Genomic DNA, 227,088 nt, shown 5'->3' on the forward strand with positions numbered 1-227,088 from the left:
ACCTTGAGAATCGTACATCTCAACCCCTGTAGAGTAGTGAGAAGTCGAATATGGATCTTTGATATCGAATTTCTTAGTCGCTTCCATGCGCGAGTCTAAGTTCAGATCTAATTTCAATTCTTTAGTGGCTTTCGCTGGGATCAATGCGCGAGGGAATTTAATATCGGTCATTTTATTAACGATATTTCCTTTTTCATCCGCACCGAAGCCTTGTACTTTTTGATTGTCGTTTGTTACCAAGTAACCTTCACGGTCAAAGTGGAAAGAACCGTCACGAGTGTATGATTCGCCGTCAGAACCTTTAACTTTGAAGTAACCATCACCAGAGATAGCTAAGTCTGTTACTTTTTCAGTCGCATCCACGTTACCTTGAGTCAGGATTGGATTTACGGCACCGATCTTAACACCGCGACCAATTTGGTTACCACCAAGGATGCCTTTTAAGTTTTTAGAAATGATGTCTTGGAATTCTGCACGGCTGGCTTTGAAACCGATGGTGTTCGCATTCGCGATATTATCCCCGATAACCCCCAAGGCCTCGCCTTGTGCTGTCATACCGGAAACACCCGTATATAGTGATGAAAGAATACCCATTCTGACCTCCATGTCGTTGACGTCTTCAATCGGAATCCGTCGTTTGGAGGGCCTCCTCTACGAGGACCGGCCCAAATTATTTAATTTTTAAATCCGCTAATTAACTAAGCCCTACCACTCTGTTAACTAGATCACCACTGTGCTGTCGATGTTCGTGAATACGTTTTCTTTAAGCGCATTCTTGTCCATCACCGTAACCACCGTGTTGTTCTTCACGCTGACGATCAGTGCTGAGTCATTCATTAACACTAATGAATTCTTCGAGCCCTTCGCGTCTGCTCTCGAAATCGCGTCGGTCAGCTTGGTGATATCCTCTGGAGAATAACTGATTCCCCGAGTTCTCATCCGCTCAATCGCGTGATTCGAAAACTTCACTCCTTCAGCCGCTTTCGCTAAACCTTGAGGGCTCACTTGGCCGATGTTGTTTTGCGGCTTTAAACCACCAACACCATCGAGTGTTTCCTTGAAGGAAGGTCCCTTACCCAAGTCAGGTTGTTTAATCCCTTTACCTGGTTGCGGAACAAGTTGATCAAATGTTTGTATCTTCTTTAAGTCTACCATTACTGCGAAGTCTCCTTAGCGATCTTCTCCATCATGTCTCTCGATAATCCTACCGAGTTCATCAGATTAGATTTTGCTGTAGAAGCTGCAGAAGGTGTAGTCTTTTGCGACTCAACACTTGCCTCTTTCTTAGTTTGTCCCATGGCATCATTTTCTTTCAAGTCTAGGTTTGTGACATCATTTGTTTTCTGGTCGTTCTTCATAAGACTTGGGTCCGTGATCTTTTTCACGTCAGTAAAGCGAATCGCTTGATTACCTACGTGAAGAACCGGGCCGTCAGATGAATAACTTACACCTGTGATCATGCCTTCGAAATCTGTCTTGATGCCCATCTTTCTGCCATCAGCCATCTTAGCTTCGGCCATGAATTGATATTCACCTTGAGGCGACTTCATCGCTTTTTCATCTTCACCATTCCAAGTGAGTTTGTTAGCTCCCTCTTTCAGGTTTTTTAGATTGTAAGTACGAACAACATTTCCTTCCGCATCGCGAACTTTCACCGTTACTTCCGCTGCGGCCATTGGCAAATTAAATTTGAAATCGTGATCTTTGTCATTCACGCCGCGAACGACTTTGGATGAATCTCCGGCAACTGCTTTACCGATCAAGTTCAAAGCTTGGAAGTTTTCTGAAGGCTTCTGGGCATTCTTTAGCTCTTCCAATGTTTTGTTCATGTTCTGCATTTGCTCTAGTGATGAGAAGTTCGCCAGCTGGGCGGCCATCTCATGCGACTTTAACGGATTCGTCGGATCTTGATTTTTCATTTGCGTTAGCATCAGCTTAAAGAAAGCATCTTTATCCAAACTTGGATTACCGGCCGTGCGAACTTTTTTCGACGGATCCGTCCAATTGGCATCCACGATTTTATTCAACACCTCGCCGACGTTTTCGCCGCCGACTTTATCCTTGTCATGAGCACTTACATTCGACGCTCCCAAATTTTCGGGCTTTGTTTGCGTCGCTCCGAAAGCGTTCACTCCAAGTTTTGCGTTTACCATCGTCATTATTGCTCCAGTTCCGCGGCTCTGCCGCTACACACTGCCCTCGTGGCGGTTAAGCCACTAAATTCAAGCCACTGCCTTTGCCTTCAACTTCGCGGTTCGCCGGACGGCTTGCCGTTTCGATGGGTTGAAGTGGATCACGCTGCTTTTTTCCATACCCACGTAAACCTGAAACGTCGGACCAAGATTCTCTGCGTCCGGAGTTGCCAAAGTTTTCGTTAAACTGGTTCCAGAATTGACGAGCTTGATCTCGATTCTGTCCGTTCATATTGGTTTGGTTTTGAGTCGCCGTATCCGTCGATGCTGAGTTCACAACATCTACCTTAACATTTTCCATCGACAGTTTGTGAGCAGCAAGACTGGTTTTCAGTTCAGCTAGACTAGACTCAATCGTCTTTTTCGCTTCTTGAGTATCCGCCGACATTTGCATGTTCACTTTACCGTCCTGAAGCATGACTTTCAGGTGAATGGTTCCCATCCCCTCAGGAGTCATCTGCACTTTCATCTCGCCGCCACCTTGTTTGATAAGGTATTGAGCTTGATTCATGACTTGCTTCACGGCGGCTTCGTTTTCTGCCGGTGTTGGCGTCTGTCCTGGAGCGACAGGTGCTGCCATCGGCATGCCCATGTCTGCTTTTAAGGTTTCACCCTTAATTGGTGCTCCGTGAACCCCCTCTAAGCCCGAAAGACTTTGCTTAAAGTCCGCTTTCTTTAAAACTTCTCCCGCAGCTTCACTCGCCGCACTGACGGCTTTTTGCGCGACCTTGCTTTGAGGGTTTTGCTGCATGAATGAAGAGTCTTGTCCTGATGAATTAAACTGCTCAGCTCCCGCCTGGTTTTTTGCCTGAGTTGCAACCACCGACGCGCCCATCACGGGAGCTTCAGCTTTAGGCGCCTGCGCGGCTTGCTGGAATTCGTCGATCAAGACCGGCTCTTCACCTTGAGTGGCTTCCCCATTCTGGGCTTGGGCAGTTTCTGCGTGTTTTGCCGCTAACGCCGCTAACAAAGCAGGAGACATCGCCTCTTTCATCTGCCCACGCAAATGCGGCGGAAGTTTATCAAGCAAAGAATCTTGCGGAACTTGAGGCAAATCTTGCGGTGCCATCGCGTTCTTGGCAAACGAAGACTCGTCGACTTCGAGATTCTCCATGCCAGTTTGCATTGCCGTGTCCGTCAAGTTTTGTAGACCTGGAGTCATTGACGGATCTGCCGGAGCCACTTTAGGATTTGCCCAGAATTTAGAATTAAGCTGATCCACGGACTTCATAAGCATATCCTGGCGGCCTTGCGCCGACGCGATACGCTCTTGCATTCCCTGGTTCGTTAATCCCGCACCAACCATCATGCTAGGCTCTTTAGGAGCTTGAGGCATTTGATTGAGCTGAGCCAAAAGCGATGCGTACATCGCTTGAGCTTTCTCAGCATCTTCGGCAGGCAAATCCAATTGAGAGATTACGGCTTCGGCCGTATCCTCTGGAGCCATCTTTAGTTGGGAATCTTTCAGCTGGGCCATCGCCTCTACAAGTCGTGTAGGAGGGATTTCGAATTCACTCTCGAATGAGTCCATGAAATCTTGTATTGCCTGCTGTCTTCCCGTCGTTTTCTTGGTGGGCTTAGTTTCTGCCCTTACGACCTCTGGTTCCGGTTTTTCTTTCACCTCTTTCGGTTGTTGCTGCTTGGTCGACATCTTGTCATCCAACGCTTTTCCGAATGAGGGCTCGGATCCATTTCCTTTAAAGTCTTTATCTATCGGCTTTTTATCCAATGGAGACTTTAAATCGGTCGCAGCCACCTTCGGGCCAACGACGCTTGCTAACAAATTATTCCTCCTTCCGTGGAGTATTATTTATTCCGCTACTTACCAGCTTCCGTTTTCGCACTTGCAGGGGCTCGCTTATAACCAGCGAACATCTCTGAAAGAACTTGAGCTTTATCTGGTTTCAACAAATTCATAATATCAGCGGCATTCTTCTTTTTCATACGTCCAAGTATTTCAACTGCCAAATCCTCGTCCATTGTCTCAAAGACTTTGGCCGCTTGCGGGGCTTTCATATTGGAATACATTTGGACTAAAGTATCGACTTTTTCAGAATCGACTTTAACACGTTCTTCTAAAATGCCGGAAATCTTGGTGCGCATCCCTTCCAGATCCTTAAGGCGTTTATCAAGTTCTTCTTTTTGAACTTGCAGTTCTGCTTCCATACGATTGAGCTCTTCTTCTCGTGCATCGAGTTCTTTTTTGCGATCATTGAGCTTTTGCAAGTGATCTAAATCCGAAGCCGTTAATGCCGCCGGTGCTTCAGGCTTTGCTTCTTTAGCTTCTTCTGGTTTTGTCGTGGAGGCGGCGGGAGCTGCGGGTTTAGCCGGTTCAGCGGCATAAGCTTCACCGCCCATGGTGATTTCAATGCGCTTTACAAAGCTTTCAACATCTTCATGATAAAGAAATCCATAGATGGCCATAAGCAAGCCCATGAATGAAACACCCACGATTTTCCATGGAATGCCGGATTTTTTTCTTTTCTTGGGCTGGCTCATTTTCATACGGCGACGGATTTGCTGTTCCAGTTCTTCTGATGAAAGATCTAGATCTAATTTGGGCGCATTTGATTTTTTTTGAAAGCGTACAGCGTTAGAGCGGGAAGATGTAGGATCAGCTGCTTTGCGTGCATTTTGGAAAAATTGATCGTATCCGCTCTTCATGTATTTTTATTCCTTCGCTTTAAAGCGCAAAATACTTTGTTCATCCATTTCTTTTTGATCGTCTTGCAGGCGTTTTTGACGATATTCTTCGAATTGGTTTTCGCGCATCTTTTCTATGATTTTATATTCCTGCGCGGCTTGTTTCAAAATTTCTCGGCGCGACTCGACCAATTTTTCCGCTTCTTGGACCTTCATCTTCTGTTTTTCGATCAAGACTTCCTGACCTTTCAAGAACTCATGAACCTGGGTCAGAGCTGGACCTTGCGAACCGCCTTGTTTTACAAGCTGGCCGGCACTTTCATGGGCCATGGTCTTTTGTTGAATCATGGAATTAAGCTTAGCGTTTTCTTGGTTCAAATACATCGTGGCTTCCTGAAAATCCTTTTGCTTCAGATTTTCCGTCAACTTGCGATGTTCTAAAACTTTTTGCAGTGGAAATTTAAATTTCATCTAAAGACATCCTGTCTTTATTAAGCATTCATCAGAATCTGTTGCATCATTCTTACGGTCTGAGTGAATGTCGTGGGATCCTCGACTCTTTGCTTTAAGAAGTCATTCACCCCGTCGATGACCTTTACGGCCTTATCAATTTTTGGGTTGGAACCCGGTTTATAAGCACCAATATTAATTAAATCTTCGGCCTCTTTATAAACCGCCAATGTTTCACGCAGCTTTTGCGCTAAACGAGCATGTTCACTCGACGTCACGGCCCTCATCACCCGACTTGCGCTTTGCATGATATCAATGGCCGGGAAGTGGCCCTTTTGCGCCAAGGCACGACTTAATACGATATGTCCATCAACGATCGAACGAACCGAGTCCCCGATGGGATCATTCATATCGTCCCCTTCAACCAGAGTCGTATAAAATCCTGTGATACTGCCTTCACCTTCAAAAGATCCGGCGCGCTCTAAAAGTTTTGGCAAGGTCGCAAATACACTGGGCGTGTATCCTTTTTGTGAAGGAGGTTCCCCGGTGCTCAGACCGATCTCCCTTTGGGCCATGGCAAAACGAGTCACTGAATCCATCATCAATAAAACATTCTTACCTTGCGAGCTAAAGTACTCGGCTAAAGCGGTCGCCACATAGGCGCCTCGCATTCGCAGCAAAGGACTTTGATCGGAAGTCACACACACGACCACTGAACGTTTCATACCCTCAGGCCCCAAATCGTGTTCGATAAACTCACGGACCTCACGACCACGCTCACCAATCATCGCGATCACATTAACATCGGCATTGGTGTTTCGGGCCATCATTCCCAAAAGGACCGACTTACCCACACCCGAGCCTGCCATAATTGCGACACGCTGACCTTGCCCTGCGGTTAATGCACCATTAATGGCTCTAATGCCAAGGTCTAGGGGTTCCCGAATCGGGCGACGCATGAGGGGGTTACGAACTTCGCTATAAAGAGGAATTTCGCGGAAATTTTCAACTTCGCCTTTAGCATCCAACGGACGGCCTAAGCCATCAACGACGCGACCCAAAAGCTCATCCCCCGCTCGGACTGTCGCGATTTGACGATCCAGAGTGATTTTAGAACCTAACGCAACTCCACGCATGTCGTTCAGGGCCATCATCAAGACGTGTTTGTCTTTAAAGCCCACGACTTCGGCCAAAAAAGATTTCTCCATGCCGGAAGGGTTGATCTTAACGATGCTGCCCACACTTGCACCCGGAAGATATCCCTTAATCAACATACCGTTGACCTCCGTCACCTTGCCACTATCCTTTGTTAAATGGATAGAGTTGACGACATCGGAATACTTTTCCAAATTCAAGGAAAGATCGCTCATTAGCTTGCAGCCTTGTCTTTAACTTTAGGAATATTTTCAGAAAGAACACTCCACAGCTGCTCTACACGTTGTTCAATACGCGCATCGACTTCGCCATAGTTTGTTTCTACGATACAGCCGCCATCACTGACCTCGGCACTTGGCTCAAAACGAATGCGCTTAATGAATTCAAACTCACGGCCGGATTCTTTTTTTAGCTCCTCGAGGAATTCAAACTGCTTTTGGGAAACTCGCACAGTGATATTTTCTTCGTCTTGCGACAAGCTCACCGCATCTTTAAGGATCTTCACCATGGCCTCATTATTGCCTTCGAGCTCCGTTTTCGCTAAGCGTGCGGCCATTTGAAAAACAAGTTTAATCAAATGCGCTTCGTTAAAGGTCGCCATTTCAGATTTAATATCTTTGATACCGTTTAGAAGAGTATCCATGCTTTGCATGCTTTCCGCGATTTGTGCCGAAACCTTGTCGAAAGCCTCTTTACGGCCTTCTTCCAGACCCAGTTTATAAGCTTCTTCATAGGCACCCTCTTGAATCTCTTTTAATTTTTCAAGAGCCGCTTCTTCGACTTTTTCTTCTTCGGTATTTTGCTCTACTTGATCGATGCCTGTTTGCACTCGAACCGCATCATTCATGCGGAAATCAGAACCCTTGGTTTTTTCTGCTAAGTATTGCAAAGCTTGCTTAGGGGTGCCCAAGTCAAATCGAGCTGGCACAAATTCCAAAACAGTTTTATCCGCCACATCCTTAGGAAGGACGGCCTTGATTTTTGGAGATTGACCGGCAGAGCCGCCTTTATTAGACCATTGCATCTTCTGAACCACCACGAGCGATTAAGATTTTTCCTTCGGCTTCTAAGCGACGAGCCACATTGACGATCTCTTGTTGAGCTCCTTCGACGTCGGACAAACGAGAAGGTCCCATATTCGCCAAGTCTTCGCGCAACATCTCGGCCGCACGGGCGGAGATATTTTTGAGGATCTTGTTGCGAATATCTTCGCTGGCTGTTTTGAGGGCCAAAAGAAGTTTTTCGTTCGGAACCTCTTTGAGAAGAGCTTGAATACCACGGTCGTCGATTTTCGCGATATCGTCGAAGACGAACATAAGCTTGCGGATCTCTTCGGCAAGAAGAGGATCTTTTTCTTCCAAGCGCGACATGATCGCCGTTTCCGTGTTTTTGTCCATAACGTTGAGCATTTCGGCGACAGGCTGAACCCCGCCCAGTGCTGCTTGTTCGACCGTAGCTGTATTTGATAATTGATTTTTCAAAACGCGATCGATTTCCGCGATAAGCTCTGGATCGACGTGTTCTAAGTTCGCCATACGCAGAACCACTTCGGCTTGCAAGGCTTCAGGAAGACGTTTAAGGACCTCACCTTTTTTCTCTGGCTCTAAGTGCGCCAAGATAACGGCAACGGTTTGTGGATGTTCATTCACTAAGAAGGTCGCTAACGACTTCGCATCCACCATCTCTAAGGATTCTAACGAGCGAGATCCACCGGCATTGATATTCAAACCGCCCAGGATACCACGGGCGCGCTCTTCTCCCAGAGCATCCACGATCGTGTCCTTAGCGGAGATACTTTCAGAGAAAATATAATCTTCAGTCTCTGATATCATTTCATAGAACTCTTCTAGGACACGTTTAGTCACGTGAACCGGAACGACACGCAATTTGCTCATTTGGTTGATAAGTTTTCGAATGTCTGCGTCATCCATACGGCGCAATAAAACTTTCACCGCATCACGGCCAAGATAATTAATCAGGATCGCGGCTTTATCAAAGCCCTTCAAATGTTCGTATTCGATATTATCCGATTTATGAAGTTTCATTACGTATCCTTCCTTACCAGCCACATGCCAAAGGCATTGGCGGCCTTTTCTTCGTCACGACCCATGCTGGCCATGATACGATCTTTAAGAAGTTCGCTTTCCGCTTTTTCTGGATCAATAGATTCTTGCAATACCGGTAACGCCGTCGACATACCTGGAAGCGTGTTATCAACCGATTGCAGCTCTTCAAGTTCTTCGATAGTTCTTGGCAACATTTCCTCTACGGAATCTTGGAAGCTGTCCGTGATCCACTGCATGAAGGGACGCACGACGATGAAGAAGAACAAGGCCAAGCTGAATCCTAACAAAGCCCATTTGAATAAAGCATGGATCAGTTTTTTACGCTCTAAAGTCGTTAGGATTTTTTCAGATTCTGAAAAGTCCTCTGGTTGGAACTGAATATTTTCAATACGAACACTGTCACCACGAGCTTGGTTAAAGCCAATCGCATTTTTGATCAGGTCTTCGTATTTTTTAAGTTCTTCGGGTGAACGAGCCGTCCATTTAGTTTCAGTTGTACCGTCTTCTTTTGTAGTTGTGGCTGTAATACCGTCAACGACAACCGCCACACTTACACGCTCTAATGCTCCCGCCGCTTCACGGATATTGCGGGTCGCCTTAGAAACTTCGAAGTTAATGGTTTTAAGTTCTTTTTTGACATCTTGTTTAAATCCCACCGTGCCTTGATCTTCGGCACCTGGCAAATTCGAACGAGACCCCGGAACACCAGATGGATTCACGCGGGAACCATCCAAAGATTCTTCTTCGGATTGTTGTGAACGAATCGCCGTTTTGTCGGGATCCACAGATTCCTCAACAGAAGAAATCACCCGGTGATTCAATGTCGCGTCTACTTTCGCGACTACTTTCGCGTGTCCTACCACTTTTGTAAGGATATCTTCAACACGGTCTTTAAGATCATTTTCAATTTTTGCTTTCAGATCTAACAATTCGTTAGATCCACCGGTCGTCCCATCAGACGTCCGAGTTAAAACTTTACCACGTTCATCCAAAACCGCGACTTTATCTGCATCTAAACCCTCAACGGCATTGGCGACAAGATAACGAATCCCGCGAATTTGTTCGGGAGCTAATTCTTTACCTTGACGAAGTTCCACGACAACCGATGCGGAAGCTTGGCTGCCTTCTTCAAGAAAAGTCTTTTTATTAGGAAGAGCTAAGATTACTTTAGATTGTTTGACGGCTGTCAGGGTGTTGATGGCTCTCATCAACTCGCCTTGAAGGGCCCGTTGATAGTTGATTTTTTGCGCGTAAGAATTCATCCCAAAATCTTGCTTATCAAAAATCTCTAGACCGATAGAGCCCATCTTTGGGGAACCGATTTCAGACATCAACGTCATTTGCGTAGAGTGTAAAAGTTCTTTTGGAATAGCGATTGTTTTACCTTCGTCACGCAATTGGAAAGGAATGTTTTTTTCATTCAACTTTGCCACCATGGACGACACTTGCTCAGATGGGATGTTAGTGAAAAGAGGAACATAGTCTTTGCCTGATGCCATGAAAAGCATCGTCATCAACGCAAAAACCGCAATCACGGTCACTGCAATGACAGAAAGTCTTTTAGTTGGGCCTAAGTTCTTAAAGAACTCGCGAAACTGAATGACCAATCCACCAAAAATCTTGTTCAAGTATTCCTCCGTAACTCAACTCTTCTTTTTCACGCACATCCTGCGCGCTACCTAACCACTGCTCCAGCCTGCGCGCCAACGGGCGCTTCGGCTTCCAACGCCTTGGCCTATCGGCCTTAAACCTGCATCTTCATAACTTCTTGATATGCATCGATGATTTTATTTCTCACTTGAACCATGACTTTCAAAGCGATATCCGCTTTTTCCGCCGCGATCATAACATCTGCCACGTTATCAGTTTTACCCGTAGCAAGATCTTGCATTGCTTTGTCTGATGATTTTTGCATTTCGTTGACGCCGCTCACCGCTTCTTTCAAAGTGTCGGCAAAACTTTTTCCTGCACCCGTTGTCGAAGTAGAGTTAGAAACTCCGCCTTCAATGGCAAGCGATTGAGAGTCTCGGGTGATACCGGTGTCAAGAAACCGATTCGAATTTGAAACTGTAAAACCTGCCATATGCCCATCCTGTGCGTATAACTAAATTGTAATATACCTGAGTGCGAATAGTCCTAAAAAATTGGCCTAGTCCTGGAACTATCTTCCTATCTCTAAGGCAGACAGAGCCATATCTTTTGACGCTTGAAGAGCTGTCACATTGGCCTCATAGGAACGCGATGCCTGTATCATATTGGTCATCTCTTCCATCAAATTGATGTTGGGATATGCGACGTATCCTTCAGGATTTGCATCAGGATGGTCCGGCTCATATTTAAGTAACGGCGCCTTGCGATCTGAGATAATATCCGTAACCTGGACCCGCTGAAAACTGCCCTTTGGATCTGTAGACGTAATGATCTCGCCAAAATTCTTAGCATCTGGCATCGACTCGAAAACCACGTCCTTACGGCGATAAGGCCCCCCTTCAGGAGTCTGGGTCGTATTAATATTGGCGATGTTACTCGCAATGGTGTTCATGCGCATTCTTTGCGCCGCCATACCACTGCTGGAAACTCTCATGCCCGTTAAAAAATCAGCCATTATCTACCTTCACTCGCTGCATACTTTAACGCTGCCATCTTTTTATTGATCAGCTGCAACGCCGCTTTGTACATGACGGCATTTTCTGACAACGCAGACATTTCTTTTTCTACATCAACGGTGTTGCCATCATTATTAACTTGGCCTTCGGGATCTTCGTAAATGTCGGGACGAGTTTTTGAGATGGACGTACCGCCTACAGCAAAATGTTCGCTGTTGCTGGTGCTTAAGCCCTTGGCGCCATCAGTATCGAGAGCTCTTTGCAAGGCCCCTTCGAAATCAAGTTTTTTTGCTTGATAGCCCGGCGTCTCGGCATTGGCAATATTTGATGAAGTCACGTTGTGACGAAGTTGGCGCATGGCCAAGGACGTCGCTAAGGCATTGGTTGTTTTGTCAAAAAGACCGCTGCTCATAACACCCCTTCCATTCTATATTCGTTCAATTTATTTCTTAATGTTCTAATACTAATCCCTAACATCTGCGCCGCGCGAGTGCGGTTCTGCGCTGTAAGTTCCAAGGTCTGTAAAATAAGACGCTTTTCCACCTCAGAAAGGGACATCCCTGGCGCAAAATCCAGGGCTAGATCTTCATTAACAGCCTCAAACTGAATAGCGTCGGCTTCAATGTGTGAAGATTTTGCAAGAACCACGGCTCTTTCCACCACGTTCTCAAGCTCGCGGATATTGCCAGGCCAATTCCAAGAGTTCAAACGACCATAAGCTTCGGCCGATAAAGACATCCCATTTTTGCCGTGCATAATTTGTGATACTTCTAAAATGAAATTCACGATTTTGCCGAAATCAGTCGCGCGATCTTCCAAGCGTGGCATTTCTAAATGAACCACCGCGAGTTTATAAAACAAGTCCTGACGGAATTGCTCTTGTTTTACCAAGGCACGAATATCACGACGTGAAGTTGAAATGAAACGCGGTCGAGTCGCATCAGTACGCTCTACCAACTTCATCAATTCCCCTTGAAGGGCTAGACTTGCACAATCAAGATCTTCGATCAAAAGGGTGCCGCCGTCGACGCGGTTGAAATCAAATCCGCCCGAGTTTTTGCAATCCAAAACATAAAGTCTTGGCGAGCGACTTTTAGCGTAAATGTAACGAGCCAAACTAGTTTTACCCACGCCCGCTTCACCCACCACCAATAAACTGGCTTGAGTAGCCGCAAGTTGCAAACCCAGTTGCTTCACTTCATGCATCTTTCTATCTTCAATAGTCAACGCATCGAAATCAAAGTAAGACATCCAAACTCCTATTTACCTTGCTCGTTCTCAGACATAGCTGGAATTCTTTTAATATATTTCTTGTAGTCATCGCGCCAACTGGAGTTCTTAAGCTGCTCTTGAGCTAAGTTTTTCCAGAATTCGCTTTTATCACCTTTAAAATCACTCCAAGCTTCCGCGGCCTTTTTAGACTCGCCACGCTTAAAGTAAATTTGTCCTAACTTGTAACGAATCGAAGAAAGGGGACGTGTTTCTTCGTATTTTTCTAAGAGTTTTTCGAATGCCGCGATCGCTTTGTCGTCTTCACCCTTGGACAAAAGCGTTTCACCCAAAGACTCTAAGGCCTTGGCGTGAACAGCCGGAGCTACTTTACCGGAATCTGTTTGTAACTGATCCACCATTTCCAAAGCTTGGATGGCTTCCGGAAAACGACCTTGCTTCAATTGAAGCTCTGCCAGTTTCAAATAAGGTTCCGCGACGAGTTCCGGCTGACCCTTCCAGGTTCTTAAAAGCTCACCCAAGTAACGGATGGCAGATTCATTATCGCCGCGTTTTTCCAACAACTTCACCGCTATGTTGACACGCTCAATTTGCGCGTGATCCGGAAGCTTTTCCGGAGTTTTAATATTTTTTAAATGCTCATAAGCTTGATTGTATTTTTGTTCTTGCGTGAAGACCGCAGCCAAACGCAGATTCAACTCGTCTTCGCCGGGCGTTTGCTCTTTCACTTGAATCTCTTTTGCTTCAGGAGTTCCACGGATGGCGTAGGTGCGATTAAGAACATCTTTATAATATTTTTCGGCTTCGTTGGGGGCGCCGCCCAGTTCAAAAGAACGACCGACGTAATATTTCGTATCTAGACGTTTAGAATTTTTTAACCAGGTATCCGCATACTGACTGTGGGTGCGTAAGCTCTGGATAAAGTTTCCTGATTCCACTTCAGATTCCAACTTATCGTTAATATTGGAAACGATACGATTGGTCATAAGTGGTACGTCAACCGAAGTCGGATTTTCTTTATAGTACTTTGAAAGAAGGTCGATAGATTTTTGATATTCTTTACGACGAGTGTAACCGTCAGCCACCATCACCGTCGCGAATTGCTCGATATTTGGCAAATCTACTTTTTTAGCCAGTGACATGATTTCTTCAACCGCACTGCGAACTTCTTTGGGCTTCATCGCCGTCATACGCGCACTTAACAAACGCAAACGAGCAATCACCGCATTTGGACTTTCGCCATAACGGAAGTACGTTTCTAAATAAGCACCCATCACCCGCGATGTATCGGCACCGAAGATGTCTAACAATTCACCCACCCGGGTCATCGCGTAAGCGGCATTTTCATCACTCGGAAATTTTTTGATAAAGTCACGATAGACGTCCAAGCTCTTATTGTATTTACCCATCAAAAATAAGGACTCTGCCTGGTTATAGTAAGCGTTCGGGTAAGTGCCCTGAGCTTCAGGATACTTTTTTAAAGAAGCTTCATAGCTTTCGACCGCTTTTGGATAATTCTTAGATCGGAACCACACATCCCCTTTGCGGAAGGAAGCTTCTACTTTCAAATCGCGATTGGTCGAATTCTTTTCAACATTATCAAATTGCTCGACCGCTTCGACACTGCGATTTAACTTCATGAACGCAAGACCTGAACCGATGCGCGCCATATCTTTAGAGATCGAATTGTTGTCCGGAAAGTTTTTATTTTCGATATGTTCATTAAAGGCCCGCAAAGCCCCTAAGAAGTCGCCTCTTTCTAAAGTGTAGTAACCAATTTTAAGGGATGTACGCTCCGCAAGCGGAGACTTTGGATATTTTTCCACCGCTTCTTTATAAAGCTGCATCGCCTCTTCATAACTTGCGATGCGTTTTTCACTTTGCCATAAAGCCAAGTGCACGTCGGCCGTCATAAAATCGATGATTTCGTTATATTCAGACTTCGGATATTTTTCTTTAAACCATTTTTGCGTTTTTAAAAAAACCGAGTAACGTTGTTTTTCAAACAGAGTTAAAAGCAAACGGGCCTGTTTGTTTTCTTCTGACGCTTGCGGGCTGATTTCATAAATGGAAGGTGTCACCTTCATTTTATCCCAATACGTCATCGGCGATTCCATCATCGGGAATGGGATATAATAATTGTCGCGCGCGCGGATCATCGCCTCTTCTTTGATTTCATAATCTTTGATCGCGAAACGATCATAATCGGGATCGCCCCCATCAAAGATACCTGAACGAGCTGGACCATCATTCATCGCAACAGAAACACCGTTATTAGCGATCACCAAAGAATCTGCCGTGGCAGGCTTACGTCCTTTTGCAACCTTGTCAGTTTGTTCTTTTACTACTGGTTTAGATACCTTAGCTGGTAATTTTGTTGGCAGAGTTTCGCTTTTATCTTCCTTCTTCGCAACCGGAGCCGCTTTGGACGAAGGGTTCACGTAAAAATCGATAATCAATCTTGACGGTTGGTCCGTCAGATAATCGAAAGAATCAATCCCTTCATTAGCCAAGCTAAACGAAATGATATGCTTTCCATCTGGACCTTTTTGGTCAACAGAAACGCCTGTCACAAACTCACTCTTAAAAGAATTCAGCTTTTGGATAGTCGCTTCATCCATCGCAGGTACACTCATCTGAACGACAGGTTTTCCCTTACGATCCAAGCGTTTAACGTCATAGTCCCAGCTTTGTTGACCGCTAAGTTCCATGTGAACCGTGTCGCCCTGAAATTGAATAGTACCGTTCACGCCAGCAGCGTGTACCGCTAGACCAAAGAACAGGCTTCCTGCCACGATGATTTGAATGATAGTGTTCACTCCTTGAACCCCTCTGCTTACTCACATAATGCTGTTGCACATACGGTGCCATGCCTTGCCAAGGTCCATTGGCAAATAAGTTCAAGATGGGCAAAAAGTTTCATAGAATTTCTGTCAGGCCTGACAAACTCATGACAGAGACATTGGTCGAGAATCATGAGAGCATGGTCAATAATAATGACGAAGTTTCCGATAGATAGGTGATATGAAAAACCACATCATTGTTTGCAGCATGTTTATACTTCTTGGAGGATGTGTCTCGGTTTCCCTGCCGGGAAAAAAAGTTGTTTCCGCCAAGGACGTGGCGTTTGAAGCGCCTTCCTCGCCGTTTAAAGAAATCAAAATGTCCAACGTCGATAAGGCTTGGCTGAGTGATAAAACCGCGAACACCATTTCTTATTTTTCTGAATGCGGCAATACCGCAGATCCCTCACTGGAAACTTTAGAGAGTGATGCGGTTTCAGCGATCAATGACTTAAAAGTTATTAAATCGGAGGACCTTCAGTTTAACGGTCGCGAAGCCCGTCAAACTATCGTCACCGGAAAATTAGACGGTGTGCCGGTCAAGATGTCCTTTGTTCTTCTTAAGAAAAATGGCTGCAATTACACCTTAAGTTATGGCGGAACCGCCGCGCAGTTTTCCCAAGAGGAATCTGCTTTTGAAAACTTTAAAAGGAATTTTAGAGCACCCTGATGGATCACGTCGGTTTGAAGTTTTCCGTATTCATGATTGAAATCTTACGCTTCGTTGGGGGCGTGGGACTATTGACGCGCGATTTCTTTAAAGAGCTTAAAGGTCGCTTTTACTGGAAACTTTTATCTGAACAGATTTACCAGGTCGGCATGCGTTCGTTGCCTTTGATTGTGATCACTTCGATCAGCATTGGTATGGTGATGTCTTTACAATTCGGACTGGGCTTAGAAAAGTTTGGCGGAAAAATGTACGTCCCAAAACTTTTAGCCGTCACCATCTTGCGCGAAATGGGTCCGGTATTTACAAGCTTGATGCTTGCCGCCCGTGTCGGCGCCGGGATCGCCAGCGAAATTGGCAGTATGGTCGTCACTCAACAAATTGATGCAATTCGTGCGCTGGGAACCTCGCCGATTAAAAAAATTGTGATTCCACGCGTGTTAGCGTGTTTGATTACATTACCGATCTTGGTTTCTATCGCCAATGTTGTGGGCAATATGGGTGGGTTGATCATCGGTGCGACCGAGTTGAATCTAGATCCTAATTTTTATCTTTTAAAAGTTCTGACCACTTCAAGCATTGGTGATTACCTTTCAGGATTTGGCAAAACGTTCTTTTTTGCCTTTTTCATCGCCATTCCTTCTTGTTATTTTGGTTTGAATGTTAAAAACGGAACGAAAGAAGTTGGTATCGCGACAACCAAAGCGGTGGTGGTTTCTTCTATTTTGATTTTGGTCGGTGACTTTTTCTTAACAAAACTTTTCTGGATCGTGGAGAAACTATGAGCAACGAAAAACGATCTGGCGTTATTGAAGTCGTCGACTTTCATAAGTCCTTCGGAAACAAAAAAATTCATTCTGGTGTCAACTTCTATGTTCGCCGCGGGGAATGTCTCGGTCTGATCGGCGGATCGGGCACCGGAAAAAGTGTTCTTTTAAGAAGCCTGGTGGGATTAGAAAAACCTGACTCCGGGCAAATTCTTATCGACGGCACGGACATCTCAGGAATGAAAGAACGCGAGCTGGTTGAAATTCGTAAAAAAGTGGCTTACGTATTCCAAGGTGGCGCTTTATTTGATTCAATGACGGTATACGAAAATCTCGCCTATCCTTTGCGCGAACATTTTAAATTTACTGAAAAAGAAGTCGAGACAAAAATTCGCGAGCAGCTTGAAGAGTTTGGCCTCCCCGGCTCCGAAAATCTTTACCCCGGGAATCTTTCAGGTGGTATGCAAAAGCGCGTGGGCTTAGCACGCGCGATGATGATGCATCCCGAAGTGGTTTTATATGACGAGCCCACGGCCGGGTTAGATCCTTACAATACCAAAAAAATCCAAGAATCTGTTTTGTCTTTAAAGGCCAAAGGAGTGACCTCGATCTTAGTCACTCACGACATGCCAACAGTTTACGCCGTGTGCGATAAAGTGGCCTTATTACTGAATGGTCGCATCGGTGAGCAATATACCATTGATAAATTAAAACAAGAGCCTGACGGACCTATGTTCCAGTTCATTAACGGAGAAAGCGCATAATGGAATCGCAATCAAGTACACAAATCAAAGTGGGCATTTTCCTTTCGGTGGGTATCATCTTTATTTTAGGCTCCATCTTTTTTTTGGGCGCCGACAAAGCTTTGTTCACGAACTACATACGCATTCATGCTCACTTCGACCAAGTTCAAGGACTCTCTGAAGGCAGTGTGGTTTCTCTCTCTGGTATCAATGTGGGTAACGTCGAAAAAATCACCTTCCTTCCGGAAGTAAATGCCTTAGATGTAAAAATGAAAGTGAATGAAAATTTTCGCGCGCGCATTCGCAAAGGATCACAAGTGGAAATCCGCACCCAAGGGGCTTTGGGGGATAAGTTTGTCTTTATCATTCCAGGTGATCCGAAAGCAGAAATGGTAGATCAAGGAGATGTCCTTGAAGTCGCGCGCGCCACGGATTTAATCGGGGTGATTTCAGAGCGCGGTGGTGAAACCGGAAAGATTTTTGATATTATCAACGACCTTCATAAGATGACCAGTGCCATGACAGCGAATAACCGCATGGAGCGTCTGATGGCAAATCTTGAAAAGGCATCAAACAGCCTTAATGCCGCAGGGACTCAGGCAGATAAGATGATCACTCAAATTAACTCCAATGGCGGTGGAGAGAAGCTCGCCAAATCTATTGATCGCATGAATTCGATCATGACGAAGATAGACAAAGGTGAGGGATCTTTAGGAGCCTTGATCAATGACCCGTCAATTCATAACCAGCTTAAAAATATGCTGGGTGGATCGACGCGTAAAAACAACGTCAAGTCCCTGTTACGAACCTCTATTGAGAAAGAAGAAAAGTAATCCAGACCTAAGCGGGGCGCAACATTCCGTGGCCTTTACTCTTAGGATCTGAAGGGATATCTTTGTAGCACATAAACAAAGAGGACCTAATGAAAACACTTTTCTTATCTATTCTTTCTGCATCTCTATTTTTCGGTATTGCTTCTCAAGCCGCTACTCACGAAATCAAAATGTTGAATAACGGCAAAGAAGGCATCATGGTTTTTGAGCCCGCTTATCTAAAAGCCGCTAAAGGTGACACCATTAAATTCATTCCCACAGACGCGGCTCACGACGTGGCTTCAGTGACGATTCCTAAAGGGGCAAAAGCTTTTAAAGGTGAAGTCGGTAAACCAGTGACGGTAAAAGTAACCGAAGAAGGCGTTTATGTTTACGAATGCAAGTCTCACCTTCCCATGGCCATGGTGGGTGTGATTCAAGTAGGTGCAGCCACAAATTTAGCTGACGCTAAAAAAGGTGCCACTGACCTAGCGAAAGCTTTTGTGATGAACAAAGACCGTCTGGATAAATACTTGGCACAAGTGAAATAATTCCAAAGCCCACGTCGCAAAACGTGGGCTCACTTCCCCCGTCTTGTTTTTCACAGTGCCTTAAGCTACATCATGGGCATGAAGAAATACGTCTTTTCCGCCACTCTTCTTTTATTTGCTATTCCGGCATTAGCCGCCACCCAAAACCGCACTGAATCTGTTCGAAACGCCAAAGTCTGGCTCGCGCCCGCTTGGATTTCGAAAGATTTTAGCTTCTCTGCCGATCTTGATGTCTTAAAAGGCCCACCGCCAGAACCTGAAGACATGAATCTTTTAAAAAGACCGGTCACGTGTGAAGTCAACGAGCGCTCAATGGAAAAAAAGTTAGGCGGAAGAACGCGCAAATTTAATTGCGAACTGCCGCAAGAAAAAAAGTCTCTTATCAAGGTGAAGTATCGCTTTAAAAACGGTGAAATTTCTGGTGAGCTTTTTGGTACACGCCTTTTATGGGCCTTAGGCTTTGCCGCAGATCGCATGTTCTTTATTGATAAGCTGGATTGTTTTGGGTGCACCGAAGACCCTTTTAAGGATTACCGCATTGATCCTACTTCCAAAACTAATCCCCGATCATTTGAACTTGTGGCGGTCGAAAGAAAGTTTGAAGGTAAAGAAATTAAGGTCAAAAAGCTTTTCGGCGAATACGAGGGGTGGTCGTTCGGAGAACTCATGAGGTTTTTGCCGGAAACGCCCGGTTCAAAAGCGAGAGCGCTTGTAGAGCGCGAAGCTTTGCGTTTGCTGGCGATCTTTCTTATGCATGGAGATAACAAAGACGACAATCAAAGTCTGATCTGCTTAGGTAAGACCAATGATCAAGGCGGATGCAGCGGTGAAACCGTTTTGATGATTCATGACCTTGGCGCGACATTCGGAAAAGGTTACGACCCGCAAGAGGCGAGCAAAACCAATCTTCAAGATTGGAGCAACTCCCCTATATGGGAAAATCCTAAGCGCTGTATCGCGACGATGGGCCCCAGCCACACCTCTGATCTAGAGAGAACCGTGATTAAAGAACAAGGCCGCGTGTTTCTTGCTAAGTTATTAAGAGGTTTCGTTCAAGGTGACGCTGGTAAAGAACGAGTCCGCGATCTTTTCCGCTCGGGTCGGGGAGATTTGCGATCGGCTTCAATTGAAGAATGGACCGAAGTGTTTTTAAGAAAAGTCGATGAAATCGAGTTTCCGATGGGTAAAGCCAACCGCTCATTTACCTGCCCCACACGTTTTTAACTTTGTTTCGGCGCTTTCTGGCGCCGAACCCGTCTTAAGTCGAGACACGACGTCGCCATTCCATAATCCTTCATATATCATAATGAAATAATATAAATGGACCTTCCTGGGGGATTGAATGGTTTCATTTTGGCGAATTTCGCTAGCAAGCACCTTGGCTTTTTCTTTGTTCATGACAAGCATTCCACTTCACGCCGCGAAGGCGATGTCCACGGCGGACCAGTGGGAAGAAATCAAAGACATTTTAGATCTAGCCGTGCCCGTTCGTAAGGATGAAACTTTTGCGGAAACATACTACCGCATGGAGACACGCTTAGCTGATTCCCAAAAAAGAGAATTCGCGGAGCTCAATAAAAAATTTGATTACAAGTTAGGAAAAACCAAAGCGGTTTCCGCCAAAGTGACGGAAGACTCCGTCATTCTTAAAGATGGTCCTGAGGAGATGATCATCAAGGTTCAGAAAAGTAAAGAGGGCGAACTTTATATTTCCGTGAATGGCAAAACCATGACTGCCGACCAGGCACAATCGCCATTAAAGACCTATGAGTTTCTAAATAAGCTTTCCCCCACTGCCAAAGATAAAAAATCGGCGTGGCTATGGAATATCTTTGTTCCCGAATCCCAGGCCTTTTCATTTTCTTGGCCGATGATCATTGCGGGCACTTTGGTCGTCGGTGGTTTGGGTTATCTGGCTTACAAAAAGTTCTTTAAAAAAGAAAAAACCTGCAAAAACAAGGCGGCCGTTTGCTGTAATCAAAATGCCACCCTAGTTCAGTTGGAAAACGGGTGCTGCACAGAGTCCGGCGGCCTTGAATCGGGCTTTACCACATGTCCTACGCCGCTTTATATCGACGGCGGAACCGGTACAACCACCAACACCGGCACCTCCACGGGAACTCAATAGTCCCTCATTTCAATGAAGTTTCATTTACCTAGAAGTGACTGTCCAATACCCTGACAGTCACTTCTTGTTTACAAAACAAATTTTCGATGTAGACAGTCCAACCGCCTTCTAGTTAAAAATAGGGGGAGGCTGATATGATTCATTCGATCCTGAAGGATCAAAACCCCTATTTTCGCGCGTATTTTGGTCGCTATCTTAAACAGAAGCGCCAGAGCCTGAATTTGACGGGTAAAGCTATCGCCCTTAAATGCAAAATACCGGAATCATCTTATCGCCGGCTTGAGCAAGGGCGCGCGAAAATCAAAATTGAAAGCTTAGAAGTTCTTTTTCCGATTCTTCGCTTAGACCTGGTGGAAATTTTTGAAATCAGCCAAATCGCAAAAGTGGCCTGCGCCAACGAAATCGCCAAAGAGCTGAGCGAGAATTATCCGATATGAGATCCTCTAAGCGTGCCTCTGACGAATCCACTCGCTTGCGTGAACTGATTCAAGAAATCGGCCTGCCCTTACGTCGTCTGCCGGATATTATCGAAGAAAAACCCGAAGACTGCCTTTCGTGGTGGTCGCAGTTAAACAACAACATCAAAATCACCGAAAGCCATTTCGAAAGAATTGCTAAGTTTTCGGGTATTGATGAAAGAAATCTTTTTTCTAGCGACTATGATCGTGAGCTTGCTCGCCGACGCGTCCACGGGGACTATCTTTCCTTGCCAGAACGCTACGCTGAAAATCAAAACAGCTTCTTGCGCACCTCGGCCCATATCATGCGTTATGTGGTTTTAACTCGTGGTCAATGGTTTGCGGATCAGATTTTGATCAGCATGAATGTCTCTCCACTGATCTATCAAAATACCGACACGCTCATAAATTTGACCTATTTCGCTGATCTGCTGGCCGCATTAGAAAAAAATGGATTTTCCCAACAAGAGTTAGATACCTTGGCCAGCGTGATCTTTCTGACCTTACAGGACACGGCCCTGGGTAAAAAATTTCAGTCCGCGGAATCTTTGAGCGATGTGTATTCGGTTCTGGATGAAAATTTCGGGTATTTTGATTCCAATTTTGAATATAAAGGCAGTTTTGTTAAGAACACGTACACGTTAACAACAATTCTTCCTTTGAATCAGCATCAGAATTTGATCCAAGGTTCTAAGAGCTTTAATTTTCTTTTTCGCTATCGCCACATTCTTTTGGCCTGGTTTCCATTCTTAGCGGGAATGCCTCCCCGCTTCCCAAGAACGGAAATCAGCAGCAAAGGTGACATTTTAAAAGTCACCTATGTGTCTGACTTAGATTCAAAACTTAAGCCGCGTCCGAAGTTGCTGGCCCTTTAAGGTGTCGCGCAAACAATTCGTTCACAAAAGCCGTCAGGCTTTGTGCCGGACGACCTGACTCTGGAAATATCTCGTAGGTATCGTCCAAAAGTTCTTTGTATGTTTGATAGACCTGGTAAAAATGTTGAAGGTTGAAGTTTTCTACCATCAACATCATATGCGGCGTCTTGATCACCGGATGCTCAAAGATCAAACCCTTTTCAGAGTCCCCGAGTTTTTCTAACCATCGAGACGCATTATAGGTCTCGTTCGTGCAACCGACAATATTATCGCAACCACTTCGCAAAACATTCATACACACCATAAAGTAGCCCAGATCTGAAAGATTCAAGCCTGAGTTCTTTTTGGAATAGTTCACATCCACAAACCAGGCATTGCAATCCACAAGCTCGGTGTGTCTTTTGCGGAAACTGTTAAAGGAATTTTGCAGAGATTCTTCCATGCGTGGTATGAGGCCTAGCAGCGGCGTATCTAAGCGGTGCTTTTCTGCGCGCGACAAAAATGTCGTTCGGATCGCAAATATCAGTTTTGGATCCAAAAATTCGGTCGTGTCATAGATAAGGTAATGGGTCCCGATCATATCGTGCTTATCGGTGACAACGTAATTAGGCTCGGTTCTCAGGAAGTTTTTTTGCTTTGCGAAAACCGTATCGGACAATATTTTTTGAGCCACGGGTCTGTCGAGCTGTTCTTTGGGGTAATCCAAAATTACCAATCGGAATTTCATAGAATCTCCACATCTGTTCATATTTCGGCAAGATAGGAGACAAAATAAAGGCTAGTTTATTAAATTCACATTGTTTAGTTGATTACGCGATAGCGCCCAGTTCCGTTTTAAGACGTCCCCAGGGCAACAATTTTCCGTTTTGGCGGGCATTGTAAAATAGAGCCTTCGATACATGGCATATTGTTTACCGTCGAATTTTGCGATATGACCAAAGCAAATCTAAGCCGAGGGACATTTATGGCAAAGACAATTAGTTTCGCTCAATATTTAAAAGACAGCCGAATCGCGGCAGGTCTTTCTCAAAGGGACGTTTCAGAGAAACTGGGGTACACAACATCTCAATTTGTTTCGAACTGGGAACGAGGCCTTTCAACTCCTCCGAACAAAGCCGTAAAAAAATTGGCAGAACTTTACAACCTTTCTATCGAAGAATTTCTAGATCTTCTTTTGCAGGAAACCCTTCAGCAGGTGACCCTGGATTTTAAGAAAAAATTTAAAAAGATGTTGTAAGAAAGAGCCCTCCGTAACGAGGGCTTTTTTTTCTCATATTGGAGCGTCCACTCACCACTCCAAAAAAAATTGCACACATTCGATGTAAGCTCAGATATTATAAAAACGGAGGCATGGCTAAAACTTAAGATGCATGGCAAACAAGCATGGATTTTAGGTGGCGGACCGTTGATTGGGCTATGAGTCTCTTTTTTATTCATGGTGGGCCGGGATTTAATTCCCAGCCTGATCGTCTTATTTTATCCGATAAACTGAAAGCTCAGGGAATACCGGCTGTATTCTGGGATGAACCTTCGGCGTTCCGGCCTGAGGGCACTCCGTTTGTTCCGGCCCAGGCCTACACCCATTGGCGGAATGACCTCCGAGCCGCCCTTGAACAAGCCAAACCCAAACTTATTGTCGCTTCTTCATTTGGAGCTCGAGGATTGACCGACCTTCTTCGTCTCCATCCCCAGTTGCAGGTGGAGCAGATCCTTCTTTTAGGGCCCACCATGGATCTAGGAGCCGTTTTCAAACGAATGATGGCCTTATCTGAAAAAGACCTTCAGTCCAAGGCACCGGATGTCGCACGAAGATTGCGAGAATGCCGCGAAGGCAGCCAAAACTTCTGGGACCCTTTGATGCAAGAAGGCCTGGGACTTGTGTGGCAAAACCCGCTACTTTTAACCCATTACTTCGAAAACAAAGAAACCTTAGGTGTGTGGGCCAGCGTAGGCCGAGATCCCCGCTTTGCCATCGACATGGGATCACAAGTCGCGGTCTTAAACGAAATGGCCCAAATCCATCTGCCTCAACTCTTCACGCCGTTGAATATCCCAATCACAGTCTTAAGTGGTGCTTCAGATCCTGTCTTTAACAAGCTTGAAGTTGAAAGGGAACTCAAGCCCGTCTTTAACCACGTGAACTTTGTGGAGTGGAAAGGCTGTGGCCACTGCCCGCAAATGGAAAAGCCGACGGAGTTCATTGAATTTGTTAAGCGGTTATTAAATCTATCTTAAGCGTCGCAAGTGGGATCGCATTTTGCGACGTAAAGCAAAACTTCGCAGCCAATTCGAAAACCGCTCTTTACGCGTGTAGCGATAAGGAGCTAAATCCAAATGCCATCCCGAAATAAGCTCCCCTGTTCCGACAAGTTTCATCAGTGCCGGTACGATGATCGCAGAAAGCGCATCAGACGTGCACCCCATCTGCGGAGCAAAATCAATCTTTTGCTCAAAAAGATCAACAAGCAAACTGACGCAATCATTGGGTATGATGTGCAATGGATAGATCGCACACAACGCCGCGATCGGATGTTTAGCCGTCAGCGCCGCATCGGCTTTTCCTTTTAAAGGTGCAATCTCTCCGCGGCGATAATCATAACTGCAACCCCATTGCAAATAACCTAGATCCAAACCACTTAGAACGGGCTTTTTAAATTTATGACACTTTTGGTGTAATAAAACTTTGGCCTTAATACCCGATGGAGTTGTTACGTCCACCGCATCAAAAATGAAATCCGCCCATTCCACCAAACGATCCACATTTTGCGCATTGATACCATCTTCACTGACTCCGACTTCCGTGTAGGGGTTGATACTTTTAATTTCTTTGGCATGAAAAGCCGCCTTGTTTTCGCCCAAATTTTCTAAGCGTGCATGCTGACGATTCAAGTTATTCAATTCATAACTGCCATTATCCGCCAGGGCAAAATGCTGAACCCCCGCTCGCGCCAAAGCCTCGATACATGCTCCGCCTGTACTGCCACAACCCGCGATCAGCACGCGCACTTGAGACAATTTTTTTTGTAAATCAGAAGAGACAAAATGAAAATTACGGCAGGTCAATTCGGCATAAAAAGAAACGGGATCCGTAGGTTTCAAGGGCTGGACGGCTTGACTCATAAACATTCTCCAATTTGTTTTAAGATAGATATCCGAGGGAAGACTGACAAGGCCGGATCTCTATTACAAAGAACTCTCCAGACCTAAGGCCGCAGCACCTGAACAAATCACGGCACGTGTTAGAAAAATTCTTCTTAAGATCGCCTACGACGGCGATGACCGTGGAATCTAAATTGCTCATTTTATCTTCTGGAGCGCTAAAAAAATGAACGTCTCATAATGAGACATTCACACTGCGAGGAATCCCATGAAATTTGCCAAAATATTTCTAACTACGGCCCTTCTGGCAGTTTCCTTTGCGGCGAAGGCTGAAATCGTGGCGGCCACCCCGGCCTGGTTTTTTCAAGATGTCAAAAGAGGAGCCTCGTGGTTACCCCAGTTAATTAAAGACGTGGGTTTAAATGAAGCCGTTCAGCAACGCTTTTACCAATTGCCGTCCGATGTGCAGTTGGCTTTAGATAAAGCGCGCATTCCCGCATGGATGATTGCTTTAATTCCCATCGATCCCGCAAAGCAAACCGAAATCCACAACCAGCTTCGCCACATGTTGAATTTGGCGGGAACGCCAGCAAGCAGCGCCATCGGACAGCGTGCAGAGCAGCTTTTGATATTTGCTGGCGCGGCCCAATTGCCTACACCCGGAGAAGAAAAAACCGGACGCAGCTTGGGACCTGAAGGCTGCACCGCCGCGATGTCAAAATATATCATCGCGCAATTAAGCGTAGAATTCCGGGAACAACTTGCAAACATGCCTTGGCGCTTGGGTGAGCTGCAGTCTTCGGTGGAAATGAAAAGCATCGCCATCAAGGCTTATAATTCCGGTGCTGCCTGGTTGACCGTTCAAGAAGTTCCTTTCGCGAATTTACAGAACTATCATGTGCCCCCCGGGAGTATCATGATTGCGCAAAAACCAGGTGGAACCCATGTTTTTGGCTGGAGCCGAGTCCCCCGTATTTGGGGATGGAACCCGACGGATAAAATCGCCATCGGCAACACGGGTCTGCCGCAATTTGGAGATCGCATGATCTTAGCCCAAGAAATCTTGGCCGACGATCCCACGGCCGCAATTAATTACGTCCACAATCCTCACGGCCCCATCAATGGACGCCAAGTTGTTTACCAGGGAAACAAACCCGTGCTTTCCGATCCGCGAACCAATGTTTACGCGGCTCAAGGCAGTAGCTTTATCATTATAAGTTTTCGTTAATTAAGAATGTAGGATGCGATGAAAAAAATATTTTTTGCCTCACTGTTTGTTTTAGCCGCTTGCCAAGAAGCTCCGCAAAACCACGAGCTAGGTTTCATCGACCCGGCGGTTTCTGCCGACATTATTCGCGGCAATCCGGTTCCGGCTCAAGACAAACTTGCACGCACTGTTTTTATGTTGGTGTCTACCGATAGCACCGCCACCTCCGATATGGATGGAGCCTCTATTTGCACCGCCTCCGCCTTGACATCTAAGATCGCCATTACGGCCGCCCACTGCGTTCAAGGCGGCCCCGATATGACTCATCGATTGCACGTTGTAGATGAAAAGGGCGTGACCACCACGAACAAAGTTTTAAAATTCAAACAACATGAAGAGTTCATTCCCGATGTAAATGCGTATCGCGCTTCTTTACCCAAAGAGGAACAAGACCTGCGCATCGAAAATCATGACATCGCCATTTTGCTTTTAGAAAATGAATTGCCAGCTTCCACCATCTATCCTCATTTGCCGGAATCGGACGAGTTTCTGGAGATCAACGGACCGTTCACAAAACTTTTAGCCGTGGGGTTTGGGCGCGTCACCGGAGAGGCCTTGCGTGACGGGAAGTCCGGAATTTTGCGCCAAGGTGAGGTCGAGGGAAAAGGTTATAATCCCGAGCGCATGACCTTTGAAATTGATCAGAGCGATGGCAAAAGCCAAGGCATTTGCACCGGTGATTCGGGAGGGCCTTCATTTTTAGAAACCTCCAAGGGACTGGTTCTTGTCGGGATCGCTTACGAAGTCGCTCCATATGTCTTTCCAGGAGATGAAAATCCAGATAGATGTCTTGGGACCGGTCACTACGTGAATGTGCAAAGCCAATTGAACTGGATTCTAAACACCAGCGAAGAACTTTTAAAATAGAGCTTAATCGTTGTCGTTTTCAGGAGCGATTTTTTGAATCATCTGACGGAATTCGTGTTGATCTGAAGTCGGAACTTCGCGGCGATCCAAGGTGAATTTGATATATTTTACAAAGTTTTTTTCAAACTTTTGATTGATGGTATCGCGGATGTGATTGCCCATGAAACTCATCTGCTGCATCCAGGTTGAGTTTCGCACCCACACATACAAAACACCTCTTTGAAACCCGACAGGTTCGGCATTTTTAGAGATGGTGGGACCCACAACCTCTTCCCATTTGGCCCATAATTTCCAACGCATAAATTGCTCGGACAATGGCGACTTGCCATTTTCGAAAAGACTCTGTAGTACTTCCGAACCGACTGAAAGTTTGCGTTTGGGTTTCTGGTTTGAATCCATGCGCTAAGGATTATCACAAAGGTTTGAAGTTGATGACTCATTTCTCTAAAAATCAAAAAATTACGGTGGTGGGCGCGGGTTTGGCCGGCTCTGAATGCGCCCTGCAGCTAGCTGATCTGGGCTATGAAGTCGTTCTTTTTGAGATGCGTGATAAAACCATGACGCCGGCCCACAAAACCGCAAAATTTGCCGAATTGGTTTGCTCTAATTCCTTTGGCAGCATGGGCGAACATTCCGCCCCAGGCCAGTTAAAATGGGAAGCACAAAAGTTGAATTCCCACATCTTGCAAGTGGCTTATGAAGCCCAAGTCCCTGCCGGTCAAGCCTTGGGTATGGACCGCGAGGTCTTTTCGGCATTAATCACCGAAAGAATTAAAAATCATCCGCGCATTGAAATCCGCAACGATGTGGTCAGCTCTTTGGATCAAATTCCTCGCCCCGCAGTGATCGCGACAGGCCCTTTGACTCATGATTCATTAGCCGAAAGCATGCGCCAGCACTTTGGTGATGAATTCCTTTATTTCTTTGATGCGATCGCGCCGATCATTGATGCCGACACCATCAACACCGACATCGCCTGGAAAGCCGATCGTTATGACAAAGGCACCGGCGACTATTACAACTGCCCGATGAACAAAGAGCAGTACAATGCCTTTATCGAAGAGATCCAAAAAGCGCGAAAAATTGAACCAAAAGATTTTGAAACCACCGATTTCTTTGAAGGCTGTATGCCCATTGAAGTGATGGTCGAGCGAGGTCCGCAAACCTTGCGCTTTGGTCCGATGAAACCCATTGGTTTAGATGACCCGCGCACCGGCCGTTATCCCTGGGCCGTCGTGCAATTACGCCAGGACAATAAAGAAGCCACGGCTTACAACATGGTCGGCTTTCAAACACGCATGGCTTATGGCGAACAAGTGCGCGTTTTTCGCATGATTCCGGGACTAGAAAATGCGGAGTTTCTAAAACTAGGCAGCATCCATCGCAATCTTTTTATCAATTCACCAAAACGATTGAATAAAGATCTTTCCAGCAAAAATGACCCCTGGCTTTTCTTTGCCGGCCAAATCACCGGTGTTGAAGGTTATTTTGAATCCACTTGCACAGGGCTTATGGTTTCACGTTTCTTAGATCAAAAATTAAAAGACAAGCCGTTCAGTCCTCCCCCGCGCGAAAGTGCTTTTGGTTCTCTTTTAGAGGCCATCACCGACCCAACACGGGCCGAACACTTCCAACCGACGAATATCAACTTCGCCCTTCTGCCGCCCCTTCCTGAAAAAGAACGCGACAAAGAAGTCCGGAAGAAAAAGCAAATTACAATCGCCCGCAGCGCGCTGGAGTCATGGGTCAACTAGACCTTTGGCACCACGGTGTCGACATGCACCTGGGCTAGTTCCTTAACTTAATGCAACCCAGTCTTTGCTCAACAACAAAAAACGTTCTGTAATTATATCTCGAACCATGAAGGACTCGTGGTCTATGAGGGGGATTTATGAACGTTATGAAGCATGCACTTGTCATCGGTCTAATGACTTTGACAGTTTCTGCATTTGCAAAATCAGGTCAGTTTGAACAAAAAATCGTCGGTGGCGTTGAGGCCTCTGTCGGTGAGTTTCCTTTTATCGTTTCATTGCAAAGTGGTTCCCACTTTTGCGGTGGCTCTTTGATTAGAAAAAATTGGGTGCTAACCGCAGCTCACTGTGTAAAGGGCGGAACTGTTCGTAAGATCTTAGTGGGTCTTCATGATCAAAAAAATTCTGCGAATGCCGAAGTCCTGACTCCGAAAACAATCATTGCGCACCCACTTTATAATACGCGCACGATGGAATACGACTATGCGTTGATCCAAACAAACGAAGACTCTTCTTATGAGCCCATCGCTTTGAACCCCACTGAAATCCAAATCGGTGCCGATGAAATCATGTCGACCGTCGCGGGCTGGGGAACATTAAAAGAAGGGGCCTACTCTTTGCCTCCAAAATTGCAAAAAGTGGACGTGCCACTTGTGACGGCTGACGAGTGTAACAAAGGTTACAAAGGCCAAATCAAAGACACTATGCTTTGCGCGGGTTACCCGCAAGGTGGCAAAGACTCTTGCCAAGGTGATAGCGGTGGTCCCCTTGTCGCTAACGACATCAACGGTCAACGTTACTTGATCGGAGTTGTGAGCTGGGGCCAAGGTTGTGCGCGTGCCAATTATTACGGTGTTTACGCAAAAGTAAACGCCGTTTATGACTGGATCAACACGACAGCACAGTAATTTTCATTTAAAAATGAAAGCAAAAAGGCGGTGTCACCACCGCCTTTTTTATTTGCGACAAGTGATCTGGCGCAGCCCAAAAGGGAATCCGATGGTGCCGTCGCTGTCGGTCATCGCACCTAGAACATGAAGAACTCTTTCTTCTAAAATTTCTTTTCCTGATTCAGACAACATATCCACTTCGTACGTCAGCATAAAAAAATCACGAAGATCGACGGGCTTTGCCCGGAAACTTAATTCCAGCTCTTTGACCTCAACTTCGGCAAACAGAGTTTCAAAAAAAGGCTTCACCAATTCGGCCGAACGAATGCGCGTATCCCCCACACCCGTTAAACGAGGCGCGCCTTCTTCACGCATAACCTGATGTAAGATATTGGTAAAGGTCTCCATGATCGGGGATCTCATGAAGCCGCCACCGATGATGGCCGAAAAGTATCCTTGTGGTTTTAACGTGCGATAAATTTCAGCTAAGACCGTGTCCGCCTCATTCATTAACATCAAAGCCAGGTGACAAAAAATAAAATCAAATTTTTCGTTTTCGAAGGGCAACGCTTGCGCCCGTCCTTCGAAAATAGAAATGGGCAATCCGGAGAGACGTTTTTTGGCAGCCTCAAGCTCTCCTTCGCTCATATCAATTCCGGATAGCATGAGGCCTGGAATATTTTGATTGTGCAAAATTTCAAGTAAGATGCCATCGCCACAAGCTAGATCCAAGACGGCGGCGGGTCCGGTATTTTTTAGCAAAGTTTCAGAAACACATTCATAGGAGGTGCGACCATCAGCCGCTTTTCCGTGAAGCCATGTAACCGAAGTACACCCCGGATTTTTCTTATGGAAGTTTTTTAAAAAGCTTTCCATATCTAACGCCATAGGTGTTCCTCCTTTATGGACACGAACTAAGTAGTGGCCTCTTCGCGTTTTAGTTTCCAATCCAATGTCGGACTGTCCACTTGCGGTTTGAAGTGATCACGGCAACGAGCTTCATACGCATCGTGAGTTCCGACGAGCACCTGCCCATCGCCGCCCGCCGTTCTTTGGGTGCGGCTGGCCGTGCCCCCACACACCACGCACACCGCGTGTTGCTTCGTCACACTTTCAGCGATCGCCATCAATGTCGGCATCGGCTCAAAAGGCTTTCCCTGCCAATCCGTATCAAGACCCGCGATGATCACACGCAGTCCACGATCGGCTAAGTCTTGAGCCACTTGCACCAGGTTTTGTTCAAAGAACTGACCTTCATCAATACCGACGACTTTTGTGCCCGGCTTTAAATGAGTCCAAATATCTTCTGCATCATGAATAGGTAATGAATCAATGGTGGTGAGGTCGTGAGAGGTCACCGCCATGTCGTTGTAGCGCTTATCAATAATAGGTTTAAAAACTTGGATTTGCAGGCGCGCGAATTCCGCGCGGCGCAGGCGACGAATCAACTCTTCGGTTTTTCCACTAAACATAGAACCAACAACAATCTCAATCCAACCGCGAGCATGAACGTGCGCAAAATCCACTGATGAACCCCTCTTTATATTTTGAAACCTTGAGACGATCTCGTTCCCGCGCCCCCGTGTCAAATGAAGGACGCCGCACCATTTGACGCCTATCTGTAACTCCCCCCAATAGCTGAACTATTTTCTATTGCGTGGTATCAATTCGAGGAAATACTACTGTTTTTTGCTCTTTTTGCTCTGAAAAAGACCGGAAATCCTTGCTAGGACGGCGTTCCATCGGATACCTAGGCCCCCTCTATGAGTCGAATTTTAAAGATACGACACAGCATGAATCGCCTGTTTTTGGTATTAGGCCTGGGTTTTACCACGGTCTCCATGAACGCCTGCGATTCTATATATTGGGATGAAAGCCACAGCGTCGCTGCGGTAAAGGCCCAGAAATCCGAGATCGTTGTGCTAACCGCACAAAGTCCTCTTATATATAGTAAGTTCAAACGCGGGGAAGCTTCGGGGATCGACCACGACCTTATTCAAAGCTTTGCCCAGCATTATGACCTTAAGGTCCGTTTTGTTGTGCTTCCGAACGAAGAGGCCGTTATTCAAGCCCTGGCCGCGGGCAAAGGCGACGTCGCCGCCGCTCGCTTACGCACCCCCGCTAACAAGAATTTGGGCTTCCTGAAGGGGCCGGCTTACGAAGAGTCTTATTTAAGTCTTTATTGTCATAAGAAATCTCAAGTGGGGCATCTCAAAGATCTGGCTGGTAAAACTTTGGTGATTTTAAATAAAGACAACCACTTAGATCTTTCACGGCGACTCAGTCAGCTCGCTCCGCAATTAACCATCAAGGTCGTTTCAGAAAAACGCACCCAAGACATGTTTAATCAAGTCGCTGAACGTAAAGCCGATTGCGTGATCGCCGAAAACGTCAGTGGCGACTTTTACAATCGCTATCATGCGGATATAGAAAAAGTGACTCAAGCAACGAAAGCTTTTTCTATCAGTTGGTTGGTAGCTCCAGATCAAAATGATTTATTACGATTGATGCAAGCTTGGTTTCAAAAGGCCTCGCGGGATGATGAAATCATGCGAGTGTCGGATCGTTACAAAGCTTACCTGGACCAGTTAGATCGCCGGGATATTGCAAAATTCTTTAAAATGATTCAGACCACTTTGCCTCAATATCAAGTGGCCTTCAAAAAGGCCGCACTTGATCACAACTTGCCATGGCAGTTGATCGCGTCCGTGGCTTATCAAGAGTCGCATTGGAATCCGGATGCTCGCAGCTTTACCGGCGTGCGTGGGTTGATGCAATTAACCACTGATACTGCTTTGCACATGGGTGTCGAAGATCGCACCGATCCTCTGCAAAGTATTGCCGGTGGTTCGAAGTATTTGCGCAAACTTTATAATCGCACGCCCAAAGGCCTTAACACCAAAGATCGCTTGGCTTTAACTTTAGCGGCTTACAATGTCGGTTCGGCACACTTGTTAGATGCCCAACGTTTGGCTGAAAAAATGGGAAAGAATCCAAACTCATGGAGACAGCTGCGTGAAGTACTTCCGTTACTGGCAGACCCTGAATACGCCGCCCAATTGCAATACGGCCCCGCCCGGGGGCACGAAACCGTCGAGTTTGTTGAGCGCGTAAAATCGTTTTACACTTTAATGGCTTCAGCTGGCTAAATCATCCCGCAACTTGATTGACCGCAGAGGCTTGATCAAAGATCGCGTCGACTCTTCCCGAAAGAGTCCGCATCGCCTCGGTCACAGCATGACAATCTAATTTCATCTGCTGCATTTCCTTGTGAGTTAAATGCGTTGCCGACTGCAAAAGATTAATAAACTTTTTCATCTCATCTAAATAGTGAATAAAGGTCTGACGAATTTCATTTTCGCGCGAAGACTCTACCGCCCCCATTTGACGAATGACTTCTAAACCCGTGGTCAGCTTACGGACATCCATCACTTTTTCAACGACATTAGAAAGATGTGTTTCTAATGATGCCATTTCTTCAGACAAGACGGAGGTGCCTTTGCGGAAAATTTTTGAAAAATGCTGACGGTTTTCAAGCATATCTTCAAACGCATGTTCAGACACATTCATCTTGGCAATAGATTCGCGAACGAAAAAATCCACCATCATCATTTGCGTATCTAAACCCACGGCACACACCGCGCTTTTTTCAACCCCCGCAGAAACAATATTTACAAAATCCAAAAGTGACGCCAAGTGACCTTGGATTTCTTCAGAGGTTTTAGAAAACTCTTTGGCCACAACGCCTAAGCTCGCTCCGGTTTCATGAAACTTCGCCGCGGAAATGGTCATATTTAACGAAATATATTTGAGCTTTTTAAAGGACTCTGACAGGTCCGTCATGGTCTTTACGAAAGACTGATTGCTTCCTTGAAAACCTTGGATTTTTTCAAAGCAGGATTTTAAGATCTCTGAAGACTGCCGACTTAAATTTGAGATATCCGCGGCAGCACCAGAAACTTTTGCGACATGGCCTTCAGCCTTTTTTCCTTCAAGCGCATTGAGTTCTGCGAAAGCCGCTTGAATCATAAAGTCTGTATAGCTTTTAAAACCCGCCGCTAACACCTCAGCATTAAGAAGATCGAGCGATGCAGAAAGTTCCGCCTCTTTTTCAAATTCTAAAACTTTGGCGTAAATAATTTTAGCGGCATCAAAGAAAGCTGATGACGGCTTCACGCGAATCGAAAGATAACCGCCTTCCATCGGAAAAGCGAAAGCAAAGACCCAATAATAGGTTCCATCCGCCGCGAGATTTTTAACGTAGGCCGCAATTGGATTACCGGACTGAATCATATTCCAGAAAAGCTTAAACACCGCTCGTGGCATGTCAGGATGGCGAATAATACTGTGAGGCGCCCCGATCATGGTTTCTTTTGAATAGCCACTGACACGAACAAACACGTCATTTCCGGAAAGAATAACGCCTCTTTCATTAGTCGTACTGAAAAAGAGCTCATCGAAATTAAAAATACTTTCTTTGATGAGTGCTTGCGGTTTTTTCATTATCACCACCCTTCCGAATTTAGGATAGCCCGGAGGGGTGGAATTGTCGCATGATCGTCGTCATACTCGACTCGCCCTAAATGATATTTTTGTGAATCATTTTAAGAAGATACGAATGATATTCGAGTTAAAAATAAAAAAGCCCGCAAATCAATTACGGGCTCATATATTTACTTTTATTTCTTACATATCCAAGACTATTCGACGGTGACCGACTTCGCTAAATTGCGGGGCTGGTCCACATCATAACCTAGATTGCTGGCTAAATGATAACTCATCAACTGCAGCGGAATCACAGTCAAGATGGCCGAGACCGTCCAATGCGCTTGAGGAATTGCTAAATAATATTCACTGATCGAACGCAGTTTTTCATTATCCCCGGTGCCAATAGAAATGACTTTTCCACCACGGGCACGAGCTTCTTCTAAATTGCTGATAGTCTTTTCGTACAAATGATCCGTCGGCGCCACCATCACGATCGCCATGCGCTCATCAATCAACGCTAAAGGACCATGCTTCATTTCGCCGGCGGCGTAACCTTCGGCGTGCATGTAAGCAAGTTCTTTGAGCTTCAAAGCTCCTTCCATCGCGATCGGATAGCTTGTGCCTCGACCCATGTAAAGAAAACCACGGAAAAGTTTTAGCTTCGAAGCGGCTTCTTCGAAATACTTATCATAAGCAAGGACACCTTCCATCTGACTTGGTACCGCCAATAAAGAACGCACGAGATCTTTTTCATTGGCTTCATTCATCACGCCACGAGAACGCCCCATTGCGATCGCTAGGCAGTTTAAAACGGCCATCGTGCTGGTGAAGGCTTTTGTTGAAGCCACGCCAATTTCGGGACCTGAGTTCATGTACAGGTGACCATGCGCTTCGCGATCAATCGTTGAGTTTCGCACATTACAAATACTCAAAGTGGTTGCACCCATTTCTTTCGCCATACGAATCGCCGCGAGCGTGTCCGCCGTTTCCCCAGATTGAGAAATTGTTAGAACCAAAGTTTTTGGCGGAATCACCGGATTGCGGTACCGGAACTCGCTGGCAATATCGACTTCCACCGGCACTTTTGCCAATTGTTCAATAAGGTATTTACCCACCATCCCGGCATAGTTACTAGTTCCACAAGCGATAATGAAGACACGCTCAATACCTTTAAAAACTTCTTGGGTTTTCGCCCAGTCCGTTTTGCTGTCGAGCTCTTCAAGTTTTTGAACAGGCTGTCCGCCGAAACCAATGTTTTTTAAAGCGACCGTGAAAGTTTCTGGGTTCACATGCGGTTCAATCGCAGCCGCCACGGCACGGGGCTGTTCATAGATTTCTTTCAGCATGTAATGGGCGTAGCCCTGCTTTTCCACCATCTCTGGATTCCAGTTAAGCTCGACAATCTTTTTTTGAATCGGGAATCCATTAGCCGAAAAGAACTGAACGTCAGAACCTTTGATAGAAGCGACTTCGCGATCTTCAAGGTACACGAATTTTTTAGTGTACTGAATCAAAGCTTGCACGTCGCTAGCAACGAAAACTTCTTTTTCGCCCAATCCGACAACCAATGGAGGACCATCTTTAAATGCAACCAGACGATCGGGTTCTTGCTCCCACATCACTAAGATTGAAAAGGCACCACGCAATTTATCAAGAGTGTTTTCTACGGCCTTGAAAAGATCTTTGGTTTGATCCACTTCATTTGCGATTAAATGTGCGACCAATTCAGAATCTGTGTCCGACGTAATGTCGGCGCCTTGGGCTAAAAGCTCTTCACGGATATCAAGATAGTTTTCGATAATGCCGTTGTGAACCAAATTAATCCCGCGCACTTGATGAGGATGGGCATTACGTTCTGAAGGTTTCCCGTGTGTGGCCCAGCGCGTGTGACCAATGCCGATATGACCATCAAACTTTTCATGTTGAAGCTTGTCTTCTAAAGCTTTCAATTTACCTTGCGCACGCACCCGTTTGGTTTTGCCCTGATCTAAAATGGCCACCCCGGCACTGTCATAACCACGGTATTCTAATTTTTTTAGACCACTGACAATAATGTCTTTAGGATTTTTAGGACCTAGGTAACCAACAATTCCACACATAAATTCACCTATTCTTTATTTTCAGGTTCTGATGCTTTAGCAACGTAGTTCTCTTTAACGAACTGCTTGCCTCGAGCCACGGCCAATGCTTTGGCGGGCACACTCTTGGTGATCGTTGAGCCCGAGCCAATCACCGCGTCGTCGCCGACTTCGATCGGAGCCACGAACTGCGTATCACTGCCCACAAAAACACGATTGCCAATCTTAGTTTTATATTTCTTTTTATCGGCTGCATAATTGCACGTAATAGTGCCACAACCGATGTTTACTTCTTCGCCAATTTCCGCATCACCCAAATAAGTCAAATGACCGGCTTTGGATTTTTTGCCGAATTTTACTTTCTTCATTTCCACAAAGTTACCGACATGCGCTTCTTCGCCAATCTCTGTGTCCGGGCGCAAACGCGCATAAGGACCGACCGAGGCCTTACTGTGCACGCGCGAGGACTCTAAATAACTCCCGCCACGCACTTGCACGCTGTCAGCAATCTCTGAATCAGAAATAAAAGCATTGGATTCAATCACACAGAAAGATCCAATTTTGCTGCGACCCCGAATAAAGACATTCGGGTAAATCACCGTGCCTGCGCCGATCTCCACGGACTCTTCCACATAGGTGGTTTTAGGATCGATCATCAAAACGCCGGATTCCATCAGCTGCAAAGCCTTACGTTGAAAAATCAAACGCGTGGCTTTTGCCAACTCCATTTGATCGTTTACACCCACCGCCACTTTTGGCGTGGATTTGATTGCTTGCACTTTGCATTTGTCTTGGATGCACAAGGAAATCAAATCGGTGATATAGAATTCTTTTTTGGCGTTGTTATTTTGGATCTTTGGAAGGTATTCCGCCAAAATAGAAGCTTTCGCAATGAAAATACCAGTATTAATTTCCGCAATTTTTAAAGTTTCCGCCGAAGCATCCTTGGCTTCCACGATGGCGACGATGTCGCCATGATGGCGCACGATACGCCCTAAATCTCCAGGTCTTTTGACGACCGCCGTGACCACGGCCAGATCATATTTTTCTTCGCGGAAGACCCGTACGAATTCTTTGATTTCGTGAGCTTCAATCAAAGGCACATCGCCATTCATGATAATAACGTCGCCTTCGATATTTTCTGGTTTAGCACACCGTACCGCGTGAGCTGTGCCGGCTTGTTCTTCTTGAACATAGCAAGACACTCCCATCGGCTCCACAACTTGGCGAACCAGATTCTGCCCGTGCCCCACGACAACGCGGACTTCCACCGCACCGGCCTTTTTAGAGGCTTGGATGACTTTTTCGATCATGGGACGTCCCGCCACGGGATGAAGAACCTTTGGCAATGGAGATTTCATGCGAGTGCCTTTACCCGCCGCCAAAGCGATCACCGTCAATTTTTCTGAAGCATTTGCTGCCATTTAGGATCTTCCTTTTAAAAGCTTTTCTTCTCTGAAAAAAACAGGTTCAATTGTCTCATGCAAGGAAAAATTTTTCACCAAACTTCTTGGGCTACGACGGAACGAGGCACGCCGCTGGAGCTGTATAAAAAAACACACAGTTCTGCATCACTCTCTGAGCGCCCGATTTTGTTTATTGGTGGGGTTCACGGTGATGAACCGGAAGGTGTGCGTCTAGCCGAAGAGTTGCTTGCATGGTTGCAACATGAAGAAAGTCAGAATTCTGAAAAGATACGCCCTTGGATCCTTATTCCCTGCCTGAATCCCGACGGATATTCTAAAAATCAGCGCACCAACGCTGCTGGCGTCGATCTGAATCGCAATTTTCCCTCGAAAGATTGGAGTTCTGAAGCCAAAGCTCCACGTTATAATCCTGGCCCTTCGCCTGGAAGTGAGAAGGAAGTCCAAGCTCTAGTGAAACTCATTGAGGACGAAAAGCCACAACTCATAGTACACTTTCACTCATGGGAGCCTTGCGTTGTATATACTGGCGCCCCTGGAAAACCGGCCGCTGAAATCTTAGCCTCGGGTACCACCTATGAATGCCGCGAGGATATTGGATATCCGACTCCGGGGTCCTTGGGTCAATTCGGATGGATGGAGCATCAGATCCCCGTCATCTGCATTGAAGAACAAGAACACATGGCACTGGACAAAGTGTGGCCGCATTTCCAAAAAGGACTTACGACTTTGCTCATGGGAAAATCTTAATGCACGTTCGCTCTATTGCCTTTGATCTTGATGATACTTTGCTAGATACCTCGGCAATTTTAATTCCGTCGGCGGCAAAACGCGCGTGTGAGGCCATGCTCAGCGCAGGCTTGCACTGCCAATTGGGGGAATGCCTGCAAATGCGCCAAGAGCTTTCGGTTCTCAATTCCCACACCGAAATCTTTTCTAGCATCATCAAACGTTTTGGGGCCACCCATCCCGAAAAAGCCATGCAAGGGGCCATCGAAGCCTTTTATAATCCTTTCGTGCCGGCACACTTGCCTCTTTTATCCGGAGCTTTAGAAAATCTGGAGCGCTTAAAAAAGAACTATAACTTGTACCTCGTAACGATGGGATCGCTAGAAGGGCAAAAAAAGAAAATTGCCGCTTTAGATATCGAAAAGCATTTTAAAAAAATATTTATAGTCGACAGTCTTTCGGGAAATCGCAAAGAATCGGCCTTTAAAGAAATTCTGAACGAAGAAGGCCATGCTCCCGAAGAGTTGCTGAGCGTCGGCAACCGCCTGACCAGCGAAATTCGCGACGGCAAAAAAGTGGGCGCAAAAACTTGTTACTTTGCTTACGGGGAACACGTCGGTGAAAAAGCCCAACAACCCGAAGACCATCCTGATTACACCATCTATCACCATCGAGAGCTGATTCCTCAATGCGGACTTTAAAAGCCAGCTTTCTATTGATTGGATCCTGGGATGCGCGCCTGCAAGAGCACGGGGCTCATATCGCCACAGATTTAAATCAGGCTTGGCATTGGATTCAAGATTCTAGTTACGATGTGATCGCTCTTTCCGTGACGTTGATTTTGGGAAAACGCTTTCATGAGTTTTATGAAGAGATCAAACGCACCTCCCCAGCCACTCAGTTCATCGCGGTGGTGCCCGAAGACTTTTCGCCGAACCAACTGGCTTTCCTGCATCAAGATTATTCGTTCTTGCGGGTGGTCTCAAGTTTTCAAGAAAGTGATTTAGAATCTCATCTTTTTGCCGCACTAGAAGAAGCCAATCAACGCAAACAAGATGAAAACTTGGCTCTCTTGATCCGTGAACAGACCGCCCAATTAAAGCGCTTGCAAATCGAACTTGAAGAACGGGTGCAAAAAAGAACTCGTTTCTTAACGGAAGCTCGTCGCAAATTGTATATGACCAACTCCCGGATTGAAGGATTTAAGCGGGCGCTGATGGCCGTGCATGAAGCCAGCTCGGTGGTAGAAATTGAACAGCTTTTAAACGAAGCGATGGCCAGCTCGGTGCAAACTTCTTGGATTCGTCTGTTCTATGCTCCTCAAGATGATTTGTTCGCACAGCAGGTGGAAGAACAATTAGGTTTTACCCAATTGCAAGTTCCGCTGTTTCGCTATCATGAAAAAATCGGCTCCATCTTTTTCTTGCGACCGCCCGAACACCCTTTCAACCGCGAAGAAAGTGATTTTTTAAATCGCGTGGCCGAAGCCGTGGCTTTAGCCCTCGACCGCATTCAAAAATTACGTGAGTCGGAATCTTTAAAAGAACAGTGGGAAGCGACATTTAATTCCATGTCCGATCCCGTGGTTTTGATTGATACAAATTATGATATCATTCAGTCCAATAAGGCCTTGCAAGAACGTTTGACCGAGCAAGGGCGCGAACAGAATTCACGCAAATGTTATCAAGTTCTTTTTAATCGTGAAGAGCCGTGCCCTGGTTGCCAACGCGGGCATAACTTCCGCACCCAATCTAAAGGCGCACGATATTTTGATGTCTTTAGCCAAAGCCTTGTCTTAGATCCCGATCAACCGCCCGTGTTCGTAAATCTTTATCACGACATCACTCATCAGCTAAAAATGGAAAAGCAGATTCTGGAATCTGCAAAGATGGCAGAGCTGGGCACAATTGGATCCAGCATCGCCCATGAGTTGAACAATCCATTAGGTGGTATTTTATCATTCACTCAGTTGATTAAGATGGATATGAAGCCGGATCATCCCCTTTATCCCGACGTGGTTGAAATGGAAGCCGGCGTGCAACGCTGTAAAGAGATCGTGCAAAATCTTTTGGGGTTCACACGCTCTCCGAGTGCTGATGACAATGGTGTGGTCTCGCTAAAGGATGTCAGCTTGCGCGCCTTAAAGATTGTAGAGCTGCAAACAAAATCTCAAGGCATTGAAGTGAAACTGCACTTCCCGGCTCAAGACATCACCACGCGCGGGAACCAAAATCTTTTGGCCCAAGGACTTAAAAACGTCTTTCAAAATGCCATTGATCACTTAAGCGATCGCATTCGTCATGAAAAAGGTTTCCATGCGGTTTTAGATTTAGAAATTGCCAGCACTCCTCAAGGACCCGAAATCCGAGTCATAGATAATGGAACTTTAGAAAAAAATCCCGGCTTACCTATTGGTTTAGGTCTTTCTGTGGCCGCGCAAATTTTCCGGGATCATGAAGCACAATTGCACATCACCACGAATTCAGAAAATAAAAACTCAGCGCGCATTACGTTTGAACAGCATGAAGCTGGTGCCGCGAATGTCACCCAGCCGAACTAAACGGCCCTTATCAGCCAGAATTTTTTGGGCCTCTTCTTGCGCATCAAATCCGTGATCTTCAAGATCGCGCAATAAAAAGAACGCTTGTCCGTGATCCATAAGCGAATCGCAGATCGACTCTAAAAGAGTTTTAAAATCTGAATCGATAAAAAATCGGCAGCGGTTTTTAAATTCCGAAGGCGACATCTTGCCTTGCCCGATACGAAAATACGGAGGATTGCTTAAAATAAGGTCATACTTAGGTTCCTGATTTTTTAAATCCGCATAACTGCCTAAGGCAAATCGCGCGGTGACGTCTTTAAGATCCGCCCGTTTTAAATTTTCCGCGAAGTGCGGAAGATAGACATCTTGAACTTCTAAGAAATCAAAGCTTTCTATAATTTTGATATCTTCGCTTTGGCAGTGAAAAAGAAAATCCAGTCCCACCACGCCACAGCCGGCGCATAAGTCTAAAGCTTGTTTACCGGCAAATCCTTGCTGATGAAGGATTTCAAACGCTCGCCTAGCCAAAAAGACCGAATCATGACTGAAATGATATTCTTCAGGCTGAGAGTACTGAAAGGTGAAATGCGGATTGAGCGATGACATCGTTTAAAACCATAATATCAGCCCTCGGCGGTTGTCCAGAATTCAAGCAAAACCGATTCACCTTTTTAGAGATTTTATTCACATTCAGCCCGACCCTAGACTGGCTAACTAGAATCTGTGGGTAAACTTTACCTACTCCGGCAGCGCCGGAGTGAAAGACAGTCCAGTTTTGTGGTCCTGAAACCCTTTGCTGGCGCGGATTTTTTGACAGTCCCGTCAAAATCCCTCATCCTGAATTTGTTAGTTCTGTTCACTCAAGAACCCACCATGGAAGGAAGGTTCATGCGTAGCCAACGCGTTCTTATATTAGACGACGAATCCTCATTACGAACAGCCTTGTTCAGAGTATTAGACCGAAAAGGGTTGAACGTCATTACGGCCAATAAGATCGAAGAAGCCAAAGTTTTATGCCAAGGGGATACGCAAGTAGATCTTGCGATCGTCGACTTAAATCTTCCGGACGGAGATGGCATCGAATTCATGGGCTATCTTAAAAATCTTTTTCCGGCAACCGAAGTCATTATCTTAACGGGTCACGCGACAATTGAATCAGCTATTCGGGCCACACAAAAAGGGGCCTTCCATTTTGTGACGAAGCCCTTCAACCTCGAAGAGCTTATGAGTCTTATTGAAAAAGCTCTTACCCATAAAAAGCTCCAACAAGAAAATCAGCAGCTTCGTTCTGAACTGAATAAGAAATATAAATTCGACCAAATCATCGGCAACAGTGAGCAGATCCAAGGCGTTTTACGTTTGATTGAACGCGTGGCCGATTCAGACTCTACGGTGTTAGTGACCGGCGAATCGGGAACTGGTAAAGAGCTTATCGCCCGCGCAATTCACTACAACTCTCCACGCGCGCAAGGTCCTTTTATTCCGATCAATTGCGGAGCGATTCCTTCAGAGCTTTTAGAAAGTGAACTTTTTGGTCACGTGAAAGGTGCCTTCACCGGCGCGATAGCCAACCGCGTGGGCCGTTTTGAAATGGCTGACGGCGGTACTATCTTTTTGGATGAAATCGGCGACCTTGAACCGTCTTTACAGGTAAAACTTTTGCGCGCCTTGCAAGAACGCAGTTTTGAGCCCGTCGGCTCAACCAAAACTGTGACGGTGAATGCTCGAGTGATTGCAGCAACCAATCTAAATCTTGATGAAGCTGTCGAAAATGGCCGGTTTCGCGAAGATCTTTACTATCGCTTGAACGTCATTCCAATCACGGTGCCCGCATTGCGTGAAAGAAAAGCTGACATTCCGCTTTTACTAAATCACTTCATGGATATTTTTAGTAAAAACAAAGGGCGTGGTCTTAATGGGATCACTCCTGATGCTTTGGACTGTCTAGTCAACTATCCATGGCCAGGAAATATTCGTGAGCTTGAAAACCTAGTTGAGCGCATGACAATTTTAAAAGGTCACGGACAGATCGATAATTCAGATCTGCCTGTGAAATACAAATCCAGCAAAGCGGCTACCGCGGATGTGGGGGGCCTAGAAATCCCGGATGCGGGAATGGATTTCAATTCGGCCGTGGATGCCTATGAAAATGCTTTGATTTTGAAAGCCTTAGAAAAGACCGGCTGGAATCGTAATCAAGCCGCCGCTTTATTAAGACTGAATCGCACCACACTGGTGGAGAAGATTAAGAAAAAAGGCCTTAATCCGCCGAACGAAGTCAATCCTAGCTAATTTTTAGTTCCTCCACCCCACTTAAAACCGTTTCCCAAGAACGATGGCTAGTGGGGTTTTTATTAAGCCCAGGAGACCGCTCGAGTCGCCTGAGGGTCTTTGATGATGAACCCTTCTTCTTCTAAAAAATAAGTTTCTACGCGAACATTGCTATCCGCGATTTCAAGAATGTGAAAGCTGTTAACCTCACCACGCAAACGATCGCTGGTCGCACTGCCGGCAGAGATGTGCAAAATTTTATGCCCCTCCGTCTCTACCAACTCAATCCAGTTTAAATGGGAATGCCCGCTGACGATAATATGAGGTTTTAGATTTAGAACTTCTTGGGCTAAATGCCGTGGCCGAATGCGACTGAGCATCTTCGGCTGAAACACCGGATGGTGACACGCAATCATGCGCAAGGCTTTAGGATCAGCCGCTTCGAAAGCTTTTTTTGCGCGAAGAATATCTTTTTCTAAGATACGCCCCTCGACGGTGCGGTATTTATGGGCGGTTCTAAAACCCACGATCACGGTTTCAGCAGATTCAAACGTATCCACCGCCAACTCACGGATATATTTATTATAATTTTTTAATGGCCGCAGCAATCGCACCCAAAAGTTATAAAGTGGAATATCATGATTTCCAGGAATCGTAAGCAAAGGAACCGGAAGTTTCTTGATAAACTCGGCCGCTTCCTGATATTGCGATGAACGGGCTCGTTGAGTCCAATCCCCTGTCATAACGATGAGATCTAGTTTCTCTTCGTTAGCTTTAAGGAAGTTTTCCAAAGAAGCAATCGCGGGAGGATGAATGCGACCGAAGTGGAGATCTGATATGTGCAACACTCTCTTCATAGAATGGTTATGAAAAAAATAATAATGTTCGTCAATCCAAAGTCTCGCCAGGGCGAGGCTTTCATCGAAGAAATCAAAATCTGGCTGAATGACAACGGATTTACTTTGTTAAATCCCACATTTGATCCTCAGAAAGAAAAGATTGAAGACGTCATAAGACGTCATGCCGCCGAAAAACCCATTGTCATGGTCGGTGGCGGCGATGGCACGGTTAACGAAGCCCTGCCAGCATTATTAGAAACAAATCTGCCTTTGGCGGTGATTCCTCTGGGGACGGCCAACAACCTTGCGCGCACGCTCAACTTACCCACGGATCCCAAAGAGGCGCTGAGTATCCTGAAAGACGGCCATGAACAGCTTGTTGATGTCGGAGTTGCGAATGACATTCCCTTCATGAATGTCATCGGTTTGGGGCTTAGCACACAGATCAATAAAACAACGCCTAAAAATTTAAAAAGATGGCTGGGTGTGTTCGCTTTTATCATCACCGCGTTTAAAGTCGTTCACCGCATGACGCCGTTTAAAATCGAAGTCGCTCATGATCAAAAAACCCACAAGGCTTATACATGGCAAATCACGATTTGTAATGGTCGCAATTACGGAAATGGTTTGGTCATCCATCAAGATGCAAGTCTTAAAGACGGTCTATTGCACGGTCTAAGTACCGAAGTGAAAAAATGGTGGCACGCTTTCATCCTTATTCCCTCACTTTTAACCGGCCGTTATCGTCCGAAAGATGATGTGACAATCTTAGCTGGAAAAAAAATGGTTCTTAAAACCCGTCGCCCCATGTCCGTGGATATCGACGGTGATGTGAAAACAAAAACCCCGGTCACCGTCATAGTTCAAGAAAGAGCTTTGCGAGTGCTTGTGCCCCCAACTCCGGTCGAAGTATGAGTCTTCATTTTAATCCTATCCTGCATTTTGTTTTTAACCCTAAGTCAGGCCACGGCAAGGGTGCGGATATTTTTAAAAAAGCTCAAAGTCTTTGCGCCGAAATGGGATGGACTCTCCAATCCCACGAAATCAAAGACCCCAGTGAAATTGAAACGGTGATGAAATCCGCAGCCGATGCCTGTTTTAAAGATCAAGGCACCCTTGCCGCCTCTGGTGGTGACGGCACCTTAAGAGCCGCCGTGCAAGCCATCGAGGGCCGAGACATCCGCTTTGCCGCCATTCCCGGAGGCACTTTTAATTTATTTGCGCGCACTCACCAAATTCCTGAAGACACGGATGACGCCTTGAAATTGATTTTCCAAGGATCTCAGCAAAGAATCCGCGTTGGAAAAATCAATGATCACGTCTTTTTGATCAACGCGAATTTAGGACTTTACGCCAAAGCCATTTACTCTCGCAAAGCCCACACACGCCGATGGGGACGGCATCGTATCGTGGCGATCTTAGCGACCGTGGGTACTTTGCTTAAAGGCCACACCAACATGCAGGTGCGGATCAAGACGGCCGATCAGCAGATGACTTTAAAAACACCCATGATTTTTATTGGCAACAACGCCCTTCAACTTGAACAAATGTCCTTGGGAGTGGCTAAAGGAATGCGTCGTGATGATTCGTTGGCATTATTTACGATGAAGCCCCATAAGGCCTGGGACATGATGCGCATCCTTTTTAGAGGCATGGCAAAGACCCTAGATCAAGATCCTTCGCTTGAAAGTTTCAATATTGATGAAGCCACCATTGAAATAAAAAAGAAAAAAGCCTTGGTTTCACTCGATGGAGAAATGTTTTTGCTGAACGCGCCCTTAGAGGTGCGCGCTAAGCCCGAACATGTGCTCCTAGTGAAATGATCAATCAATCGTTTTAGCAAAACTTTCTGCTTGGGCGATGGAATCGTTCATATTCTTAATTAGCGCCGCAATGTCGTTCTGAATTTTATCAGATTCGACCTTCAAGCCCGCAATCGCTTTCGCGTTCAGATTGTGTTTCATATATAAAACATGATCTTTTAATTTCTGTAAAACCGGATCCATGCTTTTTTCTGATTTCTTTAAAGAAGCATGAAACTGATTGTAGTGCTGGCGTGTGGCGCGCAGGTTTTCAGAACTTTTGCGTCGCAAGTCGGCGGCGGAAATTTGCTGGATTTCACCTTCCCATTCTTTGAATAAATCTTCGGCCGTGGTTTCTAATGTTTTCACCCGCTCATGCACGGAAGCGACTTCTTTTTGAGCATCTTCATAAGAAGAGTTGAGGGATTTGTATTGGCGCTCCAAATTACCACCATCAAAAGCATAGATCTTTTGCAATTTTTCGAGAGCGTCTTTAAAGGCTTCGCTGGTGTCTTCTTGGCTGGATTGAACTTTTTTAACTTCTTTTTTAAAGAGATCTCTTTTTTCGACCCCAACCATTTCATACGCAGAGTATTTCGCCTCTTTTTTTGCTTTATCAATCATGCTCTGACAACCCATCAAAGCCAGGCTCCCTGCTGCAAAGGCACATAATGCCAACTTCTTCATAGAGTCCTCCTTTTAAGAACGCGTGGACAAGTGTACAACGAACTAAAGCCGAAGAACAGTCAGATCTAGATTACGTTATGGTTACAAGTGATTCATCAAATTGATCTTCGCACAGGGCCATGATTTAACGGTCAGCGCCTAAGGTACACTAGTACGTAGAGACACGAGGGCCCATGAAAACATTTTTCAGAGTGGTGCTGGGACTTGTCCCGCAGCTCTTCATAATTCAGTCTTATGCAACGGAATGCACAAAGCTTGTGGCTTACGGCAATCCTGAGTACCCACCTTACTTGTGGCGTTCTGGAAAAAATCCGGATTCATTAGTCGGTGCCAACGTTGCTTATCTCAATGAAATCGATAACGAAATTAAAACTTCCATCAAAGTGCGATACGGAGGAACCTGGGCTCGCGTTCAAGAAGAAGCGCGTTATGGGCGTGTAGATCTGATCGCCGGTGCATTCGCCACGGAGGAACGAAAGAAGTTTCTTTATTATTTAGAACCCGCCATCGCCAATACCCGCACCTTGATTTGGGTGGATGAAAAAGATCCTCTTCACTATACGAAGTGGTCTGACCTTCAAGGCCTGCGCGGCATCACCGTGATAAACAACAGCTTCGGGCAGAAATTCGATGCCTATGCAAAGTCGCATTTAAAAATTAGCACCGTAGCAAGCCTGCGCCAGGCCTTTGAGATGTTACGCAAAGGACGCGTGCGATTTCTTATTTACGAAGAATGGCCCGCGCGTGCCTTTGTGCAAAGGTATCGCATCACGGGGGTTAAATCTTTAGAACCCGCCATTGCCGAAGAGCCTTTGTATCTGGTGATGGCCAAGAAATCCCCTTGCGCCACAGCTGAAATGCGAGAGCGCTTAGTGAGCGCCCACCAAAAAGTCATGAAGAAAAATCCCATGCCAAATTTACTCAAAGAAAATGCGGAGCTTTGGGATCAGAACGCGAATTAAATCTATTTGGTTTTAAAAAGATGCAACATCTCAAAAAGCGCATCCAAACCCGCCAGCGCTGTGATGTCACTTTGATCAAAAGGTGGCGAAATTTCCACGACGTCTCCCCCGACCAAATGAGGAATTTTGAGCGCCCGGAAAATGCGTTGCACTTCATAAGTTGTTAGTCCACCAGGTACGGGAGTTCCCGTGCCGGGGGCACAGCTGGGATCTAAATTATCGATGTCATAGCTAATGTAAGTAGGAGTTTCATCAAAAGTAGGTAGCGTCTTTAAAAAATCATTCAGCGGCACATCTCGCACGTCATCGACCGTGATCACGCGAATGCCATGCTTGCGCACGAAATCCAAATCATCGCCCCCTGCCAAAGGTCCGCGAATACCGATCTGAACCATTTTCTTTGGGTCGACCAAACCTTCTTCCACGGCATGCCTCGCAAAGGCGCCATGGTGATATTCTTGCCCCCAAGCTGCTGGATAAGTGTCTAAGTGCGCATCAAAATGAATGAACGCCAACGGCTTGCCATATTTTTTCCTTAACGCACGCAAGACCGGAAGAGTGGTTGAATGATCCCCCCCCACGGACAGAAATCTTTTGTTATGACTTAAAACTTCGCCCACGAATTTTTCAATGCGCTCGTAAGTTTGCGCCATATCAATCGGCACTGTCGGGCAATCGCCGATATCTGCCACTTTTAATTTTTCAAAGAAATTTTCCTGACGAGTCATGTGAAAACCGCGACCTAAGCTCGACACTTCGCGCACTTTGGCCGGGGCAAAGCGAGCCCCGGGACGATAAGAAACCCCGCCGTCAAAAGGAATTCCAAAGATTCCCACCTCATAGTCTGCGTCAATCGCCACATAGGGCAATCTGAAGAAGGTTTTAATTGCAGAAAAACGGGGGAATTCGCGACCGCTCAGTGGTTTATATTCCATTATTGACTCCTGAATTATCTCAAGACTACATTACCGCGGATGACAGCAAAAAACGACTATAAACTCGATCACAAAGAGCTTACGCAATGGTACAAAAAAAATCATCGCGCCCTTCCTTGGAGAGCCAATAAAGATCCTTATCGCATCTGGCTTTCGGAAGTGATGTTGCAACAAACCACCGTGGTCGCTGTCATTCCGTATTTTGAAAAATTTCTGACAAGCTTTCCTACCGTAAAGCATTTAGCCGAAGCCGAAGAATCCAGTGTTCTAGAAAACTGGGCGGGCTTGGGTTACTATTCTCGAGCACGCAATCTGCACAAAGCGGCCAAAGCTTTGGCTTCACAAGGCTTTCCCAAAACTGCCGCCGAACTTTTAGAACTCCCAGGTTTCGGCCCCTACACTTCACGTGCGGTGGCCAGCATCGCCTTCGGCGAAAAAGTCGGTGTTTTAGATGGCAACGTCATCCGTGTTTTGTCCCGCCGCTTCGGGCTGAAGGTCGAGTGGTGGAACAACAAAGGCCGCGATCAGTTGCAAAAAATTTCAGATGAGCTGGCCTTGCAGGGTGATGCGGATGTCGTAAATCAAGCCTTGATGGAATTAGGGGCGACCGTGTGTACGCCACAAAAAGTCATGTGCATGATGTGTCCGTGGGTTTCGCGCTGTGTGGCCCGTAAAGAAAACAAGATTGATGTCTTGCCGCTAAAAAAACCTCGCAAGGAATCTGAAGTCTGGGTCTGGAAACCACAGGTGAGTTTAAAGGACGGCAAAGTGGGACTTGTGGTCAATAACTATGCGCCTTTTTTAAAAGGTCAGATGATCTTCCCCGGCGAGATTGCATTAGAAAAAAACAAGCCCAAAGCCTATGATGCCAAACACAATATTACCCATCATGATATCTTTATCCAGATTTCTAAAAAGAAATCTCTTTCCAACAAAGATGTTCAATGGGTGAATGTCACGGAGCTGAAGAAGATCAATCCCTCTTCTTTGCTCCAAAAGGTTTTGCATAAGGTAGATGTATGAAGCTTGGTCTTGGGACATGTTTGCTGCTGATAGGTATCCTTGCCGGATGCTCTCACAGCGCCACCAAAGATGTTCTTACTCCGGATTTTCTTTTAAACAAAGGCACACAACAAATCACTTTCATTGGTGACAATGATCATCCTCGATTTTCGGCTGACGGTACGCGCTTGATTTTTCAAAGTCGCCGCAGCACTCATCGCGGAATTCAAATTTACGAGATGGATTTAATTAAAAAGAAAGAACGTCGCGTGACGTTTTCTGACGGTGATGCTTTTGATGCCGCCTATATTAGCGATCACGAAATCATTTATGCCTCCACCACAGATGAAATCAAAGAGGGTCCTTTGGTGGATCGCAAGTTCGATAAAGAATTTCCGCCTTCGGATATTTATATGAGCGATCTTTATGGCACGGACATTCTTCGCCTGTCGCGCCAGCCGGGATATGATGCCGAGTTGTTATTCTTACCTCACCCCCAACGCCCCTCGATTTACTTCACGTCTCGCCGTGGGGAGCTTTTGGGTATTTATCGTTTAGATCTACAAAAGCTTCCGGTCAGTTTGGTGTCCGCCGAAAAAGATAAGTCCAAACGTTATCCTGCGTTGACCCCGGATCAACAAAGTCTGGCTTGGGTCGAAAAGGACTCCAAGACCGAAACTGAGAGCCTGATCCTTTATAAAATCAAAAGCAAAGTCCCTTTGGTCCTAAAGTCAGGTGAAGGTCAATATCGCGATTTGTTTTTTGCCCCTCGCAATCCGCAAAGGCTTTTTTATAGCATCCTTCGTAAAGGCGAAAAAAAGAATCAGCTCGAAGTTTATAATATTGAAACCAATTGCACTCAGGTCGTTTTTAAAGGGGCTGATTCCCTCTTCTCTCCGGCCGTGAGCAATGAAGAGCCGGAAAGACTGGCCTTTTCGCGCTTATTTCAAGAAAAACGACAAATTTACAGTGCCATTTTGCCCGCTGATTTAGGCCCTTGCCTGGAAGCCCCCGCTCAAGATACGCTTAAGAAGTGAAGAGTTTCGTATTTTTACTCATTCTCCTTCCCAGCCTGTCGCTAGCGGCTCCGCATCCGGCGACCAGTTCTTCGGCGCTCACTGCGCCGGAAAAAGGCCTTTATTTTCAACACAAAGGTTTCAATCTGAAAACGGAAGGTACGGATTGGCTGCCGGTCGCGACCGAATCTGTTTTAGACACCGTGCGATTTTCATCTAAAGAAAAAACCGCCAATGGCTCATTGAGCATTCGCACCGACACTGTCGCCAAAAATGCTTCCTTAGAACTTTATGCGCGCAAGTGGATGAGAGATTATCCCAGCTATGGCTTTGAAGTTCTTTCCGCAAAAAATTTCACCTTAAACGGTCAACCGGCTTTGGTTGTCGACATGCTTTCAAGATCTAAAAACAAACAGATCCGCCAAGTGATCTTAAAAAAAGACGCCCGTGTCGCGGTGATGACTTGTCTTGATGACAAGGCGAATTTCAACAAGTCTTTGCAAAGCTGCAATCGCATTATTCAATCGTTTAATTGGAAATAAATTACACCAAACCCAATTCATTACAAAACTTCAGAAACGGCATGACCCGAACACCTTTTTCCGAAAGAAAGTCTTTGGTGCCTAAATGAACCTGATAAAATACAGGTATATTCGTTCGCTCTTTGAAATAAGAAATGGCGGGAGAAAGTTGTCGTTCTCCTGTTTTGCATTCAACGGCAAAAAGAGGTTTTTTGTTTTTTAAAACGACGAAGTCGACCTCCCGGCGATTATGATCGCGCAAGAATCGCAACTCCATCACATCTCCTTCGGTGTCTTCGATAAAGTGACAGTACTTTAACAAATGACTGGCGACCATATTTTCAAAACGAATTCCGTCGTTTTCTAAAACACTCCAGTCCCAAAGATAAAGTTTTTTTTCTTTTTTCACCGCCCGGATCTTGGGGGAGCCAAAGGGCATGATACGATAGCAATAATAGACTTTTTCTAAGATTTCCACCCAATGAGCCACAGTTTTTTGACTGACACTTAAGTCTTCGGCCAAAGCTTGCAAAGACAACGGAGAGCCCACCCTCTCTGGCAAAGAATCTGCCAAAGTTTCGATGGAGGAATATTCACGAAGATTTTCCAAATCTGCAATGTCATCATTGACGATGCGGTACAGGCGCTCACGAGTCCAAAGCTTCAGTTCTTTTTCTGATTGCGCCAAGTAAGGCTCTGGAAATCCACCGAACTTTATGAGCGCCTGCAAATCGGCTGTACTAGAAATGCCTAATTCATTCACAGAAAAAGGATGAAGACGGACATAGCGATACCGCCCCAACAAAGAGTCTCCCCCTCGTCTATAGTGATCCAGGCGAGCAGAGCCCGTCACAAGATAATTTTGTTCTCCCTTGTTTTTGTCATAGAAGCCTTTGATAAGACCTCTCCATAGTTTATATTTATGAACCTCATCCAAAACCACAAGAGGTGCCGCAGGCAGTTCCCCATTTCGGATGAGTTTTCGGCTGTGAATATCGTCCCAATTTAAATAGGCTGGATTCTTGACGGAAGAAGGTTTCAAAAAGTCCAAACAAAGGGTGGTCTTTCCAACTTGCCGAGGGCCCCCTACAAAGACCATCTTTTTATTTAAGAAATCCTCAATAGTATCATGCATATATCGGTTTTTCGAGGCCACAAACCCTCCGAGAGTGTTTTGGAGTCAACTCCATTTTACTCCGGAGTGTTTTGGAGTCAACTCCAAAACACTCTCGCGGCTATTTGTACAGCAAATACTTTTTTCTTTCTTTCGCCCACGATTTTTCGTCCACGCCCATGGCCTTGTCTAACATCGCTGGCGTGGCTTTCGCGTCTTCAATCCAATTGCGCAACGCCGGTCCGCCATTGATCACGTCAAAAGCCAAGCGGTCTTTGACATACTCATAAGCAAAATCGCGATAGAGCGGATAATCCGGATGCATTTCGCGGATCACTTTTAACATCAACGCCACGATACGAAACGGTTTGAACTGCTCGTGCTTGTAAGAAGCCGCATCCGTGTGAAATTGAAATCCGTGGCAAAGTTTTCCTACATGCTTGTGGAAGGTCGGCTCAAAGAAACATTCACGCAACGTCACGCCCTTTAACCACTGAGGCGCTTTCTTTTTCATGCGCTTTAAAACTTCGGCAAAGTCGATATCCGATGCGCCGATGATTTCTAACGCGCGTGTGGTTCCACGGCCTTCAGATAATGTCGTGCCTTCAATCAAAACCGTGCCTCCGTAGGCACGAGCCATATTTAGCGAGGCTGCGTTCGGTGAGGGATTTACCCACGGACGCTTCATGTCCCAACCAAATCCCGGGGCTTTGTTCGGCGCATAGCCTTTCATCTTTACGATCTCTAAATCTAAATCCAATTTATAAAAGTCTTTGAAATATAAAGCGAGCTCACCCACCGTCAGACCATGGCGCATCGGGATGGGTGCGGCACCCACAAAAGATTCCCACCCCTGCAACATGCGATAGCCTTCAATCGGTCGACCTGCAGGATTCGGACGATCTAAGACGATCATGGTTTTTCCTAAGCGCGCGCACTCTTCCATCGAATAAAGAAGCGTCGTGATAAACGTGTAAATACGGCAGCCTAAATCTTGCAAATCAAACAGCATCACATCGAAATGATTCATCATGTGATTGGTAGGGCGACGAACTTCACCATACAGACTAAAGACGGGGATCTTGTGCACGGGATCAGCAAAGTCGGGGCTTTCAATCATGTTGTCTTGCTTGTCCCCACGCACGCCATGCTGCGGACCAAAGGCGCATGAGAGCTTCATTTTTTTTGATAAGAGGTCCAAGCTATGCTCAAGATTTTCGTTCACACTGGCCGGGTGGCAGACAAGACCAACGCGTTTGTTTTTTAATTTTTTCAATAGTTTGGTTTCAGAAAGAAGAACTTCCACGCCGAGCTTCATTTGATCATCCTTGGTGAAGCCCCACTTTAGCACTTCAGATTCTGCATTACAAATGGAAGCCCTCTACCATGGTCGGATCAAGATGGGACACCCACACACCGATACCCTCTTGTCACATCAACGGGGAATATTATGTATAAGTCCATGGACAATGAATTTCTAAATTCACTGGTTCTTTTAAATCAAGAATCCAATGGAGCTCTTTTAGGAGCCATGATCCGCACCTATTGCTCGGTGTGGCCCGATTACATTCAACGTCTTCGTCATAGTTTTCACGAACAAGACGCCCCTAGCTTAAGTGCCAACGCGGCTTCTTTTCGCACTTTGGTGGGAAGTTTTGGTGCCACAAAACTGATGGCGATTTTAACGCAAATTGAAAATGCCGCCACCACGCAGGATTGGCACCTAACTAACAAACACATGCAAAATATGAAACGGGAACTTTGCCAATTCCAAGAAGATATTGAAAGCATGCGCTATCTTTATTTTTTAAAGGCGGCGTAAGCTCATGGCTAAAATCCTGGTCGTGGATGATGATGTCATCACCTTACAAATTGTCTCTTCGTTATTACACAAAGAAGGACATGCCGTGCAGACGGCCACGGATGCTCTCACCGCCTTGGATTATTTGGATCAAGAAGGCTTTAATCTTTTGATCACCGATGCCAACATGCCAAAAATTTCTGGTTACAACTTGGTCACAACATTAAGAAAAAGCTTAAAACATCGAAACCTACCAATCATTTTTATGACGGCTCGTCGTTCTAAACCTGACGTGATGCGCGCTTTAGACTCAGGTGTAGACGACTATGTTATCAAACCGATTGAAGTCGCCATCCTGTCTGAAAAAATTAAATCCCTTCTTGAGGCCAAAGGCACAAGTGCCGAGCACGAAAAAGTAGAGTTATCTGCTCCGGCTGTGTTTTTGCTGAATTTGCAAGTTTGCGAAGTGAATCCACTGGGTTTACTTCTAGACAGTGCGGACAGTTTGCCACTGGATTACAAGTTTAAAATTGCATCAGATATTTTTAGCGAAATTAATATCAAGGCCCCTCTTTTACGGGTCGTCGGTTGTGCGCAAAATAAAAATGAACACGGACGTATTCTCATCCGCACCCACTTCATCGGTCTGTCGGACGAAGACAAAAAAGCGTTGAACGCTTGGATTAAAACTCAAAAAGCGGCTTAAGCCATACAACTATTTCTGGTTATTTCTTAACCACTCGGCCATTTGCAAAGCAAAATACGTAAAGATGATATCCGCGCCCGCGCGACGAATCGAATACAAGGTTTCCACCATCGCCCGCGTTTCATCAATGATACCTGCTTTGGCACCGGCTTTGATCAAACCATATTCACCACTCACGTTGTAAGCCGCCACCGGCAAGTTGGTGTGCGATTTTACTAAGCTGATAATATCTAGATAACTTAATGCTGGTTTCACCATCACCATGTCGGCTCCTTCAAGCTCATCCAGCTCAATTTCGCGAAGAGCTTCACGGGCATTACGGAAATCCATTTGATAGGTTTTTTTATCGCCAAATTTCGGGGCCGAATCCAAAGCCTCACGGAAAGGCCCGTAAAAACTCGAAGCATATTTTGCGGAATAAGAAAGAATCCCGGTATTTTCAAAACCGGATTGATCTAAGGCTTCACGAATCGCCCCTACTCGTCCGTCCATCATGTCAGAGGGTGATACGATATCCGCCCCCGCCTCGGCATGGACCACCGACATTTTCGCAAGAATTTCCACGGTTTCGTCATTGATGATTTTGCCATCACGCACAACACCGTCATGACCATCTGACGAGTACGGATCCAAGGCGACATCAGAGATCAATGTCACATCCGGAAACTTATCGCGAATCATTCTCAATGTGGTGGGCAAGAGTCCTTGAGGATTTAACGACTCCTTGCCAAATTGGTCTTTCATGGCCTCCGGCAAAGCCGGAAAAAGGTCGAAGGTTTTAACTCCCAAAGAGACGGCTTTTGCGACCTCTTCCAGAATCAAATCGGGACTTAAACGATAAATACCCGGCATGGAAGAGATGCCCTGGCGCTCATTTTTACCTGAGACCAAAAATAACGGCAGTACAAGTTGAGACACTCTCAAATCCGTCTCGGCCACCATTTCACGAAGGGCCGCCGTCGCTCTATTTCTTCTTGGTCTTTGTGTGATTCTCATCTCAACCCTCCCGTTCTATTTTTAGGCGCCGCATTTTGTGGCGCCTTGCCGCAGCGTGCTTTCTTCGTCAAGTATGACATTTCGATGACAAATTAATGAAAGTATAGTGATAAACCTATTAACACATGGAAGACATACTTCTCGTTCACAGAAAATCCAATCTAAATTTTGGGGATGGTTTAGCCCCCGAGTTTTCGGCCTCATTGCAAGATGCGGCGATTTGGAAGACCTGTCTTCGTAAGATTCTATTCTGTACCGAAACAGAATTAAACAACTATAGCGATATCATCCAAAAAGAAGACCACATTCTTCGCGGTGAGGCGGCGTTGTCTCTGCTTTTGGAAATCCTGTGTGGTTTGCACTCACCCATCGTGGGTGAAACCGAAGTCTTCGGCCAATTCAAAAACTTTATCGAAAGCCGCAAACAAATGGGCGATACGCTTTTTGCGGATCACCAAAAATGGTTGCAGTTTATTTTAGCCGAAGTCAAAAAAACGCGCGCCGAACACCTTGTGGGTATCGGTTCGCAAAGCTACGGCAGTCTTTTACGCCGTTACGCCAAAGACGTGGAAGAAATCACGATCTGCGGTTCTGGTCATCTTGCTCAAGAAATTCTGCCATGGCTGGCGCACAAAAAATCAATGCAAGTTCTTTGTCGTGAAGTTTCAAAGATGGAAGCTTTCGCGGCGAAATACGAAAACTTGCAAGTAAACACCTATAACGACTCTTATGTCCATGGTGAAGCCATGGTGATTGCGGCCCCTCTGACAGACACACGTATTCTGGAACTGATGAGCAGACAAGACACACGTCCGAAATATGTTTTCGATCTTCGCGGAGAAGAAAACAGTTTAGCGACTTTGATTGCCGAAAAGTTTCCCCACGTGACCTTGATGGGTCTTCACCAATTTTTCGCTGAAATTGAGGAAAACAAAAAGGAAACGGATCACAAGATTCTGGCCTTAAAACAAAGCCTTTTAGATAAGGCCCTCGCCTTCATGCAAAGAACGGAGCTTCGCCCACTTGGTTGGGACGATCTATGCGCCTAAAAATCTCAGCTCGAAAGAGTGATCTTGCCCGTCTTCAAGCCTATATGGTCGGAGACGCTCTGAAAGACGCTCATCCTGGTTTAGAAATCGAATACAAATTCAAAGAATCTTTAGGAGATAAAAACCTGACAGATCCTTTATGGAAAATTCCGGAAAAAGGTGTTTTCACCGAAGACTTTTATGGCGAGCTGATCCGGGGTGAAACTGATCTTGTCGTGCATTCTTGGAAAGATCTTCCGACAGAAGTAAAAACGGACACCGCCATCGTGGCGACGATGCCACGTGCGGATCAACGCGATCTTTTGCTTGTTAAAAAATCTCACTTCGAAAAAATTCGTGCAGCAAAAGCCCTCCGCGTGTTTAGTTCTTCCCCTCGTCGCGAATACAATCTGACGCCGTTTTTTAAAACTCACCTGCCATTTGGTTTGGAATCCGTCAGTTTTGAAAGTGTGCGCGGGAACATCCCGACACGCATTCGCAAGCTTTTAGAAAGTGATGAGGTGAATGGACTGATCGTGGCAAAGGCTGCTTTAGACCGTTTGCTTTCGGCACCAGCCGAAGAGTTCCGCGAAGTACAAGCCTTGCTAAAATCTTATTTGGATCAGCTTCAATGGGCCGTGTTGCCTTTAAATATCAATCCCAATGCAGCAGCTCAAGGCGCTTTGGCCGTAGAAATCTTAGCGACACGTTCCGATCTGCGCGAATTGCTAACACCTATTCATGATCAAGAGACTTACGAGTGTGCGATCAAAGAACGCGCCCTGCTGGCCAGCTTTGGTGGGGGATGCCATCAAAAAATTGGGGTCGCTGTTTTAGCAAGACCTTATGGCGAGCTGACGGTGCTGCGCGGACTGACCGATGACGGTCGAGTTTTAGAAACTCGTCGCCTGGATTTGAAAAACGAACCGCCGAAATTTCCCGAGGCCGCTTTGTGGTCGGGTGAAATGAAAGCAGAACGCACTCGCCATTCAATCGTGACGGTCGACGCGTCTTTAAATGCTTTTTACGTCGCGCGTGCCGAAGCGTGGACCGATGGCATCGAAGAAACGGGATATGTGTGGACGGCGGGCACAAAAACCTGGAAGAACTTGGCTCAAGATGGCATCTGGGTTCATGGATGCTCTGAAAGCTTGGGCGAGCAAGAAAATCCCCGGATTGATATCTTGGCCGGAAAACCATTGAAGTGGGCCAAGCTTTCTCATGATGACGGTTTTGATAACAAAGACTCCGCTTTCGATCTTGTTTCGACCTATTCTTTAAAAGTTCTTTCGGGCGACCCAAATTTCGCCGGGAAAGAATGCTTCTTCTGGAATAGCGGCACCCAATTCTTACATGCCGTCAAAGAAGACGCTTCGATTTTAACAAAACATCACGCGTGTGGCCCGGGGAATACCTCGAAAGTCATTCGCGCTTATCTAGAAAAAAATAACGCCTTTGACCCGAACCGTTTGCATGTGTTTTTGGATCAAGAGGACTGGAGACATCAATGCACAATCTAAGTTCTGATGAACTGTTTAAACGCGCTTTAAAAATCACTCCGGGCGGAGTTCACTCTCCCGTTCGTTCGTTTAAGGGTCTAGATCGTGCACCTGTTTTCTTTAAAAAAGCCGAAGGGGCTTATTTGACTTCCGTGGAAGACAAAAAGTACATCGATTTTTGCCAAAGCTTTGGCCCGTTGATTTTGGGTCACTTGGATGCCGACGTGAAAGAAGAAGTTCATCGCATGATCGACACCGCGTGGACTTTTGGGGCGACCGAAATTTATTCTTTAGAACTAGCTGAATGGATCACCAGCACTTTGCCCTTCATGGAAAAGCTGCGCTTTGTTTCTTCAGGTACCGAAGCCGTGATGAGTGCATTGCGTGTGGCCCGCGCGGCTACCGGTCGCAATAAAATTTTGAAATTTGAAGGCTGTTATCACGGTCACGTCGACAACTTGCTAGTAAAAGCCGGCAGCGGCCTTGCGGGGGCGGCGGCCTCTTCTTCGGCAGGAATTTCTGAAGAAACGGCTCGCCAAACAGTCGTAGCACCTTTAGATGATGAAGCCGCTTTGGAACAAGTCTTCCAAGCTCAAGGTAAAGATATCGCCGCTGTTATTATTGAACCACTTCCAGCCAATTACGGTCTATTAGTTCAGCGCCCAGAATTTTTAAAAAAGGTTGCAGATCTTTGCAAAAAGAATGGCAGCTTGTTGATCTTTGACGAAGTTATTTCTGGTTTCCGTGTGGGCCTTAAGGGCATGGTCGAAGTGACCGGCATTACTCCGGATCTTGTGACTTACGGAAAAATCATTGGGGGCGGCTTCCCCGTCGGTTGTTACGGCGGCAAAGCTGATCTTATGAACTTGGTCGCACCAAGTGGTGATGTTTATCAAGCCGGGACCTTAAGCGCCAATCCTGTCGGGATGCGGGCGGGTCTTGTGACGTTAAAGAAAATGCAACGCCTGGATGGTTGGAATGTTTTAGAGCAAAGAACAAACAAATTCGTACACGCTTTGCGCGAGGGATTTGCGAAAAAAGGTTCGGACCTGCAAGTCAGTGCGCAAGCTTCTTTGTTCTGGATTCATGGCAAGACCTCTTCGCCAATCCGTTCGATTGATCATATTCCTAAAACTCAAAGCGGGGATTTCAAAGGTTTGTTCTTGCGTTCATTGGATAAAGGCGTTTACCTAGCCCCCAATGCTTATGAGGTGGGTTTTGTTTCTATGGCCCATACAGATGAAATCTTAAATCAAGCCGCCAGCTTGATTGTGGAATCTCTTTAAAGGCAGGTACCTATGAAGGCACAAGTTAAGACGGCATTAGCGATCGTATGGTTCGTTTTTACGTTTTCGCTTGTGGCTTGGTGGTGGGTTTTCTTTTTAATTAAACTCAATCCCGATCAAGGCGTGACTTTAGAACAACTGCAAAAATCCCATCGCATGTTTGCCTGGGAAGGCTCTATTTTATTGGCCGCCATTCTTTTAGGTGGCGTGGCTTTAGTTGTTTTCACTTACCGCGATCAAAAACGCCATGAGCGTTTGAGCTTCTTTTTTGCAACTTTCAGTCACGATATTAAAACCTCCATTGCCCGCCTGCGCTTGCAAGCCGAAGTCTTAGAAGAAGACCAAGCCGGTAAACACCCGGTGATGAAGCGCTTGATTCAAGATATCCAACGCCTGGATCTGCAATTAGAAAATTCTCTTTTGCTGTCAAGCTTAGAATCCGGGACCTTGTTAAGCGAAGACATCTCTTTGCGTGATATCTTTAGTTCTTTGCGCATTGAGTTTCCAGAGCTTTCGGTGGAGCTAGAAAAAGATGCTTTGGTGCGCGGTGATCGTCGCGCGCTGGTCAGTGTTTTTAAAAATCTTTTACAGAATTCTGTTCTGCATGGACAAGCAAGTAGCGTAAAAATCAAAGTTAAAGCCGCGGGCTCTTCTCGTTTAGAACTCAGCGTAGAAGATGATGGTTTGGGCTTTAAGGGTGAGGATAAAAAACTAGGATCAGAGCTTTTAAAATCCCAAGATTCACGCAGCAATGGTATTGGTCTTTATATTACCAAGCGACTTGTTACCAAGATGAACGGCAGAATTGCTTTTGATTCCCGTGGAAACGAAGGCTTCAAAGTTCACATTAATATCGGAGGGAAACTGAAATGAGAAAACTCCTTTTAGTCGAAGACGATGTTTCCCTAGGAACCACTCTTTTAGAACGTCTGCAAAAAGACTATGAAGTAGCTTGGGCAAAAACTTTGGCGGAAGCCTGGAGCACGTTCACCAAAACCCGCGATTTTGATTTGATCGTCTTAGACGTGGGCTTGCCCGACGGAAATGGCTTTGAACTGGCAGAAAAAATTAAAAAGATCTCTCCGGCTTTATTTGTCTTCCTGACTGCGCAAGCCGATGCAGAATCTCGCTTGCGTGGCTTTGAATTAGGCGCGGAAGAATACATTCCAAAACCTTTCCACTTAAAAGAACTTTTGATTCGCGTAAAACACGTCTTAGAGGCGCATGCGCCTGCTAAAGAGTTGGTATTAGAATCCTGCACCGTGAACTTTGCTACCATGTCGGTGCAAAGAAAATCCGGACAAATAGAATACCCACCGGTCACCGATATTAAGATTTTACAAATGCTTGTGGAAAAATCTCCGCGAGTGCTAAGCCGCGATGACATCATGAATGAAATCTGGGGGGTCGATAAGAACCCAAGTCATCGCACCATCGACAACATCATCGTCCGCCTTCGTCATCTCTTGGGTGATGAGGGGGAAAAACACATCCGCTCGGTGCGTGGTGTGGGCTATCAATGGGCCACGGAGGAAACCACATGAATACCCTTTTCCAAAACGCTTTAAAAAGAACACCCCAAGCCGTGCCTCCGATTTGGTTTATGCGCCAAGCAGGTCGTTACCACAAACATTATCAAGCCTTGCGCGCGCAGAATTCTTTTGAAGACTTGTGTAAAAAACCGGAACTTGCGGCGCAAGTAGCCTTGGGTCCGGTGGAAGAATTTGATTTTGACGTTTCTATCTTGTTCAGTGACATCCTTTTTCCTTTAGAGGCCCTGGGCATGGGCTTGCAATACACAGATCACGGGCCGCAACTGGGTTTCCGTTTGGATTCCCAAAGCGCTTCTCGTCTGGGGGATGTGGATAAAGCTGTGAAGTTCATGCACTTCCAAAAAGAAGCCGTCCTAGCCACGCGCGCGGTGTTGCCTTCAAACAAAAGTTTGATCGGCTTTGTCGGCGGTCTTTGGACGCTGTTCGTTTACGCTGTTGAAGGATCCCACGCCGGATCTTTGATTCAATCTAAAGCGCAGATTCACTTGTTTAAAACTTTCTTAGAAAAAATGTATCCTTTGATCAAAGAAAACATCCGCCTGCAGCTGGAAGGTGGAGTAGAAATCGTGATGATCTTTGATACGGCGGCCGGCGAGGTTTCGCCCGCCTTCTTCCAAGAGTGGATCCAACCGGTGATTGCGCGATTGGCACAAGAATACCCAGGTAAAATTGGTTACTATTCAAAAGGAACACAGCCTGTGTTTTTTAATAAAGAATTCACCAGCCTTCCATGGGCGGGGCAAGGTTTTGATCACCGCTGCTTCTTGCCAGAATGTTTCACCGTGCAAAACAAAGGTTTTGTGCAAGGAAACTTCGATCAGGGGCTTTTATTTATGGAAGAATCTGATTTCAAAAAAGCGCTGCAAACTTTCATCGCACCCTTTAAAGACATGTCTTTAGAACAACGTGCGGGCTGGGTTTGCGGCTTAGGTCATGGCGTTTTACCTAAGACACCTGAAAAACATGTGAAGATGTTTGTGGATACCGTGCGAAAGGAGCTTTCACGATGAAAGAACTTTTAGCAAAGTATGACGTACCAGCCCCGCGCTATACGTCCTACCCCACCGTTCCCTATTGGGAAACCAATCCCACGTCAGATCAATGGGTGGATCATTTAAGAGCCACTTTAAAAGAACAATCTGGCAGCTGGAGTTTGTACCTGCATATTCCTTACTGCGAAAGTCTTTGTACTTTTTGTGGTTGCAACACGATCATCACGAAGGATCATAAAAAAGAAAATCCTTATGTTGCATTGATTTTAAAGGAATGGGAGCTGTACGTAAAAAATGTGCCCGAGCTTTTAACCAAGCCCTTAAAGCACATCCACTTAGGTGGTGGTACTCCGACATTCTTGTCAGCAGAAAACCTTGTAGCTTTAATTAAGCCTATTTTATCCCAAGTCAAAATCGACAAACACGATTTTGAAGGCTCGATCGAGGTCGATCCCCGCCGTACCAACGCGGATCAACTAAAAGCTTTAAGAGACCTTGGCTTTAACCGGGTCAGCATGGGCGTGCAAGATTTCAATCCGGAAGTACAACGCCTCGTAAATCGCATTCAGCCTTTTGAAATCACCGCGGACCTTACAAAATCGGCACGCGACATGGGATATACATCTGTGAACTTTGACCTGATCTATGGATTAGCCAAACAAACCGCAGAATCCATTCGTGAAACAGCTGAAAAAACGGTGCAACTGCGCCCGGACCGTATCGCTCTTTACAGCTTTGCCTTGGTCCCTTGGATTAAACCGGCGCAAAGACTTTTTAAAGACGAAGATTTGCCAAAATCTGCGGAAAAACGTGAACTGTACGAAATCGCTCGTGGGGTTTTACTGAAAGCTGGTTATGTGGAAGTCGGTATGGACCATTTTGCTCTTCCGACGGATGGACTTAGTACTGCGATGAAAGAACATCGTTTGCACCGCAACTTTATGGGTTACACCGATCAACGCACCGATGTGCTTTTAGGTTTGGGCGTGTCTTCAATTTCCGAAACACCTTTCAGCTTTCATCAAAATGAAAAAGTGTTGCCGCTGTACGAAGCTTGCCTTAACGAAGGTCGATTACCGACACTTCGCGGTCATGTTCTGACCCAAGAAGATCGGACTCGCCGCGAGCAAATCCTGACTTTAATGACAGAGTTTGAAGTGAAGTTCATTGATGACGCCCAAGAAGCCGGGGCCAAAGAATTCTTGCATGAAATGATTCGCGATTCGCTCGTGGAAATCAAAGATCACAAACTGATCGTGAAAGAAGCAGGGCGCCCGTTCTTACGCAATGCTTGCGTGTACTTTGATGAACGTTTGAAGTCAAAACAACCTCAAACCAAGATCTTTTCACAGTCGATATGAGCAAGCACGTGCACGTGATCGGGGCGGGCTTTGCCGGCCTCACCGTTTCCTTAAGATTGGCGCAAAAAGGTTTCACGGTCGACCTTTACGAAAGTTCATCGCGCGTCGGTGGACTTTTAGGAACTGAAAACACCGAGCACGGCTTAGCCGAAAGAGCGGCCAACGCCCTCATCCGCACTTATAAAGCTGAAGAACTTTTCAATGAGCTTGGATTAACTTCCGTTGTGCCTTTAGAAGATTCCAAAAGAAGATTTATCTTTCGCGATAAACCAAAGCGCTGGCCTTTAACAATCCTTGAAACCTTCGCCACGGCTTTTCGTTTTTTACCTTCATTTATTTTTAATAAACCCTCGGTCTTTCCACGCGCCAATGAAACTTTGCATAATTGGGGTGAAAGACATTTGGGCCCTGCGGCCGCTAGATATCTTTTAGGCCCTGCCATGCAAGGCATTTACGCCACGGGGGCAGAACACTTAAGTTCAGAACTTATTTTAGGTCCGTCTTTTCGTCGCAAAACAAAAAGCGGAGCTTTCCGAGGTCTTTTGACGGGCACCAATGGCATGCAAGGCCTGGTGGATGCGCTTGAGGAAAAACTAAAGAGCTTGGGCGTAAAAATTCATTTAAACACTCAAGTGAATGTCAGCGAGCTTCAAGGCCCGGTCGTGATCGCGACGTCTAGCACCGCGGCGGCAAAAATTTTAGAAACTGCCGAGCCTCACACCGCAAAGCTTTTAAATCGTATCAATACCGCAAGCCTTTTAAGTGTGAAGCTGTTTTTTAAAACCCGCCAGACGAAATACAAAGGTTTTGGCTGCTTGGTTCCGCAACTTTACGGGATGAAGACTTTAGGGGTTTTGATGAATACCTATATCTTCCCGGATCGCGATAAAACTTATAACGAAACGTGGATCTTAGGTGGCAACAATGCCGGTGATATCTTAGATGCCGCCGACAGTGAAATTTTGAAACAAATTGCCGAAGAACGATTCAAAATCTTAGGCATCAAGGACGCGCTTTTAGATTATCGTTTGCATCGCTGGAAAAAGGCCTTACCACTTTATGATTTGGAACTTGAAAAAGTTCTGCACGAGCTTAAATCCCAACCCCAGGGTCGCGTTTTTTTACATGGGAATTATCTGGGCGGCATTGGCTTAAGCAAAATCTTAGATCGCAGCGATGAATTGGCAGAGGAGATTGCAAACCGTGGCTAAAAAAGGTGTTTTATTACTTAATATCGGCAGCCCAGAATCTTACCAAGTTCAGGATGTGAAAACGTATTTGCTGAACTTCCTGATGGATCGTGACGTGATTGATTTACCATGGATTGTTCGTTACCCCTTGGTGAATTGGATCATCGTCCCCAAACGCGCGCCTTTTTCTGCCGCCAACTACAAGAAAGTCTGGATGGAAGGCGAAGGCTCTCCGTTAACTGTTTTTAGTGATCGTTTTGCCAAAAAACTTCAAACCGCTCTGGGTTCTGAATATTCCGTCAAAGTGGGTATGCGCTATGCTGAGCCCACCATTGATCGCGCGTTGGCTGAATTTTCCTCTGAAGGCCTGAAGGACTTACTTATCGTTCCGATGTTCCCTCAATATGCCGAGGCGACAACAGGCTCTTCAGTGAAATATACGTTAAATCAAATTCAAAAAAGGGGAGGCCACTTAAACACCCAAGTTCTGCCGGCATTTTTTGATGAGGAATGCTTTATCAATCCGTCCGCCGATCTGGCACGACAAACTGTTTCCGGTAAAGAGGTCGATCATTTTCTATTTTCATTTCACGGGCTCCCTGAAAGTCACGTCAAAAAAATCGAAGGCTGCCTGATCACGCCGGACTGCTGTTTGCAAAAAAATGCGTGCGCTAAAAACTGTTATCGGGCGCAATGTTTTGCCTCTGCCCAGGCCATCGCGAACCGCTTGGGATTGCAAAAAAATCAATGGAGCGTTTCATTTCAGTCCCGTCTCGGTCGCGCCGAATGGTTAAAACCTTCCACGGAGCATTCCATCCAGGAATTGGCAAAAAGAGGGCTTAAAAGTATAGCTGTCATCTGCCCGAGCTTCGTCGCAGATTGCATTGAAACCCTAGAAGAAATCGGCATCGGTGGTGAAGAAGTCTTTCATGAACATGGGGGAAAAGAATTCAATCTTGTCCCGTGCGTGAATGAAAATGACGCTTGGGTTTCAGGATTTGCAGAGCTTATTAAAAATTAAAAAACTTTTTTACGGAATCCAATGCAAGAAAAGCGGGATCAAGATCGCTGTCATCAGACCGTTTAAAGCCATCGCCAGTCCCGCAAAAGCTCCCGCCATTTCATGAATTTGAAAAGCTCTAAAAGTTCCCAAACCATGCGATGAAAGACCCATAGCAAATCCTTGCACCAAAGGATCTTTGACTTTCACTAAGCGCATCACGGTCGTCGCCATAAGCGCCCCGGCCACTCCGGTGATCATCACAAAGACCGTGGCTAATGCGGGTGTTCCCCCGATTTTTTCTGAAATCCCCATTGCAATCGGTGTTGTCACGGATTTCGGGGACAGTGAAAGCAGAATTTCGTGAGGCAAACCTAATAGATGCCCTATTAAAACCGCACTAAAGATCCCCACAAAAGATCCCACAGCCAAAGCGATGACTAACGGAACCAAAACTCGGCGCAAGCGCGACAGTTGTAAAAATAGCGGCAACGCAAAACTGACGGTGGCCGGCCCCAACATAAAATGAATCGGCCGAACACCCCTAAAGTAATCCGCGTATGAAATCTGAAAAACTAAAAGCACCGCAATGATCGCTATCATCGCTAAGACCGGGGGACTGAGAAGAGGATGATGAGATCCCCGTTCACTCACCTTACGGGCCAGCAGATAAAATCCCAACGTAATGATCAGGGAAAACAACTCAATCATGGGATTTTTCCGGCGAAAAATATTTTAGCAATAAGTTAAAGAACCACGCCGTCACGGCCAAGGTGATCGCCGTGCTTATCACCAATGTAAAAAACATCGCTGCCCCATAGCGACCAAATAAATCAAAATACTCGATCAGGCCCACCCCCGCTGGTACAAAAAACAGGGCCAAATAAGAATTAATAAAACGACTTAAGGCCTCCACCTGGTTTTTGATTTTTGGCACCAGTAACAGGGCGATAAAAAATAAACCATCCCAATGACCGGACCTGGGATAAAAAGTCCCAGCAACGTCGAAGTGGCTTCACCCAAAAACTGGAAAAAAATAAGAATTAAAAGGCCTAAGACCATACCCAACAGCCTATCACCGCTCACTATGAAATATAACCAATTTAAGTCTCAAAATGCGGCACTGTCTAAGTTTGAGACAGCTGACAACGAATTATTTGCCCCTCCACGGCGCACGAAACTTGAACCCCTTGCTAACGCCCCCAAAGGAGCAGGACATGAACGTAATCTCTAAATCATTAAAGTCACTGGCCGCGGCCTCGATCTTACTAGCCGCCCCTTCAGCCATGGCCGTGAAATTTTCGATGAATGCTATGTGCTATCTTCAAGACAAGAAAGACGCCCAAGTCCGCCCTTTTAATCCGACGGAGTCCGAGGCGGCGCGCAGTTCTAAATGGGTGCGCAATAATCCCACGAATGTCAGCGAAGGCGATCTTCATGAAAAGTTCCGTATTGCCTCTTTATCAAAGGTTTTAGTATCCCACTGGGCGATTGCCAAGCTGGGGCCTGAATACCGCTTCACCACCAAGGTTCATATCACGCCAACAAATTCGGACAAGTCTTGCTTTGTTCATCTATCAGGGGACCAAGACATCTTTTTTGGTATCGAGATTTTAAGTAGCACGTTCCAACAACTGCGCAAGGTGATGGACGAACAAAACTGCGAACGCATTTCTCAGCTTTCTTACGATGAAAATATCGTCATTCCCTTTAAAAGCGGTCGCTTTATTATGCAACACCGGGAGGATTCTGGCTTTCGCGGTTCTGATCCCGATCTTTTCTATGGACCGATCACAACCCCAAAAGCTTTAAAAGAGGCTTTGGCAAAAACAAAATCGGGTCAGTCTTTGAAGGTTGAAAAAATCGGTAAAAGCTTGGCCTCGGCATTTGCAGAATACAAAAACACCGTTCCAATGCGGACGTTCTCTTTCAAATCGCGCCCACTGCACATGATGTTGCGTGAATTCAATATTTATTCATCCAACGTTCCGCCCAATATCTTGTTTGAAAAATTAGGCGGTCGCGAAGCTTACAAGTCCTTTTTGGCTTCACGTCTTTCAATGGGTGATATGCAAGCCGATGTCTTTAATGGTTCAGGCTATCCGGTGAATCCAAATACGGATCGAAAAGACAACATGGTTTCTTGCAGCACTTTCGTGCGTGTGGTTCAAGATCTCGACACTATGCTGACGAACTATAAAGGTGTCCGCCGTTTTCAAATGGCCGATGTCATGGGCGTGGGCGGAACCGGTGAAACCTACACGACCTTTAAAAGTCTTTACGCCGCCCCCATGTTCCACAACACTTTGGTGGCTAAAACCGGCTCGGCCAACAACGCGATCACGTTCGGTGGTATGATTTCAACCGCCGAAGGAGATCTTTATTTTGGCGCGTTCACCAATCCTGAACGTTATCAGGAGCTTTATCAACCCCGAGAGTACATCCGTGACCTGGTAACGATCATGGCTAAGCGTTATCAACTAAAAAAATTCGATTACACGCAAATTGGTCTTATGAGTCCGATCGATGATATGGCAAAGTTTAAAGAGGAAAAGAATTTATCCAGCTCTTTAAAGTAGGATCCGATGAAGCATGTTTTTATCGTAGTTGCTCTTTTAATATCCCTGCCGACATGGGCGACGGGGACCAGCAAGAAAAAACACACACCCGTCATGAAGGCCGCGGCCAGTGGTCAGGTCCAAGAACTAAAATCCCTGATCGCCAAAAAATCAAATCTCAACACCAAAGATAAAAACGGCAACACCGCCCTGTTTTTTGCGATCTCGAACGATCATACCGAAGCCGCTAAGATCTTAATTGAAGGCGGCGCCGAGCTGACGAATTTCAATGAAAACGGCGATTCGGCTTTGGTCACCGCCGTCTCTTTTAATAACACCACGTTGATCGAACTGATCTTAAAGAAAAAACCCGCACTTTTGAACTTGATAAATCCCGATAAGCAAACGCCTTTGATGAAGGCCGCGGAAGTCGGCTCCGTAGAAACGGTGCGATTGCTGGTGAGTGCGGGGGCCGATTTAAAAGCCCGCGACAAATTTAATCGCACGGCTTATGACATCGCGAAAGAATCGCAAAACAATGAGTCCTTGGAATTCTTAAAGCCTAAATAAAAAGAATCCCGGGTTGTCCCGGGATTCTTTTGTCCAAATGGAATTCGAAAATTTTAAACTTAAGAGAACAAACGCTTAAAGAATCCAGAGATCTTTTGACCCAGTCCTTTTTGCGCCACTGCTGCTGGTGCGGGCTTTTTACCATGTTGGTGACGAGGACCTTTCGCGTGTTGAGGATTGCGATTGTCCGGACGTTTGTTGTCATGACGGCGTTGTTGTCCATCACGGCCTTTTCCACCTTCAAATTTCTTACCTTGATGTTGTCCGTCTCTGCGAGGAGGACGCGAACCCTGCGGACCACCTTGACCGCCTTGTCCACCCTGAGCACGTTGTTGATCGCGTTCACCACGCTCACCACTGCGTTCGCCGCTACGTTCTGGACGAGGACCACGATCAGGACGGCCGCCACCTGGGCGACGATTATCACGATCACCACCACGGCCGCCGCCGCGAGGTCCGCGATCTCCGCCACGCCCCCCTTCTCTAGGACCACGAGCGCGATCCACCGATTTCGGGTAATGACCTTCATCACGATACGACATGGGCTTAAAGTCTTTGATCAATTGATCATTTTCTAAATAACCAACATTGATTTTGTGTTTTAAATAATCCTCAATGCGCGCCAAAGACTCGATGTCTTTATCACCTACTAAAGAGTAAGCATGACCCGTGGTTCCTGCGCGACCGGTACGGCCGATACGGTGAACGTAAGATTCAGAATCCATCGGCAATTCATAGTTAATAACTAAGTCGACACCTTTGATATCCAATCCACGCGCCGCCACATCTGTGGCCACCAGGATGTTCATATCATTTTCAGCTTTAAACTGTTCGATCACGCGATTGCGTTGCGCTTGAGTCAACAAGCTTGAAATCGCCATCGCTGGCACCCCATTGTCGACCAAGAATTTGGCGATTCGTTCCACACTCATTTTAAAGTTGGTGAAGATGATCGCCTGTTTTGGATTGTGCTTTTTAAGCAAAGACAACAAGTGCTGTGGTTTTTCGTCACTGCCTACGTGGAAGATTTCATCTGTCACGTTTTCGGCGCGCGTTTGATCCCGACTGATGTTGATTTCGACAGGCTCTGACCCGAACTGATAAACGGTGTTCATCACATCAAAGTTCAAAGTCGCACTGAATACCAGCAACTGACGCTCGCGAGGGACACGTTGCAAAATGTATTTCATGTCGTCTTTAAAGCCCATGTCAAACATACGATCGGCTTCGTCAAAAACGATGGCGCGAACTTGTTTCAAATCTACAAGATGTTCTTTGTAAAGATCGATCAAACGGCCCGGAGTCGCCACGATGAATTCAACACCGTTTTTAAGCGCCTCTTTTTGTTTGTCGTAACCGGTCCCCCCGTAGATAGCAAAACCACGAAGACCTGAATCAAGACCGTATTTCAAAACATTGTCTTGAACTTGTTCGGCCAATTCGCGCGTGGGCACCAAAATCAAAACAAAGTTTTGCGGTTTCCAATCTTTAAACGCGCGTTTTTCAATCGCCGTTTTTTGTTCTTCGCTGATATCACCAGCAACAGGACGAGCTCTTAAAATACGCTCCATCAAAGGAATTACGAAAGCGGCTGTTTTGCCGGTTCCGGTTTGTGCAAGTCCGGCAACATCTTTGCCTTCAAGGACTGGAGGCAACGCTTGTTGTTGAATCGGCGTGCACTCTTCATAGTTCAGCTTTTGGATTGCTGAAAGCAAACTAGGTTCTAGATTTAATTCAGTAAATTTCAATTTTCATACCTCTAACAATAAGCCTCAAACTACTTAGCGAAGAACCAAAAGTCAAAGCTGCCTACTTAAAAGCCACCGACGAACGCCTTGATCGCGGCCCCGAAGGCCTCAGCTTGATCTGAGTGGACCCAGTGGCCCGCGCCCGGAATCTCGACGCCCTTAATCATAGAATTGCTAGCCAACACGCGCTTAAAACTCTCTCGACTGAACTCTTTGGAGTTCTCTCCCCGAACCCACAAAGTGGGTACTTTTAAGCCTTCCACTTCATGCCAACGCTCGTCTTCCCGCCCGGCCCGGACCGACTCGACAATGCCATTTTTAGCAAAGCGCCAGTTGATCGTGCCATTGGGCTGTTCAGCCATATTGGAATAAAAGAAGTTCGCCATGACTTGGACATTTTCGCGGGTCTTAGCGTTCTTCACAAAATCCTCGAAAAAGAATCTTTTGGCGTCCTCGCGAGTGGCAAACGGCACGGGCACCAGATTCAATAAATATTCGTAATATTCATGGGCGTTCGGGGCGGCTTCGGGCCCGATGTCTTCCACGACCAAATGGGACAGATATTCCGGGAAACGGGAGGCAAAGTTTAAAACGTTCCGACCCCCCATCGAATGACCGACCAAAATGAATTTATCCCAGCCCAACTCGTCCACAATCATCTTGATGTCATCGGCATAGTCTTCTGGACCATAACCGGAAGTGGGTTGGAAGGAGCGCCCATGACCTCTTTGGTCAAAAGCCAGGCAGCGTTCGGTCTTTTCAAGATCCGCAATAATGCGACGCCAGTTCTGCCCATAGCCCATCAAGCCATGCACAAACACCCATTTGCGCCCGTCTTCGGGACCATAAAATTGATGATAGAAATTATTAAGATAAGACATGTCCTTTTTATATTCCAAATTGAGTTTTGATGCAAAGGGATGTAGATTCAGGCTCTAATGACTTCGACAAAGACACCCCAGCTTCATGAAGACTGGATCGACTCCTACGCGTTAAGAATTGTTCGTAATCTGCAAGATTCCGGTTTTGAGACCTACCTTGTCGGTGGATGCGTTCGAGATTTGTTAGTAGGCATTCATCCCAAAGATTTTGATATCGCGACCAATGCATTGCCTAATCAGGTTCGCAAAAAAGTTCCTAATGCCTATGTCATTGGTCGTCGCTTCAAACTAGTTTTAGTCAAGCGGGGCGATACCCAATTTGAGGTCGCCACATTCCGCCGTGCCGTGAGTGCGGAAGAAATCAATGCCTTGGGTGATGACGCCGTGGAAGGCGACAATTATTTCGGTACGGTCGAAGAAGATGCCCAACGCCGCGATTTTACCTGCAATGCTTTGTTTTATGATCCCGTCAATCACAAGATGATCGATTATTGCGGAGGTCTGCAGGACGTGGAGAACCGTGTCTTGCGAATGATTGGTGAACCCAAGGCCCGTTTGATCGAAGATCCGATCCGTATTTTGCGTGCGATTCGCTTGTCTCATAAATTGCATTTTTCTATCGAATCTTCCATGCGTGCCGCGATTGCCGAATGCAGTCCCGAATTAAAAAAATCGGTTCTGCCCCGTCGTCGCGAAGAATGGCTTAAGTTTTTGCGCTTAGACGAACCTCATCGTGCGTTCATGGAGCTTTTTGATTTGCATATCATGGATCAGATTCTTCCGGGCTTGCACAATGTCTTTTCAGATCCCGTAAAAAGTGAAGTCTTTGAAATCCATCTTTCACGTTTAGAGGCGGCGGGCTTAGATAAAAAAGACCCCACCGAACTTTTTGCCGGCTTTATGATGGCCTTTATGAAAGCGCAATACGGTGAGGATCCTTGGAATCATGATGAGCTGGCCGAAGACCCACGCTTAGGCCAATTCATGCGTGAAGAGATCGGTATCTTTAAGCAAGAAAGTTTGATCTTTTTTAAAGCCCTGCACTTGATGCAAGGCTTGCATAAGATTGAAAACTACTCGCGCAAAGGCGAACGCCGCCAGGCCGCTTTTGTAAATGGGGATGCTTTTGCATTGGCGCTAAAACTTTCTCATTTAGATCTGTCTTTATCTGCGTCTCAACGTCATTTCTGGATTCAACAGATGGCGAAATACCATGGCCAACAAAACACCGCGGCGGCCTCTTCGGAAACCCAACACTAAAACGTCTCAAGCCTACACAACTGAGACGTTGAACTTCTAAGCGCTTTTTTGAAGTTCAACAAAGATTGTGAATAGATTCCAATACCTCACATCCTAGCGAGCACGAGAATTGCTTTAATCCTTTAGCAAAGGGAATGGGGTATGTATGAAAGCACGTTACTTAGTTCTTCTCATTTCGGGATTTACGATGGCGGTTCTGTTTCAGAACTGTCAGAAACAAGCCCTAAAAATTGATGATATGGGTCCCGCCTCTTTAAGTGTGGATGGCTTAGGCAACGAGGACCATCAGGACTATGGCAACCCTCCGGGCGTCAATAACCTTATTAATAGCTGCGCCGATGCGAAAGCTCGGGGCAAAATCCAAGTTAAAACTGTCCAGATCAATTTTGAAGACAACGTAGGTGAATGCCCTTTTGGATCCGGCGACAACTTATCCGCTAAAAATGAATATATCCGTGCTCGTGTCGAACAATCTCAAAAAGTACAAGTTCCCGCAGGAGCGACAGTTTGCCAAGTTAGCATGGATAACTTTGAGCAGCAGAACTTTCTTTATGACGACAACATCATCTTGACCTTAAATAGCTATGTCTTAGCTTCGACGACAAATTTTTCGCGTCATCTGCAAAGCTCAAATGGCTATTATAAATACGATTGGTCTCGATTAGTGGATAAAGATGCTCAAAACGGCGCGGTAGATTCTTCGCCCGCAAATCAATATTGCGCCGGTAAAAGCCAAGGCTTGTCTTCTTGCCTGTTTCCACAAACTGAAACTGTGGGCCGCGTGGAATTGCAATTCGATGAAAAAGTCGTTCAAAATATTCTTGGTATGACCAGCGCATCGGATATTACTCTCCATATGATTACGACGGGTGATAACGATTCAAAAACCGACTGCCATCACTCACCCGTGCGCTTGATGGTTCAGGTCGAGTACTTCTAAGATCTATTCAAAAAAAGAATAACATGAAACTGCATATGTATTTCATGTTATTCCCAGTTTGCGGTAAACCCCCTTCATACCAAACGGGGGTTTTATGAAAACGATTGTTAAAACAGCTATGGCTTTTTTTGTTTCCTTGGCCGCTTCAGCCGCTTTTGCTCGTGGCAATGCTGTGGAGGCTTGTACGCAGGACTCTTACGTTCAAGGGCGTATCGAAGAACACGTTCCCGTGAATGAACGTTTAGCCGTTTTCAATTCTAAAAATCAAGTTGTGGGGGCTTTTCATTTTGATCCAGAAGGTGGCGAAATTCACGCCCTTTACCTGTGTGGCGCTAATAGCGGTTACTACTATGCCGAAGGCAACGGCTTTGACGGCAGTGTTGTTTCACTTAACAACGACGAATACGATTCAGATTTTGACATGGATGAAGAAGATGGCAAAGCGGTTTTAAATATTTTCGCGATCTATTTCACAGGTGATCCGGAATACGCCGACTATGAGCCGTTTTCAGCCAAGCTTTATTTCAATATCCCGAAGCGCTAATCTTAGCGCTTCACCGGTCCGATTTTTTCCCACAGATAAGTCATCTGCAAAGTTTCCCAAAGAATACTTTGTTCCAGATTCGCATTGCGACCATGACCACCTTCCATGTTTTCATAATAAAAAACAGGATGACCTTGATCTTTCATCTTTGCAAACATCTTACGCGCATGCCCAGGATGAACGCGATCATCCTTGGTGCTGGTCAGGAAAAAGATCTCTGGGTATTTCACATCCGCTTTTACCCGCTGATACGGAGAGTATTTTAAAATCGCCGGCAACATTTTTGGATCTTCAGGATTTCCGTATTCATCCATCCAGCTCGCCCCGGCTAAAAGTTTATGGTAACGAACCATATCTAAAAGCGGCACTTCACACAAAACAGCGTTAAATAAATCCGGACGAAGCATGGCTGTCGCCCCCACTAACAAACCCCCGTTGGATCCGCCGTGAATACCTAGATGTTGCGGACTGGTGATGCCTCGTTTGATCAGATCTTCCGCAATCGCGATAAAGTCTTCATACACTTTATAACGATTTTCTTTTAATACCGAACGATGCCAGTGGGGACCAAACTCTCCGCCACCGCGAAGATTTGAAAGAATATAGACCCCGCCACGCTCGAGCCAAACCTTACCCAAAGTTGCACGATAAGAAGGTTGCATCGCGTGCTCAAAACCACCATAGCCGTAAAGCAGAGTGGGGTTTTTTCCGTCTTTTTTAAGATTCTTTTTGCTGACCATGAAGTACGGGATCATCGTGCCATCGGCACTTTTTGTTTCAAAACGTTCCACCGTCATGTCTTTGGAGTCAAAACGTCGCTTTGATTCCGTCAATAGCTGCATGTGATTTTTTTTATCCGCGGCATCCAACAAATAAACCGAAGCTGGTGTTAAAAAGTCCACATAACTAACCAGATACTTGTCACTTTCATCTTCCACCGAAGAAATCGCCGTCATGCCCGCTGATCCCACGATCACTTCAGACAGTTTCCACTGCCCGTTAGTATCGACATCGGCCTTTAAAACTTTCGCTACAATATTGTCGATGACCGAAATCAATAAGTGATTTTTGGTGCGCGAAACCCACTCCACAAATCTTTTATCCGTCGGAGCAAAAACAAGCTGGGCTTTGTCTAACGCTTTCGCACCGTCCTTCCATGAATCAAGAGGGATGGCCAAGACGCTGCCCGATTTAAATTTGCCTAAGTCTTCTTTGAGTTCAAAAAAAGTAAATCCTTTGAACAGCGTGTGCATACGCGCTGAACGGGGAAAAGGCGACGGAATCAAAGTTCCCGAAGCATCCAGATAGTGAGGTTGCCATTCGTAAAAGCTGATCGACTTGCCAAGAAAATGATAGGGTTTGCCTTCGTCCCAATCGACGACGCCATACGCACGCATGTCCGTTTTTTCTGCCCGCATCACTTCTTTGGCTGCACTTATTGGAGTTCCGCGTTTCCACATTTTTACGATCCGAGGATACCCGCTGTCGGTCATCGAACCAGGCCCGAAGTCCGACGCAAGATAAACGTAATCCTTATCGATCCAAGAGGCCATGCCTTTAGATTCAGGAACATTAAAGCCGTCTTTAACAAAAGTTCTGGTTTTTAAATCAAATTCGCGAATCACGGCGGCGTCTTTGCCTCCACGCGAGAGATAGATCAGAACGCGGTCATAAGAAGGCGTCAGATGAGAGCCGCCCGCCCACACCCAGTTTTCATTTTCGTCTTTTGCCAATTTATCGATGTCCAGGATGACATCCCATTCAGGCTTTCCGGACTTGAATTTTTCAATCGTCGTCTTACGCCAAAGACCACGCACGTGTTTTTCATCTTGCCAAAAATTATAAAGCTCACCGTTAACAAGTCTTAAGGCCGGCTGGCGATCTTTGGCTAAGATAATCTTACGAACCTCAGTTTCGATCGATTTAAAGTTGGGATCTTTTTTAAAATGCGCCAACGTCTTTTCGTTTTCCGCGCGTGCAAATGCAAGGGCTTTAGGCCCTTCCACTTCTTCTAACCACAAATATTGATCTTGTTCTAGATTTTGAGATGACGTGCTCATATTTTTAGACTGACATGCGATGAGCGACAAAGACAATAAAATTGGAACGTATTTAAGAATCATAACGCCGGACCTCGTTGTAAGAAGATCCAGCGTATTAGATTTGAACTATGGATTCAAGTAATTGACGGCTTGCTGGATCCAGTCTTGATAGGCATCCACACGCGTATAGATCGAATACATCATACATTTCGGCACAAGGGGCAATGGAATAGAATCCCCACGACTTGCCACACCCCAGACATACAATTGACCGTCTTGCACTAGATACGCCGGACCACCCGAATCGCCACTGCAGATTCCCTTGCGAAAAGTCTGAGCCAATTTAGTTTCGGTTGCTGAATATTGAGCTTCTTCAATTTCTAAGTTAGTCGCGCGCAAAACACCCGCGCCACGAGAAACACCGATAGTCCAATTTAGACCGTAACCCGCAACAAAAATCTCTCGACCATTATAAAGCTGCGCGCCATCCGTCAACAATTGCGCCGGTGTATAGTCTGACGGAACATCGCCTTCAAATTTCAAAATCGCGATATCGGCCATGTCTTGCGCTTTCATCTCTTTAGAGTAGTTAGCGTGAACCACACCGCCGATGACTTTGCGTTTGGCAGCATCATCTGCGCCTTGCATTTTATTAGTAAAATAGATTTTTAAGTTTTTTGCCTTGGGATCGACGCAGTGACCGGCCGTTAAGACCAGATTGTTCGGCAGCAGAGTTCCAGAACAGATATAGCCAATTTCACTTTCATAAATTCCCACCGTGCTTTTTGCTAGTGGCGAACCTACTTCAATTTCTTGTCCACCCACGACACCCGAACCTGGAGCGGTAATCTCTGACGTGTTTTTTTGGTTGGGAGTACAAGCCCCTAACACAAGAGCGGTGACCACAAGAGAAACATACATTTTCATTAAGACCTCACTTGATCGACGGGTTTTACACCCGCGATGCCCGTGAGGCCAGCCCGACTTCGACCAAACCTCCTTGACTGTATTTTATTCTCTTTGTGGGTGTCGAAAATCCTGACACCCTTATGATTTTTATAAGCTATTTTGCGATACTAGTCCCAATGTCACGCGGGTCCGCAACTCCACGAAAGGAATTTCCTTCTTTCGCCGTGGCCATCACGTTGCAGCCAATGGGTTGAATCTTTACTTCATAGCCCATTTTCTGAAGCTTTTCTAAAACGGCCGGTGCGGGGCCCGGAGGTTCCATCAATAAAACATCTGGCTGCCACTGATGATGGTAACGAACTGCCGAAACCGCGTCGTACAACGATGTTTTGAATTCGATATAATTTAAAATCGTCTGCGCAACACAGCTGATGATGCGTGTTCCGCCCGGACCACCGACAACCATTTCGGGTTTTCCATCTTTCATCAGAATTGTGGGCGACATACTGCTTAAGGGCGTTTTGCTAGGCGCAATCGAGTTGGGCTTTCCGCCAATCGCACCAAAAAGATTTGAACTTCCGACTTGGGCCGAAAAATCATCCATCTCGTTATTTAAAACTACGCCGGTTCCCGGGGCGACAACCCCAGCACCCATCCAACCATTGATGGTTTGCGTGGTGCTAACGGCATTCCCCTCAGCATCCATCAACGACAAATGAGTCGTTTCTGAAGACTCATATCCTGAAACATCACCGGCTTTGACCTCTACGGCCTTGCGCGCACGATCTGCAGGAACTTCGCTGCGACGCTTTTGGATATAGCTTGGATCCGTGAGTGCCTTCACCGGAACTTTTGTAAAATCCGGATCACCCAAATAAGTCGCACGATCGGCAAATGAGGACTGCAACGCTGACGCCGCCAAGTGAATTGATTTCACCGAATGGATTCCGCTTTTTGCCAGCTCATCTTTTTCTAAGAAATTTAAGAATTGGATCACGTGCACCCCCCCTGAACTTGGAGGCGGCATCGAGAACACTTCATAACCGTGATACTTGCCGGTGACGGGCTCTCTCCATTTAACCTGGTAATCATCCAAGTCTTTTTGAGAGATAATCCCACCGGTTTTTTTAGACAGGTCCACGATGGACTTGGCCACGGATCCGTTATAAAAACCATTTCGGCCCTTTTTTTCGATCAGCCTTAATGTTTTTGCTAAATCTTTTTGAATCAAAAGACTTCCCGGTGCCGGAACATCGCCGTTAGCCCCTAAGAAAATCTTTTTTGCCGCCGGATCTTTTAAAATCTGCGGAGCACGGTAAGTTAATGCCGCATGAAACTCTTCATAAATTGGAAAGCCTTCTTCGGCCAATTGAATCGCTGGCGCCATGACCTTTGATAAAGGTAACGATCCAAAGCGTTTATGAATTTCTAAAAGACCGGCGACCATTCCTGGAACCGCCACGGCCAAAATTCCGTTCTGTGATTTGCCGGTTTCGGCTTTTCCCTCTTTCCCAAGATACATGTTTTCGGTTGCCCTCAACGGCGCCCGCTCGCGGAAGTCAATCGCGTAAGTTTTGCCCGTCTTAGCTTCGTGGAACAGCATAAAACCGCCCCCACCAATACCCGAAGATTGAGGCCGCTCTACAGAAACAGTGAAAGACGCCGCCACCACCGCATCAATGATATTCCCTCCTTGAGCAAACATCTTTTCCGCCGCTTGCGAAGAAAAACGACCTTGTGTAGCAATAGCATACTGCTGACCCACAGCTTGTGCGGTCGCATGATCTGCACGCTCTTTACCCGAACGAACATAATGAGCCTTAGGCGCGCTTTGGCAGCTTGTTATGAATAAAAAAGAGACCAAATATATTTGAAAAGATTTGAAAGTTTTCATATTGGGTAGGCTATACCCAGAACCAAGGCTTGGTCAAAAAGGTTCGAGCGCAAGGCGGAGGGTTTTGGCTGCCACGAAGGCGTACTCAAAGTACGCCTTAGAGCAAGACAAGGCCCGACAACGCAGTCGATCGAGCCTTTTTCACCGAGCCGCCTTAAGCTGCGTTTCGTTGGTGAAGCTGATGCAACAAATCGCCCGCAATTTTGTCTAAAGGCAGCACCTTGTCTGCCGCCCCTAACGCCACCGCCGCAGCTGGCATGCCATACACCACGCAAGTTTCTTCATTTTGCGCCACTGTGTAAGCACCGGCGTTTTTCATCTCTAACAAACCCTCTGCGCCGTCTTTTCCCATTCCCGTTAAGACAACACCCAAGGCATTTTTACCGACGTATTTTGCAACCGACTTCATCATATAGTCTGCGGCCGGACGAACACTGTGTAACGTCGGCCCTTGATGAAGTTTTACGTGATAAAAGGCACCACTTCGATGAATTTCCATATGGTAGTTACCGGGGGCAATCAACACGCGTCCCGGGACAACCTGATCTCCCTCTGCTGCTTCTTTCACTTCAAAAGGAAACATTTTATTTAAATTATCGGCAAAAGACTTTGTGAAACCTGGAGGCATATGTTGCACCACCAAAGTTCCCGGAATATCCGCAGGCATTCCACTTAAGAACACCTTTAAAGCTTCTGTTCCGCCCGTTGAAGACGCCACCGCCAACAACTGATGCGTTGTTCTGGCTAATGAAGTCGGAGCAATTTTTTGCACCGGACCACCGGCTTGAACAATCTTTTTAACCGGATTGATACGAGCGCGAGCCACCGCACGCACTTTTTCAATAAACCCCGCAGCGAGTGATTCCAAACTTTGCGAAACGTCGATGGAAGGCTTTTCCATGATTTCAATCGCACCTGCTTCAAGCGCTCGCAAATAGGTTTCTGAACCTGTTTTAGCTAAGCTTGAAAAGATGATAGTTCTAGTTGGAAAGTGCTGCATGACTTTCTCAAGAAAGCTAATGCCATCCATACGCGGCATCTCGACATCCAAGGTCATAACATCTGGTTTTAAAGAAACCAGCTTATCACGAGCGATGTAGGGATCTTGCGCAGTACCGACGACTTCAATGTCCGGGGCAGAGCTAAAGATTTTCTCTAGCAACTTTCTAATCACCGCCGAATCGTCCACGATCAAAACGCGAATTTTTTGCGCCATACGGCTACCTCTTAAATTTTTTGGTAAACGGCTCTTGAAAGCGGTTTCAAATGAGTGTGTTTTACGTTTCCAGACTCAGAGTGACCTAAGACCAAATATCCGCCTGGAGCCAAACACGCCGTTAAGTTGTCGATGACCTTTTTAGTTGTCGCTTCGTCAAAATAAATCAAAACGTTGCGGCAGAAAATCACGTGAAACTGATGCTGAAATTCATATTTCGGTGTCATCAAGTTAAACGGAGCAAAGCGGATCATATTGTGAATCTGATCTTTCGCTCTCCAGAACTCTTCACCTTGAGCTTTCACTTTTTCGAAATACTTAGATCTTTGCGCGGGGGGCAGACCTTGCATTTCACGCTCTTCATAAGTACCAATCGAAGCCTTTTTAAGGACTTGAAGGTCAATATCGGTCGCCAATAATCGAGCCTTTTTGTATTGATCACCCAAAGCTTCACAGGCCGTCATCGCGATCGTGTAAGGCTCTTGGCCCGTACTGGCAGCACAACACCACAGGCGAATATCAGATCCAAACTTTTTACTTAACTCTGGCAAAGCACCAGTTAAGAAATCAAAGTGATTTGATTCGCGATAAAACGAAGTCATGTTCGTCGTAAGCGCCGAGATGAACTCGGAAGTCAGCTCTGCCCCGCCACGTTCGATCATCGCCCAGTACTCTTCATAAGACTTTAAAGAATGGCGACGCAAAAGCTTTACAATACGATTGCGAATCAAGGCATGATTTTTAGGGGTCAATGGAAGATCGACACCCGCAAGCGTGTACATGTGTTCCGCAAACTTGCCGAACATTTTGTCTGTGAGCTTAATATCCTCGAAATCATTGAGGGCACTTACGATATCACTTGTTTTTTTAGGGGCACTCATGCCGCGATCTCCCGTCCTTTGACAATACTATTAACTAAAGCGCCTGGATCTAGGATTAAGACGGTTTTACCGTCCCCCAAGATCGCCGCACCAGCAACTTCAGGGATGTCGTGACCTGTTGTAATTGACTTCACCACCACTTGCGCTTGACCCAAAACGTCGTCCACGGGGAACGCCATTTGACCCGTCATAGACTCAATAATCACCAGCATGGTTTCTTCACGACGCGCACTTAAAGAGTTTTCTTTTTTCTGCGCACGCTTTTGATCTTTTTCATTCAAAGTCCAGTTGATAGACCCCAAAGTCCGAGAGACATCGATCACGGGCAACAAAACACCGCGGATGTTGGCAACTTTACCCGCACCCGAAACATTCGTGTAATCTTTTGGTAAAACACGCACGATTTCACGAATAGAGTGAATTGGTAAGATGTAACGAGCTCCATCCAAAGCGACGATGATACCGTCAGTGATCGCCGTGCTTAAAGGAATAGTTAAACGGAACGTGGAACCTTGAGCTGGTTTAGAATAGATATTGATCTTACCGTTGATTTTATCCAAGTTGGATTTCACTACATCCAAACCCACACCTCGACCGGATAAGTCAGAAATCTTATCTGCCGTCGAAAATCCCGGTTGGAAAATGTATTGGAAAACTTGTTCATCGGGAATAGAAGCAGGGTCCACATTCTTAGGGACAAAACCTCTTTCGATAGCTTTGTTTAAAACCTTCTCGCGATTGATACCACCACCGTCATCCGTGATATCGATAATAACGTTACCACCGGATTGCTTCGCCGAAACGACAACTTTTGCCGTTGCCGGTTTACCGCGTTCTAAACGAACTTCTTTTTTCTCAACCCCGTGGTCCATCGAGTTACGCACCAAGTGAACCAAAGGGTCACCCAAAAGTTCAAATACGGTACGTTCCACCTCTGTCTCTTCACCGATCAATTGTAAATCTACTGGCTTATCCAGTTGTAAAGAGACGTCCCGAACGATACGTTGGATTTTTGTGAACGCCGATTTTAGCGGCGTCATGCGAATGCTCAATGTCTTTTCGTAAAGCTCGCGCACGGCTTTATCTAATTGATCAACGATGGCCTCAAGGCGAAGACTCTCTCCACTGCGCACCGTTTCGTCATGCACTAATTGATTTTTTAAAACAACAAGCTCACCCACTGCATCAAGAACGGAATCAACGCGACCCGTGTCGACTTTGATTGTGGAATTAAGCTGCCTATTAGGGGCTTTACCATTAGCACCACCATTACCGTTACCTTGGGCGGCAGAAGCATCTTCAACTACCTTCAATGCCGGAGCAGGTTTTACCGCCGCTTGCGGAGCCGGCGCGGGAGTTGGAGCTGGTGTAGGCGCCGGAGCCGCTGCCACGACAGGAGGCGGAGTGTGTGCCTCCTTCGCATGGAACTCGGCCTGATCTTCAGGAGATAACTGAGCTAAAAGTTCAGCTAATAATTCATGATTCGTATGATCTTCACCTTCAGGTGCTGGAGAGAAGAAGTCATCGGGAGCAGCGATTTTTACTTCTTCATCCGCCGGGGCTGAGGCCACAGGTTCAGCGTCTGTCACTGAATGGTGTTTAGATTTCTTGCCGGAAAGTTCTTCGCGGATCACGATCAATTGATTCACTAGCTCTTTAGGATCCCAGTGCCCAGATTGACCTTGCTGTAAAAACGCGACACGGTTTTTTAACTCATCACCGGATTTTAAAAGCAAAGAAATAACGTTTGAATTTACTAAATGAGGTTGGGAACGTAAAAGATCTAACAGATCTTCCATCACATGAGCGAACTTACAAAGATCCGCTAAACCTACCGCTGCGGCTCCCCCTTTTACCGAGTGGGCTACGCGGAAAATATCGGTTAAATCGCGAGCGGGATCTGTGCTGTTTTCCAGCTTCATCATATATTCTTCATACTGCTCAAGCATGAAAGCGGACTCATTCAAAAAGTCCATCTGTAGTTCTTCAAAAAAGGCGTTGTCACCGCTCATCGGAGTGCTCCATAACTAAATAGAATCAATTTAGAAAATTTCCTAACGCTTCTTTATCGGTCCTTGTTTGAAATTTCTGTTTAACTCTAAAGTCTAGAACCCTTCACATGCTGATGTTTTAATCTTCTTCCTGAATCGCCCTCAGCTTAACTAGACTATCGTCTCACGCTGATACGGGGATATTAATTTTCTGTAGAACTCCTTAAAACCTCTCAAGTCCAGGGGGTATTTTCTCGAAGAGTTGCTTGTAAGATTTTTTTCACAAGAGTCGAAAGGTGAGACAATGAGCGACGTTACTAAAGCAAAACCAGGGCAATACTTAACTTTTCAATTGATGGCCGAACAATACGGTGTCGCTATTGAAACAGTTCGCGAAATCAATCAGTTCGGCGAGATCACACCGGTACCTCGCACACCGGACTATGTAAAAGGTGTGATGAATCTTCGCGGCAAGATCATTCCAGTAGTCAACTTACGTATTAAGTTTGGCATGGATTCACAAGACACTACTCGTGACACTTGCATCATCGTTATCGACACTGAAATCGGTCAAGTAGGTATGATCGTGGATTCAGTTAAAGAGGTCGTGGACCTTCAAGAATCACAAATCGAGCCGTCTCCAGTTCTAGGCAACGAAAACGCGATGTCGTTCGTTCGCGGCATGGGCAAAGTAGACAATAAAGTTGTGATTTTGGTTGATATCGTATCAGCGTTCTCTGCGGATCAGATGGGCCAAATGGCTCATTTCTCTCACACCCCTGAAAAAGCAGCGGCGTAAGAAAATCTTAAGAATTAAAAATAAAAAAGCCCACGTGAATTCCGTGGGCTTTTTCTTTTTGATTTCCTTAAAATCTACCAAGCGCCGCTTTTTTGGAAAAAGCTGCCGGCAGTTTCCACAATCGCCGAAGCGTCGACTTTATGTTTTCTATAAAGGTCTTGAGCCGTATAAGCACTTTGACCAAACTCCCCGTGAACCCCAAGGCTTTTCACTTTAACTGCGACATCAGCTTGTAAAAGGGCATGCGCTAGCATTTGACCAAAGCCCCCGATCACTTGATGATCATCCGCCGTGATGAGACGGCCCTCGGTCTTTTCAATCGCCGTCTTAAATGTGGCTAGATCAAAATGGTTTACGCATGGTGAATTGATAACCACAACCCCCAGTCCTTTTGCTTCAAGGTCTTGAGCCGCTTGCAAGGCCTGCGGAACCAAAGATCCCGTCGTCGCAATCGTCACTGATTTCGCTTTGTCCTTCACCGTATCACGCAAGACTTGGGCTTTTTTCAAATCATAACCCGCTGGCGAAATGTAGGATTTCGGAAAGTTCTCACGACCCAGAAAGAAAACAGAAGAATTTGGAACACGACCCGCTTTTCTTTCTTTCGCGAAGTTTTCAATCGCGGCTGTAACCAGCGCATCTGCTTCTTCGCTGCATGAAAGACAGTAAACATCCAAGTGAGGAATCGAAGACGTCATCGCCAAGTAACTTAAAGCTTGGTGAGAAGCCCCGTCCGCTGCATCTTGAAATCCGGTGTGTGAAAAGATGGCGATGATCGGTGCTTCAGATAAAGAACCCATCGTTAACGGCAGAGCGCCCTTGGTCACACCAAACTGTGCGAATGTATCCACCACCGGGATATAACCTAATTTTGACAATCCACCCGCCGTTGAAACCATATTGCTTTCAGCAATCCCTACGTCGACAGAGTCATTCGGGAATTCTTTGCGGAAACCAGCCACCCCGGTTGACCCCGGAAGATCCGAAGTCACACTGATGACGGGTAAACCCGCTTTCCGCGCACGAACCATCGCGGCCGAAACGCCGATTTGAATTTTTTCGCCCGTGTCTTTCACGGCCTTCGCTTTTAAATCTGCTTCGTGCTTAACGAGCTCCTCAATCCATCCTGTGTAAAGAGCTTCTAATGCAACACCATTATTGATTTCACCAAGGAACGCCGCCAATTCAGAAGGACTTTTCAACGGGAAGCCATGCCCCCCCGAAGCCGACTCCGCCGTTTTTTTCGTGCCGATCCCTTTGACCGTGCGTGCGTGAATCACAACTGGCGCCTTCGGATTGGCCTTAGCCATCTCGACCGCTTGAGCAATCGTATCAAATGACTTTTGCAAATCATTGCCTTCAGTCAAAGTGATCACATTCCAACCCAAATCTTTTAAAGAATTAAAAGTTGGAGTCATCGAAAAAGATTCTGCATCAATACGACCTGACAGTTTCGTATTATTATCACTGATGATTAAAACATAAGGGCCCATTTTGCCGTTTTTTGCAAAACCCGGAATGGCCGCAAAAGCTTCTTTCGCCTCCCCTTCCATACAAGCTCCATCAGAAATCGTGGTGATCGTAACACGATTTTTTCCTGACAAAGCCTCACCCATCGCCAAACCTTGAGTTTGCGGAAACGCGGAACCCAAAGGACCGTTAGAAATAAACACGCCTTCTGGGAACAGATGAACTTCGCCGTGTCCAGTCAGACCTGACTCTATCGAACGGAATTTTTTTAAGGATTCAATCGTCAAGCCGGCCATGCCGTAATTCGCTTTTAAAGCATAAAGACCGTTTTCACAGTGTCCCGCATCGTTCACGATATGAAACATGTCATACCACTGTTTATTTTCGCGAGCCGAAGCATCAAAAACATACCCATGAAGTGCCGACCACAATTCTGCTAAAGCCGCTGGCCCGCCATAGTGAGCCGCCGCCCCGCCCAGAACGGCGTTCATATTCATCAAAGACACCAATGAGCGCGTGGCATTCGGATCGGCGACCGCAATTTGTCGTCCGTCTTTGGTTTTGACATGAGTTTTGAATTGAGGTTCCTTGGTAGGGTTCCCCGCGAGTTTTGTTTTGATTTGGATGGGTTCTGTCATAGGATAAGTTCTACTCTGGAGACTCTAAATGGAAAAGCTTTATTCTCACAATATACGCGAGCTGCCGAAGGTTGAATTGCATCGCCACTTGGACTGCTCAGTGCGTTGGAGTACTTTGATTGAATTAGCCCCTCAAGTTGGCATAGACTTAGAGTCTTCTTTTCAAGCGCAAAGAGCCCAATTTTTGGTCACCGAGCCGATGCGGGACCTTGAATCCGTTCTAAAGAAATTCCTGAATGCCCAAAAAGTTTTAGCCAGCGAAGAGATCCTTTCGCGCATTGCCTATGAAGCTTGTGAGGACGCGTTTAACGACGGAATCCGTTTAATTGAATTTCGCTATGCCCCCACTTTCATCAATGAGGGCCATACTGAACTTAGTTTTGAAAAAATCCATAATGCCCTTAACAAAGGCATCGAACGCGCCAAAAAAGCCTTCCCCATGGCAGTGGGCCTCATTTGCATTATTCAGCGAGTAAAATCCTATGAGCTTGCCACCAAGGTTGTCGACTTTGCTATCGATCACAAGGACAGCTTCATCGCTTTAGATTTAGCCGATAACGAGGAAGGCTTTGATCCAAAACCTTTTGGTCCCTTATTTCAAAAAGCGAAAAAAGCGGGCTTACATATCACCATTCATTCCGGAGAAACGCCGCAACCGCAGTCCGCGCAATGGGTGAAAGACAGTATCGAAATTTTAGGCGCGGAACGCATCGGTCACGGTATTCAAATCATTAACAACAAAGATGTTTTAAATTTCGTGAAGGATAGAAAAATCCCGCTGGAAGTTTGCCCAATCAGCAACTATTTGACCCAAAGTTTTCCTACCTATGAATCGCATCCGATCAAAGAGTTGATCAATCAAGGTGTTTTAGTGACAGTCAATTCAGATGACCCGGGGGTTTTCGCCACGACGTTGAGCGATGATTACGAAGTTCTTCATCACGTGCATGGCTTCACCGTAAAAGATTTTAAGCGCTGCAATCAAATCGCTTACGAATACAGTTTCATTCCTGAAAAAGATAAACTGCCATTTAAAAAAGACTTTTTTTAAATCACATGGCACAAATCAGAGAATTAACGGAACTAAAAAAGGTCCTGGGATCTCAATTCAAATCCGCAAAACAAACCAATGGTCTTTTTGAATCCGACTGTGAAATCGTCAAGCTCGCCGCTAAAAGTTTTCTGGTCACCTCGATAGATTCCCTTGGAGAGGAAATCACCATCGGTCTATATAAAGAATTAAAAACATGGGCTTGGATGACCGTCATGAGTTCCGTTTCAGATCTCGCGGCCAGCGGAGCTTCACCGATCGGTATAACACTTTCCACACAGTGGGCTTTTGCGACATCAAAAGACATACAAAAGAAATTCTTCGCTGAAATAAAAAAGGCCTGCGTGAAATCGCAAGTCCCACTTTTAGGTGGGGATTCAGGGTACGCCAAGGATCATGTCTTTACGTCATCTATTTTAGGACAAAGTACGACCCCACCTCTTACCAGAATTGGCGCTAAGGCCGGTGATTATTTAGTTTTAGCTCACGGTAAAAATACCGGCGTGGGACCAGCCCTGGCCTATCGCTATCTTTTAAATTTACCCGACAGTGCTTTGCCAGAAAAAATCTTTAGACCCCATCCTTCTTGGCAGCTGACCCAAAATCTTCGCCCGCTGCTTTCAGCCGCGATTGATACGAGCGACGGCTTAGGACCTTGCATGTATATTTTGGCTTTGCTGAATGATTTAGGGTTTGAATTGCAATGGCAAGAAGGCATTCATCACCGTCACGCCCTGCAGTTTTGCCAAGAACGCAAGATATCCCCGGTCATGTTATGGCTAGGCGATCAAGGGGACTTTCAATCGTTGTATGTAGTGCCACAAAAGAATATTTCAAAACTGCCAAAAAAAGGCTTAAGCATTCTGGGGCAGTTTCAAAAAAAGAAAAGCTATAATCTAAGATACCAGAACCATAACATCGCGTTGCCATTCGCCGACATCGCCAACTGTGGTCGCGATGTCGATTCTTACGCACGCCTTTTTGATTCTAACGTTAAATACTTAAATCGTTATCTTTAAGGGCTGGCTTTACAGCCCTTAAAATTCCAATGCCCTTTGGGAGAATTGGGACTAGCGAATTTATTTAAAAAATCCGCCGCGTCTTCCGCCGTCCAGGCCCCACGGAATTTCTCAAAATAAGTCATCATATTGCTTGCCGAAGCCACAATGAGTGGTGAAACGCTAGAGCTTGTGGATCCCGGGACACTGACTTTAAATTGCAATTGATTAGAACCCGCCGCTTTAAAGATTTGGATTCCCGCGATAGGCTGATCTTGCAACTGCAAATTGGGGAATTGGCATTGCACGCGAGCTCGCGCAAAACTTAAAGACTGATTCCATGGAATGGCACTGATGTTCAGGGATTGATTTACAGAAAGATTAGTCGCTTGCACGATATCTTGATTGCCCGAACCAGAATCACGTAAACGCAAGCTTGCCGTTAAAGTTCCGCTGCCATTGGACAAAGCTTTTCGGTTTTGCACTAACAAAGAAACCGGAACAGACAGCTCCCCTTTTGCCGGGACGGTCAAGGTATCAATCACCACGGCTTCTCCTAATGGGATTACGGTGCCATCTGCCAACTTCACCAAAACATCTTCAGCCGGAATTGTTTTAGAATTCCAAGCAAATTGTAAATACAAAGGCTGATACCCACGAGCCCCAATATCACGAGCGCCCACATTTTTAATTTTATAGTTAACAACAGAACTAGAAACTTCAAAATTTCCAGATAAACTCGAGCTAGTCGCGCTTAAAGACACCGGCCACCCGATAGCCATGCCGCTTTCTAATTCCCGACTCCAACCGATACTATTAATAGAGATACGTCCTTTAGCCGTTCCCTTTTGCCCAAACAGCTCACGCTTCATCGGAACCTGTAAAGGCAACGCGCCTTTTTTGAAATTCAGAACTTGTTTTCCGCCCGCCGCGATTTCACTGACACGCGCCTTCAAAGTGGTTGGCGAATACAAGGTTTCACTGTTGGAAAAATCCAACTGAATAATTTGACCGGCAGGACTTGGCATCACTCCTTTATTAGATACTTCTAAAGAAGTCAGATACACGCGTTCACCCGGCTCTAAAATTCCATTTTCATTATCATCTGTAAATACCGCCGAAGTGATTTCTAATTTAAATCTATTTTTATAAGACACAACTCCAGCACTGCTTTCTGTATTAAAGCTCCAAGATCCGGAACCGCCACTGCTGCCGTTACGTCCGTCACTTCCACTGTACCCATCACTCCCACTTCTGCCATCACGTCCGCGATTTCCATCTCGACCGTCGGGCCCCCATACCGGCTTCCCTTCTGCATCTTTACACGTATTGCGGCCACCACGTCCGCCATCAGCTCCGCGACCGCCTTGGCCACCACGACCGCCGCGACCGCCAGAACCTCCATAGGCTCCTGATCCGCCGCTAACATCTATACTTACTAATAACATCAACTCACTTTGATCGGCAGAAGTTGTGATCGCAACACGACCGCCATTTCCACCGTCACCACCCGATCCACCATCAGTGCCGTTAGTACCGTTTTCACCATCAGATCCATCATCGCCATCGCGGCCATCGGATGGAGGACATCCGTCAGAACCACTCGATCCACTCCAAAATCCGCTTCGCCCGTCTGACCCATCGCGGCCAGAATTTCCGTCTAAACCACGTGCGCCATCGCCGCCAACCGCATACACGTTGATGCTTTTTATATCTTTAATTGGAAGAACAACGTCTTTAAATTTTTCTCCCCAAGTGGTGCCAAAAATTCTTACCGACGTCTTTGTTTCATCGGTGTAAGCAAGTTTCACGTCCGCGCGACCCGCACTGGAGCCATCTTGACCATAAGAATTCGCATCCGATCCCGAAACACTGATGTAGACGGTTCCATCTGACACCGAAACTCTTGCTTGTGCAAAATTCGATATCATTATGCCACCACTTAAAATCGCAGACAGAAAAAATATTTTCACTTCATCCTCCGAAAAATAAAATTCAAAAACTCGCGAAGCTTCTAACTGCTCTTTTTGAATTCTACAAATACTTTTTTTTCGTTTGCATATGTTGAACGTCTCATCTAATTTGCGCGCGAGTTTAAAAAACGAAAGAGGATGATTATGCGTTTTCAATTTCTTTGCATGACGATACTAACAACATTGGTTTCATTTTCCGCTTTAGCCGCGACAACAAATTTGAACGTCGCCATCGGCACAAGCGTTCCCAATGATCCAGCAATACCAACTTATAATTTCACCACCGTTCCAAGTCGCTCTGGTGGTGGAGAGAAATTCACTCTGAAATTTGCTTCGGCAAAAAATATTACTTCGATCAAACTTTCTGGTTTTTCTATCGGGCGCGCCGGAAAGGTTTTGGTTCGCAACGTGACAGCGATATCTGGCGCAGCTACGACAACGATTCCGGAACTATTTCAATTTAAAAAAATGACAGTCGGAAATGCGCAAAACTATAAAGACTTAGTCATGTTGGTGGACTCTTCTTATGTAGAAGTCACGCCCAACCAAGTTTTCTCACAGATTGAATTTTTACTTGAAGGCTACACCAATGATGATGCTTCATTATTAATTGAAATCGCCAGCACCGATTCTTTAACCGAAGATCAATTTATGTTCACACGCGGCGGCTCATCCCAAAGCTTGGGTGCTTTGATTGATGAATCTAAGTTTGCGAAATTTTCGCCAGACACTTTGGCGAAACTGATGCGCCAAGGAAAACAAGTCCAAGCCGCAGATCTTGAAGGTAAAAATTTTGTTTGCTCTAGCTATACCAAACTCGACAACGCGCAAATCAATTTAAAAAGACGTGCTTATCAAGTAAACGCCAAAGGTGTGTTGCAATCACAAAGCGATCTTGAAGGAACGATGGTGTGGCAGCCGAACTCTGCTGGCATGGTCAGCGTGATTGCCAACCAAAATGGGTGCGGTACTTATACAAGTTATAACGTTATTCGCAAAACCGCGTCTGGAAACTTAATCGCAGAGGTGAACTTAAACTTAGAAGATTACGTAAAACTTTGTGCCAGTGCGGGCTATGATGCTGACGGAACACGTGCCGTTGAATTGAATTCCACATTCGCCTCTGTGATCGACCCAGCTTTTGTGGTTAATAACTATGAATTCTGTCAGATCGCTAATTAAGTCATTGAAACGGGCTTTCAGAAATAAAAAACCCACGGGATTTTTCCGTGGGTTTTTGTTTTTTAAAAGCTTTAAGGACCAAACCTGGCGGTTTGTCTTATTTGCAGTTGTTTTCGATTTTATCAGCTACGTTTAAGTAACGAGCTTGAAGAGCTTCGTATTGATCCATGTAAAGATCCAAAGCATCTTGGTTGAACGAAGAATTGATTTTTTCAGAAAGATATTCCATTTGCGCTGCCAATTTAGCTTTTTGCTCTAGCAATTGACCGCAAGAATAGGGGTAAGCAGCAGAAGCTTGAGTTGAAGCAAAACCGATAACTAGGGACAAAGCCAATACAAGACTTTTCATGAAATTCTCCTTTTCAAGTTGATTAAGAATGGCCGCACCCTAACGGCTGCCGACCCTAAACGCAACGCATTGAAACCCTTGCGATAATTTTTACAAGCTCTCCATAAACCCGCCTGGGAGGTGGATTTTCAAGGGTCCAGTTTCATTTTCATCGGCCTTTCAGTTTGTGAGAACTGGTTTCAATTATTAGCTAAATCCCCCTCCTCTCCGTATGCTTTTTAAAGGGGGTACGTATGCGCCTAGTTCACTTGATTTCCGGAAAAGAAAACTCAAGTTTTTGGCTTTCAGAGGCGGGAATTCGCCTGCTCCATTTGATCTATGCCCACCCTCCAAAAACCTCGATGGAGTGGTCTCGCCTTTGTTGCAAAGCAGGTGTTTGCCCCGTCATCCTTGCGCGCTCCGGATTGACATACAAAGCGGCAAGCTGATTATCTTTTGGGTATGAACACATCATACCTATCTGGATTCGGAAATCATTTCTCTACAGAGGCGCGCCCGGGTGCGCTTCCTGAAGATCAAAACTCACCCCAAGTTGCTCCTTTAGGACTGTACGCGGAACAGCTGAGCGGTTCGGCTTTTACGGCGCCTCGACATACCAACTTGTATTCATGGCTTTACCGTATTCGTCCTTCGGTCATGCATAAAGCATTTAAGCCGTTAAAAGCTTTAACGGAAAAAACCTTCATGAAGCCCGAGCACATCAATCCCAATCAAATGCGGTGGAACGCGCCAAAAGCTTTAACTGGCAACTTCATAGAGGGCCTTCGCACCGTTTGCGGGACCGGTTTAGGCCATGAACAGCGGGGGTTACAAGTTCACCTGTATTCCTTCAATCAAGGAATGAAAAACCAATTCATGATGAATGCTGACGGAGATTTTCTTTTCGTTATTCAAAGTGGAAATGTGCAAATCAAAACCGAGCTTGGCACTATTCAAGCCGAGCCAGGCGAGATCGTTTTAGTTCCGCGCGGAATGAAATTTCAAGTCAATCCACTTGATCCAGGAACGGCATGCACGGGCTATGTCGGTGAAAACTTCGGCGCCCCTTTCCGTTTACCAGAACTCGGGCCTATTGGTGCTAATGGCTTAGCTCACCGTCGTCACTTCTTAACGCCGGTCGCGGCTTTTGAAGACCTCGAAGGTAAATTTGAATTGATCGGCAAATTCAATGGCGCTTTGTGGATGGCAGAAATGGGCCATTCGCCGTTAGATGTGGTCGCGTGGCACGGGAACTACGTTCCATTTAAATATGATCTTAGAAAATTTAATACCATCAACACCGTCAGTTTTGATCATCCAGATCCTTCGATCTTTACCGTCTTAACTTCTCCAACGGACACCCCGGGGGTTGCGAACGTTGACTTCGCGATCTTCCCGCCACGTTGGATGGTGGCTGAACACACCTTCCGCCCCCCGTACTTTCATCGCAATTGCATGAGTGAGTACATGGGATTGATCTATGGAGTGTATGACGCCAAAACTGCAGGCGGCTTTGTGCCTGGTGGTGGCAGCTTGCATAACTTTTATTCTGCCCATGGACCCGATGCAGATTCATTCGAAAAGGCGAGCTTCACCGACTTAAAGCCACATAAAATCGAAGACACTATGGCCTTTATGTTCGAATCAAGAACCGCCTATATGTTAACCGACTACGCGATGGAAAAAGGCTTTCTGCAAGAAGACTATCAAGACTGCTGGCAGGGATTTAAAAAACATTTCAAAGGTTAGTTTGACCCAATAGAAGGTGGGGATTTCTCCCCACCTATCAAGCGCCATAAAACACCGGCATTTCTTAAAATAACCTCTGTCGCTTTTTTTTGTTCTGTCGGACTCAAATCCCCTTCTCGCAAAAGCTCCGCAAAACCGATCACCGAACTTAATGGCTCACGAAAATGTGGCAACGGTTGCGTAGGATGAGTTAAACGCAAAAAAACATCCACCTTGCCTTTAAGCCTTTGTAAATCGCTAGAGATAGAAAAAGCGACCGAAAAGCGCTGAGTGCGCAACGATCGCAAAGCTTCTTCTTCACTCCGAACTGAGTGAATTTCGACGTCTTCGCTCGCAATATATTCAGATAAAAATTCAAGATTATCGGGATCATCATCGACAATCAGCACACGGGTTTTCATTTGTACGCCCTCATCTGTTCCAAGGTCCTAAGATCGAGCGTACGTGCTGAAGAATGATCTTTTAAATTTAAAGTTGCCGACGAATTAACACCAAAAATCTCTTCCCCGCAAGGAAAGATCTAGTTCGGGCGTATTTTGGATCCCGTGTATTGTATATCACCATTTAAAACGGTTTAACGATGCTCGAGCCACACGGAGATGTTAAATTTTTACCTTATGAAGGACTTACTCCCCCGGCTGACCAGCCAAGAATTCATCGACAAGTTAGAGAAAGATAAAGTGTTCGATTTGTCGGCGTCACTGGCTTATTACACCGCACTTTCCGTAGCACCTCTGTTAGTTCTAACTTTGGCTTCAGTGGCCCTCTTGGGTGACGGCTTAAAGTCCGAACTGATCCAACAGGTCCATGCCTTGATTGGTGGTCAAGCGGCTGAAACCATCACCTCTATTGCCGTAAATGCCGATATTTCTCCGCACATCAGTGGCTGGGCGGGAATCATGGGATTAGGAACTTTGTTTTTTTCTGCCGGAGCTATCTTTGGTCAACTAAGAACATCTTTAAATACAATTTTTGAAAGTGCCAATACCCCAGACGATAAAGAGCTCTCATGGCTTCTCGCCTCTTGGGATTTTTTAAAACAAAAGATCTTTAATATGGGGATGGTCTTAAGCTTCGTTTTCATCTCTTTAGTGTCGTTATTAATTTCGTCGCTGATCTCGCTTTTATTAAGAGGACCGGCGGCCATCTTGGGGCAATTTGCAAACTTGATTTCTTCGCAGATCGTCTTCAGTCTGCTGTTTGCGGGCATATATTATTTCCTGCCCCAAAAGAAAATTTCTAAACGGATCGCCCTTGTGGCGGGCGCCTTCACCGCGTTGTTTTTTTCTATCGGGAAAAGCCTGATCGGATTTTATCTAGGCAAAAGTGCGATCGTTTCACTGTGGGGTGCGGCCGGTTCGTTGATCATACTTTTAATGTGGGTTTATTATTCTTCACTGATTATTTTTCTAAGTGCTGAAGTGGCAAATGAATTAAATAAGCTGCATCAATCCTCGCGCCCACTTTGACTTCGCCTGCTAGATAAGCGAAAGTTTTTAGATCTGTGAGGTCATCTTATGAGAGATTTTTATCCCCCGATTGAGCCCATCAACAAAGGCTTTTTAAAAGTATCTGACATACACAATTTGTACTGGGAGGAATGCGGCAATCCGCAAGGCCAACCCGTCGTATTTTTGCACGGCGGCCCCGGTGGAGGCATCGGACCTGATCTGCGCCGTTTTTTTGATCCCAAAGCTTATCGCATTATTCTTTTTGACCAGCGTGGCTCAGGCTCCTCTACGCCCAATGCCGAACTGAAAGACAACACCACATGGGATCTGATTAAGGACATAGAAACTTTGCGTGAAATGTTTAAGATCGACACATGGGTGGTGTTCGGGGGCAGCTGGGGATCAACGCTGGCTTTGGCGTATGCGATCACTCACCCCGACAGAGTTAAAGGCCTGATCTTACGGGGCATCTTTTTATGCCGCCCTTCTGAAATTAAGTGGTTCTATCAAGAAGGAGCTTCGCAAATCTTTCCGGATGTTTGGGATGAGTACCTTAAACCCATTCCTCCTAATGAACGTCACGACATGGTCACGGCTTATTATAAACGCCTGACCGACCCGAGTGCGGAGGTGCGCCTCACCGCCGCCAAGGCCTGGAGCAAATGGGAGGCCGCCACCTCAAGACTTTTCGTTTCCCCAGAAGCGATTGACGAATTTGATGATCCAGAGTTTGCATTAAGCTTTGCCCGTATTGAGTGTCATTACTTTACCAACAATGCCTTTTTTAAAACCGATAACTGGCTTTTAGAAAACGTTGATAAAATCCGCCACATCCCAGGGGTGATCGTGCAAGGCCGCTACGATGTGGTCTGCCCGGCAAGATCAGCCTGGGATTTACATAAGGCCTGGCCCGAGGCAAAATTTACATTTATCGCCGATGCTGGCCATGCAGCAGCCGAACCGGGAACAAAGTCAGCATTAATTGAAGCGACAGATGCTTTTAGGAATCTGTAAAATTTCTCTGTGAATAGGGGGATCCAAAGTATCCCCTTGTCAAAGCCCCCCAAAGTGCGGTTTATTATACCTACCGCGTTGCATCATATTTGTGGCGCGAAAATCCGGGGGGATTTTTGGTTCGTTCCCAGCTGCTCTTTTCTTCGCTAGTTGCTAGTACATTCCTGGTAGGGTGTACGCCCTCTGCTCCTCAAAATTCACTCAATACCCTAGAAGCCACAGGCATCATCGGTGGCGAAGAAGTCGCGGCCGTCGACAAGCTTCCTAATAGTATCGTCGCCGTTTACGACAGCGTCGAAGGACAGCTTTGTACCGGCACATTGATCAATAAAAACGTGGTTTTAACCGCCGCTCACTGTGTCGGCCAAGAGATCAATAAAATGTATGTCTTCTTTGGCAAAAACCTTCAAGTTGACGGGGTTTACGTTCGAATTGATAAAGCCGAGATTTCGCCTTACTGGAATGCCTCGACCGATAAAGACATGGGCGACCTAGCTCTTTTGCATTTCCAAGGTCCATTGCCTGCTTCTTTCAAGCCCGCGACGATGTTACCGACAAACATGGCCGACGTCCTTCAAAATGGCACAAACGTGGTCGTTGCCGGTTATGGCGTCACGGACGCTGAAATTCAGCAAGCCCCTTCCGCTCTTCGTAAAACGAAGGTGACAATTGCAGACGCTAAGTTCGCGGATTCTGAAATAACAATCGATCAAAGCAATGGGAAAGGGGTTTGCCATGGCGATTCTGGCGGACCGGCTTTTATCGACATTGACGGTACCTACTATCTTTGGGGTATCACGTCACGAGGAGTAAATGATACTTCCCGCACTTGCAAAACCACGGCGGCTTTAACCAGCATTCCGTACTACCGATCTTGGATCAATCGCATGAACGCGAAGCTTTCATCATCATTGATCAACTTTATCTGGCGCAGCCAAGCCCAATAGAAGTTTTTCAAAAATGCACGGGTTGCTATTCAAATAGCAGCCCATTTGTTATCTCCGAACCCTATCGCAATGGGGACTCATGAAGACGAATTTGTACGTTCTTTCATTCATCGTTTTATGCCTGACCGCTTGCGGGAATTCTCACCATAATGAAAACCTCGAAAATATAAACGAGGCCATCATTGGCGGCCAAGAAACCCCGAAAGATCACTTAGCATCTCGTTATCTGGCTTTAATTTATGATAAGGCGACGGACAATTACTGTACGGCGATGCTGATCCGAAAAAATATTCTTTTAACAGCTGGTCATTGTATCAAATCTTCTGCCGATCAAATCACCGTGGCTTTTGGCAATCGCCCCTTAGCTGGTGATTACGTCATCCGCCGAGCTGATAAAGTTTTAGTTCATCCCGATTACAAAAATCACAATGTGAATCGCAATGACCTGGCCTTGGTTCTTATCAAAGACTCCGCCCCCGAGGGTTATGAGCCTTTAGCTATTCCGGAAGAGTCCTTTGTCGTTGAACCCGGCATGATATTCACCGCTGCTGGTTACGGACGCATTACCGGGGTTACCGACCCAACAGGCCGCGACACTCAAGGATCGGGTTTCTTACGCCACGTCGACCTGCAAATTGATGGCTTTTCTGAAGACGGCACCCAGTTTTATGTCGACCAAACCAACGGCAAAGGCATTTGCCATGGCGATTCTGGGGGGCCAGCGATGATGCGCTTTAAAGGGGAAGACTATGTCATCGGCATTGCCTCGGCGATTTCGTGGCTAGTCCCTGGGGAATTAAGCGATAAAGCTAAAAAAGAATATTTAGAAAAACAGAATGTCTGTGCGCATAAGTCGATTTACATCAGCGTGAAACAATATCGCGACTGGATCAACGACAGCATCAAGAACTTACTTAAGTAATTTATTAATACGCTCGCCCAGTCCCTTTGGATTATCCAAAGGCACACGGTGAGCGGCACCCATCACAACGTCCACTTGCAATTCCCGAATTTGATTTTTCAACTGTTCCGTCAGCGCCATAAACTTTTCGTCTGTTTCGCCCACCAACCAATGAATTTTTTGAACGTATTTTGCAATCACCTCGCGCATATTGCGTTGTTGCGCCAAGGACCACTGGGTCAAAATAAGACTTAAAACTTCGCGGGAAAAATCTGTTTCTACTCGTGGCGGTTCAGCCGCCCCGCCTTTAAAAACGGGTTGAGAATTCCAATTTCTTAAAACAGTTTCCCAGGGTGATTTCGCAAATTCCTCGGCCCAATAAGCATCGGAAAGCCAACGCTTTTGACGCTCTTCAGATCGACCGATATCTTCATGCTGTGCATCTTCGATTCCGGGATTCGTCGAAATCAAAACGACCTTCTTCCACAGATCCGGTTTTTTTTCCAGAGCATGTAAAGCCAAGCGACCCCCTAAGGAATAACCTACCAAAATATTTTGCTTGGTGCCTCCGACAACTTTTTCAGTCCATTTGACAAAGTTTTCGGCCCACGTTTCAAAGCTGTTCTGCGGTCCTAATTGAGGATCTTTAAGATAATCCGGAGTGTAAATGTGCACGTCGCCGAAAGGCAAATAGGCCTTCACAAGCGCCCAATCTGAGGGACGCCCTAAGAAGCCATGCAGGAAAATGAGGTTCACTCTTTCCACAGCGATTCGTACTCCTTCCAAAACTCGTGGGTTTGCTGCGCATCGGGGATGAGCTCAATAATTTGCAAATCCGAAAGTTTTGATTCTTCAGGAATATTATGCCACTTTTCGTAGGACCAATTCCACATTTTCGCCCATGATTCGAAAGAAATCTGATGCTTGTTTATAAAGATTTCTTTGTTAAACATGCGCGAAAAGATTTGGCCTCCTCCATTGTTGATAACAACAATACGAAACTTTTTTGCGTCTAATTGAGAAGTCACCCAAAGTGACGAAAGATCATACATCGCTGTTAAATCCCCAACAAGACACCAATTTTCCGTCTCAGGATGGGCCCACCCCAAGAATGTTGAAAGCTGACCATCGATACCATTAGCTCCACGATTGGCAGCGACACGCACAGGGATTGCATCATGCGAAGAACTTGAATCCCATTCGCGGATCGGCAGCGAGTTCCCCAAGTACAAAGACCCACGGTGCATTTTTCTAGAAAGTGAAAAGATTAAACCCTGCTCACTTTGCGGATATTTGCGCAATAACGAACGAATGTGTTCGGCACGACTGGCGTCTTCAATATTCACTTTCACATTTTCACGATGATTGTAAGCGAACTCCACCTGGCTGAGTAAATCCAATGAATTACATTGCTGAGTCGAACGACTTAAACCAGAATAATGATTAAAGCTGACAGAAAAAACAGGAATTTCTTTGTATTTATCCTCAAGGTCGCGCCACACGCGCGCTGTCGGCACACCACCGATGCGCAAAATTGAATCGCAGGTTTTCGAGGCTAAAATTCGATGGATCATTTTTTCGCCTGAGCGAATTTCGATATCTTTAATATCCGGATGACCGCGTAAGCTTGAAATACCCTCGCAGTAAACCGGGGCTTTGTATTGTTTTAAAAACTCTAAGACAGTGCCGTAAGCTTTTTCCGGCAAGATCCCAACAATCACCAGCGGATTGTGAGAGTTCAGGAATTCTTCCATCTCTTTTAATGTGCCCAGTGGTAATTGTCCTGGCAAACGTGTTCTTTCCGAAATCGAAGGCACGTCGATTTTTGGAATAGGTCCGTCAATCAAAGGCTCTTCAAAACAGATATTCACATGAATGGGCTTTTTCCAAGATAAGGATTTAAACGAGATGTGCGAATTTTCCGCATCCACGTCCAGCGCCACTTCGTTATAGTAGGAAAAGATTCCGACTTGTTCGATGGTTTGCGGAGCACCCGTGCCACGATATTGCTTAGGGCGATCGGCGGTCACCATGATCAAAGGCAGTGAAGAATAAGTTCCTTCCACCGCCGCGGGTAAAAGCTCCGCCACCGCGGTCCCAGAAGTCGTAATGATGGCAACCGGACGACGCGTGCTCGCGATGCGACCTAAAGCAAAAAATGCCGCCGAACGTTCTTCAAAGAAAGAATAGACTTTTAAATTCTTGTTTTCATCTAAGACGTGAACCAAAGGACTATTGCGGGCACCGGCACAAAGAACAAATTCGCGCACACCGCTGTTAACTAACTCCTGAACGACCTTCCCGGCCAATTCCATATTTGTCATAAATTCAGTCCCAAAATCTTTCTGACCGACAGGCGCTTTTGATAAAGCTCCCGCCATTCCCGTTCTAAATCACTGGCCGCAACGATACCGCAACCACTTCCGATCATGCTTGAAGCTTTATTCCACTGTATATTTCTGATCCCGACAAGACACAGAGCCTCCTCTTTTGACAAGAACGCAAACGGCGCCCCATAACGAGCGCGTCCCTCCTGTCCCGGAAGTTCCTCCATCCACTTGTACCCATAGTTTCTTGGGGCCACGCCCAAGGCCGGCGTCGGGTGCAGGCTTTCGATCAAATTTGTAAAAGACGGTACCCTTTGGCAGTCCACGTTGATTTTCGTGAACAGATGAAAAAGTGTCGGCAGCTCTAAGATCTGCGGTCCTTCGGTTTTGATTTCTCCCAAAGGCTTTAAGACTGACTTGATATCTTCAAGTACCAAAAGATGCTCGTGCATTTCCTTTTCATCTTGTAGCAAGAACTCTCGATGAGTGGCGTCTTCTTTCGGGCACGTGCCTGCCAAGGCCATGGTTTTTAAAGTGCCTTTGCTATATTCAAACAAAGTTTCAGGGGTTGCCCCCAAGACTCCTTCGCCATTTTGCCAAAAGCCATAAACATACAAGCTAGGCGGAGCGTTTATGAGCGACAACAACATCTGCGCACGATGAACGGCCGTCACAGTCTGCGAAGTGCGCGCAAAAATCACCGGGACGGCTTTTTGAATTTCCCCTTTTTGGATCTTGCCTTGGATGATTTCCAGGTCGGTGGCAAAGTCTGATTTTTCAGGCTCTTGCCAATTCATAGAACCTAAGGACTCCGGAACAGGAGGGCTTTGAGACAAGTAATTCTCACATAGAGCCTTGACCTCATCGCCCCTCAGGGCATGGGTCTGCTGACCCCGCAAGAACCTTGCGGAGCCTAAGTCATAAAAATCCGGGCAAAGGATTGTAATTTCATCACTATTTGCGTCGGAAACCTGACGGAATGGGCCTTCAATAAGAATCCATTGGCCCCTATGGCGCAAGAGGGCTCCTGATTCCAAAAGGTTTGTAATGCCTGAGAGCGTTATGCTATTCTGCCGATCCACGTGAGAAGTCGTAATATGGAAACTCAAACTATGCAAACAACTCCCTCAACCCAAATCGTCAATGTGGGTGGTTACTCTATTGGCGGTCCTGAATTCACCGTTATCGCGGGCCCGTGCTCGATCGAAAGCCGCGAGCAATTTCTAGAAACTGCGATGGGAGTTAAAGCCTCTGGCGCGCACTTGTTGCGTGGTGGAATCTGGAAAATGCGAACGTCCTCAAAAGACTTCCAGGGCTTAGGAACTTCTTCTTTCGATATGATCAAAGACGTCTGCAAACAAACCGGCATGTCCTTGGTGTCTGAAGTCACGGACGCTCGCCAAATCGAACAAATTTATGACGTCGTTGAATGCTTCCAAGTCGGTTCCCGCAATATGCATAACTATGCTTTGCTTAAAGAACTTGGCATGCAGAAAAAACCAGTTCTGTTAAAACGCGGCTTTGCGGCATTGATCACCGAATGGGTGAAAGCAGCTGAATACGTGACTGTGGGTGGAAATCCAAACGTGATTCTTTGCGAACGTGGTATCCGTACTTTTGAAACATCGACTCGCAATACTCTAGACTTGAACGCGGTGGCTTTTGCTAAGAAAAATACTTCTTTGCCAGTCATCGTGGATCCTTCACATGCTGTGGGTATTCGCGCGTTGGTTCCGGATCTTGCTTACGCGGCAGCTGCTGTGGGTGCAGATGGTATCATCGTGGAAGTTCATCCTCGCCCGGCGGAAGCACTTTCGGATGGCATGCAGGCGCTGACTTTGAATGATTTTAAAGTCATGATGAACAAGCTGGATAGAATCCTAGATGCGATCGATCGTCCTTTACACACGCAATTGCAGTCTGAAGGTGCGGTGGTTTATGCAAACTAACGAACAAAAACATTCTCCAAATCCAGAAATCATCCGTTCGATGTTTTCTAAAGTGGCAAAAAACTATGACAAGGGTAACGACATCCTTTCCATGGGCATTCACCACTTGTGGCGCAAAAAACTAGTTAAATACAGCGGTGCTAAACCTGGAGATAAAGTTTTAGACTGCGCTACCGGCACCGGCGACCTGGCAATTGAGTTTAAAAAAACGGTCGGCACAAGTGGAGTGGTCATTGGCACAGACTTCTGTAAAGAAATGCTGATCCCGGCCCCAGGCAAAGCCGCTTCTCGCGGTTTAGATATTCAATTTGAACAAGCCGATGTGACTGACTTGAAATACCAAGACAACAGCTTTGATATTTCTTCGATTTCTTTTGGTATTCGCAATGTTGGGAACCCAGGCAAAGGCCTTTCTGAAATGGCACGTGTGACTCGTTCTGGCGGGACCGTGATGGTTTTAGAGTTTGGCCAAGTGGATTTCCCGGTATTTGGTCCGATCTATAACTTCTATTCTTTAAACATCCTGCCTAAGTTGGGCGGATGGGTGACTGGTCAAAAGGATGCTTACGAGTATCTGCAAAAATCTTCGGCCGCATTCCCATGCAAAAAGAAGTTTTTGAACATGATGAACGAGACCGGCGCTTTTTCTCACACCGAGTACATTTCACTGACCGGTGGCGTGGCTTACATCTACAAAGGTATTGTTAAGTAAGATCCTTAGGTCCCGCGTGCGGGGCTTAGGCCTTTTCGGCTTCCTCAATTCGCGATAGCATTTCATCTATCGTTTATGCGGGGTAAGAGATGGTTCGCGTTCTTAAAATCACAATCTTGCTTCTGCTTGTCCTTAGCTTAGGGATTATCGGAGGCCTGATGTTCGGCGCTTTTTCTTCGTTCGGCAGTTTACCTACTGACGAAAATTTTTCGACTTATAAATCATCTACTCAGTTTGACGCGGAAAAAGGAATTTTCGTCAATCGTCGCCCCACCATCTTGGAAGAGATGCGCAAGCGCACGATGAATTTTTCTTCCATCATTAAGTTTATTTTTAATAATACTCCGGATCGCGTGCCGACAGCCGAACTTCCTGCGGTGGCGCCTGACTTTGACACTTTCAAAGCGGCCTCTGACGACATCAAATTAATCTGGTTTGGACATTCTAGTATTTTGTTAAACCTTGATGGCAAGATGGTCTTGATTGATCCAGTTCTTTCCAGCAGCACAGGCCCTTTTGGATTTATGATGAAGCGCTTTCGTGCGACGGTCGCGGATCCCTCAACGCTGCCACCGATTGACGTGGTCGTGATTTCTCATGATCACTATGATCATCTGGACACCGACACCATCCGTGCTTTTAAAGAAACAAAAACGCAGTTCATGGTTCCATTGGGCGTGGGCGCGCATTTACATCGTTGGGGTATTCTTGCCGATCGCATTACCGAAATGGATTGGTGGGAAAGTAAAACGGTGGACGGTATTCAGTTCACAGCCACCCCGGCACAACATTTTTCAGGTCGCAGCTTAATGAATCAAACCAAAAGCCTTTGGGCGTCTTGGGTGGTGCAAAGTAAAAAGCATCGTCTTTATTTCAGTGGTGATTCAGGTTACGATGTACATTTTAAGGACATCGGCGATAAGCTGGGTCCCTTTGATATCGCCTTTATCGAAAACGGTCAATACAACGAAAAATGGCCCGAAGTGCACTTGCACCCTGCCGATTCTATTCAAGCCTATTTTGATCTGAGAGCAAAAAAATATTTCCCCATCCACTGGGGGATGTTCAGCCTCGCCATGCATGCGTGGCATGAACCGGTCGAAAAGCTTTCTGAAGAGGCCTTAAAGAAAAACATTCCGCTGATCACACCTGTCATGGGGGAAACCGTGACCGTGAATGATCAATATAAGCCCGTTTTTTGGTGGAAAGATTTGCTGAAAAAGGTTCCCTAAAGCGGGGTTAGAATTTCATCACTTGAGTGACGTACATCAACTCACAAGCTCCGGCTCCGCTGTCTTCGCGGGAGAGGGAGCTTTTCCATTCGCCGCCATCTTTACCACTGACCACCACTAGACTGCCGCGCAATTCGACGATCTGACCAATACGTAAAGAAAGCACTTGGTCTTTGATGTAATCATTGGCCGGGATGATATGGACATTGGCGCTATTTAGCATCATGTCTTTTTCGTTGATGGGCGGTTCCTGCCATCTTAAAAAATAAAACCGATGATCTTGGGAGACACTGAGTTGATCTAAAATGGCCGTGTCAGACATCGGTCCCCACCCCAAAGCCAAATCAATAGGGGAAACTTTAGCCCCGTGATCAAAACGATAACGCTGCTTCGACAAAACTCGCGCGCGGATTCGATATGTCGCGAGGGGCTCAACGACGGAATCGTTATATTTTATGGGCTTACGAGCTTCCGCCGGAATTAATTCTTGAGCCGGTGCTTCACCCACTAAGATTCCCGGGGCTTGTGTTATCGGCCAGTCTCTCCACACCATGATTGCGATCACGGGAACAAAAAGAATCGCAATGACTTTTTTAGGATCGACTTTATTCATAAATTTATTAGATCAGACTCTTTTACGATTTTCATGTTAAACTCTTCATCTTCTTCAATCTTTTTTACTATGAGGTGGCTGCCGGTTTACATGCTGCCAAGATTTTCGATCCAAGGGATAATCCCCCTTAACTTAAGGAGGATTTATGGCAACAACAACTTTAGGAAGCCCGGGGCAACACCGCAATCGATCTATGAATATGGTTTATTGGGGGATTGCCGTCGTCGTGGTTTTGGGACTGGTCGCTTATTTCATGATGAGATCTCCAATGACCACACCTACAGGAACACAAGACACGGTCAATACGGAAGCGCGTTCGGGTGAAATCGGCAGCTCCGGAGCCACCACTACGGGCGATGCCGACACGACAGTTCCGGCTCGCACCAATGACACTGATCAACGTTAAGAACTGCTTGCCCCCGCGTGGATTTCTGTTTTAGATGAGCGCGTGGGCATTTTTTCATTTTTTCTTTTTTCGATGGCATGCACGGATCTTTACCAAAAATCCGGCGCATTTGAATTTCAAAGATTCCAAGGCGATATCAATTGCCAAGTTTTAGCCTCACCGGCGGATGCCGGAACTGATTACTTTCGTTCCGCCGTCTTTACCGATGAAGGCATGTTTATGGTCTTTAATTCGTATGAGTACAACAAAGGCACGGACGGCGCCCGCGTATTTTATTTTTTCCCTCGCACGCGCATGCCCGGCTTTGAAAAACAACCTAACGGTGAAATGTTAGTGCAAACTTCTGCGTCTGGAATTTCTATTACTTACGATAAGTCTGAACGTCGCTTTGCAGGGATGCTAGGTGGAACTTTAACGGAGGATCCCAAAGTTCACCCGGGCAACAACGGCGGTGTTGAAATTCGGGACGTAAAAACATTGTGGCTGGATGTGGGATTCAAATTTAAAGGCGACCCAAGTGCGGATGCATCGCGGTCTTCGATCTTTACCGATGTCACTGGTCAGCGCTGCGAAGTTTCTAATAAAGAAATCTTTTCTTTCACCAGTGATGGCGATTCGTTTTTTAAATTTACTGACTCAGAACTGAAGGCATTTTTAAAAAATCGCTGCCCAGCACTGCATGTGAATTTTTAAACTTGATTCAGCCTCAGACTGGGATATGTTAGTACTTCCATTCGAAAAATGGGGCAATAGCTCAGCTGGGAGAGCGCAACGCTGGCAGTGTTGAGGTCGTCGGTTCGATCCCGATTTGCTCCACCAATTTCTAATCTTTGCTTACTTCAAAGAAATCAATCACGTTCGCAAAAAGAACTTCTTCTTCCGATGGAGCGACGACTTTAAGATTTTCTTGAATCAGATCAGCAATTTTTCTTTTAATGATTTCGGCGTCTTTGCGCGATAGTGAATAAACGACCGAGTAGTGAAGATCTTTTTGCAGACTTTTTTCTAAGGATTGAATAGCTCTTGCACGCCAGTTGGCGTGATGGGTGCGAACTAAGACAGAATCTGAAGGCAAATGAATGTGCGTCTGTCCCATCTTGACTGTACCGGCCTCGACGTGAACCAGTCCTTCTGATTCTAAAAAATGAAGCGCCTCATGCACCACTTCTAACTTTAGACCTAGATAATCCGCGATATCTCGCGCCGAATTCATATCTTTTAAAGAAGCCGCTATGTGTATCGCCGTATAAATCCAAGAGCTGTAGTACTGGGCTCGCGCTTCGGTTGAAATTTCTCGATTCGTATTGACGCGATTTTTTAGGCGCACTCGCTCTTGTCGCATCTTTTGGATTTTGTCTTCCAAAAATTTTTTATAATTCGCGCCCGTGGATCGGTGCAATTGTACCAGAATCAAAAAGTAATCTGCTTCGTCGGTGGTGTGCTCTAAAAACTGTGAAGCCCTATAGGCTTGATCTAAAGACAGTTCGGCCTTACCCGTTAGCACCTGAGATATAAACGAGCTTTGGCTTTCGATAGCTTGGGCAAAGCGAGAACGGATACCCACAGGGTTTCCAGGCTGTTCAAAAAAGGCCTTTAAATAGGCCTTATAGCTATTAAAATCAAATACCGTTTTTTTCGTCATTTCCTATAGATATACGGATTTTTTAATAAAAAATTAAATATTTAATTAAAATTTAATTACAATAATCTATCGCAGCGCGTCTTTGGTCTGGCATAGTGCCCTCAGAACAAACAATCCCCCGAAGGAGTTTTTATGAAAAAGCCAGAAACAAAGCACAACTTGTGCATCCTAAACTCAGGTATGAAGCTAACGAATTCATCTCTTACCAATACGAGATCAAGCCGCCTTTTCGCCTCTTTGGCGGTGTGCTTGACGCTTTTTGCGACGGCCTGTTCTGAAAATGGACATACACCGGCAGCATTAACAGCCCCTGCGACCCCAGCCCCTATGGCCGACGGTTCTAGCAGTGGAGGCGGAAGCTTTGGTGACGAGAGTTCTTTAGCACTTTTAAAGCGTGCCGTGGCCGAGCTGCAACAAGAAGTTAAGTTCATTAATTCAAAATCCTTGCCCGCTCAGTTTGATAAAGAAAAGTTTTTATCTCTGCTTAAAAATCTAAGCCTAGAGCCAAACAACACGACTTCACGTTATGACCGTGAGCTGATGTTTGATTATGAAAACAAGGACGGCGCCCAAAAAATTAAAGTTCTAAGTCTGTTCTTTAAATCTCACGCCGCCATTCCGGTAAATACCTTGGGCAAGGTCAAAGTCACTCCCTATGTCGACGAAATTAAATTAAAGCTTGTCCATGAGGCGGCCCATGTTTTCGGTATAGGTTTGACGGAAGAAACGGACAAAGATGCTCGCGCATTTTCTCAAAAATTTATTGAGGCAAAAGAGTTCAATAATTTTTTCTGCCTGATTGGCGATCCAGATAATAAATTTCCGTACGAGAACTCAAAAGGCTCGTGGTACGAAGAATTGAAAACAAATGTTACATTGGCTCTTAATCGCGCGACGGGAGCTGGGAATATCGGATCCGATTCTAACTTAGCCCTAGATCTTTTCGGAGCATTTTTAAATCCCCCAGAACTTAAGGGTCGTTGGAACGTCCGCTCATTCGCTATGCCAGCAGATAAAAGGGAAGCATACTCCATGCCTTTGCCTTCACGAAATGAAGCCTTCGGGGGCATCGTCGCCATGGACTGGACACCACAGCAGCAATCCGACAGCGAAATCATTTACAGCTACACCGGGCGCAGATTCATGTATCTTGAAGCCGGAGAGGGACTTGGACCTATTTCCGAAAAGCTTGTCTTAACAAAAAAAGAAGACTTGAAATGGGAAGGCTTCGGCAGTTGGATTGATAAACTAGGCGAACCGATCACATTCAAAATTGAATGCCGCGAGCAACTGTAACAGCTTTTGTTAAAGTCCTTGGTCCGTAGCTTTGCTCGGACCTAAATCCCCGCCGCCGACAGGTGTTTCCATCGTTGGTTGCGGTGGTGTTGGATCGGGAATGATCTTGCGGCTTGGACAACTCCACAGTGCGAATCCGACAAAAATAGAAATAATAAGTATGAGCGCTATTTTCATACTCCCAGTGTGGGGAGGGATGAATATTTTGAGTATCTGTTTTAAGTCAAAATAAAAACAGGAAGCCTTGTAATGCTTCCCGTTCGGGTTTTTTACTAATTTTTAAGACGAGCCCCGCCTTTAAGCGAGAAGGGTTCTTAGTAATGCCAAGGGAATTTGGTGAAATCTTTCGGACGTTTTTCAACAAATGAATCACGGCCTTCTGCAGCCTCTTCAGTTCCGTAAGCCAAACGTGTGGCTTCACCGGCAAAAAGCTGTTGGCCGACTAAGCCATCATCGATCATGTTAAATCCAAACTTCAACATGCGCATCGCTGTTGGGCTTTTTGAATTCATTTCTTTGGCCCATTCTAACGCAACTTTTTCTAATTCTTTGTGTGGAACCATGGCATTGACCATGCCCATGTCGAAAGCTTCTTGTGCGGAATAGTTGCGACCCAGGAAAAAAATTTCTCTGGCGCGTTTTTGTCCCACCATGCGTGCTAGGTAAGCCGAACCATAACCACTATCAAAACTTGCGACATCAGGATCGGTTTGCTTAAAGATCGCGTGTTCTTGGCTGGCTAAAGTCAGATCACACACCACGTGCAATGAATGACCGCCCCCCACCGACCAACCTGGAACTACGGCCATCACCACTTTAGGCATAAAGCGAATCAAGCGTTGGACCTCTAAAATATGCAAACGACCCAAGCGCGCTAAATCCACTTTGCCTTTAGCTTCTTGATCTTCATATTTGTAGCCATCTTTACCGCGAATGCGTTGATCCCCGCCTGAACAAAAAGCCCAGCCGCCATCTTTGGGTGAAGGACCATTGCCCGTGATAATAACGACACCGACATCGGCCGTGATGCGTGCGTGTTCTAAGGCCGTGTAAAGTTCATCGACCGTTTGGGGGCGAAAAGCATTGCGCACTTCAGGGCGATTAAAGGCGATACGCACTGTGCCTTGGCCTTTCGCGCGATGATAAGTGATGTCCTGGAATTTAAAGCCGGGAACTTCTGTCCACCATTCAGGATTAAAAATTTCTGAAACCATAACTCTCCCTGTGGGTCGATTTAATATTTATCTGTTTTAGACCAAAGAAGATGGTCTGCCAACACCAGCCATGTCATGGCTTCCAGCACCGGAATGGCGCGGGTCACGATGCACGGATCATGTCGGCCTTTTTTTGCCACGTCTAAGATAGAACTTGTGGGCTTAAAGGAAACTCGTAAAAGAATATTTTCACCCGTAGAAACCCCACCGCGAATACCGCCATAGACTTGGCTTTCTGGTGTGTGAAACGCCGTGCCCGGCGTTTCCGTGGCTTCAAAGCCTGCGCCTAATTCAAAACCATTGGCGGCTCCCACGCTTAAGAATGCCATCGCCAGATCTGATTTCAATTTATGAAATACAGGTTGCCCCAGATGGGCCGGAGGATTTTCAATCAGAATTTCCGCAATCCCCCCATAGCTTTCGCCATTTTCTTGGGCTTTTTTTAGAAGCTCTGAAACTTCATTTTGATTTTTTGCAGGGAAACGAGCCTGACAGGCATCGATATTTGTTTTTGCAACTTGGGCCTTTTCCGCGTCCGACAAAGTGAGGGGCCCAATTTGGGCTGCATAACCAATCACACGAGTTTTAGGACTTGCATGCTGCATATACATCTGTGCCACCGATCCCGCCATCACGCGCGATACCGTTTCGCGTCCCGAAGATCGGCCGCCGCCTCGATGATCGCTGTGCCCAAATTTATTTTTCCAGACATCATCGGCGTGGCCAGTGCGCGCCGAATTTTTAATTTGGGAATAATCACCCGATCTCGCGTCTTGATTACGCACGATCATCGCGATCGGGGTGCCTAAGGTTTTGCCTTCAAAAACGCCACTAAGCACTTCAACCTGATCACCTTCATTGCGGCCCGAGACAATTTGTCCGCTTCCGTGTTGGCCGGGACGACGGCGCTCCATCTGCGTTGTTAATAGGGCCTGATCAAAATTCACTCCCGCAGGACAACCATCAACCACTACACCCAGGGCCGCGCCATGGCTTTCACCAAAGCTTGTGATCACAAATCTTGAACCAAATTGATTGGCACTCATGGTTGTTCCTCTCCGTTACGCCAAAAAAGTCTTTGGCCTTGAGCTTGAGTGGTGAACATTACTAAACCGGATTGATAATTCGCCCCGCACCCTTGGGCGTATTCCCGCCCTAAAGAATCTTCTTTATAATTCAAGTCATACACCATCGCCGGATTCCAGGATTTAGGTGGCATGATTGTCTCTGGTCCTCGTGGTGCTGCCCAGATAACAATCTTTGGGCTTAGGTTCAAGGCTTCTTCGGAACCCTCACGCGGTGTTCCTGTGCGGGAAGAAAAATAACTGGCATGGGGTAAGGTTTTCTTTAACATGCTCAAAGTTCCGCCACCTCCCCACACGAAGATTTCGTGCTGAAGAGGCGCAATCATGCCAATACCTTCTATCAATTCTAAAAATCCTTGTTCGTCCGTCGATGTGCCGGTCCACTGTTTTGTCTTTTTATTCCAAAGCAAGGTGTTTACTGCCGAGTGTTCCACGCCTAAAACTTTACCCGCATTTTCTTTATGAGGGGCGGTCACCGCGGCATGAGTCAGTCCCCATGCTTGCAATTCACGAAACGCCTCACCCCATTCATTTCGCTGAATCTGTACGGCCAGGACCGGCATATTCTTTTTATAAAAAAAGTCAGAATGCTCTAAAGGGGTAAAGCTGTGATAAACAGGATCACCCAAAACCGCTGCGAAATTTACAGGCTTTGCGGGAGTCATCATCCATGCCCACAAAGAAGGTTGATCAGGAGCACTGCCGTCGTCTTCTTTAATAAAATTAATCAGCTGTTTTTCTTTTTGTAAAAGCCGATACCAGGCCCAGCGACCGGATTCAGATCGAGGAAGAAAGCTGCGACGTGCGCCTTGCGCATTTTGCCAACGGTAAAAACGCATCAAAGTTTTAAAATCCAAAACTTCCGGCGCAAATTTAAAATGTCCGGCCTTGTTTTCGTAAGCGGAGGCCGCTTCGAAATGTTCGCTATTATGCAAAGACAGAATCAGCTTATCACTAGGCACATGCGACAAAACTTCTTCCGGCGTTCCAAGTTCCCAGGCCCAATCAACCCAAGTGGCTTTTTGAATGCAAGATCTAAAAAACTCGCCCGTGAAGTACGCTTCATCATAGGGACGGCGACGCAAAGAAAAGATAAATTTTTCTGAAGGCAAATCCACTAACGCTTGGGTGATTTGTTCCGGGGTTAATAAATCATCGCGCAATTCAAAAAAAGCCATGCCGCGATTTTTAAAGCGTTCCACAAACCCCTGCCAACGTTGAGAAGTCTTAAACATCTCGGGCAAAATCGTCATTGATCCGCGGATATCTTGCAATTGATGCAAAAGAATTTTCTTTTCGATTTCCATCGCGTGATGATGATTTTCAAAAACCCCTTCGGCCATCAAGTAAACTTCATCAGCGTGTTCGCGATAATTCTTTTCACGCACTTGGGCGCGCTTGTAGAATTCCTCTAACGGGGAAAGATCTGGCTCTAAACGCGGACGATTCAAAAAAATCCGACCGTCACGATCCGTGCGACGCTTCACCCACAACACATTCACTGTTTCTGGAACTACACTTAAATCAAAGCCCGCACCCAAAACAATGGTGATATTCTTAAAAGGCTGCTGCAGCATCTCTAAAAATACCTGCCGCTCCATTTCGCGGAAATAAGCTTCGCCGTGTTCTAAAAACAATTCACGAATGCCTTTGCCTATTTTTTTTTCGATTTCCGCATCAAGATCAATGAACGTGGATTCTTCATCACGAGCATAAAGACGTAAACGACGTAAAAGCTCGGTCTTACCGGTGCCGCGATGACCGACGATCACTCGCTTCATGGCGTCAGCCCGATCATCCCCCAGAATTCAGGGAAGCTTTTATTAATAACATGCGGGTCTTCAACATGAATGTCGTGCCCCTTTAGCTTCATTAAAGCTGCGGCCATCACCATGCGATGATCTTGATCAGGGTTAAAACGGATGTTCTTTTTTAATTTTTGCTGAGGATTCCCATGAATGATCATTCCATCCGGAAGAACTTCATGCTGAACATCCAACAGTTTAAACAAATCCGCCACACGCTGAATGCGATTCGATTCTTTTAGCGCCAAATGAGGCGCCCCATGCAGTTTAGAAACCCCGTGCGCCCAGGAACAAACCACGGCCAGTACCGGAAATAAATCGGGAGATTGAAACAAATCAACATCGACAGACTTCATCGACGGGGTTTGTTTCACCGTTAAGATATGACCCGCCAAAGTAAAATCAATATTCATCTTTTTAAAGACATCTAAAAAGACCAAATCCGGCTGAGAGCTTTTTTCTGGAAAGTTATTAATAGTGACTTCGCCGGCTAGGGCCCCGGCTGCCGCCATGGTAAAACCAGAACTTAAATCAGGCTCAACCGTCCATTCCAATTTACTGATGCGTTGACCTGAAGGAATCAAATAACCACGCTCGGTTTTTTTAATTCTCATTCCCATTTCTTTGACCATCTCTAACGTCAGTTCAAAATAGGATTCAGAAACTTTATCACCGGTCAGTTCAAACTCTAAATCAAAATCCAAAAGCCAGGCGTTGAGCACCAAGGCCGAAGCGTATTGGCTAGATTCCGAAGTATCGACAAAAATAGGATTGCGAGGGCGCTTCCAGCCTTCGCCCATAATAAAAAGCTCATTGCCCTTCACTTTGGCTTGGACACCTAACTGTTTTAACAGAGCCAGCAATCCGCCTTTAGGTCTTTGCATAAGGCGCGCGGTGGCTTCTAACGTGTGGACCCCTTTTTGGCGAGATACTCGCAAAGCCATAAAACGAAACGTGGTGCCGCCTTCTCCACAATCAATGCGATTGCGATCGCGGAAGATCTTTAAACCCTCACGCATGTGACGGACATCATCACAGTTTGAAAAACCATGCAGATCTAATACCGGAAAAAAGCTTTTAACAATCAAGGCGCGATTGAAAATAGATTTAGACCCCGGAATGTCGCCTTGAAAGTAAAACTTATTCATATGTATCCTCTTCAAACTGACGGCAGATTTCGACAAGGATATCATCCACGCTGACTTCTTGAATAACAGGTTTCCCCGGAGACTTTAAAAATACAAAGCGCACCTTCGTGGAGCTTGTTTTCTTTTTATCGCTTAACAAAAGCTGACGGAAATCCTTTAACACGGGAGCTTTTGCTGAAAACAACTCATCACGAACCGGCGACAAAAGATAAACCGCAATCGCGGTGGATTGAATTTTTTCAAACTCCGCCGGGCTCATAATCTTTCGCTCCAAACTCCACTTTAAAGCGAAGTCCATGCCGTAATTAATAGCAATCCCGTGTGGAAGCTGGTGATAAGATTCTAAGATGTGACCAACGGTATGCCCAAAGTTAAGAATATGACGAAGTCCGCTTTTTTCTTCAGGATCCTGAGCCACGATCTTAAGTTTGCCATCAATAGCCCTTGGCAAATAGCGCCACAGCATGTTTCCATCGACTTCTTTTTCAGACGAAAGATCTTTCCATAAAGTACCACCTTGAAGCCAAGCGATCTTTAAAAGCTCACCGAAACCTTCGAATGCCCGGGATTCAGGCTGTGACATCAAAAGTGATTTTACTAGGATTGTTTTGCCTGCGGGATAGAAAGTTCCGATTTGGTTTTTAGCTTTACCGACGTTTAAGGCCGTCTTACCACCATGGGCAGAATCTAAAGCTGAAAGCCAGGTGCTGGGGATATGCATTAAGCCCACACCGCGCTTTAAAATGCTTGCAACAAAGCCCCCAAAGTCCCCCACACTTCCACCGCCGACGACCACCAAGGTTAGTTTGCGACTGGAAGTGTTTTGACAAAGGTCGATGATTTTAGAAATGTGCTTTGGAAAATGCTCCACCGCTTTTAAAGATTCACCAGCGGTGACGGCGTATTTTTTATCAAACTGGCTTTGCCACTTTTTAAAAGACAAAGACTTTTTGATCAGCACTTGGTCATAAATTAAAACCCGCTCTTCACCCAGGTCTTGAGGTTTTGGGAAATCCTGAATGAACAGCAGCTGATTTTTTTTCATTAGTTAGATTCTTTGAACTCAGCTTTCGCTTTGTCGTAGGACTCTGTCAAATTATCCCAAGCTTTACTAACGCCGGCTTTCATTTCAACCCAGGCATTGCCAGAACTCTTTTTTAATTTTGCTAAATCTCTTTTCAAAACTTCTTGGCGAGTTTCAAGGGCTTTTACCTGAGAGCGCATTTCATTTTTTGTTTCGCCCGTTTTCTTTGCGGCTTTGGCGCTCAGCTCACTGATTTCTTTTTTGATATCCGCAAGCTTTGCTTCCATGTCTTTTTGGAATTGTTCTTTTTGTTCTTTGGTGTAATCAGCGGCGGCGGCAGCTGCTTCTTTAGTTTTAGTGGTGACTTCTTGGGAAGTCGTTGCGTAGGCCAAGCCACAAGTGAAGGCAAAAGCGGCAAGAATGATAAATTTCATACTGATCTCCGTTTAAGTTGAAGGAGACCAGTTTACTATGTGCCGTTATTTAACTTCAAGAATATTGAGTTGAGTAGAATCAAATGTGACGCTGACAGGCTTGTTGGCCTTAAAAGCATCGTTCAGTTTTTTCTTCATGGCATCAAAGTCTGCCACGTCTCGTCGTAAATAATAAGAACCCGCATTGGCGTTAAAGAGAATGACCGTGCCTTCATCGTCATCGCGAATTTTTTTGATTGTATCGGTGAACGTCGATTTACCTTGCGATGCCACCTGGCGGTTTTTAACCGCAAGACCTGCCTGCGCATGATTGACGCCGACAAATGAAAACAAAGCGCAAATCAGAAACAATACCATCTTCATGAGAGCTCCTTTGATCCTTCTATCTTATCTACACTGAGGGAAACGTCTAGAGCTCTAGACCTTAGTCCATCAAAGATGCTTTAGAAACGCTTCCCACGCTTTTCTGGGCCTTTACCGGAATTCGAAGCCTTCGGTTTATTGTTTGATTTACTTGCTTTGTCGGCAAACTTGCCTTTAGCTGCTGGTTTTTCAGCAAACTTACTGACCGTTTTTCCAGTTGGCTTCCCTTTGGATTTTCCGGCAGGAGCTGCCTTTTTTGAAGGATTATTTGGCTGAACACGAGAGTTGAATTTAGATGAGTCCCGAACCTCAGGTAGTTTTCGTCTCTCAACTTGCGCGATCAATGCCTCATCACGTTCCGTAACTAGGTTGATGACAAGGCCGCTGCGACCGGCCCGTGCAGTACGACCCGCGCGATGCAAGTAATTATCAAGCTGTTTTGGCAAATGATAGTTGATCACGCGATCCACACTCGGGATATCTAGTCCACGACCCGCAAGATCTGTTGCCACCATCAACTTTACTGAACCATCCGTGAATTTTTTTAAGTTTGTGCGACGTTCATTTTTTTCCATCTCGCCACGATAGATCACAACCGGGTGACCTTTGTCAGATAATTCCTTAGCAAGCTTATCACATTGCTCGCGAGTGTTCGTAAATAGAATTGTCCGCCCGCTGTTAGGCTCATTTAAAATTTTTTCTAACAACGGCCAGCGAAGGCCATCTTTTACGATGCGGTTTTGGGTGATCAAAGTTTTAACCACCTTCCCGCTGCCCGCACTTTTAAAGATTTCTGCATTAGAAAAAAGAGTGTGAATCAGCTCTTGCACGGACGGAGAGATCGTCGCCGAAAATAGCGCCAATTGAACATCTTTCGGGCAATCATGATAGATCTTATTTGTGTCCGGTAAAAACCCGTGATCCATCATTTGGTCGGCTTCATCAAAGACTAAAAAGCGCACATCAGTGAGATTGATGAAGTCTAAATCCATCATTTGGGTCAAGCGACCCGGGGTTGCCAAAAGAATTTCGAATTCGCCCGAGGTGTTGCGACGAGCTTGCTCCATTTGCATCCCCCCCAAAGCCATACGTACACGCAACCGAGTATCATGAGTCAGGGTTTTAAAAACTTTCGCCACCTGCTCCCCCAACTCTCGCGTCGGCACCATCACGATGGCACGGGGCATGGATTCAAAAGACACCGGCGCACTTTTTTCTTCCATCTCTTTAAGCGCATGCAGAATGGGTAAGGCATAAGCCAAAGTTTTACCGCTCCCCGTTTCGGCAATACCAACCACAGATTGTTGGGACATCATCATCGGAATGGTGTTTTTTTGGACTTCCGTGGGTTTCGTGATTTTTTGATCTTTCAAAGATTTTAATAGGGAGGGCAATAGACCAAAATCAGCAAACGTACTCATAAATATTCCTTAGAAAATGACTGGAAACCCACTGTAAGCTCACCCGCGCCCGGCGCCCACCAAAATTTCATAAAGCCTTAATATTTTTGTAGTTTCTAAAAATATTACTTGGTGCAAATCAGGGGTTTCTTCACTAAAGTGGCCCCATGCTTTACCGATTTCAAATCGATCTTTCAGACATCGATCGCAATATTTATGAAACCTTGGATTTCCGTGCGGCTTTGCACCCTTCAGAAGCCGCCCCTTACCTTTTAAGCCGAGCTCTGGCCTATGTCCTTTCCCACCACGAGGGCATCGAGTTTTCACCAGGGGGCTTAGGGGATCCGGAGGCCCCGGCATTAAGAATTCTGAATTTACGCGGCGAAATTGAAACTTGGATTGAGATCGGCAATCCTTCGGCCCGGAAGCTGCATAAGGCTTCAAAGACCGCAAAAACAGTTCGCATCTACACATATAAAAATCCGGAAGTTTTATTAAATGAAATTCGCACCAATGACGTACACCGGGCTTCAGAATTAGAAATCTTTGCGTTTGATAATAAGTTTTTAGATCAAGTGGCTGGCAGATTAGAAAAAAACAACCGCTGGAACCTTTTAGTCCAACAAGGACAATTAGATTTAACTATTGGCGATGAAACTTTTTCTTCGCTAATGCAAAGTCTTAAGGTCTAAAGTGGCTTCCAATCGCCGAACTCGATTTCCATTCTGTCTTTATCAACGCCCACCAAGTGGCGATAGATCCTTTCTACAGAAAAGCTCTCTTTCCATTTTTGCAGATTTGCAACATCTCCAATGGCATCGCCCCAAAAAATAACATAGACTTCCCGTACGGCATCAATATTTTTTGCCGGCACCGGTTCTGTGACAATTTCTTTTTCCTGAGTGATTCCAATTTTTTCGGTATTCACTCCTAAGACATCTTTAGCCCGATATTCATAGGTCACAAATACGATGGGGTCACGAGGACCTCCTTCGATGCTCCTTAAAGTCATAAGCACCATTTTATACTCGCTCTTAAATTTTGTCGCGTAAGCTGCCTGTTCAGGTGGAAGGCTCTTTTCATCCACACCATATCCCAAAACATCTTCATTTTCAGATTCTTCTTTTCTCAGTTCGTCTCTACGTTTCTCTAACTTCGCTTGATATTCAGGATTGAATCTTTCTAGATACCTCTGCCTGGAAGCTTCACCGGGAAACTGATTACGCATCTCGTGAACGGGGATAAAACCACCGTTAAAAATCTGGCGATTGTTTGGGTCCGAGGTGAATGAGACGTAGTTCGAAGTCCCGCTCGAGTTCGGTTTTGAATGAGCTAAAATAGAACCACTGAATTTCTCTTTATTTCCGATAAAGCCTTCGGATTTAATAACTTGTGGAGGGCGGCTGTCAAAGCGAAATGCGGTCACAACCTGTGCCGTTAAACCCACGTCGGCAGCATCTTTAATTAATCCCTGAGAGGCGTGAAAGATATTCTGACAATGCGTTCCATATGCAGAGGCGGAGATTGACACCATGGTGACCACAGATATGACAGAGGAAAACACTAAATAAGACTTGAGCGCATGAATTGCTTTCATGTGCTTTAGATAATGCAATCTTAAGTCCATTTCGATTGTCTCGATTTGAGACAGCTAGTGCCCGGTCAAATCCCAGTTAATCGGAGCAATACCTTTGGATTTTAAGTAAGCATTCGTTTTTGAAAAGGGTTTCGCGCCAAAAAAACCACGATGCGCTGATAACGGTGAGGGATGCACGCCTTCAATCACCAAATGTTTTTTACGATCCACAAACGCGGCTTTTTTTTGCGCGTAAGATCCCCACAAAATAAAAACCAAGTTTTCTTTTTCTTCGTTTAAAACATGGATGATTTTATCAGTGAACTCTTCCCAGCCCTTTTTCTGATGGGCGGCGGCTTTGCCATCTTCCACCGTCAAAACAGCATTCAACAAAAGCACCCCTTGCTCAGCCCACTTCATCAGTGAACCACTTTTCGGAATGGGAACTCCCACATCACTGTGCAGTTCTTTAAAAATATTTTGCAGCGAAGGTGGAAAGCGAACCCCATCGCGCACCGAAAAACAAAGTCCATGCGCTTGCCCTGGTCCGTGATAGGGATCTTGACCCACGATGACAACTTTCACTTTATCAAAGGGCGTTAAGTTCATCGCGGCGAAGTATTCATCGCCTCGGGGATAAATGGTTTTCCCTGCTGCATACTCCGCTTTTAAGAAAGAACGCAATTGAGTCATACGCTCGGTCGAAAACTCTTCCGCCAAGTGAGCTTTCCATGATGAATCTAACTTTATCTCGTTTTTACTTTGTTTCATCTCACCCTGATACATGACATTAGTCCTGGTGCGGGATTCTAATGCAAACCTATTCGATTTCAAAATATTTTTTAAGGTTCCTTGAACTTGACCAGACAAAAAAGGGACCCATTGTTAGAATAGATTAAGAGGAAAAGGAGGATGCCGATGTCGACTCTTCTAAATCCCACCATTGAAGATATTGAACAAAACCCAGAGGTTAAGTCTTTCATTTACCAGCAAATCGCTGAATTTGAAGCCTTTGTGACGCCGCAGACAATCGTGGCTGTGGTCGCTCGGGATCCTAAAAAATTAGCGATTCAGTATGAAACAGAAGGCCGTGATTTTGACCTCAAAGAACTTCGCAAACTGTACCGCATTGGTATCGTTTTGACCGAGGCCGGCGCCAAGGTTGAAGCGGAAGGCGTGCATGAAGATATCTTTGAAGCGATCAAACTGGCAAAAGACAATCTTTTGAAAGAGCTGATCACAATTCAAGATTCCGTCGTGAGTAACCAAGATAGATTGATTGAGATCAATCATTACTTGCAACCCCCCGTCCTTCATTAAGATACTGGGCTCCGAAAAGGAGCCCTTTTTTTATGTTTAATCCAAATATGCCTTATCGAAATGCAGGCCGCAGTGGCCTGAAGCTTTCTAGTTTTTCATTGGGAGGCTGGACCACTTTTGGGGGCAGCGTTAAAGACTACACATCCGTAAAAAGTATTCTGAATGTCGCTTATGACCACGGTATCAATTTTTTTGATATCGCTGATGTTTACGCCAAGGGCGAATCGGAAAAAATCATGGGAGCGGCTTTACGTGAATTGCCGCGACATGAGCTTGTTATTTCTTCCAAAGTATTTTGGCCGATGAGTGACGACATCAACGATAAAGGTCTTTCACGTAAACACATCTTGGAATCCGTAAATAAAAGTCTGCAACGCATTGGCACTGACTATTTAGATATCTATTTTTGCCACCGCTATGATCCAGAAACTCCGGTTGAAGAAACCGTGCGCATTATGGATGACCTGATTCATCACGGAAAAATTCTTTACTGGGGCACCAGTGAGTGGACCGCCGATCAAATTCAAGAAGCTCTAGATATCTGTGACAAGGGCGGTTACTACAAGCCTCAAGTCGAACAACCGCAATACAGCCTGATCGCTCGGGAAAAATTTGAGTCCGCCGTTCAAGGAAAAACCATCGATAAGGGTCTTGGAGTCGTTACTTGGTCACCGTTGGCCTCGGGCTTGCTTACCGGGAAATATGACGACGGCATTCACGGCGGTCGATTGGCAAAGATGGATTCGTTAAAAGACAACCTGTACACGGAAAAAAATCTTCAACGCGTCCGTGACATGAAAAAATGGGCTGATGCTTTAGAGTGTACTCGTGGACAGTTGGCCTTAGCATGGTTGCAAGCTCAACCGGGCTTAACCAGTGTGATTTTAGGTGCTACTTCAATTGAGCAGCTGCAAGAAAACTTGGGCGCGCTTAAAGTTAAGATCACGCCCGAAGTAGATAACGAACTTAAAAAAATATTTAGCTATTAAGGCTTCATAAATTTTAAAGTCATGCGATCGCTTTCGCCAATCTCAGCATAGCGCTCGCGGTTTTTGTCGCCTTCCGCGTATGAGGGCGGCAAAGTCCAAACACCCTTAGGATAGTTTTTTGTGTCTTTAGGGTTGGCGTTGATTTCAGATTTAGCCACCAGTTTAAAGCCCGCTTTTTCCGCCATGCGGATGACTTCTTTTTCAGGGACGTAGCCAGATTTGTATTTCTTGTCCTGTTTTTGGTTTTTGCCGGCACGATGTTCAACCACACCCAGCACGCCACCTGGTTTCAAAACTTTGAAAAAAGCTTTGAAGGCCTCTTTTTCGCCTCCTGATGAGGTCCAATTATGAACGTTGCGGAAAGTAAGAACCATGTCCGCTGAATTATCTTCGCCGATACTCACCATTTTTGGCGGAGCGAAATCAACAACCGTTATTTTGCTTTCAAGTTCTGGATGAGACTTTGTCCAATCCAAGAATTTTTGTCCGCCCGCATAAACACTCACTGGAACTGCGGCCGCGATGTATTTGCCTTGAGTACTTAAGTAGGGAGCTAAAATTTCTGCATACCAACCAGCGCCCGGAGAAATTTCCACCACCGTCATGTCGGGCTTTAAGCCAAAAAATTCCAAAGTCTCAGCGGGATGGCGATATTGATCGCGTTTTTCATTTCCCGCAGTACGGAAATGGCTATTTAAAGCTTCCGAAATAGTTGAGGGAAAAGGACCATGGGCGGGCGCGGGTGCTTGAGTCGGTTTTGAACTGCATGCTGCAAGGGCGATTCCGACAAGCGAAAGAAGTGCGAGACGTTTCATCAAATTTCTCCTTTATAAAAACGACTGGGATCTAGAATGTGACGGCCGTCGACATCTGACAATAAACTTCTCGCATTGACTCGGACCTATGAACGGAAGTCGAAGCATTTTACGATGCGTGTTGACACCCCAGGCGTCGCAGCATCAAACACTTTACCTGGCGCACCAATTTTTTCATCGTAATATTTCAAAACTGACTTGCTGTTCAATGACCTGTGATCAACGATACCGATCACAACAAAAAGTATAAAACACAATAACTCAAAAAGGAGAGTCTCATGAAACTATTGTCTGTTCTTGCGATCGGTTTGTTCTCTGTTGCGGCCCATGCAGGAAGCGTTAACATGACATGCGAAGAAGCGCGCGCCGACTACAATGCCGATGGCCGCATCTATGTCACAACAGGTTCTGGCGATATCGTACCTATTTACGGACTTGTGCAAAGCTGCCCTCCATATGGTCAGTACATGGAATCTCCATACTGGGTGCGCACGACGGACAACAACACTTGTGTTCTTGGCTATCGCTGCATCGACAACCGCGACTAATTCGTTTCGGTTTTAAAAAATAAAAAGAGGAAGGTTTTTGGCCTTCCTCTTTTTTTATTTAAACTATACAGATATCTCTTAATGTTCCGCAGCTACCGGCAACATAGGAGCAGGAGATTGCACTTCGCCCTTCGCATTTTGTTTGTTCGTTTCTAATTTCACTAGCGAACCAATGATGTCTTGCAACTGCTCAAAAGGTGTTAAGTTCGGTGGAAGATTTTCTTTTAATTCCATCGTCAACACCGGCGTACTTCTTTCTAACCACATGTAACGACCTAGGCTTCCCGGATAATTCCCTAAAGACTTCCACGGAAGATAATCGAATTTTGGTGGCGGCGAAACTTTCGGACCATCAAAGTCCAAAACCTTTAAGGGCGTATGCACGGACACGATAAAGTCTGGTTTGAAATCCTCTAGGTGATGAAGCGCACATTTTGTTTCCGGCTCACTCGCAGCCATATCCCCGGGATAACGACGCGGATTTGATTTCGTCGTGCGCTTCCAATTTTCAATCGCTCCACTGGCCCAATCTTTTGTGGGGAAGTTGCGATTGATATCAATCTTGTTTGCGTTGGTACGCGTTTTATATTTCACGCCATCCGGATTTAAAACAGGAATCACACGCCAAGAGTTGCGTGGATCAATGCCTTCTAAACGCTCCATCCAATAACGGCCCACGGTACCCGCCGGAGTTTCATCTCCGTGAATCAAACTGAATACCAGAACCTTCTTAGCACCGGGCAAAGAAGAAGTTTTGTTGTAGTGATAAATAGGTCGACCTTCTCCGCTGACACAAAGGCTGTCGACAGACACTTTTTCACAGGCCTGCTTTAAGAGCTTGTCGTCCCAAGCTCCCGGGAATTTTTTTAGATCGTTCATGCAGTCTTGCTGAAGATTCACAAAGTCGGCCTTTGCAATCGAAGCAACTGACAAAACCATCAGGACATTTAATAGTGTTTTCATAGACCCCATTTACTTCTATTATCTACTCCCGCGCGAATTCTCTCAAGATGAGAAAATAGGAATTTTATGCGCCAAGGTGAGAATCGTTACAAATCGACTAAAGTCCAACCGCCCTTCGTCCGTAAAGTCACTATGTGATTTTTAAGACTCAAGGTCGGAGGATACGATGGTAAATAGAGGTGGTTTTAGTTTTGTAGCGATGTTGGTTATTAATCCCATCGTGATACTGTTTTATCAAAACTGCTCAATGACTCCGGTGAGTCATGCTCAAAACAGCCCCCCTGCCAGCATTCGCCAGATCGCGTCTGAGGCTAAACCTGTAGCGGTGCAGTATACGCCCGGTTGCCAGGACGAAAAACAGGCCTGCTTGAAAGCGGAATAACCGCTAAGCCTTTCAATTTTAATGAGAACTTTAGTGACTCCGATGTCGGCAACGAGATCGGAGTTATTCTTTTTGTGAATATTCGAATTCTTTCTATGCCTTTTACTTATCCTTAGGGCCTCGGTAGAACTTGCTTAAGAAGCGACGTTCAAAACAAGGAGGCTTCAATGAAATTTCTAATCGCAGCTCTCATTTCTTCATTCGCATTTATGGGCCCGGCTCACGCATTTATCTCTTCTGAAGAGCAAGATCAGCTTTTAGTAGCTATGAATAAACTCAATCCCTCACAAGTGCATTTTCAAGAGGTGCGTTGTTCTGCTCGCAGTCGTATGTGCTTAGTACGCATGGAGTTGGGAGCAAATAAACTTCCTGTGGGTTGTGCGATTGAGCGTATCGCGAGTTCTGATGATTTGTTCGTGGTGAATTCCGCGGGCATGCAGCTTTCCGCTTATTCTGCGAATGCTTTAAACCAATGCATTGAGGGCTTTATCCGTTAGGATAGGCCTTTGGTGCGCGGATTTGCTGTTGCGCATCTGGACCTTTTAAAATATTTAAAAAAGCGTCTTGACTTACATATAATTTACACTGTAAGTTCATATGTAAGTTATGACAAAGAAAACGCCCCTCCCACCACTGACACCTAAAGAAAAATCTGTTCTCGAGTTTATCGAGGAGCACATCTTAAGTTCAGGAGTTTCTCCGTCATATCAAGAAATTAAAGATCACTTTGGTCTGGCATCGTTTAATTCTGTTCAGAATTATTTGAAGCAATTGACCGCCAAAGGTTATATCGAAAATCCTTTGGGCCAAAAGCGAGCGATCCAGGTGCTTCATTCTGCTTCGGCATTTCAGGAGCGCCAATCTAAATTAGTCTCGACGAAGACAGGATCTCAAAGCTCACAGCTCCTCCAGGCACGTGATGAGATCCTGTCCCTTCCCCTTCTTGGGAAAGTGGCTGCGGGTCTCCCTATTGAAGCACTTAAACATGATGAGTTTGTCGATGTCCCACCTTCAATGGTGCGCAATCCTGCAAAATCTTTTGCCCTCAAAGTCCAAGGTGATTCGATGATTGAAGACGGTATTTTTGATGAAGATATCATTCTTATTCAAAAACAAAACACCGCCGGCAATGGGGATATCGTTGTGGCTACTGTGGAAAACGAAGCCACGGTGAAACGCATCTATGTGCGCGCAAAGCCCGACAGTGGCTCTTCTCAGAAGCTTGTGGAACTTCGCCCTTCTAATTCAACGATGAAATCCATGTGGTATGAACCTGAACAGGTTGAAATCCGTGGGATTGTTGTAGGACTTATTCGCAAGTTCTAAGATTTTGTGCTATTCCCTGTACAATGGAAAGCACACGCATTGCTATCGATTATTCAAATAAAGAAAAATTCTATAAAGAACTTCTGTCAGAAGTAACTGGCGTTCTTGAACCCGAATGGTTCGTGAATCTTGCCAATATCTCCGCACTTCTTAATCAGCACTTGCCCCAAATTAACTGGGTGGGTTTTTATCTCAATCATAACGGTGAATTGTTATTAAGTTCTTTTCAAGGCCTGCCGGCGTGCACACGCATCGCCTTCGGTAAAGGGGTTTGTGGAACAGCGGCGGCAACGCAAACCACGCAACTTGTGGCGGATGTCGATCAATTTCCGGGGCATATTGTGTGTGATAGTGCTTCGAAATCTGAAATCGTGATCCCAATGATCAAAGACGGAAAAGTTTTAGGTGTTTTAGATATCGATGCGCCGGTTTTAAATCGATTTGACCACGTTGATCAGAAGTATCTGGAACAAGTCGTCGCTTTGATCCTTTCGAAATCAATATGGCCTAACAGCCTGATCTAAGATGTGCTCCTGGGAGTCGGTTTTTAATACTTCTGAAAAAAGATGCTGGCCTAAACCAGCATCTTTTTTTGAATTAAGGCTCTTTGATCCAGACTTGGCTGCGCCCGATAAGGCTAAAGCCAATAAAGCCGCGAACCTCTAGTTTTTTTCCATCATCTTTCAGACGCAAACGACAGCTATAAGTTTTTCCGTTATTAGGATCTAGAATTTCGCCCTTAGACCATTCTGAATCTTTTTCGGTCTCTTTCATGTTCCACATGATTTCAAGTCCGACGATAGGTTTGTCTTTCTTATCCCCTTTGCACTTTTCACAGACAGGATTTGGTTTTTCGGGATTCAATAACTCAAGGATGTGGCCTTTGAACTCATCCCCGACTTGAGTAATTTCCACGATAGATTTAGGCTTACCCGTCTCATCATCAATGGTTTTCCATTTGCCAACAACCGGACTTGTCGCCCACACAGAAAGTGGCGCCAATAAGACCAACATCGTAATTAGTAATTTCATAAAACCTCCTAAAAATCTTAAAAAAAAGGGATGTCGATTTCACCAACATCCCTTTACCCCTCGAGAATATTTCAATTTAAATATGAACTAACCGCGCGCGTAGCGTTTGTTCATAGATTCGCGGATTTCAGCACCTTCGATGCTTAAACGCGTCCAAGGAATCGCACGCAGTCTTTCTGGTTCGATTTCTTCCTCGGTCTCTTCGCAAAAGCCAAAAGAGCCATTTTCAATACGAGCCAAGGCGCTTTCGATTTCCATGAGCTGCGAACGAAGTCTTTCGTGCATGCTTAGGAACTCTTGTTCAGCCAGAACGCGTACAGTTTGATCACCCTCATCGCCGCCCTTTTCCTCGTTTTGATCCAAGTTCGAACGAGCTTCTTTTACTCTGTTCAGAATGTCTTGTTTCGAAGCCAAAAGCTTTGATCTGCATTCCGTTACGAGTTTTTCAGAGATAGCCATCGTGCCCCCCATGTTCCCTCCAGCGTAAGTGCCAATTTGGAACTGACATATTAAGTTCTACTGATGTAATTTTTGCAAGCAAAAAATCTTACATAACCTTAAAACTACGCAAGATAGTGGAAATCCTGACATTTCGTTGAGCTCTGTCCTCATTTAGTTATCGAAAAGTCCACAAAACCCTACTTTCTGCCGCGTTCTTACCCGCCCATCACACGTAGCGTTAAATTCTAAAACTTGGCCCCACGAAAGGAAACTGTTAGGTGAGTTTCATGCTTATTATTCTCTTTTTGAGTCAGTTTTTATGGGCCCAAGATCCGCATCTAGAGGGCGTTTGGCGTCAGCCCTGCCTAAATCAAGCCCTTCGCACCGAAGACTTTAAAGGCACGTCTGTGACGTTCACAGAGAGCTATTTTGCGGACAAGGTTTGCGGGGAGAGATTGCTCGACTTCACAAGCTTAGGAGCCTTTGCAGCTAAAAGTGGGAAAATTGATTTTGCATTCAGTCAAATCAACATCACTCTGCATAATATCCACTACGTCGACGACTATAATGACCGTCAAGTTTGTGGCATTAGCACCTGGCAGGTAGGTAAAGCCGAAAATGTAACTGGAAAATTCTGCGAGATTTTTGGCCCAGGGGTAGGACTGCAAATTCCCCCGCAAGGGCAAATGAGATACGGGATCTATAAGATAGAAGAAAAACGGCTGTATTTTGGCCGCCTTTCTTTAGAGCATGATTCCAGTTCTCCCGAAAAGCGACCTCAAGAATTCGACGAACGATTTTTCACTCGTCAGAATTAAAACTTATAAAGTGACATAAACAGCTTCCAAGTCACCTTGGAATTTTAAGTTACTATTCGTCTGCAACTTAATAGAAACCGATTTGCGAATACCCATGATCGTGATGATTTGGCCTTTCACTAAAGAGCCGTCTTCAGCAACGCTCTCTCCTTTAAACGGGGCTGTATTCGGACCTAAGCGCAAGATACGTTCTTTCACACTGATATCATAAACCTCAGCACTACCATCATTAAGATAGATCGCCAAGGACTGGCCTTCCATCTGCACGCGAGTGCCTAGGCAGACTTGCTCTACGTTTAAAAGCTCAGAACCCGCCGATGTTGCAGCACGCTTTGAACACAAGGATGGTACGAAAGTTCCTGGCAACTTAACATCGGCTTTTGCCACGATGGTTGAAAGCATCAATGCTGAGGCTAACAAAACCTTTTTCATAAATTCTCCTTAAATAATTACGATATCTCAGCGGAGGAAAAAGTTCGGCGACCTACTATTAATTCGGTCGCCTCTAACTCTGGGATTTTCTGATTCACTCTCCCCCGAGAAGTGGTCAGAAGATAAATATCGGAATTACAAACAGGCCGACACGCGAGCAATCAAGTCCGCGGTCGCTTGGTTTAACTGATGGGCCATTTTTTTACCTTGAAGACCGCGATGACGAAAAGCTTCTGCCGATTTTTGCATGGGCTTAGCTGCGGGTTTTACCGCATATTCTTCAAGAGCGGTGGCAAATGTTTCGTGATTGTTCACGAGGCTTGTCATCATCACTTGTTGGGCTTTTTGCATCGCCTTTAATTCTTGCTTCAACTGAGAGCATGAAGCCGCATCTGGGGCGGTCACTGCCGAAGCAGTAACAGCGATTAAAAAAGTGAAAATCAGGGTCACAAGAGACTTCATCAAAGCAAGAACCTTTCAGTTTGTGAGCAACCGTAAAAGCAAGGTTCTTGCCACCTCAGATAGCTTTTAGGGCTATTAGAGGTGACATTTTAGGCTAGGACTTAAGAAATTTTTCAAACTCGTCTTTTGTTTCGCCAGCCGTGTAAGGCAAAAGCAAACGAGCCACGTGACGTTTACCACGCTCGATACTGCGTTTTCCGGCTGTCTTTTCCGCAGATTCAAAGAACTGCAAGAACGTTGTCGACATCGCCAGCAAAGACTCGGCAATATACTGCATTTCTGAAACTTCGGCGATCTTTGCCATTTTGCCGTCCTTCACCCAGTGACGGTAAAGAATGACCATTAACTTCATCATTTTTTGAATATGGTCACGCCACATTTTTGCAAGCTGTGGATCTTTACGGCGAAGCGCATACATTTCGCGATGAAAGAAACGATACTTCCAATAAAGTTCGAAGTTTTCGTTGATGAAGCCCAATGGGGTGTATTTTTTGGTGCGACGAGGGCGCCAAACATCGTAGGTTTCTTTCGCCATACGACGGAACAACTCTTCTAAAATTTCTTCTTTGTTGTCATAGTGAAAATACAGATTGCCCGGGCTGATATTCATGGCCTTCGCAATGTGATTGGTCGTGACGGCGACGACCCCACTTCGGTTAAACAAATCGACAGAGGTCATTAGAATACGTTCTTTGGTCTTCATGTATTCCAGTCTTTAGTCTAAGTCCCTCGAGGAGTCACGCACGAATAGCCTTGAAATGGGCTCTAGAAGAAGCTTTCCGGCATATTAGTTCTGTCTTAGTTCGAGATTGGCCTTGAAAGTGGTTATTTTTTGGTGCTACCATGAAAAGATGCATCCCAGAAATAATCATAAGCTATTAAAACTATTCGCATTTTCAGGCGTGTGCCTTTTAGGCCTCTATTCTCTTTTGGGTGTTTCGGCATTTGAAACCGAAGAATCTCAAGCGCACCGAAAAATTTTAAATCAACTTGAACTTCGTTCTCAATTTTCAAAAGCGATTGGCGAACACGTTCGCAATAATCAATTTCCTGAAAAGGTAGAGATCCCATGGAATGGGGACAATCAAGCTGTCACCATGACATACACGATTGATCCGAATCTGCAAAAAGAAGCAGATCGCTTACTGAAGTCTTACAAACCTGATTACGGTGCGATCTTTATGATCGACGCGATGACTGGTGAAGTTTTGACGATGGCAAGCTTTCAACGTGATGACCCGCAAGCACCGAACCTAAATCTGCAAGCGACTTTCCCCGCCGCTTCAGTTTTTAAAGTTGTGACTGCGACGGCGGCGGTTGATAAAGCCGGCGTTCTTCCTGAACATAAAATCCGTTACAACGGTGGCGCTTACACGCTTTACAAAAAAAACGTGCTTTCAGATCGCGTGACTCGTTGGACGAATGTGATTTCATTGCGTGATGCTTTTGCTCGTTCTATCAACACGGCATTTGGTCGCTTAAGCATTGAAAACTTACATCCCGAGGACTTAAACGAATACGCCAATCGCTTTATGTTCAATCAAGACATTCCTTCAGACTTCCCTGTGGATATGGGAGTCGCCTACATCCCACCGGAAAAAGGTTTTGAACTTGCCGAAGCGGCTTCTGGTTTTAATAAATCCAATCGCATGAGCCCGGTTCAAGGCGCGATGATTGCGGCCGCAGTCGCCAATGACGGTGAAGTTGTGATTCCATATTTCGTACGCAAAGCCCAAGCTTCTTCGGGCAATTCTTTGTATGAAGGCAGCACGATGAATAAAGGTCCGATCATGACCAAAGAGTCCGCAGCAAAAGTGCGCGAATTGATGGAACAAACTGTCACGGCCGGAACATCTCGCCGCTCCTTCCGTCCGATTTTAAAAGATCGCAAATTCCGTGAAATCGAAATGGGTGGAAAAACAGGTCACTTAACGGGTGATAATCCACGTGGCCGTGTGGATTGGTTTGTGGGTTACGCGCTGGATGGTGAACGCAAAATCGCCGTGGCCGCGATCACCGTGAATAAAAAATTCTGGACAGTGAAATCTGCGCACCTAGGACAAAGCATGTTCCGTAAGTATTTCGGTCCGGTGGTTTCAACACCGATGACAGACCGCGTGATTTCTTCTGCGAGTCATTAGCTCTCAATCCGACCAAATTCGCGCCTTCCCTGAAAATAGTCAGGGAGGTCGTGAATGGAAAAAAAGCGCTATCTCTATAACGAAATCGCTTCATTAGCTCTTAAACGCCATAAAATGGCCTTTATTTCAGGACCTCGCCAAGTCGGCAAAACGACTTTATCCAAAAGCTACGCCGCAGATACGGACGCTTTTATATATAAAAACTGGGATGAAAGTTCCTTTCGCAAGCTATGGCATTAAATCCGGATGCGTGGTTAAAAGCCATATTCAAAAAAGACAGCAAGCCTCATAACCAAAAAATTTTGGAAAGACTTTTTAAGTTCAGTGGATTTCCAGAACCTTATTTCGCTAATTCTGAAAAGATTCATCGTCTATGGAGATCCGGGTGGACGGAAAAAATCATTCGCGAAGACCTTCGCGATCTAAGCCGTATCCCTGAATTGAGCCAAGTTGAGATGCTGGTAAGTCTTTTGCCTGATAAAATCGGCAGTCCTTTAAGCATTCAAAGCCTGCGCGAAGATTTAGAGGTTTCGCATGACACCGTTTCACGTTGGTTGAAATATCTGAATGAGTTATTTTATTTTTTTGAATTAAAACCTTGGACGAAATCTATTCCCCGTTCGCTAAAAAAAGAAGGCAAAATCTATCTTTACGATTGGACGGAAATAGACTCTCCAGGTATTAAATTTGAAAATATGGTAGCCAGTCATTTGCTGAAGGCTTGTAATTTCTGGACTGACACGGGTGAAGGGGCGTTTGAGCTTTTCTATCTGCGCAATAAGGAAAAGCAGGAAATAGACTTCCTTATTGTACGAGATAAAAAACCTTGGCTTTGCGTTGAGGCCAAATATTCTGAGACCGTGATTGATAAAAAGGTGGCCGATAAATATACAGACTATCTAGGATGTCCCTACAAGATAATCGCCATCAGCACGCCAAACGTCTTCGTTGAAGACGACCTCTTCGCCCCCTCAATTTCTTTCGCATCCCAAGTTGCTGAATGCCATGGTGGAGATATTTTTGGAAATGATGCCTTAGCTCAAATTTTTCAAGAAGATGGACATGGAAAGATAGTAATCACTTCTTTGGCACACGGTGCTCCCATTGAAATGATCGAAAGCGCGACGGAAATTGAAGTAGATAACGCAGGCGTGATGCACGTATGGAATAATATTTTTGCAATGGATTTTTCTGTAAGTAAAGATAACCCTGCGTTTCCAGTTGATGCCTTCAGAAACGGAGCATTCTGGATTACGGATTTCAACTGTCATCGCATTGATTAAAACCCCTGGTTTTCGTACCTAGGAAATGTACTAAAAGGTTCTAGATGGGCCGCCGTAGAGGTCGCTCGTTATTCTAATATCACAAAATGCCCGTGGACTTTGTCTTTGGGGAGGGCATTAAAATGCCACCACTCGTGGTCTAAGACCTTAAAGCCGTGGTTTTCCATCAAGGTTCGCAACAATAGACGATTTTTAAGCTGCTCTTCTGTCAGCTCTCCGCTCGCAAAAAACTTTTGTTCTAATTTAGGCTGCGCCAGATCACGGAAATCATCAAAGCCCGTGCCCATATCTAATTGCGGGCCGCCTTTATATTGCAACGTCAAATCCATGGCCATGCCGAAATTATGCAAAGAACCGGGCTGCGGGGCTGCTACATAATTTTGAAAAGGTGTGCCTTCAAGATGCGAATAGAACTGCGCTTGCACGCTGCGGGGGCGTAAGGTGTCCCAGATTAAAAACTGTAAGTCCGGATGCTTTGCACGAAGTTCCGCACGTGCTTTAGAAAACATCTCAAAAGCCAGTGGAGCTAAAAAACAGCGACTAAAGCCCGCATAGACGTCTTGATTCATAAAGTTGTCGGTCGTGGCGTATTTCATATCTAATGCCACATCCTCTGCCGCAAGGATTTCGCGAAAATAGGTTTTAATTAAATCAAAATCATGAAAAGGTGAACGTGTAGGCATTCCCGTATTATGAATCTGGTGTTCTATTTTTTACCAGATAATTTTCGTTGGTAATAAACAACGTTGGCCGGCGGAATTCGAAATTGGTGCTGATAATCCACCAGGAACTGACAAGCCGCTAAGTCCCCCCGCACACACATTTCATGCTTTAATACGGCTGTCGAGGGAGCCTGGTGCGCAGGCTGACGAACATTTTGCCTTTTGGTCATAAATTTTAGAGAAGGATTTACCATCAGAACCACACCCAACGCCACCATCGCGGCCCCAGCGCCAAACTTGGGCCACAACCATCGTCTCAGACGTAAGGATATATGTTCTTCCGACGTATCCGCCAAAAAAAGCTTTCTTTCAGGGATACTTCCTAAATTTCCGTGGACTTGATAATCCACTTCGACGGAAAAATCACCACCGGCTTTTTTTCGCGCAATCCCCGCCGTTATAACCGAGCCTCGGCGCAGCTCTTCGGCCGATACTTTTCCGTCACGGTTAGAGTCCAACAAACCGTTTCGATTTTTTGGTTGGCGTGACATTTTATCAAATACTTTTTCACTGAAGCCCGTCAAACCTTGAAGTTTTACAGAATAACTTTCGCCTTCAAATCCACGAAAATCACCTTGAGCAAATAACGGACATCCCACTAAGATTTCATTTTCAACGATGCGATATTTCGACGAAAACAATCCAAAAAAACCTTTGGTAGGTGGAAATCCCGGTACATCCTTGGGAATAATCGCCGCCACTTTCATTTGCTCTTTTTCATTCAGGGACTTCCAGTGACGGGTGCGCGCGGATTCTAAATTTATTTCAGCATTGTTCAAATCCAAAGCTACAAGTCCCGTGGGGTCGACTAAGTAAAACATTTCATTGTGAACATAGGTGTAGATGGTCTTCCAGGTTTTGCGTCGATTCTTTCCCGAACCTTGGGTTTCTTCGCGCTGTAAAAGCAGACTGTAATAAACGGCCTCTTGATCTTCACCATTGCGAAAAGTTTCGTTGGCTGGCCACGCAAAACCTTCAAGTTCTACAAAACCTTGAGGTGCAGATTCCGCTTTCGAACGAGGCGTATCGGAAAATGTGCGTAGACGTCGATGCGCACGCACCGAGTGAAACACCAGCCCGCCGCCGGCAAATATAAGTCCTGCGATCACCTCAAAGCCAGAAGCCATTTATCTAGGCGCCCTTTTTTAAATTTGGTAAGTTCATTTTTAAGCTTGGAGCTTGTCTTTCAAGTTCAGTAGCCTGGAACATATCTTGGCGTTGATAGTTTAAAATTCTTGCCGCAAATACATCTGGAAATTGATCAATACGCGTGTTGAAATTGGCAACCGCCTCATTATAAGTTTCGCGACGATCCGAGATCATATTCTCTAAAGCGGACACGCGGGACTGTAATTGGACGAAGTTTTGATTTGATTTTAAATCAGGGTAAGCCTCACCAATGGCGATAACACCTTGAAGAGCAAAGCTCATCTCGCGGGAAGCTTCGATTTTTTCTGAAACATTGCGGGCAGATCCATAGTGACTGCGCGCTTGCGCCAAGTTTTTAAGAAGATCTGATTCGTACCCAACGTACTGTTCGATCACTTGGATAAGTTGTGGGATTTCGTCAAAACGCTGCTTTAGCACGACATCTATATTTGACCAGGCTCTTTCAAGCTGATTACGAAGCGAAATTAAACCATTATAAATATTAATAGCCATCGCCACTAAACCAAAAAGCACGACGCCGACAAAGCATAAGATGAGTAGATTCATTGAAGTCTCCTGATCTCACTTGTCGGTCGAATACGAGGAAGTATTAATATCTAAAACTTTGGTCCAGGCCCCTTGAACTGGACCAAGGTTTATTCTGGCGTTTCGTTTTTTTTCTCTTCATGAGTCACTTTGATTGGGGTGACATCTAAAACATTGGCTTCACGCACCTCGCGTTCACCCGCGGAAGGTTCGTCAAACCCATGATTGCGGGTGCGATACTGATAAGTCCTAAAGCCCCCGGTGCCACCGCCAAAACCAAAAGGTCCACCAAATTGGAATCCGCCAGAACCTTGCGCCATCTTTTTGGCCAAGAAAGATTTAAATTTCCAAATCGCCAAATGACGAAGACCGGGCAAAAATAAAATCACGGCTAAAACCCGCGCAAAAAAAGACGGCACTAAAAAAAGAATCCCGGATATAAACACCGCGCCCGAACTGAGCAATTGATTCCCCGGAAGCTGCCCACCGCGCATAGAATTTTGCAGGTTGTACATCGCCAAACGGCCCACCACAGAAACGATCACGAAACCCAATAAGCATGGCAACAAATAAAGTCCGAGCGTATTTAAAAAGCCCCATTGTTTCACGGCGAAAAAGAAAATCAAAAATTCGGCAATCACCATGGGAAAAGGAATCATGACCATGGGCGGTCCTTTCTAAAACTCAAAATTCGCTACCACCGGGCAGTGATCCGAGCCTTGAACTTGGTCCAGAATATCTGCGGAGACCAGATTTTTCTCAAGCCCTTTTGAAATACAAATGTAATCAATTCTCCAACCCTTATTAGAAACGCGGGCAAATGTGCGCATATCCCACCATGAATAACGCTTCGCCTCTGAAGATTTCAAATAACGGAAGGTGTCGATAAAACCCAAATCCAAGAAATCATCAAACCACGCGCGCTCTTCAGGTAAAAAGCCGCTTTCTTTGGAAAGACGAATCGGGTCATGAACGTCAATGGCCTCATGAGCCACGTTGTAATCCCCCACCACCACAACTTGACGACCGGTCGCCAGCTTTTCTTTCAAGTGATGATTCAGATCTTTTAAAAATTTTTGCTTGAAGTTATGGCGCTCAATTCCTGAGCCCCCATTAGGAAAATAAATATTATACAAATCAAAGGGCCCATGATCCGTCATTACAATACGGCCTTCAGATTCATACTCAGGAATATCATTAAAGTGAAACTGAACATGTTTGGGCTCGTCATTGGTGAACGTGGCCACACCTGAATAACCCTTTTTAACCGCTGAAGACCAGTAAGAGTGATTCCAGCCCAACTTCTTGGCCTCCTCCTCGACCTGATCAATGTGAGCCTTGGTTTCTTGAACGCAGAAAATATCTGGTTTTTCCGACCGAACAAAATCCATCAATCCTTTTTTGTAAGTAGCGCGAATTCCATTCACGTTCCAAGAGATGATTTTCACAGTTTCTCCTTGAGTTTCGATGCCTTCCAGAGCCATTATTTAGCAGATGCAAGGAGACAGTGTCTATGCCAATGATTAATCACATCGCGCCTAACTTTACCTCTCAGGCCGTCTTTGATTCGGGAGAGGTTAAAGAAATCTCCTTAAATGATTATAAAGGCGAATGGGTTGTGTTGTTTTTCTATCCTTTGGATTTTACCTTCGTTTGCCCCACGGAATTGACGCAATTCCGCGAACACCTGCCAGAGTTTGAAAAAGCTGGCGCCGTTGTTATGGGCTGCAGCGTGGACTCTGTTCATTCGCACAAACGTTGGTTGCGCGATGATCTTGGAAACTTGGGCTACCCTCTTTTAGCGGATCTTACAAAACGCATTGCTCGCGATTACGGTGTTTTGATTGAAGACCGCGGCATCGCGACGCGCGCCACTTTCATCATCGATCCAGACCAAAAAATTCAATACATGGGAATTCACAACACTTCTGTCGGACGCGACGCTAAAGAAATCTTGCGTGTGCTGCAAGGGTGCCAAACAGGCGAATTATGCCAAGCCGGTTGGAAAAAAGGTGATATGCACATCACCCCATTAAAGTAATGACACCCAAAGCCGCGTTTATTCAGCAGTTAAAGACTTCTTTTCCAGGCTTGGAATCGCGGCCCATGGAAGATCTTGTTTCGGATAATTTGATTTCCCATTTTGCCGTGGATTTACCGGCAAAAGTGGTAGAACAAGCACAACGCTCTATCGAGTTGATATTTGCATTGCGCGAAAAACCTTCCTACATCGCACACTATCAAGATCAGCTCAACGCTCGCGGCATTAAAGATCCTGGAAATAAATCGATCATGATGAGCTATGATTTTCACGTCGATGAAAATCAGAATTTAAAACTGATCGAAATCAATACCAATGCGGCTTTCTTGGTTTTAGGGCATCAGATGTATGCTTCAAAAAATCATCCTTTGCCGGTCCCGGATTTTAGCTTAGCTGAAATTGGCGCCAGCATTCGTGAAGAAATGAAGCTGCAAGGAAAAACCGTGCGCGACGACCTCAAGATCGCGATCATCGATGAAAATCCTTCAGAGCAACGTTTGTATATCGAGTTCCTTGTGTATCAAGAGCTGTTCAAATCTTTCGGTTGGAATTGTCATATCGAAGATTTTCGTGAGGTTTTTGAAAATTTTGATCCTGAATTTATCTACAACCGCCACACAGATTTCTTCTTGGACGAAGAGCGCGACAAGCTTTTACGCGAAAAATTCTTAAATCGCGATGTGTGTTTTTCGCCGAACCCGTTTGAATATTTCTTACTCGCGGACAAGCAACGGATGATCGACTGGGGTCAGCCCGGGTTTTTAGAATCTCACGGTTTGCAAGGGGAGGATTTAGCTTTGCTGCGCCAAACAGTGCCGCTAGCTTACGATATTTGTCCGGACAAGGGCCCCGAGATTTGGGCCAACCGCAAAAAACTTTTTTTTAAACCCAAGAACGCCTTTGGCTCTAAGCAGTCTTATCGCGGGGCTTCGATCAGTCGTCGCACCTTTGAAGAGATGATGGGCCAAGACATGATTGCCCAAGAATACGTCCCAGCGCCAGAAATCACTTACACGACGCCAGAAGGCCCGCAGGCCTTTAAGTATGATTTGCGCTGCTATGCTTACCAAGGACGCTTACAGCTGATTATTGCGCGTCTTTACCAGGGTCAGGTCACAAACCTACGAACGCCTTATGGCGGCTTTGCCACCGTTTTAGTTAAATAGCTAAAAACTAGTTATGAGCTTTGGCGTTGCCAATAGAATCATAGCGGATCGAAAGATACTGGGTGATCTCGCCTTCTTTTTTGGTCACTAAAAGTTCAAATTCATCATGAGAGCGCTGATAAACCTTATAAGTCGCTCCTGACGCCTTCAAAAGGTTTTCAAGATTAGGCTCTGCCCCGAAAGAAGAGCTCTTCAAATTCCAAAAAGAAACTTTGTTTCCTTCGGTCATGATTTGAAACTGCCACAGACTTTGACCGACTTTAGGCTTCTGATTGTTATCGATCAACGTGGGCGCCACTAAAGAAAAGCGCTCCCCCATCGGGGTCGGCTTCCCACACACCACTTGGGCATTCTTCTTTACGAAAGACTGATAACCATGAAGCTTCACGGCGTCTTCACCGCGTTTGCCTTCAACGTAGTACTCAACATCTCGGGCCACTAATAAAGTCTGTGGCAAGTGCGTGAGCGAACTTGAAAAATCCGTGCGCACTTCAGATAAAAACTCGGGCCGACTTGAACATTCGGGCGCTTCTTTGAAATTGGGACGTAGAAGTTTTCCCGGAGCTTCACTTTTGAAAGCAAAAGATGTCGTCGCAAGAAGTGTCATCAAGAGTGAGCCGAATGTTGTCATGAAATATCCCTTTCTAGATCAGACCAAGTACCAGTCTAGTATTCGGCATAACTTTTTTAGGGCTTAATATTAAAGTGTAGGACCAGTCCGCCCGATATGAAGACTGTCTCATTTTTCTACAAGGAGTGTGGATCAACATGACGATGAAACATAGCGGCGCTCGAAAGCTCAGAGAACTGGCAAACTTCTATTCATCTTTTGATCAACTTAATGGCGTACATCCTTGGATGGATGCGGTCAAAGAAGGCTACGTCTCCTACAGGGTCCGAGCCCTTGAAACAGGCAAAGTCGCCTATTTCAATTTCATCTTGGCTAAAGAAATGGGACTGATCCCCGCAGATCATCCTCATCAAATGACTGAGGAATTAGAAAAAAAATTAATCGAAACTTTTTCTATCCAAATCATCAATGAATACGACGAGATTTCTCAACGTCGCATTGATCCCAAAACAATTCGTCCTCATCGCTATATGGCGACTCGCTATCTGCAACTGCAACACGCTAATAAACAAGGTAAGACTTCCGGCGATGGCCGCGGTATTTGGAATGGAACCGCTTATTATCGCGGAACAACCTGGGATGTTTCCAGTCGTGGCACAGGCGTAACTTGTCTTGCCCCGGGTGCCGTGGCTGCGGCCCGTCCCCTAAAAACCGGAGGCACAGAATTCGGTTATGGATGTGGCCTAGCAGAAATTGACGAGCTTTTCGGCGCTTCAATCTTAGCCGAGATCATGCACTTGCAAGGCATCAACACCGAACGAGTTCTTTGTATTATTGATTTGGGAAAAGGTTACGGCATCGGCGTTCGCGCCGCTAAAAACCTGATTCGCCCGGCGCATTTATTTTTATATTTAAAGCAAGAACGTTATGATCTGTTAAAAGGGGCCACCGACTATCTTATTGATCGCCAGGTCGATAACAGAGTCTGGGATATCACGACCAAGACAACAGCTCGTTACGATGAAATGCTTCATTATATCAGCGATTCGTTTGCAGATTTCACTGCAAAATTGGATATCGATTATATCTTTGCCTGGTTAGACTGGGATGGAGATAACGTTTTAGCGGACGCGGGTATTATTGATTACGGCAGCGTTCGTCAATTCGGCATTCGTCATGATAAATATCGTTATGATGACGTCGAAAGATTTTCTACCAATTTAAATGAACAGCGCGCGAAAGCCCGCTTGATCGTGCAAGTTTTTGCGCAAATGGTGGATTACCTTAAAACTAAAAAGAAAAAATCATTGCGCTCCTTTGCCCAACATCCGGCGGTGATCGCTTTCGACAAAAAGTTCACGCAAAAACGCTCTGAACGCTTGCTTTACCGTATGGGCTTTAACGAAGCCCAACGCGAGAATATTTTGGCAAGCGGTGATCTTTTCCATAAATTCGATAAAGAGTTTTCTTTCTTTGAACGCGCAAAAATCAGCGGATCAGTTGAAAAAGTCGCCGATGGTGTGAATCACGCCGCCCTTTATAATATGCGCAATATTATGAAAGACCTACCACGCTTTTTAGCGACGGGCACGGCGGCTTTTGAAGATCGCAAAATGGAAGAAAGTGTTTTCTTTAAAACCATTCTCTCTGGTTTTGCGAAAGCTCGTGACGCGCGCATGGGTGAAAAACAACGTCGTCACATTGAAAACTTCCAAAACCTTTACAAACAAATGGTCAAAGCCGCTGCCGGAAAGCAAAAGCCCGACACTATCATTAAAGGCCTTGCAGAAAGATCGGAAAAACTCAATACCACCAAACGTATCACCGGCAATGCCTTGATTGAAATGGTGGATGAGCTGATTTCGGCTAAGAAAAAAGGTCTCCCCATGGAGCAAATCCAAAAAATCATCGATCGCTTGGTCTTTGATAATGCGGGAATGCCCGAAGCCCTTACCAGTCGTTATTATCGCGAGATCAACAGCACTCCCGCAGTGAAGATGGATCTGTACGCGAAGCTGTTAAGCCTGGTGGAAGAAAATAAAGAGTCTATCTAAAACGAAAAAAGGAGGCCAAAGCCTCCTTTTTTATTTCTACTGAGCCCGCCCTTAGCTAAGCCCTTTAAGTTGCTCACGCACCCACTTCCGGATGATCGGGTACTCTTCTTCTTCTAGCGTGTGCTCTTTTTCCATTTCAACCCAAGATACTTTAAGGCCTGCGTCTTTTAACTTTTCAACGCCGTACTTGGTTTCTTCTAATGGCAAAACATCATCTTGATGGCCATGAGTGAACATCCACGGCGTTTTCATCGCCTCTTGAGACAGATTGGTGCGCCAGCGTGGATAGAAATTAAAATATCCACTGATACCCACCACACCCGCTAGTTTTTTTGGATAATTTAAACCCACATCCGCACTGATCAGGCAGCCTTGGGAAAAACCGAAAAAGAAAATCTTTTTAGAATCCCAACCTTGATTTTCAAGATCATTTAAAAGATCAAACAGCTTTTCGCGAATTTTAAGCACGCCATTGCCTTGATAGGGAGGTTCCCCATACCAAGTATAACCATCCATAAATTTACGTGGAGCATTCAGTAAAAGATAATTCATCTCGGGAATGTTCAGCTCTTCGTTAAACGAAGAAAACGGCTTAATGCTGTCCCCGCGACCATGCAAAACAATCATCAGATTGTCTGACTTTTTCTTAGCGGGGATGAACTTATGCTTAAATAAGGACGTCGTGATCATAAACCTGCTCTTGCCACATTATTCGTACAAAATAAAATTTCTCTTGCGCGTGAAAGCTGGGCGTCGTCCACTGGCACCCCGTCTTCAATCTGTAAACACTTTGATTCTTCATACATCTTAGCCACGTTTTGAACTTTACGTTCCGGGGCTTTTAATGGATTCACAAACTGATCTGACTCGCGAACCACATCGATGCGATCAAAGTTAACCGCCACGTCAGGCTCTAAACCCTTCATTTGTGGTGATCTTCCTGATGGCAGGTAATAGAAACCTTTGGTTTCAAAAAGGGCGATATTTTTATTCTGTGACCAGTATTCGCCCTCTTGGAAAGAACCTTTGCCAAAAGTTCTTTCACCCACAAGGACACCCCGACCGAAATCTCTTAAAGATCCCGCCACGATTTCCGCCGCACTGGCTGAAGAAGCGTTCACCAAAACCGCTAAAGGCAAATCGGTGACTTTTTCTTCACCACCGTAATAGGCCTCCGCTTTTTTGCCGGACTCTAGGTAACGGATTTCAAAGATCCGTTTTTCAGCACCAACAAAAAGACTTGTCACGCAAGCCGCTTCTTCCATTTGGCCACCAGGATTGTCACGCAAATCCAATAACAATCCACGGACGCCGGCTCTTTGTGCAATACCCAAAGATTCTTTCACTTTCAGGCAGGCGCCTTTTGCAAATTTATTTACGCCAATCACCGCAATAGGTTTAATCCCATCAATGATGCGAGTTGAAACTGTCGCCACGGTGATTTCACGTCGCAATAAACGAAACTTCTTTTCTGTGTCCCCACGACGAATAAAGATCGTCGTGCGATCCCCGATCTCCCCGCGCAAAAGTTCATACACGCGCGCTTGGGTCATATCTTTGACCGACTCGCCATTGATCGAAATCAAAACATCACCTTTAAGCACACCCGAACGCTTCGCCGGACTGCCCTCGATCACTTTGCGTACAACATGCTCGTCACCAGACAAAGCTAAGCTCATACCCAGGGATGTCGAACGATTGTCCGCCTTCGATACCACCTCTTTGAATTGCGATACCGGCATGAAATAGGTGTGCGGATCACGGAAAACAGAAATAAATCCGTTCAAACCCAGGCCCACCATCATCGCTTTTTGTTCAGGCGAAAAATAGTTGGCTTCTAGTTCTTTCCACGAACTTTCAAAGGAAATGCTTTGCGCTTTGTTTAGGTCTCCGCGGAAAAGCTTTTTCCACGGCTCGAGTTGCGCTTTTTCAGAATTTTTTGATTTTGAAAGGGATTGGCTTAAAGGAACAAGCTTGCCTTCGGCATTTAAGCCCAGATCAAAGCGACCTGCCACGTTGGTAATTGCATTCACGCAGGCTAAGAAATAGCGCTCGGAAGTCGCACAAACTTGACCATCAATCAGGTCCATCAAAGACGATGAACTTAGGCCCGTTTCGGCCCAATACTCCTCCACGGTTTTAAGTCTGGATTTCTCCTCCTCAACCCGCCAAGCTGTTAGAACCACCCCCAGGGTCAGCACTAACAATGAGATTCTGAAAAATCGCGGTGAAGTAATAAGCACTCATCGCCTCCCAATCGGACTGTGCTAAAGCAACGCCTATGCCGCCCCAGATCGAACTGGTTTCAGCTAGGGCCTTGTTTTAAGTATTTTTTTCTGGATTGCCAAGCCCCTTGTCGCAGTCAGCCGACCGAAAAACAGGTCGTTTCCTTGTGCCAAAACCGGGTCTATAATAGGGTGTTTTTCTTTAGGAGAATCCGATGATTATAGTTACAGGCGCCAATGGCTTTATCGGCAGTGTGATGGTGTGGGAATTAAACCAAAAAGGACTTACTGACATCGTCGCTGTGGACTCTGTGGGCCTTCATGAACGCAACCTTCTTAAAAAGCGCCAGATCACTAAGTTTTTAGGCAAAGATGAACTTTGGTCTTTTCTGGACACCCCGGAAGCACAGCTCAAAGTTACTTGGATCATCCATATGGGGGCCTGTTCTTCCACCACCGAAACCAATAAAGAGTTTCTTTGGGAAAATAACACTTACTACACCCAACGTATTTTTGAATGGTGCGCGAAGTTTAAAAAATCGATGATCTATGCTTCCAGTGCCGCCACTTACGGAGCGGGCGAGCTAGGCTTTGACGACACCACCGATTCAGAAAAATTGCGTCCACTCAATCTTTACGGCGAATCCAAAGTTCTTTTCGATCGCTGGGCCGTCAAACAAACCACCACGCCTCCGCATTGGTACGGTTTAAAATTTTTCAATGTCTTTGGTCCCAATGAGTACCACAAAGAGTCTATGTCGAGCGTTGCCTTCAAAGCCTACAACCAAATCAAAGACAATGGCGCTTTGGGATTATTTAAATCCGCAAATCCAGAATACAAAGACGGCGAATTTATGCGCGATTTCGTTTATGTCAAAGACGTCACCGGTTGGATGATGGAATTGATGGAAAAAAAACCCGCCAACGGAATTTACAATATGGGGTTTGGTAAACCTCGCTCTTGGTTGGATTTAGCCAGTGCTGTTTTCACAGCGATGAAAAAAGACATGAAGATCAACTGGCTTGAAATGCCTGAAAATATCCGCGGTCAATATCAATACTTCACCGAGGCAAAAACGGATAAATGGAAAGCCGCAGGCATGAGTCCTTCAAAATGGCCTTTGGAAAAAGCCGTCGCGGATTACGTGCAAAATTATTTGTCTAAAGACGACCCTTCACTTTAAGGTGTGATGACTATGGAGACGGAGTTTCTTCCCCAGCATTTGCGTAAATATGTCGTAGAACAACACTACGAAAAGTACACTCCTGTAGATCAAGCCGTGTGGCGCTATATCTTACGCCAATTAAAGGCTTATCTTTCTAAACACGCGCATGAATGCTACGTCGAAGGTTTAGAAAAAACCGGCATTAACGTCGAAGAAATTCCGCACATTAATCATATCAGCGAAAAATTAAAAAAATTCGGCTGGCGGGCGATGCCGGTCAGTGGATTTATTCCACCGGCCGCCTTTATGGAATTGCAATCCTTAGGCGTATTGCCCGTCGCTTCAGACATGCGCACCTTGGATCATCTTCTTTACACCCCGGCCCCTGATATTGTTCACGAAGCCGCAGGACATGCACCGATTTTAATTCATCCCGAATTTTCGAAGTACTTGCAGGAATACGCGCAAATCGCCAAAAAGGCGATCATCAGCAAAGAAGATTTAGATCTGTACGAAGCGATTCGCGAGCTTTCGGATATTAAGGAAAATCCCACTTCGACAGTGGCGGAAATCAAAGCCGCCGAAGAAAACTTAGACCGCGTCACCAAAAATATCTCCCATGTTTCGGAAGCGACCGAGCTTTCACGCATGAATTGGTGGACGGCAGAATACGGGCTTATTGGGACTTTGGATAATCCAAAACTTTTCGGTGCGGGCTTGCTTTCAAGCGTCGGCGAAGCGAAATGGTGCCTAGGTTCACACGTTAAGAAAATCCCTTTAACCGTGGATTGCATTGCGACCACTTACGATATCACCGAGCCTCAACCGCAACTCTTTGTGACGCCTGATTTTAAAACTTTGTCGCGTGTCCTAGAGGAAATGGCTTCAAAAATGGCTTACCGTATCGGGGGTCTTGCCGGTATTAACAAAGCCATTCAAGCTCAATCCGTCAATTCGGCAGAGCTTGATTCCGGTTTACAAATCTCTGGCCAAATTATTGAAGCCATCACCACAGCAGACCAGAAAATCGCTTACTTGCGCCTTAATGGTCCTTCGCAATTGTGTTTTGCGGATAAAGAGCTTTCCGGGCATGGCAAAGACTATCACGCTCATGGTTTTGGAACTCCGGTGGGATTCTTTAAACAATTCCCCCAAACATCTCCGGCAAAACTTACCGACAGTCAGTGGAAAGAACTGGGAGCCGAAAACGGCAAAACCGTGCGCCTGGAATACACCTCCGGCGTGGTTGTCGCGGGCAAAGTTCAAAATCGAGTCACTCAAAATGGAAAGACTTTAATCCTGACCTTAACCGATGCCAAAGCCACCTTCCAAGATCGCGTTTTATTCGCGCCAGAATGGGGAACTTTCGACATGGCCTTGGGATCTGAAATTGTTTCTGTTTTTGGTGGCCCCGCAGATCGCATCGCTTACGGCGAAACAACGGACTTTGTCGCTAAACGCGTGCCCACACCGAAATATTCCGAGCAGGAGCTGCTTCGCCATAAAGATTACGGCATGATTCGTCAGTTGCGCGAAGGTCGAACTTCAGGCGAAGAACTGCATCAATCCTTGGAAAAAGTTTTAAATACGCACAATACTGCTTTCCCGGAAGACTGGCTTCTGTCATTAGAAGCTTTAGAACTTTTGAAAGCCCGTGCTGCGAATTCAAGCCTGATTCCGAAATTGGAAGAAAAACTGAATGCACTTTCAAAAAAGGATAAAAACACCGAAGCCGTGATTCGCGACGGACTTCTGTTATCAGGACAACTGTAAATGACCCCAAAACGTCCCTTTGAAGTGCGCATTGTCTTAGTGCGCACGATCTATGAACGAAATATCGGCGCGACTTCGCGTGCGATGTCCAATATGGGTGTTGAAAAACTAATTCTGATTAATCCTGCTTGTGAAATCACCTACGAGGCTCAGCAAACAGCGGCCACCGGCCAACACGGCTTACAAAACCGCACCACTTATGCCAGCTGGGAAGACTTCATGGCGAAGGAACCAGAAAGCATTAAGATTGCGTTTACGGCTCGTGATGGCAAAGGCCGCCAGGTTCGCGATATTGAAGAAGTTCTGACGGATGTGGCAACTCATGCTCCCCAATTTCAAGTTTCCTCTGAGGAACCTTATGTCGTGCATTTAGTTTTCGGCCCTGAGGACTGGGGCTTAGCGGCCGAAGATCTTGAGTACGTGAATCACTGCGCTTGTTTGCCCACTTTTGGCGCCAATTGGAGCCTGAATTTGGCTCAAGCGTGTTTGTTAGGAATGTACACTTTGCGCCTTAAATGGGGTGGCACACGCACTCGCTTAGATGGCGGTAAAGCACGCCGGGCGCCTCAAGGAATTGAGGGCATTGATCCTGAAGCCACCTTGAAAACATGGTTAGAAGAAATGGGCTTTGATCTAACTCGGCAAAGAAAGATCAATGTCTTTACCGTTCTTCGCCGCATGCTTTTACAAAACACACCGACTAAAAAAGAACTGGTGATCTTAGAGACCGTTTTACAACAAAGCATTCGTAAACTTCGTGAATGGAAAGAACTTAAAGGTCGGGAGCGGTAGTCGAAGCCAAGTTTTGCGGCTGGCACTCGGAGATCTTTAAGGTTTTGGGATCAAAGGTAAACTTAAGAAGCTCTTGTGTGTTTAAACCTTGGCGCAAGCATTGATAAACCTCTCCAGGAGGAGATTGCAATGCCATCGACATTCCTTGCATTTTGATAAAATAGAAATCACTTAAACGATCGCGATGAACCGCAATGACTCGACCGGAAAGGGAAAGCTCCCCCGCTATTGCTAGTGGAGCCAACAGCAAGGCCACCATTACGAGATCATCTCTTCGTTGATTTGATCTTCTTGTTCACGGATTGAGCGCAAACGCAGATCGAGCTTTGTTAACGCCGTTGCAATTCCCTGCCCCAAATCATGAAGCTCATGGATACGTTGCAAGGTTTCTTGATCTTCTCCGCCGACAAGACGCAAACTTTCAAGCTTTGCTGAATTGATGTCGATCTCTTTTGATAAGGATTCCATCTTTTGGTTGAGCTTTTTTCGATCCTCGAGCAAAGCTTTCGTCATGCGACGAATTTCTTCAAGATCCATCGGCTCGCGAACCGCTTCTTGGGTTTCCGCGTTTTCTTCGTTCTCTTCACCATGGAAGGCTTCCAAAAACAAAGACCATTCATTTTTAAGGGATTTCATGATCGACTTACTACTGTCATCACCCATATGTATTAAAATACTCCTGCGCTCTTTGAGCGACTTACGGGCTCGTCGGTCTTCGGGATAAGAAAATAACATAGACCGTAACCCAGGATCGCAGCTCCGAAAGTAAACATCGCCAGTAGAACGAATGCCGTTCTTACCAGGCCCACTTCCATGCGATACCTCTTGGCTATTCTAGCACAGACGCCTAAAAGCTTGCCATCTAGAGCATGGTCTAGCTTATCGACGCGTGGCAGACATACCGCTAAAATCAAATATAACAAGACCCCACTGCCGAACCAGAGTATCGCAACCAGCCAAATGACGCGCAGTATCCAAGTTTCGATACCAAAGGCCTGGCTGAGTCCAGCACAAACTCCTGCGACCGCACCTTTATCGGAGCGGATCCAACGATAGTTCGCGGTTTCAGTTGTTTGAGTCGTTTGCGTTTCCAAGTTCTAACTCCTTAAAGAAATCTGAGCACGGAATCTAGATTGTCCAGACACCGTAAGCAAGAGCCACTTTAAAAAATCCCGGAAATCATGAAATCGTCCCCGAAAGTGAGATATCGAGGATTTTTCACATGAATTTTTTCCTTCATGGTAGGCACTCGCACATTTTCGGTCCATGAACGGGAGCCCCCAGCGCCCATGATGATAGGGGCCTGAAACATGTAAAGTCGATTTACAAGTCTTGCATCGACAAAGGAGCTTGCCGTCATCGCACCCCCTTCAACCATCACCGAACGAATGCCGAGAGTGTAAAGCTGCGACAATAAATTTTCTAAATCCAAGCTGCCGTCGATTTTCGTTTTTACGTATACGATTTGCGGAGGATTTTTTATCTGGGCTAGTAGAGCTTGCACCACTTCTTTGGCCTGCTCAGACACGCACCAAAATACATTGGCGGACTGGTGAGCTTCAGAAAGTTTTAAGCTTGAATATTTTCCTAACAAGCCCGCTTCCCCATCAATGATGACGACCTTGTTTTGTTTTTGAATTGTGGGATGACGAATGTTGAGCGAAGGATTATCAAACTCCACCGTCCCTTTGCCTACAAGGATCGCATCATAACACGCACGAAGATAGTGCACATATTCACGCGATTCTGGCCCCGTGATCCACTGGCTTTCGCCTGAACGAAGGGCCACCTGTCCATCAAGACTGGAGGCCATTTTCAAAGTCACGAAAACTTTCTTTTCACGAAAGTTCCACAAGAAGGCTTCGCACACTTCTTCCAGATCTTGTCTGATTTCGTTAAACTCTCGAGAGTGCTCGGCACCAAAAACTTCCGCCTCGATACCGGCTTGTTTTAAAATCTCGGCCCCTTGCCCGGCGACCAAAGGATTTGGATCAATCAAACCAAAGATGACTTTTTTAATGGGCAGCTTTGCCATCATCTTGGCACATGAAGGAGTTTTGCCCTCATGCGCGCATGGTTCTAGCGTCACGTACACCGTGGCGTCCTTTAATTGTTCAGGCTGTAGGTTTTTAAGAGCATTTACTTCCGCGTGAGGGCCGCCGTAAATTTCGTGATGGCCGGCGGCGAGGAAGTTTCCCTTGGCATCCACCACGACGGCTCCCACTAAGGGATTCGGACTGACATAAGGTGCGCCCTTGTATGCCTCGCTGATCGCAAGGCGCATGGCCTCGCCAATGGAAAGAACGGTTCCAACTGAAGGCAACGGGTACTGAATGATTGATCTCATAAGTGTGCACGCGGGCTGAGTATCTTGAGTTTGCGCGCTCCTGAGGCAGACACTAGCGCCGAACTGATACGATTTCAAGTTAGAATAATGTTAAGTAATTTCAATGTTTTATAGCCATAAACAAAGTTGTATGTGCCCCCTTGAGTATCCTGATTCATAAAATACGAGAAGTACCCAATAATTACTTTAGGGACTTGCAGTAATTCCGATCAGGTTTACATCAAGGGGATTGTACCATGTCGAAACCTCAACACAAAAATCCACGCTGGTTCATGTATGCGCTGGGCTTACAGACCCTTGTTATCATCGTCGTTATCGGAATGCTTAAAGATCTTTTTTGGATTTATTAAAAAAAGACCCAGCGAGACTCCAATAAGTTCCAATTCTCAACCAGGCCCTAAAAAATATTAAAATTTAAATCTCAGATTACGGCGAGAGTTCCTTCACGCAACGGAAGCCAATATTGTTCATCTTCAGGTTCCACGAAGCGGGGGCTTGCGCTTCATTGGCTGTAATATCGCCAATATTCGCAGCGAAAATTCCCGTCACTCCCGGCGAGTGAATACAAACAGCTCCCCCGCGAATAACTTTCCCCGTGCTTCCACCGAAGAACTGTCCTAAGTAAACATCGTTGCTCGGCACTGAAGACATTCCCGTGAAATCTTTTAGCTGTTTTGAATTTGCGGGCATATCCCAGTTATTATTGTGATAAGCACGCACGTAGTTTCCTGAAAGATCCGGTGTGTACGTGTTTCCATAGAATGAATCACTGACCCATTCCCACGCATTGCCGCCGAAGTCCCAAATGACATTGCCACTTGCAAGCGTAAAGGTTCTTCTTTCGCTTCCACTTGTTTTGCCTGTCCCGTTGTAGGGCTCGTTGACATTGGTGATGGCAATCGGTTCCGTCCAACCAGAATAAAATCCAGTCATCAAAGTGCCTTGCAGTTTTGTTCCGCTCGTCCAATTTGAATTTTGATTATAAATCTCTAACGCGATGGCATTCCATTCTGCATTAGTAGGTAAACGGTAGCCTGCCCCTAAGTCTCCGCATTCTTTCGCGGCATTGTTCTTGTTCAAAAGCCATGGCTTATCGGCAGCTTTTGGTTCGGCAGTATTTCCCGACGATTTTTTCATTTCGAATTTCGCAATACAAAACTCTGCCGTGCCAAGAGTCCCGTTCGCCGCAACCTTTTCATAATTCGTCGGGCATGTCGTCACCGGCGGCGTTGGTGCTGGTGAAGGCGATGGGCTTGGTGACGGCGTTGGCGCCGGACTTGGCTCCGGAGACGGAGCCGGTGGTGTAGGCACAGGAGTTGGAGTTGGAGTTGGAGTCGGCGTTGGCACTGGAGAAGGGTCCGGTGACGGACTCGGAGTTGGTTCAGGGATTGGCGATGGAGTTGGAGACGGTGCCGGTGAAGGACTCGGCGTCGGCGTAGGAACTGGCGATGGCTCCGGAGAAGGTGACGGCGACGGGCTCGGAGCCGGGCTTGGGCTTGGGCTTGGGCTTGGGCTTGGGCTTGGGCTTGGAGACGGCGCAGGCGTTGGATTTGTCGCCGTATCATTGTTGTTGTCTGCCGGTGCATTTTCTGGCGGAGGGTTTTGCTTAAGGGCTTCAAATGAAGAACCGCCAGAGCAAGACGCCATAAGGAAAGATAAAGACGTTACCAAAAGAGTGACCGAAATCTTCACTTGTTAAACCTCAAAGAAAATAGATTTGCTCTACGTATCTTGACAGTGTTTTAACGATTTCTGGTTAAAATTCGAGATTTCTTTAAACTTCTGCGACCTAAGAAGGGCGGATATCTAGACCTTCGTAGAATCGCAAAACTTTCGGGTCCACGATGATCGAGCGTGGATTCCATCCAATAAGATGTAAACCTTCGGACGAGCGCAAACGACTTAATGCTACATAGGCGTGTCCCGGTTCCCACAACGCGCTTAAGTCACACCACAAGTCATCCAAAGTTGCTCCCTGACTTTTATGAATGGTGGTGGCATAGGCCAACGTTAGCGGAAATTGCAACACCGAGGCCATGACATTTCCCTCGGCGTCTTGAATAGCGAACGAAGTTTTATCAACCTCTACTTCGCGGCCATTGGTTTTTTTCACGGTGATTTTATCAACCGTAATGTCCGTGATCACTCCCCGAGTTCCATTCACCCATCTGCGTTGTGGATCATTTTGCAAAAACATCACTCGACAGCCAAGCTTCAGCGTCAGCTTCACCGGTACAGGCGCGGACTTCATCAACATATCGATATGCTTTTCAGAACCAAAATAAATAGAATCAATCACCACTTCATCATCATCAATCTCTGCTAATTTTTTTTGATTGAAATTATCGGCATTCAACTTTCGTGGAAAAAGGCGCGTGCCGGGGTGATCTTCATCATGAGTTTGCACGTGATCATTTAAGAACTCACGCACGGGCTCAGTGACCTTTCCACTGCGCACATCGCTTAAAATATCTAAAAATAAATTTTCGGACACTCGTTGATTGTGGGATAGCATAACATTTTGAAAACCGCTTTGCTCCCACACGCTATTTAAGAACGACCAATCTCTAGGCCCGGAGTGAGTGACGGGCGGCAGCTGAGCAAAATCACCAACGACAATTATGCGCATGCCACCCCAAGGAAGTCTTGAGTCACGCGCTCTTTGTGCCAAGGCTTCGGCGATCATCAAGGCTTGCCCGGGAATCATGGAGATTTCATCAATGATCACGCCTTCAACTTTGCGAAGACGTGCCATAAGCTTATTATCTTTACTCGCTTTGGCAAATGCGGCATCAGGCCCGCCTTCCATAATTCCCAAACCAAAAAAACTATGGAATGTACGCCCACCCAATAAAACAGCCGCCGCACCCGTGCTTGCCAGAATCGGCATTTCTTTGGAATCAATTTCGCGCATGAATTGTCTGATCAAAAAACTCTTACCACTGCCCGCCCCTCCCGTAAGAAAGACGTTTTCACCAGAACGTAAAAGTTCGAGGGCTAATGATTGTTCTGTGGAAAGCTCGACATTGATCATGGATTTCCGATCATGCCAGTCCTGCATTGGCAACTCAAGCATAACGCCCTCGATCATGACCTTTAGCCGCTAGGAATTATCTATGAGGAGTATTAACATATTCCTCTAACAACAAGAGAGGGCATCCATGATTTCAGTACTTCTTGCCGCGAGCTTCGCTTTTGCTGCCAAACCGTCTTCAAAAATCCCGGAAAAGCGTGAGTTTCCGTTAAGCACCAAGGTCAATGCCTGTCAGGATTTCCATCAGTACGTCTGCTCTGAAGCGGAAGCCTCATTTAAGCTTCGTGACGATCGCAGCATGCATACTTTTTCTTTTAACGATTCCAGCGAACGCTTGCTTGAACACAAAAAAACCTTCATGCGCGAATTGCCCCTAAAAAAAGATCTTGATGTGCGTACTACGCAAGTCCGCGATTTCTATTTAGCGTGTATGAATGGGCCGGAAAAAGCCAAAAGCGAAAAGGCCGGCGTCACCCGTATCGTGAATGACGTTAAAAAAATCGATTCCGTCGAAAAACTTTTAACTTATTCCCATGAAAACATCTCTAAAGGACTCAGCGAGTTTGTGTATTTAGGCGCGACCCAAAAAATGGACGATCCCACTAAAACAAATCCATTTATTGCATCATCCTTCATGGAACTTCCCGATCATAAATATTATGAAAATGAAGCTCTTTTAAAGGACTATGAAAAAGTCTTGGTTGAATTTTTTCGCGGTATATATCCAGGCATTAAAAGGAAAGACGCCACTACTAAGGCGCAAAACCTGATTGCCCTCCAAAAAGAATTTATCAAAACCTACCCGGTGCATTCGGTTCAACGCGAACGCTGGAGCGAAAATCGTGAAACCTCGCAAAAGGATCTGATTAAAAAATATCCGACATTAAAGCTCGATCTTCTTTTTGCCAAAGTTCCTAGCGATCTCGTGGTGCAAAACGCGATTCCTGAATCTTTTGATTTCTTAGAGACTGACTTGAAAACCCGCTCGTTAGAAACCTGGAAAGACATGTACCTGCGCAACGCCGTGGGCGATATCATGGATGATGCTTATCCGGTTTATTTTAAAAAATCTTTTGATTTCGAAAAGAAGTATTTCGGCGGCCCACAAAAACGTCCGGATCGCCAAGAGCGCTGCACACAGATGGTCAGCCGTCCTTTCCGCATGGATATCGATGCGGCCTTGATCGACCAGGTCTTTCCTTCATTTGATGAAAGCAAAGTTCAAGAAGTCGGCAAGCGCATTCGTCAAAGTATCCTTGACGGACTGGAACAAAATAAATGGCTTTCACGCCAAGGTAAAAAGGAAGCCATCGCTAAAATTAAAAATGCTCGCTTACAATTAGTGAAACCTCAAAACGATCGCGAGTGGGATTTCTTGCCATTAAAAACTTATGACCCTAAAGATCATGTGAAAAATCTTGAAACCCTCTCCCAAGCACGTTGGGAAAAAACCGTGCAAGAACTTAAAGAGCCTGCCAACCAAGATGCGTGGGGCATGGGACCTCTGACAGTAAACGCATATTACAGCCCAAATGATAATAAATTCGTTTTGCCAATCGGGATCTTACAATATCCTTTTTATGATAAAGACGGATCGATCATCGAAAATCTAGGCGCGGTGGGCGCCGTCATGGGACATGAACTTGGTCACGGGATTGATGATCAAGGCTCCAAATTTGATTCCCAAGGCCGCCTACGAACTTGGATGAGTGATAAAGATCTTAAAGAATTCAGTTCACGGGGCGAAAAAATGATCGCGCAGTTTAATCATATCGGTCATGACGGAAAACTGACTCAAGGTGAAAACGTGGCGGATCTGGTGGGTCTGACATTCGCTTACCATGCGGCTTTCCCGAAAAATGAAGGTGCCGTTGAAGACAAAAAGAAATTCTTTATCGCCTACGCTCGCGTTTGGTGCGCGGTGGTTCGACCCGACTTTGCTCAGCGGTTGCTAAAAACCGACCCCCATGCGTTAGGCGTGGCGCGCATTAACGAGCAAGTAAAACAACAACCCGCGTTTGCAGAGGCCTTCCAATGCAAACCAGGCGATAAAATGACCCTCCCCGATCAAGAGCGAGTGCAGATCTGGTAAGAAGGTCTTGCTGAAAATCAGGGCAAATGCTAAGGTCAGATCCTTGGCTTTTATGCAGGAGAGACACGTGTCTACGAAGATCGTTCACTTTGATTCGAAAACTGAAAATCCTCACTTTGAAGATGTTTATGACGTCACACCGGGCGACGTACACCCGGTGAAAAATCAAGTGAAGCTTATCGACGTGCGCCAACCAGAAGAATATGTCGGAGAGTTGGGACATATCCCTGGTGCAGAGTTGATCGTCCTGAATACATTGCCCGAACACCTAGAAAAAATTCCCAAAGATCAAACTGTGGTTTTCGTCTGCCTTGCGGGCGGACGTTCTGCGAAAGCGGCAGCCTTTGCAAAAATGAATGGCTTTGAACATGTGTATAACATGCAAGGCGGCATGCAACTTTGGAATCAGCTTCAACTTCCTGTTGAAAGATAGAAAAGAAAATATGACTGGAAAAGTATTTGTTAACCGTACATTGAATCTTAAAAAAATCCGTTACATCGGCGTCGACATGGACCACACCCTGGTTCGCTATAACAGCGAAAACTTTGAACGTCTGTCGCACACCACGATGATCGATAAACTTGTTAAACGCGGATACCCTGAAACTTTGCGCAAGCTGACGTTTGATTACAACTACGCGATTCGCGGACTTGTGATCGACCGTAAGATGGGAAATCTTTTAAAACTTAATCGTTATACCGCGATTCGTGCGAGTTACCATGGCTTGAAACCTTTGGATTTCAAAAGCCATCAAAAGCTTTACAAATCGACTTACATTGATCTTAGCGATACAGATTATTTAGCTGTCGACACTTCGTTTTCTATCTCACTTGCGAACTTGATCGCCCAGATCGTCGAACTAAAAGATACGGACACGGCGAATAAGTATCCGGAATACGCGCAGATCGCCGATGACGTATTAGATGCTTTAGATGAAGCTCATCGCGATGGCTCACTTAAAGAAGTGGTGGCGAAAAACTTAGATCAATACATTATAAAAGATCCAGAATTAGTGGCGGGATTAGAAAAATTCCGTCGGCATGGGAAAAAGATTTTCGTCTTAACGAACTCTGATTTCCATTACACGAAGCTGCTTTTAGATTACGCGATTCAGCCGTTCTTAAAGGAAACTAAATCATGGCAGGATCTTTTTGAGTTCGTGATCACTTTTGCTTCTAAGCCCAAGTTCTTTTATGAAAGTCAAAAATACCTTCGCGTAAATCCCGCGGATGGAACAATGACGAATATGGAAGGAAAGCTGACTCCGGGAATTTACCAGGGTGGAAATGCAAAAAAATTCACGACAGATCTAGATTTAGCCGGTGATGATATTCTTTATATCGGGGATCATATTTACGGCGACATCTTGCGCTTAAAGAAAGATTGCAACTGGAGAACCGCGATGGTTATCGAGGAACTTGACGTTGAAATCGATCACAACAAAAAGGCCCAACCCTTGAATCAAGAAATTGAAACCTTGATGAAGAAAAAAGAGCCATTTGAAGATGAGTTGACGTTATTAATGACGGCGAAGATTGAAAAATCGGGCGCTTACAACGAGGCTCAGGTTGAGGCTTTGCAAAAAACAATTTCGGAAGTCGATGGACAGATCAGTCAGCTGATTAAAAAACAGCAGTCCATGTACAACGCCAACTGGGGTCAGCTCATGAGAGCTGGTAACGAAGAAAGCTACTTCGCTTACCAGTTGGATCGCTATGCTTGCGTCTACATGGAAAAACTCGGAGACCTCTTGGACTTATCCCCAAGAACCTATTTCCGCGCCCCAAGAAGACCCCTAGCCCACGAAATCTAAAAGGTGCCTGGCTCTTTTTTCGGACCCACCCGCGTCAAGGCCACCTTCGAGTGGCCTTTTGCTTTTCAGGCATATCAATAATATGTCGTAAATTCATATGCTTATAGATGGCGATTTTTTTTGGCGCACCAGCGCCACAAAAAAGAGCCTGGCACCTTTTGGTAGTATTTTATACATAGTACTGGACATTGCACAGTACCTAGCTTTATACAGTAGTCATTGGATTGGAGTGCACAGTTATGAATGCACAATTTAAAAAAGGGGTCCTTGAGCTGTGCGTGCTTACGATGATTAAGCGCAAGGATCACTACGGCTATGAACTGGTGGAGGAGATCTCTAAGGTTCTAGAAATTTCCGAAGGCACCCTTTATCCCATCCTTCGCCGCCTGACCGAAGAAAAGTATTTTGAAACTTACCTTCAAGAGTCCTCCGAAGGACCTCCGCGCAAATACTATCGCATCACGGAGGCTGGTAAAGAGTTTCAAAAAGATCAGCACAAACAATGGACCCAGTTTAACGAACAAATCGCAGCCTTGATTGGCGGGAAATAAAATGAACAAGTTAGAATTTTTAAAACTTCTAAAATTGGAACTTGAAACAAACGGCGTTCACAACGTTCAAGACATTCTTGCCGATTACGAAGAACATTTCGCCCACGGTCTTAACAAAGGCAAAAGCGAAGAAGAAATCAGCAAAAGCCTGGGCTCTCCCCTGACATTGGCCAAAGCCTACAAAACTGAATCGATGATTCGGGAGATTAAAAGCAGTGATAAAAGTTTTGATATCAAGCTAGCTCTGCACGTAGTTTTACGCTTGTTAGTATTAGCTCCTTTTAATTTCATAGTCCTGTTTATTCCCGGAATTATTATCCTCAGCTTTTTAGCAACGGGCTGGGGTGTCAGCATCGCCTTTGGCGGTGTCAGCCTGGGGATTTTAGGATTCTTACCCCAAGCCGCATCCCTCCCGTTAAACGCTTGGGGTTGGGTGGCCGCGATCTCAATGAGCCTGAGCTTTCTTGGAATGGCCATCATGGGATTAATGGGCATGTTCCTGATTTCAAAATATATCTTATTAAGTTTGATCAGTTACCTGCAATGGAACATCAAGTTCGTCTTAGAAAAATAGGAGCCGCATATGAAATCTAAAAATCTTTTTGCCAAAATTTTTATCGTCACGACTTTTCTAACATTTAGCTTTTTAGCCTTGGCGTCGTACTCAAGCAAAAAAGCTGTGGCCGCAGACCCCGAGCTTATGAATCGCTTGCAAAGCAAATACAATGTTCGCATCACTGGTTTTGGGGTTTCCCCCTCCCGTACCAAGATCAGAGAGAACATGAGTTTTTCCGGACCGTTTCAAACAGTCACGATCAAAACCGTTTCTGGTGAAGTACGCCTGATAACCTCTGACAATGATGCTCTGTCTTTTGAAGTCGAAGGAGCGCCGCCGGCAGACGCAACACCCGAAGAAGGTCTAGCCAAAGTTAGCACCGATGAAGGAAGAATCACCATCGGCGAAGGCCTTGACGTGAAAGACTTTAAGATTCTTATTCATGTTCCCAAAAACATCGAAAGCTTAAATGTCGAATCGATCAGCGGGAATTTTTCGATGAAAAATCTGAAGGCCAAGGACTTTGGCTTCACCACCATCTCGGGAGAGATCACCGCAGAAAATGTAAACTTTGAAAACACCAAAGGCAAAACCGTGAGTGGTGACATCGAAATCCAGAACCTGCAAGACGGTCCGATGAAGATAGAAAGCATTTCTGGTGACATTGAACTGAAATTACCGGCAAATCAAAAAGCCGAATTCAAGCTCCACACCATGAGTGGTAAAATTAAAAACACTCGTGGATCCACTGCAGGCGCAACCGCGATAACGGCCAAGACAGCCAGCGGCGATATCGAAGTCGAATAAGCTGTTGCTCTTTTTTTAGTCCCCAGGGGGCGATGAACCCCGCATCCTTTCGTTGAGGCCGTCTTCTCCCCAGAAGGCGGCCTTTTTATTTATAACGCTACCAAGGAATCTTTTCGCCATCGCGAGTGAAGGTTCCGTTGGGCCCGCCTTTAGGTAAGGTCGCCGCCCAAATAATTCCTTTAATCCCTTGTTCAACCGAACGATCCGCATGCGGGCCTCCCATATCGGTGCGCACCCAGCCCGGTGAAATCGCGTTCACGCAGATATCCGCATCACCTACCTCCGACGCAAAAAGATTCGTCACCATGTTTAAAGCCGTCTTAGAAAGGCGATAGGCCGCCGATGCGGTTTGAGATTCCGACAACTGCGCCATGCCGCTAGAAACGTTGACGATACGTCCGTAACCTTCTTGTTTCATCATCGGAAAGATCTTTTGAGTCAGTAAGAAAGGCCCAATGGTATTGGTATTAAAGGTCTTTTGAATGGTGGAAGCTTTAGTTTTAAAAACCGATGCATTTCCACCGTCATCGCTATCAATCAAGATGCCCGCATTATTAATCAGTACATCGACAAAACCATATTCTTTTTTGATAGTTTCAACAAAATCATTAATACTTTTTTCTTGCGAGACATCCAGCTTCATCGGAACGATGTCAGCCCCCTTCATTTTTAAGACGTTTAATTCTTTTTGCGCCTTATCCGGGCTGCGCATAGCCATGATAACTTTGAATCCCCGCTGAATCAGGGCTTCACTAGTTGCTAGTCCTAAACCACGATTGGCTCCGGTAACGATGGCGATCTTTTTCATAACTCTCCTTACTTCCAAACTTACTCTTCGCAAACTAGCAGGGTCCCGTAGAAATGAAAGTCTAGACGGATCCGCGTCAAAATCAAAAAAACTGCAGATAGTAACTCCGTTCTAAAATGCTTTTAAACATACAGAATCGCCGCTCGCTTCGAATCTTTTTTTGCTCACACCGGACCGCACACTCCCCCTCATTATTATTTGAATCTCGCCCTGTTAAAAGCCCCATAAAATTATTCAGTAAAAAAGTCTTTCGCCCTTTTCCCAAGGACCCAACCTTACGAAAAGCTCTTAGTTTGCATGCACGAAAGATCATGTTACGAGTTCTTAAGGCCTTTAATAAAGGAGCAAAAGATGGAATACACGACCGTGACCGAACAAGACTGGACGCGCCTACGCACAGAGCAAGGTGAAGAATTTAGCAATTATCACTTTGAAGAAATAAATTTCACCGAAGAAAATCTTAAAGGTGTTCTTTTCATTGACTGCAAGTTTTCAAACTGTAGCCTGGCCAACACTTCTTTGCAGAATGTCGTCCTACGTGGCGTCATATTTGAAAACTGCAATTTAATGGGAATTAATTGGACGGATCTACGTAAAGGTGGCGATTTCAACCTTTATGGCTGTAAGCTGGATTATGGATGTTTTCAGGCTCTCGATTTGCGGGGCAAAATTTTTGAAAATTGCTCCATTAAAGAAGCCGACTTCTCCCAATCAAATCTTTCGAAAGCTAATTTCTCTGGCTCTAATCTGTCCGGAACTTCATTTAACAATGTGAACATCGAGAAAAGTGATTTTAGAAACTGCCATCACTATTTTATTGATCCCCGCCTGGCAAAGATGAAAGAGGCGAAGTTTTCTTTTCCCGAGGCCCTCGTTCTTTTGCAGGCCCTCGGGATTGAAGTAGAAATGTAGATTTTAACGAGTCAAACGGCTGGTGGTGTTGATTTTTCTATCAATCACGCATTTAGATGAAACCACTCTCCAACGTTCGATGGGAAAGCGATAAACGGACTCCACAAAACCCCAGCGAGTCCAATCGACTTGGCGGTGGTAACCCGTGCCAACGCGCTCTCTTTCAGAACGGATTTCGCGGTGAAACACCAACAACGGAAAATTCATTTTTAAGGAACCATCAAAATCCAAAGTCATTTGAGCTTCTTCATCAAATAAACAGCCGTAATATCCATCAATACTGCGCAAGCGACCTTGAATCACCTCGCCAATTTGAACGTCACGGTCTTGAGGGATTTGGAATTCAAAGAAATAATCTGAAGGGGCTCCGTTGTGGTAATAGCTGCGAGTGTGCACCGTGATGGCACCATTGAATTCGATCAATTCAACGTACTTGCCATCATTTCCGTACCAAGCACCTTCAAGCTGACTGTAAGCAAACGCCGATGATGTCATCAATAAAGATAAAACTAAAAATAAAGCTTTCACTGATCCCCCTATTTCGAACCCGCATTGCGATTAAATAATATCAAATAGTCATTAGCCGACAGCTTTTCAACCAGGCCCGAGTACTTATTGTCTTCAAATTTTTTATCGTAAGTTTTTTTTGCGACTTTTCGAATCATGCAACCCAAAGGTCCCGTATGGCCCGGGTCCTTGCCCTCTTCTAAGACGCAAGCAGGTTCAAAAATTTCAGCCTGTTGAAGGGTGACCGGAAACTTTACGATCGAAAGACTTAAGATTGGAATCTCGAATTCTTTTTGCAAGCGATCGACCGGATTACCGGCAATAAGTTGAGAAGAATAAATATGCGGAACCAAGACCGCCACGCGCAAACCTTGCTGCATGGCTTTTTTTACTCCCTCAACGAATCTGGGCATATCATCGCGAATATTAAATCGTAAGTTGGATTCAAAAAGTTCGACATAAGGAAGCATCGGTTCTACCGCGATGATTTCATATTTAGATCCAACTTCTTGATTGGCCTGCATAAAACCACGCCACACTTCCATATCTTCAACTTGGTTGGGTGTGACACCTAATAAAACAATCGGGGCTCTTTTTACTTCGGACTGCAAAGCCGTGAAGATCTGTTTTCCCAAATCTTCCGGAGTTTCATACTGCGCAAACGGAACGATATTTTTTGTCGTCGGTTGCGGATTTACCAAAGTGGTCAACCAAACACCGACACCAATAACGAGGGCAACACCCACCCAATACAAGTACTTCATGGGGCGTATACTTCCCTCAAGTCATGCCTTAAGTCCAGTGTCATCGTTGCCATTTTCACCCTAGAGCAGTTGCTCGATTCGGGGTGTCATTTCGCTTTGTCTTCTGAGAAAATCGTGTTAGGTTGCGAGCATTACAGAGGACTTTATCCAGAAATGGAAAGGTACCCAAAGAATATGACAGCGACGAGTACAACTGCTCCTTTTTCTTATCTTATTATCGGTTCTGGCCGCGTCGCCCGACACCTCGGCCACTATTTGCATTTAGAAAATCTAAACTTCGAATCCTGGGACAGATCCCAAGATCCTCATGCTTTGGCCCGGAAGGTTGCCAAAGCCACTCACGTCTTACTTGCGATTTCCGACAGCGCTTTAGAGGGCTTTTACCGTCAGCGCTTGGCCGGTCATGAGGTTACGGTCATTCATTTTTCAGGTGCTTTGCATTTCGACGATATGATCTCCGCCCATCCGCTCATGACATTTGGACCCGAGCTTTATGATCTGGAATTCTATCGGAAGATCCACTTTATCCTGACCGGAGCCAGCTCATTGCAAGAAATCCTCCCCGGTTTAAAGAATCCATTTTCGATTTTGCCGGCAGAAAAAAAATCTCTGTATCACGCTTACTGTGTGGCCGGCGGTAACTTCGTGAGCCTTCTTATGGGGGAGATGTTAAAGGGTCTTTCCGATCTTAATATCCCGCCACAAGCCGGGGCTACCTATTTAGAAAAAGTTTTTACCAATACGATGAACAATCCTCAAGGAGCCTTAACCGGCCCCTTGGTTCGCAAGGACGCAACGACCGTGCAAAAAAATCTGCACGCGCTTGAGGGTAAACCATTAAAACCGATCTATGAGGCCTTTGTGAAAACCTATTGGCCAGAGTATCCAGGAAAGTGAGCGTCTTATGAAAACCATCCTCGACTTCCAAGAAAAGAAAGACAAAAAACAAAAGATCTCGATGATCACTTGTTATGACTATTCTTTTGCGCGCATCGTAGCCGCCAGTGATATTGATTGCATTTTAGTCGGCGATTCATTGGCCAATACCATGCATGGTTTTAAAACAACGCTCAATGCCTCTGTGAATATGATGGCCCTGCACACGGCCGCCGTTGTTCGCGGTGCCGGTGATAAATTTGTTATCGGTGATATGCCCTTTATGTCAAACCGTAAAGGTTTAACGGCCAATATGACCGCGGTTGAAAGAATCATGAAGGCCGGTGCTTCGGCGGTAAAGTTAGAGGGCGCCCTTGGCAATCTTTCGTTGGTCCGTCATATTGTTGATTCCGGCGTGCCCGTGATGGCTCACTTAGGATTAACCCCTCAGTCAGTAAATCAGCTAGGGGGATTTAAAGTTCAAGGGCGAGATGAAAAAGCCCGTCGCCTGATCAAAGAACATGCTTTGCAATTGCAAGATGCCGGAGCTTTCGCGATCGTATTAGAGTGCGTGCCTTCATCGTTAGCTAAAGACATCACCGACAGCCTGCATGTACCGACAATTGGTATCGGCGGGGGGCCTGATTGCGACGGACAAGTGTTGGTTCTGCAAGACATGCTCGGAATGAATAATGACTTTAAACCGAAGTTTTTAAAAAGATACTTCGAGGGTTTCGATGCCATTAAAGGGGCCTTTAACACTTATCATGAAGAAGTCACATCTGGCGCCTTCCCCACGGAGAAAGAGAGTTATTCATGATTCCTGTACTTGAAACTCCTTTCGCAATGAAAGAATGGCGAAGCCACGTAAAAGGCTCTGTGGGATTTGTGCCCACCATGGGCGCTTTGCATGCGGGTCATGAAGAGCTTTTAAAACGCGCGCGTGAAGAAAATGATCATGTCGTACTTTCTATCTTTGTGAACCCCACCCAGTTTAACGATGCCAATGACTTAGCAAAATATCCAAAGACGTGGGATCAAGATTTAGCGATAGCCAACAATAACGGTGTGAGCGCGATTTTTTATCCTAAATACGCCGACATGTACCCGGATAATTATCGCTATAAAATGACCGAGCATGAATATTCGATGCTTTTGGATGGCGCTCACCGCCCGGGTCATTTTGACGGGGTTTTGTCTGTCGTGATGAAACTATTTAATATTGTTTCCCCATCGCGCGCTTATTTTGGCGAAAAAGACTTTCAGCAAATGACCCTAGTGAAAGGCATGGTTGAAAGCTATTTTATGAATCTAGAAGTCGTTCCGGTTCCGACCGTGCGTGAAGTCGATGGCTTAGCCATGAGTTCCCGCAACACTCGACTGACACCAGAGCACCGCCAAAAAGCCCCTGCGATTTACAAAGCCATCACGCAAAGTACTTCCGCGGAACAAGCCGCAAAGACTTTGACCGACCAAGGCTTTGATGTTGATTACGTCACGGATATCGGCAACCGCCGTTATGTGGCGGCGAAATTAGGAGAGGTTAGGTTGATCGACAATGTCAAAATCTAAAGTCCTTTTCATTATGACGGGATCTATCGCGTGCTATAAGGCATGTCATGTGATCTCGCGTTTAGTTCAAGCTGGTTGTGAAGTGCAAGTTGTGGCTTCACCTGCGGCTTTGCAATTTGTGGGAAATGCCACCTTAGAAGGCTTAAGCGGACGCCCTGTTGTCAGTGATATGTATGAACGCGGCAACGTCATGGATCATATTCATTTGATGCGTTGGCCAGATTTAATTTTGGTGGCACCCGGCACAGCAAGCTTTATTAATAAAGCCGCTCAAGGTGTGGGGGATGATTTAATTCAAACCATGTTCTTAGCCCATGACTTCACCCGCCCCTTTTTAGTGGCGCCCGCCATGAACAAAAGCATGTACACCCATCCGGTAACACAAAAATCTTTAGCGTCTTTGCGAGAAATGGGCATCGAGATCTTAGATTCAGCTTCAGGGATTCTTGCTTGTGGAGAAGAGGGCTGGGGACGACTTTTAGAACCCGATTTAATTTTAAAAGCTGTCCTTGATACATTAAAAACTCCCAAAGCCACGCAGGATGCAAAACCCGCCGCGATCACCGCAAATCCTTCAAAAGTGAAGGTCCTAGTCACCGCCGGTGGTACGATGGAGCCTATCGACACAGTTCGCGCTATTACCAATTTTAGTTCTGGTAAAACAGGTGTGGTCATAGCTGAAAGTCTTAGCCATATGGGTTTTGACGTGACCTTGTTGCAATCTCACTCTTCCACGGTGAAGGCTGATGTGCCAAGAAAAGATAAATTCACGACGTTTAAGTCTTTAGACGAAAAAATGAAAAAATATCTTTCTGAAGAAGACTTCACCCACGTTATTCATGCGGCGGCGGTCAGCGATTATTCGCTGGAAAGTGTGGAAGTAAATGGCCAAACCGTGAAACCTCTGGAAATAAAAAAAATCAGCTCCGACGCCCCAGAGATGAACTTGCACCTTAAAAAGAATCACAAAATCGTCGACGAGCTAAAAAACTATTCCCGCAATAAGGATTTAAAAGTCATTGCCTTTAAATTGACAAGCCATGCTTCACCAGAGGCAAGACTGGCCGCCGTGGAAAAGTTATTTAAAAATTCGCATGCCGATTTTGTAGTCCATAACGATTTACAAGATATCGATATTGTGGCTAGAACCCATCGCTTTACATTGTATTCTGAAAACAAGGCCGAACCTTGCGACAGTTTAGAACAATTAACAGCGAACTTGATTCACGCGATCAGTCTATACGCCGGCCAAGCCGAAGTACTTATACCAAAGGATACTGTATGATTTTGTGCTTAGATGTGGGAAACACCCAAATTTACGCCGGACTTTTTGATAAAGACAAAATGCTGATGTCTTTCCGTAAGAACTCTAAAAGCGGAGCTTCTTCGGATGAAACTGGCATTTTTCTGCGCAGTGCGATTCGTGAAAATGGTTTTGATCCGACAAAGGTTCGACAAATCGCCATCTGCAGTGTGGTGCCTGAAGTGATTTATTCGCTTCGTGGTGCATGCATGAAGTATTTCAATATCAACCCGTTCATTCTGCAAGCGGGCGTAAAAACCGGTTTAAAAGTAAAATATCGCAATCCTTTGGAAGTCGGCGCCGACCGCATTGCAAATTCAATTGCGGCAACTCATCTTTATCCAGGAAAGAACTTAATCTTAGTCGATCTGGGAACTGCGACAACATTCTGCGCGGTTTCAAAAGATAAAGATTATTTAGGTGGTTCGATCGTCGCGGGTCTAAGACTTGCCATGGAGGCGTTGGAAAGTAAAACCGCCAAACTTCCTTCCGTCGAAATCGTGGCCATGCACGAGGCTTTAGGAAAAGCGACCATTGAAAGCATCCAATCTGGACTGTATTACAGCCATTTAGGAACGATTAAAGAATTAAGCGAAAGACTCACAAAAGAGTGTTTTCAAGATGAGAAGCCTTTGGTTATCGGAACGGGGGGCTTTGCTTATTTATTTGAAAAAGAAAAAATATTCGACGAGATCGTGCCAGACCTGGTTCTCAAGGGCATGTTGATCGCGCTACAATATAATACCTAAGGAAACTGTGACTATGAACTTATCAATGTTAAGAGCTAAAATTCACCGCGCCACTGTCACCGGAGCTGACTTAAGCTACGAAGGATCTGTGAGTGTTTGCCCTGATCTTATCAAGGCTTCAGGTTTCCTTATTAATGAGCGCGTGGATATTTATAACTGCAATAATGGCGCAAGATTTTCTACGTACGTGATCAAAGGAAAAAAAGGCGAAATCTGTCTGAACGGAGCAGCGGCCCGTCACGTGCAAAAAGGGGATCTTGTGATCATCTGCTCTTATTGCGGTTTGGATTTCGAAGCGGCTAAAAAGCATGAACCAACGGTTGTATTTGTTGACGAAAAGAACCGCGTTTCGGCAAAACGCAAAGAAGATCGTAAGAATAACAAATAGTTCTTCCAATCATAGGGAGGGTGAAATTTGAAACAATGGATCTTTGGTTCAGCCCGCAAAGATTTGTTTTTTTTAGTTTTACCCGGAATTTTAACGGCAGGCCTTGTTCATATCTTTCATCCGCAAGGCCTGTGGGATGAAGCGCTGGCTTTTTTTGCCTTGGCCTTTTGTGACAGCGGCCACGTTTACACCACATTCTGGCGAACCTATGCCAATGCTCGTGAAAGAAATCGCACGACCTTATATTGGACAGTTCCCCTCTTCGTTTTTCTTTTGGTCGCGATCTGGGCTTACTTTAATATGATTGGCCTGTGGACCTTCATCATCTTTGCCACCGTTTTTCATAACTATCGCCAGTTTCACGGCATCTTAAAGTGGGAACAGAAAATCAACGGCGATAAGGATCCTTGGCAAGCACGATTTCTGTTAGCGCTTTCTGTTTTACCTTTCGCACTTTTTCATTTTCGGGATCTTGATACGGACTTCGTTTTGCACGGAGCAGTACTACATTTTCCAAACCAAATGATCTTACAATCTGGCTTGATCGTGTATGCCGTAGTGTTGGCGGGATGGGTATCTAAAGTTTTAAGATCTACACTGCAAGGAACCTCAAAGGCCCCCGTTACGTTGGCCGTCATGATTCCCAGTTTTTTGTATGGAGTTTCTTTTCTTGTCGGCACCACCATTGGTGAAATTTTGTATCCGTTGGTCGTCGCACACGGTTTTGCCTATATGGGGCTGATGAGTTTAACCCTTAAACGCACCGAAGTTCCTTGGCGCAAAGAATTCACCTGGTGGCTATTCATCATTGTCGGAACGGCTTTTGTATTTGGATTGATGGAAGCGCAATTCGAAGATTGGTTCTTACCTTTGGCAGAAAAAAATTCTTCTGCGGATTTCACCTTGGCATTTTTAATGGGGATTTATCTGATTCCGCTTTTAAGTCACTACATCTATGACGGCTGGCTTTGGAAGTCCAACCATCACGAGGCGGCTCTGGTTTATAAAAGATCTTAGTTACAAGTCGAATTCCCACATTTCATGCACAGATAAAAGTTTTCTGTGACTCTTACATCTGTCCAGCTTTTCTTACCAGTCTGAACGCTGCGAACAATTGAAAAGCGTCCGGATTGCGTTGGACAGCTTCCCGCCGGGCAGGCAGCTCTGCCTGTGATAGCGTTGTTACGATCGGCTCCGGTATATTCCGGGGCACATGTGACGTTAGATTTATCACAAGTGGTGGTAATGAAAGTTCCATGAACCGTACATTCAGACGGGAATGTGCAACGCCCATTTGCATAAGTCCCACCCATAATTTCACAAGAATCTTCCGCCCCACTCTCAAGCATACAAGTGTTCATCGTGGTCGCAGAGGCATTTCGCACCAACACTGGAACCTCAAGCACACGATCTGGCAATGGAGCACGACTTTGATTAGGACGCGCGCGCTCTAAACGCAAAACTAATTGTAATGTGTAACGGCGATAAAGATCTTGAACCGGGTCAGGACCCACCTGAACGGCGTCACCTTGGGTAATACCCGGCTTTTGTTTCACAAATATACGATTTACAAAAAGTCCACGGTCGACCTCGGTCCCCGCCGTGATCCCTAAAGAAGCGTTGGGTAACAAGCCACGGAAAGTGCTGACGTTAAGATCTAATTCATTTGTTCCGGTAGGTAATTGTCTATTGCGAACCGCCGTTTCGCAGTTCGCCGGAACCGTGATGTGCTGAAAGAATGCCGCAGAAAAGTTATCTCCGACGTCCACCACGCTGATCTGTTTTTGCATAATGAACAAGTGGTTGATGGACATCGCGATGCCCAAAGACAGCAAAGCGAAAATTCCCAAGGCGACAAGAATCTCAAGCAGCGAAAAACCACCGACATTTTTGCGGATTTGAAAAGATCTCATCAATACTCCTCGAAATAATCTTGGCTGAATCCCTCGCACATGAGACTCTCTTGAGTGTATGAACGTCTGGCTGTCATGTACACTCATTTTTGCATTATCATTCTGCAGCCTTGCCTATGAATTATTTCTGGCGAAGATTCTTACCGACCTATCTCAAAATGAAATTCTGTCCCAAAGCTTAGGAATCGGTTTATTTCTATTAGGATTAGGCGCCGGTGCCGCACTGTCTTCAGTCTGGAAAACCGATCAACCCGTCAAGAGACTCTTTTATGTCGAATGCCTTCTAGTTTCTTTGGCATTTTTGGTCATTCCTAGCTCCTATGGCATCGCCTTTCTACACCATCTTTCCCCATTTGGTCCCGCAGGATTCATTTACTATTTTGTGGGCTTGCTGATTTTCGCGGTCGGACTGCTTTCAGGCTTCGAGTTCCCCCTATTGTGGCAAGAGCAAGGGGAAAAAATGAGAGCCAGTATTCCGTTGGCCATGAGCTATTTAGGCGGACTCTTTGCGGGGTTCGCGGTGCCCTTAATATTAAACCCAGGCTGGGGACCCTTTAAAGCCATCATTTTTTTGGGTTTGATAAATGCTGTGATTGCTTTTTCTCTTTTGCCGTTCGTCGAGAAAAACGCCTGGCTTAAGCCGCGCTATCTTTCGTGGCTTTTATTACCAACCGCGGCTCTGTACATGAGCTCTTTGTATTCACCCCAGCTGGAACAAGCTTACTTAAAGGCTTCCTATTTTAAAGTTCAGATTCCCGATCTTAACGTCGCCGCGATAAAAAACATTTGGAATGGGTTAAAGTTAATCCCAACGGTTCAAAGGTGGTATTCCCCTTACCAAAAAATCGATCTAGTACAAAGCTCCGCCGCTTCTTCGTGGGCCATGGATCCGTTAGAGGGAGTAACTCTTTACCTAGACCGCCGCTTGCAATTTAATGAAAGCTCTTACCAGATTTATCATGAGTCGATGGTGTATGGAGCGTTCAACCTGCGCAAAAAAGTTCCAGAAAATATCCTGATCTTAGGTGGCGGTGATGGGCTTTTGGCGACAGAGCTTTTAAAACACCCAGAAATTAAACGCATTGATTTGGTGGAAATCGATCCAAAAATGATTGAACTGGGCAAAGAAAATTTCCACTTCACCAGACTTAATCAAGGATCTTTAGAAAATCCGCGCGTGAATGTTCATATCGAAGATGGATTTGCCTTTATGAAACATCAAGCGCCCGAACAGTTTGATGCCGTGTTTATCGATTTTCCGTATCCCCATTCCCCGGATCTTTTACGCCTGTACAGTGTCGAGTTTTATAAAATTGTACGAAGGACATTAACACCCAAAGGGTTTGTTATCATGGATGGACCTCTGTATTCGCCCGACGAAATGCAGGCCGCAAATACTAAGACACCACCGCAATGGGTCTTGCGTGATACGATCAAATCCGCCGGATTTAAGAATATCTTTGCTTTCGGAAACTTTGAAGGTTTCTATTTTTTTACCAAGGACGAGTTCAAAGCGCAGTTTGACTACGGCCGAATACCCCAAGCTATTAGCAACCCAGCCTTGGTAAACTTACAAAATTTAAATGGCTATCTTGAGGGAGGCGAAGACACGTCTCGCGTAAATTCACTATTTCGCCCTTACCCTATTATGCCAGGTCGCTAAAAATTTTTCGCCGATACGAACCAAGCCTTCTGCCGAAGGTAAAACACTGATGAAGTAAATTTCGAAAAGCCAAGGGTGGTCTGTAAAATAAGGACGCATGTAAATGCCCACGCCCAATAAAACCAAATGAGTCAAATAAGTCAGACCAAAAGATTTATTCCAGCGCATTTCAGAAATCGCCACGGCCCAACATTTTTTGCTAAGCCATAAATTTACACGATCAAGCATCGAAATACGCATCGCGAATATCAACCAGATCATCGTCGACCAAAAAAGATAAGGTTCTATACGTAAAGTATGACAATAAAAATGAGGCCCAATAGGGACCCAGTTAAATGCTCCAAAGAAGGGAATACTTAACCCTAAGATCACAACCCACGCAAAAACCTCACCACGAAACATGGTTTTGGTCCACAGCTTAAATTTTTCTGAAACTCGATACCATTTCCCCAGACAGAAAAACAAAGTCGGCCAAGCAAGCCACGGAAGAAGTGGCCAAGAGCCCACCCCTTGCGGAGGGCAAATTCCCACTAAAGCTTGAGTGATTGCATCCGTGGAATTGGGAATCAATCGCCATGCAGGAATCCATGTTGCCAAAAAGGCCGCCCCTGCAATCCATCGATGCCACCGCGGCGGCAACAAAACCAGCATTTGGATGAAAGCGACACTGACCGCCAAGAAGGAATAAATATCCCATTCCCAATAAAACCCCGTAAATGGAGGGTCTTCTTGAAAAGCGGCCACAACTAAGACTCCAAGAAAAATAAAGCCAATCAAGGCGGAATAGTTCTTACGCGAGCCTTTCCCCATTAAAAAGAAACTTAGAGCGATAACGGTGAATCCACTGAAAGTGATATGCTGACTGAACGCATGAATCACGCGATATACATAAAGCGAAGACATCATAGGATTGAAGTCTTGCCAAAAAACCGCTTCATTTACGTGAAACGTGACAATCGCCACCATGCTGACAATCCGAATAAGATCAAAACCGAAGGTGCGTTTAGAACTAAGGATAGAGGACGTCATAGTCATCCAGAGATCTATAAGTAAGACGCAAATTATTTAAAAGAAACTCACCGTTCAATTTACGCGCGGTCGCAATCGCTGCACCATCAAGCACGCGCAGGTTAAATTTTCCCAGATTCAGCTCATACTGCAAAAATCGACCCTCAGCATCCAACCAAGATTTCCAAGAGACCACCAAAGAGGCAAAACTCACCGGTGACTCTTTAGGGACTTCGATCTTTCTTAAGTAAGTGCTGGGCAGCCATTTTCCGTCGGCGACAATGGTCTGACGAATGGCATTTGATTCTTTATTAAAAAGATACACTTCATTTTTCTGCAGTGAAATTCCATACCCAATCCAATCTCTTTGCAGCGATGATGGAATCCGGAAAAATTTCTGAATACCTTGCAAGGATATCTTTGGATTTTCAGGAAATATAAAGATGTAAGAATCTGTTTGCACACCTTTAGTAAAGCGCATTCCAAACTGCAAGCGGGGCCAAGAAAAATCAGCTAACGGGGTAAAGTTCCAATCCGTCATCTGCGCACTTTCTTGCAGAATATGATCTTGCCACTTTTTTTGTTCAGCAGAACTAGTGACGCTAAAATTTTCTATCACCCATTTTGAAAATCGTGGGGCCACGGCTTGAACATACGCTGGCTCTGACGTGCCCAAAAAAGTATCCATTTGGGTAGCCTGGCTGAGCGCGGGAAAAAGAAATATGAATGCTAAGAAATAAACCATTCACGAATCCAATCCAGCCAATAGTTTTGCGCCATCAGTAATACCAATGCTAAAGAAGACAGTGCCCCGAATATATAGCCGTCTTTTTTAAGATAAATTCGTCCCCGATATAGGCAAAAGAACACTATACCCGCCGCGAATAAATTTAATATCCCGACCCAAACGCTCCCTAAAAAAGGGCCACCTAACGGGTAGATTAAAAAAGGAACCATCAAACTTCCAGCAAACATTCCCATGTAATCAGAAGAAAGTGTTTCCAATTCTCGGCGTCGATCTTTGCAAAGAGATAAAAGTAACGGCAACTCATAACCGGAAAAAAAACCCACTCCAACAACAGGAAGATAAAAAACCACTTCCCATAAAAGCCCTAAGCTGCTGCCAATGCGGAAAGGGTCTAAGAAAACAATCAGAATCGGTCCAAGTAGACCCAAGGCTGCCAAAATGAGTTCTACATGAAAAAGAATCCGGACTTTTTCTGCCTGGCTGTATTCTTTGCGAGCATACACCAGAGAACCCACACCCAGACTTAATGAAAATAAACCGATGACTGTGCAATAGCGTAAAAGACTTCCACCCAAAGTTGCCGCTAATACTTGCGCTAAAACCAATTCATAAACAAGGCTGCAAAGAGCGGCCAAGAAAGTGAGAAATATAAGGGCTACGTGAGGTAAGATCACTGCGCTCCGGTTTGTGCCTTCATGCTGTTATAAATTTTTTCAAAATCATCAGCTCGTGCCTCCAAGGTGGAGGCGTCACCTGAGACCACAAACATATATGTCCCTAAACCATCTGCACGGGAAAACACCGCCACATGTATCTCTTGATTATTCGGCCCCACCCCGCTGTATAACTGTGCTGATTTCATCCCGCTTCCCGAGGCCGGGGTTTTATTTTTTGGAGGAGCAAATTGAATTCCGCGTTTATCTAAATTTGGAATTCCGGTGTCGGCTGATTTTAAAAAGGCCTCAACATCCTTTTGATCCGCCTCTCCTTTTTTGGCTACGACGGCCATCTCCATGCCATTGGCACGAGAGTAAATCGCCGACATGTCGGGGAAAGAAAGATCGACTTTCTGAAAGGGAATATTTTCTGGCATATCCATTTGCAAGAAGGCCTCTTGTAAAAACTGAGTTTTTGATTGCCCAGAAACTTGCTGCTCAAGGCTCAATGATGGCGCCACGGAGGCACTGTTTGCCGAGGGAGAACTGCTCGGCGAAGGACTCATCTCCGGTTGAGATGGGTCTAGTTTTCTAGAGGCTGCCGAGGCACTAGAGTCATTTTTAAGATCAACAGATTGATCTCTTATTGCTGAAGCAGGCGGGGTAATGGCATAATTTTGCTTAGACTTGTACATTTTGAATAGGACTCCAAGTCCCAAAACGAGGCAGATCATTAAAATGAAGTTTTTATTCATGAATGTCATACAAAAATCATATCGCCGACATATTGCGAACGCAAGGGGCATCACCATGATGGAACTTATCGTTGCCGCCGGCCTTATGACTCTAGTATCTGCGGGAGTAGCCACCGGAATTTACCGGGTCATGACAAGCCAGAATGAGCTGAATAAAAAGTTTGATGGCAGTGAGTTTGTGGCGAGCCTGGGTCGTTCAATGACGGACCGAGCAACGTGCCGATCTTTTCTTTCAGGACAAATACTTCCCACAACCACGGAATTTCGGCCATTAACAATGGCAGGTTACAAAGGATTCGGTGATTCCGCGCAACCCCTAGCGTCGGGTTATATCATTGCGGGCACAGCGACAAGCCCGCAAGTCGTGGTCACTGACCTCAGCTGGCGTCTTAAGGAGATTGTCCCCGCTTCAAGTTATTTTCGTATGACTCACAACGGGGTGACCGCAGAGTACTTAAAGGCACCGATGCAATTGCGCGTGAATCTTTCGGTTTATCAGAACGGCATAGCGACGGCCCTGCCTTCTCGTTATTTAGATTACTCGGTGGTGGCTCTCACGGGAACGAGAGCGGTGACCGATTGCGATGGCGCTCCGAGCGTGGCCGATACCTGCGCTATGTTGGGTTCAACACTAAATCCCGATGGCACCTGCCAAATCAATGTGGAAGGCTGCGTGATTCGCGGCTCATACGTAAACTCGCGTTGCTCACCAACTGGATATACTTGCCGGGCCACAACAAGCTCTCCGTCTCGACCACACCCTGAAACAGGAACCTTCAGTTGTCCTGCGGGATCTCAAGCCTTTACATCTTTTAACTACACTTGGGTCTCTGAAGAAAGAACCGGAAAAAAATCCGACATCAACGTTACCAATACGATCCAAGCTTACATGTGCATGAGTTGCCGGTGAAGACACTAACTCGATCTGAAAAAGGCTCAGTGTTGCTTTTAGTTTTAGCCTTCGCGGTCGTGGTTGGGGTAATCGCCTTTGGTGTTCAACAAAGAATTCAAGGGGCGCTGAGTACTCAGAAAAACCGCGTTCTAAGAAATCAGTACATCGATCTTACAGAATCCATCCGTCGTCAGCTAGAAGATCCTCAGTTATGCCCCACACTGATCGGGGGACAACCTGTGAATACCGGTCGATTAGCCGGGATCAATACTTCTTTTGGCTCTATTAACACTCAGCCTATCGCCTCGGGTTGGTTGTCGAATCCCGGCGGGGTCCGTGTTAACTCTATTCAAATCCGTGATCTGGCTTTTGTGAAAAACATCTATATGGCTAATGATGGCGCCACTTACCAAGTCTTCCGCGGAAATATTTTTCTGGATGCCTCCAACGTCTTGATTAACGTCACAGGTTCCGGCGGACGTTCCGATCTTATGATTGAAATGCTATTCATGGTGCAAAGTAACCAGATACGTGGATGTTTCGGCGTCACCTCGCAAGGCGGGCAATGCATCGCCATGGGTGGTGGTTACGACTGGCGACCCGGGACCTCGGGATATACTTATCCGCAACATCGCTGCCATCCTCAGGCTGTGTGTCGATATACGTCTAATGGTACATTTTCCGCAGCAAATGAAGCGGCCGCAAACAATATTTGCCGCCAACCATTTCGCGCCACATCGGTAGGAATGTTTATGGATACCGGACAAGGACGATACTTTTGTCAGTGGTGCAACTCGCACTATCACGATTAGTTTATTCAGGTTGAGCTTTGAGATTATTATAGAGCTCTTCAAAGAAATCTTCAGAGTTATCTAGTTTGTCTTCTGCACCCGTGAATATAAATAAATAACTGCCCTTGCCATCGGCGCGCTCTATAAGACCTACCCGCACTCCTTTATTATCCGCCGTTCTTCCAGCCCAGTATTTTCCGGTTCTAAATCCACTGCCCGATGGGGGCGGCACGACAATGGCATCACCCTGCAAAGAAATCCTTTTTCCATCGACATTCGGAATTCCCGAATCAGTGGAACGTAAAAAATCGGCAACTTCTTTATCGCTGGGTAAAATTCTTCCGGCCAATACAGCCGTCTCCATAGTTTCAGTGCGTGCGTATATCCCGGTGATTTGATCAAAATCTAAGTTCAACTGCTGAAAGCGAAAATTTTCGGGAAACTTCATTTGCACGCGGGCCAACTGCATGAATTCTGCCGTGGCCTTTTCAGAAACAATTCGCGAGTTCGAATATTTTTCGATCATCCCCGGGCCCGGGCCAATAGACAATGAGTCTCCTTGCCCCGCCGGTCTAGAAGCTCCACTCGTCCCCGCACCTGAAACAAATCCTTCATTCACGGATGAGGTTGCCATCGGCGAAGACTTTCCTGCAACTTCCAGTTTTTGCGAAATTTTCGCCACCACTAGAAATAAAATAATCAGTCCGCCAATGGCAAAAATGAGGAGATTGCGATTCATGCCGAAATTGTACCCTCAATAGGTTTAAAAATCGAGCCATCGTAGTGTGACTTCATAATTATTTACAGTATTTATATTTCGCCATGATAGCACGCGTTTTTTGCGCGCCTCGGATATCGCCGCCACGACGTTTGTTCCAGTCATCACTGCGCAGCGGGCCCCAATAAGTGCCTTCTCTGCCTTTAGAAGTTGGAGTCATCAAGTTGTCGCGTTTACGAAGCTCATTCGCCAACATATCAATCGCACACTCGGTATTTTCATAAGGATTTCCCAGGTTACGCGCTTTGGGGCACACCGGCTTCCAAACTTGGAAAAGACCTCTCGCTACACCATCCGGAGCATTGGGATTATTCGCCGCGGGATTACAGCTTGATTCCGAACTCGCCATCGACATCAAAATCCAGACCCAGTAAAGATCGCGTTGCGCCTTATTCATGCTTGGATATTTTGGACACCACTTTGTGATATCATCTGGAACATTTGAGCCAAACGCATCTGGGTGAGAACGTATCTGTCCCAAAGCCGCGTTTCCCCATGGCCCTAGCTTTCCATCACGATTAATAAATTTATCACAACCTGCGCTGAAAGTGAGGGTCCCTTCGGCTCCGATATCACGCGAAGTTTTTTCGTCGATCTCCGGATCGTAAGTGTAACCTTTGGATTCGTAATCAGCCCATGCAACTTGTCGTAAGTTGTAAGCCGTATCTTCCAGATTTTTTGTCGTCCCACCGCCAGCGGTCTCACTGCTTGCACTGGAAAACATGGCCGTACAAAGTCCCGTCAGTGGCGCAATCATTCCGTTGATTTGCTGCTGCTTCAAAGCATCTTGTTGAGCTTTAATTTGTGCGTCTTGAAATGCCTGCATTTGCATTGCTTGCTGCTGCATAAGATAGTTTTGCTGTGCGTTAATCAAATTGAACGTAGTCGCTTGGTCCAAGGCCTGAGCCCAAGATGCGGAGCTCTGCGTAAGAATCGCGAAGGAAAAAAACAATAGGCATGTCAGAGAAGATCTTGTCCGCATACAAGGCTTATCGGGTTTTCAAGCACTTCCATAAGCACTTGCAGAGGAGAATTTGCCGAAATTCCCATTCTGAGACACCGAATTCAGCCTCGCCGCATTGCGTAGAAATGTCGGGATTCTGTTTGTTCAGATTTTTTAAGTTGGAACTGGACGCAGATCGAGGTCTAAGAGTTCTAAACCAACGTATATACCGCGAATCGGCGCGGCGTTTCTACCAGACACCTTAATGTCTGACTATGGGGGAATCATGAAACTTTTTGCTATGCTAGCGCTGGTGCTGGCGGCTCAGATTTGTTCCGCAGCAGGAACTTCTCAAAAATTCGCTTACTATGGTGAAGAATTCTACAACAACATCGCAACGGGAATGAAGGGTGATGAGCTTCGTGAAAATATCAATCACGTGCTTGAATCTTTCCATCGTTCCGTGCCAAACAAGTTTGATGAAATCAGCAACGAATGCTCAGGCAGCGGTTGCTACACTCAGACTTCTTTAGGTTACGACGGCGCTCGCGTTTTCTTGATGGGTAAATACTATCTAGTAGACCACGGAAATGGCGAATACGGAGTTCGCGACGTTTACTGTAATAACGAAAAAACATCTCGTGACTTCCGTGGTAAAGAACGCCCAGGTCCAAATCGCGTACCAAACGCAAATGTCATCAATACGGAACACACATGGCCTCAAAGCCGTTTCGGTGGCCATGGTCGTGGATACCAAAAGGCAGATCTTCACCATCTTTTCCCGACGGATTCTCAAGCGAATTCAACTCGTGGAAATTTCAACTTCGGCGAAGTGGCTCAAGATACAAAACAAGTTAACTGCGTCGCCTCTCGCTTTGGCCGTGCGACCGATGGCACTCAGAATATTTTTGAACCACCAGATAACCACAAAGGAAACGTGGCGCGCGCCCTGTTTTACTTTGCCGTTCGCTACCAAATGCACATCAACCCTTCAGAAGAAGCTTACTTAAGAAAATGGTCTAAGGAAGACCCGGTTGATGAGGATGAAATGGCTCGCAACCAAGCGATCTTCGAAGTTCAAGGAAACAGAAATCCTTTTATCGATGTTCCAGGTTTAGAAGATTTGATTCACGATTTCTAATTCGTAGGGTAAAAAGGTCGCGGTACAAAATGCCCGACCTTTTTTATTTAGAAATCTAGATACTCTTTAAGTTCTTTTAAATGATAGGTCCAACCCGTCTTAAAATCCTTCAGGGTTTTAGAACGAATCGCCGCCGGCAAGCTTTCCCAGCCCGTGTGTCGCACGGTCAGGGCACTTTTTCCAGGTCCCGCTTCCGAAATTTCATAAGTGCATTCGGTAACCGCGTTTTTAGGCCACGATTTTTCAACCCAAGTAAAACGGATCAACTTAGATTTTTTAACTTCTAGGACCTTGCCAGAGGCCATTTGCGCTTGGCCGTCGTCATCTTCCCATTTCTCACGAAACTGTCCGCCGACCTTGGCCTCAAGCTTAATTCCTTCGCCCCACCAGTTTTCAAGTTCATCGCTATCCGTAAGGGCATGCCAAACTTCGCCCGTCCCGGCTCTGACTGTGATACTAAGTTCGATCTGGTCTTTCAATTCAACTCCACAAAAGATTTGTCTTCTTTAAAGTAACAGACCGAAGAGATTTTTTTAACCCCATGACGACGCGCAATGCGGGCTTCTCCATGAGAGTCGCGACACTTATCTGACAATTCTTTTTGCGATTTACTAAAGTACGATTTTAAATCTTGAGCCTTACAGGGTTTCTGCAGGTTCGTTTCACAGGATTGAGCAAAGGCCACGCCTTCTTCCTCCAGATAAGAAAGAACTTCGTACTGAGCGAGTCCCGTCTGAATGGCAATTTGACCCTCTACAGTTTCAGGAAAAGTCACGGCTGTTTTTGAAACTACTTTCCTCGGCGTTTCCGGCGAAGCCAATGCCGAAGTTACGAAAAACAAAATCATAAGAGTCATTCCAAAAATTTTTTCCATGAACTCTCCCTTCGCGATTCAGAAATCATAGATTACGTCTGATAAATCTGTGACGCCAGCCTCAATGGTATTTTTGGAGCAAAGTCTAAGTTTCCACAAATTGCCTCGTGCTCGTCGGCATTTTCCTAAGCGGAATTTGTTTTTCATGCGTGTAGAAAACTTGACGTTACAAATTTTTCCTTTAAATTCCGTAAGATGGCGCTGACTCTTCTGCAACTTCAATCTGGCTACAAATCATTTGGCTCAAAATCTCTTTTTGAGGATGCAACATTTGCTATCAACGAAGGCGAACACGTCGGAGTTATCGGGCCCAATGGAGCTGGAAAATCCACCTTGTTTAAGATCCTAGTAGACCAAGAGCACTTGGACCAGGGGCTGGTGACAAAATCTCAACAATTGCGTCTTGCATATCTTGAACAAGAATCCGACTGGAACGTCGATGAAAAGGTCGAGGAATATCTAGCCAATAACTGCATCAAACCGATCTGGGAATTAAAACAGTTCGGTCTGAAATTAGGATTGACTGAAGATCATTTTCAATCCCACTTAAAACAGCTTAGCGGTGGTTACCGCATGCGTGCGAAACTTTTATACCTGATTGGACAAGAGCCCAATCTACTTTTACTGGATGAACCCACAAACTTTTTGGATCTAGAGACACTTTTAGTCTTAGAAAGTTTTCTGCAGGAATACAAAGGGGCTTTTCTTTTAATTTCCCATGATCGCGAATTCCTACGTCGCGTGACCGACCATATCTTAGAGGTCGAAGCCGGTGATATCGTTAAATTTCCGGGAAGCCTTGATGATTATTTTGAACAGAAAAGAATGCTCGCCGAAATCTTGCAAAAACAGATCATGAGCCAAGAGGCTAAAAAGAAATCCATCATGGATTTCGTAACAAGATTTGGAGCCAAGGCCACCAAAGCCCGCCAAGCACAGAGCCGTCTTAAGGCCTTGGAAAAAATGGAAGTCATCGAAGTGAAAGCCGCCCCGACACATTCGCATATCCATATTCCGCCCCCCAGCGCGACCGGAAAACAGATTTTAGAATTAGAAAACGCGGCTTGCGGCTATGGCAGTAAAGTGATTCTAAAAAACGTCAACTTGCGCTTAGAACGTGGGATTCATTTGGGCATTGTGGGTTTTAATGGTGCGGGTAAATCCACTCTATTAAAATCATTGGCCGAACAGATTCCCTTACTCGAAGGTACCATTAAGTGGGGTCATCAAGTCAGCCTTTCTTATTTCGCGCAACACACGCCAGAGGCTTTAAATCCTGAACACAACGTCCTAGAGGCCATGGCTTCTAAAGCGCACAAAGAAGTGACCCAACAAGATGTTTTAAATATCGCCGGCAGCTTATTATTTTCCGGTGACAATGCGCTAAAAAAGATCAAGGTTCTTTCGGGTGGCGAAAAATCACGCGTGGCTTTGGGGCAGATCTTGTTGCAAAAATCACCCTTGTTATTACTGGATGAGCCTACAAATCACTTAGATTTTGACACCGTCGAAGCCTTAACGGGGGCATTGGAAAAGTACGAGGGCACGATTATCACCGTCAGCCATGACCGCGGCTTCATCGGGCGAGTGGCAACAAAAATTCTTGAAATTAACAACGGTCAGCTGACTTTGTATCCGGGGACATATGATGAGTATGTCTGGAGTTTACAAAAAGGTTTTTTGGCCGAAAGAAATCTTGACGCCGCCACAGACTCTTCAGCGACTAAGTCAGACACTTCTGATGCGCCGAAGCTTAACTACAAAGAAGAGCGCAAACGTCTTGAAGGCCTAGTTAAAAAATCTCAAAAACACATAGAAGACTGCGACAAGAAGATTGCAGAACTTAGCAAAATGCGTGATGCTTTAAGCGAAAAACTCATGAGTGCCAGTGGTGATAAGGCCGCCGCGTTTGCTAAAGAACTGCACGCGCTCAGCGGACAAATTGAAGAGCTAGAAGTTTCCATGCTGGATTCCATGGAGCAACAGCATGCACATGAGCAAGAACTTAAACAGCTAATGGGATTGTCATGAAAAAAATCATTTTGTTTTGTGCGGCACTAGCGTTGACAGGCTGTGCTTCTTATTTCAAACGTAAATCTTGCGAACAAATCAATTGGTTTGAACACGGCAAAAAAGTGGCCCTTTCTGGTCAATGGCTGAATTCGGATGCTACGGTCAGTGAGTGTCGCAAAGTGGAAGCCGAAATTTCTGAATCTCAATTAGACCAAGGCTTCAAGGCTGGCATGAGCAAGTACTGCAGCCGTGAACAAGCTTATCAAACCGGTAAGTTCGGTGATTTCTTTTCCCGCGATCTTTGCGAAGGCCCACAAATCAATGTGCTTTTAAATGAGCATAAAAAAGGCGTGAAAGACTACTGTGCAAAGTCCAACGGTCAACAGGCAGGGGCTTCGGGTAAGAAGTATCAAAATATTTGTCCGAAAGAATTAGAATCCGCATTTTTGGTAGAATACCGCAAAGGCCGCAAACGCTACGTCCAAACAATGATCGAAAATCGCCAAACCGAAATTCGTGACAACGAAAACAAGATCAATGCTCTGCGCGGTCCCCTGCTGTATAAACAAGGTCGCCTGTCAGCCATGCGCGGACAAAAAGCCAGCCTGGAAGCACAGAAGAACTCAATCCCACTTGAAAACCTAACTTTGCGCTCAAGCTTTGATAGCCAGATCGAAAGTGTTAATTCCGAGATCAGTTCTTTGCAAAGCCAAGCTTCCAGCGAAGAAAGCCAAATCCGGTCTTTAGAAAATTCAAATTCTGCAAAAAACGCGGAAATCACCGAGTTCCGTTCCGAATTACCTTCTTTAGAAAACTAATTTGAAGAAGGCGTGCGGAACCATTCAATAGCATCGACGAACGCGCGAGGTTTGTAAGCATGGGCCTGTTCACTCCAATGCACTTCTCGCCAACCAAGACTGCGAAACGAGGGGCTTTCCACATCTCGCTTTTGAATAAAATCAAAAACATTCGCCACAGATGCCAACTCCGCCTTTTTCATCAAAAGTGATGGCAAATGGAACTGCACAAAGGCCATGCCTTTATTTTCGGCGCCAAAACCTTCGGCCCCATCGGCTAAGTACTTCTTAAATGAAATCGCTTGGGCTTGATCGCAATGATCCACCACTAACAATTTTTCCGTCAAATCCGCATAGTCCATGACATAACTAAAGTTATATCCACCGCATTTTTCAACAACGGTGCGATTGGCTTTAATCTGACCGAATGACTTTAAAGGAATGGGGTATTTCGATGGAAGCATCCACAGGTTTTCGCCGTCGCGCACGGCCATTTGCAGGTTCGAATGTTCTTTTGAAAGACTTTGCAGGTGTTTTAAAGCCGCTGATGAATTTTCTAACTTATCTTTGCTTACATAAAGAAGATCAAATGAGGCCTCTGCAAAGGCGTCTTGAAAACCATTCATACGAAGCTCATTAGTTAAGTTTGCCACAAAAACGCGATGAACTTCGGATTCTTTAATCGCCCGCGAAGTTGAAAAGAAAGAACTGATATTTTTAATCGCTTCGGCCGCTTTTAAAAGAGATGTCGAGGGCACACCCGCCCCTGCCAAAGCCGTGATCATCGGCAATGGCGGATTGTGTTCTGAACGCAAGAATGTCGGCAGATTCTTTAAAAAACTAAATCGCTCCGCACCCGTAAGCTCACGGTACGAAGTGATCCAACTTTCCACTAAAAGGGGGCGCAGACTTGATTCTAAAACAAGACCGGTTAAAGCCGCCGAGGCCTCTTCTTTATTTCGGCAAACGCCAAAGTGTTCCGACTGCTTCCATGGGGATTCACAATAAGCCGCGACAGACTTAATTACAAAGGGCCAGCGAACTTTGCGTAAAGCCGTGGTGATATGCGTATCCGGATCCCCGATGTCTAAATCCCCGTTATCTAAAAAAACTAAGAAATCCGTGACGACTTCTTCCATCAGTTCTTGCTGTGCAAAAAGGGCGGCATTGCGTTCACGATACCAAATTTTTGCTAAGGCTTTTTCCAAATGGCCCGGAGCTTCGAAAAGCTTTTGACCTATCCAAACCTGATGCCCCTGAACACGGAACAAATAAGGACGATCCGCGACCACGGTGATCTGAACTTTACGATAGAAGGGCTCAATACTTTCTAACAGACGCTCCATATTACCTACGCGGGCATCAAGCTCGCGTAGGTTTTCATGGAAATAAGTATTAAAGGGAGTGCTCTTGTTAATCGCGCAACGATAAACCGTGTCTGTCCCTTCCTGTGCCAGTCTGTCAATTCTTTCGACAAGCTTAGAATCAATACAAAGCGGTCGCTTCGCCATATGCAGAATCGCCAGGCTAAGTAAGCAGAAAGACACAAAACTAAGGGCAGTGAACCAACGGGCCATCATTGGCGGTTCAAGATTGCAAAACGCAGACCTCCTGAATTCCAATATTCTTTAGAAAGTCCTTGTCATGGGAGATCACCAGCAAGGCCCCCTGAAAGTCTAAAAGCGCTTCCTCTAAGATTTTTAGACTTTGCAAATCAAGGTTGTTCGTCGGCTCGTCCAAAATCAAAAGCTGCGGCGCCGGATCGGCCAGAAGAACTTTTGCGAGTGAAGCCTTTAACTTTTCACCACCGCTTAAAGAACTCACTTCTTGCACAGCTTGATGTTCGTAAAACTGAAACCGTGCGAGCAAATTGCGACTTTCAACGAGATCAAATCGCGACGACTCCATAATGTTTTCTAAGACGTTCTTACTATGATCTAAAAGGGCATAGCTTTGATCTATATAGGCCATGGGGGCATCAACCAACCGGCAAGAGCCTTTCGTTATTGCCTGAGCATCTAGTATTCCCAGTAAGGCTTTAACCAAGCTCGACTTCCCCGCACCGTTTTTACCAGCCAACGCCCATCTGCTTGCTCCTCGCATAGAGAGATTTAAATCCTGCGCCCACAGCCATTTTCCCGAGCTTCCATATTTGATATTAAAATCCACAACCTCAAACACGACTTTACCTTCTGGGAAAGAGGTCTCTGGCAGCACCAAACCTAACGCCGTTTCTTGCTTGCCGCTTTCATAAACTTCTTTGAAGGCGTTTAAAGCCTTTTCGGCCCGGGCAGATTCTTGGCTGTTAATTCTGCCATGGGTTTCTTGGGCACGACGTTTTCTACCTCCCGCTAAAATCGGAGGCAAACTGCCGCTTTCTTGCAGTTTACGTCCGCGACGTTGACGCTTTTCTTGCGCCTGCACCTTTTCATGGTGCTCACGTTCGGTGCGTTTTTTTTCTTGCCGCGCTTTTTCTACGGCATGGGTATAACGAATTCTTTCTTGTTCGCGTTCTTCAAGATAAAAATCGTAATTTCCACCATAGACCGAAACTCCATGGGTCGAGATCTCCAGAACTTTATCCACATGACGAAGCAGTTCTCGATCATGACTGATCACGATCACGGCCTCTGGATATAATTTTAAAAACTCAATCACCTTTTCACGCGCGTCGGCGTCTAAGTTATTGGTGGGCTCATCCAAAATAAGCAAGCCCGCGTCTGAGGTCAGAGCTCGAGCAATGCGGAGGCGCGTCCATTCCCCTCCACTAAGCCTTTTTATAGGTTGATCTAAGGATATTCCCTCAATCAAAGGACCCCACAGCTCTGGCAGCGTAGAAGCCTTTTCCCACAGCGGCGCCATATATTCGGCCCCCGCGATGTCAGGTGCCTCTTCGACCTGAGCCAGGTAATACACGGAATGTGAAAGCAAAAGTTCACCCTTCGTGGGCTCTAAGTCACCACTTAAGATCTTTGCCAAGGTACTTTTCCCCGCACCATTAGCCCCGACTAAGCCATAGCGCTCACGCCCTAAGCTTAAGGAGATATCTGAAAATATAATGTCACCTTGAGGGTACTCAAAGGCGAGCGACTTTAACGTCGCTTGAAATAAATTGTTAAGCATGACGAAAATCCGTTCTGCAGGCTTAGATTTAGCCTGTAAAGATTAACTAAAATAAGAATGAGGTTTTAGAACGAATTTATTTACGCATAGATATCGGATTTAGAGCCCGACAGACAAAGAGTAACAAAAACTCGACCCTTTTTCAAGGGGTCGAGTCTGCAATCTAGCCTGTAATTTAGCGGCGTTTTAATCTGAGAATTAATAGCAGGGAGCTACGGGAGCCATATTCTTTGCAAAGGCCTCTGACAAGCTTTTGCTAGTGATGCTTACGAAAATTCCCGGTGTTTCTTCACCAAAATTGGCAGCCCCCTTACAAAGGACTTTACCATTTTCTTGCGCTGTCGCGGAGGTCACAATGCCTGGGGCCGAGTAAATACCGGCAAACTCTAAACCCGCCGTTCCGATATTCGCCATAATATAATAACCACGGTATAAGGATTTTTCTTTTTGTTGGTCTTGAGGCAATGAAGCGGATGCGACGGGAATCAGCATGTATTTCACTTTTGAGCTAGCATCTGTGTAATAACCAATTTGAATCAAGCCATCTTTATCCGTTAATAAAATCGTGTCTTCAGCAAGTTTTTTACCATCGACATCAATTTTCACCGAAAGCATTTTCGCCTTAGCCTTATCAATTGTCAGGCTTTCAACCGACAGGCTGCAGATCTTCGCTTCTACTTTCGATCCATGAAATGAACAGTTAAGATCTTTCGCAGATGCTTTCTTCATTTGGGAAACAACCATGTCACGCTCTTCCACCGTGATGGTTTGCGCTGATTTATTGCCCTCCGCGACCGTCAGGCCCAATTTGTAATCAAAAATACGTGTATCAAAGTTCAAAGACTTTAACTTATTAATCACATTCTGGGTATCGACATTGCTGGCATCCAAATTTTGCAAATACGTCATCGCCGCCTGTATATCGTTAATATCTTCGCCTGTAATCGACTTATCTTTGATAAGCTTTTCACGCGGGCTTAATACTTTAGTTGGTTTTTGCTTAGACGCCGTCGTATTTCTAGATTCAAAATCTTCTGAAGATACAATACCGGAGGTCTCACCGTTAAGAGGAAGTTCTTCACTTACTTCCTTTGCCTCGTCCAACACTGAACTAGCCGAGTGTTTTGCACATTCTTTTACGGTGCTAGAATAAACATCCTTCATCAAAGCGCAGAGCTTCGCATCATCTAAATGCTTCATCGTGTACAGACTAATAAGGAACTCTTTAAGCATCGCACTTTGCTGTTTTTCTTTTGCTAATTTGTCAAAAAGAATCGAATTAATAAAAACTTCGTATTGAGTTTGATGAGCCAGAATCTGATCTCCGCTATCGTTATCAAAACGAGTGATAGAAATCAGACCATTAAACTTCTCTGAAAGGGACTCTGAACCCATGTACCAGTTTTTAAGCTTCAGATAGTTTTCCCAAGAAGTGCCTTTATCCGCCCCGAGCTTTGTAAAAGCCGGAACAAGGGCCACCAAAAATGGTAGAACTTGATTTGAACTCTTTAGATTGGCTTGAAGATCTTTATCGTTTGCTACGCGGCCTTGAACTCCACCCTCGGAGCCTGTTCCGCCAACTTTAGCGATACGACCTTCGACATCGCGACTAGTTCCTTGACAGGCTGACAAAAAAAGGAACATTCCTGCCATCAAAGAAGGCATCAAATGCTTACGAATGTATTTAGAGCCCATAGAGCACCTCTTAGGCATCTATATTACAAAATAGATGCCTAGTTATTTTATTTGTGTACCACTAAAGCGGAACGGCCCTGATCTTGAGGAATCACGTAACTGCGCCCCCCGGTCTGTGAGTCGACTTCGATTTTCATGGCCTCATATTCTTCTTTTGAAAGTGAGCGCACGTTTACAAATCCGTTGTACTTCGCTAGCCGCAAAGCCGCTAGAGAATCGTTATCAATCGTCCACGTTCGACCATTGGAATCTTCCCAAATACGCAATACCGGAATATCCGCCCCCGCGCGCAGAGCTTTTGCCTGCTCAATGGCTTTATTGCTAGTGGCGAGTGTCGTGCTAAAGAATATTTCCTCAAGCTTCATGGTCGTTTTTTCTTCACTTTTCTGCCACTGGGTTTGTTTGATCTCTGGCGGCGTATGTCGCACCTTGTATCGCGGCAGGTTTTTTCCGCTCATGGACGTCACAGAAAGATCATCCATACCGGGCTTTTCAACGATGATGGACTGTTTTCTTTTGGCGGTCAGGTACATAAAGTTTCCTTCAGACAAAGTGCTCATTTTATATCTTTGGCGATCCACTTCGTGTTTTTCGACCCACCGAACATTCACGGATTCAACTTTTCCTGAAAGAATCAGAGCCGCCAAACGACGGTGGTCTACGGTCCAAATTTTCCCGCGCGTATCGCGCCAAACACCGACTACGGGTAATGTGTTCGGATCTAATTTCCCATCGCGAATATCCCGAGCATTGCCAACCACGGTGTATTTAGCATCACCATAGTTATTGGAAATATTGTTTTGCATAAAGTGAATATCGTGCAAATCAAGACGGGTCGGCATATCAATGCTCGGTTGATATTGGGGAATAACCTTCGAGGAGGTCTGCCATCGCTGATTGGCTTCTAAATAGATATCTAAAGCACCGCCGTGCCGAACATCCGCAAATTCATCAACGAAAAAGTTATGGGAAAAGATCACCGAACAAAGCGGGGCCGCTCCAGCCTGAAGGCTGAATATAAAGTGGAGCAATAAGAAAAAAACATGGGCTTTTCGCACGGATAAAACTATTGCAAGCCACTCACCTTGTGAGCAGCCCTTTTATTCGACGTGACTGTCAGGATTTATTGAGGGCTCGCAAAATTGGTGAGCGTCTGTTTAAAGGATCAACGTCTCAAACTGAGACTAAGACTTAGACTTGGTGACCTTACCTAAAGGACGAAGCATTCCGACTTTGCCAACTTTCGAAGGCAGTTTGTGTTCGATTTTTTCAGACATCCACGGATTTATTGAAATCAATTTATCCAAGTTCAAACCCGTTTTGATCCCCATGCCATGGAACATGTAAACCACATCTTCTGTGGCCACATTGCCCGTCGCCCCCGGAGCGTAAGGACATCCGCCCAAGCCACCCAGACTGGTATCAAAAACGGTGACTCCCAACTTATAGGCCTCAAGAATATTGGCCAAAGCTTGCCCGCGAGTATCATGAAAATGCCCGGCAAGTTTTTTAACCGGGACCACTTTTTTCAGTTTTCTAAAAAGCGATTCCACCTGGCCAGCGTTTGCCACCCCAATGGTATCACCGATAGAGATTTCGTACACGCCAAGCTTGTGCATACGTTGAGCAAGTTTCACGACTTTAGCTTCAGGAACTCTGCCTTCAAACGGACAGCCAAAGCAGGTCGAAAGATAGCCACGCACTTTGATTTTATATTTTTTTGCCAAGGCCATGACCGGCTCAAAGCGCTTAAAACTTTCATCAATGCTGCAATTAATATTTTTTAAAGAAAATGATTCAGAACAAGCGGCAAATATCGCGATTTCTTTAACGCCCGCTTTTAAAGCGTCTTGCATGCCACGTTCATTCGGAACAAGCGCTGAAAATTCGATCTTTTTAGAAATCTTACCCATTTTAACCAGCGCAAAAGTTTTCTGAATGACATCCGCAGTGCCTGCCATCTGCGGAACCCATTGCGGAGATACAAAAGCCCCGATCTCAACCCGCTTCACACCGGCTTCAATCAGACGTTGAGCAAACTCAACACGCGTGTCGGCATCCAAAACTTTCACTTCGTTTTGCAAGCCATCCCGCAATCCCATTTCCACAATCACGACGGACTTTTTCATAACCTATGTTTTCGCCTCGGGTTTGATTTTCACCAATGTCTTCCCTAAAACCACTTGCTCTCCGACAGAGCAACTCACAGACTCCACTTCACCTGCAATTTCTGCTTTTAAAGTATACTCCATTTTCATGGCTTCCATGACTAGAACTGCTTGTCCGGGTTGAACCACAGAACCTTCTTTTAAAAGAATCTTCGTCACCTTACCTGGCATCGGGGCATTGATTTGATCAGAAGACCCTCCAGCACCCTTTTTGCGAGACTTTCGTCCTTGATTGGCATCCACGGCCACCGTGCGACCATTCAGGTGAATCCACAAAGTGCCTTTGATAAGCTGTGCTTGTGTTTTCATTACACACCTCTCCAGAACGAAGCCCAAGGTGATGTTGTCGTCGGATCACTTGCCAGTGGGCTGCCTCGCAGTTCGGCCATCGCGGACTCAATCATTTTCTTTTCAGACTCTGTTAGTTCCGGTTCTTTTAAAGCATCAGCAAAATAAGTCTCAATAAATCGTGTGGTCATCGTACCGTTCACAAATTCTTTGTGTGACAGAATTTCAATCAGATAAGGAATATTCGTATGAACCCCAAAAACAATCGAGTCCTTTAATACACGGATCATTTTTTGAATCGCACGCGAGCGAGATTCATCCCACACAATCACTTTCGCGATCATCGGGTCATAAAAAGAGGTGATGGTGTCACCTTCTGAAAAACCATATTCATAACGACGACCTGGGCCTTCAGGCCACTCAATACGCCCCAACAAACCCGTTGAAGGAACTCCACCCATGTAAGGGTTTTCCGCATAAATACGGCATTCAATAGAATGCCCGCGCGGCGAGCGAATCAGTTTCGGATCATGCACGAAGTTTCCTTCGGCCGTTAGGATTTGCATTTTTACTAAATCCACACCCAAAACTTCTTCGGTCACGGGATGTTCCACCTGCAAACGGGTGTTTACTTCCAGCAAGTAAAACTCCCCGTCCTGCAAAAGAAACTCGACCGTTCCCGCCCCTTTGTATTTACCTAAAGTGGCGATCGCACACGCCGCTTCACCCATGCGACGACGTAAATCATCCGTCAACGAAGGCGAAGTCGCTTCTTCAATAATTTTTTGGTGGCGACGTTGCACCGAACATTCACGGTCGAAGAAGTGAATCACATTTCCCGTGCTATCACCAAAAACTTGGAATTCAATGTGCTTAGCGCGATCTAAGTATTTTTCTAAAAATACCTTAGGGGAACCGAAGGCGGATTGAGCTTCACGTTGAGCAGACTCAATCAGCTCCGCCGCATCGGCTGAATCACGAATCAGCTTCATCCCACGACCACCACCACCGGCCGCCGCTTTTACGATCACGGGGTAGCCGATCTTTTCAGCTTGCTTGATTAACTCCGCCACTGTCTGATTTTCGCCTTGATAGCCAGGCACCAGCGGTAAGCCCGCTCTTTTTGCCAACTCTTTACAATGAACTTTATCCCCTAAGGAACGAATGGATTCAGCGGAAGGTCCAATAAAGGTAAGCCCGGCTTTTTGCACGGCTTCGGCAAAATCCGCATTTTCAGATAAGAAACCAAACCCAGGATGAATCGCCTGCGCGCCCCCGGCCAAAGCGCCATCAATATTGGCTTTGATATTTAAATAACTTTCTGCGGTCGGTGCCGGACCAATGCAGATCGTTTTCGTCGCCATTCTAAATGCGCGAGAATTAATATCGGCTTCGGAATGCAAAAGAACGGTTTCTAAACCCATTTCTTCACAAGCTTTGATGATTCGAACCGCGACTTCACCACGATTGGCGATGGCGATACGGGAAAACTTTGCCATTACGTTGATCTCCATGACGGCTCACGCTTTTCTAAAAACGCACGTAAACCTTCTTGTCCTTCAGGACTTGCACGACGTTCCGCTATAACTTTCGCGGTCGCCTCTTTTTGCTGCTTCCAATTTAAAGATTCTAAATTATTTAATAACTTCTTAGTTTCACGAACGGCCTGAGGGCCGGCTTGCAGATATGGCTGCAAAGTTTTTTGCAAAGCCGTGTGCCCTTCACCATGACCTACAACCTCTGTCACTAAGCCCGCTTGTTGTGCGATGTGCGGGTTAAAGACACTTGCTGACAACATCAGCGGGCGCACTTTGCCAGCATTCGCTTTACGCATAACAAACGCACTAATCACGGCCGGGGCAATGCCCAGTTTTACTTCGCTAAAACAAAACTGCGTACCTTCTTCCGCGATCACTTCATCACAGGCGGCAATCAATCCCAAAGCTCCGCCAAAGGCGGCCCCATGAACCAAACCAATCACCGGCAATGTGCAGTGAGCAATGGCTTCGAACATTTCAAAAAGCACGGTTGAGTCTTGCAGATTCTGTTCAAAAGAGAAATTCACCATCTCTTTCATCCAATTAAGATCCCCGCCAGCACAGAAAGCTTTTCCTTCACCTTGCAAAACCACAGCGCGCAGATCTTGGCGCTTTTCGAGATCTAAGAAGGTTTTTATGATTTCACTGATCATCTCCGGGTTAAAAGCATTGCGCATTTCGGGGCGATGCAATTTAACGTAAGCGACATGATCCATTTCGGTAAGGATTAGAAATTTCATAATTACATCCTGAAAACGCCTTGGGATTTTTCACCCCAAGATTTATTAAGGCTCGCCGCAATTCCCAACGCCAAGACACGACGAGTGTCCGCCGGGTCAATGATGCCATCATCCCAAAGGCGTGCTGATGAATAATAAGCTGAACTTTCTTTTTCGTATTTTTCTAAAGTCGGACGTTTAAACTCAGTTTGTTCTTCTGGCGACATTGTTTGTTTTTTTGCAGCCATCTGATCCATCTTAACGGTTAACAACACATTCGCGGCTTGTTCTCCGCCCATGACAGAGATTTTTGCATTCGGCCACATCCACATTTGACGAGGCTGATACGCACGACCGCACATTCCGTAATTACCCGCCCCGTAAGAGCCACCAATCACGACAGTGAATTTCGGCACATGGGCATTCGAAACAGCCATCACCATTTTGGCCCCGTGCTTAGCAATTCCTTCATTTTCGTATTTCTTACCAACCATGAAGCCCGTGATGTTTTGCAAAAAGATCAAAGGAACTTCACGCTGTTCACAGAGTTCAATAAAGTGCGCCGCTTTTTGCGCGCTCTCGCTGAAAAGAACTCCGTTGTTCGCGATGATTCCTACCGGCATCCCCCAAATATGGGCAAAGCCAGTCACTAAAGTATTTCCAAACAAAGGTTTAAACTCGTGCAAGCGTGAGCCATCCACAATCCGCGCGATCACTTCGCGCACATCAAATGGCACGCGGCTGTCTTTAGGGATAATGCCGTAAAGTTCCTTGGCATCAAACAAAGGCTCTTCAATGGGCATCGTTTTTAACGTCACCGCTTTTTTGTGATTTAGATGCGCCACTATCGAACGCGTGATTTCAATCGCATGCTCTTCATCTTCGGCCATATGATCGGTCACACCACTCACCGCACTGTGAACGTAAGCGCCACCCAGCTCTTGAGCATCGACAATTTCACCAGTTGCCGCACGCACCAGCGGCGGGCCCCCTAAAAAAATAGTTCCGTTATCTTTCACGATCACGGTTTCATCACTCATTGCCGGAACATAAGCTCCACCAGCGGTGCATGAACCCATCACCACGGCGATTTGCGGGATGTTGGCCGCCGACATACGAGCTTGGTTATAAAAGATTCTGCCGAAATGATCGCGATCTGGGAAAACTTCATCTTGCATAGGTAAAAACGCGCCACCTGAATCCACCAGGTAAATACAAGGCAGACCATTTTCAAAAGCAATCTCTTGCGCACGTAAATGCTTTTTTACGGTCAGGGGGAAGTATGTTCCGCCTTTAACAGTCGCGTCGTTAGCTACGATCATGCACTCTGTACCGTGGATGACGCCAATACCAGTCACAATCCCCGCTCCCGGAGCTTGATTGTCGTACATCTCCCACGCCGCCAAAGTTGACAGTTCTAAAAAAGCAGATCCTCCATCAACCAAAGCTTCAATGCGCTCGCGTGCGGTCAACTTGCCACGTGATTTGTGTTTTTTAATTGAGTCTGCGCCGCCGCCTTGTTTTACCAGTTCGACTCTTTCACGCCACTGTTTTACGACGGCCATCATGGCATCCGCATTAGCACGAAAATCAGCAGAGTTTGTATCTAAGTGGCTATCTAAAATTTCCATCTTTTAAGCCTAAGTTGTTTGCCCTGCGATTGCAGGAGTGTGTTTAAAATTTAAATTCAAATGAAAGTCCGCCACCGCTTGATCGTGATCATCAAAGATTTTGATTTCGGCTTCCGCCTTGGCTTCCCGATGAGCACGCAATGATGATAAAACCATTTCACGTGTTGTTTCGGAAAGTTCTAAGCGCACCCGCGCCTCTTCGGTTTGGGTTTTATAAAAAGAACTTTCGATGCGTGAAATACTCACTTCAAAATCGCCCATTGGGGCATGACGGCTCCATAAAAGTTTTGCCGCTTCAATCGCCGCCGTGGTCAACGCCCCTTCGTGCATACCGTTGGATTCATTCAAATTACGCGTCCGGGCCGGAATCACCATTTCGACTTGGGTGTCGGAAAGTCTGGAAACTCTTAAACCCATTCCCGCTGAAAAGGGACGGACGATATCCAGTGCGTAACTCAAAGCAGCATGAGAAACTTTCGGGGACACCTCTTCAAGCAAAGCGGCCAAGTCAGCCGCACTTAAACGGATGCCTCGATCTTCCAACTGAGTCTTCAAACCTTCTTTCGCGGTCTGAAGTTGCTGACGCAAGGATTGTTCAAGCTCAATACCCTTGGACATTAAAGTTGTCAGCCATTGTTGGTTCATGAGATATCCTCCCACAGGATCTGTAACGGTTGAAAAATACTGAATATCATGCTGGTATGGATGATGTCAGTTTTATCACACTGAGTAAATAGAGAGAGGACTCTACCGATGAAGAAAATTATCAGCCTCGTGGTTTTTATCGTGGCTCTTGCTTGGACTTGGAACATCATTCACACGTCAGACGCTATCGGCTTTGAGACGCACTCCGGCATCCAAGAAAAATTGGCTGAACTTATCCAGAACACTCTCGCGACAAAAAAACCAAACGCTAAAGAGCTTAGCATTACCCGTCTTTGGACAGAGTCTTTGGGCGAAAACAAAGTTCGCGCGGTTTTCTCTTACAAATTCATCGAACCATCCTCTGACGGCGGCGAGCTTGAGCAGGTGATCGAAGGCGAAGCGGTCTTACACCGTGAACCATCCGAAACAGCGGAAGTCGACAAATGGACTTTGCAATCTGTAAAAACAACGAACGACATGGTTGTCTTCACGGAAGGATCAACGATCACCCCGGGTGACGAACCCATGAGCCCAGAGGGAACTCCGGCGCCAGCGGCTTCTCCAACGGCGACTCCAAGTCCTTCTGCTTCTCCGGCTTCTCACTAATATGCCGATTCCCAATCAATTTATCCAAATTGACGAAGAGGGTTTTCCTATAAGCCGCGAAGTGCGGATCACGGACCCTCTGGCGGGACAAGAAATACTGCAAAATTTAAAAGTTCATGAAGGTGGCACTTTTGTTTCCACCTTTGGTGAAGTACCTGTCATCATCGAAGCTTTCGATGAACCTTATGTGGCCTTACAAGTAGATTTCAAAAATGGCGCATGGGAAATCCAATTGCCTTTTGGAGTTCATTATTCGTTTGAATTAGAATCTTTATCGTTGGACGAGTGGGATCGTTTTCACGGGTATGCTTCGAATAAAGTTCCTTTTGTGATGTCCCGCAAAGCTCAAGCGAGTTTCTTTAATATGCTTGAAGGTTTTGATGACGATTCTATTGAATTCCAAGGCAAGACTTACGAAATTCCACCCTATTGGCCGGAAAATAAAAACATCGAAAAAGCCGCGCATTGGACTCGAATCTATAAAGAAGAAGAAAATCCGGGTTGGAATTTAGGGGAACCTGCAGAAGCCCTTAAAGACATGCTTCCACGACTGAAACCCGCGCGTTCACGAGTGCTAGTTTTAGGTTGCGGTGAAGGACACGATGCTGCGTTTTTTGCTCGCTCGGGGCACATCGTTACCGCCGTGGATTTTTCGCCGACCGCAATTGAAAGAGCTAAAAAACTTTATGGCGACCTTCCGGGATTAACCTTTGTTGAGGCCGACGTTTTCAATTTACCAAAAGACTACGACCAGTCCTTCGACATCGTTTTCGAACACACCTGTTATTGCGCGATCAATCCCGCCAAACGCAAAGACTTGGTCAAAGTCTGGAACCGAGTTTTAGTCAAAGGTGGCCACCTCATGGGAGTGTTCTTCGCATTCGAAAGAAGACAAGCCACCCCTTACGGCGGAACAGAGTGGGAATTACGCCAAAGACTCAAAAACTCTTACCAACCGATCTTCTGGGGCCGCTGGCAAAAATCCGTCCCTCGCCGTCAAGGCCGCGAGTTCTTCGTCTATTCTTTAAAAACATAATAACAACCATAACCCCAAACCCCGTGACAAAACCCACCCCCCGAACTAAAAAGGTGCCTGGCTCTTTTTTCGGACCGGGGCGCGTTATGGACGTCGTTCATAATGTTAAAAGTACAAGGATGTCATGCATCTGATGCGCTGTAGCCAGAAAAAAGAGCCAGGCACCTTTTAGGAGATTTTATGCATATTGAGTTTACTCAGGCTGATGAGAGTCATGTGGATGCCTTGGTTGAATTGGTTAACTCTGCTTATCGTGGTGAGAGCTCTAAAGCCGGGTGGACCACGGAAGAACACCTTTTAGATGGTCAGCGCATTGATGCGGCTGGGATTCTTGAAATTCTTCATAAAGAAGATTCCGTTATTTTGATCGCCGAAGACGACGACACCGGTGATTTGCTTGGCTGCGTTCACCTCGAAAAACACGACTCGAAATGTTACCTGGGGATGTTGACCGTGAATCCTGAGCTGCAAAGCAAAGGGATCGGGAAACTGCTTCTCTCTGAGTCCGAAGCCTTTGCCGAGTTCTGGGACTGCGGCAAGATCTATATGACCGTGATTTCCGTGCGCACTGAGCTTATCGCTTGGTATGCAAAACACGGATACAAAAACACCCAAGAGAAAAAACCTTTTCCTTACGGCGATGAACGCTTCGGAATGCCAAAGGTGCAAAATCTTGAATTCACCGTTTTAGAGAAAAAGCTGTCCTAAGGCAGGCTTTGGGTCGGTTTTGGAGCCAAACTTTTTGCCATGAAACACACGCAAAAATTTTAATTCTGTAAGAAACGCGGATCCAGTGTTGCAACACACAGTGATTCGCCAAGTCTTAACAAAACCCTGACTGGCGCACGCACAGCGGCTTCTGGGACGATCGAAGTTCTCGCCTAAAGAAGTTATCCACACGTTATTCATTTTACGAATAACATCTTCCAATCTATGTATTAAAAAAAACCCGGATCTAAGAGCATATTCACTTCACTGGAGGTCAACGTGTTTTCAAAATTAATCCGCGCATCAGTTGTAGTTTTCACGATGACATCATCTATGGCCATCGCTGACCAAATGGGACCCGACGGCGATAAGTTTTACGAAGAGGCTGCTCATTTCGAAAATGCCTGCGCTAAACAGCCCTGCCAAGGCGAGTACTCTAAAAAAGTCGTTTACGATCAAGATCGTCGTATCAATGACATCACAACTAAAGAAAGAACCACTCTAAAATCCGTAGCCGTCGATCAAGCGCAAGTTTGGGGCGATACCATTTTAGAGGGCGATTACTACGCCACGGGCCGAACTCGCCTTGATCGAGTGACCGCTTTTTATAAATCGGAAGTTCTTGTTGGATACAAAATCCAGTACTCAGAAAAAGCTTGGTACACCGGCGATTGCCAATTTAACGGCAAAAGAGATTCTTTAAAAGACTGCCAAGAAGGTCGTATCGTTGAGGGAAGCTATGTTTCTCCAGACAGCATGACCTATTTCAGTGACGAAGAACGTTACGCCGAGTTCAACTCGAGTTCTCTTTAGGACAAAACTAGTCTATGATGATCGCCACTATGGCGATCGTAATTAAAACAGACAAGCTGACCCGCGTTTACAAAACCTACCAAAAGCCCGAGGGATTCATGAATTCCATCAAAGGCTTTTGGAATCGCAAGTACGTCTCAAAGATCGCTTTAGATCAAACCACCCTAGAAATTGAATCTGGGCAAATCGTGGGCCTGGTCGGCGCTAACGGCGCAGGTAAAACCACTCTTTTAAAAATGCTTTCTGGCCTAGTAACCCCCACCGGTGGCGACGCCAACGTGCTGGGATATCGTCCCTGGGAAAGAAAAAATGAATTCCTAAGACAGATCAGCATTCTGTTAGGACAAAAAAATCAACTGTGGTGGGATATCTCTCCGGCGGATTCTTATGCCTTGCTCGCACGCATTTACGATTTAGACCCTGAATACGCTAAAAAACGCGTGGCCCACTTAGCAGAGATGCTTCGCTGCACGCACGTACTGCACACGCAATTACGCCGGTTAAGCTTGGGCGAAAGAATGAAGATGGAAATCATCGGCGCTCTTTTGCACGAACCCAAAGTGTTGTTCCTGGATGAGCCCACCATCGGACTTGATATCGTTGCGCAACAAACCATTCGCGAATTCTTAGATGAATACGTCAAGGAAAAAGGGCCGACCGTGATTTTAACAAGTCACTATATGGACGATATTGCCAAGCTTGCCGATAAGTTACTTCTTATCAGCAAGGGGCATATCGTTTACCAAGGAACTGTTCCGGATTTCGTTGCGAAAGCCCAGTCCGAGAATTTGGAAAGTGAGGAAGTCGACTTTGAAGGAGTCATCCGCCGCTTCCTTGAGGACGAATCAAGATAACTGCTTTTTCCAGTACGCCGTGGCCTTGATCCAGGAGAGGTTGCCGCCTTTTATATTTTCTAAAATTTCTTTAATTTCTTTGACCATCTGGGATTCGCCGGAAACCCAAGCAAAATAATCCCCATAAGGAAATTTTGACTTTATTACCATATCACGAAGCATGTTCGTGGAACCTGCCGCCTGACCATTGCGGTGAAGCCAGATCACTTCCATATCCGCCGAAGAAACGATCTCGCGCTCTTCGTCTTTTGAAGCGACCTCAATCATCACCAAGGCCTTCGCTCCCACAGGCAACTCTGTAAGACGGCGCATGAACGAGGGGATCGCCACCTCATCACCCACCATCAAATACCAATCAAAATCATAAGGAACAATCATAGAGCCCCGCGGTCCACCGACACCTATTACGCTCCCCACTTGCGCATTTTTTGCCCACGTCGTCCCAGGGCCCTCTTCATGAAGAACGAACTCAAGATCTAATTCATTCGCCACGGGATCAAAACGCAAAGGAGTGTAATCACGCATGATCGCCCCTTGAGGAATCACCGGTCCATCGGGACCTACCGAGGGCACCACCGGCTTATCCTCACCGGGCGCCGGAAAGAAAACCTTCACATGGTCATCCGCCGAAGCACTGACGAAACCTTCAAGGTCTTCACCCGTTAAAGTGATCCGTTGCATGCGCGGGGAAACTTGAGTTATTTTTTTAACCGACAACATCCGAAATTTAAGCGGGTGCATGACTCTTTGAATTTCACGTGTGGATTTTTCTATCATAAGCCACCTTTACGAATTCAATTTTTAATCCTCATTCGTAAAAGAAGCAAATTTTTGAGATCTTATTCTCAAAGCGCTTTTAAAACCCTCTCAAAATATTTTCATCAACGAATAAGAGGGACTCTTAAAGCTTATTAGCGTTTTTCTAAGTCATCTTTAGCGCGGACCAATGAGGAAGCCAAATTATTCAGAGCCCGAACCACATCGGGGCTCAACTCCATTCCCATCAACTTCACCTTGCCGGCAGCACCCGCAAAGAAGTTTTCAGTTTTGCTAGAGTCTTTCCAATCTTGCTCAAATTCTTTTTCAAAAGTTCCGATCGCCGCCACATCAAAGATCTGCGCACCAAACTCGCGAAAGCTTCCTTGTAAAGTATCCGGATTCAGATTTGACGACCCACCTAAAAGAACTTTGCCATCGACCGAGGTGATCTTACGATGATTTTCCTGATGGTATTCTTGCTTTCGGCCATTCGGAAAATGTGCTTCAATACCCAATGTTTTACGTGCTTTGATTTCTACACCGTGTTTAAGCATTTGCTCCATAAATAAGGTATTTGGCAATCCACCCAATTTAAAATTTCCGTTATGATCGGCCAAAATCCAAACTTTTAAATCGGGCTTTTGCGCTTTTCTTTTCATCAGCGCATCATTGATATATTTATCATAAATAAAGAGCTGCTCCATATAGATATGGCTTTGAGCATTCATGATCATATCCACCAAGATATTACGCGCATCTTTGATTTTTCCGTCAACATTGGCTTCGGCTAAACGCACCACTTGATCGCCCGCCGCCGGGAAACTTGTGCGCTTTAATTTAAACCATGAAAGAATTTGCGCGCGCTGCTTAAGATATTTTTCGTTCGAATAGCCTTTATTTTTATAATAGAACCATTTTCTTTCATTCGCATCCAAGGTCAGGGCCGCATCGACATCATCATAATATGACGCCTGCACCATGGCTGCCGCCGGGCCTTTAACATAAATGGCATTATCAAAATAATAACCACCACTATGATCCGTCCAATTTTTGGAGCCAAAATAAGCTTGGGGAGCATTTGATTCCGCGTCGACCACGATCACTTTGCTGTGATCAATTTTAGATTCGTAATAAGTTCCCCGCTTTTCTAAAGCGGGAAACGTCTTTTCGTTTTTTGGCACAAGATTTGTGATACCAAAAGGAATTCCCGGAGGATGTCTTTGAATATTGGCCTGCAATAAATAGACAGATCCTTTCAACGCACTTTCGGTTTCAATACGTTTTTTGATGTAATCAAAAACCGGCATCATCTCTTCTTGCATGTTGTAATTGGTGGCAAAGTCGTGCAAGAGCAAAACTTTGAACTGCGGGTTGTTCTTTTTCTTTTCGATTGTTTGATCCAAAAGGAACTTGCTTAAAGTGCCTCCCATCGTTCCGCCAAAAAGAAAGATGTCGATAAAGACGGACTCTTTAGCTGAAATAATCATGTCGCGAATCTTGGCAAACATCGGATCTTTAAAAGAGGGATGTCCTTCATCTTCCGCACTCAAAGGCATCTTCATATAAGGTTTAGTGAAATCTAATGAGCCCCCGGCAAAAATAACGCGCTCATTAAACCACTGGATTCTGTCCGGTGAAGTTTCATTGTGACTGATCAGTTCAACCACATTTCCGGGAATAAATCCGCCGGCCACCAAAGAATACTCTTCGAGATCGGGGAATTGTTTTTTCAGATCCGTCACTAATTCAGCACTTTGCAAAGTAAGATTTTTCTTACCCGCCCAAGAATTCATCAACTGCCGAGCCGCTTCTTGAGAAGACTTAGAAGTTTTCAGCGGATGATCGGCATAATCGCGCAGAATCTGCAAACGCGTTTGCAACCAGAACTGTAAAACCTTCGCTTCATTGGTTGGATTTTTTTTCACAAACTTCCAATAAACCAAAGGGATCAGAATTTTTTCCGGCACCTTAGATTCATTGTCTCTGACGAACTTGCGCACTTTAGACTGCTCTGCCGCCGGCAAGGTTTTAACCGCTTCCAAAAGACTTTCCGCTCGACGGCTGGATTCTGCCCCAAACATCAGCTGATAGTTCTTTTTATAAAAATCCATTGCCGCCAGTCGTTCTTTTAAAGACACTTCCTGAGCAAAAGCCGATGTCGACACTAAAAGCAGAGAAACAAAAATCTTTTTCATAGAAGATCTCCGGGAACGACTTCAGACAGTTTCAAAAACTTCTTCATTTGCGGTTCACATTTTTTTAAAAAATCATAGCGGGCGCGCGAAAGCGATGAGCTGGTATCACCCTTGATATCAATCGGCCCCATTTCGGACCCCGCAATGTCGATTTCTTTGTTCGCCACATTATAAGTGATTTTCTTAATATAAAAACTGCCAACGCTAGAATTGGACTTATCCTGAACTGAATAATTTGTAGTGCGGATCGTTTTTCCAATGCCTTTATCGCCAAAAGCGGAAAGTTCGCGTCGCCCCTCGCCACTGGCCACGATATACCCCGGCGAGATCTCCACGGTTTCTTCCACCGGAATGAGATTTTTTAAATTAAAATTCTTATAAAGATCCACGGTGTAAAACTGCGGCACTCCGTCGCCTCGCGCTTGGGCGGTCACGGTGAATTTATCGCAAGCAAAACTTCCAAATTTTTGATTCACGCGATAATAACGGCGATAGCGCACAAACCCTTTTACGGCATTTTGTGAAGGGCGCCCAAAACCCGGTGTCGCATCTAAGATTTCCGCATAAAGACTGACCACCCCACCTATAAAATCAGCATTCTTACCTTTCACCTCCACTAAGGAGGAGTTCTTATATAGAGAGTCTAGATAAGTTGCGGTTTCAAGCTCTGTCCATTTCGAGGAAATTCCGCCAACTTGATCTAAACGAACCAACTGATTGCTGTTCAATTCGTCGGCGAAAGAATCCTTCGAGTTCTTTTCGGGAAGTACGGTCAGATCCAACTGCAAACCGGTGTTTGTAATTTTATAAAGACGCAAAGTTTTGACAAAATTATCGATCATCGCGCCTTTGATATTTCCCAAAGCGGCGCTCACCAGAGATTGATCTGTATTTTCAGTCAAAGTTTTTTCTAAAGCTTCGCCCATGGCCTTTTTTGCAGTCTCTGAAAGATACTTGCGATCACCATTAGTATAAAAATCGACATAAAGTTTATGACGAAACTTTCCCGTCGGAGAATCTGAGCCGAATATTTCATTCACCGCCGCCGCCCCATCTTCGGTGAACGGAGAAGTGGCGCCAGCCGGAGTCCGCACTTCTTTATGAGTACACGAAAGAAGTGTGGCACTTGCTAAAACTGAAAATATATATTTCTTCATGGCCGTCCTAAAGATTTTGAAACTTTGCAAATTCAGCGTAAGCCGCATCATCCGCCTTTAATAAAAGCGTCAAAGAGTGTGGCAGGTCTTTATAGATACGTTTTCCATCGTAATACATCATGACCGGCTCAAAGATACGGTTTGATCCCACAGCCATTTGGGCCACGTTATCGGGACTGATCGTATAACGGCGGACGGTTTCTGATAACGGCCACTTGATATCGCTAAAAACGACGTAAGCGATTTCCGAACATACAATGCGTTCATGCGTATGAACGTCAAAATTGAAATCATATTCTTTTCCCACTTGCGCCGCAGCTTGCATGATGGCGTGACGACGATAGGCATCTGTCACCTCCGGACGCGTGTCCCTTAAAACCAAGAAGTCATCAATATTTAAAAAATGCTCTAAGGTATTTATCTGCACCCCGGGTCTTAAGGCCTCAACAATACGATGACCAGAGCGAACTTTATCTTGGATGGCTTTAGGCAACTGATCCCAGGCATGAATTTCTTTAAGCTGCTCTTCAGTACCTAACCAAATTGCGACGTGACCATAATGGCCAGGAATCATTTTATCTGTCAGACGGAATGGCGTTTTTTCTAACAACACATCCAAAGGCTTAAGATCGCGAATCAAAGCTTCTTTTTCGGCGGTGTCCATATTGTAAAGGTATCCCTTACGAGTCTCTACCAGACCTACCAAGTTGCCGAATCCCATACTCACCCCATACGTAACCACACGCGCGCCGCGCTTGCCACGTAAAGTCAGTCGGTTCCAAAGGTTGGCGATTGTGTCGTAAGCGCCGGAATTATTTTTTCCGTTACGAACGGCCAAATACCAAAGACTTGATTGAGTCATTTCGTAAAGACGGCTTTCTTCATCGCTCGTATTGATACCTTGAGAGCGGCGCCATGCCATCACCTGATCGACAAAACGAATCGCCGCCGTCAACTGATCACGATAAGCGGGGTATGAATAGGAATCCGCAATTTCTTGCAAAGCACGGTATTGATCAGTGTCATAGTTTAAAACATAGCGAAGGGAGGCGTTTTCATTATAAGGCTGAATCGCAACCAGGTAATTATCCATTAAAAGCAAAGCCGCCGTCAGCCCCATTTGCATTTTGAAGAGACGTTTGGCTCCTTCGGCATCTGTCGGATCAATATAGTTTGCCGTGTAGGTGTAATAAGTCATCGCCGCCTTATCACCTTTGAATTCCGTTTTTGTTTCCGTTCCTTTGTAAGGATTTAAGACAGCCTGATTATTAAGTTCAAAACTTTTAGCTTCACGAATCGCGTACTCTAAAAGTTTTTTGCGGATTTCTAAATAGCGAGCGCCTACCTTACGAACGTATTCGCCTTCATCCCGAGTTAAAGAAACACTCTGTGGTCCATCTAATTTTTTTGCTTGGGCGAATTTAAGGGCCTCAGCACGAAAACTCAAGGCTTCCGAAATGAGATATTGAAACTGCTGATATTCGGGATCGACATATTTGACGGAGGCCGGGGTCCGCTGTGAAAATTTGAAGGTCGAACAAGCCCCAAGAAAAACACAAAGCACGCCCAATACAACGATGCTAAAACGCATAGATTTCCCCCACAAACCTCAGTTTATGAAATGCAAGGAGGGGATGCGATGGATTTATCCCAATCTAGACTGGACTGGAAAAATCAATAAAGGAGGCGGGAAACACGGTTTTGCTGTAAGCCGGATTCTGTCCAAATTACCAGGTCCCATAATTGTCCCGATAACCTTAGATGATCATTCCTCTGGGAGTGGCATTACTGACACCCTCAAGCGATCTTACCCGGTGACTACGGGCTGGCCGCCCTACTAGTGTCACCCTATTTGATCTTGCTCCGCGCAGAGTTTGGCTGTTTTCACTCCAGCGACTCCTCTAGGGGCTCCCGTTCCCGCCCCCAGGATCAAAGTCCTGGACATTCTCTCTGTTCCACTGTTCCTAACATTACTGTCGAAGGGCGTTACCCTTTGCGCTGCCATATGGAGTCCGGACTTTCCTCCCAAATATCAAGTATTTAGAAAATTATGAGGGCGATCATCCGCAAAACCGAAGGGCTTTTCTAACACCGTCCAGCATTTCACGCAAGAAGGTTTTCAATAAGCCCTTTTTATTTTAATTTCAAAGCACTGTTTACAAAGGAAATTGAACCATGAAGATCGCTTTATCTCTACTCGCATTCGCTATGACTCTGGCCCTTACATCCCCCTCTGTGGCGGAAGAAGCTGCTCACGGCGGTGGCGGTCACCACGGCAACCTAAGCGAAACAATGAATGCCTTGTTTCCTCAGCCAAAATCAAATCCAGATAAACGTGCGGTTCCGGCTAAACCAGAATTGGCTGGCCCAGCGAACTTCGCAAAAATCACAGGCGATAAAGTGACTTTGCAATGGAAAGCCGTTGAAGGTGCCGAAGAATACCACGTGCAACTAGCAACAGATCCAAACTTCAAATGGCTAGTGGCAAACGAATATCATGTTAAAGCAACTTCCTTTGATGCTGCCGGATTAGAAGCTGGAAAACACTATTACTGGAGAGTCTCAGCTGTAAAACCAAATAACTGGTCTACATTCCGTCGCAGTTATTTTGCCCAGGCCATGTTTGAAACCACAGGACAGGCTCAATAGTTTTAAAAATAAAGGCTAAAACAAAAAGACCGGTGGATCACCGGTCTTTTTTTATTTTACATTCTAGCATTACGTGATTTTTGTTCCGAGCGATTCACTCGCACCGTCATCCCCGCCATACCTCGGCAGCTTTCTGCCGAACGACGACAAGCCTCCGCACAGGTTTTAAAGACTTCATCTTCTTCAAAGCGCTCACACTCGATGGCGCAGGCATCACAAACCTCAAAACAAAGCTCACAGGCTTGCTGATGGAACTCTGAATCCATGCTCATCAATCGTACCGATAAGTTGCATGTTTCTACGCAAGTTTGCAGCAACTGAATGTGCTTTCCGGAATAAGATGTTCCTTGCTCTTCCAAACAATAAGCTAAAGTTTCTAAACACGCTCGCTGCGTGTTCATGCAATTTGCTATACATCGACTCATATCACTGTCTTGCATTTGATGCATAAGTACCTCCCAGATAGTGTCAGTGTGAACCTATTAAGAAAATTTGTGGACCCTTGTTGATAACAAGCATTATTGCAAAACTTTAATTCGAAATGGCGTTTGTAATTTTATTTAAGATCTTCAAACTGATCTAATTTTGGTCATGAGTATTTCTGCGTACGATGCCTTATTAAATTCAGCCGCCATCATAGAATTCGATGTGCAGGGACATATTCTGTGGGCAAACCAGAAATTCTTAAATCTCGTGGCTTACGAGCTTGATGAAATTGTGGGGCGACATCACTCGATGTTCATGCCGGAACATTCACAACAAGAACTTGATTACTTGGAGATGTGGACACTCCTGGGGCAAGGAAAGTCTCAAGCTGGAGAGTTTAAACGCGTAGACAAGAATCAAAACACCCTCTGGATTCAAGGCACTTACACGCCGATCATGTCCCCGGCAGGTGGGGTTTCCAAAATTGTAAAACTTGCTTTAGACATCACCGAAAAGAAAAAACTTTCTGAGAATTTGGAAAAGAAGAATCGCGAGTTGTTAACAACCGCAGCAAAAGCCCGCGCGGCGACCTATGCGAAATCAGTTTTCTTAGCAAATATGAGTCACGAAATCCGCACGCCCTTAAACTCCATTATCGGCATCACGGACACCTTGGCAGAAACGCCGTTAAATAGTCAGCAGGTTTCATTTGTTGAAATTCTTCAGCGCGCCAATCACCAACTGATGACCATCATTAATGACGTACTTGATCTATCAAAAGTCGAAGCCGGAGAGTTTCATTTAAAATCATCGGTCTTTAGCTTGAAAAGATTTTTAGAAGATATTATTTCCGTCTTGCACTTCCGCGCCAAAGAAAAAGGTTTAGATTTGCACGTGCAAGTTGAAACCGATGTCGGCCCTTATCTTTATGGCGATCCCGATCGTCTGCGCCAGGTACTTATTAACCTTTTAAATAATGCAATTAAGTTTACTCATCAAGGCGGCATTTCCTTGCGCGTGACTTTGAATCACACTTCGCGCGCCGGGAACATCCTTTTCTGCATCGCGGATACCGGAATTGGTATTCAGAAAAATAAATTCAAAGATATCTTTTTACCCTTCACGCAAGCAGATCCGACGACCACGCGACGTTACGGCGGAACGGGTCTCGGCCTATCCATTACCAAAAACATCGTGGAGCTTATGGACGGGCAGATCTGGCTTGAAAGTGAACCGGGATCAGGCAGCGTTTTTTATTTCACCGCCACTCTGCCCACGGCCGATGAGCCCGTAAGTGTTTTAGAAAGCCCGTCTTTAAGTCCTCAAGAGCGTTCACAACTAAAAATTCTTATCGTCGATGACGTTGACGACAATCGTAACCTTTTAGGAATTTATCTGCAGCACACCCAACATTTAGTTGAATACGCTGAAAGTGGCGAAGAAGCGTTACGAATGGTGCGGGAAACAGCCTATGACGTCATCTTTATGGATATCCAAATGCCTCGCATGGACGGCCATGAAGCCACCCGCTGCATTCGCCACCTAGAACAAACCGAGGGGCGCGCGCCTTCGCGTATTTATGCCTGTACCGCCAACGCCTTTGCCGAAGATATAGAAAAAAGTCTAGAAGCGGGATGCGATCTCCATCTGTCAAAGCCGGTTCGCAAGGACACCTTGCTAAGAGTCCTGTATTCTTCCCCCTCGGTGAATGAGGCTAGCCCTTAAATTCGCTGTCTCAGTATGAGAATCGACGTAAGACCTCGAAATCCTTGTAAACATTCTGCTTAGATTTCCGATAAATGCGTCGGAGAGTTTTATGCGATTAATTGTTTCAATTATTTTATCCTTGGGAATTGCTTTCTTTTTTGCGCTGACGGCACAGGCCAACAACACGTTGAGTGACAAAAGCCCGGCGAACATCACAATTGATTCTGCATTCCAATCTTATCTAAAGCCGTAGCTCGCGACAAACCCCCATCTTCATGGTGGTGATAGTAGACTTGGACATGGCGTGGATCTTCACTCCAATCATGAATAATCCCCGCGCACATCTTACATGGCTTGTGAGTCGAATACAAAACCGAGCCCTTGGGAATCTTCACTCCACGATCTTTAAAAAGCCGATGCACCAAATTTACTTCGGCATGAAGGGTTTTGTTTAAAGCATTCGAGTTCAATCCATAGCTCAAACAGTCCCCCTCCGGCCCCATCAAAACGGCTGCTATGTCCCGGTGATAATCATGCAAGATCTTCCCTCGAGAAACAGCAGAAGCCATCTCAGAGAGCCTTAATAAAATTTGATCTGCCTGGGTAATTCTAGCAAACATCAACGCGACACTGGCTAAATCTTGCGTATTTTCCGAACTCAGCTTTGTCGTGGGAAACAGAACCTCATCCTTCACGCCAACTTCCTGAAATTGAAGATTGGTTTCCAGGCCATGATCACGTGGGAGGATGCCCTCACTGGCTCTTTTGGCGACCACTCTTAACATTCCTCGGCACATTTCTGATAACGGCAGGGTGGAATAAATCCGATTTCGTAAGATGAAAAAGCTAAGATCGACATGCTGGTCAAAGACGCCTTGAAGCAGTTTGACCACCGCCGAAGAAGGCGCGATGGAGGTCTCCAGAAAGTGAGAATAGTAAAGAACGCCCTGATGCTCTACAAAAGCGAGCGCAAATCCGGGTATTTTTAATAAAAAAGCGATCTGTTCCGCTCTTTTTTGGGTGTTCATAGAGGAATTGATACCATAAGGGATAAAATTTGTCTAAAAGGTCCTTTCTTCAACAAAACGGAATACTTATGATCAAAAACCGATTGGAAAAAAATCTTAAAAAACTTAAACCTTGGGCCACTCGTCATCAGATCGAAGCTTATCGCCTTTACGACCGCGACATTCCAGAGTTTCCATTTATCATTGACGTGTATAAAGACTATTTTTTGGTCCACGATAAAAGCGATTCTTTCCTAGACAAAGAAAAAAATCATCTTCCTTTGGTCTTAACGGCAATCAAAGACATCTTCGCCTGCGCAGATGACAAAATTATTCTAAAAAAGCGTGAACGCCAAGAAGGCTTAAAGCAATACGAAAAGTTAGATCAAAAATCCGACACCTTCATCGTGCGCGAAAGCCAAGCTGTTTTTAAAGTAAATATGTACGACTATTTAGACACCGGACTTTTCCTCGATCATCGCCCCATGCGCCAAAAGGTATTTAAAACGGCCTCAGGCAAAAAGTTTTTAAATCTTTTTTGTTATACGGGTTCAGTGAGTGTTTTTGCGGCCCTCGGTGGTGCGCGCACAACCAGCGTGGATATGTCGCAAACCTATTTATCCTGGGCCCAAGACAACTTTGCATTAAATCAGATCGATCTGGGCGCACACAGCTTTGTTAACGCCAATGTCTTAGAGTGGTTGAAAGATGAGCGTTATAAAAACAAGTTTGATATCATTTTTTTAGATCCCCCGACGTTCTCAAATTCCAAAAAAATGGAGGACAGCTTTGAAGTTGAACGCGATCAAGATTTTCTCGTTGATAGCTGCATGATGATGTTGAACCCGGGTGGAGTTCTTTATTTTTCTAATAACAAAAGAAAGTTTAAACTCTCTGCATCACTTCAAGAGAAATACTCTGTCGTCGATAAAACCGAAGAAAGTATCCCACAAGACTTCCACGACAAAAAAATCCATAACTGTTTCGAAATCCGCGCGAAGATGTCATAGTCTAGTTAAGAGGGACTTTTTACTTGTTTCCTTTCTTAAAAAGCCCTAGAAAAAAGCAAACACTTAAATTGCGGCCGTTTCTATATAATGGTCGACAGGAGGATTGCGAATTGAAAGCACTTGGACGTCATATATTGGTTGAATTTAATAGCTGTAACTCAGAAATCCTAAACGATGTTTCAGCGATTGAAAAAGCGATGGTCGAAGCCGCCCAAACAGCCGGCGCCACAGTTATCAACTCTACCTTTCATCACTTTTCCCCCTGGGGTGTCAGTGGTGTGGTGGTCATCCAAGAAAGTCATCTCGCGATCCATACGTGGCCTGAATATCGTTACGCTTCTGTGGATCTTTTCACTTGCGGCGATTCGGTCGACCCTTGGGTTTCTTTTGAATTTTTAAAAAAAGCCTTCCAAGCCAACTACTCGGCTTTAGAACTTAATCGCGGCTCGTTGTCCGTGATCGAAAAAACGGATTTCAAACCGAACACTATTCGTACCGAACCTTCTTTTGATCTTAAAAAAGGTTATCAAATTGATCGCAATGTTTGGTTCACGGATAAAGACGAAAATCAGGCCTTATCTTTACGTTACACGGGCGATGTTTTATTTGACGAAAAGACACCTTACCAACGTGTTCGCGTTTTAGAGTCCTTTTCTCACGGCAAGTTTTTGGCCATCAATAATATGGTGATGTGTACTGAACGCGACGAAGCTCACTATCACGAAATGATGGTCCATCCGATCATGCAAAGCTTGGGTGATGCTAAAAATATTCTAGTCATCGGGGGCGGCGATGGGGGGACTATTCGCGAAATTTTCCGCTATGATCACGTCAACAAGGTGACCATGGTTGAAATTGATGAAGCGGTCGTGCGCGCTTCTAAAGAACATTTGCCAAAAATCTCTGCCGCATTTTCTCATCCAAAATTGGAACTGATCATTGGCGATGGCATTCAGTTTGTTAAAGACGCTAAGCCTGGCGCTTACGATTTGATTATCGTGGATGGCTCGGACCCGATCGGCCCGGCAAAAGGTCTTTTCACAACAGAATTTTATGAAAATTGCAAAAAGGCCTTAAAAGACGGTGGGGCGGTGATCACGCAAGGTGAATCCCCGATGTTCCATGAAACTACTTTTGTAGAGTTAAATAAATGTCTAAAAGGTATTTTCGGTAAAGACCAGGTCCACACGATGATCTTTCACGCCACGACTTATCCGTCGGGGATGTGGAGCTTACAAATCGGTGTCAAGGGGTCTCGCCATCCCGCCGTGGACTTTGATAAAAACAAGGCTCAGGCTTTTTCAAGTGCTAAAGGACTTCGCTATTACAACGAAGACCTGCATGCGGCAGCATTTGCTCTGCCGACATTTGTAAAGTCGATGCTTGCGGAAAATAAGAATTAATTAAAGCTCAAAGAAAGTTGTCGAAACCAGGTATTGGGTATTTCCGGTACCTGGTGAATAATAGATCCCGATGGAAGGGCGAGAGAACATTTCTTTAGGTCGGAATTGCGACCAGGCCACCCCGGCCCCTGAGTGCATTTGTTCATAAGGGGAAAGTCCCGCATCGCGGAGCCAACCATAAGCAAAAGTCAGCCACTCGCGGTCTTTCATTTGCCATTGAACGTCGACGCCCCATTCGGTCTTAGCTTCCATCGAACGCACGAATGTCAGGCCATTTGTGGAGTCCACATAACCCGTTACGCGGTTTAAAAATGGAGAGATTGTGAAGTCAGATCCCTCAGGATGATAGTTAAAACCAATTTGGGCCGAATTTAAAACTAGGTCCGGGCGTTCCACGATGACCCCGTCATCGTTTTTAACTTCCGAGCGGAAGCGAGTTTGGGTGGCTGATAAGGCGCCATCGATTTCTTCACTTTTATAGAAATTCAATTTACCCGTAAAGTTGCTGCTACCTGGAGCCGTGGTATAAAACATCGGAACTACGCCGACTTCCAAACGAGGAAAAATGCCAACGCTTAAAGAGTTGGCTAAAAGATTCGCGTTGATATTAGCACCCGAGGTCCGCTGAAAACCCACTTGCCATTGCGGCAAAGTGCGCGCTGTTGTACTGACCACCGGATTAAAGATAATCCGCCGAGGGGGAACGGGATCCCAGTCGCTCTGCGCAGCTGCAGAGAAACCCATAGTCATGATCATGAAAAATGATAACCAACGCATGCCCGGGGCATTTACAAGAAAAGTGCCAAGAAGAAGGCAAGTATCCGCAATTTAAAGGCTATTTCAGCCCTTTGCGACCTCACCCACCTTGCAATTCTTACTTGGGTATACAGCCCATTGACACCCCAAGGACCAAAAAAATCTGAACTATTTTTTATTTTTCTTATCCTTAAAAAGTGGAAGATAGCGACCATAACCTTTGGCCTCCATCTCTTCTAAAGGAATGAATTTAAGAGCGGCCGAATTAATGCAATAGCGTTTTCCGCCCTTATCTTTGGGACCATCGTCAAACAAATGCCCTAAGTGAGAATCAGCCCCTTTTGAACGAAGTTCGGTTCGTTCCACAGACAGTTCACGATCGGGGCGTGTGGTCACCGCATTTTCATCAATAGCTTTGGTAAAGCTGGGCCACCCAGTACCAGAATCATATTTGTCTGTAGAGCTAAACAAAGGCTCGCCACTAACAATATCGACATAAATTCCGTCACGCTTATTGTTCCAATAAAGATTATCGAAAGGTTTTTCAGTCGCCGCTTGCTGAGTGCATTGATACTGCATGGGTGTCAGGGTTTTTTTAAGTTCCGCGTCTGAAGGTTTTTTATATTCTTTATTATCTTTAGCAAACGCCGTTCCTGAAAAAATCAGACTTAAAGCCAAAACCGAATTCATCATAAAAGACATAACGACTCCTTAAAAAATTAAAGCCAACGCCGACGAGGATTTTTCTTATCCACCGGCCAAACAGTCCAAGACGTTTTCAAATCACAAGCAATTAAAAAATTCTGCAGAACCAAGGACACGTCCCCTTTTTGCCAAAAATCGTCGGCAAAAGAAGACTTAGCTTTTAAAGCAATATCCGAAACCAAAGAATAAACCATCCCACTCATAGGGGGAATCAAAAAGCCAAAAGTAGAAAGCACCCCCTGCAGCCGAGAAAGTACACCCTTACCGCCCACAGAATGCATCAAAACAAAAACCGAAACCGGTTTCCCCACTAGCCGAGACGACCCCTCAAGCGAAGTAATGTCTTCCAAGAAAGCCTGCAAAGGACTGCCCCAAGAATCCCAATAAGTCCCGGTAACAAAGATAAACCCATCAGCAGCTTCCATCTCTTTACGCAAAGAACCCGAAAAAGAAGTCTGAGCCAAATGCACAACCCGACAAGAGGCCTGACCTTTAAGCGATTTCTCAACCAACTTAACCCAAGCCCCACAATTACCAACCCCACCAGAAGGACTCCCATTAAAAATCAAAACCTTACGCACAAAAAAACCCCCACCAACCAATCATCCCAAAACCCGACAAAAAAACAACGCGAAACAAAAAAAGCACAAAGCCCCCTCCAACGCGCTCTAGTTTTAGCGAACGAAGAAAGACACATCGATCCTAGCAATGATTTATTTTAGAGAGGGGCTGGATTTCCATTTCGCAGGAGGCTTCGCCGGCGCATGGATGCGCGAACCGCCCGAACGGGCGGCGGCGACAGAGGCACGATGCCGACCTCCGGAGAAGTGGGAAGCCAGCCCGTCTCTAAAACAAATCCAGTGTTATGAAAACCGATAAGAACTATCTACGAGAGAAAAAAAGAGGACGCCTTGGAGAAAGGCGTCCTGACGTATGGAGGGATGGGAATAGGACCTTCATCACGAATTTTCACCGTTCATCAAGAGACCTCCTTCTTCTTCATAAAGTGGTGCTCGACGAGGCGGATATTTGATTTCAATGAAATTCAAAACATCTCGCACTCCCGAGAGCTCCCACGCAGAGGCCACGGCCATGGCTTTAAGTCGTGGTCGGAAGACTTCACCTTCCAATTTGACAATACCATCAGCGACATCGACCTCAATATGTTCACCACCAATTTTAATAATTTCGTCTATTTGTTCCTTTAATATTTTTAAAATCTCTTCATCTGAGCGGTAATAATCACCGGGTACCACGATGCGATCTTCAATGCTCCAGACACCTTCGGTTTCAGAAAGAACTTCTAAAGCCGCATTTTTTTTATAAGAAGTGTCCACAAAGCCACTGACGATAATGACACCATTACGGACCACGATATTAAGGTCAGCCGTACTGACACGTTTATCCCATTTGATGCGATCTCGCAAAATCCGCGAAAGCTCGCCATCTGAATGATTTTTCATTTGAAGAGAGTTCATAATATGCTCCTTCACAATCCTTCTATTTCTAGAACGTATTCAACCACTCAAAATCAGTAAGTTGAGCATCGGTTTCTAAAGCGCGGTCGCGGCGGCGATGTTGTTGTTTTAAAGATGACTGTTTACTTAAGATCACCTTTAAAGCCCCCGTACATTTAGCGACACAAGTTCTGAAGTTAGGATCTGATTTCTGCACTTTAAGCGGATTTTTCATCCAGCTTGTTTTGACCAGGATCTCACACATATAGTTCGGTCTGCGTGCATTAGTTCGATGGCGATCCGTTTCCACGCGAACTGTTACATGGGCATCACTATCGTATCTAAGGAAATCGCTTAAGATCTTCTCAACTCTTTCCATCAAATAATTTTCAAGGTTTTCAGTTCTAGTGATGTCTCTGTAGTAGATGTCTGTTTGCATATCTACCTCCTCGTACACACATTATCGCCGGGTTGAACATATCTGATAAATATATAATATCGATGACATACTTAGGATAAAGTTATATATTAAAACAGACCTTAAATTGATTTCATTGGAAGTTCGATAGGTTAGCGACTCAAAGCTAACGACCAGTTCCAAAAAGGAGCTGAAAAACGCATGTCACACGGGGGTCCAGATTTATGTTCAATTACAACCACTTATATTACTTTTATGTAACATCCAAGCTTGGTGGCGTAAGTAACGCCGCTCAATACCTGCATATTAGTCAGCCCTCGCTCAGCTCACAACTTAAAGTGCTAGAATCCACGATAGGACAAAAGCTATTTGAAAAAAAAGGACGTCGACTGCAACTGACTTCGGATGGTGAAACTGCTTTTGCGTACGCAAAAAAGATGTTTGATGTCGCCAACGAATTTGCTGAGTCCATCAAATCACCCACTGACAAACAAAGCCAACGCATCCGCATTGGTGTCACTGATCAAGTCGAGCGTCCTTTCATCGCGGATCTTTTAAGTCCCTTGATTCGCGATCAAAAAAAGGGGATCGAAAAAACTTTCTTCGTTAGCTCGGCGCCGTCTGAAATATTAGTCAACCAACTGCGCAGCGAAGAGATCGACCTTGTATTGACCAACAAACCCATTTACGCCGACGACGTGGAAGAACTTGCCTCCGCCAGCCTGCCCGTGAACCTGTTGGTTTCTTCTAAGAACCTAAAAGAATTTAAAATCCGTCTTTCACGAAACACCTCGGCGGCAGAATTTATTCGCTTAGCTCCGTGGGGGATGATCATCCCTTCCTATAAAATGAAATTGCGCCACGAAACAGATCTCTTCATGCAAGAAATCAAGTCGCGCAAAAAAGCCGTCTTTGAATCCGACATCATGTCGGTGGTGGGCCGCGCGATCGTGGACGGTGCAGGCATCGGATTTTTGCCGGTCGCTTACGTGTATGATGAAATCCGCGATGGCATCTTAACCACTCTTGGACCAAAAACCGGGTACTGGAAACATAATTTGTATTTGCTAGGAAGAAAAAACGCTGCTCATGACGACACCATTGATGAAGTAAAAAACTCGGTGAAGCGCTTAGAAAAGCTTGTGAAGTAAACTGACATCTGGTCCAGTAAGACATATTTTTTTTGACCTTTACGTTAGGTCAATCTTTTACCTTTTTAAAAAATGAGGTGAAAAATGGCAGAATGGCACACTATTGGACAATTTTCTAAAAAAGCAGATGTCTCTGCTCGCACGCTGCGAGTTTATGAAGAGATGGGGTTAATCCGCTCTCACTCGCGGGGCCAAAACGGGTATCGCTACTTCGAAGAGGGGCAGCTTGAGGTCTTAGAACGTATTAAGTCTTTCAAAGGCTTTGGCTTCACGCTTAAGGAGATTCGCGCGTTACTTATTGCTGATATCGGCATGAACTCCGATAAGCTAGTAAGCTTTCTTAACGGACGAATGGCGTCTCTCAACGAGCTTGAAACCGAAATCAGGGAACAGCGCCAAAGAATTCAGAATGCTCTGAGTATCTTAAAAGGAAAAGACCAGGCTCTTAAAGAGAATGAAAAGCTTGCGATCATGAAGCATTTTGAAGAATCCATTCCCATGATCACGGTTCGCGATTTTATATTATTCCCCGGCTCCTACATGGCTATTTTCGTGGGCCGAGAATTTACAAAAGCCGCAGTCAAGAAATCTCAGGCCGATTACAACGGAAAAATCGTGGTCCTAAGTCAAAAGGCTTTCGAAATGAACGAGAAACCTGCCGTCGGAGAATTTTTTGACGTTGGAACCGTCAGCAAAATTATAGAGGCCAAAGATCTTCCGGACGGCACCATGAAATTGGTCGTCCACGCCGAAGAACGCTGTCATGTTGTGGACGTTTTAGAAAATGAACGCATAAGTTTGGCCAGATATTCTAAGCTTGAGCCTTTTTCTTATATTATTCCCGAAGAATCACGCAGCGAAATTCTTGAACAGATACAAAACCATATGATCGAAGGGAAAAAAAAGATTCGCCTTTTAGCGGATCTTCACAAGGTCAACAACGGCTATTCATTCTTGATGAGAGCCGCGGAAGCTATTTCTGTTTCCAAGCATACAAAAAACTCGACCTATAAAAAGACTTTCACCCCCGGGCTTTTCACGGTGGATGCCTATTCAGATGAAGATACTTCCGCGATTAATATGGATTTGCTAAGAACCCAAGAAATTTTGGCAGAGACCGACGGGTCTCAAAGCGCGCAGAAGCTCTTAGAGCTTCTGCGACAAAACTAATAAGGCTGACGAGCCGTGCTGTTGCCAAGATCCATCGCCATAACAAGCGCGATCTTAGTATAGAGCATCGAATGCTTAAAGTTTGATTCTGGAGAAACAACATCTTTCGCGGAATGGATATTTTTATTGCTTCCGCGGAAGGTGGCTTCAAACGGCATAAGTGCCGGATAGCCTTGACGATTCCAAGAAGCATGGTCGCTGCAACCATAACCGCACTTATCATCGACGATTTTCGCTTTTAGATAAGTGTCGTTCATCGCTTTTAAGTAATCTCTTAACCACGCACTAGTGAAATCATTCATGCTGCCAATAACGAATTCACCAGATCCTGGGAACAAGGTCATATCTAACTGAAGAACCGCAATCACATCCGCGTTGGCTGCTTTATAGCTCTTCGCAATTTCAGCTGAGCCCAAAAGACCGTTTTCTTCAGCCGCGTACCAGAAGATATCAATGGTACGTTGTGGTTGAGGTTGCGCGAGCAATATACGTAAAGCCTCAATCAAGTTCGCCGATCCCGAGGCATTGTCATCCGCACCCGGCGCGGTCTTACCGCCACCCCAGCTTTGGTTAATAGAATCTAAGTGGCCCCCGAGAACAATGATTTCGTTAGGACGATCTTTACCAACCAAACGCACGTGCAAAGTGTTTTGCTTAGTTGATTTGTGCGGGATTTCTTCGATCTGATACGGAATAGATCCCCCCGCCAACATAGCTTCTAAGCGCGTTTTCATTTCCGTCACATGGTAATTGGGCTGAGCACTTGTCGCTGTACGATTTGGGAAGGCCGAAAGCCATTGCACGTAACTGCGCAAGTTTTCTTCACTCACTTCATTAAGGGCCGTTTGAATTTTCGGCTCTGCCATCAACGCCAATGCACGGAAAGGGGCTCTGGAGTAAAGCTCTTCCTTGGCTTTCATATCGGCCATTGACGTAAGCATATGATCAAAACCTAAGCTCATAAGCCCCATGTCCTGACTCAGGTCTTCAAAACCACCGCATTTTCCAACTTTATGGGCACGCTCTTGAAGACGTTGTTGCATAACAGGGGTGATCACCGCATAGCCCACCTCGACATATTCATCCTTGGCTAGGACCGGAATGTTCAAGGCGCGCAGGTCGTTGAGGTCCGCAAGCACGGGTTTTGTGTCAAAAGTCTCTAATGCGTGGACGTGGGCCTGGCCCAAATTCGCATAAGATGCGATGAGTAAAGCAGCCATCATGGCTTTTTTCATATTCAGTCCTTTGAAAAAAAGATAAGTCCACGATTAGCTTAGTAAAATTGTCCGCAAAATGGCAAAGACATTTAGCTTATTTAATGAACATAGTTTAGGATGCGCGCCATGCAAAAAGACCTCTTCCTGGTGACATTGAATTCGTCCTACCCTCATAGCTCCTTCGGGCTGCGTTATCTTATGGCGAACTTAGGGGAATTTCAAAACCGGGCGGAGATTTTAGAGTTCACAATTCAGAAAGATCCCCGCGATATCACCGAAGCCTTATTGCGCCTAAAGCCAAAAATCCTGGGCTTTGGCGTGTACATCTGGAACGCCCAAGAAACTTTAGAAGTCGTTTCTCTGATTAAACGCATCAGTCCCGACACCATCGTGGTCCTGGGGGGCCCCGAAGTCAGTCATGAGAGTGAATCCCAACGCATTTGTCAGATCGCGGATTTCACCATCAAAGGCGAGGCGGATTTCTTATTTTATGAATTCTGCAAAGATTATTTCGTTGAAGGAAAATTGCCTGACAGAAAAATCATCGCCGGGGCTTTGCCCGAGATCACCAAAATCAAAAGTCCTTATAGCCTTTACAGCGACGAAGATATTTTAAATCGCGTGGTCTATGTCGAAGTCTCTCGCGGCTGTCCGTATCGCTGCGAATACTGTTTGTCATCACTGGATAAATCCGTGCGCAGCTTTGACTTAGATCTTTTCTTAAACGACATGCAAATGCTTTTAGATAAGGGCTTACGCCAATTTAAGTTTATCGATCGCACATTTAACTTAAGCCCCACAACGTGCACGCGCATTTTGCAATTCTTCTTAGACCGCATTGATCTGGGATTATTTCTGCACTTTGAAATGGTTCCGGATCGTTTACCCCATGAAATCCGCGAACTGGTTAAAAAGTTTCCTCCCGGAGCTTTGCAATTTGAAATCGGTATTCAAACTTGGAACACCGAGGTCGCTAAACTTGTCAGCCGCCGCAATGATCTGGAAAAAGTAAAAGACAACTTCCGCTTCTTAGCTCAAGAAACTGGCGTGCATACCCATGCCGATCTTATTGCTGGCTTACCAGGAGAGGACTTAGAAAGCTTCGGTAAAGGCTTTGACACCCTTTCCGCACTAAGACCTAACGAAATCCAAGTCGGTATTTTAAAACGCCTTAAAGGCGCCCCCATCGCCAGACATGATAAAGAATGGCAGATGGTTTACTCTGAACACCCGCCGTTTCAAATCTTGCGCACCAAAAATATGGACTTCGAAACTTTGCAAGTGATGAACCGCTTTGCGAAGTACTGGGACCTTTACGCGAACAGCGGATCGTTTAAAAACTTTGTCGAGGCTATCAGAACCAAAGCCAGCCAACGCGAAGATCAGTCTTTCTTTTGGGAATTTTTTGAACTGAATGACTTTTTGTCAAAACGCTATTCCCAGTCTTACGGGATTTCGCAAACAAGTTTGTTTGAAAGTGCTTATATTTATCTCAAAGAACATATGAATTATAGCGACGAGGACGCCAAGGCTTTGATTTTAAAAGATTGGTCGGTCACTGGGAAAACAGATTTTCCAAAATTCTTTAAAGAAATCGTAAAATCTGAAACCCCAACTACTCCCAGATCCGCTATTCCCAAACGCCAGCAACGCCACCTAGCCGGTAAGCAAGAAGTTATAAACTAATAAAATCTTCTTTTCTGCGCAAAGCCCACGTACCCCAGCCACGGGGTACGGCAAAAATGGAAATGAAAATCCTCATTCACAGATCCTTCATAAATTAATTTAAAAAATGATCTTTGCAACAACACCGGACTCACCCCGCGCATTTGCACGGGCTCTAATCCCGCACGACGAAGCTGGCGAGCCAAAACTTGCGGCTTTTTAAATCTTCCAAACTCATGATACCCCGCCGGGGTATTTTTAATAAACCACTCTTGCCCTTTGACCGCGACCAACCACGCCCCCAAGGTGCGATTAAAGTTATTAAAAAGAAAAATCCCCCCGGGTCTTAAAACGCGGGTGGCTTCTTTTAAAGCCTCCGCACAGTCGTCTAAGTGACAAAGAACATCTAAGGCCGTCACCACATCAAAACTTTGATTGGCAAAAGGAAGCTGATCAATTTCGCCCAAACGATACTGAACACTTTGCGTTTTATCGCGCATTTTTGCGATCCCTAAAACCTCGGGATCATGATCAAGACCGGTCACCATATGACCTGTTTTTGCAAGCTCATTGGCAACTCCGCCATAACCACAGCCGAGATCTAAGATATGAGCGCGGTAACCAATGTGGCGGCGAATTTTCTCTAAGGCCCACGGTAACTCCAACCTTTGTTGCGCGCGGATCATGGCGTCCCAACCTGGCAAACTTGCGTCGTCAGCCACATTCAGCGAGATTTCAAGTTCGCTTCTTAATAAGCCCATAGCACCTCAAGAATTTAGATATTCCTGCATTCAAATTACCAAAGGGCTTTGCAAATCCGCGAGCAAGCAAAAGTCCAGTGATAAGAATCAAAAATAGAGCTAGCCCTTGAACTAATTTTGGGTAAGCTGTTAAGTATGGGTTTTTATTTTGAAGTGGCCTTAAGAGTTCTACTTGGTTTTCAGCTCGTTTTTTGGGGCCTGAATGGATTTTTTCATTGGGTGAAGATCCCGCCTTCGGGCCCAGTCATTGATGGGTTCGTCATGGCTTGTAACCAAACTAAATTCATCATGCCCACAGTTAAATTACTGGAAATTATCTTGGGCTTTTTTCTGATTATCGGATTTGTGGTGCCCGCAAGTCTTTTGGGCCTTGCACCCGTCGTATTTGTGATTACGGGCCTACATCTTTTTCACAACTCTAAACCCTGGGCCGTGCTTCTTCCTTTTTGTGGCCCTTACGCCATCTTGCTTATTATTCACAGCCTGACGTGGCTTAGATTATTTCATTAGTTTATTCGAACGATTCGCGGCAGAGATTTGTTCGTTTAACGTCCAATAGTCATACAGAATTCCAAACAAAAACAAACCACCAGTTAAAAGCCAAATAATACCTGACACCCATTTACCTAAATAAAAACGGTGAATACCAAATACGCCTAAGAAGGCCAGCAAAACCCAAGTGATGTTATAACTGTTGTCGCCACTTTTATAGCGGCGATCGGCAGCATCATCCATTCCCGGAATTAAAAAAAGATCAATCAACCAGCCAATTCCCAACAAGCCAACGGTAAAAAACCAAATGGTGCCCGTGATGGGCTTCCCATAATAAAAGCGATGCGCGCCCATGAATCCAAAAATCCACAAGACATAGCCAATAAATAATGAGTGTGTTGAATTTTTCAAGGATGTCTTTCCTTTTCTAAATTAGGCGGGCGTTGATATTGAACCTCGCCGTTCTTGTTTAAAAAGGCCCCAAACATCTTCATCACGTAAAGATGAAATAAAGCTTGAGTCCATCGATATAAATACCATGGCATGCGCGGCTGAAAATCATGAATAGCGGCAATGATCGCATCCCCGCCCAAGATCTCTCGGAATTCTAAACGACCGCGCACAGTCTTTTTTGAAAGCAGTCCTCCGCGCACATAAAAAAGCTGGCGATCCGATTTACTACGCTCTGGTGAGTACTCTAATACCAACAATCTTGTGTAAGGCCAACGCCAACAAAAATAAATCCAACGCCCCGTCACTTCGACTTTTAATAATCCCGGATTGGCCTTAGGCAGATAAACCAAATAAGCCAAGGCCGCTTGCTCGGCAGTGATACCTTTGGGAGCTTCCATTCTTTGCACGGAACGAACCACGTGGCGGCCCCGAGGAGATGGCTGAAATGCCAAGGGACGAGTTTTAATTTGGTAATTACCCAAGGCTTCATCTAAGGCTTGATCCACCGTTTTATACTGATGCCCCGGGATTCTTAAAAGTTTTTCGGGTCTGAGTGGCAATGAAGTTCTTAACCCCTGAATCAAGGGCCGCACGAGTTCTCGAGGTGCTCCGGTGACCATGCACACCCACAAGGTTGAAAGTTTAGGGGTTACAAACGGGATCGTTAAAATAGAGCGCTTTAAGTGCAATTTTGCCGCGATCTTTTTCATGAGCTCTACGTAAGTAACACTTTGTTCAGTTCCGATTTCATAAACTTGATCAAAAGTTTCTTCGCGACCCACGCAGTAATCAATAGCGGCCACCGCATCAGAAAGCGCAATCGGATGGCTATGAGAGTAAGTCCACGTGGGGCAAATCATAAAGGGCAAACGCTCTACCAGCCTTGCCATAATATGAAACGAAGAACCTTCAGGACCCAGAATCAAAGCCGCACGTAAAATCGTCGACGGCACTTTGCTTTTACGAAAAACCTGTTCGACTTCCCAACGACTGCGCAAGTGTTTTGATTCTTGGGATTTATCTTCAGGACGCATACCACCTAAAAATATGATTTGCTTGATACCGCAAGCTTCAGCCGCGCGTACAAAGTTATCAGCCACGATCAGATCAAAGTCGTCAAAAGTTCCTTGGGTCAGATGCGCCGACGGTCGCATCGAATGGACCAAATAAATCGCCACATCACAACCCGCCAAACCTTTTTCGGCATCAAGCATGCTAAAAAGGTCACAATCCCGCCACTGGATATGGTTCGTATCTGCTTTTTTGGCGCGACTAAGCCCAATGATTTCGTGATTTTTTTCTAATTCTTTAACAAGATTTTTTCCGACAAAACCACTAGCTCCAGCAATGGCAATTTTCACTTCAGGCCTCCACGTACTTAAGCCTAACACAAGGACGTCAAGTGTCTAAAAAGAAGTGATAAAAAACAAAATTATTTAAAACCCTTCACCTTGACAAAAAAAATCTAAGACTCAAGGCAAGGCCGGCCTGTGTTTTTCTACGTCGGCGGGACCTTGACATTAAAAACGGCGATAACATGTTTGAGATATAGGAACCAAACCGTAAAGGAGGTTATTATGAGACTCATTAATTCTAATTGGCCCACGCGCCGAAGTAATTCTGTAGACCTATTTGATGAAATGGAGCGCATGTTTGCAGACTTCCAAAATTCTTGGGATCAACAACCGGCGCAACGAAGCTTTACACCCGCAGTGGATGTGAGCGAATCCGCAGAACACTATCTGATGACGGTGGATCTGCCAGGATTTAAAAAAGACGATATTAAAATTGAAATGAATGACAACGTTCTGACCATCTCTGGAGAACGTCGCCGCGAAACTACAGTTGATGAAGAAAAGAAAACGCATCGTTTCGAAAGATCTTATGGATCCTTCACGCGAAGCTTCTCTCTTCCCACAACGGTGTCGGGTGATAAAATCGAAGCCAACTATGAAGATGGTGTGCTAAGCCTTTATCTACCTAAAACACCTGTAGCCAAAGCGCGCACAATCCAGATCGAATCTAAAAATGGGGGCTTCTTCGACAAGTTGCTTGGCAACAAAAAAGACGTCGAAGTCAAATCGAACACCTCTTCTCACTAATCACTGCAACGCCAGTGTCCTTTGGAGGATCTGTCCCCCCGGCAGATCCTCCTTCTTTTTTTCTTACGCCATTGCAAGATGACTTTTTCTCCCCATAAAGCAATAATTATTGAATCAAAGGAAATGCTTATGTCCGCGCAAAGAGTCCTTAGCTTCTGGTTCAACGAAACAAATCCCGAAAACTGGTTTAAAAAAGACCTGAAATTTGACGATCAGGTGAAGGCTCTTTTTTTGGGAACTTACAATGAAGTCGTCGCGGGTAATACCGCTTCTTGGCGTAAAACCGCCCAAGGACGATTGGCCGAAATCATCGTGCTTGATCAATTTCCTCGCAATATGTTTCGCGATACGCCTCAAGCATTTGCGTCAGATGAAATCGCTTTAAATTTAGCTCGTGAAGCCGTGCGCCTAGGTGAGGATGAAATGCTCAATCCCACGGAAAAAGCATTTTTATATATGCCCTATATGCACAGCGAATCTAAAAAGATGCATCAGGAGGCTTTGCGCCTTTATTCCCAAAAAGGGTTGGAAGAAAATTTGAAGTTTGAAATCCTGCACAAAAATATTATCGATCGTTTTGGTCGCTATCCGCATCGCAACAAAATCTTGGGCAGAAAATCCACCCCGGACGAATTAGAATTTCTAAAACAACCCGGATCATCGTTTTGATTGATTTCCCATAGACCTCGGCCATACTAGGCCAAAGAGGTTTATTAGCTTGGATAAAAAGAAACTCGTCGAAACAATCATCGCTCAATTAAATGCCGACATGGCTGTAGCCAAAGCTGCGGCCCTTGCCACTTATGAAGCGGCCACGCACGAGGAAAGTAAGCCTGAAAATGAATATGATACGCGGGGGCTCGAGGCCTCCTACCTAGCGGGTGCCCAAGCCAAACGCATTGCTGAAATCGAAGAGCTTTTGGTGATCTGCAAGCATCTCAATTTAAAAGATTTTGGGCCGGACGACAAAATCAACGTCACCGCCGTGGTTGAACTTGAACTTAATGGCAAACATAATTTCTATTTTATTATGCCTAAAGGGGGCGGTGTTTCGGTTTCTTTTGAAGGAAAAACGGTTCAGATCATCACGGCTAACACGCCCGTGGGTGAAGCCTTGCAAGACTTAAAGCAAGGAGACGTCGCCGTGGTTGAAAATGGCGCGCAAGTTCGTGAATACGAAATCGTGAACGTTTGGTAAGAGGATTTAAACTCACATGAACAAAAATCAACAAGACGTCGTCATTATCACCACCGGCGGAACCATTGAAAAAACTTATAACGAGTTTGATGGCTCTTTAGAAAATCGCGGCACCAGCATAAAAAACCGCATTCTTTCTAAAATGCGCCTGCCCTATACCAACATCTCAGTCCACCCGATCATGAGCAAAGATTCTTTATACATGAACGACGAGGATCGCGTGATGATTTCAAAAACTGTGCAAGAAGAGATGAAACGCCAACACCCGATCGTGGTTTTGCACGGAACCGACACCATGCACCTATCGGCCGAGTATTGTTTTAAAACGATCTCCCATCCTTCAACCGCCGTGGTTTTCACCGGCGCTATGATTCCCATGGGATTTGATGACAGCGATGCCACTCAAAATGTCACAGAAGCCTTGCTAGCCGCAAAGCTTCTGAAACCCGGATTTTATATTTCATTTCATAATCAGATTTTCGAAGTGCCTCATGTTCGGAAGAACAAAGAAAAAGGCACTTTCGAAAGTTTTTAGAACCAAGCTTCGAATTGGTAACCGAAATTGGTGCCGGCATTTTTATTAGCAAACACGGATGTAGCGGGCGCCATATTTGATTTGTTTGAATCCGACCACATCGAATGCGCTAGGTAAGCGCGCATCACCGGGCGGCCCCAGATAGACTTGCTGAAAGAAATCTGTGGCGCAATTGAAACACGACTTAGATCACGATCGCCGATGTACTCGGTGCCAGTCTTTTCTGATTCTGAATTAATACGCGAAAAGCCGCCCTCAAAAACCAACTGGAAGCGATCTGAAATTTCATAGATCGGACGAACGCCGACCTCATACCAATTCGTTTTACTATCGGCATCTTTACCGTTGTCTGAAGTATTCGCTGCGGCACTGAGAATCACTGCCCATTTGTTACTGATGTCATGGTGATAATCTTCCACCACGCGCGCCGTCCACGCTCGATTTTGGCTGGTGTCGTTTTCTGGAACACGCACGCTGCCATAAATATTAAGACCACTCATCGCGCCTTGACCGTACATCAAGGTGAAGTTGTTAAAGCCCGTTCCGACTTTTCCGCTGAGACGCGCGGATAAAGAATAACCGTTCGTTGGAACATACACGGTGGTGCCTTCCGTGCTCCCTTCCGCAAACGCATACACTCCCCAGAAATTAAGTTGTTGGTTTTCAGAAACTGGAATTTCTTTCCAGCGAAGGTCCAAGGCTTGTAATACTGGCGCACCCGTTGAAGTTTCCACGTAATCCCCAGAGGCCGTGACCTTATCATCAGACTGAATCAAATGCGCGATCGCAAGTTTGCCCGTGCCGATAGGGATCTGATCCCAACCTGCACCCACGCCACTCATGTCTGCGTAATAATACCAATCAAAGATATACACATCCACATCACGGTAAAAGCGTTTGCCAACCCAGAATTCCCCAGGGACTTCACTGAATCCACCCGCACTTACGAAGGCTTCAAGCTGCGCAATATTGCGATTTGCCGCAGGCTCCCATTGTCGGGTTCCCTTACCTTGCATGACCAAACGAGTGTTGGTTTTGAAATATACGGGATCCGCAACATCGGGCTTTTTATGATGGAACACCATGGCAATCTCAGAGTAGAAATCGCACTCATTCCCTAAACGTAGGAAATTAGCGGGAATTCCCGAGTTGTAAAAACATTGCTGTTTTCCACCCTCAAAATTCACCCCTGTTCCACCCCGCAGATATCCCGTGAAATCCGCTTCTAAAGCAAAACTTGTCGAAGCAAACCAACTTATAATTAGGATTCCCATAATTCTTTTCATTCTGTCCCCTTGAAAAACCGAAGGCTTACCCATAAAGTCTGCGCCTGACAAGAACAGACTGTAACGGGGGGCCGCAGTTTTGAGTAAATTCTTCTGGATTATTGCTTACTTAGTGCTTCAGTTTGGCTCTTACGCGGTGGCTGCCGACGTCCGTGCGCATTGGAATAATTCATCACAGATTTTACTTAAACTTCCAGCTGGTTTTTACGCCAGCGCCAACACGCAATTTTTTTTAGATGATGCTTCCTCTCTACTTTTAGACGCCTCGCCTATTCAACTACCACTCATTAAAATTGAATCTGGATTTGCATTCCTCAGCACGGCCCATTTATCACTTTCGCAAGTAGATGAATTGATCCGTCGTCCCCTGCAAGTCAAGATTTCCAATAACAGTCGCAATGTTGTCGACGTGACCCAGATTCATTTTTCCGGTCTTTTAGACGAACTTTATTTTTATGACGCCAATGATTTAGGGGCTCGTTGTTTTGGCGCTGCATGCACTGTGAAATTATGGGCCCCGACGGCACAAAATGTTCGTCTTTATGTTTTCAGACGCAGCGACGATCCGATCAACACGGCCATGGTTCTTCCGCTCACTCGCGGAGCCCAAGGAACATGGAGCACTTCTTTGGCTGGCGCCTTAGAGGGCTCTTATTATCTGTACGAAGTGACCGTGTATTCACCGCACACCCAGAAAATTGAAACCACATTTGTCACGGACCCTTACAGTTTTAGCTTGTCGCTTAACGGCGCAAGGTCGCAGCTGGTGAACTTAAACTCTAAAAATACCACACCGGCGCTTTGGAATTCTTTGCGTAAACCACCATTGAATTCAATTAAAGAATCGGTGGTGTACGAAATGCACATACGTGACTTCAGTGCGACGGATAGCACCGTGCCGACATCCAAGCGCGGGACTTACTTGGCATTCACCGAAACTCAATCTGCGGGCATGAAGCATTTGCAAAGCCTGGCCGAAGCGGGTCTCACGCACTTACATCTTTTGCCGATCAATGATTTTGGCAGCGTGAATGAAAATAAAAAAGAGTGGGAAACCTTTCTGGGCCCTTCCACAAACTTGCAAGAACCTCAAAGCATCATTGGCGGACTTCGCGAAAAAGATCCGTTTAACTGGGGTTATGATCCGGTTCATTACTTCACTCCGGAAGGAAGCTATGCCGTTTCCGGTGAGGGTGAGTCACGCATCCGCGAAGTGCGCGAGATGGTTCAAGCCGTCAACAAAATGGGCCTGCGTATTGTTCAGGACGTAGTATTAAATCACACTTATCAAAGCGGCCTAGAAAATCTTTCGGTCTTTGATAAAATTGTGCCGCTTTATTATTACCGTCTTGATGATAACGGTATTGCGCACAAATCCTCATGCTGCTGGGATACGGCCAGTGAAAATCGCATGATGGAAAAACTGATGATCGATAATGTTCTGCATTGGGCTAAAGTATATAAATTTGATGGTTTCCGTTTCGATTTGATGTCTTTTCACTCTCGCCAAACCATGGATAAGATTTATAAAGCCGTACACGCTTTAGATATCAACAAAGACGGTGTCGATGGGTCTAAGATCCTGCTTTACGGCGAGGGCTGGAGTTTCGGATCCCTTCACGAAAAAAGCCCCCAAGACGCGATGACCATCACGAACTCTTACGGCTCGCAATATGGATTTTTTAATGATCGTTTGCGTGATGCGGTTCGCGGTGGAACGACATCATCGGCCGAAAAATCAGATCAAGGTTTTGCCACAGGCCTGTTCTTTGACTTTAACCATGAGCCTGCAAATCGCGGAACCCCCGGTGATCTAAATATTCAACGCGATCGGTTGCTCCATTACGGGGACGTGATCAAAGCAGGACTTGCCGGCAACCTGCGTGATTTTTATTTCCGCGAACACTTGGGAAATACTATTCGCGCCGGGGATCTGCGCTTCCGCGGCACTCCCGTGGCCTTTGCTTCTCAAGCCATTGAAACCGTGAACTATGTCTCCGCCCACGATGGTTACGGACTCTGGGATGCCATCCAGGCGAAAGCTCCTTTTTATTCTTATGGTCGCAGTCCCTCATTAGCCTCCGTGGAAGAACGCTTGCGCATGCATCAATTGGCTCTTTCTATACCTCTTTTAGGACAAGGGATTCCGTTCGTGGAAAGTGGGACAGAGCTTTTACGTTCTAAAAATGGCGATCAAGACAGTTATGATTCCGGCGATTTTTTTAATCGCATTGATTGGACCGGCAAAACCAATTATTGGGGCGAGGGTCTGCCTCCAGCCTGGAAAAACATCAATGATTGGTCTTTCTGGGAGCCACGCTTAAAAGAACAGGCTTTAAAGGTAACGCCCGCACAGATTTCGCGCATGGATAAATATTTCCGCGCCCTTTTACGTCTTCGTCAAAGCAGTGACCTTTTTAAAATGAATTCCCTTTCGGAAATTTCTCAGCACCTGCACTTCATTGATAATGATCGTCAGGCCGAACCGGGACTGATTGCGATGCACCTGCAAGACACTTCTGAAGAGCTTTTAATAATTTTTAATGCGTCTCGCGAAGCCCGTTATTTTCAACATGATCTGCTTCACCAACCTTGGCGCTTGCACCCTTATTTTGATTCGTCTATTGATGCGGCCTTAGCTCAAGTGGTGTTAATGCCGACCCAAAACAGCGTGCAAATTCCGGGACGAACCACACTGGTTCTTCACCTTAATAGCTCACAACGGATTCGATAATGAAAATACTGACGATGAAAACTGTGAAGAGTCTTTTGTTATTTATTATTCTTTGCACCGGCTTCGTATCTGAAGCGGCTCCTATGCGTTTACAGCTTTGGCATCAAATGATATACGGCCATCGCGTGGTTCTTTCAGAGGCCCTTCGTAATTTTGAAAAAGAAAACCCTGACCTTGTCGTTCAAGAAACTTATCGTGAAACCGAAGAACTTCGCTCTAGCTATCAGGCCGCGGCCATGGGTGGCAGTGGCCCGGAACTGATTTATGGCCCTAGCGATCAGATTGGTCCTTTTGCATCAATGAAGATCATCCGCCCTTGGGATGAAGTTTTAGAAAAAGAATTTTTTGGCCAATTTGATCCCCTAGCGACTCCGAAATACCAAGACGTGCATTATATGATTGGTGGCTCGGTCGGAAATAACTTAATGCTTTTGTATAATAAAAAGCTTTTAAAAAATCCGCCCAAGACCACGGACGAACTGATCGCTATCGGTAAGCAAATGACTCAAGATACGGATGGTGACGGCAAAATCGATCGGTACGGTTTAGTATTTAATTATACAGAGCCCTTTTTCTTTGCCCCGTTCATTCCCGCCTTCGGCGCGCCGTTTATGACCGAAGATGGCAAGCCTCAGCTGAATACGCCGGCTTTGCAAAAAACTTTCGAATTCATCCTAGAGCTGCGCGATAAGCATAAAATCATCCCTAAAGAATGTGATTATGAAACGGCGAATGCTTTATTTAAACAAGATAAAGCCGCGATGCTGATCAACGGCGACTGGTCTTGGGGTGATTATAAAGGTGCGGGTATGGATTTCGGGATCGCCCGCATCCCCCTGGTTTCATCCACGCAAAAATGGCCTCAACCTCTGGTAGGAACCGCCGGATATTCATTAAACGTGAATATCCAAGATCCCGAACGCTTAGCCGCCACGATCAAGTTGTTAAAATATTTAACCTCTCCGCAAGTTCAAAAACTTTTCACAGAGCGTGTGGGTGTTTTACCTTCGAATTTAGCGTTAAGAGATGATCCTGCCGTTAAAAACAATGCTTTGTTACAAGTGTCTTCCTATATTATGGAAGTCGGTACACCCATGCCCGTGGTCCCTGAAGTTCGCGGCGTTTGGGACAGTTTACGCGTGCAATATCAAAAAGTTCTCGCAGGGTCACTGACTCCAGCCGAAGGCACACGCGAAGCTCAGGTCATGGCCGAAGCGCAAATCCGTGACATGAATGAAGTCATTCAACCCGATGCCTCTGCCTTTGTTATTCAGGGCTTGGCCTTGATTTTATTTTTATGGGTTTTATGGGTCTCACGCACGTCGCTGGTTAATTTTATCAAAGGCCTGCAAGGACCTCAGCGTTTTGTGTACTTTATGATGTTGCCCGCGTTCATTGGTATTTTTGCCGTCATCATTTATCCGTTCTTTTATAATATTGCGATTTCGTTTTCGAACTTCAACCTCCTGACTTTCCAAAGCTGGCAGATCGTTGGGTTTCAGCACTACATCACCGCAATTACCGACCCACGCTTCTGGTCCCTGTTTGTAAAAACAATTATTTGGACCGTGGTGAATGTGTTTTTCCATGTGACCATCG

At 45.6% G+C, this 227,088-nt stretch carries 235 protein-coding genes, 1 tRNA gene, 1 other RNA gene and 1 riboswitch (2 of these 238 only partly in view); of the genes, 117 read left to right on the forward strand and 120 right to left on the reverse strand.

Going from position 1 to position 227,088, the window contains the following annotated elements; all coding sequences use genetic code 11:
- The 15 genes from AZI86_RS03810 to AZI86_RS03880 all read right to left on the reverse strand — a co-directional run.
- Positions 1 to 594: the start of a flagellar hook protein FlgE gene (locus AZI86_RS03810; RefSeq protein WP_061833762.1), read on the reverse strand. 690 nt of this gene lie to the left of the window's left edge; 594 of the gene's 1,284 nt are visible here — the first part of the coding sequence; it begins with the start codon at positions 592 to 594; its stop codon lies beyond the left edge, outside the window.
- 126 nt (positions 595 to 720) lie between these two features.
- The gene (locus tag AZI86_RS03815) at positions 721 to 1,155 is read right to left on the reverse strand and encodes a TIGR02530 family flagellar biosynthesis protein (protein ID WP_061833763.1); all 435 of its coding nucleotides are present in this window, start codon (positions 1,153 to 1,155) and stop codon (positions 721 to 723) included.
- Positions 1,155 to 2,159 carry a flagellar hook assembly protein FlgD gene (locus AZI86_RS03820; protein ID WP_061833764.1) on the reverse strand — a complete coding sequence of 335 codons (1,005 nt, stop codon included), beginning with the start codon at positions 2,157 to 2,159 and terminating at the stop codon, positions 1,155 to 1,157. The genes AZI86_RS03815 and AZI86_RS03820 overlap by 1 nt, the downstream gene beginning before the upstream one ends.
- Positions 2,160 to 2,208: 49 nt before the next feature.
- Complete coding sequence (locus tag AZI86_RS03825) at positions 2,209 to 3,975, reverse strand: flagellar hook-length control protein FliK (RefSeq protein WP_061833765.1); 1,767 nt, start codon at positions 3,973 to 3,975, stop codon at positions 2,209 to 2,211.
- A 35-nt stretch (positions 3,976 to 4,010) separates the two neighbouring features.
- Positions 4,011 to 4,856: a MotE family protein gene (locus AZI86_RS03830; protein WP_061833766.1), complete on the reverse strand. Its 846-nt coding sequence runs from the start codon at positions 4,854 to 4,856 to the stop codon at positions 4,011 to 4,013.
- A gap of 6 nt (positions 4,857 to 4,862) precedes the next feature.
- Positions 4,863 to 5,306, reverse strand: coding sequence for a flagellar export protein FliJ (fliJ, locus tag AZI86_RS03835; RefSeq protein ID WP_061833767.1), 444 nt, complete (start codon positions 5,304 to 5,306; stop codon positions 4,863 to 4,865).
- A gap of 20 nt (positions 5,307 to 5,326) precedes the next feature.
- Positions 5,327 to 6,655, reverse strand: coding sequence for a FliI/YscN family ATPase (locus AZI86_RS03840; protein ID WP_061833768.1), 1,329 nt, complete (start codon positions 6,653 to 6,655; stop codon positions 5,327 to 5,329).
- Positions 6,655 to 7,464 carry a FliH/SctL family protein gene (locus AZI86_RS03845; protein WP_061833769.1) on the reverse strand — a complete coding sequence of 270 codons (810 nt, stop codon included), beginning with the start codon at positions 7,462 to 7,464 and terminating at the stop codon, positions 6,655 to 6,657. Before AZI86_RS03845 ends, AZI86_RS03840 begins: the two co-directional genes overlap by 1 nt.
- Positions 7,451 to 8,485 carry a flagellar motor switch protein FliG gene (gene fliG / locus AZI86_RS03850; protein ID WP_061833770.1) on the reverse strand — a complete coding sequence of 345 codons (1,035 nt, stop codon included), beginning with the start codon at positions 8,483 to 8,485 and terminating at the stop codon, positions 7,451 to 7,453. Before fliG ends, AZI86_RS03845 begins: the two co-directional genes overlap by 14 nt.
- Positions 8,485 to 10,134, reverse strand: coding sequence for a flagellar basal-body MS-ring/collar protein FliF (gene fliF / locus AZI86_RS03855; RefSeq protein ID WP_061833771.1), 1,650 nt, complete (start codon positions 10,132 to 10,134; stop codon positions 8,485 to 8,487). The genes fliG and fliF overlap by 1 nt, the downstream gene beginning before the upstream one ends.
- A gap of 116 nt (positions 10,135 to 10,250) precedes the next feature.
- Positions 10,251 to 10,589, reverse strand: a complete 339-nt coding sequence (fliE, locus tag AZI86_RS03860; RefSeq protein WP_061833772.1) for a flagellar hook-basal body complex protein FliE — start codon at positions 10,587 to 10,589, stop codon at positions 10,251 to 10,253.
- Between the two features lie 78 nt (positions 10,590 to 10,667).
- Positions 10,668 to 11,111, reverse strand: a complete 444-nt coding sequence (gene flgC / locus AZI86_RS03865; protein WP_061833773.1) for a flagellar basal body rod protein FlgC — start codon at positions 11,109 to 11,111, stop codon at positions 10,668 to 10,670.
- Positions 11,111 to 11,524, reverse strand: coding sequence for a flagellar basal body rod protein FlgB (gene flgB, locus AZI86_RS03870; protein WP_061833774.1), 414 nt, complete (start codon positions 11,522 to 11,524; stop codon positions 11,111 to 11,113). The genes flgC and flgB overlap by 1 nt, the downstream gene beginning before the upstream one ends.
- Positions 11,521 to 12,363 carry a sigma 54-interacting transcriptional regulator gene (locus AZI86_RS03875; RefSeq protein WP_061833775.1) on the reverse strand — a complete coding sequence of 281 codons (843 nt, stop codon included), beginning with the start codon at positions 12,361 to 12,363 and terminating at the stop codon, positions 11,521 to 11,523. The genes flgB and AZI86_RS03875 overlap by 4 nt, the downstream gene beginning before the upstream one ends.
- 8 nt (positions 12,364 to 12,371) lie before the next feature.
- Entirely contained in the window at positions 12,372 to 15,161 is a 2,790-nt protein-coding gene (locus AZI86_RS03880) for a tetratricopeptide repeat protein (protein ID WP_061833776.1), read from the reverse strand.
- A gap of 205 nt (positions 15,162 to 15,366) precedes the next feature.
- Between AZI86_RS03880 and AZI86_RS03885 the strand changes: the two genes are divergently transcribed.
- The 9 genes from AZI86_RS03885 to AZI86_RS03925 all read left to right on the forward strand — a co-directional run bounded on the left by AZI86_RS03885 (position 15,367) and on the right by AZI86_RS03925 (position 22,186).
- Positions 15,367 to 15,855 (forward strand): hypothetical protein, encoded by a 489-nt coding sequence (locus AZI86_RS03885; protein WP_253715681.1) that lies wholly within the window; start codon positions 15,367 to 15,369, stop codon positions 15,853 to 15,855.
- The gene (locus tag AZI86_RS03890; protein WP_061833778.1) at positions 15,855 to 16,637 is read left to right on the forward strand and encodes an MlaE family ABC transporter permease; all 783 of its coding nucleotides are present in this window, start codon (positions 15,855 to 15,857) and stop codon (positions 16,635 to 16,637) included. The genes AZI86_RS03885 and AZI86_RS03890 overlap by 1 nt, the downstream gene beginning before the upstream one ends.
- Positions 16,634 to 17,383: an ABC transporter ATP-binding protein gene (locus AZI86_RS03895; protein ID WP_061833779.1), complete on the forward strand. Its 750-nt coding sequence runs from the start codon at positions 16,634 to 16,636 to the stop codon at positions 17,381 to 17,383. Before AZI86_RS03890 ends, AZI86_RS03895 begins: the two co-directional genes overlap by 4 nt.
- A complete protein-coding gene (locus tag AZI86_RS03900) occupies positions 17,383 to 18,195 on the forward strand; it encodes an MlaD family protein (RefSeq protein WP_061833780.1) in 813 nt (270 codons plus the stop codon). The genes AZI86_RS03895 and AZI86_RS03900 overlap by 1 nt, the downstream gene beginning before the upstream one ends.
- An 89-nt stretch (positions 18,196 to 18,284) precedes the next feature.
- Positions 18,285 to 18,725, forward strand: coding sequence for a pseudoazurin (locus AZI86_RS03905; protein ID WP_061833781.1), 441 nt, complete (start codon positions 18,285 to 18,287; stop codon positions 18,723 to 18,725).
- A 78-nt stretch (positions 18,726 to 18,803) separates the two neighbouring features.
- Positions 18,804 to 19,949 (forward strand): hypothetical protein, encoded by a 1,146-nt coding sequence (locus tag AZI86_RS03910; protein ID WP_157684617.1) that lies wholly within the window; start codon positions 18,804 to 18,806, stop codon positions 19,947 to 19,949.
- A 118-nt stretch (positions 19,950 to 20,067) separates the two neighbouring features.
- Positions 20,068 to 20,853: a hypothetical protein gene (locus AZI86_RS03915; RefSeq protein ID WP_061833783.1), complete on the forward strand. Its 786-nt coding sequence runs from the start codon at positions 20,068 to 20,070 to the stop codon at positions 20,851 to 20,853.
- Between the two features lie 134 nt (positions 20,854 to 20,987).
- Positions 20,988 to 21,290: a helix-turn-helix domain-containing protein gene (locus tag AZI86_RS03920; protein ID WP_061833784.1), complete on the forward strand. Its 303-nt coding sequence runs from the start codon at positions 20,988 to 20,990 to the stop codon at positions 21,288 to 21,290.
- Positions 21,287 to 22,186, forward strand: coding sequence for a hypothetical protein (locus tag AZI86_RS03925; RefSeq protein ID WP_061833785.1), 900 nt, complete (start codon positions 21,287 to 21,289; stop codon positions 22,184 to 22,186). The genes AZI86_RS03920 and AZI86_RS03925 overlap by 4 nt, the downstream gene beginning before the upstream one ends.
- On the opposite strand, the gene AZI86_RS03930 is transcribed toward AZI86_RS03925, so the two are convergent.
- Positions 22,155 to 22,913 carry a hypothetical protein gene (locus tag AZI86_RS03930; protein ID WP_061833786.1) on the reverse strand — a complete coding sequence of 253 codons (759 nt, stop codon included), beginning with the start codon at positions 22,911 to 22,913 and terminating at the stop codon, positions 22,155 to 22,157. The two genes, AZI86_RS03925 and AZI86_RS03930, sit on opposite strands and share 32 nt — an antisense overlap.
- Before the next feature lie 237 nt (positions 22,914 to 23,150).
- On the opposite strand from AZI86_RS03930, the gene AZI86_RS03935 reads away from it, so the two are divergent.
- Both AZI86_RS03935 and AZI86_RS03940 read left to right on the forward strand, forming a co-directional pair.
- Positions 23,151 to 23,423, forward strand: a complete 273-nt coding sequence (locus AZI86_RS03935; RefSeq protein ID WP_061833787.1) for a helix-turn-helix domain-containing protein — start codon at positions 23,151 to 23,153, stop codon at positions 23,421 to 23,423.
- Positions 23,424 to 23,602: 179 nt separating this feature from the next.
- Entirely contained in the window at positions 23,603 to 24,421 is an 819-nt protein-coding gene (locus tag AZI86_RS03940) for an alpha/beta hydrolase (protein WP_061833788.1), read from the forward strand.
- Here AZI86_RS03940 and AZI86_RS03945 read toward each other — a convergent pair.
- Positions 24,413 to 25,306, reverse strand: a complete 894-nt coding sequence (locus tag AZI86_RS03945; RefSeq protein WP_061833789.1) for a ThiF family adenylyltransferase — start codon at positions 25,304 to 25,306, stop codon at positions 24,413 to 24,415. The two genes, AZI86_RS03940 and AZI86_RS03945, sit on opposite strands and share 9 nt — an antisense overlap.
- A 247-nt stretch (positions 25,307 to 25,553) precedes the next feature.
- Here AZI86_RS03945 and AZI86_RS03950 point away from each other — a divergent pair, with 247 nt between their 5' ends.
- Together AZI86_RS03950 and AZI86_RS03955 are read left to right on the forward strand one after the other, a co-directional pair.
- Positions 25,554 to 26,513 carry a hypothetical protein gene (locus AZI86_RS03950; RefSeq protein WP_061833790.1) on the forward strand — a complete coding sequence of 320 codons (960 nt, stop codon included), beginning with the start codon at positions 25,554 to 25,556 and terminating at the stop codon, positions 26,511 to 26,513.
- 18 nt (positions 26,514 to 26,531) lie between these two features.
- Positions 26,532 to 27,419: a S1 family peptidase gene (locus AZI86_RS03955; RefSeq protein WP_061833791.1), complete on the forward strand. Its 888-nt coding sequence runs from the start codon at positions 26,532 to 26,534 to the stop codon at positions 27,417 to 27,419.
- A 3-nt stretch (positions 27,420 to 27,422) separates the two neighbouring features.
- On the opposite strand, the gene AZI86_RS03960 is transcribed toward AZI86_RS03955, so the two are convergent.
- Positions 27,423 to 27,719, reverse strand: a complete 297-nt coding sequence (locus AZI86_RS03960; protein ID WP_253715684.1) for a DUF721 domain-containing protein — start codon at positions 27,717 to 27,719, stop codon at positions 27,423 to 27,425.
- 131 nt (positions 27,720 to 27,850) lie between these two features.
- Here AZI86_RS03960 and trmFO point away from each other — a divergent pair, with 131 nt between their 5' ends.
- On the forward strand, positions 27,851 to 29,173 hold the full coding sequence (gene trmFO / locus AZI86_RS03965; RefSeq protein WP_061833793.1) for a methylenetetrahydrofolate--tRNA-(uracil(54)-C(5))-methyltransferase (FADH(2)-oxidizing) TrmFO: 1,323 nt from the start codon (positions 27,851 to 27,853) through the stop codon (positions 29,171 to 29,173).
- Positions 29,174 to 29,310: 137 nt separating this feature from the next.
- A complete protein-coding gene (locus tag AZI86_RS03970) occupies positions 29,311 to 30,078 on the forward strand; it encodes a S1 family serine peptidase (RefSeq protein ID WP_253715690.1) in 768 nt (255 codons plus the stop codon).
- Positions 30,079 to 30,126: 48 nt separating this feature from the next.
- Here AZI86_RS03970 and AZI86_RS03975 read toward each other — a convergent pair whose 3' ends face one another.
- Positions 30,127 to 30,948 carry a class I SAM-dependent methyltransferase gene (locus tag AZI86_RS03975; RefSeq protein WP_061833794.1) on the reverse strand — a complete coding sequence of 274 codons (822 nt, stop codon included), beginning with the start codon at positions 30,946 to 30,948 and terminating at the stop codon, positions 30,127 to 30,129.
- Positions 30,949 to 30,974: 26 nt separating this feature from the next.
- Positions 30,975 to 31,586, reverse strand: coding sequence for a thymidine kinase (locus tag AZI86_RS03980; RefSeq protein ID WP_301335740.1), 612 nt, complete (start codon positions 31,584 to 31,586; stop codon positions 30,975 to 30,977).
- A 267-nt stretch (positions 31,587 to 31,853) separates the two neighbouring features.
- Here AZI86_RS03980 and mltF point away from each other — a divergent pair, with 267 nt between their 5' ends.
- Complete coding sequence (gene mltF, locus AZI86_RS03985) at positions 31,854 to 33,209, forward strand: membrane-bound lytic murein transglycosylase MltF (protein ID WP_253715693.1); 1,356 nt, start codon at positions 31,854 to 31,856, stop codon at positions 33,207 to 33,209.
- A 1-nt stretch (position 33,210) separates the two neighbouring features.
- On the opposite strand, the gene AZI86_RS03990 is transcribed toward mltF, so the two are convergent.
- The 3 genes from AZI86_RS03990 to glmU all read right to left on the reverse strand — a co-directional run bounded on the left by AZI86_RS03990 (position 33,211) and on the right by glmU (position 38,050).
- Entirely contained in the window at positions 33,211 to 34,563 is a 1,353-nt protein-coding gene (locus AZI86_RS03990; RefSeq protein WP_061833795.1) for a PAS domain-containing protein, read from the reverse strand.
- Between the two features lie 197 nt (positions 34,564 to 34,760).
- Entirely contained in the window at positions 34,761 to 36,647 is a 1,887-nt protein-coding gene (glmS, locus tag AZI86_RS03995) for a glutamine--fructose-6-phosphate transaminase (isomerizing) (RefSeq protein WP_061833796.1), read from the reverse strand.
- An 8-nt stretch (positions 36,648 to 36,655) separates the two neighbouring features.
- Positions 36,656 to 38,050, reverse strand: a complete 1,395-nt coding sequence (glmU, locus tag AZI86_RS04000) for a bifunctional UDP-N-acetylglucosamine diphosphorylase/glucosamine-1-phosphate N-acetyltransferase GlmU (RefSeq protein WP_061833797.1) — start codon at positions 38,048 to 38,050, stop codon at positions 36,656 to 36,658.
- 57 nt (positions 38,051 to 38,107) lie between these two features.
- Here glmU and AZI86_RS04005 point away from each other — a divergent pair, with 57 nt between their 5' ends.
- From AZI86_RS04005 to AZI86_RS04015, 3 genes are read left to right on the forward strand one after another with little or no spacing between them, the layout of a single operon-like run.
- Positions 38,108 to 38,800 carry a M14 family murein peptide amidase A gene (locus tag AZI86_RS04005; RefSeq protein WP_061833798.1) on the forward strand — a complete coding sequence of 231 codons (693 nt, stop codon included), beginning with the start codon at positions 38,108 to 38,110 and terminating at the stop codon, positions 38,798 to 38,800.
- The gene (locus AZI86_RS04010) at positions 38,800 to 39,480 is read left to right on the forward strand and encodes an HAD family hydrolase (protein WP_061833799.1); all 681 of its coding nucleotides are present in this window, start codon (positions 38,800 to 38,802) and stop codon (positions 39,478 to 39,480) included. The genes AZI86_RS04005 and AZI86_RS04010 overlap by 1 nt, the downstream gene beginning before the upstream one ends.
- Positions 39,468 to 41,339, forward strand: coding sequence for a histidine kinase dimerization/phospho-acceptor domain-containing protein (locus tag AZI86_RS04015; protein WP_061833800.1), 1,872 nt, complete (start codon positions 39,468 to 39,470; stop codon positions 41,337 to 41,339). Before AZI86_RS04010 ends, AZI86_RS04015 begins: the two co-directional genes overlap by 13 nt.
- Here AZI86_RS04015 and AZI86_RS04020 read toward each other — a convergent pair.
- On the reverse strand, positions 41,277 to 41,927 hold the full coding sequence (locus AZI86_RS04020; RefSeq protein ID WP_061833801.1) for a methyltransferase: 651 nt from the start codon (positions 41,925 to 41,927) through the stop codon (positions 41,277 to 41,279). The two genes, AZI86_RS04015 and AZI86_RS04020, sit on opposite strands and share 63 nt — an antisense overlap.
- Before the next feature lie 282 nt (positions 41,928 to 42,209).
- Here AZI86_RS04020 and AZI86_RS04025 point away from each other — a divergent pair, with 282 nt between their 5' ends.
- The gene (locus AZI86_RS04025) at positions 42,210 to 43,613 is read left to right on the forward strand and encodes a sigma-54-dependent transcriptional regulator (RefSeq protein ID WP_061833802.1); all 1,404 of its coding nucleotides are present in this window, start codon (positions 42,210 to 42,212) and stop codon (positions 43,611 to 43,613) included.
- 62 nt (positions 43,614 to 43,675) lie between these two features.
- On the opposite strand, the gene AZI86_RS04030 is transcribed toward AZI86_RS04025, so the two are convergent.
- A complete protein-coding gene (locus AZI86_RS04030; protein WP_081111778.1) occupies positions 43,676 to 44,449 on the reverse strand; it encodes a metallophosphoesterase family protein in 774 nt (257 codons plus the stop codon).
- Positions 44,450 to 44,458: 9 nt separating this feature from the next.
- On the opposite strand from AZI86_RS04030, the gene AZI86_RS04035 reads away from it, so the two are divergent.
- Complete coding sequence (locus AZI86_RS04035) at positions 44,459 to 45,346, forward strand: lipid kinase (RefSeq protein WP_157684618.1); 888 nt, start codon at positions 44,459 to 44,461, stop codon at positions 45,344 to 45,346.
- A complete protein-coding gene (locus tag AZI86_RS04040; RefSeq protein ID WP_061833805.1) occupies positions 45,343 to 46,254 on the forward strand; it encodes a diacylglycerol/lipid kinase family protein in 912 nt (303 codons plus the stop codon). The genes AZI86_RS04035 and AZI86_RS04040 overlap by 4 nt, the downstream gene beginning before the upstream one ends.
- Here the strand turns inward: AZI86_RS04040 and AZI86_RS04045 are convergent, their stop codons facing one another.
- Entirely contained in the window at positions 46,255 to 46,920 is a 666-nt protein-coding gene (locus tag AZI86_RS04045) for a DUF2959 family protein (RefSeq protein WP_061833806.1), read from the reverse strand.
- Between the two features lie 173 nt (positions 46,921 to 47,093).
- Here AZI86_RS04045 and AZI86_RS04050 point away from each other — a divergent pair, with 173 nt between their 5' ends.
- Positions 47,094 to 47,882: a substrate-binding periplasmic protein gene (locus tag AZI86_RS04050; RefSeq protein ID WP_061833807.1), complete on the forward strand. Its 789-nt coding sequence runs from the start codon at positions 47,094 to 47,096 to the stop codon at positions 47,880 to 47,882.
- Positions 47,883 to 47,884: 2 nt separating this feature from the next.
- Here the strand turns inward: AZI86_RS04050 and speB are convergent, their stop codons facing one another.
- Positions 47,885 to 48,817 (reverse strand): agmatinase, encoded by a 933-nt coding sequence (speB, locus tag AZI86_RS04055; protein WP_061833808.1) that lies wholly within the window; start codon positions 48,815 to 48,817, stop codon positions 47,885 to 47,887.
- Between the two features lie 39 nt (positions 48,818 to 48,856).
- Here speB and AZI86_RS04060 point away from each other — a divergent pair, with 39 nt between their 5' ends.
- Genes AZI86_RS04060 through AZI86_RS04070 form a run of 3 tightly spaced genes read left to right on the forward strand, consistent with a single transcriptional unit; the run spans position 48,857 to position 51,377 of the window.
- Positions 48,857 to 49,840: an A/G-specific adenine glycosylase gene (locus AZI86_RS04060; RefSeq protein WP_061833809.1), complete on the forward strand. Its 984-nt coding sequence runs from the start codon at positions 48,857 to 48,859 to the stop codon at positions 49,838 to 49,840.
- A complete protein-coding gene (locus AZI86_RS04065) occupies positions 49,837 to 50,856 on the forward strand; it encodes a TolB family protein (RefSeq protein ID WP_061833810.1) in 1,020 nt (339 codons plus the stop codon). Before AZI86_RS04060 ends, AZI86_RS04065 begins: the two co-directional genes overlap by 4 nt.
- Positions 50,853 to 51,377: a DUF1795 domain-containing protein gene (locus AZI86_RS04070; protein ID WP_253715696.1), complete on the forward strand. Its 525-nt coding sequence runs from the start codon at positions 50,853 to 50,855 to the stop codon at positions 51,375 to 51,377. The genes AZI86_RS04065 and AZI86_RS04070 overlap by 4 nt, the downstream gene beginning before the upstream one ends.
- A gap of 1 nt (position 51,378) precedes the next feature.
- Here the strand turns inward: AZI86_RS04070 and AZI86_RS04075 are convergent, their stop codons facing one another.
- Together AZI86_RS04075 and AZI86_RS04080 are read right to left on the reverse strand one after the other, a co-directional pair.
- Positions 51,379 to 52,512 (reverse strand): ATP-binding protein, encoded by a 1,134-nt coding sequence (locus tag AZI86_RS04075; RefSeq protein ID WP_216635885.1) that lies wholly within the window; start codon positions 52,510 to 52,512, stop codon positions 51,379 to 51,381.
- 79 nt (positions 52,513 to 52,591) lie between these two features.
- The gene (locus AZI86_RS04080; RefSeq protein WP_061833811.1) at positions 52,592 to 53,788 is read right to left on the reverse strand and encodes an exo-beta-N-acetylmuramidase NamZ family protein; all 1,197 of its coding nucleotides are present in this window, start codon (positions 53,786 to 53,788) and stop codon (positions 52,592 to 52,594) included.
- Positions 53,789 to 53,920: 132 nt separating this feature from the next.
- Here AZI86_RS04080 and AZI86_RS04085 point away from each other — a divergent pair, with 132 nt between their 5' ends.
- Complete coding sequence (locus AZI86_RS04085; RefSeq protein WP_061833812.1) at positions 53,921 to 54,292, forward strand: Hpt domain-containing protein; 372 nt, start codon at positions 53,921 to 53,923, stop codon at positions 54,290 to 54,292.
- Positions 54,293 to 54,296: 4 nt separating this feature from the next.
- Positions 54,297 to 54,977, forward strand: coding sequence for a response regulator (locus AZI86_RS04090; protein ID WP_061833813.1), 681 nt, complete (start codon positions 54,297 to 54,299; stop codon positions 54,975 to 54,977).
- 9 nt (positions 54,978 to 54,986) lie between these two features.
- Here the strand turns inward: AZI86_RS04090 and hemB are convergent, their stop codons facing one another.
- Positions 54,987 to 55,973: a porphobilinogen synthase gene (gene hemB, locus AZI86_RS04095; RefSeq protein ID WP_061833814.1), complete on the reverse strand. Its 987-nt coding sequence runs from the start codon at positions 55,971 to 55,973 to the stop codon at positions 54,987 to 54,989.
- Positions 55,974 to 56,098: 125 nt separating this feature from the next.
- Between hemB and AZI86_RS04100 the strand changes: the two genes are divergently transcribed.
- From AZI86_RS04100 to hemH, 9 genes are read left to right on the forward strand one after another with little or no spacing between them, the layout of a single operon-like run.
- Positions 56,099 to 57,022, forward strand: coding sequence for a hypothetical protein (locus AZI86_RS04100; protein WP_061833815.1), 924 nt, complete (start codon positions 56,099 to 56,101; stop codon positions 57,020 to 57,022).
- Complete coding sequence (hemC, locus tag AZI86_RS04105; protein WP_061833816.1) at positions 57,013 to 58,521, forward strand: hydroxymethylbilane synthase; 1,509 nt, start codon at positions 57,013 to 57,015, stop codon at positions 58,519 to 58,521. The genes AZI86_RS04100 and hemC overlap by 10 nt, the downstream gene beginning before the upstream one ends.
- Positions 58,509 to 59,786, forward strand: a complete 1,278-nt coding sequence (locus tag AZI86_RS04110; protein ID WP_061833817.1) for a glutamate-1-semialdehyde 2,1-aminomutase — start codon at positions 58,509 to 58,511, stop codon at positions 59,784 to 59,786. The genes hemC and AZI86_RS04110 overlap by 13 nt, the downstream gene beginning before the upstream one ends.
- 12 nt (positions 59,787 to 59,798) lie before the next feature.
- Positions 59,799 to 60,659 carry a sensor histidine kinase gene (locus AZI86_RS04115; RefSeq protein WP_061833818.1) on the forward strand — a complete coding sequence of 287 codons (861 nt, stop codon included), beginning with the start codon at positions 59,799 to 59,801 and terminating at the stop codon, positions 60,657 to 60,659.
- Complete coding sequence (locus AZI86_RS04120) at positions 60,656 to 61,330, forward strand: response regulator transcription factor (protein ID WP_061833819.1); 675 nt, start codon at positions 60,656 to 60,658, stop codon at positions 61,328 to 61,330. The genes AZI86_RS04115 and AZI86_RS04120 overlap by 4 nt, the downstream gene beginning before the upstream one ends.
- Positions 61,327 to 62,349 (forward strand): uroporphyrinogen decarboxylase family protein, encoded by a 1,023-nt coding sequence (locus tag AZI86_RS04125; protein ID WP_061833820.1) that lies wholly within the window; start codon positions 61,327 to 61,329, stop codon positions 62,347 to 62,349. The genes AZI86_RS04120 and AZI86_RS04125 overlap by 4 nt, the downstream gene beginning before the upstream one ends.
- Positions 62,346 to 63,692 (forward strand): oxygen-independent coproporphyrinogen III oxidase, encoded by a 1,347-nt coding sequence (gene hemN, locus AZI86_RS04130; protein WP_061833821.1) that lies wholly within the window; start codon positions 62,346 to 62,348, stop codon positions 63,690 to 63,692. Before AZI86_RS04125 ends, hemN begins: the two co-directional genes overlap by 4 nt.
- Complete coding sequence (locus AZI86_RS04135; protein ID WP_061833822.1) at positions 63,689 to 64,903, forward strand: protoporphyrinogen/coproporphyrinogen oxidase; 1,215 nt, start codon at positions 63,689 to 63,691, stop codon at positions 64,901 to 64,903. The genes hemN and AZI86_RS04135 overlap by 4 nt, the downstream gene beginning before the upstream one ends.
- Positions 64,896 to 65,903, forward strand: coding sequence for a ferrochelatase (gene hemH, locus AZI86_RS04140; RefSeq protein WP_061833823.1), 1,008 nt, complete (start codon positions 64,896 to 64,898; stop codon positions 65,901 to 65,903). The genes AZI86_RS04135 and hemH overlap by 8 nt, the downstream gene beginning before the upstream one ends.
- A 9-nt stretch (positions 65,904 to 65,912) precedes the next feature.
- On the opposite strand, the gene AZI86_RS04145 is transcribed toward hemH, so the two are convergent.
- Together AZI86_RS04145 and AZI86_RS04150 are read right to left on the reverse strand one after the other, a co-directional pair.
- Positions 65,913 to 66,593, reverse strand: a complete 681-nt coding sequence (locus AZI86_RS04145; RefSeq protein WP_061833824.1) for an LrgB family protein — start codon at positions 66,591 to 66,593, stop codon at positions 65,913 to 65,915.
- Positions 66,586 to 66,819: a CidA/LrgA family protein gene (locus AZI86_RS04150; RefSeq protein ID WP_157684619.1), complete on the reverse strand. Its 234-nt coding sequence runs from the start codon at positions 66,817 to 66,819 to the stop codon at positions 66,586 to 66,588. Before AZI86_RS04150 ends, AZI86_RS04145 begins: the two co-directional genes overlap by 8 nt.
- 280 nt (positions 66,820 to 67,099) lie before the next feature.
- On the opposite strand from AZI86_RS04150, the gene AZI86_RS04155 reads away from it, so the two are divergent.
- Together AZI86_RS04155 and AZI86_RS04160 are read left to right on the forward strand one after the other, a co-directional pair.
- The gene (locus AZI86_RS04155) at positions 67,100 to 68,461 is read left to right on the forward strand and encodes a hypothetical protein (protein ID WP_061833825.1); all 1,362 of its coding nucleotides are present in this window, start codon (positions 67,100 to 67,102) and stop codon (positions 68,459 to 68,461) included.
- Positions 68,462 to 68,467: 6 nt separating this feature from the next.
- Positions 68,468 to 69,010: an ankyrin repeat domain-containing protein gene (locus AZI86_RS04160; RefSeq protein ID WP_061833826.1), complete on the forward strand. Its 543-nt coding sequence runs from the start codon at positions 68,468 to 68,470 to the stop codon at positions 69,008 to 69,010.
- Positions 69,011 to 69,069: 59 nt separating this feature from the next.
- On the opposite strand, the gene AZI86_RS04165 is transcribed toward AZI86_RS04160, so the two are convergent.
- Both AZI86_RS04165 and AZI86_RS04170 read right to left on the reverse strand, forming a co-directional pair.
- Positions 69,070 to 70,758 (reverse strand): DEAD/DEAH box helicase, encoded by a 1,689-nt coding sequence (locus AZI86_RS04165; protein WP_061833827.1) that lies wholly within the window; start codon positions 70,756 to 70,758, stop codon positions 69,070 to 69,072.
- A 65-nt stretch (positions 70,759 to 70,823) separates the two neighbouring features.
- On the reverse strand, positions 70,824 to 71,639 hold the full coding sequence (locus AZI86_RS04170) for an alpha/beta fold hydrolase (protein ID WP_061833828.1): 816 nt from the start codon (positions 71,637 to 71,639) through the stop codon (positions 70,824 to 70,826).
- A gap of 57 nt (positions 71,640 to 71,696) precedes the next feature.
- On the opposite strand from AZI86_RS04170, the gene AZI86_RS04175 reads away from it, so the two are divergent.
- The 3 genes from AZI86_RS04175 to AZI86_RS04185 all read left to right on the forward strand — a co-directional run bounded on the left by AZI86_RS04175 (position 71,697) and on the right by AZI86_RS04185 (position 74,383).
- Positions 71,697 to 72,899, forward strand: a complete 1,203-nt coding sequence (locus AZI86_RS04175) for a poly(A) polymerase (RefSeq protein WP_061833829.1) — start codon at positions 71,697 to 71,699, stop codon at positions 72,897 to 72,899.
- Between the two features lie 145 nt (positions 72,900 to 73,044).
- Positions 73,045 to 73,839 (forward strand): hypothetical protein, encoded by a 795-nt coding sequence (locus AZI86_RS04180; protein WP_061833830.1) that lies wholly within the window; start codon positions 73,045 to 73,047, stop codon positions 73,837 to 73,839.
- A gap of 94 nt (positions 73,840 to 73,933) precedes the next feature.
- Positions 73,934 to 74,383, forward strand: coding sequence for a hypothetical protein (locus tag AZI86_RS04185; protein ID WP_061833831.1), 450 nt, complete (start codon positions 73,934 to 73,936; stop codon positions 74,381 to 74,383).
- A gap of 2 nt (positions 74,384 to 74,385) precedes the next feature.
- Here the strand turns inward: AZI86_RS04185 and AZI86_RS04190 are convergent, their stop codons facing one another.
- From AZI86_RS04190 to AZI86_RS04215, 6 genes are all read right to left on the reverse strand, one after another.
- Positions 74,386 to 76,443 carry a prolyl oligopeptidase family serine peptidase gene (locus AZI86_RS04190; RefSeq protein ID WP_253715707.1) on the reverse strand — a complete coding sequence of 686 codons (2,058 nt, stop codon included), beginning with the start codon at positions 76,441 to 76,443 and terminating at the stop codon, positions 74,386 to 74,388.
- A 108-nt stretch (positions 76,444 to 76,551) separates the two neighbouring features.
- The gene (locus tag AZI86_RS04195; RefSeq protein WP_061833833.1) at positions 76,552 to 77,352 is read right to left on the reverse strand and encodes a S1 family peptidase; all 801 of its coding nucleotides are present in this window, start codon (positions 77,350 to 77,352) and stop codon (positions 76,552 to 76,554) included.
- Positions 77,353 to 77,488: 136 nt separating this feature from the next.
- Complete coding sequence (gene ggt / locus AZI86_RS04200) at positions 77,489 to 79,228, reverse strand: gamma-glutamyltransferase (protein ID WP_061833834.1); 1,740 nt, start codon at positions 79,226 to 79,228, stop codon at positions 77,489 to 77,491.
- Between the two features lie 154 nt (positions 79,229 to 79,382).
- Positions 79,383 to 80,444 carry a protein-glutamate methylesterase/protein-glutamine glutaminase gene (locus tag AZI86_RS04205; protein WP_061833835.1) on the reverse strand — a complete coding sequence of 354 codons (1,062 nt, stop codon included), beginning with the start codon at positions 80,442 to 80,444 and terminating at the stop codon, positions 79,383 to 79,385.
- A gap of 11 nt (positions 80,445 to 80,455) precedes the next feature.
- Positions 80,456 to 81,325: a CheR family methyltransferase gene (locus tag AZI86_RS04210; protein ID WP_061833836.1), complete on the reverse strand. Its 870-nt coding sequence runs from the start codon at positions 81,323 to 81,325 to the stop codon at positions 80,456 to 80,458.
- Positions 81,322 to 83,337: a chemotaxis protein CheA gene (locus AZI86_RS04215; RefSeq protein ID WP_061833837.1), complete on the reverse strand. Its 2,016-nt coding sequence runs from the start codon at positions 83,335 to 83,337 to the stop codon at positions 81,322 to 81,324. Before AZI86_RS04215 ends, AZI86_RS04210 begins: the two co-directional genes overlap by 4 nt.
- A 283-nt stretch (positions 83,338 to 83,620) precedes the next feature.
- Between AZI86_RS04215 and AZI86_RS04220 the strand changes: the two genes are divergently transcribed.
- Positions 83,621 to 84,115 carry a chemotaxis protein CheW gene (locus AZI86_RS04220; RefSeq protein WP_061833838.1) on the forward strand — a complete coding sequence of 165 codons (495 nt, stop codon included), beginning with the start codon at positions 83,621 to 83,623 and terminating at the stop codon, positions 84,113 to 84,115.
- A gap of 74 nt (positions 84,116 to 84,189) precedes the next feature.
- Here AZI86_RS04220 and AZI86_RS04225 read toward each other — a convergent pair whose 3' ends face one another.
- Positions 84,190 to 86,223 carry a transketolase C-terminal domain-containing protein gene (locus AZI86_RS04225; protein ID WP_061833839.1) on the reverse strand — a complete coding sequence of 678 codons (2,034 nt, stop codon included), beginning with the start codon at positions 86,221 to 86,223 and terminating at the stop codon, positions 84,190 to 84,192.
- A 28-nt stretch (positions 86,224 to 86,251) separates the two neighbouring features.
- Here AZI86_RS04225 and add point away from each other — a divergent pair, with 28 nt between their 5' ends.
- Positions 86,252 to 87,274, forward strand: a complete 1,023-nt coding sequence (gene add, locus AZI86_RS04230) for an adenosine deaminase (RefSeq protein ID WP_081111780.1) — start codon at positions 86,252 to 86,254, stop codon at positions 87,272 to 87,274.
- A gap of 5 nt (positions 87,275 to 87,279) precedes the next feature.
- A complete protein-coding gene (locus tag AZI86_RS04235; RefSeq protein WP_061833840.1) occupies positions 87,280 to 88,293 on the forward strand; it encodes an AIR synthase related protein in 1,014 nt (337 codons plus the stop codon).
- On the opposite strand, the gene AZI86_RS04240 is transcribed toward AZI86_RS04235, so the two are convergent.
- A complete protein-coding gene (locus tag AZI86_RS04240) occupies positions 88,290 to 90,203 on the reverse strand; it encodes a hypothetical protein (protein ID WP_216635886.1) in 1,914 nt (637 codons plus the stop codon). The genes AZI86_RS04235 and AZI86_RS04240 overlap by 4 nt on opposite strands.
- A 186-nt stretch (positions 90,204 to 90,389) precedes the next feature.
- On the opposite strand from AZI86_RS04240, the gene AZI86_RS04245 reads away from it, so the two are divergent.
- Positions 90,390 to 91,427, forward strand: a complete 1,038-nt coding sequence (locus tag AZI86_RS04245) for a hypothetical protein (RefSeq protein WP_061833842.1) — start codon at positions 90,390 to 90,392, stop codon at positions 91,425 to 91,427.
- A 97-nt stretch (positions 91,428 to 91,524) separates the two neighbouring features.
- Here the strand turns inward: AZI86_RS04245 and AZI86_RS04250 are convergent, their stop codons facing one another.
- The gene (locus AZI86_RS04250; protein ID WP_061833843.1) at positions 91,525 to 91,776 is read right to left on the reverse strand and encodes a hypothetical protein; all 252 of its coding nucleotides are present in this window, start codon (positions 91,774 to 91,776) and stop codon (positions 91,525 to 91,527) included.
- 233 nt (positions 91,777 to 92,009) lie between these two features.
- On the opposite strand from AZI86_RS04250, the gene AZI86_RS04255 reads away from it, so the two are divergent.
- Both AZI86_RS04255 and hmgA read left to right on the forward strand, forming a co-directional pair.
- Entirely contained in the window at positions 92,010 to 92,204 is a 195-nt protein-coding gene (locus tag AZI86_RS04255) for a hypothetical protein (protein WP_061833844.1), read from the forward strand.
- 13 nt (positions 92,205 to 92,217) lie between these two features.
- A complete protein-coding gene (gene hmgA, locus AZI86_RS04260; RefSeq protein ID WP_061833845.1) occupies positions 92,218 to 93,504 on the forward strand; it encodes a homogentisate 1,2-dioxygenase in 1,287 nt (428 codons plus the stop codon).
- Here the strand turns inward: hmgA and AZI86_RS04265 are convergent.
- Positions 93,501 to 93,905 carry a response regulator gene (locus tag AZI86_RS04265; protein WP_061833846.1) on the reverse strand — a complete coding sequence of 135 codons (405 nt, stop codon included), beginning with the start codon at positions 93,903 to 93,905 and terminating at the stop codon, positions 93,501 to 93,503. The genes hmgA and AZI86_RS04265 overlap by 4 nt on opposite strands.
- Positions 93,906 to 94,121: 216 nt before the next feature.
- Here AZI86_RS04265 and AZI86_RS04270 point away from each other — a divergent pair, with 216 nt between their 5' ends.
- The 4 genes from AZI86_RS04270 to AZI86_RS04285 all read left to right on the forward strand — a co-directional run bounded on the left by AZI86_RS04270 (position 94,122) and on the right by AZI86_RS04285 (position 97,838).
- On the forward strand, positions 94,122 to 94,973 hold the full coding sequence (locus AZI86_RS04270; RefSeq protein WP_157684621.1) for a YihY/virulence factor BrkB family protein: 852 nt from the start codon (positions 94,122 to 94,124) through the stop codon (positions 94,971 to 94,973).
- A 48-nt stretch (positions 94,974 to 95,021) separates the two neighbouring features.
- Complete coding sequence (gene pip / locus AZI86_RS04275) at positions 95,022 to 95,969, forward strand: prolyl aminopeptidase (RefSeq protein WP_061833848.1); 948 nt, start codon at positions 95,022 to 95,024, stop codon at positions 95,967 to 95,969.
- Positions 95,970 to 96,085: 116 nt separating this feature from the next.
- On the forward strand, positions 96,086 to 96,916 hold the full coding sequence (locus tag AZI86_RS04280) for a S1 family peptidase (protein ID WP_157684622.1): 831 nt from the start codon (positions 96,086 to 96,088) through the stop codon (positions 96,914 to 96,916).
- Positions 96,917 to 96,995: 79 nt separating this feature from the next.
- Entirely contained in the window at positions 96,996 to 97,838 is an 843-nt protein-coding gene (locus AZI86_RS04285) for a S1 family peptidase (RefSeq protein WP_061833850.1), read from the forward strand.
- Here AZI86_RS04285 and AZI86_RS04290 read toward each other — a convergent pair.
- From AZI86_RS04290 to AZI86_RS04300, 3 genes are read right to left on the reverse strand one after another with little or no spacing between them, the layout of a single operon-like run.
- The gene (locus tag AZI86_RS04290; protein WP_253715709.1) at positions 97,827 to 98,582 is read right to left on the reverse strand and encodes an alpha/beta fold hydrolase; all 756 of its coding nucleotides are present in this window, start codon (positions 98,580 to 98,582) and stop codon (positions 97,827 to 97,829) included. The two genes, AZI86_RS04285 and AZI86_RS04290, sit on opposite strands and share 12 nt — an antisense overlap.
- Positions 98,570 to 100,141 carry a 2-succinyl-5-enolpyruvyl-6-hydroxy-3-cyclohexene-1-carboxylic-acid synthase gene (gene menD, locus AZI86_RS04295; protein ID WP_061835050.1) on the reverse strand — a complete coding sequence of 524 codons (1,572 nt, stop codon included), beginning with the start codon at positions 100,139 to 100,141 and terminating at the stop codon, positions 98,570 to 98,572. The genes AZI86_RS04290 and menD overlap by 13 nt, the downstream gene beginning before the upstream one ends.
- A complete protein-coding gene (locus AZI86_RS04300) occupies positions 100,138 to 100,980 on the reverse strand; it encodes a chorismate-binding protein (RefSeq protein ID WP_253715712.1) in 843 nt (280 codons plus the stop codon). Before AZI86_RS04300 ends, menD begins: the two co-directional genes overlap by 4 nt.
- A 261-nt stretch (positions 100,981 to 101,241) precedes the next feature.
- Between AZI86_RS04300 and aroF the strand changes: the two genes are divergently transcribed.
- From aroF to AZI86_RS04315, 3 genes are all read left to right on the forward strand, one after another.
- Positions 101,242 to 102,093 carry a 3-deoxy-7-phosphoheptulonate synthase gene (gene aroF / locus AZI86_RS04305; RefSeq protein WP_061833851.1) on the forward strand — a complete coding sequence of 284 codons (852 nt, stop codon included), beginning with the start codon at positions 101,242 to 101,244 and terminating at the stop codon, positions 102,091 to 102,093.
- The gene (gene ubiE, locus AZI86_RS04310) at positions 102,083 to 102,805 is read left to right on the forward strand and encodes a bifunctional demethylmenaquinone methyltransferase/2-methoxy-6-polyprenyl-1,4-benzoquinol methylase UbiE (RefSeq protein WP_061833852.1); all 723 of its coding nucleotides are present in this window, start codon (positions 102,083 to 102,085) and stop codon (positions 102,803 to 102,805) included. The genes aroF and ubiE overlap by 11 nt, the downstream gene beginning before the upstream one ends.
- 89 nt (positions 102,806 to 102,894) lie before the next feature.
- On the forward strand, positions 102,895 to 104,037 hold the full coding sequence (locus tag AZI86_RS04315; RefSeq protein WP_061833853.1) for an MBL fold metallo-hydrolase: 1,143 nt from the start codon (positions 102,895 to 102,897) through the stop codon (positions 104,035 to 104,037).
- Between the two features lie 7 nt (positions 104,038 to 104,044).
- Here the strand turns inward: AZI86_RS04315 and AZI86_RS04320 are convergent, their stop codons facing one another.
- Positions 104,045 to 104,650: a hypothetical protein gene (locus tag AZI86_RS04320; protein ID WP_061833854.1), complete on the reverse strand. Its 606-nt coding sequence runs from the start codon at positions 104,648 to 104,650 to the stop codon at positions 104,045 to 104,047.
- A 145-nt stretch (positions 104,651 to 104,795) separates the two neighbouring features.
- Between AZI86_RS04320 and AZI86_RS04325 the strand changes: the two genes are divergently transcribed.
- The 3 genes from AZI86_RS04325 (at position 104,796) to AZI86_RS04335 (ending at position 105,875) form a co-directional block, all read left to right on the forward strand.
- Complete coding sequence (locus tag AZI86_RS04325) at positions 104,796 to 105,056, forward strand: hypothetical protein (protein ID WP_061833855.1); 261 nt, start codon at positions 104,796 to 104,798, stop codon at positions 105,054 to 105,056.
- A gap of 42 nt (positions 105,057 to 105,098) precedes the next feature.
- Positions 105,099 to 105,749, forward strand: coding sequence for a hypothetical protein (locus AZI86_RS04330; RefSeq protein ID WP_061833856.1), 651 nt, complete (start codon positions 105,099 to 105,101; stop codon positions 105,747 to 105,749).
- Positions 105,750 to 105,799: 50 nt separating this feature from the next.
- Positions 105,800 to 105,875, forward strand: a tRNA-Ala gene (locus AZI86_RS04335).
- A 4-nt stretch (positions 105,876 to 105,879) separates the two neighbouring features.
- Here the strand turns inward: AZI86_RS04335 and AZI86_RS04340 are convergent.
- A complete protein-coding gene (locus AZI86_RS04340) occupies positions 105,880 to 106,698 on the reverse strand; it encodes a TIGR02147 family protein (protein ID WP_061833857.1) in 819 nt (272 codons plus the stop codon).
- Positions 106,699 to 106,830: 132 nt separating this feature from the next.
- Between AZI86_RS04340 and AZI86_RS04345 the strand changes: the two genes are divergently transcribed.
- Complete coding sequence (locus AZI86_RS04345; protein WP_061833858.1) at positions 106,831 to 107,994, forward strand: hypothetical protein; 1,164 nt, start codon at positions 106,831 to 106,833, stop codon at positions 107,992 to 107,994.
- Positions 107,995 to 108,003: 9 nt separating this feature from the next.
- On the opposite strand, the gene AZI86_RS19165 is transcribed toward AZI86_RS04345, so the two are convergent.
- The 9 genes from AZI86_RS19165 to AZI86_RS04385 all read right to left on the reverse strand — a co-directional run bounded on the left by AZI86_RS19165 (position 108,004) and on the right by AZI86_RS04385 (position 116,488).
- Positions 108,004 to 108,171, reverse strand: coding sequence for a hypothetical protein (locus tag AZI86_RS19165; protein ID WP_157684624.1), 168 nt, complete (start codon positions 108,169 to 108,171; stop codon positions 108,004 to 108,006).
- A gap of 137 nt (positions 108,172 to 108,308) precedes the next feature.
- A complete protein-coding gene (locus tag AZI86_RS04350) occupies positions 108,309 to 109,208 on the reverse strand; it encodes a 1,4-dihydroxy-2-naphthoyl-CoA synthase (protein WP_061833859.1) in 900 nt (299 codons plus the stop codon).
- Positions 109,209 to 109,228: 20 nt separating this feature from the next.
- Positions 109,229 to 110,254: a chorismate synthase gene (gene aroC, locus AZI86_RS04355; protein WP_061833860.1), complete on the reverse strand. Its 1,026-nt coding sequence runs from the start codon at positions 110,252 to 110,254 to the stop codon at positions 109,229 to 109,231.
- Positions 110,251 to 112,074: a shikimate kinase gene (locus AZI86_RS04360; RefSeq protein WP_061833861.1), complete on the reverse strand. Its 1,824-nt coding sequence runs from the start codon at positions 112,072 to 112,074 to the stop codon at positions 110,251 to 110,253. The genes aroC and AZI86_RS04360 overlap by 4 nt, the downstream gene beginning before the upstream one ends.
- Positions 112,071 to 113,246 carry a 3-phosphoshikimate 1-carboxyvinyltransferase gene (locus AZI86_RS04365; protein WP_061833862.1) on the reverse strand — a complete coding sequence of 392 codons (1,176 nt, stop codon included), beginning with the start codon at positions 113,244 to 113,246 and terminating at the stop codon, positions 112,071 to 112,073. Before AZI86_RS04365 ends, AZI86_RS04360 begins: the two co-directional genes overlap by 4 nt.
- Complete coding sequence (locus AZI86_RS04370) at positions 113,239 to 114,291, reverse strand: 3-dehydroquinate synthase family protein (protein WP_061833863.1); 1,053 nt, start codon at positions 114,289 to 114,291, stop codon at positions 113,239 to 113,241. Before AZI86_RS04370 ends, AZI86_RS04365 begins: the two co-directional genes overlap by 8 nt.
- On the reverse strand, positions 114,291 to 114,704 hold the full coding sequence (locus AZI86_RS04375; RefSeq protein ID WP_061833864.1) for a hypothetical protein: 414 nt from the start codon (positions 114,702 to 114,704) through the stop codon (positions 114,291 to 114,293). The genes AZI86_RS04370 and AZI86_RS04375 overlap by 1 nt, the downstream gene beginning before the upstream one ends.
- 45 nt (positions 114,705 to 114,749) lie before the next feature.
- Positions 114,750 to 115,067 carry a hypothetical protein gene (locus AZI86_RS04380; RefSeq protein WP_061833865.1) on the reverse strand — a complete coding sequence of 106 codons (318 nt, stop codon included), beginning with the start codon at positions 115,065 to 115,067 and terminating at the stop codon, positions 114,750 to 114,752.
- An 80-nt stretch (positions 115,068 to 115,147) separates the two neighbouring features.
- Positions 115,148 to 116,488 carry a DEAD/DEAH box helicase gene (locus AZI86_RS04385; protein WP_061833866.1) on the reverse strand — a complete coding sequence of 447 codons (1,341 nt, stop codon included), beginning with the start codon at positions 116,486 to 116,488 and terminating at the stop codon, positions 115,148 to 115,150.
- Between the two features lie 146 nt (positions 116,489 to 116,634).
- Between AZI86_RS04385 and AZI86_RS04390 the strand changes: the two genes are divergently transcribed.
- The gene (locus AZI86_RS04390) at positions 116,635 to 117,159 is read left to right on the forward strand and encodes a YaeQ family protein (RefSeq protein ID WP_061833867.1); all 525 of its coding nucleotides are present in this window, start codon (positions 116,635 to 116,637) and stop codon (positions 117,157 to 117,159) included.
- Here AZI86_RS04390 and AZI86_RS04395 read toward each other — a convergent pair.
- Together AZI86_RS04395 and ung are read right to left on the reverse strand one after the other, a co-directional pair.
- Entirely contained in the window at positions 117,156 to 118,064 is a 909-nt protein-coding gene (locus AZI86_RS04395) for a hypothetical protein (protein ID WP_157684625.1), read from the reverse strand. The two genes, AZI86_RS04390 and AZI86_RS04395, sit on opposite strands and share 4 nt — an antisense overlap.
- Before the next feature lie 54 nt (positions 118,065 to 118,118).
- Complete coding sequence (gene ung / locus AZI86_RS04400) at positions 118,119 to 118,814, reverse strand: uracil-DNA glycosylase (RefSeq protein ID WP_081111854.1); 696 nt, start codon at positions 118,812 to 118,814, stop codon at positions 118,119 to 118,121.
- Positions 118,815 to 118,961: 147 nt separating this feature from the next.
- On the opposite strand from ung, the gene AZI86_RS04405 reads away from it, so the two are divergent.
- A complete protein-coding gene (locus tag AZI86_RS04405) occupies positions 118,962 to 119,363 on the forward strand; it encodes a hypothetical protein (RefSeq protein WP_061833870.1) in 402 nt (133 codons plus the stop codon).
- Positions 119,364 to 119,395: 32 nt separating this feature from the next.
- The gene (locus tag AZI86_RS04410) at positions 119,396 to 120,352 is read left to right on the forward strand and encodes an aldo/keto reductase family protein (RefSeq protein ID WP_061833871.1); all 957 of its coding nucleotides are present in this window, start codon (positions 119,396 to 119,398) and stop codon (positions 120,350 to 120,352) included.
- On the opposite strand, the gene AZI86_RS04415 is transcribed toward AZI86_RS04410, so the two are convergent.
- Positions 120,349 to 121,167, reverse strand: coding sequence for a class I SAM-dependent methyltransferase (locus AZI86_RS04415; RefSeq protein ID WP_061833872.1), 819 nt, complete (start codon positions 121,165 to 121,167; stop codon positions 120,349 to 120,351). The two genes, AZI86_RS04410 and AZI86_RS04415, sit on opposite strands and share 4 nt — an antisense overlap.
- Positions 121,168 to 121,445: 278 nt before the next feature.
- On the opposite strand from AZI86_RS04415, the gene AZI86_RS04420 reads away from it, so the two are divergent.
- The gene (locus tag AZI86_RS04420) at positions 121,446 to 121,715 is read left to right on the forward strand and encodes a hypothetical protein (protein WP_061833873.1); all 270 of its coding nucleotides are present in this window, start codon (positions 121,446 to 121,448) and stop codon (positions 121,713 to 121,715) included.
- A 78-nt stretch (positions 121,716 to 121,793) separates the two neighbouring features.
- Here AZI86_RS04420 and AZI86_RS04425 read toward each other — a convergent pair whose 3' ends face one another.
- Positions 121,794 to 122,678, reverse strand: a complete 885-nt coding sequence (locus tag AZI86_RS04425) for a M14 family zinc carboxypeptidase (protein WP_061833874.1) — start codon at positions 122,676 to 122,678, stop codon at positions 121,794 to 121,796.
- A gap of 166 nt (positions 122,679 to 122,844) precedes the next feature.
- On the opposite strand from AZI86_RS04425, the gene AZI86_RS04430 reads away from it, so the two are divergent.
- The 4 genes from AZI86_RS04430 (at position 122,845) to AZI86_RS04445 (ending at position 124,910) form a co-directional block, all read left to right on the forward strand.
- On the forward strand, positions 122,845 to 123,060 hold the full coding sequence (locus tag AZI86_RS04430) for a hypothetical protein (protein ID WP_061833875.1): 216 nt from the start codon (positions 122,845 to 122,847) through the stop codon (positions 123,058 to 123,060).
- 167 nt (positions 123,061 to 123,227) lie between these two features.
- Complete coding sequence (locus tag AZI86_RS04435) at positions 123,228 to 123,557, forward strand: hypothetical protein (protein ID WP_061833876.1); 330 nt, start codon at positions 123,228 to 123,230, stop codon at positions 123,555 to 123,557.
- Between the two features lie 109 nt (positions 123,558 to 123,666).
- The gene (gene lexA, locus AZI86_RS04440) at positions 123,667 to 124,386 is read left to right on the forward strand and encodes a transcriptional repressor LexA (protein ID WP_061833877.1); all 720 of its coding nucleotides are present in this window, start codon (positions 123,667 to 123,669) and stop codon (positions 124,384 to 124,386) included.
- Between the two features lie 23 nt (positions 124,387 to 124,409).
- Positions 124,410 to 124,910, forward strand: a complete 501-nt coding sequence (locus AZI86_RS04445; RefSeq protein ID WP_061833878.1) for a GAF domain-containing protein — start codon at positions 124,410 to 124,412, stop codon at positions 124,908 to 124,910.
- Between the two features lie 73 nt (positions 124,911 to 124,983).
- Here AZI86_RS04445 and AZI86_RS04450 read toward each other — a convergent pair whose 3' ends face one another.
- Both AZI86_RS04450 and AZI86_RS04455 read right to left on the reverse strand, forming a co-directional pair.
- Positions 124,984 to 125,418 (reverse strand): DUF2147 domain-containing protein, encoded by a 435-nt coding sequence (locus tag AZI86_RS04450; RefSeq protein ID WP_061833879.1) that lies wholly within the window; start codon positions 125,416 to 125,418, stop codon positions 124,984 to 124,986.
- Positions 125,419 to 125,505: 87 nt separating this feature from the next.
- Entirely contained in the window at positions 125,506 to 125,877 is a 372-nt protein-coding gene (locus AZI86_RS04455) for a TraR/DksA family transcriptional regulator (RefSeq protein ID WP_061835053.1), read from the reverse strand.
- A gap of 269 nt (positions 125,878 to 126,146) precedes the next feature.
- Between AZI86_RS04455 and AZI86_RS04460 the strand changes: the two genes are divergently transcribed.
- A complete protein-coding gene (locus AZI86_RS04460) occupies positions 126,147 to 126,677 on the forward strand; it encodes a hypothetical protein (RefSeq protein ID WP_061833880.1) in 531 nt (176 codons plus the stop codon).
- 3 nt (positions 126,678 to 126,680) lie between these two features.
- Here AZI86_RS04460 and AZI86_RS04465 read toward each other — a convergent pair whose 3' ends face one another.
- The 3 genes from AZI86_RS04465 to AZI86_RS04475 all read right to left on the reverse strand — a co-directional run bounded on the left by AZI86_RS04465 (position 126,681) and on the right by AZI86_RS04475 (position 128,274).
- On the reverse strand, positions 126,681 to 127,109 hold the full coding sequence (locus AZI86_RS04465) for a hypothetical protein (RefSeq protein WP_061833881.1): 429 nt from the start codon (positions 127,107 to 127,109) through the stop codon (positions 126,681 to 126,683).
- A gap of 135 nt (positions 127,110 to 127,244) precedes the next feature.
- Positions 127,245 to 127,571 carry a hypothetical protein gene (locus AZI86_RS04470; RefSeq protein WP_061833882.1) on the reverse strand — a complete coding sequence of 109 codons (327 nt, stop codon included), beginning with the start codon at positions 127,569 to 127,571 and terminating at the stop codon, positions 127,245 to 127,247.
- Positions 127,572 to 127,665: 94 nt separating this feature from the next.
- A complete protein-coding gene (locus tag AZI86_RS04475; protein WP_061833883.1) occupies positions 127,666 to 128,274 on the reverse strand; it encodes a TetR/AcrR family transcriptional regulator in 609 nt (202 codons plus the stop codon).
- Positions 128,275 to 128,422: 148 nt separating this feature from the next.
- Between AZI86_RS04475 and AZI86_RS04480 the strand changes: the two genes are divergently transcribed.
- From AZI86_RS04480 to AZI86_RS04490, 3 genes are read left to right on the forward strand one after another with little or no spacing between them, the layout of a single operon-like run.
- A complete protein-coding gene (locus AZI86_RS04480; protein ID WP_061835054.1) occupies positions 128,423 to 129,712 on the forward strand; it encodes a penicillin-binding transpeptidase domain-containing protein in 1,290 nt (429 codons plus the stop codon).
- Positions 129,713 to 129,766: 54 nt separating this feature from the next.
- Positions 129,767 to 129,952, forward strand: a complete 186-nt coding sequence (locus AZI86_RS04485) for an AAA family ATPase (protein WP_061833884.1) — start codon at positions 129,767 to 129,769, stop codon at positions 129,950 to 129,952.
- Positions 129,943 to 130,995, forward strand: a complete 1,053-nt coding sequence (locus tag AZI86_RS04490; RefSeq protein WP_061833885.1) for an ATP-binding protein — start codon at positions 129,943 to 129,945, stop codon at positions 130,993 to 130,995. Before AZI86_RS04485 ends, AZI86_RS04490 begins: the two co-directional genes overlap by 10 nt.
- A 68-nt stretch (positions 130,996 to 131,063) precedes the next feature.
- Here the strand turns inward: AZI86_RS04490 and AZI86_RS04495 are convergent, their stop codons facing one another.
- The 5 genes from AZI86_RS04495 to AZI86_RS04515 all read right to left on the reverse strand — a co-directional run bounded on the left by AZI86_RS04495 (position 131,064) and on the right by AZI86_RS04515 (position 134,860).
- Positions 131,064 to 131,678, reverse strand: coding sequence for a M15 family metallopeptidase (locus AZI86_RS04495; RefSeq protein WP_061833886.1), 615 nt, complete (start codon positions 131,676 to 131,678; stop codon positions 131,064 to 131,066).
- A 23-nt stretch (positions 131,679 to 131,701) separates the two neighbouring features.
- A complete protein-coding gene (locus tag AZI86_RS04500) occupies positions 131,702 to 132,844 on the reverse strand; it encodes a hypothetical protein (protein WP_061833887.1) in 1,143 nt (380 codons plus the stop codon).
- A gap of 4 nt (positions 132,845 to 132,848) precedes the next feature.
- Positions 132,849 to 133,433: a LemA family protein gene (locus AZI86_RS04505; protein WP_061833888.1), complete on the reverse strand. Its 585-nt coding sequence runs from the start codon at positions 133,431 to 133,433 to the stop codon at positions 132,849 to 132,851.
- Between the two features lie 89 nt (positions 133,434 to 133,522).
- On the reverse strand, positions 133,523 to 134,077 hold the full coding sequence (locus AZI86_RS04510) for an FxsA family protein (protein WP_061833889.1): 555 nt from the start codon (positions 134,075 to 134,077) through the stop codon (positions 133,523 to 133,525).
- Positions 134,078 to 134,089: 12 nt separating this feature from the next.
- Entirely contained in the window at positions 134,090 to 134,860 is a 771-nt protein-coding gene (locus AZI86_RS04515; protein WP_253715724.1) for an exodeoxyribonuclease III, read from the reverse strand.
- A 65-nt stretch (positions 134,861 to 134,925) separates the two neighbouring features.
- Here AZI86_RS04515 and AZI86_RS04520 point away from each other — a divergent pair, with 65 nt between their 5' ends.
- On the forward strand, positions 134,926 to 135,453 hold the full coding sequence (locus AZI86_RS04520; protein ID WP_081111781.1) for a peroxiredoxin: 528 nt from the start codon (positions 134,926 to 134,928) through the stop codon (positions 135,451 to 135,453).
- A 65-nt stretch (positions 135,454 to 135,518) separates the two neighbouring features.
- Positions 135,519 to 136,619 carry a hypothetical protein gene (locus AZI86_RS04525; RefSeq protein ID WP_253715726.1) on the forward strand — a complete coding sequence of 367 codons (1,101 nt, stop codon included), beginning with the start codon at positions 135,519 to 135,521 and terminating at the stop codon, positions 136,617 to 136,619.
- 7 nt (positions 136,620 to 136,626) lie between these two features.
- Here AZI86_RS04525 and AZI86_RS04530 read toward each other — a convergent pair whose 3' ends face one another.
- A complete protein-coding gene (locus tag AZI86_RS04530) occupies positions 136,627 to 137,250 on the reverse strand; it encodes a hypothetical protein (RefSeq protein ID WP_061833893.1) in 624 nt (207 codons plus the stop codon).
- A 137-nt stretch (positions 137,251 to 137,387) separates the two neighbouring features.
- On the opposite strand from AZI86_RS04530, the gene AZI86_RS04535 reads away from it, so the two are divergent.
- Positions 137,388 to 139,244: a hypothetical protein gene (locus tag AZI86_RS04535; RefSeq protein WP_061833894.1), complete on the forward strand. Its 1,857-nt coding sequence runs from the start codon at positions 137,388 to 137,390 to the stop codon at positions 139,242 to 139,244.
- A gap of 51 nt (positions 139,245 to 139,295) precedes the next feature.
- Here the strand turns inward: AZI86_RS04535 and AZI86_RS04540 are convergent, their stop codons facing one another.
- Both AZI86_RS04540 and AZI86_RS04545 read right to left on the reverse strand, forming a co-directional pair.
- A complete protein-coding gene (locus AZI86_RS04540) occupies positions 139,296 to 139,934 on the reverse strand; it encodes an alpha/beta hydrolase (RefSeq protein WP_061833895.1) in 639 nt (212 codons plus the stop codon).
- Complete coding sequence (locus AZI86_RS04545; protein WP_253715728.1) at positions 139,931 to 141,487, reverse strand: S41 family peptidase; 1,557 nt, start codon at positions 141,485 to 141,487, stop codon at positions 139,931 to 139,933. Before AZI86_RS04545 ends, AZI86_RS04540 begins: the two co-directional genes overlap by 4 nt.
- A 197-nt stretch (positions 141,488 to 141,684) precedes the next feature.
- Between AZI86_RS04545 and rfaD the strand changes: the two genes are divergently transcribed.
- Genes rfaD through AZI86_RS04560 form a run of 3 tightly spaced genes read left to right on the forward strand, consistent with a single transcriptional unit; the run spans position 141,685 to position 145,200 of the window.
- A complete protein-coding gene (gene rfaD / locus AZI86_RS04550) occupies positions 141,685 to 142,653 on the forward strand; it encodes an ADP-glyceromanno-heptose 6-epimerase (RefSeq protein ID WP_061833896.1) in 969 nt (322 codons plus the stop codon).
- A gap of 12 nt (positions 142,654 to 142,665) precedes the next feature.
- Entirely contained in the window at positions 142,666 to 144,408 is a 1,743-nt protein-coding gene (locus AZI86_RS04555; RefSeq protein ID WP_061833897.1) for an aromatic amino acid hydroxylase, read from the forward strand.
- Positions 144,409 to 145,200 carry a TrmH family RNA methyltransferase gene (locus AZI86_RS04560; RefSeq protein WP_061833898.1) on the forward strand — a complete coding sequence of 264 codons (792 nt, stop codon included), beginning with the start codon at positions 144,409 to 144,411 and terminating at the stop codon, positions 145,198 to 145,200. It begins immediately after the preceding gene.
- On the opposite strand, the gene AZI86_RS04565 is transcribed toward AZI86_RS04560, so the two are convergent.
- The 5 genes from AZI86_RS04565 to AZI86_RS04585 all read right to left on the reverse strand — a co-directional run bounded on the left by AZI86_RS04565 (position 145,181) and on the right by AZI86_RS04585 (position 148,858).
- Positions 145,181 to 145,459, reverse strand: a complete 279-nt coding sequence (locus tag AZI86_RS04565) for a hypothetical protein (RefSeq protein ID WP_061833899.1) — start codon at positions 145,457 to 145,459, stop codon at positions 145,181 to 145,183. The two genes, AZI86_RS04560 and AZI86_RS04565, sit on opposite strands and share 20 nt — an antisense overlap.
- Positions 145,459 to 145,836 (reverse strand): hypothetical protein, encoded by a 378-nt coding sequence (locus tag AZI86_RS04570; RefSeq protein ID WP_253715730.1) that lies wholly within the window; start codon positions 145,834 to 145,836, stop codon positions 145,459 to 145,461. Before AZI86_RS04570 ends, AZI86_RS04565 begins: the two co-directional genes overlap by 1 nt.
- A gap of 32 nt (positions 145,837 to 145,868) precedes the next feature.
- A complete protein-coding gene (locus AZI86_RS18975) occupies positions 145,869 to 146,294 on the reverse strand; it encodes a PspC domain-containing protein (RefSeq protein ID WP_096000875.1) in 426 nt (141 codons plus the stop codon).
- 68 nt (positions 146,295 to 146,362) lie between these two features.
- Positions 146,363 to 147,547 carry a bifunctional diaminohydroxyphosphoribosylaminopyrimidine deaminase/5-amino-6-(5-phosphoribosylamino)uracil reductase RibD gene (gene ribD / locus AZI86_RS04580; protein WP_061833901.1) on the reverse strand — a complete coding sequence of 395 codons (1,185 nt, stop codon included), beginning with the start codon at positions 147,545 to 147,547 and terminating at the stop codon, positions 146,363 to 146,365.
- Between the two features lie 426 nt (positions 147,548 to 147,973).
- Positions 147,974 to 148,858, reverse strand: coding sequence for an SUMF1/EgtB/PvdO family nonheme iron enzyme (locus AZI86_RS04585; protein WP_157684627.1), 885 nt, complete (start codon positions 148,856 to 148,858; stop codon positions 147,974 to 147,976).
- Positions 148,859 to 148,995: 137 nt separating this feature from the next.
- Here AZI86_RS04585 and AZI86_RS19355 point away from each other — a divergent pair, with 137 nt between their 5' ends.
- On the forward strand, positions 148,996 to 149,157 hold the full coding sequence (locus AZI86_RS19355; RefSeq protein ID WP_157684628.1) for a hypothetical protein: 162 nt from the start codon (positions 148,996 to 148,998) through the stop codon (positions 149,155 to 149,157).
- A 179-nt stretch (positions 149,158 to 149,336) separates the two neighbouring features.
- On the opposite strand, the gene AZI86_RS04590 is transcribed toward AZI86_RS19355, so the two are convergent.
- Positions 149,337 to 150,623, reverse strand: coding sequence for a DEAD/DEAH box helicase (locus AZI86_RS04590; RefSeq protein WP_061833903.1), 1,287 nt, complete (start codon positions 150,621 to 150,623; stop codon positions 149,337 to 149,339).
- An 85-nt stretch (positions 150,624 to 150,708) separates the two neighbouring features.
- On the opposite strand from AZI86_RS04590, the gene AZI86_RS04595 reads away from it, so the two are divergent.
- The 6 genes from AZI86_RS04595 to AZI86_RS04620 all read left to right on the forward strand — a co-directional run bounded on the left by AZI86_RS04595 (position 150,709) and on the right by AZI86_RS04620 (position 156,401).
- On the forward strand, positions 150,709 to 152,673 hold the full coding sequence (locus tag AZI86_RS04595; protein WP_061833904.1) for a M13 family metallopeptidase: 1,965 nt from the start codon (positions 150,709 to 150,711) through the stop codon (positions 152,671 to 152,673).
- A 67-nt stretch (positions 152,674 to 152,740) separates the two neighbouring features.
- On the forward strand, positions 152,741 to 153,106 hold the full coding sequence (locus AZI86_RS04600) for a rhodanese-like domain-containing protein (RefSeq protein ID WP_253715732.1): 366 nt from the start codon (positions 152,741 to 152,743) through the stop codon (positions 153,104 to 153,106).
- Positions 153,107 to 153,116: 10 nt separating this feature from the next.
- The gene (locus tag AZI86_RS04605) at positions 153,117 to 154,487 is read left to right on the forward strand and encodes an HAD-IG family 5'-nucleotidase (RefSeq protein WP_061835059.1); all 1,371 of its coding nucleotides are present in this window, start codon (positions 153,117 to 153,119) and stop codon (positions 154,485 to 154,487) included.
- Between the two features lie 239 nt (positions 154,488 to 154,726).
- Positions 154,727 to 155,038: a PadR family transcriptional regulator gene (locus AZI86_RS04610; RefSeq protein ID WP_061833905.1), complete on the forward strand. Its 312-nt coding sequence runs from the start codon at positions 154,727 to 154,729 to the stop codon at positions 155,036 to 155,038.
- Position 155,039: 1 nt separating this feature from the next.
- Positions 155,040 to 155,612 carry a DUF1700 domain-containing protein gene (locus AZI86_RS04615; protein WP_061833906.1) on the forward strand — a complete coding sequence of 191 codons (573 nt, stop codon included), beginning with the start codon at positions 155,040 to 155,042 and terminating at the stop codon, positions 155,610 to 155,612.
- Between the two features lie 9 nt (positions 155,613 to 155,621).
- Entirely contained in the window at positions 155,622 to 156,401 is a 780-nt protein-coding gene (locus AZI86_RS04620) for a DUF4097 family beta strand repeat-containing protein (RefSeq protein ID WP_061833907.1), read from the forward strand.
- A 97-nt stretch (positions 156,402 to 156,498) separates the two neighbouring features.
- Here AZI86_RS04620 and AZI86_RS04625 read toward each other — a convergent pair whose 3' ends face one another.
- The gene (locus AZI86_RS04625) at positions 156,499 to 157,209 is read right to left on the reverse strand and encodes an SDR family NAD(P)-dependent oxidoreductase (protein WP_061833908.1); all 711 of its coding nucleotides are present in this window, start codon (positions 157,207 to 157,209) and stop codon (positions 156,499 to 156,501) included.
- 351 nt (positions 157,210 to 157,560) lie between these two features.
- Between AZI86_RS04625 and AZI86_RS04630 the strand changes: the two genes are divergently transcribed.
- Complete coding sequence (locus tag AZI86_RS04630) at positions 157,561 to 158,121, forward strand: pentapeptide repeat-containing protein (protein WP_061833909.1); 561 nt, start codon at positions 157,561 to 157,563, stop codon at positions 158,119 to 158,121.
- Positions 158,122 to 158,124: 3 nt separating this feature from the next.
- Here AZI86_RS04630 and AZI86_RS04635 read toward each other — a convergent pair whose 3' ends face one another.
- Both AZI86_RS04635 and AZI86_RS04640 read right to left on the reverse strand, forming a co-directional pair.
- Positions 158,125 to 158,649, reverse strand: coding sequence for a hypothetical protein (locus tag AZI86_RS04635; protein WP_061833910.1), 525 nt, complete (start codon positions 158,647 to 158,649; stop codon positions 158,125 to 158,127).
- A gap of 8 nt (positions 158,650 to 158,657) precedes the next feature.
- Entirely contained in the window at positions 158,658 to 159,392 is a 735-nt protein-coding gene (locus AZI86_RS04640; protein ID WP_061833911.1) for a hypothetical protein, read from the reverse strand.
- Positions 159,393 to 159,566: 174 nt separating this feature from the next.
- Between AZI86_RS04640 and AZI86_RS04645 the strand changes: the two genes are divergently transcribed.
- Genes AZI86_RS04645 through AZI86_RS04675 form a run of 7 tightly spaced genes read left to right on the forward strand, consistent with a single transcriptional unit; the run spans position 159,567 to position 165,297 of the window.
- Positions 159,567 to 160,289, forward strand: coding sequence for a Rossmann-like and DUF2520 domain-containing protein (locus AZI86_RS04645; RefSeq protein WP_061833912.1), 723 nt, complete (start codon positions 159,567 to 159,569; stop codon positions 160,287 to 160,289).
- A 7-nt stretch (positions 160,290 to 160,296) separates the two neighbouring features.
- Complete coding sequence (panB, locus tag AZI86_RS04650; protein ID WP_061833913.1) at positions 160,297 to 161,088, forward strand: 3-methyl-2-oxobutanoate hydroxymethyltransferase; 792 nt, start codon at positions 160,297 to 160,299, stop codon at positions 161,086 to 161,088.
- Positions 161,085 to 161,840, forward strand: coding sequence for a pantoate--beta-alanine ligase (panC, locus tag AZI86_RS04655; protein WP_061833914.1), 756 nt, complete (start codon positions 161,085 to 161,087; stop codon positions 161,838 to 161,840). Before panB ends, panC begins: the two co-directional genes overlap by 4 nt.
- The gene (coaBC, locus tag AZI86_RS04660; protein WP_061833915.1) at positions 161,827 to 163,125 is read left to right on the forward strand and encodes a bifunctional phosphopantothenoylcysteine decarboxylase/phosphopantothenate--cysteine ligase CoaBC; all 1,299 of its coding nucleotides are present in this window, start codon (positions 161,827 to 161,829) and stop codon (positions 163,123 to 163,125) included. The genes panC and coaBC overlap by 14 nt, the downstream gene beginning before the upstream one ends.
- Positions 163,122 to 163,892 carry a type III pantothenate kinase gene (locus AZI86_RS04665; protein ID WP_061833916.1) on the forward strand — a complete coding sequence of 257 codons (771 nt, stop codon included), beginning with the start codon at positions 163,122 to 163,124 and terminating at the stop codon, positions 163,890 to 163,892. Before coaBC ends, AZI86_RS04665 begins: the two co-directional genes overlap by 4 nt.
- A gap of 13 nt (positions 163,893 to 163,905) precedes the next feature.
- The gene (gene panD / locus AZI86_RS04670) at positions 163,906 to 164,280 is read left to right on the forward strand and encodes an aspartate 1-decarboxylase (protein WP_061833917.1); all 375 of its coding nucleotides are present in this window, start codon (positions 163,906 to 163,908) and stop codon (positions 164,278 to 164,280) included.
- Between the two features lie 27 nt (positions 164,281 to 164,307).
- The gene (locus tag AZI86_RS04675; protein ID WP_061833918.1) at positions 164,308 to 165,297 is read left to right on the forward strand and encodes a hypothetical protein; all 990 of its coding nucleotides are present in this window, start codon (positions 164,308 to 164,310) and stop codon (positions 165,295 to 165,297) included.
- Here the strand turns inward: AZI86_RS04675 and AZI86_RS04680 are convergent.
- A complete protein-coding gene (locus AZI86_RS04680; protein ID WP_061833919.1) occupies positions 165,294 to 166,193 on the reverse strand; it encodes a type IV pilus modification PilV family protein in 900 nt (299 codons plus the stop codon). The genes AZI86_RS04675 and AZI86_RS04680 overlap by 4 nt on opposite strands.
- Positions 166,194 to 166,653: 460 nt before the next feature.
- Between AZI86_RS04680 and AZI86_RS04685 the strand changes: the two genes are divergently transcribed.
- Positions 166,654 to 167,856 (forward strand): spermidine synthase, encoded by a 1,203-nt coding sequence (locus AZI86_RS04685; protein ID WP_157684629.1) that lies wholly within the window; start codon positions 166,654 to 166,656, stop codon positions 167,854 to 167,856.
- On the opposite strand, the gene AZI86_RS04690 is transcribed toward AZI86_RS04685, so the two are convergent.
- The 4 genes from AZI86_RS04690 to AZI86_RS04705 are packed head-to-tail and all read right to left on the reverse strand — an operon-like array spanning position 167,821 to position 170,963.
- Positions 167,821 to 168,885, reverse strand: coding sequence for a hypothetical protein (locus AZI86_RS04690; protein WP_061833921.1), 1,065 nt, complete (start codon positions 168,883 to 168,885; stop codon positions 167,821 to 167,823). The genes AZI86_RS04685 and AZI86_RS04690 overlap by 36 nt on opposite strands.
- Entirely contained in the window at positions 168,866 to 169,552 is a 687-nt protein-coding gene (locus AZI86_RS04695; RefSeq protein WP_157684630.1) for a hypothetical protein, read from the reverse strand. The genes AZI86_RS04690 and AZI86_RS04695 overlap by 20 nt, the downstream gene beginning before the upstream one ends.
- Before the next feature lie 41 nt (positions 169,553 to 169,593).
- Entirely contained in the window at positions 169,594 to 170,286 is a 693-nt protein-coding gene (locus AZI86_RS04700; protein WP_061833923.1) for a hypothetical protein, read from the reverse strand.
- Positions 170,283 to 170,963: a hypothetical protein gene (locus tag AZI86_RS04705; RefSeq protein ID WP_061833924.1), complete on the reverse strand. Its 681-nt coding sequence runs from the start codon at positions 170,961 to 170,963 to the stop codon at positions 170,283 to 170,285. Before AZI86_RS04705 ends, AZI86_RS04700 begins: the two co-directional genes overlap by 4 nt.
- A 115-nt stretch (positions 170,964 to 171,078) precedes the next feature.
- On the opposite strand from AZI86_RS04705, the gene AZI86_RS04710 reads away from it, so the two are divergent.
- Both AZI86_RS04710 and AZI86_RS04715 read left to right on the forward strand, forming a co-directional pair.
- On the forward strand, positions 171,079 to 171,933 hold the full coding sequence (locus AZI86_RS04710; protein ID WP_061833925.1) for a hypothetical protein: 855 nt from the start codon (positions 171,079 to 171,081) through the stop codon (positions 171,931 to 171,933).
- Positions 171,930 to 172,727, forward strand: a complete 798-nt coding sequence (locus tag AZI86_RS04715) for a hypothetical protein (protein WP_061833926.1) — start codon at positions 171,930 to 171,932, stop codon at positions 172,725 to 172,727. The genes AZI86_RS04710 and AZI86_RS04715 overlap by 4 nt, the downstream gene beginning before the upstream one ends.
- Position 172,728: 1 nt before the next feature.
- Here AZI86_RS04715 and AZI86_RS04720 read toward each other — a convergent pair whose 3' ends face one another.
- Together AZI86_RS04720 and AZI86_RS04725 are read right to left on the reverse strand one after the other, a co-directional pair.
- Positions 172,729 to 173,445, reverse strand: coding sequence for a hypothetical protein (locus tag AZI86_RS04720; RefSeq protein WP_061833927.1), 717 nt, complete (start codon positions 173,443 to 173,445; stop codon positions 172,729 to 172,731).
- A 58-nt stretch (positions 173,446 to 173,503) separates the two neighbouring features.
- On the reverse strand, positions 173,504 to 174,331 hold the full coding sequence (locus AZI86_RS04725) for a hypothetical protein (protein ID WP_157684631.1): 828 nt from the start codon (positions 174,329 to 174,331) through the stop codon (positions 173,504 to 173,506).
- Between the two features lie 296 nt (positions 174,332 to 174,627).
- Positions 174,628 to 174,723, forward strand: a riboswitch (purine riboswitch).
- On the opposite strand from AZI86_RS04725, the gene AZI86_RS04730 reads away from it, so the two are divergent.
- Complete coding sequence (locus AZI86_RS04730; RefSeq protein WP_061833929.1) at positions 174,714 to 175,568, forward strand: endonuclease I family protein; 855 nt, start codon at positions 174,714 to 174,716, stop codon at positions 175,566 to 175,568. It overlaps the preceding riboswitch by 10 nt.
- A 47-nt stretch (positions 175,569 to 175,615) precedes the next feature.
- On the opposite strand, the gene AZI86_RS04735 is transcribed toward AZI86_RS04730, so the two are convergent.
- Together AZI86_RS04735 and AZI86_RS04740 are read right to left on the reverse strand one after the other, a co-directional pair.
- Positions 175,616 to 176,047 (reverse strand): SRPBCC family protein, encoded by a 432-nt coding sequence (locus AZI86_RS04735; protein WP_061833930.1) that lies wholly within the window; start codon positions 176,045 to 176,047, stop codon positions 175,616 to 175,618.
- On the reverse strand, positions 176,044 to 176,442 hold the full coding sequence (locus AZI86_RS04740; protein WP_061833931.1) for a hypothetical protein: 399 nt from the start codon (positions 176,440 to 176,442) through the stop codon (positions 176,044 to 176,046). Before AZI86_RS04740 ends, AZI86_RS04735 begins: the two co-directional genes overlap by 4 nt.
- A 195-nt stretch (positions 176,443 to 176,637) precedes the next feature.
- Between AZI86_RS04740 and AZI86_RS04745 the strand changes: the two genes are divergently transcribed.
- Both AZI86_RS04745 and AZI86_RS04750 read left to right on the forward strand, forming a co-directional pair.
- On the forward strand, positions 176,638 to 178,473 hold the full coding sequence (locus tag AZI86_RS04745) for an ABC-F family ATP-binding cassette domain-containing protein (protein ID WP_061833932.1): 1,836 nt from the start codon (positions 176,638 to 176,640) through the stop codon (positions 178,471 to 178,473).
- Positions 178,470 to 179,273 carry a DUF2799 domain-containing protein gene (locus tag AZI86_RS04750; RefSeq protein WP_061833933.1) on the forward strand — a complete coding sequence of 268 codons (804 nt, stop codon included), beginning with the start codon at positions 178,470 to 178,472 and terminating at the stop codon, positions 179,271 to 179,273. Before AZI86_RS04745 ends, AZI86_RS04750 begins: the two co-directional genes overlap by 4 nt.
- Here AZI86_RS04750 and AZI86_RS04755 read toward each other — a convergent pair.
- The 10 genes from AZI86_RS04755 to AZI86_RS04800 all read right to left on the reverse strand — a co-directional run bounded on the left by AZI86_RS04755 (position 179,270) and on the right by AZI86_RS04800 (position 191,059).
- Positions 179,270 to 180,763: a hypothetical protein gene (locus AZI86_RS04755; protein WP_253715735.1), complete on the reverse strand. Its 1,494-nt coding sequence runs from the start codon at positions 180,761 to 180,763 to the stop codon at positions 179,270 to 179,272. The genes AZI86_RS04750 and AZI86_RS04755 overlap by 4 nt on opposite strands.
- Before the next feature lie 76 nt (positions 180,764 to 180,839).
- Positions 180,840 to 182,375 carry an ABC-F family ATP-binding cassette domain-containing protein gene (locus tag AZI86_RS04760; RefSeq protein WP_061833935.1) on the reverse strand — a complete coding sequence of 512 codons (1,536 nt, stop codon included), beginning with the start codon at positions 182,373 to 182,375 and terminating at the stop codon, positions 180,840 to 180,842.
- Positions 182,376 to 182,573: 198 nt separating this feature from the next.
- Entirely contained in the window at positions 182,574 to 184,070 is a 1,497-nt protein-coding gene (locus AZI86_RS04765) for a hypothetical protein (protein ID WP_061833936.1), read from the reverse strand.
- Positions 184,071 to 184,117: 47 nt separating this feature from the next.
- Complete coding sequence (locus AZI86_RS19360) at positions 184,118 to 185,050, reverse strand: hypothetical protein (RefSeq protein ID WP_061833937.1); 933 nt, start codon at positions 185,048 to 185,050, stop codon at positions 184,118 to 184,120.
- A 204-nt stretch (positions 185,051 to 185,254) separates the two neighbouring features.
- The gene (locus tag AZI86_RS04775; protein WP_061833938.1) at positions 185,255 to 186,199 is read right to left on the reverse strand and encodes a hydroxymethylglutaryl-CoA lyase; all 945 of its coding nucleotides are present in this window, start codon (positions 186,197 to 186,199) and stop codon (positions 185,255 to 185,257) included.
- Between the two features lie 3 nt (positions 186,200 to 186,202).
- Positions 186,203 to 186,547 carry a biotin/lipoyl-containing protein gene (locus tag AZI86_RS04780; protein WP_061833939.1) on the reverse strand — a complete coding sequence of 115 codons (345 nt, stop codon included), beginning with the start codon at positions 186,545 to 186,547 and terminating at the stop codon, positions 186,203 to 186,205.
- A complete protein-coding gene (locus tag AZI86_RS04785; RefSeq protein WP_061833940.1) occupies positions 186,547 to 188,025 on the reverse strand; it encodes an acetyl-CoA carboxylase biotin carboxylase subunit in 1,479 nt (492 codons plus the stop codon). The genes AZI86_RS04780 and AZI86_RS04785 overlap by 1 nt, the downstream gene beginning before the upstream one ends.
- Complete coding sequence (locus AZI86_RS04790) at positions 188,025 to 188,804, reverse strand: enoyl-CoA hydratase-related protein (RefSeq protein ID WP_061833941.1); 780 nt, start codon at positions 188,802 to 188,804, stop codon at positions 188,025 to 188,027. The genes AZI86_RS04785 and AZI86_RS04790 overlap by 1 nt, the downstream gene beginning before the upstream one ends.
- A 2-nt stretch (positions 188,805 to 188,806) precedes the next feature.
- On the reverse strand, positions 188,807 to 190,414 hold the full coding sequence (locus AZI86_RS04795) for a carboxyl transferase domain-containing protein (protein WP_061833942.1): 1,608 nt from the start codon (positions 190,412 to 190,414) through the stop codon (positions 188,807 to 188,809).
- 9 nt (positions 190,415 to 190,423) lie between these two features.
- Positions 190,424 to 191,059, reverse strand: a complete 636-nt coding sequence (locus tag AZI86_RS04800; RefSeq protein ID WP_061833943.1) for a DUF4442 domain-containing protein — start codon at positions 191,057 to 191,059, stop codon at positions 190,424 to 190,426.
- A gap of 108 nt (positions 191,060 to 191,167) precedes the next feature.
- Between AZI86_RS04800 and AZI86_RS04805 the strand changes: the two genes are divergently transcribed.
- From AZI86_RS04805 to AZI86_RS04825, 5 genes are all read left to right on the forward strand, one after another.
- Positions 191,168 to 191,665 carry a hypothetical protein gene (locus tag AZI86_RS04805; RefSeq protein ID WP_061833944.1) on the forward strand — a complete coding sequence of 166 codons (498 nt, stop codon included), beginning with the start codon at positions 191,168 to 191,170 and terminating at the stop codon, positions 191,663 to 191,665.
- A gap of 1 nt (position 191,666) precedes the next feature.
- Positions 191,667 to 192,701 (forward strand): class I SAM-dependent methyltransferase, encoded by a 1,035-nt coding sequence (locus AZI86_RS04810; RefSeq protein ID WP_061833945.1) that lies wholly within the window; start codon positions 191,667 to 191,669, stop codon positions 192,699 to 192,701.
- Between the two features lie 180 nt (positions 192,702 to 192,881).
- The gene (locus tag AZI86_RS04815) at positions 192,882 to 193,409 is read left to right on the forward strand and encodes a GNAT family N-acetyltransferase (RefSeq protein WP_061833946.1); all 528 of its coding nucleotides are present in this window, start codon (positions 192,882 to 192,884) and stop codon (positions 193,407 to 193,409) included.
- 321 nt (positions 193,410 to 193,730) lie between these two features.
- Positions 193,731 to 194,222, forward strand: coding sequence for a hypothetical protein (locus AZI86_RS04820; RefSeq protein ID WP_061835061.1), 492 nt, complete (start codon positions 193,731 to 193,733; stop codon positions 194,220 to 194,222).
- 14 nt (positions 194,223 to 194,236) lie between these two features.
- Positions 194,237 to 195,076, forward strand: coding sequence for an ABC transporter ATP-binding protein (locus AZI86_RS04825; protein ID WP_253715738.1), 840 nt, complete (start codon positions 194,237 to 194,239; stop codon positions 195,074 to 195,076).
- On the opposite strand, the gene AZI86_RS04830 is transcribed toward AZI86_RS04825, so the two are convergent.
- From AZI86_RS04830 to rnpB, 5 genes are all read right to left on the reverse strand, one after another.
- Positions 195,068 to 195,853 carry a siderophore-interacting protein gene (locus AZI86_RS04830; RefSeq protein ID WP_061833947.1) on the reverse strand — a complete coding sequence of 262 codons (786 nt, stop codon included), beginning with the start codon at positions 195,851 to 195,853 and terminating at the stop codon, positions 195,068 to 195,070. The two genes, AZI86_RS04825 and AZI86_RS04830, sit on opposite strands and share 9 nt — an antisense overlap.
- Before the next feature lie 134 nt (positions 195,854 to 195,987).
- Complete coding sequence (locus AZI86_RS04835) at positions 195,988 to 198,030, reverse strand: phospholipase D-like domain-containing protein (RefSeq protein WP_061833948.1); 2,043 nt, start codon at positions 198,028 to 198,030, stop codon at positions 195,988 to 195,990.
- A complete protein-coding gene (locus AZI86_RS04840) occupies positions 198,027 to 199,187 on the reverse strand; it encodes a hypothetical protein (protein WP_061833949.1) in 1,161 nt (386 codons plus the stop codon). Before AZI86_RS04840 ends, AZI86_RS04835 begins: the two co-directional genes overlap by 4 nt.
- 7 nt (positions 199,188 to 199,194) lie before the next feature.
- A complete protein-coding gene (locus tag AZI86_RS04845) occupies positions 199,195 to 200,778 on the reverse strand; it encodes a YiiX/YebB-like N1pC/P60 family cysteine hydrolase (protein ID WP_061833950.1) in 1,584 nt (527 codons plus the stop codon).
- A 100-nt stretch (positions 200,779 to 200,878) separates the two neighbouring features.
- An RNA gene (rnpB, locus tag AZI86_RS04850) (RNase P RNA component class A) lies at positions 200,879 to 201,263 on the reverse strand.
- Between the two features lie 99 nt (positions 201,264 to 201,362).
- Between rnpB and AZI86_RS04855 the strand changes: the two genes are divergently transcribed.
- The gene (locus AZI86_RS04855) at positions 201,363 to 201,836 is read left to right on the forward strand and encodes a fibronectin type III domain-containing protein (RefSeq protein ID WP_061833951.1); all 474 of its coding nucleotides are present in this window, start codon (positions 201,363 to 201,365) and stop codon (positions 201,834 to 201,836) included.
- 56 nt (positions 201,837 to 201,892) lie between these two features.
- Here the strand turns inward: AZI86_RS04855 and AZI86_RS04860 are convergent, their stop codons facing one another.
- Positions 201,893 to 202,285 (reverse strand): four-helix bundle copper-binding protein, encoded by a 393-nt coding sequence (locus AZI86_RS04860; RefSeq protein ID WP_157684632.1) that lies wholly within the window; start codon positions 202,283 to 202,285, stop codon positions 201,893 to 201,895.
- Positions 202,286 to 202,427: 142 nt separating this feature from the next.
- On the opposite strand from AZI86_RS04860, the gene AZI86_RS04865 reads away from it, so the two are divergent.
- Positions 202,428 to 203,987, forward strand: a complete 1,560-nt coding sequence (locus AZI86_RS04865; RefSeq protein ID WP_061833953.1) for a PAS domain-containing hybrid sensor histidine kinase/response regulator — start codon at positions 202,428 to 202,430, stop codon at positions 203,985 to 203,987.
- A 194-nt stretch (positions 203,988 to 204,181) separates the two neighbouring features.
- On the opposite strand, the gene AZI86_RS04870 is transcribed toward AZI86_RS04865, so the two are convergent.
- Complete coding sequence (locus AZI86_RS04870; RefSeq protein WP_061833954.1) at positions 204,182 to 204,997, reverse strand: Bd3614 family nucleic acid deaminase; 816 nt, start codon at positions 204,995 to 204,997, stop codon at positions 204,182 to 204,184.
- A 68-nt stretch (positions 204,998 to 205,065) separates the two neighbouring features.
- On the opposite strand from AZI86_RS04870, the gene AZI86_RS04875 reads away from it, so the two are divergent.
- Complete coding sequence (locus AZI86_RS04875; protein WP_253715740.1) at positions 205,066 to 205,986, forward strand: class I SAM-dependent methyltransferase; 921 nt, start codon at positions 205,066 to 205,068, stop codon at positions 205,984 to 205,986.
- A 110-nt stretch (positions 205,987 to 206,096) separates the two neighbouring features.
- Positions 206,097 to 207,389: a polyamine aminopropyltransferase gene (gene speE / locus AZI86_RS04880; protein ID WP_061833955.1), complete on the forward strand. Its 1,293-nt coding sequence runs from the start codon at positions 206,097 to 206,099 to the stop codon at positions 207,387 to 207,389.
- Here the strand turns inward: speE and AZI86_RS04885 are convergent, their stop codons facing one another.
- The 5 genes from AZI86_RS04885 to AZI86_RS04905 form a co-directional block, all read right to left on the reverse strand.
- Positions 207,390 to 208,166, reverse strand: coding sequence for a hypothetical protein (locus AZI86_RS04885; protein WP_061833956.1), 777 nt, complete (start codon positions 208,164 to 208,166; stop codon positions 207,390 to 207,392).
- A gap of 147 nt (positions 208,167 to 208,313) precedes the next feature.
- The gene (msrB, locus tag AZI86_RS04890) at positions 208,314 to 208,847 is read right to left on the reverse strand and encodes a peptide-methionine (R)-S-oxide reductase MsrB (protein ID WP_061833957.1); all 534 of its coding nucleotides are present in this window, start codon (positions 208,845 to 208,847) and stop codon (positions 208,314 to 208,316) included.
- 17 nt (positions 208,848 to 208,864) lie between these two features.
- The gene (locus AZI86_RS04895) at positions 208,865 to 209,431 is read right to left on the reverse strand and encodes a flavodoxin family protein (RefSeq protein WP_061833958.1); all 567 of its coding nucleotides are present in this window, start codon (positions 209,429 to 209,431) and stop codon (positions 208,865 to 208,867) included.
- 378 nt (positions 209,432 to 209,809) lie between these two features.
- A complete protein-coding gene (locus AZI86_RS04900; RefSeq protein WP_061833959.1) occupies positions 209,810 to 210,328 on the reverse strand; it encodes a BON domain-containing protein in 519 nt (172 codons plus the stop codon).
- Positions 210,329 to 210,356: 28 nt separating this feature from the next.
- On the reverse strand, positions 210,357 to 210,746 hold the full coding sequence (locus tag AZI86_RS04905; protein WP_061833960.1) for an HPF/RaiA family ribosome-associated protein: 390 nt from the start codon (positions 210,744 to 210,746) through the stop codon (positions 210,357 to 210,359).
- A gap of 203 nt (positions 210,747 to 210,949) precedes the next feature.
- Between AZI86_RS04905 and AZI86_RS04910 the strand changes: the two genes are divergently transcribed.
- Both AZI86_RS04910 and AZI86_RS04915 read left to right on the forward strand, forming a co-directional pair.
- On the forward strand, positions 210,950 to 211,876 hold the full coding sequence (locus AZI86_RS04910; RefSeq protein WP_061833961.1) for a LysR family transcriptional regulator: 927 nt from the start codon (positions 210,950 to 210,952) through the stop codon (positions 211,874 to 211,876).
- Between the two features lie 84 nt (positions 211,877 to 211,960).
- On the forward strand, positions 211,961 to 213,046 hold the full coding sequence (locus AZI86_RS04915; RefSeq protein WP_061833962.1) for an LON peptidase substrate-binding domain-containing protein: 1,086 nt from the start codon (positions 211,961 to 211,963) through the stop codon (positions 213,044 to 213,046).
- On the opposite strand, the gene AZI86_RS04920 is transcribed toward AZI86_RS04915, so the two are convergent.
- Positions 213,043 to 214,281: a M28 family peptidase gene (locus AZI86_RS04920; RefSeq protein ID WP_253715743.1), complete on the reverse strand. Its 1,239-nt coding sequence runs from the start codon at positions 214,279 to 214,281 to the stop codon at positions 213,043 to 213,045. The two genes, AZI86_RS04915 and AZI86_RS04920, sit on opposite strands and share 4 nt — an antisense overlap.
- A 108-nt stretch (positions 214,282 to 214,389) precedes the next feature.
- On the opposite strand from AZI86_RS04920, the gene AZI86_RS04925 reads away from it, so the two are divergent.
- Positions 214,390 to 215,949, forward strand: coding sequence for a B12-binding domain-containing radical SAM protein (locus AZI86_RS04925; protein ID WP_061835065.1), 1,560 nt, complete (start codon positions 214,390 to 214,392; stop codon positions 215,947 to 215,949).
- On the opposite strand, the gene ubiG is transcribed toward AZI86_RS04925, so the two are convergent.
- Entirely contained in the window at positions 215,946 to 216,689 is a 744-nt protein-coding gene (gene ubiG / locus AZI86_RS04930; RefSeq protein WP_061833963.1) for a bifunctional 2-polyprenyl-6-hydroxyphenol methylase/3-demethylubiquinol 3-O-methyltransferase UbiG, read from the reverse strand. The genes AZI86_RS04925 and ubiG overlap by 4 nt on opposite strands.
- Before the next feature lie 135 nt (positions 216,690 to 216,824).
- Between ubiG and AZI86_RS04935 the strand changes: the two genes are divergently transcribed.
- Positions 216,825 to 217,199 (forward strand): DoxX family membrane protein, encoded by a 375-nt coding sequence (locus AZI86_RS04935; protein WP_061835066.1) that lies wholly within the window; start codon positions 216,825 to 216,827, stop codon positions 217,197 to 217,199.
- Here AZI86_RS04935 and AZI86_RS04940 read toward each other — a convergent pair.
- A complete protein-coding gene (locus AZI86_RS04940; RefSeq protein ID WP_061833964.1) occupies positions 217,188 to 217,592 on the reverse strand; it encodes an NINE protein in 405 nt (134 codons plus the stop codon). The genes AZI86_RS04935 and AZI86_RS04940 overlap by 12 nt on opposite strands.
- Positions 217,589 to 218,995 carry an NAD(P)H-binding protein gene (locus tag AZI86_RS04945; RefSeq protein ID WP_061833965.1) on the reverse strand — a complete coding sequence of 469 codons (1,407 nt, stop codon included), beginning with the start codon at positions 218,993 to 218,995 and terminating at the stop codon, positions 217,589 to 217,591. Before AZI86_RS04945 ends, AZI86_RS04940 begins: the two co-directional genes overlap by 4 nt.
- Before the next feature lie 216 nt (positions 218,996 to 219,211).
- Between AZI86_RS04945 and AZI86_RS04950 the strand changes: the two genes are divergently transcribed.
- From AZI86_RS04950 to AZI86_RS04965, 4 genes are all read left to right on the forward strand, one after another.
- A complete protein-coding gene (locus AZI86_RS04950; RefSeq protein ID WP_061833966.1) occupies positions 219,212 to 219,736 on the forward strand; it encodes an Hsp20/alpha crystallin family protein in 525 nt (174 codons plus the stop codon).
- 123 nt (positions 219,737 to 219,859) lie between these two features.
- Positions 219,860 to 220,405, forward strand: a complete 546-nt coding sequence (locus tag AZI86_RS04955) for a DUF924 family protein (protein WP_081111785.1) — start codon at positions 219,860 to 219,862, stop codon at positions 220,403 to 220,405.
- A gap of 49 nt (positions 220,406 to 220,454) precedes the next feature.
- The gene (locus tag AZI86_RS04960) at positions 220,455 to 220,934 is read left to right on the forward strand and encodes a GreA/GreB family elongation factor (protein WP_061833968.1); all 480 of its coding nucleotides are present in this window, start codon (positions 220,455 to 220,457) and stop codon (positions 220,932 to 220,934) included.
- 16 nt (positions 220,935 to 220,950) lie between these two features.
- Entirely contained in the window at positions 220,951 to 221,469 is a 519-nt protein-coding gene (locus AZI86_RS04965; protein WP_061833969.1) for an asparaginase domain-containing protein, read from the forward strand.
- Here AZI86_RS04965 and AZI86_RS04970 read toward each other — a convergent pair.
- Complete coding sequence (locus tag AZI86_RS04970) at positions 221,466 to 222,755, reverse strand: carbohydrate porin (protein ID WP_253715746.1); 1,290 nt, start codon at positions 222,753 to 222,755, stop codon at positions 221,466 to 221,468. The two genes, AZI86_RS04965 and AZI86_RS04970, sit on opposite strands and share 4 nt — an antisense overlap.
- Positions 222,756 to 222,834: 79 nt before the next feature.
- Here AZI86_RS04970 and AZI86_RS04975 point away from each other — a divergent pair, with 79 nt between their 5' ends.
- On the forward strand, positions 222,835 to 225,489 hold the full coding sequence (locus AZI86_RS04975; RefSeq protein WP_081111786.1) for an alpha-1,6-glucosidase domain-containing protein: 2,655 nt from the start codon (positions 222,835 to 222,837) through the stop codon (positions 225,487 to 225,489).
- Positions 225,490 to 225,503: 14 nt separating this feature from the next.
- Positions 225,504 to 227,088: the 5' portion of an extracellular solute-binding protein gene (locus AZI86_RS04980; protein ID WP_253715748.1), read on the forward strand. 623 nt of this gene lie beyond the right edge of the window; the window shows 1,585 of its 2,208 coding nt (coding positions 1–1,585); it begins with the start codon at positions 225,504 to 225,506; its stop codon lies off the right edge, out of view.

Origin of the sequence: Bdellovibrio bacteriovorus (genome assembly GCF_001592735.1) — a bacterium.
Lineage (GTDB): Bacteria > Bdellovibrionota > Bdellovibrionia > Bdellovibrionales > Bdellovibrionaceae > Bdellovibrio > Bdellovibrio bacteriovorus_D.

Coding starts and splice junctions, on each gene's coding strand:
- AZI86_RS03815 (WP_061833763.1), bottom strand. CDS start 1,155: ATGGTAGACTTAAAGAAGATACAAACATTTGATCAACTTGTTCCGCAA.
- AZI86_RS03820 (WP_061833764.1), bottom strand. CDS start 2,159: ATGACGATGGTAAACGCAAAACTTGGAGTGAACGCTTTCGGAGCGACG.
- AZI86_RS03830 (WP_061833766.1), bottom strand. CDS start 4,856: ATGAAGAGCGGATACGATCAATTTTTCCAAAATGCACGCAAAGCAGCT.
- fliJ (WP_061833767.1), bottom strand. CDS start 5,306: ATGAAATTTAAATTTCCACTGCAAAAAGTTTTAGAACATCGCAAGTTG.
- AZI86_RS03840 (WP_061833768.1), bottom strand. CDS start 6,655: ATGAGCGATCTTTCCTTGAATTTGGAAAAGTATTCCGATGTCGTCAAC.
- AZI86_RS03845 (WP_061833769.1), bottom strand. CDS start 7,464: ATGCAATGGTCTAATAAAGGCGGCTCTGCCGGTCAATCTCCAAAAATC.
- fliG (WP_061833770.1), bottom strand. CDS start 8,485: ATGAAACTTCATAAATCGGATAATATCGAATACGAACATTTGAAGGGC.
- fliE (WP_061833772.1), bottom strand. CDS start 10,589: ATGGCAGGTTTTACAGTTTCAAATTCGAATCGGTTTCTTGACACCGGT.
- flgC (WP_061833773.1), bottom strand. CDS start 11,111: ATGGCTGATTTTTTAACGGGCATGAGAGTTTCCAGCAGTGGTATGGCG.
- flgB (WP_061833774.1), bottom strand. CDS start 11,524: ATGAGCAGCGGTCTTTTTGACAAAACAACCAATGCCTTAGCGACGTCC.
- AZI86_RS03875 (WP_061833775.1), bottom strand. CDS start 12,363: ATGTCTTACTTTGATTTCGATGCGTTGACTATTGAAGATAGAAAGATG.
- AZI86_RS03885 (WP_253715681.1), top strand. CDS start 15,367: ATGAAAAACCACATCATTGTTTGCAGCATGTTTATACTTCTTGGAGGA.
- AZI86_RS03890 (WP_061833778.1), top strand. CDS start 15,855: ATGGATCACGTCGGTTTGAAGTTTTCCGTATTCATGATTGAAATCTTA.
- AZI86_RS03895 (WP_061833779.1), top strand. CDS start 16,634: ATGAGCAACGAAAAACGATCTGGCGTTATTGAAGTCGTCGACTTTCAT.
- AZI86_RS03900 (WP_061833780.1), top strand. CDS start 17,383: ATGGAATCGCAATCAAGTACACAAATCAAAGTGGGCATTTTCCTTTCG.
- AZI86_RS03905 (WP_061833781.1), top strand. CDS start 18,285: ATGAAAACACTTTTCTTATCTATTCTTTCTGCATCTCTATTTTTCGGT.
- AZI86_RS03910 (WP_157684617.1), top strand. CDS start 18,804: ATGAAGAAATACGTCTTTTCCGCCACTCTTCTTTTATTTGCTATTCCG.
- AZI86_RS03915 (WP_061833783.1), top strand. CDS start 20,068: ATGGTTTCATTTTGGCGAATTTCGCTAGCAAGCACCTTGGCTTTTTCT.
- AZI86_RS03920 (WP_061833784.1), top strand. CDS start 20,988: ATGATTCATTCGATCCTGAAGGATCAAAACCCCTATTTTCGCGCGTAT.
- AZI86_RS03925 (WP_061833785.1), top strand. CDS start 21,287: ATGAGATCCTCTAAGCGTGCCTCTGACGAATCCACTCGCTTGCGTGAA.
- AZI86_RS03930 (WP_061833786.1), bottom strand. CDS start 22,913: ATGAAATTCCGATTGGTAATTTTGGATTACCCCAAAGAACAGCTCGAC.
- AZI86_RS03935 (WP_061833787.1), top strand. CDS start 23,151: ATGGCAAAGACAATTAGTTTCGCTCAATATTTAAAAGACAGCCGAATC.
- AZI86_RS03940 (WP_061833788.1), top strand. CDS start 23,603: ATGAGTCTCTTTTTTATTCATGGTGGGCCGGGATTTAATTCCCAGCCT.
- AZI86_RS03945 (WP_061833789.1), bottom strand. CDS start 25,306: ATGAGTCAAGCCGTCCAGCCCTTGAAACCTACGGATCCCGTTTCTTTT.
- AZI86_RS03950 (WP_061833790.1), top strand. CDS start 25,554: ATGAAATTTGCCAAAATATTTCTAACTACGGCCCTTCTGGCAGTTTCC.
- AZI86_RS03955 (WP_061833791.1), top strand. CDS start 26,532: ATGAAAAAAATATTTTTTGCCTCACTGTTTGTTTTAGCCGCTTGCCAA.
- AZI86_RS03960 (WP_253715684.1), bottom strand. CDS start 27,719: ATGCGTTGGAAATTATGGGCCAAATGGGAAGAGGTTGTGGGTCCCACC.
- trmFO (WP_061833793.1), top strand. CDS start 27,851: ATGACTCATTTCTCTAAAAATCAAAAAATTACGGTGGTGGGCGCGGGT.
- AZI86_RS03970 (WP_253715690.1), top strand. CDS start 29,311: ATGAACGTTATGAAGCATGCACTTGTCATCGGTCTAATGACTTTGACA.
- AZI86_RS03975 (WP_061833794.1), bottom strand. CDS start 30,948: ATGGCGTTAGATATGGAAAGCTTTTTAAAAAACTTCCATAAGAAAAAT.
- mltF (WP_253715693.1), top strand. CDS start 31,854: ATGAATCGCCTGTTTTTGGTATTAGGCCTGGGTTTTACCACGGTCTCC.
- AZI86_RS03990 (WP_061833795.1), bottom strand. CDS start 34,563: ATGAAAAAACCGCAAGCACTCATCAAAGAAAGTATTTTTAATTTCGAT.
- glmS (WP_061833796.1), bottom strand. CDS start 36,647: ATGTGTGGAATTGTTGGTTACCTAGGTCCTAAAAATCCTAAAGACATT.
- glmU (WP_061833797.1), bottom strand. CDS start 38,050: ATGGCAGCAAATGCTTCAGAAAAATTGACGGTGATCGCTTTGGCGGCG.
- AZI86_RS04005 (WP_061833798.1), top strand. CDS start 38,108: ATGCAAGGAAAAATTTTTCACCAAACTTCTTGGGCTACGACGGAACGA.
- AZI86_RS04010 (WP_061833799.1), top strand. CDS start 38,800: ATGCACGTTCGCTCTATTGCCTTTGATCTTGATGATACTTTGCTAGAT.
- AZI86_RS04015 (WP_061833800.1), top strand. CDS start 39,468: ATGCGGACTTTAAAAGCCAGCTTTCTATTGATTGGATCCTGGGATGCG.
- AZI86_RS04020 (WP_061833801.1), bottom strand. CDS start 41,927: ATGTCATCGCTCAATCCGCATTTCACCTTTCAGTACTCTCAGCCTGAA.
- AZI86_RS04025 (WP_061833802.1), top strand. CDS start 42,210: ATGCGTAGCCAACGCGTTCTTATATTAGACGACGAATCCTCATTACGA.
- AZI86_RS04030 (WP_081111778.1), bottom strand. CDS start 44,449: ATGAAGAGAGTGTTGCACATATCAGATCTCCACTTCGGTCGCATTCAT.
- AZI86_RS04035 (WP_157684618.1), top strand. CDS start 44,459: ATGAAAAAAATAATAATGTTCGTCAATCCAAAGTCTCGCCAGGGCGAG.
- AZI86_RS04040 (WP_061833805.1), top strand. CDS start 45,343: ATGAGTCTTCATTTTAATCCTATCCTGCATTTTGTTTTTAACCCTAAG.
- AZI86_RS04045 (WP_061833806.1), bottom strand. CDS start 46,920: ATGAAGAAGTTGGCATTATGTGCCTTTGCAGCAGGGAGCCTGGCTTTG.
- AZI86_RS04050 (WP_061833807.1), top strand. CDS start 47,094: ATGAAAACATTTTTCAGAGTGGTGCTGGGACTTGTCCCGCAGCTCTTC.
- speB (WP_061833808.1), bottom strand. CDS start 48,817: ATGGAATATAAACCACTGAGCGGTCGCGAATTCCCCCGTTTTTCTGCA.
- AZI86_RS04060 (WP_061833809.1), top strand. CDS start 48,857: ATGACAGCAAAAAACGACTATAAACTCGATCACAAAGAGCTTACGCAA.
- AZI86_RS04065 (WP_061833810.1), top strand. CDS start 49,837: ATGAAGCTTGGTCTTGGGACATGTTTGCTGCTGATAGGTATCCTTGCC.
- AZI86_RS04080 (WP_061833811.1), bottom strand. CDS start 53,788: ATGAAGCTCGGCGTGGAAGTTCTTCTTTCTGAAACCAAACTATTGAAA.
- AZI86_RS04085 (WP_061833812.1), top strand. CDS start 53,921: ATGTATAAGTCCATGGACAATGAATTTCTAAATTCACTGGTTCTTTTA.
- AZI86_RS04090 (WP_061833813.1), top strand. CDS start 54,297: ATGGCTAAAATCCTGGTCGTGGATGATGATGTCATCACCTTACAAATT.
- hemB (WP_061833814.1), bottom strand. CDS start 55,973: ATGAGAATCACACAAAGACCAAGAAGAAATAGAGCGACGGCGGCCCTT.
- AZI86_RS04100 (WP_061833815.1), top strand. CDS start 56,099: ATGGAAGACATACTTCTCGTTCACAGAAAATCCAATCTAAATTTTGGG.
- hemC (WP_061833816.1), top strand. CDS start 57,013: ATGCGCCTAAAAATCTCAGCTCGAAAGAGTGATCTTGCCCGTCTTCAA.
- AZI86_RS04110 (WP_061833817.1), top strand. CDS start 58,509: ATGCACAATCTAAGTTCTGATGAACTGTTTAAACGCGCTTTAAAAATC.
- AZI86_RS04115 (WP_061833818.1), top strand. CDS start 59,799: ATGAAGGCACAAGTTAAGACGGCATTAGCGATCGTATGGTTCGTTTTT.
- AZI86_RS04120 (WP_061833819.1), top strand. CDS start 60,656: ATGAGAAAACTCCTTTTAGTCGAAGACGATGTTTCCCTAGGAACCACT.
- AZI86_RS04125 (WP_061833820.1), top strand. CDS start 61,327: ATGAATACCCTTTTCCAAAACGCTTTAAAAAGAACACCCCAAGCCGTG.
- hemN (WP_061833821.1), top strand. CDS start 62,346: ATGAAAGAACTTTTAGCAAAGTATGACGTACCAGCCCCGCGCTATACG.
- AZI86_RS04135 (WP_061833822.1), top strand. CDS start 63,689: ATGAGCAAGCACGTGCACGTGATCGGGGCGGGCTTTGCCGGCCTCACC.
- AZI86_RS04145 (WP_061833824.1), bottom strand. CDS start 66,593: ATGATTGAGTTGTTTTCCCTGATCATTACGTTGGGATTTTATCTGCTG.
- AZI86_RS04155 (WP_061833825.1), top strand. CDS start 67,100: ATGAACGTAATCTCTAAATCATTAAAGTCACTGGCCGCGGCCTCGATC.
- AZI86_RS04160 (WP_061833826.1), top strand. CDS start 68,468: ATGAAGCATGTTTTTATCGTAGTTGCTCTTTTAATATCCCTGCCGACA.
- AZI86_RS04170 (WP_061833828.1), bottom strand. CDS start 71,639: ATGTCTTATCTTAATAATTTCTATCATCAATTTTATGGTCCCGAAGAC.
- AZI86_RS04175 (WP_061833829.1), top strand. CDS start 71,697: ATGACTTCGACAAAGACACCCCAGCTTCATGAAGACTGGATCGACTCC.
- AZI86_RS04180 (WP_061833830.1), top strand. CDS start 73,045: ATGAAAGCACGTTACTTAGTTCTTCTCATTTCGGGATTTACGATGGCG.
- AZI86_RS04185 (WP_061833831.1), top strand. CDS start 73,934: ATGAAAACGATTGTTAAAACAGCTATGGCTTTTTTTGTTTCCTTGGCC.
- AZI86_RS04190 (WP_253715707.1), bottom strand. CDS start 76,443: ATGAGCACGTCATCTCAAAATCTAGAACAAGATCAATATTTGTGGTTA.
- AZI86_RS04195 (WP_061833833.1), bottom strand. CDS start 77,352: ATGAAAATGTATGTTTCTCTTGTGGTCACCGCTCTTGTGTTAGGGGCT.
- ggt (WP_061833834.1), bottom strand. CDS start 79,228: ATGAAAACTTTCAAATCTTTTCAAATATATTTGGTCTCTTTTTTATTC.
- AZI86_RS04205 (WP_061833835.1), bottom strand. CDS start 80,444: ATGGCGCAAAAAATTCGCGTTTTGATCGTGGACGATTCGGCGGTGATT.
- AZI86_RS04210 (WP_061833836.1), bottom strand. CDS start 81,325: ATGAGTGCCCCTAAAAAAACAAGTGATATCGTAAGTGCCCTCAATGAT.
- AZI86_RS04215 (WP_061833837.1), bottom strand. CDS start 83,337: ATGAGCGGTGACAACGCCTTTTTTGAAGAACTACAGATGGACTTTTTG.
- AZI86_RS04220 (WP_061833838.1), top strand. CDS start 83,621: ATGAGCGACGTTACTAAAGCAAAACCAGGGCAATACTTAACTTTTCAA.
- AZI86_RS04225 (WP_061833839.1), bottom strand. CDS start 86,223: ATGACAGAACCCATCCAAATCAAAACAAAACTCGCGGGGAACCCTACC.
- add (WP_081111780.1), top strand. CDS start 86,252: ATGGAAAAGCTTTATTCTCACAATATACGCGAGCTGCCGAAGGTTGAA.
- AZI86_RS04235 (WP_061833840.1), top strand. CDS start 87,280: ATGGCACAAATCAGAGAATTAACGGAACTAAAAAAGGTCCTGGGATCT.
- AZI86_RS04240 (WP_216635886.1), bottom strand. CDS start 90,203: ATGATATCGAATTTTGCACAAGCAAGAGTTTCGGTGTCAGATGGAACC.
- AZI86_RS04245 (WP_061833842.1), top strand. CDS start 90,390: ATGCGTTTTCAATTTCTTTGCATGACGATACTAACAACATTGGTTTCA.
- AZI86_RS04250 (WP_061833843.1), bottom strand. CDS start 91,776: ATGAAAAGTCTTGTATTGGCTTTGTCCCTAGTTATCGGTTTTGCTTCA.
- AZI86_RS04255 (WP_061833844.1), top strand. CDS start 92,010: ATGCGCCTAGTTCACTTGATTTCCGGAAAAGAAAACTCAAGTTTTTGG.
- hmgA (WP_061833845.1), top strand. CDS start 92,218: ATGAACACATCATACCTATCTGGATTCGGAAATCATTTCTCTACAGAG.
- AZI86_RS04265 (WP_061833846.1), bottom strand. CDS start 93,905: ATGAAAACCCGTGTGCTGATTGTCGATGATGATCCCGATAATCTTGAA.
- AZI86_RS04270 (WP_157684621.1), top strand. CDS start 94,122: ATGAAGGACTTACTCCCCCGGCTGACCAGCCAAGAATTCATCGACAAG.
- pip (WP_061833848.1), top strand. CDS start 95,022: ATGAGAGATTTTTATCCCCCGATTGAGCCCATCAACAAAGGCTTTTTA.
- AZI86_RS04285 (WP_061833850.1), top strand. CDS start 96,996: ATGAAGACGAATTTGTACGTTCTTTCATTCATCGTTTTATGCCTGACC.
- menD (WP_061835050.1), bottom strand. CDS start 100,141: ATGACAAATATGGAATTGGCCGGGAAGGTCGTTCAGGAGTTAGTTAAC.
- aroF (WP_061833851.1), top strand. CDS start 101,242: ATGGAAACTCAAACTATGCAAACAACTCCCTCAACCCAAATCGTCAAT.
- ubiE (WP_061833852.1), top strand. CDS start 102,083: ATGCAAACTAACGAACAAAAACATTCTCCAAATCCAGAAATCATCCGT.
- AZI86_RS04315 (WP_061833853.1), top strand. CDS start 102,895: ATGGTTCGCGTTCTTAAAATCACAATCTTGCTTCTGCTTGTCCTTAGC.
- AZI86_RS04320 (WP_061833854.1), bottom strand. CDS start 104,650: ATGAATAAAGTCGATCCTAAAAAAGTCATTGCGATTCTTTTTGTTCCC.
- AZI86_RS04325 (WP_061833855.1), top strand. CDS start 104,796: ATGGCAACAACAACTTTAGGAAGCCCGGGGCAACACCGCAATCGATCT.
- AZI86_RS04340 (WP_061833857.1), bottom strand. CDS start 106,698: ATGACGAAAAAAACGGTATTTGATTTTAATAGCTATAAGGCCTATTTA.
- AZI86_RS04345 (WP_061833858.1), top strand. CDS start 106,831: ATGAAAAAGCCAGAAACAAAGCACAACTTGTGCATCCTAAACTCAGGT.
- AZI86_RS19165 (WP_157684624.1), bottom strand. CDS start 108,171: ATGAAAATAGCGCTCATACTTATTATTTCTATTTTTGTCGGATTCGCA.
- AZI86_RS04350 (WP_061833859.1), bottom strand. CDS start 109,208: ATGGTTTCAGAAATTTTTAATCCTGAATGGTGGACAGAAGTTCCCGGC.
- aroC (WP_061833860.1), bottom strand. CDS start 110,254: ATGAGTGCCAATCAATTTGGTTCAAGATTTGTGATCACAAGCTTTGGT.
- AZI86_RS04360 (WP_061833861.1), bottom strand. CDS start 112,074: ATGAAGCGAGTGATCGTCGGTCATCGCGGCACCGGTAAGACCGAGCTT.
- AZI86_RS04365 (WP_061833862.1), bottom strand. CDS start 113,246: ATGAATAAGTTTTACTTTCAAGGCGACATTCCGGGGTCTAAATCTATT.
- AZI86_RS04370 (WP_061833863.1), bottom strand. CDS start 114,291: ATGAAAAAAAATCAGCTGCTGTTCATTCAGGATTTCCCAAAACCTCAA.
- AZI86_RS04375 (WP_061833864.1), bottom strand. CDS start 114,704: ATGAAATTTATCATTCTTGCCGCTTTTGCCTTCACTTGTGGCTTGGCC.
- AZI86_RS04380 (WP_061833865.1), bottom strand. CDS start 115,067: ATGAAGATGGTATTGTTTCTGATTTGCGCTTTGTTTTCATTTGTCGGC.
- AZI86_RS04385 (WP_061833866.1), bottom strand. CDS start 116,488: ATGAGTACGTTTGCTGATTTTGGTCTATTGCCCTCCCTATTAAAATCT.
- AZI86_RS04390 (WP_061833867.1), top strand. CDS start 116,635: ATGCTTTACCGATTTCAAATCGATCTTTCAGACATCGATCGCAATATT.
- AZI86_RS04395 (WP_157684625.1), bottom strand. CDS start 118,064: ATGAAAGCAATTCATGCGCTCAAGTCTTATTTAGTGTTTTCCTCTGTC.
- ung (WP_081111854.1), bottom strand. CDS start 118,814: ATGAAACAAAGTAAAAACGAGATAAAGTTAGATTCATCATGGAAAGCT.
- AZI86_RS04405 (WP_061833870.1), top strand. CDS start 118,962: ATGTCGACTCTTCTAAATCCCACCATTGAAGATATTGAACAAAACCCA.
- AZI86_RS04410 (WP_061833871.1), top strand. CDS start 119,396: ATGTTTAATCCAAATATGCCTTATCGAAATGCAGGCCGCAGTGGCCTG.
- AZI86_RS04415 (WP_061833872.1), bottom strand. CDS start 121,167: ATGAAACGTCTCGCACTTCTTTCGCTTGTCGGAATCGCCCTTGCAGCA.
- AZI86_RS04420 (WP_061833873.1), top strand. CDS start 121,446: ATGAAACTATTGTCTGTTCTTGCGATCGGTTTGTTCTCTGTTGCGGCC.
- AZI86_RS04425 (WP_061833874.1), bottom strand. CDS start 122,678: ATGAAAACACTATTAAATGTCCTGATGGTTTTGTCAGTTGCTTCGATT.
- AZI86_RS04430 (WP_061833875.1), top strand. CDS start 122,845: ATGGTAAATAGAGGTGGTTTTAGTTTTGTAGCGATGTTGGTTATTAAT.
- AZI86_RS04435 (WP_061833876.1), top strand. CDS start 123,228: ATGAAATTTCTAATCGCAGCTCTCATTTCTTCATTCGCATTTATGGGC.
- lexA (WP_061833877.1), top strand. CDS start 123,667: ATGACAAAGAAAACGCCCCTCCCACCACTGACACCTAAAGAAAAATCT.
- AZI86_RS04445 (WP_061833878.1), top strand. CDS start 124,410: ATGGAAAGCACACGCATTGCTATCGATTATTCAAATAAAGAAAAATTC.
- AZI86_RS04450 (WP_061833879.1), bottom strand. CDS start 125,418: ATGAAATTACTAATTACGATGTTGGTCTTATTGGCGCCACTTTCTGTG.
- AZI86_RS04455 (WP_061835053.1), bottom strand. CDS start 125,877: ATGGCTATCTCTGAAAAACTCGTAACGGAATGCAGATCAAAGCTTTTG.
- AZI86_RS04460 (WP_061833880.1), top strand. CDS start 126,147: ATGCTTATTATTCTCTTTTTGAGTCAGTTTTTATGGGCCCAAGATCCG.
- AZI86_RS04465 (WP_061833881.1), bottom strand. CDS start 127,109: ATGAAAAAGGTTTTGTTAGCCTCAGCATTGATGCTTTCAACCATCGTG.
- AZI86_RS04470 (WP_061833882.1), bottom strand. CDS start 127,571: ATGAAGTCTCTTGTGACCCTGATTTTCACTTTTTTAATCGCTGTTACT.
- AZI86_RS04475 (WP_061833883.1), bottom strand. CDS start 128,274: ATGAAGACCAAAGAACGTATTCTAATGACCTCTGTCGATTTGTTTAAC.
- AZI86_RS04480 (WP_061835054.1), top strand. CDS start 128,423: ATGCATCCCAGAAATAATCATAAGCTATTAAAACTATTCGCATTTTCA.
- AZI86_RS04485 (WP_061833884.1), top strand. CDS start 129,767: ATGGAAAAAAAGCGCTATCTCTATAACGAAATCGCTTCATTAGCTCTT.
- AZI86_RS04490 (WP_061833885.1), top strand. CDS start 129,943: ATGGCATTAAATCCGGATGCGTGGTTAAAAGCCATATTCAAAAAAGAC.
- AZI86_RS04495 (WP_061833886.1), bottom strand. CDS start 131,678: ATGCCTACACGTTCACCTTTTCATGATTTTGATTTAATTAAAACCTAT.
- AZI86_RS04500 (WP_061833887.1), bottom strand. CDS start 132,844: ATGGCTTCTGGCTTTGAGGTGATCGCAGGACTTATATTTGCCGGCGGC.
- AZI86_RS04505 (WP_061833888.1), bottom strand. CDS start 133,433: ATGAATCTACTCATCTTATGCTTTGTCGGCGTCGTGCTTTTTGGTTTA.
- AZI86_RS04510 (WP_061833889.1), bottom strand. CDS start 134,077: ATGGTCATGATTCCTTTTCCCATGGTGATTGCCGAATTTTTGATTTTC.
- AZI86_RS04520 (WP_081111781.1), top strand. CDS start 134,926: ATGCCAATGATTAATCACATCGCGCCTAACTTTACCTCTCAGGCCGTC.
- AZI86_RS04525 (WP_253715726.1), top strand. CDS start 135,519: ATGGAAGATCTTGTTTCGGATAATTTGATTTCCCATTTTGCCGTGGAT.
- AZI86_RS04530 (WP_061833893.1), bottom strand. CDS start 137,250: ATGACAACATTCGGCTCACTCTTGATGACACTTCTTGCGACGACATCT.
- AZI86_RS04535 (WP_061833894.1), top strand. CDS start 137,388: ATGACGATGAAACATAGCGGCGCTCGAAAGCTCAGAGAACTGGCAAAC.
- AZI86_RS04540 (WP_061833895.1), bottom strand. CDS start 139,934: ATGATCACGACGTCCTTATTTAAGCATAAGTTCATCCCCGCTAAGAAA.
- rfaD (WP_061833896.1), top strand. CDS start 141,685: ATGATTATAGTTACAGGCGCCAATGGCTTTATCGGCAGTGTGATGGTG.
- AZI86_RS04555 (WP_061833897.1), top strand. CDS start 142,666: ATGGAGACGGAGTTTCTTCCCCAGCATTTGCGTAAATATGTCGTAGAA.
- AZI86_RS04560 (WP_061833898.1), top strand. CDS start 144,409: ATGACCCCAAAACGTCCCTTTGAAGTGCGCATTGTCTTAGTGCGCACG.
- AZI86_RS04565 (WP_061833899.1), bottom strand. CDS start 145,459: ATGGTGGCCTTGCTGTTGGCTCCACTAGCAATAGCGGGGGAGCTTTCC.
- AZI86_RS04570 (WP_253715730.1), bottom strand. CDS start 145,836: ATGAAATCCCTTAAAAATGAATGGTCTTTGTTTTTGGAAGCCTTCCAT.
- ribD (WP_061833901.1), bottom strand. CDS start 147,547: ATGAGATCAATCATTCAGTACCCGTTGCCTTCAGTTGGAACCGTTCTT.
- AZI86_RS19355 (WP_157684628.1), top strand. CDS start 148,996: ATGGCTCCGGAGAAGGTGACGGCGACGGGCTCGGAGCCGGGCTTGGGC.
- AZI86_RS04590 (WP_061833903.1), bottom strand. CDS start 150,623: ATGCTTGAGTTGCCAATGCAGGACTGGCATGATCGGAAATCCATGATC.
- AZI86_RS04595 (WP_061833904.1), top strand. CDS start 150,709: ATGATTTCAGTACTTCTTGCCGCGAGCTTCGCTTTTGCTGCCAAACCG.
- AZI86_RS04605 (WP_061835059.1), top strand. CDS start 153,117: ATGACTGGAAAAGTATTTGTTAACCGTACATTGAATCTTAAAAAAATC.
- AZI86_RS04610 (WP_061833905.1), top strand. CDS start 154,727: ATGAATGCACAATTTAAAAAAGGGGTCCTTGAGCTGTGCGTGCTTACG.
- AZI86_RS04615 (WP_061833906.1), top strand. CDS start 155,040: ATGAACAAGTTAGAATTTTTAAAACTTCTAAAATTGGAACTTGAAACA.
- AZI86_RS04620 (WP_061833907.1), top strand. CDS start 155,622: ATGAAATCTAAAAATCTTTTTGCCAAAATTTTTATCGTCACGACTTTT.
- AZI86_RS04625 (WP_061833908.1), bottom strand. CDS start 157,209: ATGAAAAAGATCGCCATCGTTACCGGAGCCAATCGTGGTTTAGGACTA.
- AZI86_RS04630 (WP_061833909.1), top strand. CDS start 157,561: ATGGAATACACGACCGTGACCGAACAAGACTGGACGCGCCTACGCACA.
- AZI86_RS04640 (WP_061833911.1), bottom strand. CDS start 159,392: ATGAAGTACTTGTATTGGGTGGGTGTTGCCCTCGTTATTGGTGTCGGT.
- AZI86_RS04645 (WP_061833912.1), top strand. CDS start 159,567: ATGACAGCGACGAGTACAACTGCTCCTTTTTCTTATCTTATTATCGGT.
- panB (WP_061833913.1), top strand. CDS start 160,297: ATGAAAACCATCCTCGACTTCCAAGAAAAGAAAGACAAAAAACAAAAG.
- panC (WP_061833914.1), top strand. CDS start 161,085: ATGATTCCTGTACTTGAAACTCCTTTCGCAATGAAAGAATGGCGAAGC.
- coaBC (WP_061833915.1), top strand. CDS start 161,827: ATGTCAAAATCTAAAGTCCTTTTCATTATGACGGGATCTATCGCGTGC.
- AZI86_RS04665 (WP_061833916.1), top strand. CDS start 163,122: ATGATTTTGTGCTTAGATGTGGGAAACACCCAAATTTACGCCGGACTT.
- panD (WP_061833917.1), top strand. CDS start 163,906: ATGAACTTATCAATGTTAAGAGCTAAAATTCACCGCGCCACTGTCACC.
- AZI86_RS04680 (WP_061833919.1), bottom strand. CDS start 166,193: ATGAGATCTTTTCAAATCCGCAAAAATGTCGGTGGTTTTTCGCTGCTT.
- AZI86_RS04685 (WP_157684629.1), top strand. CDS start 166,654: ATGAGAGCCAGTATTCCGTTGGCCATGAGCTATTTAGGCGGACTCTTT.
- AZI86_RS04690 (WP_061833921.1), bottom strand. CDS start 168,885: ATGACGTCCTCTATCCTTAGTTCTAAACGCACCTTCGGTTTTGATCTT.
- AZI86_RS04695 (WP_157684630.1), bottom strand. CDS start 169,552: ATGGATACTTTTTTGGGCACGTCAGAGCCAGCGTATGTTCAAGCCGTG.
- AZI86_RS04705 (WP_061833924.1), bottom strand. CDS start 170,963: ATGTACAAGTCTAAGCAAAATTATGCCATTACCCCGCCTGCTTCAGCA.
- AZI86_RS04710 (WP_061833925.1), top strand. CDS start 171,079: ATGATGGAACTTATCGTTGCCGCCGGCCTTATGACTCTAGTATCTGCG.
- AZI86_RS04720 (WP_061833927.1), bottom strand. CDS start 173,445: ATGAATCGCAATCTCCTCATTTTTGCCATTGGCGGACTGATTATTTTA.
- AZI86_RS04725 (WP_157684631.1), bottom strand. CDS start 174,331: ATGCAGCAGCAAGCAATGCAAATGCAGGCATTTCAAGACGCACAAATT.
- AZI86_RS04730 (WP_061833929.1), top strand. CDS start 174,714: ATGAAACTTTTTGCTATGCTAGCGCTGGTGCTGGCGGCTCAGATTTGT.
- AZI86_RS04740 (WP_061833931.1), bottom strand. CDS start 176,442: ATGGAAAAAATTTTTGGAATGACTCTTATGATTTTGTTTTTCGTAACT.
- AZI86_RS04745 (WP_061833932.1), top strand. CDS start 176,638: ATGGCGCTGACTCTTCTGCAACTTCAATCTGGCTACAAATCATTTGGC.
- AZI86_RS04750 (WP_061833933.1), top strand. CDS start 178,470: ATGAAAAAAATCATTTTGTTTTGTGCGGCACTAGCGTTGACAGGCTGT.
- AZI86_RS04755 (WP_253715735.1), bottom strand. CDS start 180,763: ATGGCGAAGCGACCGCTTTGTATTGATTCTAAGCTTGTCGAAAGAATT.
- AZI86_RS04760 (WP_061833935.1), bottom strand. CDS start 182,375: ATGCTTAACAATTTATTTCAAGCGACGTTAAAGTCGCTCGCCTTTGAG.
- AZI86_RS04765 (WP_061833936.1), bottom strand. CDS start 184,070: ATGGGCTCTAAATACATTCGTAAGCATTTGATGCCTTCTTTGATGGCA.
- AZI86_RS04775 (WP_061833938.1), bottom strand. CDS start 186,199: ATGAAAAAGTCCGTCGTGATTGTGGAAATGGGATTGCGGGATGGCTTG.
- AZI86_RS04780 (WP_061833939.1), bottom strand. CDS start 186,547: ATGAAAACACAAGCACAGCTTATCAAAGGCACTTTGTGGATTCACCTG.
- AZI86_RS04785 (WP_061833940.1), bottom strand. CDS start 188,025: ATGGCAAAGTTTTCCCGTATCGCCATCGCCAATCGTGGTGAAGTCGCG.
- AZI86_RS04790 (WP_061833941.1), bottom strand. CDS start 188,804: ATGAAATTTCTAATCCTTACCGAAATGGATCATGTCGCTTACGTTAAA.
- AZI86_RS04795 (WP_061833942.1), bottom strand. CDS start 190,414: ATGGAAATTTTAGATAGCCACTTAGATACAAACTCTGCTGATTTTCGT.
- AZI86_RS04800 (WP_061833943.1), bottom strand. CDS start 191,059: ATGAACCAACAATGGCTGACAACTTTAATGTCCAAGGGTATTGAGCTT.
- AZI86_RS04805 (WP_061833944.1), top strand. CDS start 191,168: ATGAAGAAAATTATCAGCCTCGTGGTTTTTATCGTGGCTCTTGCTTGG.
- AZI86_RS04810 (WP_061833945.1), top strand. CDS start 191,667: ATGCCGATTCCCAATCAATTTATCCAAATTGACGAAGAGGGTTTTCCT.
- AZI86_RS04815 (WP_061833946.1), top strand. CDS start 192,882: ATGCATATTGAGTTTACTCAGGCTGATGAGAGTCATGTGGATGCCTTG.
- AZI86_RS04820 (WP_061835061.1), top strand. CDS start 193,731: ATGACATCATCTATGGCCATCGCTGACCAAATGGGACCCGACGGCGAT.
- AZI86_RS04825 (WP_253715738.1), top strand. CDS start 194,237: ATGATGATCGCCACTATGGCGATCGTAATTAAAACAGACAAGCTGACC.
- AZI86_RS04830 (WP_061833947.1), bottom strand. CDS start 195,853: ATGATAGAAAAATCCACACGTGAAATTCAAAGAGTCATGCACCCGCTT.
- AZI86_RS04835 (WP_061833948.1), bottom strand. CDS start 198,030: ATGAAAAAGATTTTTGTTTCTCTGCTTTTAGTGTCGACATCGGCTTTT.
- AZI86_RS04840 (WP_061833949.1), bottom strand. CDS start 199,187: ATGAAGAAATATATATTTTCAGTTTTAGCAAGTGCCACACTTCTTTCG.
- AZI86_RS04845 (WP_061833950.1), bottom strand. CDS start 200,778: ATGCGTTTTAGCATCGTTGTATTGGGCGTGCTTTGTGTTTTTCTTGGG.
- AZI86_RS04855 (WP_061833951.1), top strand. CDS start 201,363: ATGAAGATCGCTTTATCTCTACTCGCATTCGCTATGACTCTGGCCCTT.
- AZI86_RS04860 (WP_157684632.1), bottom strand. CDS start 202,285: ATGCATCAAATGCAAGACAGTGATATGAGTCGATGTATAGCAAATTGC.
- AZI86_RS04865 (WP_061833953.1), top strand. CDS start 202,428: ATGAGTATTTCTGCGTACGATGCCTTATTAAATTCAGCCGCCATCATA.
- AZI86_RS04870 (WP_061833954.1), bottom strand. CDS start 204,997: ATGAACACCCAAAAAAGAGCGGAACAGATCGCTTTTTTATTAAAAATA.
- AZI86_RS04875 (WP_253715740.1), top strand. CDS start 205,066: ATGATCAAAAACCGATTGGAAAAAAATCTTAAAAAACTTAAACCTTGG.
- AZI86_RS04885 (WP_061833956.1), bottom strand. CDS start 208,166: ATGCGTTGGTTATCATTTTTCATGATCATGACTATGGGTTTCTCTGCA.
- msrB (WP_061833957.1), bottom strand. CDS start 208,847: ATGTCTTTTATGATGAATTCGGTTTTGGCTTTAAGTCTGATTTTTTCA.
- AZI86_RS04900 (WP_061833959.1), bottom strand. CDS start 210,328: ATGAACTCTCTTCAAATGAAAAATCATTCAGATGGCGAGCTTTCGCGG.
- AZI86_RS04905 (WP_061833960.1), bottom strand. CDS start 210,746: ATGCAAACAGACATCTACTACAGAGACATCACTAGAACTGAAAACCTT.
- AZI86_RS04910 (WP_061833961.1), top strand. CDS start 210,950: ATGTTCAATTACAACCACTTATATTACTTTTATGTAACATCCAAGCTT.
- AZI86_RS04915 (WP_061833962.1), top strand. CDS start 211,961: ATGGCAGAATGGCACACTATTGGACAATTTTCTAAAAAAGCAGATGTC.
- AZI86_RS04920 (WP_253715743.1), bottom strand. CDS start 214,281: ATGAAAAAAGCCATGATGGCTGCTTTACTCATCGCATCTTATGCGAAT.
- AZI86_RS04925 (WP_061835065.1), top strand. CDS start 214,390: ATGCAAAAAGACCTCTTCCTGGTGACATTGAATTCGTCCTACCCTCAT.
- ubiG (WP_061833963.1), bottom strand. CDS start 216,689: ATGGGCTTATTAAGAAGCGAACTTGAAATCTCGCTGAATGTGGCTGAC.
- AZI86_RS04935 (WP_061835066.1), top strand. CDS start 216,825: ATGGGTTTTTATTTTGAAGTGGCCTTAAGAGTTCTACTTGGTTTTCAG.
- AZI86_RS04950 (WP_061833966.1), top strand. CDS start 219,212: ATGAGACTCATTAATTCTAATTGGCCCACGCGCCGAAGTAATTCTGTA.
- AZI86_RS04955 (WP_081111785.1), top strand. CDS start 219,860: ATGCTTATGTCCGCGCAAAGAGTCCTTAGCTTCTGGTTCAACGAAACA.
- AZI86_RS04965 (WP_061833969.1), top strand. CDS start 220,951: ATGAACAAAAATCAACAAGACGTCGTCATTATCACCACCGGCGGAACC.
- AZI86_RS04970 (WP_253715746.1), bottom strand. CDS start 222,755: ATGAAAAGAATTATGGGAATCCTAATTATAAGTTGGTTTGCTTCGACA.